The 224,943-nt window shown below is 64.5% G+C and carries 213 protein-coding genes, 1 tRNA gene, 1 other RNA gene, 1 pseudogene and 1 riboswitch (1 of these 217 running past the window's edge); of the genes and pseudogenes, 114 read left to right on the top strand and 102 right to left on the bottom strand.

The window, feature by feature from the left end; translation table 11 throughout:
- Positions 1-116 carry the 5' portion of a chalcone isomerase family protein gene (locus F7R11_RS15140; protein ID WP_064804815.1) on the bottom strand. The gene continues 547 nt to the left of window position 1, outside the view, so only the first 116 of its 663 coding nucleotides appear in the window; it begins with the start codon at positions 114-116; its stop codon lies beyond the left edge, outside the window.
- Between the two features lie 231 nt (positions 117-347).
- Entirely contained in the window at positions 348-1,523 is a 1,176-nt protein-coding gene (gene queG / locus F7R11_RS15135; RefSeq protein WP_064804813.1) for a tRNA epoxyqueuosine(34) reductase QueG, read from the bottom strand.
- 16 nt (positions 1,524-1,539) lie between these two features.
- Here queG and tsaE point away from each other — a divergent pair, with 16 nt between their 5' ends.
- The 3 genes from tsaE to F7R11_RS15120 are packed head-to-tail and all read left to right on the top strand — an operon-like array spanning position 1,540 to position 4,195.
- The gene (gene tsaE, locus F7R11_RS15130) at positions 1,540-2,118 is read left to right on the top strand and encodes a tRNA (adenosine(37)-N6)-threonylcarbamoyltransferase complex ATPase subunit type 1 TsaE (protein ID WP_064804811.1); all 579 of its coding nucleotides are present in this window, start codon (positions 1,540-1,542) and stop codon (positions 2,116-2,118) included.
- Positions 2,112-3,659, top strand: a complete 1,548-nt coding sequence (locus F7R11_RS15125) for an N-acetylmuramoyl-L-alanine amidase (protein WP_064804809.1) — start codon at positions 2,112-2,114, stop codon at positions 3,657-3,659. Before tsaE ends, F7R11_RS15125 begins: the two co-directional genes overlap by 7 nt.
- On the top strand, positions 3,659-4,195 hold the full coding sequence (locus F7R11_RS15120) for a GNAT family N-acetyltransferase (RefSeq protein WP_064804807.1): 537 nt from the start codon (positions 3,659-3,661) through the stop codon (positions 4,193-4,195). The genes F7R11_RS15125 and F7R11_RS15120 overlap by 1 nt, the downstream gene beginning before the upstream one ends.
- Here F7R11_RS15120 and F7R11_RS15115 read toward each other — a convergent pair whose 3' ends face one another.
- Positions 4,196-5,215 carry a bile acid:sodium symporter family protein gene (locus F7R11_RS15115; protein ID WP_064804805.1) on the bottom strand — a complete coding sequence of 340 codons (1,020 nt, stop codon included), beginning with the start codon at positions 5,213-5,215 and terminating at the stop codon, positions 4,196-4,198.
- Positions 5,216-5,334: 119 nt separating this feature from the next.
- Here F7R11_RS15115 and F7R11_RS15110 point away from each other — a divergent pair, with 119 nt between their 5' ends.
- Positions 5,335-6,228, top strand: coding sequence for a LysR family transcriptional regulator (locus tag F7R11_RS15110; protein WP_064804803.1), 894 nt, complete (start codon positions 5,335-5,337; stop codon positions 6,226-6,228).
- Between the two features lie 20 nt (positions 6,229-6,248).
- Here F7R11_RS15110 and F7R11_RS15105 read toward each other — a convergent pair whose 3' ends face one another.
- From F7R11_RS15105 to F7R11_RS15075, 7 genes are all read right to left on the bottom strand, one after another.
- The gene (locus F7R11_RS15105; RefSeq protein WP_064804801.1) at positions 6,249-7,007 is read right to left on the bottom strand and encodes a 3-hydroxyacyl-CoA dehydrogenase; all 759 of its coding nucleotides are present in this window, start codon (positions 7,005-7,007) and stop codon (positions 6,249-6,251) included.
- Positions 7,008-7,157: 150 nt separating this feature from the next.
- Positions 7,158-7,826: an adenylate kinase gene (adk, locus tag F7R11_RS15100; protein WP_064804799.1), complete on the bottom strand. Its 669-nt coding sequence runs from the start codon at positions 7,824-7,826 to the stop codon at positions 7,158-7,160.
- Positions 7,827-8,163: 337 nt separating this feature from the next.
- Complete coding sequence (kdsB, locus tag F7R11_RS15095) at positions 8,164-8,970, bottom strand: 3-deoxy-manno-octulosonate cytidylyltransferase (protein ID WP_064804797.1); 807 nt, start codon at positions 8,968-8,970, stop codon at positions 8,164-8,166.
- A gap of 29 nt (positions 8,971-8,999) precedes the next feature.
- Positions 9,000-9,188, bottom strand: a complete 189-nt coding sequence (locus F7R11_RS15090; protein WP_021195835.1) for a Trm112 family protein — start codon at positions 9,186-9,188, stop codon at positions 9,000-9,002.
- Positions 9,189-9,256: 68 nt separating this feature from the next.
- On the bottom strand, positions 9,257-10,306 hold the full coding sequence (lpxK, locus tag F7R11_RS15085; protein ID WP_064804795.1) for a tetraacyldisaccharide 4'-kinase: 1,050 nt from the start codon (positions 10,304-10,306) through the stop codon (positions 9,257-9,259).
- A 15-nt stretch (positions 10,307-10,321) separates the two neighbouring features.
- Positions 10,322-10,753, bottom strand: a complete 432-nt coding sequence (locus F7R11_RS15080) for an ExbD/TolR family protein (RefSeq protein WP_021195833.1) — start codon at positions 10,751-10,753, stop codon at positions 10,322-10,324.
- A 27-nt stretch (positions 10,754-10,780) separates the two neighbouring features.
- On the bottom strand, positions 10,781-11,401 hold the full coding sequence (locus F7R11_RS15075; protein ID WP_064804789.1) for a MotA/TolQ/ExbB proton channel family protein: 621 nt from the start codon (positions 11,399-11,401) through the stop codon (positions 10,781-10,783).
- A 1,100-nt stretch (positions 11,402-12,501) separates the two neighbouring features.
- On the opposite strand from F7R11_RS15075, the gene xseA reads away from it, so the two are divergent.
- Positions 12,502-13,908, top strand: a complete 1,407-nt coding sequence (xseA, locus tag F7R11_RS15070) for an exodeoxyribonuclease VII large subunit (RefSeq protein ID WP_064804787.1) — start codon at positions 12,502-12,504, stop codon at positions 13,906-13,908.
- 166 nt (positions 13,909-14,074) lie between these two features.
- Positions 14,075-14,653, top strand: a complete 579-nt coding sequence (sodB, locus tag F7R11_RS15065; RefSeq protein WP_021195830.1) for a superoxide dismutase [Fe] — start codon at positions 14,075-14,077, stop codon at positions 14,651-14,653.
- A gap of 57 nt (positions 14,654-14,710) precedes the next feature.
- Here sodB and F7R11_RS15060 read toward each other — a convergent pair whose 3' ends face one another.
- The 3 genes from F7R11_RS15060 to F7R11_RS15050 form a co-directional block, all read right to left on the bottom strand.
- The gene (locus tag F7R11_RS15060; RefSeq protein ID WP_064804784.1) at positions 14,711-15,430 is read right to left on the bottom strand and encodes a site-2 protease family protein; all 720 of its coding nucleotides are present in this window, start codon (positions 15,428-15,430) and stop codon (positions 14,711-14,713) included.
- A gap of 19 nt (positions 15,431-15,449) precedes the next feature.
- Complete coding sequence (locus F7R11_RS15055; RefSeq protein ID WP_031329659.1) at positions 15,450-16,382, bottom strand: DUF2167 domain-containing protein; 933 nt, start codon at positions 16,380-16,382, stop codon at positions 15,450-15,452.
- 146 nt (positions 16,383-16,528) lie between these two features.
- Positions 16,529-17,068 carry an ester cyclase gene (locus tag F7R11_RS15050; protein WP_064804782.1) on the bottom strand — a complete coding sequence of 180 codons (540 nt, stop codon included), beginning with the start codon at positions 17,066-17,068 and terminating at the stop codon, positions 16,529-16,531.
- Between the two features lie 251 nt (positions 17,069-17,319).
- Here F7R11_RS15050 and F7R11_RS15045 point away from each other — a divergent pair, with 251 nt between their 5' ends.
- The 7 genes from F7R11_RS15045 to F7R11_RS15015 all read left to right on the top strand — a co-directional run bounded on the left by F7R11_RS15045 (position 17,320) and on the right by F7R11_RS15015 (position 22,558).
- On the top strand, positions 17,320-17,838 hold the full coding sequence (locus F7R11_RS15045; RefSeq protein ID WP_064804780.1) for a hypothetical protein: 519 nt from the start codon (positions 17,320-17,322) through the stop codon (positions 17,836-17,838).
- Positions 17,839-17,947: 109 nt separating this feature from the next.
- Entirely contained in the window at positions 17,948-18,709 is a 762-nt protein-coding gene (locus F7R11_RS15040) for an IclR family transcriptional regulator (protein WP_064804778.1), read from the top strand.
- 66 nt (positions 18,710-18,775) lie between these two features.
- Positions 18,776-19,531 (top strand): glutamine ABC transporter substrate-binding protein, encoded by a 756-nt coding sequence (locus F7R11_RS15035; RefSeq protein WP_064804776.1) that lies wholly within the window; start codon positions 18,776-18,778, stop codon positions 19,529-19,531.
- Between the two features lie 18 nt (positions 19,532-19,549).
- Positions 19,550-20,218, top strand: a complete 669-nt coding sequence (locus F7R11_RS15030) for an amino acid ABC transporter permease (protein ID WP_021195821.1) — start codon at positions 19,550-19,552, stop codon at positions 20,216-20,218.
- Positions 20,219-20,280: 62 nt separating this feature from the next.
- Entirely contained in the window at positions 20,281-21,027 is a 747-nt protein-coding gene (locus F7R11_RS15025; protein WP_167317206.1) for an amino acid ABC transporter ATP-binding protein, read from the top strand.
- Positions 21,024-21,983, top strand: a complete 960-nt coding sequence (gene hutG, locus F7R11_RS15020; RefSeq protein WP_261312723.1) for a formimidoylglutamase — start codon at positions 21,024-21,026, stop codon at positions 21,981-21,983. Before F7R11_RS15025 ends, hutG begins: the two co-directional genes overlap by 4 nt.
- Positions 21,980-22,558 carry a HutD/Ves family protein gene (locus tag F7R11_RS15015; protein WP_064804774.1) on the top strand — a complete coding sequence of 193 codons (579 nt, stop codon included), beginning with the start codon at positions 21,980-21,982 and terminating at the stop codon, positions 22,556-22,558. Before hutG ends, F7R11_RS15015 begins: the two co-directional genes overlap by 4 nt.
- A gap of 95 nt (positions 22,559-22,653) precedes the next feature.
- On the opposite strand, the gene F7R11_RS15010 is transcribed toward F7R11_RS15015, so the two are convergent.
- Complete coding sequence (locus F7R11_RS15010) at positions 22,654-22,938, bottom strand: HU family DNA-binding protein (protein WP_003272088.1); 285 nt, start codon at positions 22,936-22,938, stop codon at positions 22,654-22,656.
- A gap of 312 nt (positions 22,939-23,250) precedes the next feature.
- Here F7R11_RS15010 and F7R11_RS15005 point away from each other — a divergent pair, with 312 nt between their 5' ends.
- Positions 23,251-24,003, top strand: coding sequence for an oxidoreductase (locus tag F7R11_RS15005; protein WP_064806417.1), 753 nt, complete (start codon positions 23,251-23,253; stop codon positions 24,001-24,003).
- Positions 24,004-24,039: 36 nt separating this feature from the next.
- Here F7R11_RS15005 and F7R11_RS15000 read toward each other — a convergent pair whose 3' ends face one another.
- On the bottom strand, positions 24,040-25,380 hold the full coding sequence (locus F7R11_RS15000; protein ID WP_064804773.1) for an MFS transporter: 1,341 nt from the start codon (positions 25,378-25,380) through the stop codon (positions 24,040-24,042).
- A 180-nt stretch (positions 25,381-25,560) separates the two neighbouring features.
- Between F7R11_RS15000 and F7R11_RS14995 the strand changes: the two genes are divergently transcribed.
- Both F7R11_RS14995 and F7R11_RS14990 read left to right on the top strand, forming a co-directional pair.
- Positions 25,561-25,899 (top strand): hypothetical protein, encoded by a 339-nt coding sequence (locus F7R11_RS14995; protein WP_064806415.1) that lies wholly within the window; start codon positions 25,561-25,563, stop codon positions 25,897-25,899.
- Positions 25,900-26,047: 148 nt separating this feature from the next.
- Positions 26,048-27,448 carry a GntP family permease gene (locus F7R11_RS14990; protein ID WP_021195814.1) on the top strand — a complete coding sequence of 467 codons (1,401 nt, stop codon included), beginning with the start codon at positions 26,048-26,050 and terminating at the stop codon, positions 27,446-27,448.
- 619 nt (positions 27,449-28,067) lie between these two features.
- Here F7R11_RS14990 and F7R11_RS14975 read toward each other — a convergent pair.
- The 4 genes from F7R11_RS14975 to F7R11_RS14960 all read right to left on the bottom strand — a co-directional run bounded on the left by F7R11_RS14975 (position 28,068) and on the right by F7R11_RS14960 (position 32,250).
- Entirely contained in the window at positions 28,068-28,835 is a 768-nt protein-coding gene (locus tag F7R11_RS14975) for a TSUP family transporter (protein WP_064804772.1), read from the bottom strand.
- Between the two features lie 63 nt (positions 28,836-28,898).
- Positions 28,899-30,461, bottom strand: coding sequence for an ABC transporter permease/substrate-binding protein (locus F7R11_RS14970; RefSeq protein WP_064804771.1), 1,563 nt, complete (start codon positions 30,459-30,461; stop codon positions 28,899-28,901).
- Complete coding sequence (locus F7R11_RS14965; RefSeq protein WP_064806413.1) at positions 30,443-31,645, bottom strand: HD-GYP domain-containing protein; 1,203 nt, start codon at positions 31,643-31,645, stop codon at positions 30,443-30,445. Before F7R11_RS14965 ends, F7R11_RS14970 begins: the two co-directional genes overlap by 19 nt.
- A gap of 332 nt (positions 31,646-31,977) precedes the next feature.
- Entirely contained in the window at positions 31,978-32,250 is a 273-nt protein-coding gene (locus F7R11_RS14960; protein WP_021195810.1) for a hypothetical protein, read from the bottom strand.
- 409 nt (positions 32,251-32,659) lie between these two features.
- On the opposite strand from F7R11_RS14960, the gene F7R11_RS14955 reads away from it, so the two are divergent.
- Positions 32,660-33,466: a hypothetical protein gene (locus F7R11_RS14955; RefSeq protein ID WP_064804770.1), complete on the top strand. Its 807-nt coding sequence runs from the start codon at positions 32,660-32,662 to the stop codon at positions 33,464-33,466.
- Positions 33,467-33,606: 140 nt separating this feature from the next.
- On the top strand, positions 33,607-34,788 hold the full coding sequence (gene tet / locus F7R11_RS14950; protein WP_064804769.1) for a Tet(A)/Tet(B)/Tet(C) family tetracycline efflux MFS transporter: 1,182 nt from the start codon (positions 33,607-33,609) through the stop codon (positions 34,786-34,788).
- 21 nt (positions 34,789-34,809) lie between these two features.
- On the opposite strand, the gene F7R11_RS14945 is transcribed toward tet, so the two are convergent.
- Both F7R11_RS14945 and F7R11_RS14940 read right to left on the bottom strand, forming a co-directional pair.
- Positions 34,810-35,622 carry a transporter substrate-binding domain-containing protein gene (locus F7R11_RS14945; RefSeq protein ID WP_064804768.1) on the bottom strand — a complete coding sequence of 271 codons (813 nt, stop codon included), beginning with the start codon at positions 35,620-35,622 and terminating at the stop codon, positions 34,810-34,812.
- An 85-nt stretch (positions 35,623-35,707) separates the two neighbouring features.
- Complete coding sequence (locus F7R11_RS14940; RefSeq protein WP_064804767.1) at positions 35,708-37,132, bottom strand: M20 family metallopeptidase; 1,425 nt, start codon at positions 37,130-37,132, stop codon at positions 35,708-35,710.
- Positions 37,133-37,342: 210 nt separating this feature from the next.
- On the opposite strand from F7R11_RS14940, the gene F7R11_RS14935 reads away from it, so the two are divergent.
- On the top strand, positions 37,343-37,615 hold the full coding sequence (locus F7R11_RS14935) for a hypothetical protein (RefSeq protein WP_021195804.1): 273 nt from the start codon (positions 37,343-37,345) through the stop codon (positions 37,613-37,615).
- A 37-nt stretch (positions 37,616-37,652) separates the two neighbouring features.
- On the opposite strand, the gene F7R11_RS14930 is transcribed toward F7R11_RS14935, so the two are convergent.
- The 5 genes from F7R11_RS14930 to F7R11_RS14910 form a co-directional block, all read right to left on the bottom strand.
- Positions 37,653-38,981, bottom strand: a complete 1,329-nt coding sequence (locus tag F7R11_RS14930; RefSeq protein WP_064804765.1) for a HipA N-terminal domain-containing protein — start codon at positions 38,979-38,981, stop codon at positions 37,653-37,655.
- 362 nt (positions 38,982-39,343) lie between these two features.
- The gene (locus F7R11_RS14925; protein ID WP_064804763.1) at positions 39,344-39,868 is read right to left on the bottom strand and encodes a cytochrome b; all 525 of its coding nucleotides are present in this window, start codon (positions 39,866-39,868) and stop codon (positions 39,344-39,346) included.
- A 104-nt stretch (positions 39,869-39,972) separates the two neighbouring features.
- A complete protein-coding gene (locus tag F7R11_RS14920) occupies positions 39,973-40,890 on the bottom strand; it encodes a DMT family transporter (protein WP_064804761.1) in 918 nt (305 codons plus the stop codon).
- Between the two features lie 80 nt (positions 40,891-40,970).
- Entirely contained in the window at positions 40,971-41,519 is a 549-nt protein-coding gene (locus tag F7R11_RS14915; RefSeq protein ID WP_064804759.1) for a methylated-DNA--[protein]-cysteine S-methyltransferase, read from the bottom strand.
- Between the two features lie 5 nt (positions 41,520-41,524).
- Positions 41,525-43,033, bottom strand: a complete 1,509-nt coding sequence (locus tag F7R11_RS14910) for a DNA-3-methyladenine glycosylase 2 family protein (protein ID WP_064804757.1) — start codon at positions 43,031-43,033, stop codon at positions 41,525-41,527.
- 174 nt (positions 43,034-43,207) lie between these two features.
- Between F7R11_RS14910 and F7R11_RS14905 the strand changes: the two genes are divergently transcribed.
- Together F7R11_RS14905 and F7R11_RS14900 are read left to right on the top strand one after the other, a co-directional pair.
- The gene (locus F7R11_RS14905) at positions 43,208-43,954 is read left to right on the top strand and encodes an SDR family oxidoreductase (RefSeq protein WP_021195798.1); all 747 of its coding nucleotides are present in this window, start codon (positions 43,208-43,210) and stop codon (positions 43,952-43,954) included.
- 194 nt (positions 43,955-44,148) lie between these two features.
- Positions 44,149-46,263: a hypothetical protein gene (locus tag F7R11_RS14900; protein ID WP_064804752.1), complete on the top strand. Its 2,115-nt coding sequence runs from the start codon at positions 44,149-44,151 to the stop codon at positions 46,261-46,263.
- Positions 46,264-46,397: 134 nt separating this feature from the next.
- Here the strand turns inward: F7R11_RS14900 and ypfJ are convergent, their stop codons facing one another.
- Positions 46,398-47,285: a KPN_02809 family neutral zinc metallopeptidase gene (ypfJ, locus tag F7R11_RS14895; RefSeq protein ID WP_064804750.1), complete on the bottom strand. Its 888-nt coding sequence runs from the start codon at positions 47,283-47,285 to the stop codon at positions 46,398-46,400.
- A gap of 322 nt (positions 47,286-47,607) precedes the next feature.
- Here ypfJ and F7R11_RS14890 point away from each other — a divergent pair, with 322 nt between their 5' ends.
- Entirely contained in the window at positions 47,608-48,177 is a 570-nt protein-coding gene (locus F7R11_RS14890; RefSeq protein WP_064804748.1) for a hypothetical protein, read from the top strand.
- Between the two features lie 21 nt (positions 48,178-48,198).
- Here the strand turns inward: F7R11_RS14890 and dapA are convergent, their stop codons facing one another.
- The 4 genes from dapA to ggt all read right to left on the bottom strand — a co-directional run bounded on the left by dapA (position 48,199) and on the right by ggt (position 52,611).
- Positions 48,199-49,083 carry a 4-hydroxy-tetrahydrodipicolinate synthase gene (gene dapA, locus F7R11_RS14885; protein WP_064804747.1) on the bottom strand — a complete coding sequence of 295 codons (885 nt, stop codon included), beginning with the start codon at positions 49,081-49,083 and terminating at the stop codon, positions 48,199-48,201.
- 8 nt (positions 49,084-49,091) lie between these two features.
- Positions 49,092-49,442, bottom strand: a complete 351-nt coding sequence (locus tag F7R11_RS14880) for a hypothetical protein (RefSeq protein ID WP_064804745.1) — start codon at positions 49,440-49,442, stop codon at positions 49,092-49,094.
- A 127-nt stretch (positions 49,443-49,569) separates the two neighbouring features.
- Positions 49,570-50,886 (bottom strand): MFS transporter, encoded by a 1,317-nt coding sequence (locus tag F7R11_RS14875; protein ID WP_064804743.1) that lies wholly within the window; start codon positions 50,884-50,886, stop codon positions 49,570-49,572.
- A 96-nt stretch (positions 50,887-50,982) separates the two neighbouring features.
- Complete coding sequence (ggt, locus tag F7R11_RS14870) at positions 50,983-52,611, bottom strand: gamma-glutamyltransferase (RefSeq protein ID WP_064804741.1); 1,629 nt, start codon at positions 52,609-52,611, stop codon at positions 50,983-50,985.
- Between the two features lie 132 nt (positions 52,612-52,743).
- Between ggt and F7R11_RS14865 the strand changes: the two genes are divergently transcribed.
- The 3 genes from F7R11_RS14865 to F7R11_RS14855 are packed head-to-tail and all read left to right on the top strand — an operon-like array spanning position 52,744 to position 54,577.
- On the top strand, positions 52,744-53,628 hold the full coding sequence (locus F7R11_RS14865) for a LysR family transcriptional regulator (protein ID WP_064804739.1): 885 nt from the start codon (positions 52,744-52,746) through the stop codon (positions 53,626-53,628).
- A 34-nt stretch (positions 53,629-53,662) separates the two neighbouring features.
- Positions 53,663-54,073, top strand: coding sequence for a DoxX family protein (locus tag F7R11_RS14860; RefSeq protein WP_021195788.1), 411 nt, complete (start codon positions 53,663-53,665; stop codon positions 54,071-54,073).
- Between the two features lie 3 nt (positions 54,074-54,076).
- Complete coding sequence (locus tag F7R11_RS14855; RefSeq protein ID WP_064804735.1) at positions 54,077-54,577, top strand: GrpB family protein; 501 nt, start codon at positions 54,077-54,079, stop codon at positions 54,575-54,577.
- On the opposite strand, the gene F7R11_RS14850 is transcribed toward F7R11_RS14855, so the two are convergent.
- Positions 54,574-56,130: an MFS transporter gene (locus F7R11_RS14850; protein WP_064806411.1), complete on the bottom strand. Its 1,557-nt coding sequence runs from the start codon at positions 56,128-56,130 to the stop codon at positions 54,574-54,576. The genes F7R11_RS14855 and F7R11_RS14850 overlap by 4 nt on opposite strands.
- 73 nt (positions 56,131-56,203) lie before the next feature.
- Between F7R11_RS14850 and F7R11_RS14845 the strand changes: the two genes are divergently transcribed.
- The 3 genes from F7R11_RS14845 (at position 56,204) to F7R11_RS14835 (ending at position 58,682) form a co-directional block, all read left to right on the top strand.
- A complete protein-coding gene (locus F7R11_RS14845; protein ID WP_064804734.1) occupies positions 56,204-57,121 on the top strand; it encodes a LysR family transcriptional regulator in 918 nt (305 codons plus the stop codon).
- A 64-nt stretch (positions 57,122-57,185) separates the two neighbouring features.
- Complete coding sequence (locus F7R11_RS14840; protein WP_064804733.1) at positions 57,186-58,154, top strand: LysR family transcriptional regulator; 969 nt, start codon at positions 57,186-57,188, stop codon at positions 58,152-58,154.
- A 57-nt stretch (positions 58,155-58,211) separates the two neighbouring features.
- Positions 58,212-58,682, top strand: coding sequence for an MliC family protein (locus F7R11_RS14835; RefSeq protein WP_064804732.1), 471 nt, complete (start codon positions 58,212-58,214; stop codon positions 58,680-58,682).
- A 15-nt stretch (positions 58,683-58,697) separates the two neighbouring features.
- Here F7R11_RS14835 and F7R11_RS14830 read toward each other — a convergent pair whose 3' ends face one another.
- The 5 genes from F7R11_RS14830 to F7R11_RS14810 form a co-directional block, all read right to left on the bottom strand.
- Positions 58,698-59,660 (bottom strand): MBL fold metallo-hydrolase, encoded by a 963-nt coding sequence (locus F7R11_RS14830; protein WP_064804731.1) that lies wholly within the window; start codon positions 59,658-59,660, stop codon positions 58,698-58,700.
- 38 nt (positions 59,661-59,698) lie between these two features.
- The gene (locus F7R11_RS14825; protein ID WP_021195782.1) at positions 59,699-60,151 is read right to left on the bottom strand and encodes a DUF192 domain-containing protein; all 453 of its coding nucleotides are present in this window, start codon (positions 60,149-60,151) and stop codon (positions 59,699-59,701) included.
- Positions 60,152-60,241: 90 nt separating this feature from the next.
- Positions 60,242-61,585, bottom strand: coding sequence for a cytochrome-c peroxidase (locus F7R11_RS14820; RefSeq protein ID WP_064804730.1), 1,344 nt, complete (start codon positions 61,583-61,585; stop codon positions 60,242-60,244).
- Positions 61,582-63,093, bottom strand: coding sequence for a metallophosphoesterase (locus tag F7R11_RS14815; protein WP_064804729.1), 1,512 nt, complete (start codon positions 63,091-63,093; stop codon positions 61,582-61,584). The genes F7R11_RS14820 and F7R11_RS14815 overlap by 4 nt, the downstream gene beginning before the upstream one ends.
- 182 nt (positions 63,094-63,275) lie before the next feature.
- Positions 63,276-63,485 (bottom strand): hypothetical protein, encoded by a 210-nt coding sequence (locus F7R11_RS14810; RefSeq protein WP_021195779.1) that lies wholly within the window; start codon positions 63,483-63,485, stop codon positions 63,276-63,278.
- A gap of 292 nt (positions 63,486-63,777) precedes the next feature.
- Here F7R11_RS14810 and F7R11_RS14805 point away from each other — a divergent pair, with 292 nt between their 5' ends.
- The 3 genes from F7R11_RS14805 (at position 63,778) to F7R11_RS14795 (ending at position 66,617) form a co-directional block, all read left to right on the top strand.
- Positions 63,778-64,230, top strand: coding sequence for a sugar dehydrogenase complex small subunit (locus F7R11_RS14805; RefSeq protein ID WP_231973101.1), 453 nt, complete (start codon positions 63,778-63,780; stop codon positions 64,228-64,230).
- Positions 64,231-64,481: 251 nt separating this feature from the next.
- Positions 64,482-65,732: an NADP-dependent isocitrate dehydrogenase gene (gene icd / locus F7R11_RS14800; RefSeq protein WP_021195777.1), complete on the top strand. Its 1,251-nt coding sequence runs from the start codon at positions 64,482-64,484 to the stop codon at positions 65,730-65,732.
- Positions 65,733-65,831: 99 nt separating this feature from the next.
- On the top strand, positions 65,832-66,617 hold the full coding sequence (locus F7R11_RS14795; protein ID WP_082932843.1) for an alpha/beta hydrolase: 786 nt from the start codon (positions 65,832-65,834) through the stop codon (positions 66,615-66,617).
- A 230-nt stretch (positions 66,618-66,847) separates the two neighbouring features.
- Here F7R11_RS14795 and F7R11_RS14790 read toward each other — a convergent pair whose 3' ends face one another.
- From F7R11_RS14790 to F7R11_RS14780, 3 genes are all read right to left on the bottom strand, one after another.
- A complete protein-coding gene (locus F7R11_RS14790; RefSeq protein ID WP_064806407.1) occupies positions 66,848-67,552 on the bottom strand; it encodes a DsbA family oxidoreductase in 705 nt (234 codons plus the stop codon).
- Positions 67,553-67,918: 366 nt separating this feature from the next.
- Positions 67,919-70,027 carry an NHL repeat-containing protein gene (locus tag F7R11_RS14785; protein ID WP_064804719.1) on the bottom strand — a complete coding sequence of 703 codons (2,109 nt, stop codon included), beginning with the start codon at positions 70,025-70,027 and terminating at the stop codon, positions 67,919-67,921.
- A gap of 108 nt (positions 70,028-70,135) precedes the next feature.
- On the bottom strand, positions 70,136-72,217 hold the full coding sequence (locus F7R11_RS14780) for an NHL repeat-containing protein (protein ID WP_064804716.1): 2,082 nt from the start codon (positions 72,215-72,217) through the stop codon (positions 70,136-70,138).
- Between the two features lie 256 nt (positions 72,218-72,473).
- Here F7R11_RS14780 and F7R11_RS14775 point away from each other — a divergent pair, with 256 nt between their 5' ends.
- The 7 genes from F7R11_RS14775 to F7R11_RS14750 all read left to right on the top strand — a co-directional run bounded on the left by F7R11_RS14775 (position 72,474) and on the right by F7R11_RS14750 (position 79,556).
- Positions 72,474-73,271, top strand: a complete 798-nt coding sequence (locus tag F7R11_RS14775; RefSeq protein WP_064804714.1) for a response regulator transcription factor — start codon at positions 72,474-72,476, stop codon at positions 73,269-73,271.
- 179 nt (positions 73,272-73,450) lie between these two features.
- Complete coding sequence (locus F7R11_RS14770) at positions 73,451-75,985, top strand: hybrid sensor histidine kinase/response regulator (RefSeq protein ID WP_151180530.1); 2,535 nt, start codon at positions 73,451-73,453, stop codon at positions 75,983-75,985.
- Positions 75,986-76,237: 252 nt separating this feature from the next.
- Entirely contained in the window at positions 76,238-76,414 is a 177-nt protein-coding gene (gene cydP / locus F7R11_RS27035) for a cytochrome oxidase putative small subunit CydP (protein ID WP_167317193.1), read from the top strand.
- The gene (locus tag F7R11_RS14765; RefSeq protein ID WP_031329636.1) at positions 76,411-77,967 is read left to right on the top strand and encodes a cytochrome ubiquinol oxidase subunit I; all 1,557 of its coding nucleotides are present in this window, start codon (positions 76,411-76,413) and stop codon (positions 77,965-77,967) included. Before cydP ends, F7R11_RS14765 begins: the two co-directional genes overlap by 4 nt.
- A 10-nt stretch (positions 77,968-77,977) precedes the next feature.
- Complete coding sequence (gene cydB / locus F7R11_RS14760; protein WP_064804711.1) at positions 77,978-79,120, top strand: cytochrome d ubiquinol oxidase subunit II; 1,143 nt, start codon at positions 77,978-77,980, stop codon at positions 79,118-79,120.
- Positions 79,121-79,146: 26 nt separating this feature from the next.
- Positions 79,147-79,272, top strand: a complete 126-nt coding sequence (cydX, locus tag F7R11_RS14755) for a cytochrome bd-I oxidase subunit CydX (protein WP_021195764.1) — start codon at positions 79,147-79,149, stop codon at positions 79,270-79,272.
- On the top strand, positions 79,269-79,556 hold the full coding sequence (locus F7R11_RS14750; protein ID WP_231973099.1) for a cyd operon YbgE family protein: 288 nt from the start codon (positions 79,269-79,271) through the stop codon (positions 79,554-79,556). The genes cydX and F7R11_RS14750 overlap by 4 nt, the downstream gene beginning before the upstream one ends.
- Before the next feature lie 3 nt (positions 79,557-79,559).
- On the opposite strand, the gene F7R11_RS14745 is transcribed toward F7R11_RS14750, so the two are convergent.
- The 3 genes from F7R11_RS14745 to F7R11_RS14735 form a co-directional block, all read right to left on the bottom strand.
- The gene (locus tag F7R11_RS14745) at positions 79,560-80,180 is read right to left on the bottom strand and encodes a DUF4126 domain-containing protein (RefSeq protein WP_064804709.1); all 621 of its coding nucleotides are present in this window, start codon (positions 80,178-80,180) and stop codon (positions 79,560-79,562) included.
- 81 nt (positions 80,181-80,261) lie between these two features.
- A complete protein-coding gene (locus tag F7R11_RS14740) occupies positions 80,262-80,714 on the bottom strand; it encodes a DUF2501 domain-containing protein (RefSeq protein WP_064804707.1) in 453 nt (150 codons plus the stop codon).
- 197 nt (positions 80,715-80,911) lie between these two features.
- Entirely contained in the window at positions 80,912-81,115 is a 204-nt protein-coding gene (locus tag F7R11_RS14735; RefSeq protein ID WP_004631953.1) for a cold-shock protein, read from the bottom strand.
- Positions 81,116-81,691: 576 nt separating this feature from the next.
- Between F7R11_RS14735 and clpS the strand changes: the two genes are divergently transcribed.
- Together clpS and clpA are read left to right on the top strand one after the other, a co-directional pair.
- A complete protein-coding gene (clpS, locus tag F7R11_RS14730; RefSeq protein WP_003261876.1) occupies positions 81,692-82,018 on the top strand; it encodes an ATP-dependent Clp protease adapter ClpS in 327 nt (108 codons plus the stop codon).
- Positions 82,015-84,303, top strand: a complete 2,289-nt coding sequence (clpA, locus tag F7R11_RS14725; RefSeq protein WP_064804705.1) for an ATP-dependent Clp protease ATP-binding subunit ClpA — start codon at positions 82,015-82,017, stop codon at positions 84,301-84,303. Before clpS ends, clpA begins: the two co-directional genes overlap by 4 nt.
- A 67-nt stretch (positions 84,304-84,370) precedes the next feature.
- Here the strand turns inward: clpA and dut are convergent, their stop codons facing one another.
- The 3 genes from dut to coaBC are packed head-to-tail and all read right to left on the bottom strand — an operon-like array spanning position 84,371 to position 87,059.
- Positions 84,371-84,817 carry a dUTP diphosphatase gene (gene dut, locus F7R11_RS14720; protein ID WP_021195758.1) on the bottom strand — a complete coding sequence of 149 codons (447 nt, stop codon included), beginning with the start codon at positions 84,815-84,817 and terminating at the stop codon, positions 84,371-84,373.
- Entirely contained in the window at positions 84,814-85,857 is a 1,044-nt protein-coding gene (locus tag F7R11_RS14715; protein WP_064804703.1) for an LLM class flavin-dependent oxidoreductase, read from the bottom strand. The genes dut and F7R11_RS14715 overlap by 4 nt, the downstream gene beginning before the upstream one ends.
- Positions 85,854-87,059 carry a bifunctional phosphopantothenoylcysteine decarboxylase/phosphopantothenate--cysteine ligase CoaBC gene (gene coaBC, locus F7R11_RS14710; RefSeq protein ID WP_064804701.1) on the bottom strand — a complete coding sequence of 402 codons (1,206 nt, stop codon included), beginning with the start codon at positions 87,057-87,059 and terminating at the stop codon, positions 85,854-85,856. Before coaBC ends, F7R11_RS14715 begins: the two co-directional genes overlap by 4 nt.
- A gap of 169 nt (positions 87,060-87,228) precedes the next feature.
- On the opposite strand from coaBC, the gene F7R11_RS14705 reads away from it, so the two are divergent.
- On the top strand, positions 87,229-87,801 hold the full coding sequence (locus F7R11_RS14705) for a YdcF family protein (protein WP_064806401.1): 573 nt from the start codon (positions 87,229-87,231) through the stop codon (positions 87,799-87,801).
- A gap of 115 nt (positions 87,802-87,916) precedes the next feature.
- Here F7R11_RS14705 and lspA read toward each other — a convergent pair whose 3' ends face one another.
- The 3 genes from lspA to F7R11_RS14690 all read right to left on the bottom strand — a co-directional run bounded on the left by lspA (position 87,917) and on the right by F7R11_RS14690 (position 92,434).
- On the bottom strand, positions 87,917-88,441 hold the full coding sequence (gene lspA, locus F7R11_RS14700; RefSeq protein WP_064804699.1) for a signal peptidase II: 525 nt from the start codon (positions 88,439-88,441) through the stop codon (positions 87,917-87,919).
- Positions 88,441-91,320, bottom strand: coding sequence for an isoleucine--tRNA ligase (ileS, locus tag F7R11_RS14695; RefSeq protein WP_064804697.1), 2,880 nt, complete (start codon positions 91,318-91,320; stop codon positions 88,441-88,443). The genes lspA and ileS overlap by 1 nt, the downstream gene beginning before the upstream one ends.
- Positions 91,321-91,423: 103 nt before the next feature.
- Positions 91,424-92,434 carry a bifunctional riboflavin kinase/FAD synthetase gene (locus tag F7R11_RS14690; protein WP_064804695.1) on the bottom strand — a complete coding sequence of 337 codons (1,011 nt, stop codon included), beginning with the start codon at positions 92,432-92,434 and terminating at the stop codon, positions 91,424-91,426.
- A gap of 232 nt (positions 92,435-92,666) precedes the next feature.
- Here F7R11_RS14690 and F7R11_RS14685 point away from each other — a divergent pair, with 232 nt between their 5' ends.
- The gene (locus tag F7R11_RS14685) at positions 92,667-94,502 is read left to right on the top strand and encodes an ATP-binding response regulator (protein WP_031329630.1); all 1,836 of its coding nucleotides are present in this window, start codon (positions 92,667-92,669) and stop codon (positions 94,500-94,502) included.
- A gap of 52 nt (positions 94,503-94,554) precedes the next feature.
- Here the strand turns inward: F7R11_RS14685 and F7R11_RS14680 are convergent, their stop codons facing one another.
- The gene (locus F7R11_RS14680; RefSeq protein ID WP_021195750.1) at positions 94,555-95,220 is read right to left on the bottom strand and encodes a response regulator transcription factor; all 666 of its coding nucleotides are present in this window, start codon (positions 95,218-95,220) and stop codon (positions 94,555-94,557) included.
- 415 nt (positions 95,221-95,635) lie between these two features.
- On the opposite strand from F7R11_RS14680, the gene purN reads away from it, so the two are divergent.
- From purN to nadC, 7 genes are all read left to right on the top strand, one after another.
- Positions 95,636-96,286 (top strand): phosphoribosylglycinamide formyltransferase, encoded by a 651-nt coding sequence (purN, locus tag F7R11_RS14675; RefSeq protein WP_064804693.1) that lies wholly within the window; start codon positions 95,636-95,638, stop codon positions 96,284-96,286.
- Complete coding sequence (locus F7R11_RS14670; protein ID WP_064804691.1) at positions 96,283-97,692, top strand: RsmB/NOP family class I SAM-dependent RNA methyltransferase; 1,410 nt, start codon at positions 96,283-96,285, stop codon at positions 97,690-97,692. Before purN ends, F7R11_RS14670 begins: the two co-directional genes overlap by 4 nt.
- A complete protein-coding gene (locus F7R11_RS14665; protein ID WP_064804689.1) occupies positions 97,689-98,258 on the top strand; it encodes a phospholipase D family nuclease in 570 nt (189 codons plus the stop codon). Before F7R11_RS14670 ends, F7R11_RS14665 begins: the two co-directional genes overlap by 4 nt.
- Positions 98,259-98,296: 38 nt before the next feature.
- On the top strand, positions 98,297-99,661 hold the full coding sequence (locus F7R11_RS14660) for a mechanosensitive ion channel family protein (RefSeq protein ID WP_064804687.1): 1,365 nt from the start codon (positions 98,297-98,299) through the stop codon (positions 99,659-99,661).
- A gap of 368 nt (positions 99,662-100,029) precedes the next feature.
- Positions 100,030-101,220, top strand: a complete 1,191-nt coding sequence (locus F7R11_RS14655) for a DesA family fatty acid desaturase (protein ID WP_064804685.1) — start codon at positions 100,030-100,032, stop codon at positions 101,218-101,220.
- Between the two features lie 191 nt (positions 101,221-101,411).
- The gene (gene nadA / locus F7R11_RS14650; RefSeq protein ID WP_064806398.1) at positions 101,412-102,560 is read left to right on the top strand and encodes a quinolinate synthase NadA; all 1,149 of its coding nucleotides are present in this window, start codon (positions 101,412-101,414) and stop codon (positions 102,558-102,560) included.
- The gene (gene nadC / locus F7R11_RS14645; protein ID WP_064804681.1) at positions 102,557-103,450 is read left to right on the top strand and encodes a carboxylating nicotinate-nucleotide diphosphorylase; all 894 of its coding nucleotides are present in this window, start codon (positions 102,557-102,559) and stop codon (positions 103,448-103,450) included. The genes nadA and nadC overlap by 4 nt, the downstream gene beginning before the upstream one ends.
- On the opposite strand, the gene nadB is transcribed toward nadC, so the two are convergent.
- From nadB to radC, 4 genes are all read right to left on the bottom strand, one after another.
- Complete coding sequence (nadB, locus tag F7R11_RS14640) at positions 103,451-105,052, bottom strand: L-aspartate oxidase (RefSeq protein ID WP_064804679.1); 1,602 nt, start codon at positions 105,050-105,052, stop codon at positions 103,451-103,453.
- Between the two features lie 190 nt (positions 105,053-105,242).
- Positions 105,243-105,413 carry a 50S ribosomal protein L33 gene (rpmG, locus tag F7R11_RS14635; RefSeq protein ID WP_003262397.1) on the bottom strand — a complete coding sequence of 57 codons (171 nt, stop codon included), beginning with the start codon at positions 105,411-105,413 and terminating at the stop codon, positions 105,243-105,245.
- A 14-nt stretch (positions 105,414-105,427) separates the two neighbouring features.
- Positions 105,428-105,661, bottom strand: coding sequence for a 50S ribosomal protein L28 (gene rpmB, locus F7R11_RS14630; RefSeq protein WP_004631999.1), 234 nt, complete (start codon positions 105,659-105,661; stop codon positions 105,428-105,430).
- A 191-nt stretch (positions 105,662-105,852) separates the two neighbouring features.
- On the bottom strand, positions 105,853-106,527 hold the full coding sequence (gene radC / locus F7R11_RS14625) for a RadC family protein (RefSeq protein WP_064804677.1): 675 nt from the start codon (positions 106,525-106,527) through the stop codon (positions 105,853-105,855).
- A 127-nt stretch (positions 106,528-106,654) separates the two neighbouring features.
- On the opposite strand from radC, the gene F7R11_RS14620 reads away from it, so the two are divergent.
- The 7 genes from F7R11_RS14620 (at position 106,655) to F7R11_RS14590 (ending at position 113,608) form a co-directional block, all read left to right on the top strand.
- Positions 106,655-107,134, top strand: coding sequence for an FKBP-type peptidyl-prolyl cis-trans isomerase (locus tag F7R11_RS14620; protein WP_064804675.1), 480 nt, complete (start codon positions 106,655-106,657; stop codon positions 107,132-107,134).
- Entirely contained in the window at positions 107,134-108,108 is a 975-nt protein-coding gene (gene ispH, locus F7R11_RS14615; RefSeq protein WP_064804673.1) for a 4-hydroxy-3-methylbut-2-enyl diphosphate reductase, read from the top strand. The genes F7R11_RS14620 and ispH overlap by 1 nt, the downstream gene beginning before the upstream one ends.
- A 464-nt stretch (positions 108,109-108,572) precedes the next feature.
- On the top strand, positions 108,573-109,781 hold the full coding sequence (locus tag F7R11_RS14610) for a branched-chain amino acid ABC transporter substrate-binding protein (protein ID WP_021195704.1): 1,209 nt from the start codon (positions 108,573-108,575) through the stop codon (positions 109,779-109,781).
- A gap of 230 nt (positions 109,782-110,011) precedes the next feature.
- Positions 110,012-110,947 carry a branched-chain amino acid ABC transporter permease gene (locus F7R11_RS14605; RefSeq protein ID WP_021195703.1) on the top strand — a complete coding sequence of 312 codons (936 nt, stop codon included), beginning with the start codon at positions 110,012-110,014 and terminating at the stop codon, positions 110,945-110,947.
- 10 nt (positions 110,948-110,957) lie between these two features.
- Positions 110,958-112,085, top strand: a complete 1,128-nt coding sequence (locus F7R11_RS14600) for an ABC transporter permease subunit (RefSeq protein WP_031329605.1) — start codon at positions 110,958-110,960, stop codon at positions 112,083-112,085.
- 13 nt (positions 112,086-112,098) lie between these two features.
- Positions 112,099-112,875 carry an ABC transporter ATP-binding protein gene (locus F7R11_RS14595; protein ID WP_021195701.1) on the top strand — a complete coding sequence of 259 codons (777 nt, stop codon included), beginning with the start codon at positions 112,099-112,101 and terminating at the stop codon, positions 112,873-112,875.
- Between the two features lie 16 nt (positions 112,876-112,891).
- Positions 112,892-113,608 carry an ABC transporter ATP-binding protein gene (locus F7R11_RS14590; RefSeq protein WP_031329604.1) on the top strand — a complete coding sequence of 239 codons (717 nt, stop codon included), beginning with the start codon at positions 112,892-112,894 and terminating at the stop codon, positions 113,606-113,608.
- Positions 113,609-113,675: 67 nt separating this feature from the next.
- Here the strand turns inward: F7R11_RS14590 and F7R11_RS14585 are convergent, their stop codons facing one another.
- The 3 genes from F7R11_RS14585 to F7R11_RS14575 form a co-directional block, all read right to left on the bottom strand.
- Positions 113,676-114,152, bottom strand: coding sequence for a GNAT family N-acetyltransferase (locus tag F7R11_RS14585; protein WP_064804671.1), 477 nt, complete (start codon positions 114,150-114,152; stop codon positions 113,676-113,678).
- 72 nt (positions 114,153-114,224) lie between these two features.
- Positions 114,225-115,412 carry an acetylornithine transaminase gene (locus F7R11_RS14580; RefSeq protein WP_021195698.1) on the bottom strand — a complete coding sequence of 396 codons (1,188 nt, stop codon included), beginning with the start codon at positions 115,410-115,412 and terminating at the stop codon, positions 114,225-114,227.
- 278 nt (positions 115,413-115,690) lie between these two features.
- Entirely contained in the window at positions 115,691-116,740 is a 1,050-nt protein-coding gene (locus F7R11_RS14575; protein ID WP_064804669.1) for a CDP-6-deoxy-delta-3,4-glucoseen reductase, read from the bottom strand.
- Positions 116,741-116,824: 84 nt separating this feature from the next.
- On the opposite strand from F7R11_RS14575, the gene F7R11_RS14570 reads away from it, so the two are divergent.
- Together F7R11_RS14570 and F7R11_RS14565 are read left to right on the top strand one after the other, a co-directional pair.
- Positions 116,825-117,835: an NAD-dependent epimerase/dehydratase family protein gene (locus F7R11_RS14570; protein ID WP_082932840.1), complete on the top strand. Its 1,011-nt coding sequence runs from the start codon at positions 116,825-116,827 to the stop codon at positions 117,833-117,835.
- A 1-nt stretch (position 117,836) separates the two neighbouring features.
- Positions 117,837-119,516 (top strand): sensor domain-containing diguanylate cyclase, encoded by a 1,680-nt coding sequence (locus tag F7R11_RS14565; RefSeq protein WP_064804667.1) that lies wholly within the window; start codon positions 117,837-117,839, stop codon positions 119,514-119,516.
- A 4-nt stretch (positions 119,517-119,520) separates the two neighbouring features.
- Here the strand turns inward: F7R11_RS14565 and F7R11_RS14560 are convergent.
- From F7R11_RS14560 to F7R11_RS14550, 3 genes and pseudogenes are all read right to left on the bottom strand, one after another.
- Positions 119,521-119,877 (bottom strand): annotated as a pseudogene (locus F7R11_RS14560) (CBS domain-containing protein); the annotation flags it as partial.
- Positions 119,808-120,104 (bottom strand): hypothetical protein, encoded by a 297-nt coding sequence (locus tag F7R11_RS14555; protein ID WP_064804661.1) that lies wholly within the window; start codon positions 120,102-120,104, stop codon positions 119,808-119,810. The pseudogene F7R11_RS14560 and the gene F7R11_RS14555, both read right to left, overlap by 70 nt.
- A gap of 4 nt (positions 120,105-120,108) precedes the next feature.
- Positions 120,109-120,561, bottom strand: coding sequence for a MarR family winged helix-turn-helix transcriptional regulator (locus F7R11_RS14550; protein ID WP_064804659.1), 453 nt, complete (start codon positions 120,559-120,561; stop codon positions 120,109-120,111).
- A gap of 241 nt (positions 120,562-120,802) precedes the next feature.
- Between F7R11_RS14550 and F7R11_RS14545 the strand changes: the two genes are divergently transcribed.
- Positions 120,803-121,999 carry an MFS transporter gene (locus F7R11_RS14545; protein ID WP_064804656.1) on the top strand — a complete coding sequence of 399 codons (1,197 nt, stop codon included), beginning with the start codon at positions 120,803-120,805 and terminating at the stop codon, positions 121,997-121,999.
- Between the two features lie 21 nt (positions 122,000-122,020).
- Positions 122,021-122,827 carry a 2,5-didehydrogluconate reductase DkgB gene (dkgB, locus tag F7R11_RS14540; RefSeq protein ID WP_064804654.1) on the top strand — a complete coding sequence of 269 codons (807 nt, stop codon included), beginning with the start codon at positions 122,021-122,023 and terminating at the stop codon, positions 122,825-122,827.
- Between the two features lie 78 nt (positions 122,828-122,905).
- Here the strand turns inward: dkgB and F7R11_RS14535 are convergent, their stop codons facing one another.
- From F7R11_RS14535 to F7R11_RS14490, 10 genes are all read right to left on the bottom strand, one after another.
- Positions 122,906-123,775, bottom strand: coding sequence for an ion transporter (locus F7R11_RS14535; protein ID WP_064804652.1), 870 nt, complete (start codon positions 123,773-123,775; stop codon positions 122,906-122,908).
- 80 nt (positions 123,776-123,855) lie between these two features.
- Positions 123,856-124,665 carry a TlpA family protein disulfide reductase gene (locus tag F7R11_RS14530; RefSeq protein WP_064804650.1) on the bottom strand — a complete coding sequence of 270 codons (810 nt, stop codon included), beginning with the start codon at positions 124,663-124,665 and terminating at the stop codon, positions 123,856-123,858.
- 96 nt (positions 124,666-124,761) lie between these two features.
- The gene (gene ilvD, locus F7R11_RS14525; RefSeq protein WP_064804648.1) at positions 124,762-126,621 is read right to left on the bottom strand and encodes a dihydroxy-acid dehydratase; all 1,860 of its coding nucleotides are present in this window, start codon (positions 126,619-126,621) and stop codon (positions 124,762-124,764) included.
- Between the two features lie 179 nt (positions 126,622-126,800).
- Complete coding sequence (locus F7R11_RS14520; RefSeq protein WP_064804646.1) at positions 126,801-127,439, bottom strand: LysE family translocator; 639 nt, start codon at positions 127,437-127,439, stop codon at positions 126,801-126,803.
- Between the two features lie 80 nt (positions 127,440-127,519).
- On the bottom strand, positions 127,520-128,362 hold the full coding sequence (locus F7R11_RS14515) for an AraC family transcriptional regulator (RefSeq protein ID WP_064804644.1): 843 nt from the start codon (positions 128,360-128,362) through the stop codon (positions 127,520-127,522).
- A gap of 114 nt (positions 128,363-128,476) precedes the next feature.
- Positions 128,477-128,561, bottom strand: a tRNA-Leu gene (locus F7R11_RS14510).
- Between the two features lie 70 nt (positions 128,562-128,631).
- On the bottom strand, positions 128,632-129,516 hold the full coding sequence (locus F7R11_RS14505) for an NAD(P)-dependent oxidoreductase (protein WP_064804642.1): 885 nt from the start codon (positions 129,514-129,516) through the stop codon (positions 128,632-128,634).
- Positions 129,517-129,542: 26 nt separating this feature from the next.
- Complete coding sequence (locus tag F7R11_RS14500) at positions 129,543-130,424, bottom strand: PhzF family phenazine biosynthesis protein (RefSeq protein ID WP_064804640.1); 882 nt, start codon at positions 130,422-130,424, stop codon at positions 129,543-129,545.
- 33 nt (positions 130,425-130,457) lie between these two features.
- Positions 130,458-131,636, bottom strand: a complete 1,179-nt coding sequence (locus F7R11_RS14495) for an ABC transporter substrate-binding protein (RefSeq protein ID WP_064804638.1) — start codon at positions 131,634-131,636, stop codon at positions 130,458-130,460.
- Positions 131,637-131,668: 32 nt separating this feature from the next.
- A complete protein-coding gene (locus F7R11_RS14490) occupies positions 131,669-132,610 on the bottom strand; it encodes a CysB family HTH-type transcriptional regulator (protein WP_021195680.1) in 942 nt (313 codons plus the stop codon).
- A 161-nt stretch (positions 132,611-132,771) separates the two neighbouring features.
- Between F7R11_RS14490 and F7R11_RS14485 the strand changes: the two genes are divergently transcribed.
- The 7 genes from F7R11_RS14485 to cobA all read left to right on the top strand — a co-directional run bounded on the left by F7R11_RS14485 (position 132,772) and on the right by cobA (position 139,862).
- Positions 132,772-133,545 carry a sulfite exporter TauE/SafE family protein gene (locus F7R11_RS14485; RefSeq protein WP_021195679.1) on the top strand — a complete coding sequence of 258 codons (774 nt, stop codon included), beginning with the start codon at positions 132,772-132,774 and terminating at the stop codon, positions 133,543-133,545.
- Between the two features lie 143 nt (positions 133,546-133,688).
- Positions 133,689-135,350 (top strand): nitrite/sulfite reductase, encoded by a 1,662-nt coding sequence (locus F7R11_RS14480; RefSeq protein ID WP_064804636.1) that lies wholly within the window; start codon positions 133,689-133,691, stop codon positions 135,348-135,350.
- A 17-nt stretch (positions 135,351-135,367) separates the two neighbouring features.
- The gene (locus F7R11_RS14475; protein ID WP_064804634.1) at positions 135,368-135,916 is read left to right on the top strand and encodes a DUF934 domain-containing protein; all 549 of its coding nucleotides are present in this window, start codon (positions 135,368-135,370) and stop codon (positions 135,914-135,916) included.
- On the top strand, positions 135,913-136,716 hold the full coding sequence (locus F7R11_RS14470) for a phosphoadenylyl-sulfate reductase (protein ID WP_064804632.1): 804 nt from the start codon (positions 135,913-135,915) through the stop codon (positions 136,714-136,716). The genes F7R11_RS14475 and F7R11_RS14470 overlap by 4 nt, the downstream gene beginning before the upstream one ends.
- Positions 136,717-136,726: 10 nt before the next feature.
- The gene (gene cysD / locus F7R11_RS14465) at positions 136,727-137,677 is read left to right on the top strand and encodes a sulfate adenylyltransferase subunit CysD (RefSeq protein ID WP_064804630.1); all 951 of its coding nucleotides are present in this window, start codon (positions 136,727-136,729) and stop codon (positions 137,675-137,677) included.
- Positions 137,678-137,679: 2 nt separating this feature from the next.
- Positions 137,680-138,987: a sulfate adenylyltransferase subunit 1 gene (locus F7R11_RS14460; protein WP_064804628.1), complete on the top strand. Its 1,308-nt coding sequence runs from the start codon at positions 137,680-137,682 to the stop codon at positions 138,985-138,987.
- A 68-nt stretch (positions 138,988-139,055) separates the two neighbouring features.
- Positions 139,056-139,862, top strand: coding sequence for a uroporphyrinogen-III C-methyltransferase (cobA, locus tag F7R11_RS14455; protein ID WP_064804626.1), 807 nt, complete (start codon positions 139,056-139,058; stop codon positions 139,860-139,862).
- Between the two features lie 7 nt (positions 139,863-139,869).
- On the opposite strand, the gene F7R11_RS14450 is transcribed toward cobA, so the two are convergent.
- Positions 139,870-140,886: a zinc-dependent alcohol dehydrogenase family protein gene (locus F7R11_RS14450; protein ID WP_064804624.1), complete on the bottom strand. Its 1,017-nt coding sequence runs from the start codon at positions 140,884-140,886 to the stop codon at positions 139,870-139,872.
- A 126-nt stretch (positions 140,887-141,012) separates the two neighbouring features.
- On the opposite strand from F7R11_RS14450, the gene F7R11_RS14445 reads away from it, so the two are divergent.
- The 3 genes from F7R11_RS14445 (at position 141,013) to F7R11_RS14435 (ending at position 143,311) form a co-directional block, all read left to right on the top strand.
- Positions 141,013-141,909, top strand: coding sequence for a LysR family transcriptional regulator (locus F7R11_RS14445; protein WP_064804622.1), 897 nt, complete (start codon positions 141,013-141,015; stop codon positions 141,907-141,909).
- A 29-nt stretch (positions 141,910-141,938) separates the two neighbouring features.
- Positions 141,939-142,343 carry a 5-carboxymethyl-2-hydroxymuconate Delta-isomerase gene (locus F7R11_RS14440; protein WP_021195670.1) on the top strand — a complete coding sequence of 135 codons (405 nt, stop codon included), beginning with the start codon at positions 141,939-141,941 and terminating at the stop codon, positions 142,341-142,343.
- Positions 142,344-142,543: 200 nt separating this feature from the next.
- Positions 142,544-143,311 carry a hypothetical protein gene (locus F7R11_RS14435; RefSeq protein WP_064804620.1) on the top strand — a complete coding sequence of 256 codons (768 nt, stop codon included), beginning with the start codon at positions 142,544-142,546 and terminating at the stop codon, positions 143,309-143,311.
- A 26-nt stretch (positions 143,312-143,337) separates the two neighbouring features.
- On the opposite strand, the gene F7R11_RS14430 is transcribed toward F7R11_RS14435, so the two are convergent.
- From F7R11_RS14430 to lptF, 3 genes are read right to left on the bottom strand one after another with little or no spacing between them, the layout of a single operon-like run.
- On the bottom strand, positions 143,338-143,718 hold the full coding sequence (locus F7R11_RS14430) for a sirohydrochlorin chelatase (RefSeq protein ID WP_064804618.1): 381 nt from the start codon (positions 143,716-143,718) through the stop codon (positions 143,338-143,340).
- Positions 143,718-144,911: an LPS export ABC transporter permease LptG gene (gene lptG / locus F7R11_RS14425; protein ID WP_064804616.1), complete on the bottom strand. Its 1,194-nt coding sequence runs from the start codon at positions 144,909-144,911 to the stop codon at positions 143,718-143,720. Before lptG ends, F7R11_RS14430 begins: the two co-directional genes overlap by 1 nt.
- Positions 144,911-146,041, bottom strand: a complete 1,131-nt coding sequence (lptF, locus tag F7R11_RS14420; protein ID WP_064804614.1) for an LPS export ABC transporter permease LptF — start codon at positions 146,039-146,041, stop codon at positions 144,911-144,913. The genes lptG and lptF overlap by 1 nt, the downstream gene beginning before the upstream one ends.
- Before the next feature lie 136 nt (positions 146,042-146,177).
- On the opposite strand from lptF, the gene F7R11_RS14415 reads away from it, so the two are divergent.
- From F7R11_RS14415 to F7R11_RS14405, 3 genes are read left to right on the top strand one after another with little or no spacing between them, the layout of a single operon-like run.
- On the top strand, positions 146,178-147,686 hold the full coding sequence (locus F7R11_RS14415) for a leucyl aminopeptidase (RefSeq protein WP_064804612.1): 1,509 nt from the start codon (positions 146,178-146,180) through the stop codon (positions 147,684-147,686).
- A gap of 22 nt (positions 147,687-147,708) precedes the next feature.
- Positions 147,709-148,137, top strand: a complete 429-nt coding sequence (locus F7R11_RS14410) for a DNA polymerase III subunit chi (protein ID WP_064804609.1) — start codon at positions 147,709-147,711, stop codon at positions 148,135-148,137.
- The gene (locus F7R11_RS14405) at positions 148,134-148,559 is read left to right on the top strand and encodes a DUF2486 family protein (protein WP_064804607.1); all 426 of its coding nucleotides are present in this window, start codon (positions 148,134-148,136) and stop codon (positions 148,557-148,559) included. The genes F7R11_RS14410 and F7R11_RS14405 overlap by 4 nt, the downstream gene beginning before the upstream one ends.
- A gap of 23 nt (positions 148,560-148,582) precedes the next feature.
- On the opposite strand, the gene F7R11_RS14400 is transcribed toward F7R11_RS14405, so the two are convergent.
- Entirely contained in the window at positions 148,583-149,059 is a 477-nt protein-coding gene (locus F7R11_RS14400) for a DUF2938 domain-containing protein (RefSeq protein WP_064804606.1), read from the bottom strand.
- 56 nt (positions 149,060-149,115) lie between these two features.
- Positions 149,116-150,789, bottom strand: coding sequence for a dihydroxy-acid dehydratase (gene ilvD, locus F7R11_RS14395; RefSeq protein WP_064804605.1), 1,674 nt, complete (start codon positions 150,787-150,789; stop codon positions 149,116-149,118).
- Positions 150,790-150,917: 128 nt separating this feature from the next.
- On the opposite strand from ilvD (F7R11_RS14395), the gene F7R11_RS14390 reads away from it, so the two are divergent.
- Entirely contained in the window at positions 150,918-151,862 is a 945-nt protein-coding gene (locus tag F7R11_RS14390) for a LysR family transcriptional regulator (RefSeq protein WP_021195660.1), read from the top strand.
- Between the two features lie 12 nt (positions 151,863-151,874).
- Positions 151,875-152,789: a prolipoprotein diacylglyceryl transferase gene (gene lgt / locus F7R11_RS14385; RefSeq protein WP_064804604.1), complete on the top strand. Its 915-nt coding sequence runs from the start codon at positions 151,875-151,877 to the stop codon at positions 152,787-152,789.
- Between the two features lie 64 nt (positions 152,790-152,853).
- Here lgt and F7R11_RS14380 read toward each other — a convergent pair whose 3' ends face one another.
- The 5 genes from F7R11_RS14380 to F7R11_RS14360 form a co-directional block, all read right to left on the bottom strand.
- Positions 152,854-153,567: an SIMPL domain-containing protein gene (locus tag F7R11_RS14380; RefSeq protein WP_064804602.1), complete on the bottom strand. Its 714-nt coding sequence runs from the start codon at positions 153,565-153,567 to the stop codon at positions 152,854-152,856.
- Positions 153,568-153,661: 94 nt separating this feature from the next.
- The gene (locus F7R11_RS14375) at positions 153,662-154,132 is read right to left on the bottom strand and encodes an EVE domain-containing protein (RefSeq protein WP_064804600.1); all 471 of its coding nucleotides are present in this window, start codon (positions 154,130-154,132) and stop codon (positions 153,662-153,664) included.
- 140 nt (positions 154,133-154,272) lie between these two features.
- Positions 154,273-154,493, bottom strand: a non-coding RNA gene (gene ssrS / locus F7R11_RS14370) — 6S RNA.
- 222 nt (positions 154,494-154,715) lie between these two features.
- Positions 154,716-155,033 (bottom strand): cell division protein ZapA, encoded by a 318-nt coding sequence (locus F7R11_RS14365; protein ID WP_021195656.1) that lies wholly within the window; start codon positions 155,031-155,033, stop codon positions 154,716-154,718.
- Between the two features lie 2 nt (positions 155,034-155,035).
- A complete protein-coding gene (locus F7R11_RS14360; protein WP_021195655.1) occupies positions 155,036-155,347 on the bottom strand; it encodes a hypothetical protein in 312 nt (103 codons plus the stop codon).
- Positions 155,348-155,512: 165 nt separating this feature from the next.
- Positions 155,513-155,765: riboswitch (cobalamin riboswitch) on the top strand.
- A 240-nt stretch (positions 155,766-156,005) separates the two neighbouring features.
- Here F7R11_RS14360 and F7R11_RS14355 point away from each other — a divergent pair.
- Genes F7R11_RS14355 through cobC form a run of 7 tightly spaced genes read left to right on the top strand, consistent with a single transcriptional unit; the run spans position 156,006 to position 162,754 of the window.
- Positions 156,006-157,892, top strand: coding sequence for a TonB-dependent receptor plug domain-containing protein (locus F7R11_RS14355; protein WP_064804598.1), 1,887 nt, complete (start codon positions 156,006-156,008; stop codon positions 157,890-157,892).
- A gap of 10 nt (positions 157,893-157,902) precedes the next feature.
- On the top strand, positions 157,903-158,910 hold the full coding sequence (locus F7R11_RS14350; protein ID WP_064804596.1) for a FecCD family ABC transporter permease: 1,008 nt from the start codon (positions 157,903-157,905) through the stop codon (positions 158,908-158,910).
- The gene (locus F7R11_RS14345) at positions 158,907-159,746 is read left to right on the top strand and encodes an ABC transporter ATP-binding protein (RefSeq protein ID WP_064804594.1); all 840 of its coding nucleotides are present in this window, start codon (positions 158,907-158,909) and stop codon (positions 159,744-159,746) included. The genes F7R11_RS14350 and F7R11_RS14345 overlap by 4 nt, the downstream gene beginning before the upstream one ends.
- Positions 159,724-160,356: a cob(I)yrinic acid a,c-diamide adenosyltransferase gene (gene cobO / locus F7R11_RS14340; RefSeq protein ID WP_390624421.1), complete on the top strand. Its 633-nt coding sequence runs from the start codon at positions 159,724-159,726 to the stop codon at positions 160,354-160,356. Before F7R11_RS14345 ends, cobO begins: the two co-directional genes overlap by 23 nt.
- An 18-nt stretch (positions 160,357-160,374) precedes the next feature.
- The gene (cobT, locus tag F7R11_RS14335; protein WP_064804592.1) at positions 160,375-161,415 is read left to right on the top strand and encodes a nicotinate-nucleotide--dimethylbenzimidazole phosphoribosyltransferase; all 1,041 of its coding nucleotides are present in this window, start codon (positions 160,375-160,377) and stop codon (positions 161,413-161,415) included.
- On the top strand, positions 161,412-162,182 hold the full coding sequence (locus tag F7R11_RS14330; RefSeq protein WP_064804590.1) for an adenosylcobinamide-GDP ribazoletransferase: 771 nt from the start codon (positions 161,412-161,414) through the stop codon (positions 162,180-162,182). The genes cobT and F7R11_RS14330 overlap by 4 nt, the downstream gene beginning before the upstream one ends.
- Positions 162,167-162,754 carry an alpha-ribazole phosphatase gene (gene cobC / locus F7R11_RS14325; RefSeq protein WP_064804588.1) on the top strand — a complete coding sequence of 196 codons (588 nt, stop codon included), beginning with the start codon at positions 162,167-162,169 and terminating at the stop codon, positions 162,752-162,754. Before F7R11_RS14330 ends, cobC begins: the two co-directional genes overlap by 16 nt.
- 3 nt (positions 162,755-162,757) lie before the next feature.
- Here cobC and F7R11_RS14320 read toward each other — a convergent pair whose 3' ends face one another.
- The 4 genes from F7R11_RS14320 to cobU are packed head-to-tail and all read right to left on the bottom strand — an operon-like array spanning position 162,758 to position 166,307.
- Positions 162,758-163,702 carry a cobalamin-binding protein gene (locus F7R11_RS14320; RefSeq protein ID WP_021195647.1) on the bottom strand — a complete coding sequence of 315 codons (945 nt, stop codon included), beginning with the start codon at positions 163,700-163,702 and terminating at the stop codon, positions 162,758-162,760.
- 9 nt (positions 163,703-163,711) lie between these two features.
- Complete coding sequence (cobD, locus tag F7R11_RS14315) at positions 163,712-164,752, bottom strand: threonine-phosphate decarboxylase CobD (protein WP_064804586.1); 1,041 nt, start codon at positions 164,750-164,752, stop codon at positions 163,712-163,714.
- Positions 164,749-165,729, bottom strand: a complete 981-nt coding sequence (gene cbiB / locus F7R11_RS14310) for an adenosylcobinamide-phosphate synthase CbiB (RefSeq protein ID WP_064806392.1) — start codon at positions 165,727-165,729, stop codon at positions 164,749-164,751. Before cbiB ends, cobD begins: the two co-directional genes overlap by 4 nt.
- Positions 165,730-165,731: 2 nt before the next feature.
- Complete coding sequence (cobU, locus tag F7R11_RS14305; protein WP_064804584.1) at positions 165,732-166,307, bottom strand: bifunctional adenosylcobinamide kinase/adenosylcobinamide-phosphate guanylyltransferase; 576 nt, start codon at positions 166,305-166,307, stop codon at positions 165,732-165,734.
- Positions 166,308-166,376: 69 nt separating this feature from the next.
- On the opposite strand from cobU, the gene F7R11_RS14300 reads away from it, so the two are divergent.
- Together F7R11_RS14300 and F7R11_RS14295 are read left to right on the top strand one after the other, a co-directional pair.
- Positions 166,377-167,873, top strand: a complete 1,497-nt coding sequence (locus F7R11_RS14300) for a cobyric acid synthase (protein ID WP_064804582.1) — start codon at positions 166,377-166,379, stop codon at positions 167,871-167,873.
- A gap of 75 nt (positions 167,874-167,948) precedes the next feature.
- Positions 167,949-168,614 (top strand): ParA family protein, encoded by a 666-nt coding sequence (locus tag F7R11_RS14295; protein WP_064804580.1) that lies wholly within the window; start codon positions 167,949-167,951, stop codon positions 168,612-168,614.
- A 46-nt stretch (positions 168,615-168,660) separates the two neighbouring features.
- Here the strand turns inward: F7R11_RS14295 and panC are convergent, their stop codons facing one another.
- From panC to F7R11_RS14280, 3 genes are read right to left on the bottom strand one after another with little or no spacing between them, the layout of a single operon-like run.
- The gene (gene panC / locus F7R11_RS14290) at positions 168,661-169,512 is read right to left on the bottom strand and encodes a pantoate--beta-alanine ligase (protein ID WP_021195641.1); all 852 of its coding nucleotides are present in this window, start codon (positions 169,510-169,512) and stop codon (positions 168,661-168,663) included.
- A gap of 51 nt (positions 169,513-169,563) precedes the next feature.
- Positions 169,564-170,445: a segregation and condensation protein A gene (locus tag F7R11_RS14285; protein WP_021195640.1), complete on the bottom strand. Its 882-nt coding sequence runs from the start codon at positions 170,443-170,445 to the stop codon at positions 169,564-169,566.
- A gap of 31 nt (positions 170,446-170,476) precedes the next feature.
- Positions 170,477-170,665 carry a DUF3460 family protein gene (locus tag F7R11_RS14280; RefSeq protein WP_021195639.1) on the bottom strand — a complete coding sequence of 63 codons (189 nt, stop codon included), beginning with the start codon at positions 170,663-170,665 and terminating at the stop codon, positions 170,477-170,479.
- A 226-nt stretch (positions 170,666-170,891) separates the two neighbouring features.
- Here F7R11_RS14280 and F7R11_RS14275 point away from each other — a divergent pair, with 226 nt between their 5' ends.
- The 3 genes from F7R11_RS14275 to F7R11_RS14265 all read left to right on the top strand — a co-directional run bounded on the left by F7R11_RS14275 (position 170,892) and on the right by F7R11_RS14265 (position 177,229).
- The gene (locus F7R11_RS14275) at positions 170,892-172,670 is read left to right on the top strand and encodes an autotransporter assembly complex protein TamA (protein ID WP_064804578.1); all 1,779 of its coding nucleotides are present in this window, start codon (positions 170,892-170,894) and stop codon (positions 172,668-172,670) included.
- Between the two features lie 8 nt (positions 172,671-172,678).
- A complete protein-coding gene (locus tag F7R11_RS14270; protein ID WP_231973095.1) occupies positions 172,679-176,590 on the top strand; it encodes a translocation/assembly module TamB domain-containing protein in 3,912 nt (1,303 codons plus the stop codon).
- 96 nt (positions 176,591-176,686) lie between these two features.
- Complete coding sequence (locus tag F7R11_RS14265; protein ID WP_064804573.1) at positions 176,687-177,229, top strand: hypothetical protein; 543 nt, start codon at positions 176,687-176,689, stop codon at positions 177,227-177,229.
- Between the two features lie 83 nt (positions 177,230-177,312).
- On the opposite strand, the gene metG is transcribed toward F7R11_RS14265, so the two are convergent.
- The gene (gene metG / locus F7R11_RS14260) at positions 177,313-179,382 is read right to left on the bottom strand and encodes a methionine--tRNA ligase (protein WP_064804571.1); all 2,070 of its coding nucleotides are present in this window, start codon (positions 179,380-179,382) and stop codon (positions 177,313-177,315) included.
- Positions 179,383-179,674: 292 nt separating this feature from the next.
- Positions 179,675-180,304: a YiaD family glycine zipper/OmpA-like lipoprotein gene (locus tag F7R11_RS14255; RefSeq protein WP_021195634.1), complete on the bottom strand. Its 630-nt coding sequence runs from the start codon at positions 180,302-180,304 to the stop codon at positions 179,675-179,677.
- Positions 180,305-180,510: 206 nt separating this feature from the next.
- Here F7R11_RS14255 and apbC point away from each other — a divergent pair, with 206 nt between their 5' ends.
- From apbC to F7R11_RS14180, 15 genes are all read left to right on the top strand, one after another.
- Complete coding sequence (apbC, locus tag F7R11_RS14250) at positions 180,511-181,599, top strand: iron-sulfur cluster carrier protein ApbC (RefSeq protein ID WP_031329591.1); 1,089 nt, start codon at positions 180,511-180,513, stop codon at positions 181,597-181,599.
- Positions 181,600-181,615: 16 nt separating this feature from the next.
- On the top strand, positions 181,616-182,134 hold the full coding sequence (locus F7R11_RS14245; protein WP_064804569.1) for a DUF3305 domain-containing protein: 519 nt from the start codon (positions 181,616-181,618) through the stop codon (positions 182,132-182,134).
- 11 nt (positions 182,135-182,145) lie between these two features.
- A complete protein-coding gene (locus F7R11_RS14240) occupies positions 182,146-182,706 on the top strand; it encodes a DUF3306 domain-containing protein (protein ID WP_064804567.1) in 561 nt (186 codons plus the stop codon).
- A gap of 83 nt (positions 182,707-182,789) precedes the next feature.
- Positions 182,790-184,949 carry a 4Fe-4S binding protein gene (locus tag F7R11_RS14235; RefSeq protein ID WP_064804564.1) on the top strand — a complete coding sequence of 720 codons (2,160 nt, stop codon included), beginning with the start codon at positions 182,790-182,792 and terminating at the stop codon, positions 184,947-184,949.
- A 36-nt stretch (positions 184,950-184,985) separates the two neighbouring features.
- Positions 184,986-185,657 (top strand): TorD/DmsD family molecular chaperone, encoded by a 672-nt coding sequence (locus tag F7R11_RS14230; protein ID WP_064804561.1) that lies wholly within the window; start codon positions 184,986-184,988, stop codon positions 185,655-185,657.
- A 234-nt stretch (positions 185,658-185,891) separates the two neighbouring features.
- A complete protein-coding gene (locus tag F7R11_RS14225) occupies positions 185,892-186,152 on the top strand; it encodes a twin-arginine translocation signal domain-containing protein (RefSeq protein WP_031329590.1) in 261 nt (86 codons plus the stop codon).
- Positions 186,153-186,222: 70 nt separating this feature from the next.
- The gene (locus F7R11_RS14220; RefSeq protein WP_064804559.1) at positions 186,223-189,231 is read left to right on the top strand and encodes a molybdopterin-dependent oxidoreductase; all 3,009 of its coding nucleotides are present in this window, start codon (positions 186,223-186,225) and stop codon (positions 189,229-189,231) included.
- Positions 189,232-189,247: 16 nt separating this feature from the next.
- The gene (gene fdh3B / locus F7R11_RS14215) at positions 189,248-189,919 is read left to right on the top strand and encodes a formate dehydrogenase FDH3 subunit beta (RefSeq protein ID WP_064804556.1); all 672 of its coding nucleotides are present in this window, start codon (positions 189,248-189,250) and stop codon (positions 189,917-189,919) included.
- 2 nt (positions 189,920-189,921) lie between these two features.
- On the top strand, positions 189,922-190,158 hold the full coding sequence (locus F7R11_RS14210; protein ID WP_064804553.1) for a hypothetical protein: 237 nt from the start codon (positions 189,922-189,924) through the stop codon (positions 190,156-190,158).
- A gap of 23 nt (positions 190,159-190,181) precedes the next feature.
- Positions 190,182-191,348, top strand: a complete 1,167-nt coding sequence (locus F7R11_RS14205; RefSeq protein WP_064804551.1) for a formate dehydrogenase subunit gamma — start codon at positions 190,182-190,184, stop codon at positions 191,346-191,348.
- Positions 191,349-191,383: 35 nt separating this feature from the next.
- Positions 191,384-191,716: a hypothetical protein gene (locus F7R11_RS14200; protein WP_064804548.1), complete on the top strand. Its 333-nt coding sequence runs from the start codon at positions 191,384-191,386 to the stop codon at positions 191,714-191,716.
- A 78-nt stretch (positions 191,717-191,794) separates the two neighbouring features.
- Positions 191,795-192,337: a superoxide dismutase family protein gene (locus F7R11_RS14195; RefSeq protein ID WP_064804546.1), complete on the top strand. Its 543-nt coding sequence runs from the start codon at positions 191,795-191,797 to the stop codon at positions 192,335-192,337.
- 97 nt (positions 192,338-192,434) lie between these two features.
- Positions 192,435-193,310, top strand: a complete 876-nt coding sequence (locus F7R11_RS14190; protein WP_064806390.1) for a formate dehydrogenase accessory sulfurtransferase FdhD — start codon at positions 192,435-192,437, stop codon at positions 193,308-193,310.
- A gap of 200 nt (positions 193,311-193,510) precedes the next feature.
- Positions 193,511-194,077 (top strand): dCTP deaminase, encoded by a 567-nt coding sequence (gene dcd, locus F7R11_RS14185; RefSeq protein ID WP_012762552.1) that lies wholly within the window; start codon positions 193,511-193,513, stop codon positions 194,075-194,077.
- Between the two features lie 64 nt (positions 194,078-194,141).
- Positions 194,142-196,421, top strand: coding sequence for an arginine/lysine/ornithine decarboxylase (locus F7R11_RS14180; protein WP_021195620.1), 2,280 nt, complete (start codon positions 194,142-194,144; stop codon positions 196,419-196,421).
- Positions 196,422-196,491: 70 nt separating this feature from the next.
- Here F7R11_RS14180 and argH read toward each other — a convergent pair whose 3' ends face one another.
- The 3 genes from argH to F7R11_RS14165 all read right to left on the bottom strand — a co-directional run bounded on the left by argH (position 196,492) and on the right by F7R11_RS14165 (position 199,391).
- On the bottom strand, positions 196,492-197,919 hold the full coding sequence (gene argH, locus F7R11_RS14175; RefSeq protein ID WP_064804543.1) for an argininosuccinate lyase: 1,428 nt from the start codon (positions 197,917-197,919) through the stop codon (positions 196,492-196,494).
- Positions 197,920-198,027: 108 nt separating this feature from the next.
- A complete protein-coding gene (locus F7R11_RS14170; RefSeq protein WP_064804541.1) occupies positions 198,028-198,747 on the bottom strand; it encodes an anti-sigma factor in 720 nt (239 codons plus the stop codon).
- Entirely contained in the window at positions 198,747-199,391 is a 645-nt protein-coding gene (locus tag F7R11_RS14165) for an RNA polymerase sigma factor (RefSeq protein ID WP_064804539.1), read from the bottom strand. The genes F7R11_RS14170 and F7R11_RS14165 overlap by 1 nt, the downstream gene beginning before the upstream one ends.
- 221 nt (positions 199,392-199,612) lie before the next feature.
- Here F7R11_RS14165 and F7R11_RS14160 point away from each other — a divergent pair, with 221 nt between their 5' ends.
- The gene (locus F7R11_RS14160; protein ID WP_064804537.1) at positions 199,613-200,218 is read left to right on the top strand and encodes a ferritin-like domain-containing protein; all 606 of its coding nucleotides are present in this window, start codon (positions 199,613-199,615) and stop codon (positions 200,216-200,218) included.
- A 59-nt stretch (positions 200,219-200,277) separates the two neighbouring features.
- Here the strand turns inward: F7R11_RS14160 and F7R11_RS14155 are convergent, their stop codons facing one another.
- On the bottom strand, positions 200,278-201,180 hold the full coding sequence (locus tag F7R11_RS14155) for a LysR family transcriptional regulator (RefSeq protein ID WP_064806388.1): 903 nt from the start codon (positions 201,178-201,180) through the stop codon (positions 200,278-200,280).
- Between the two features lie 125 nt (positions 201,181-201,305).
- On the opposite strand from F7R11_RS14155, the gene F7R11_RS14150 reads away from it, so the two are divergent.
- Positions 201,306-202,718, top strand: a complete 1,413-nt coding sequence (locus F7R11_RS14150) for an MFS transporter (protein WP_021195614.1) — start codon at positions 201,306-201,308, stop codon at positions 202,716-202,718.
- 14 nt (positions 202,719-202,732) lie between these two features.
- On the opposite strand, the gene ppc is transcribed toward F7R11_RS14150, so the two are convergent.
- Complete coding sequence (gene ppc, locus F7R11_RS14145) at positions 202,733-205,744, bottom strand: phosphoenolpyruvate carboxylase (RefSeq protein ID WP_064804535.1); 3,012 nt, start codon at positions 205,742-205,744, stop codon at positions 202,733-202,735.
- A gap of 109 nt (positions 205,745-205,853) precedes the next feature.
- Between ppc and hemC the strand changes: the two genes are divergently transcribed.
- From hemC to F7R11_RS14130, 3 genes are read left to right on the top strand one after another with little or no spacing between them, the layout of a single operon-like run.
- Positions 205,854-206,870 (top strand): hydroxymethylbilane synthase, encoded by a 1,017-nt coding sequence (gene hemC / locus F7R11_RS14140; protein WP_064804533.1) that lies wholly within the window; start codon positions 205,854-205,856, stop codon positions 206,868-206,870.
- Positions 206,871-206,885: 15 nt separating this feature from the next.
- The gene (hemDX, locus tag F7R11_RS14135) at positions 206,886-208,997 is read left to right on the top strand and encodes a fused uroporphyrinogen-III synthase HemD/membrane protein HemX (RefSeq protein WP_064804531.1); all 2,112 of its coding nucleotides are present in this window, start codon (positions 206,886-206,888) and stop codon (positions 208,995-208,997) included.
- Between the two features lie 2 nt (positions 208,998-208,999).
- Complete coding sequence (locus F7R11_RS14130; RefSeq protein WP_064804529.1) at positions 209,000-210,193, top strand: heme biosynthesis protein HemY; 1,194 nt, start codon at positions 209,000-209,002, stop codon at positions 210,191-210,193.
- A 60-nt stretch (positions 210,194-210,253) separates the two neighbouring features.
- Here the strand turns inward: F7R11_RS14130 and F7R11_RS14125 are convergent, their stop codons facing one another.
- The 3 genes from F7R11_RS14125 to F7R11_RS14115 form a co-directional block, all read right to left on the bottom strand.
- Positions 210,254-211,576, bottom strand: coding sequence for an MFS transporter (locus F7R11_RS14125; protein ID WP_064804527.1), 1,323 nt, complete (start codon positions 211,574-211,576; stop codon positions 210,254-210,256).
- Positions 211,577-211,711: 135 nt separating this feature from the next.
- Positions 211,712-212,470, bottom strand: a complete 759-nt coding sequence (locus F7R11_RS14120) for an SDR family oxidoreductase (RefSeq protein WP_064804525.1) — start codon at positions 212,468-212,470, stop codon at positions 211,712-211,714.
- 45 nt (positions 212,471-212,515) lie between these two features.
- Complete coding sequence (locus F7R11_RS14115; protein ID WP_064804522.1) at positions 212,516-213,952, bottom strand: aldehyde dehydrogenase family protein; 1,437 nt, start codon at positions 213,950-213,952, stop codon at positions 212,516-212,518.
- Between the two features lie 158 nt (positions 213,953-214,110).
- Between F7R11_RS14115 and ppa the strand changes: the two genes are divergently transcribed.
- Both ppa and F7R11_RS14105 read left to right on the top strand, forming a co-directional pair.
- Entirely contained in the window at positions 214,111-214,638 is a 528-nt protein-coding gene (gene ppa / locus F7R11_RS14110) for an inorganic diphosphatase (protein ID WP_021195606.1), read from the top strand.
- A gap of 301 nt (positions 214,639-214,939) precedes the next feature.
- A complete protein-coding gene (locus F7R11_RS14105; RefSeq protein ID WP_037011969.1) occupies positions 214,940-215,137 on the top strand; it encodes a hypothetical protein in 198 nt (65 codons plus the stop codon).
- Between the two features lie 67 nt (positions 215,138-215,204).
- Here F7R11_RS14105 and F7R11_RS14100 read toward each other — a convergent pair whose 3' ends face one another.
- On the bottom strand, positions 215,205-216,428 hold the full coding sequence (locus tag F7R11_RS14100) for a GNAT family N-acetyltransferase (RefSeq protein WP_064804520.1): 1,224 nt from the start codon (positions 216,426-216,428) through the stop codon (positions 215,205-215,207).
- Positions 216,429-216,483: 55 nt separating this feature from the next.
- Between F7R11_RS14100 and F7R11_RS14095 the strand changes: the two genes are divergently transcribed.
- From F7R11_RS14095 to glnK, 3 genes are read left to right on the top strand one after another with little or no spacing between them, the layout of a single operon-like run.
- Entirely contained in the window at positions 216,484-218,121 is a 1,638-nt protein-coding gene (locus tag F7R11_RS14095; protein WP_064804518.1) for an NAD+ synthase, read from the top strand.
- Positions 218,122-218,133: 12 nt separating this feature from the next.
- Positions 218,134-218,760: a class I SAM-dependent methyltransferase gene (locus tag F7R11_RS14090; RefSeq protein ID WP_064804516.1), complete on the top strand. Its 627-nt coding sequence runs from the start codon at positions 218,134-218,136 to the stop codon at positions 218,758-218,760.
- 14 nt (positions 218,761-218,774) lie between these two features.
- A complete protein-coding gene (gene glnK, locus F7R11_RS14085) occupies positions 218,775-219,113 on the top strand; it encodes a P-II family nitrogen regulator (protein ID WP_021195601.1) in 339 nt (112 codons plus the stop codon).
- A 41-nt stretch (positions 219,114-219,154) separates the two neighbouring features.
- Here glnK and F7R11_RS14080 read toward each other — a convergent pair whose 3' ends face one another.
- From F7R11_RS14080 to trxB, 3 genes are all read right to left on the bottom strand, one after another.
- Entirely contained in the window at positions 219,155-219,778 is a 624-nt protein-coding gene (locus tag F7R11_RS14080; protein ID WP_031329582.1) for a trimeric intracellular cation channel family protein, read from the bottom strand.
- Between the two features lie 45 nt (positions 219,779-219,823).
- A complete protein-coding gene (locus tag F7R11_RS14075; RefSeq protein WP_064804514.1) occupies positions 219,824-220,489 on the bottom strand; it encodes a Smr/MutS family protein in 666 nt (221 codons plus the stop codon).
- A 131-nt stretch (positions 220,490-220,620) separates the two neighbouring features.
- Entirely contained in the window at positions 220,621-221,577 is a 957-nt protein-coding gene (trxB, locus tag F7R11_RS14070) for a thioredoxin-disulfide reductase (RefSeq protein WP_021195598.1), read from the bottom strand.
- Between the two features lie 225 nt (positions 221,578-221,802).
- Between trxB and F7R11_RS14065 the strand changes: the two genes are divergently transcribed.
- Both F7R11_RS14065 and lolA read left to right on the top strand, forming a co-directional pair.
- Positions 221,803-224,160: a DNA translocase FtsK gene (locus F7R11_RS14065; RefSeq protein ID WP_064804512.1), complete on the top strand. Its 2,358-nt coding sequence runs from the start codon at positions 221,803-221,805 to the stop codon at positions 224,158-224,160.
- A 100-nt stretch (positions 224,161-224,260) separates the two neighbouring features.
- Positions 224,261-224,908 carry an outer membrane lipoprotein chaperone LolA gene (lolA, locus tag F7R11_RS14060; RefSeq protein WP_064804510.1) on the top strand — a complete coding sequence of 216 codons (648 nt, stop codon included), beginning with the start codon at positions 224,261-224,263 and terminating at the stop codon, positions 224,906-224,908.
- The last annotated feature ends 35 nt before the right edge of the window (positions 224,909-224,943 follow it).

Here is a 224,943-nt window from a genome sequence, read left to right as displayed (position 1 = left end):
GCGGTGCCTGCAATGCCGTGGCGCCATGCACGTCGAACCATGGACATGCGATTGGATGCACGGACACGCACTTCAAAACGCAATGCGCGGCGGAGGAAACACAGGGCGGAGAACATCGAAAACACGCGGTTTTTTGTGAGGCTCTATTTTTGCAAATTTCTATTTCAAAACCATTGGTGTCTGCCCTGATTCGCAACCGTTTGCGTACCGCCAGGTATAAGGCCTGGCTTCATCTGGCGTTAACCATGGTTTCTTCCATTTGTGCTAGGTGTGAATTGTCTTGTTTTTAAAACAATACCCACCCCTGATTCCAATGGGGAATTAAAGTGCCGGAGTTTGAATTGCCGTCAGGCTGCTAGTGCCCAGGCGACGTGCTCGCGCACAAGTTCGGAGGGGTGATCAGCCCGCGCGTGCAATGCGGCCCGCAATTGCGCACGCGATGCCTCCGGCAACGGCCCGCGCAGCGCATTGCCCAGCGCCACCGCAATGTTGCGCAGCCAGCGCTCATGGCCGATGCGCCGGATCGGGCTGCCTTCCAGGCGCTGGTTGAATTCGCTTTCCGTCCAGCCGAACAGGTCGACCAGCGTGGCCGCATCCAATCCATTGCGCACGTCAAAATCGGGCAGGTTGGCCGGCACCGCAAACTTGTTCCACGGGCAGATGAGCTGGCAGTCATCGCAGCCGTAGACGCGGTTGCCCATCGCCTCGCGCAACTCGACGGGGATGCTGCCCTTGTGCTCGATGGTCAGATACGAGATGCAGCGGCGGGCGTCCACCGTGTATGGGGCGACGATCGCCTGCGTGGGGCAGACGTCGATGCAGCGCGTGCAGTTGCCGCAGTGGGGCTCGACCGGTGGGTCGATCGGCAGCGGCAGGTCGATCAGGATCTCGCCGAGGAAGAACATCGAGCCGGCATCGCGATCGAGCAGCAGCGTGTGCTTGCCGCGCCAGCCCAGGCCGCCGTTGCTGGCCAACGCCACTTCCAGCACCGGTGCCGAATCCGTGAACACGCGAAAGCCATAGGGCCCGACCGCGCCGGCAATCTTCTCGGCCAGCTTCTGCAGGCGCTGGCGCAGCACCTTGTGATAGTCCCGGCCGCGCGCGTAGAGCGAGATGGTGGCGTCTTCGGGGCGGCGCATGCGGTCCCATTCGACGGTGCGCCAGTCGCTGCCAGCGGCTGGCTGATCCGTGTGACCACGGGTGTCGTGTGGCAGATACGGCATGCGCGCGACGATGGCGCGTACCGTTCCGGCAACAAGTTCGGCGGGACGTGCACGGAGCAATCCATGGTTCGCCATATAATCCATGTCACCGTGAAACCCCTGCGCAAGCCACGTCTGGAGCCCTTCTTCAGCGTGCGAGAGGTCGATGCTGGCGATGCGGATGGCATCGAAGCCGAGCTCAGCGCCCCAGGTGCGGATCTGCGCAACCAGCGCAGCGACATCTGCCTCACCGGTAGGCAGGCGCGTATCGAGGTTCGTTTCGAGCGCTGCTGTGGGCGCTGGCGTGGGGGTCGCGGACATGCCTAAATTGTACGCAATGCCTACTGTGCCCCCTGTTGATACTCCCGCTGGTCTGAACGCACCGCTTGCCGAGCGCACCGTGCCGCTCGTCGACGAGGCGGCCACTTCGGCCTTCGGGGCGGCGCTCGCTCAGGCCGTGCTGGCGCTGGGTCCGCGGCCCGTGCAGGTGCAGCTCTCGGGGGATCTGGGCGCGGGCAAGACCACGCTTTCGCGTGCCATTTTGCGTGGCCTGGGACACACCGGGCGCGTGCGCAGCCCCACCTATACGCTGGTCGAGCCATACGACGTGACGGGAACCACCGGCATACAGAAGGTCTATCACTTCGACCTGTACCGCTTTGCCGACCCGGAAGAATGGACCGACGCCGGCTTTCGCGATTGCTTTGCCGAACCCGCGCTGTGCCTGGTCGAATGGCCCGAGAAGGCACAGGCACTGCTCGGTACGCCCGACCTGCATATCGCTTTGGCCGTCGACGTTGTGCACGAAACCTACGATGACGGCGTTGAACATGCACCGCGCCTGGCCCATCTGAGTGCTCGCACGCAGACCGGCCTTCAACTCCTACAGTCGTTGCAACCTCTGCCCCCATGCTGATTAAGCATCTGCCGACCGATCAACCGGACGATCCCACCCTGCCGAGCCAGGCCCGCAGGCAATGGCTCACACGCATCGCCAAGGCCGGTGCGGGGACCGTCATCCTCAGCCTGGCCGGCACGCAGATCGCACGTGGCGCCAATATCGTGGCGGTGCGCGTGTGGCCGGCGGAGGACTACACGCGCGTGACCATCGAATCCGACGTCGCGCTCAAGGCCACGCACCAGCTCATCAAGGATCCGGATCGCCTGATGGTCGACGTCGAGGGGCTGGACCTGAACCCGACCCTGCGCGAACTGGTCGCCAAGATCACGCCGAACGATCCGTACATCCGCCAGGTGCGCGTGGGCCAGAACCGGCCCAGCGTGGTGCGCCTGGTGTTTGACCTGAAGGAAAGCGTCAACCCGCAGGTCTTTACGCTGCTGCCGATTGCCGGTTATCGCAACCGGCTGGTGTTCGATCTGTACCCGACCAATCCGCCAGATCCGCTGATGCAGCTGGTGCTGGCCACCGAAAGCAAGCAGGAGCGCTTTGCCGCCTCGGGCGGCACGCCGATGCCGCCGTCGTCGTCTTCGGCGGACGACGATGACCCGATCGCTGCATTGGCTCGCCGCGAGAGCAGTGGCTCCGCCACGCCGGCATTGCCGCCGGCCAATGACTCGCGCCCGACGATTGCCAGCCGTACGCCGCCGGTCAAGACGCCGCCCGTGAAACCCGCGACGCCGCCATCGACGCTGGCCAATGCGCCGCCGCCGTCGTCATCCTTGCCGCCGCTGGAGATCGTGCCCGAGCAGCCCGTGCCGCGTGGGCCGGCAGGCGGCACGCGCATGCGCCGTCTGCTGACCGTTGCCATCGACCCCGGCCACGGCGGTGAAGACCCGGGCGCCACCGGCGCTGCCGGTACGCATGAGAAAGACGTGGTGCTGTCGATTGCCCGCATGCTCAAGGCCAAGATCGACGCCCAGCCCAACATGCGCGCCATGATGACGCGCGATTCCGACTACTTTGTCCCGTTGGGCGTGCGCGTGCAGAAGGCGCGACGCGTGCAGGCCGACCTGTTCGTCTCCATCCACGCCGATGCATTTGTCACGCCGGAAGCGCGTGGGGCGTCGGTGTTTGCGCTGTCCGACCGCGGTGCATCCAGCGCGCAGGCCAAGTGGCTCGCCAACAAGGAGAACGCCGCGGACATGATTGGCGGTGCCAACCTAGGCTCGAAGGATGCACAGGTCACGCGTGTGCTGCTGGATCTCTCGACCACCGCGCAGATCAGCGACAGCATGAAGGTTGGCCGTGCCGTGCTGGAGCAGATTGGCGGCATCAACCGCCTGCACAAGGGGGCTGTGGAGCAGGCTGGGTTTGCGGTGCTCAAGGCGCCGGATATTCCGTCGATCCTGGTTGAGACGGCCTTCATCTCCAATCCGGAAGAAGAGGCCAAGCTCAACGATCTGGGCCACCAGAATCAATTGGCTGACGCGATCCTGCGCGGCATCCGCGCGTACTTCGCCAAGAACCCGCCGCTGTCGCACAACCCGGGCGTCTGATGGCTGCAGTCGTTTTTCGCCAAGGCGGCGCGGCCGATGCGGACGCCATCGCCAGCATCCACACGCAGAGCTGGCAGAGCGCGTATCGCGGGCAGGGCATCCTCTCGGATGCCTACCTCGATGGCGCGGCGCAGGCCGACATGCAGGCGAAGTGGCATGCGCGTATGACGGCGCCTGTTGCCGGTCAGCACGTCTGGTGTGCCGATCTCGACGGCCTGACCGTCGGTTTCCTCTGTGCACTGCTGCATGACGACACGCCGTGGGGCGCGCTCGTCGACAACCTCCACCTACTGCCTGCCGCGCGCGGCCACGGTGTCGGCAAACGCCTGATGGGCGAGGCTGCCCGCTGGGCCGCAGCCCAAGGTGTCGCGCAACTGCATCTGCTGGTGTACGAGGCGAACACCGCCGCAATCGGCTTCTATGAAGCCCTGGGCGGTGTGCCAGTCAGCCGCGATTGGCTGGAGACGGCCGATGGCGGGCATGCCTGGGTGCACACCTACCACTGGCCGGAAACGACGGGCTTGATGGCCCTGTGATTACGCCGGACGGCTGGCCGGCGCGCCAGCATTGGCTTCGGCGCGCGCCATGCGATCCGCATACTTGCGCGCCAGCGCCGAGCACACGATCAACTGCAACTGGTGGTAGATCATGGTCGGCAGCACGATCAGGCCGAGGGCGGGGTTGCCGGCAAACAAAATCTTTGCCATCGGAATGCCGTTGGCCAGGCTTTTCTTGGAGCCGCAGAACACCGCGGTAATTTCATCCGCCAGACCAAAGCCCGCGCGCCGCGAAAGCCATGTCGTCGCGCCCAGCACGACGAACAGCAGCGCCCCGCTCATGATCGCCACGGCCACGATCGTTTCCCACGGATACTTCGACCACACGCCCGCGTGCGTCGAGTCAGCAAACGAGTTGAACACGATCAGCAGGATCACCACGCGATCCACCTTGTTGATGATCGCCTTGTACTTGGTGATGAGTCCGCCAATCACCGGGCGCAGCAACTGACCCAGCACGAACGGCAGCAGCAGTTGTTCGGCCACGCCCAGCAGCGCCTTGCCCACCGACAGTTCCGCACCCGAGGCCTGGATCACGAAGCTCATCAGCAGCGGCGTGGCAATCATGCCGATCAGGCCAGAGATGGTGGCGTTGAAGATCGCGGCCGGCACGTTGCCCTTGGCCATTGCCGTCATCGCCACAGACGACGACACGGTAGACGGCAGCGCGCACAGGTAGAACACGCCCAGCAGCAGCTCGGCCGGGATGAACGGCTTGCACACAAACAGGATCACCGCGCCAATCAGCGGGAACAGGATGAACGTGCAGCTCTGCACAAACAGGTGCAGGCGCCAGTTGCGTGCGCCTTCCACGATCTTCTCGCGCGAGAGCGCCGCGCCGTGCAGGAAGAACACCAGCGACACGCCGACGATGGTGACGACATCCAGATGCAGCGGGCCGTCGCTTGCGCCCAGTGACGGGAAGAACAAGGCCAGCGCAACCATCACCAGCATGGCCTGGATGAACCCATCAATACGAGATAACAGCGGAATCTTCATGTGCGTGCGCCATCACCATTGCGTGACGGCGCGGGTTGGATTGGGGGATAGGCGCTATTGCACAACATCCCTATCTAGAATACAAATGCATTGATCGAATCAATTCATACGGCTTCAGCATGAATGTGACCCTGCGGCAGTTGCGCGTCTTTCTGGCGGTGGCACGTGCGCACAACTTCAGTCGCGCGGGCGACACAATCGGCCTGACGCAGCCGGCCGTGAGCCGTTCAATCTCGGAGCTGGAAGGCGAGTTGGGCCTGAAGCTGCTCGATCGCACCACGCGTGAAGTGGTGCTGACGGAAGTGGGGCGCTCGCTGGCAACTGCGCTCGATCGTCTGGTTGCTGATCTGGACGACACGCTGCATCAAGCGCGCCAGGTGGGCGAACAGCGGCGCGGGCGCGTGGTGGTGGCGTCCAGCCCGACGGTGTCAACGCGTTTGATGCCGCTGTACGTGGCGGAATGCGCGGTGCGCTACCCGGACATCCGCATGATCGTGCGTGACTCCGTGCAGGTCGACACGCTGCAACTGATCCGTACGGGCGGGGCGGATTTCGGTGTGGTGGTGGAGCCGCTCGATACCGAAGGCCTATGGACGGAGCCGCTGCTGACCGACCCGTTCTGCCTCGTTTGCCGTCGCGACCATCCATTCGCCCAGCGCAGCAGCGTGCGCTGGAAAGACCTGCACCGCACGCCGGTCGTGCTGCTCGATCATGCGTCGGGCAGCCGCCCGTTGATCGACCGCATCTTCCTGCGCCACGGGGTGCAGCCCGATGTGGCGCAAGAGATGGGGCATAGCAGTGCCGTGTTCGGCATGGTGGACGCGGGCATTGGCGCGGGCGTGGTGCCGGCGCTGTCGTTGCCGCTGCCGTCGTCGTCGCAACTGGTGTCGGTGCCGCTGACACCCAAGGAGACGCGCGGCATCGTGCTGGCGCGCCGGCATGACCGGTCGCTCTCGCCGGCGGCCGAGGCGGCGTGGCAGATGATTCGCCGGATGGCGCTGCCTACCACCTAATGGCCGCCTGATCGCGCTGCTTACTTCGGCTGCATACGGATGGCGCCATCCAGGCGGATGGTTTCGCCATTGAGCATCGGGTTCTCGACGATGGCGCGTGCAAGCTGCGCATACTCCGCTGGCTTACCCAGGCGCGGCGGGAACGGCACCATCTTGCCCAGCGCATCCTGCACTTCAGGCGGCATGCCCAGCAACATCGGCGTCTCGAAAATGCCCGGCGCAATCGTCATCACACGGATGCCGTCGCGCGACAGGTCACGTGCAATCGCCAGCGTCATCGCCACCACACCGCCCTTGGACGCTGCATAGGCCGCTTGGCCGATCTGCCCGTCGAACGCCGCCACCGACGCCGTATTGATGATCACGCCACGCTCGCCGCCGGCGTTGGGTGTGTTGCCCGCCATGGCCGTCGCCGCCAGCCGGATCATGTTGAACGTGCCGATCAGGTTGACGTTGATTACGCGTGCAAACTGGTCCAGCGGATGCGGCCCCGTCTTGCCCACCGTGCGCGACGCCGTTGCGATGCCGGCGCAGTTCACCAGCCCGCGCAGCGTGCCCAGCGATGTGGCCGCGTCGACCACGGCCTGCCCATCGGCTTCCGATGCGACGTCGCAGCGCACGAAGCGGCCGCCCAACTCCTGCGCCAGCGCCGTGCCCGCCGCTTCGTTCAGGTCAGCAATCACCACTTTGCCGCCGGCTTCTGCCAGCGTGCGTGCCGTGCCGGCGCCCAGTCCCGATGCCCCGCCGGTGACGATGAATACCTGATCGCGAATCTCCATGCCGTGTCTCCTTGGTTGTGGTCTGTGAGTTACTTGACGTTTACGTCAACGTCATATGGTAGCGCGAAGCCGTCGGCGATCGCGAAAAAAAACGGCGCCTCGATCAGGAGGCGCCGATTTTTGTCAGCGGGTCGGTAAAGCGGAGTGAGCTCAGTCCTGCAATGCACTGAACGCGCGCGCGGTGATCTCATCCACGCTGCCCACACCGGTGATCTTGCGATACTTCGGCGGCGCAACCTTGGCGGTGTCGTTGCCGTTGGCGGCCCACTGCGAGTAGTAATCCACCAGCGGACGCGTCTGTTTTTCATACACGTCCAGGCGCTTGCGCACAGTCTCTTCCTTGTCGTCGTCGCGCTGGATCAGCGGTTCGCCGGTTTCGTCGTCCACGCCTTCGGTCTTGGGCGGGTTGAACTTGATGTGGTACGTGCGGCCCGAGGCCACATGCACGCGGCGGCCGCTCATGCGCTCGATGATGGCGTCGAACGGCACGTCGATTTCCAGCACGTAGTCAATCGCCACGGCAGCATCCTTCATGGCTTCCGCTTGCGGGATGGTGCGCGGGAAGCCGTCGAACAGGTAGCCGTTCTTGCAGTCAGGCTGTTGCAGGCGGTCTTTCACCAGGCCGATGATGATGTCGTCCGACACGAGGCCGCCGGCATCCATCACTTTCTTGGCTTCGATACCCAGCGGGGTGCCGGCCTTGACGGCCGCGCGCAGCATGTCGCCAGTGGAGATCTGCGGAATGCCGAACTTCTCGCAGATGAATTTGGCTTGCGTACCTTTGCCGGCGCCGGGCGCGCCCAACAGAATCAACCGCATGGTGACGAGTTCCTCAAGTTTTAAATTCCTGTCGCGCTGTCGACAGCGTGAAGCGCGTTGGGAATCGGTCCGAGAGGGCGGATTCCCAAAACGCCTTAATGCGTGCCTTGTCGACGCAAACAGGCAGCCTAGCGGGCGAAGTTGACGCCAGCCTTACCGGGACACTGGATGGAACAGGCGCTCGCCGGACGGCGGCACCGATGGCTCGATTTGTCTCCCTGCAGCCGCTGTGGCGCCTTGCGTGGGCGCCGGCATGCGACTTGTCGTCCTCGCGATTATGCCATGCCAGCGCCGGGGTTTCGGCGTGGCGGCTGCAAGTTCCGTGAAATCGATGCGTTCAGGGGCCGTCCTGGGCCAGCAGTTCACTCCAGGCGGCGCGCACGCGGGCGAGGTCTTCCGGCGTGTCGACACCAGCGGCCGGGGCGTCGTCGGTGGTGAGCACAGCGATGCGTTCACCGTGCCACATGGCGCGCAGCTGCTCGAGCTGCTCGGTTTGTTCGAGCGGTGCGGCGGCCAGTTGCGGGAAGCGGCGCAGGAAACCAGCGCGATACGCGTAGATGCCGATATGGCGCAGCACCGGCATGGCAGGCAGCGGGCGCTGCGCGGCGGGTTGCGTCAGCACGGCGGGCGTCCAGACATCACGTGCCCAGGGCAGTGGGGCGCGCGAGAACAGCAGCGCACGCTCTGCCGCATCCAATACGACCTTGACGACATTCGGGTTGAACACGTCGGCAGCGTCGTGGATCGGGTGGGCGGCGGTGGCGATGGCGCAATCCGGGTGGTCGCGCAGGTGGGCGGCCACATTGTCGATCAGCGTCGGGGCGATCAGCGGTTCATCGCCTTGCACGTTGACGACGATGGCGTCATCGGGCAGCCCCAGCACGGTGGCCACTTCGGCCAGGCGGTCGGTGCCGGAGGCGTGGTCGGCGCGCGTGAGCACGGCTTCCACGTGATGCTGCATGCAGGCATCGGCGACCGACGCGGCGTCGGTGGCGACCACCACGCGCGCGGCGGACGACTGATGCGCGCGTTCAGCCACGCGCACGACCATCGGCTTGCCGCCGATGTCGGCCAGCGGCTTGTTGGGCAATCGCGTGGATGCCAGCCGCGCGGGAATGACGGCGACGAACGGTGCGTGCGACATGGCGGGCAGCCTCAATACGTGGTGAGGTGTCAGGCCGGATCGACCGGGGTGCCTTCCACGGTCTGGCGGGCTTCGTCAGCCAGCATGACGGGAATACCGTCGCGGATCGGGTAGGCCAGCTTGTCGACGTGGCAGATCAGTTCGTTGTTGGCGCGGTCGTGTTGCAGCGCGCCCTTGCACAGCGGGCAGACGAGGATTTCGAGCAGGCGATTGTCCATGGCGGTAGAGGCTCCGGGGCGGCCGCAAAAGCGTGGCGGCGGCCTGGGTCAAGAGGATGCGGTGAGCGTTATTGTGCGCTCGCCTTGGTGGTAGCGCGATCGGCCAGGGCGCGTACGCGCTGGCAGACCTGTTCAACCAGTGCCGGGTCGACCACCGGTGTGGTCGGCACCACCCAGATGCGCGGGTCGTCGAGATGGCCGCATTTTACGGCATCCTTTTCGGTGATCAGGATCACCTCGGCGGCGCTGTCGGCGAACGGGTTGTTCGCGAAGTCGTAGTGATCGGGCAGCGGCAGGGTGCTGGGCTTGAGGCCCTCGGCGCGCAGCGAGGCGAAGAAGCGCTCGGGGTTGCCGATGCCGGCAGCGGCCAGCAGTTGTTCGCCTTCAACGCGGGTGAACTGGGCGAGCGGTCGGCGCAGCGCTGGGTCGGCCAAGTTGTATGCGTCCTGCAGCGTGAGGTGCATGCCGAAGATGTTCGGGCGGTCGGGCGTGGCGCGGTAGTTCGGGTCGTTGATGAGCGTGGCGTCGCGCTTGCGCGTCATCGGTTCGCGCAGGGGGCCGGCAGGCAGCAGGAAGCCGTTGCCGCCCATGCGCGTGTCGAACACGATGATTTCGATGTCGCGGCGCAGGCGGTAGTGTTGCAGGCCGTCGTCGCACACGATGACGTTGCAACCCGGGTGTGAGGCCAGCAGTGTCTGTGCGCACAGCACGCGGTCGGGGAAGACCCACACCGGCAGATCGGTGGCGCGGGCGATGAGCAACGGCTCGTCGCCCACGTCTTCCGCACGGGAATGCTCGCGCACCGGGCGCGGGTGCTTGAGCTTCACACCGTAGCCGCGCGAGACGATGCCCGGACGCATGCCCGCATCGGCCAGTGCCGACGCCAGCGCAATCACGGCGGGCGTCTTGCCGGCGCCGCCCACGGTGACGTTGCCCACGACCACCACTGGCATCGGCAGGCGCACCGAGCGCATCAAGCCCAAGCGGAACAGCAGCCGGCGCAAGGCACTTACGCCGCCAAACAGCCACGACAGCGGCCGCATCACCCACGCGAACCAGCCCCGTTGCTGCCATTGGCGGGTGACGAAGCTGGCGAGACGGTGCTGGGCGACGGGCATGTCGTGCGTGTGGGTTTATCGAGAAGCGTTGCCGGTTTGTGTAGCAAAGGTCAGGTGCGAGAGGCCAGCCACGCGAGCGGCTTCCATCACATTCACCACGGCCTGGTGCGCGGCTTGCGCATCGGCATTGACGACGACGATGGGCTCGCGGCCGCCCGCCTTGTCCGCAGCAGCGTGCAGGGCGTCGGCCAGGCTGGTCACGTCGCGCGTGTCGAGCACCTGTTTGTCTACCGAGTAGACCCCGTTGGCAGTCACAGACACGACGATCTGACCTGGGCGCTCGGTCGCCTTTTCAGCGTCGGCGGTTGGCAGGTTGACCTTCAGTTCGGTATAGCGGGAATACGTGGTCGTGATCATCAGGAAGATGAGGATCACGAGCAGCACGTCGATCAGCGGGATCAGGTTGATCTCCGGCTCTTCGCGAGCGTGGCGCGGGCGGAAGCGCATGGCGTTCTCAGGAATGCGTTGCCCGGATCAACCGCGCCGCGGCGGCAGGATCGCGTCGAGGTACATGGTCGACAGGTGCTCCAGCTCGGCCACGTAGTTATCCACCACGCCGCGGAAGTAGCGCCAGAAGATCAGCGTCGGGATGGCCACGACCAGGCCCAGCGCCGTGTTGTACAGGGCGACGGAGATACCGTGCGCCAGGGTTTGCGGGTTGGTGCCCGCAGCGGTTTGGCTGCCGAAGATCTCGATCATGCCGACCACGGTGCCGAACAGGCCCATCAGCGGCGCTACCGAGGCGATCGTGCCGAGCGCATTCAGATAGCGCTCCAGGCGGTGGGCCACGTTCTGGCCGGCTTCTTCCACGACTTCCTTAGCGGCGTCGCGCGTGGTGTTGGGATGCAGCACCACGTGGCGCAGCGCGGCGGCCAGCAGGCGGCCCAGCGGCGAGCTTTGTTCCAGTGTGTTCACGACTTCCGGCGTGGCCTTGCGCTGATGCGCGACGGCCAGCGCCTCGTCATAGACCTTGGGCGGAATGATCTTCTTGCGCTGCAAGGCAACGAAGCGTTCGATGATGAGCGCGAGGGCGAGCACCGAGGCGATCAACAGCGGCCAGATCGGCCAGCCGGCAGCTTGAATGATGGAAAACACTGGACAACCCGTTTTGTCGTTGTGGAAGGAATTTGATTTGGGGCGCCGATTCGTGGTGCATGTGGCGCCTTGACTGCTGTGCATGCCGTCCGCGTCCCCGAACGCGGTCCGTTGCGGCAAAAACAGGCGCCACTCTAGCGCGTCGGACCTGCCTCGGCAACACGATGGCGCACCGTAGCGACAAGCGCCTGCGACAGTCAAAGGGTCGTCACGGAATTCGGTGCGCGCACAATCCACAATGAAGCGGGACAGTCTTGTGGACGGGTTGTGGACAGTGTCGGAACAAGCAAGCTAAGTGCTTGATGTGAAAGGGTGTTCGATGCCGTGCTTAAAAAAGATGCAATGGGTGTTCCTGTGGCCAATTCACTGGCAAAACGTCCTCCGCCCCTGGAAACCGGCGGGTAATCCACATCGCCGCGGGACAGTTGTGTGGACGGGTTGTGGACATTCCCAGAACAAGCGCGCTAAGTGCTTGATATAAAAGGGAGTCCGTTGCTGTGCTTAAAAATTGTGCAGACGGGGTTTCTGTGCAGATTTCGGGAAAAATCCGCGTGCGGTCAGAGAAACCGGTGGGAAATCCACACCGACACGGGACAGTCTTGTGGACGGGTTGTGGACATTGCCCGGACAAGCACCTTAAGTCACTGATTCAACAGGGGGTTCGGTGTGCCGCTTAAAAAATGTGCACCGGGGTTTTCTGCGGAAGATTGGGGATGCGAGCCCCGAGCGTGTGACAATCCGCAGCCGATTTATCCACTGCCCAGGCGTCACATTCTGGTTTTCCAGCGCTGCTGTGGATAACTTTGTGAACATCCTCGGGAGCCCTGCGCTAAATGCTTGATGCAGAACGAAATTACTTACGCTGCTGAATTTTTGGCACAAGGCGATTTTTCATAAAAATCAAAGGGTTGCGTCAAAATGCAGAGAGCGCGTCACGTAACGTCTGTCAAGCTTGACAAGGGCGTTATGCTGTGGACAGCTAGCCCGGCTGACGCAAAATCTCTCCCTCATTCAAGGTAGATGTTGCCCCGGAGCCCCATCGCATTGCGCCGCCACGACCACTTATGACCACGCCGCCGTCTTCCCGCCGACCTTTCTGGATGGATGCTTCCGCCCCTGCGGCGAGAGCACCGCAGACCACTCAAGCGACGCCGGCGCCGTCCTCGCCTACCAGGAGCGGCCAGGACGTGCTGACCGTCAGCGAGGTCAACCGACGGATTGCCGGGTTGCTTGAACGCAACTTTCCGCTGGGCTGGGTGCGTGGCGAGATCTCCAACTTCACGCGCGCGGCCAGTGGCCACTGGTATTTCTCGCTCAAGGACGCCGGCGCACAGATCCGCTGTGTGATGTTCAAGGGCCGCAACCAGTGCGCCGATTTCACCCCGCGCGAGGGCGAAGCCGTCGAGGTGCGCGCGCTGGTCACGATGTACGAGGCGCGTGGCGAGTTGCAACTGAGCGTCGAGGGCATCCGCCGGGCCGGGCTGGGCAATCTGTACGAAGCCTTCCTGCGACTGAAGGCCGCGCTGGAGGCGCAAGGGCTGTTTGACCCGGCGCGCAAGCGGCCGCTGCCAAGGCATCCGCGTGCCATCGGGGTTGTCACTTCATTGCAGGCGGCGGCTTTGCGTGACGTGCTGACCACGCTGCGCCGGCGGGCGCCGCATGTGCCCGTGATCGTCTATCCGGTACCGGTGCAGGGCGCGGGTGCTTCTGAGCGCATCGCCGCCATGCTCGATACGGTCAATGCCCGGGCAGAAGTCGATGTCGTCATCCTGTGCCGGGGCGGCGGCAGCATTGAAGACCTGTGGGCCTTCAACGAAGAACCCGTCGCGCGGGCTGTGGCAGCTTCGGAGATTCCCATCGTGGCGGGCGTCGGGCATGAAACCGATGTGACCATCGTCGATTTTGTGGCCGATGTGCGCGCACCCACGCCCACCGGTGCCGCAGAACTTGTCAGCCCGGACCGGGCCCGCATGCTGCGCGACGTGGGGCGTGACTGGGATGCGCTGTCCGCGCAGTTCCGCCGCCAACTGGACCGCCGCGCCCAGACCGTCGACTGGCTCGCGCGCCGCTTGCGCAGCCCGCAGGCGCAGATGCGCGAGCGCCGCACGCAACTGTCACATCTGGAAGGGCGCCTGCGCTTTGCCCTGACTGGCCGCGTGCAGCGTGCCGAGCACGTGCAGCGCCTGCTGACGATGCGCCTGACGGCGGCCCGCCCGGACGTCACCCGCCAGCGCACTGTGCTGCAGCAGGCCGAAGCCGCGCTGGCGCGCGCCATGCGTGACACGCTGGCCCGGTCGCAGGAGCGCCTGGCGCGGCAGCACACCGGTCTGGAGCTGCTGGCACCGCAGCGCACCCTGGAACGCGGTTACGCGGTACTGCTCGATGCGAAGGGTCACGCCATCCGCGATCCGAACGCGTTGCATGCCCGGGCGCGCATCGAGGCACGGCTGGCGCAGGGCGCGGTCGACATCGAGATCGCCCAGGTGCAGCCCAAGCTCGATATGTGACCGGCGCATGAACTGATAACGATTGCGCGCGTTTCCGTACCTGTTCCACGGGTATTCCGAGTATTTGGCACGCTGTTTGCGCCGGTTTTGCAAGTCTCCTACAATCGTCGCTCCCGGTTTGCACAACTCGCACGCAACCCCACACAACCCACAGAAGGGAAAACAAATGGCCCACACGCTCCCCCCGCTGCCGTACGCACTCGACGCTCTGGCGCCGACCATCTCCAAGGAAACCCTGGAGTTCCACTACGGCAAGCACCACCAGACCTACGTCACGAACCTGAACAACCTGATCCCGGGTACCGAGTTCGAGAACCTGAGCCTGGAAGACATCGTCAAGAAGTCCTCGGGCGGCATCTTCAACAACGCCGCACAGGTGTGGAACCACACGTTCTACTGGAACGGCCTGAAGCCGAACGGCGGCGGCGCTCCGACCGGCGCGCTGGCTGATGCCATCAACGCCAAGTGGGGCAGCTTCGACAAGTTCAAGGAAGAGTTCACCAAGACGGCCGTTGGCACCTTCGGTTCGGGCTGGGCCTGGCTGGTGAAGAAGGCTGACGGCTCGCTGGACCTGGTGTCCACCTCGAACGCCGCTACGCCGCTGACCACCGACGCCAAGCCGCTGCTGACCTGCGACGTGTGGGAACACGCCTACTACATCGACTACCGCAACGCGCGTCCGAAGTACGTCGAAGCGTTCTGGACGCTGGTGAACTGGGACTTCGTCGCTGCAAACTTCGCCTAAAGCGAAATCGAGCAAGCGCAGTACCAAGAAAAAACCTCCGCACAAGCGGAGGTTTTTTTATGCGCGCACGCTGCCCAGCATGTCGTGCAACTCGTGACTCATCATCGCCAGGAAGACGACCAGGCCGATGTAGTACACCGTGTAGGTCAGGCGCGACTCGTTGGAGATGCTGTAGTACGCGCGGTTTTCCGGCGCGTTGGGATCGTAGCGCCACGCCTTCATCAACTGCGGCACGGCCAGCACGGCGATCAGGATCAGGATCGGGCTCGGCCGCCACATGAACAGCGCCACCAGCACCGGCACCCCCAAAAACCAGATGCGCGGCGACAGCACCGCCGTAATCCGCCCGCCATCAAACGGCGACATCGGGATCAGGTTGAACAGGTTCAGGAAGCAACCGGCGTAAGCCAGGGCGAGCAGCAACTGGCTGTCGGTATAGCGCGCGAGACCGTAGCAGAGCATCGCCCCAACCGTGCCCGCAACGGGGCCTGCCAGGCCGATGTACGCCTCGGTCTCGACATCCATTGGTTGCTCTTTGAGGTCGATCCATGCGCCCACGAACGGGATGAAGGTGGGTGCACCCACGGCCAGCCCGCGCTGGCGTGCGGCCATGAAGTGCCCAATTTCGTGGATGAACAGCAGCACCACAAAGCCCACCGCATAGCGCCAGCCGAACGCAAAGGCATACACCACCACCGACAGCAGCATCGTGCCGCCGGTGGTCAGCAGCTTGCCGAACTTGAGCCCCGAGAACAGCAGGATCAGCAGTTTGGTCATGGCGTGTGTGCCAGCGTGATCAGGCGCTCGGCTTGCGCTTGAAGAACTTGGCAATCGCCGCGCCAAAGCCCGCCACGGCCAGGATCGCCACCTTGGCAAACTTGGCCAGGAAGGCGGCAATCACGGCAAACAGGCCGAGCTTCTTGGCAGCGATGCCACCCACCAGCGCAGCCAGGCCGTACTCGGCCACCTTGTCGGTCTTGGCGTTGAAGTCGGTGTAGCGCTTGCCGTCCTTGAAGTCGAGGTCAGCCAGCAGCTTCTGCACGGCGGGCTTGTCGGCGTTGACGTGGTCGCTTGCGGTGATCAGGTTCAGGCTGATGTAGCCGTCGCGGCCCAGCGCGTAGGTGTTGTAGTTGACCGATTCCGGCTCGTTGTCGGGCTGGCCCTTGGAGCGCGCGGCCATCGACCAGATCAGGCGGTGCGTGGCGGCGTCATAGTGCGGGCGCTCAACCCAGCCCTGGATCTCCAGCGCGGGGATACCGCGCTTCTCGCGCTCTTCGTTGGCGGCAGCGGTGCCTTCCTTGAGCGACTTGAACAGGTCGTCGACGTTCCAGTCTTTGGCGTCGTCGTCCTTGATGTAGCCCGACGCCTCGTACTCGGCAATCACCATCCAGTCGCTTTCTTCGTCGGTGGGCATGACCAGGCCGAGCAAGTCCTGGTTGTTGCCGTTGCCCATGGCGTGCATGAGCTGGCCAGCGGCCGGCTGCGGGATGAAGACTTGGTTCGCGCCGATCTTGAGGGCGGCCTGGTCACGCAGTTCGATCGACGTGGGCCCCGCCTTTGCACTGGCCTTGGCGGCAGCCCAGGCCTGCTTGATTTCCTGTTCCGGATTCGGACCAGCCGATGGTGCCGATTGTGCGTGCGCGGCGGCTGCACCCATCAGCCCCATCACCCCGGTGCAGGCGAGCGCGCTCGCCCAGGCGCGCAGTGCGCCCTGAAACCCCATTCCCATGTGCTTCTCCTGAAGACGTTTTCGTGTATTCGTTGGCTCGTTTCTTCTATCGCTCTGGCCGCCGCCAAGCGGCTTGCAAGCAGGGGCGAAGCATAGCGGGAGTGGGGTGCAAGCTTGTTAAAGGGCGTTAATAGATCCGCGCGAATTCAGGGCTGCAATCCCATCTGCCCCAGCAGCGTCTGGTTGTCTTCCAGGTGCCAGTTTTCGGCGATCTTGCCGTCGGCCACGCGGTACAGATCGAATGCCTGGAAGTCGATGGGCTGGTTCTGCCCGTGCGTGTGCCCGAACTCGCCGGTGAAGTGTCCGCGAAAGCGCAGATGTACGGCCACACGGTCGCCGGCCACAACCATGTCTTCGATTTCCACACGCATGTCGGGCACGGCGGCGCGGAAGGCTCGGGAAGCGTCAAGCGGGCCTTGCGGGCCCTGCACACGCCCTGCGGGCAGCGTGCGGTCGGCAAAGTCGGGCGACAGCGCCTGCGTGGCATAGCGCGCATCGCCGGTATGCCAGAAGGTGGCGTAGCGGCGTGCCGCCAGCACGGTGGCCGCAGCTTGCGGTGTGTCCGGGGCGGCCAGATGTTGTGGGCGGACGAGTTCGTCGTCTGCGGCGAATGCCGGTAGTGCGGCAAGCAGCGCCAGTGCGGTGGTGGCCAGCAGGACGGGGCGGAGGACGGGGTGAGCGGGCATGGAAAGCTCCGGTGGGTTGAGATGCGCCGCACTTTAGGCTTCTATCCGGAGGCGATAAACAGGTTGCGAGTCGATCTGGTTTCAATCGGCATTTGATGATCGATGCATGTGTCGGTCCGCCCGGCAATGCAATGCCGCGCACGTGATAGTCGGTATGCCGCGCCAGACGGCGTTCAAACGGTCCGCGCTGCGCCGGGTTTTTCTAGACTGGCCCTTCATCGAACAGACACATACAAAAAAGGAGGGGAACGATGGACCTGAGCCACATCCTGTCGCGCACCGAGCGCGGCACGCAGGAACTGCAGACGCGCAGCGGGCATGTCACGCATCGGCAGCGCGCGATCCTGCTGCTGGCGGGCGGCGAGCGGTCAGCTGCGGAGATCCTGGCGCAGTTGAGCAGCGCCGGCCCGGACATGGAAGACCTCATGCGCCTGGTTGCCGACGGCTACGTCGTGGCGCGCGCACCGGTCAAGGTGGCACCCAAGCCCAAGGCGCCGCCCAAGCCGGCATCGGCCACACCGCCAACGGCGCGTCACGTGCGGCAGGCCTCGATTGCCGACTGGCGGCTGAGCCAGGCGGGGGCGTTCTCGGCGTTACAGCGCTACCTTGCCGAGGGGCCGGAAGCGCCGCTGGATTTTCTCAATGGCTTGGCTGCGCCCTTGTACGCGGCGCTGACCACCTGCCGCAGCGAGGCCTCCGCCCACGCCGTCGTCGCGTTCCTGGAAGCGCGCTTGGACGAAGAAGGTTGGAATGTGACCGAAACGTCCTAGGTGTAAATACTAAATTTGCGTACTTTTCCCGTCTATTGGGAATCGTGCGTTGATGATTTGAGAAAACCGTCGCATTCTCCGTCGCATTCCACGCCACGGAGCTTTTGCGATGGCCGAGCCCGCTTCCGCACAACTTGCAGCACAACCCACCGCCGGTGCGGATCGCGTGCTGATGGTGCTCGCCACCATCGCCCGCCACGGCCGCCCGGTTGCGGCGCGTGAGCTGGTCGAGCTGACCGGTCTGCCGCAGAGCACGCTGTACCGTCAGGTGGCGATGCTCAAGCGCTGGGGCTTCGTGCTCGAATCGTCCGGCACCTACGCGCCGGGTCCGATCAGTCTGCAACTCGCACTCGGCTTCGATCACGCTTCGCACCTCGTGCAGGAAGCGCGCATCGGTATGGCCAAGCTCGTCGCCGAGTCGGGTGAATCGGTCGGGCTGGTGGTGGCCGTCAAGGACCAGGCCGTCTGTCTGGAAATGGTCGAGAGCCAGCAGTCGCTGCGCTGCTCGTTCGAGAAGGGGCGCGGTGTGCCGCTGCTGGCCGGCGCCTCGGCCAAATCATTGCTCGCGTTCATGCCGCCAACGGCTGCGCGCGCCATCCTCGCAGACTTGCTGGCCATTGATCCGGACAGCCAAGCGCAACTGCAAACCGAACTTGCTGATATCCGCGCCGCGGGCTACGCACTGTCCGAAGGCGAAGTCGACCCCGGCGTCTGGGGCGTGAGTGCGCCGGTGTTCCGGATGCCCGGCCACGCGCTCGGCTCCATTACGTTGATGGCGCCTGCCACGCGCGTGCGCGGCAAGGAGCAACGCCTGATCGACATGACCGTGGCTGCTGCTGCGTCCATTTCGGCACGGCTGCAGGACATCTGAATTTACGAATCACGCGTTTTGCTCGAATTGTTTTTTCCACCCCACATGCACATTAGGAGACCACTCATGGGGAATCGCCGTCGTTTTATGCTGGCCTGTGCCGTGGCGTTGTCCGCTGCGGCGTCCTTCGCTACTGCCGCGCACGCTGCAGGCGAGCCGCTGCGCGTGGCCACCGATGCCACCTTCGCGCCGATGGAGTTTGTCGAGGGCGGCAAGCGCACCGGCTTTGATGTGGATCTGATCGAAGCGCTGGCCCGCACGATGGGCCGCCCGGTCGAGTGGACCGACATCGACTTCAAGGGCCTCGTACCGGGCCTGATTTCGCGCCGCTTCGACGTGGCCATCTCGGGCATCTACATCACCGAGGAGCGCAAGAAGGTGGTGGACTTCACGGTGCCGTACTACCACGGCGGCCTGGTTGCGCTGGTCAAGCAGGGCAACACGGCTGTCAAGACGCCGGCGGACCTGAACGGCAAGAAGGTGAGCGTGCAGGTGGGCACCAAGTCGGTCAACTACCTGCGCGAGAACTATCCGAAGGTCGAGCGCGTGGAAGTCGAAAAGAACGAGCAGATGTTCAACCTCGTTGAGATCGGCCGTGCCGATGCAGCCGTCACGGGCCGCCCCGCTGCGGCGTACTACGTCAAGGCGCGTCCGGGCCTGCGTCTGGTCGAGCCGGCACTGACGACCGAGGAATACGGCATCGCCGTGCGCCGTGACCAGCCTGAGCTGACCAAGGCGCTGAACGCCGCGCTCGAGAAGATCAAGGCCGACGGTACGTACGACCAGATCGTCAAGAAGTGGTTTGGCGCTGCTGCCAAGTAACGACGACTGGACACGCTGATGGAACTGGATTTTTCTCCTGTCTGGGCGGGATGGACGGACATTCTCCACGGGGCGCTTGTCACCGTGGAGGTGACGGCTGTTGCGCTGATGCTCGGCTGCGTGCTGGGCCTGCTGGTGGGCATCGGGCGGCTGAACCCGCGCCGACGCTTCATCTACGGTATCTGCACGGTGTACGTGACGTTCATCCGTGGCACGCCGCTGCTGGTGCAGCTCTTCCTGCTGTTCTTCGGGTTGCCGCAGTTCGACATCCTGCTGCCGGCCTTCGTGTGCGGCGTGCTGGGGCTGGGTGTGTATTCCGGCGCCTATGTGTCGGAGATCGTGCGCGGTGCGATCCAATCGGTGGATCGTGGGCAGATGGAGGCGGCGCGCTCGATCGGCATGTCGTCGGCGCAGTCGATGCGCGCGATCATCCTGCCGCAGGCCGTGGTGCGGATGATCCCGCCGCTGGGCAACGAGTTCATCGCGCTGATCAAGAACTCGGCGCTGGTGTCGCTGCTGACCATTCACGACCTGATGCACGAAGGGCAGAAGATCATCAGCGTGTCGTACCGCTCGCTGGAGGTGTACCTGGCGATTGCACTGGTGTATCTGGTGCTGACCAGTGCGGCGAGCTACCTGCTGCATCGCCTTGAACGCAACATCCGTGCGGGAGGCATGGTGCAATGAACATGGCCAGTGTGACCAATGCGGCGAACCCGCAAACTTTGAAATCCGCGCTGGATGTACCCATGATCCAGATCCGCGGTCTCACCAAATCGTATGGTGATCACACGGTGCTCAAGGGCATCGACTTCGAGGTCGATGCCTCGCAGGTGGTGGTGGTGATCGGCCCCAGCGGCTCGGGCAAGAGCACCTTCCTGCGTTGCTGCAACGGGTTGGAAGTGCCGGAAGGCGGCACCATCGACATCTGCGGCAAGCGGCTGATCGACAACGGCACGATGCTGCCCGAGAGCGACCTCAACCACCTGCGCCAGCAGGTCGGCATGGTGTTCCAGTCGTTCAACCTGTTCCCGCATCTGTCGGTACTGCACAACGTCACCATCGGCCCGCGCATGCTGCGCAACAAGTCGAAGCACGAGGCGGAAACCGAAGCGCGCGAACTGCTGCAGAAAGTGGGCTTGGCACACAAGGCCGATGCGATGCCCGCGAGCCTCTCCGGCGGCCAGAAGCAGCGCGTGGCGATTGCCCGCGCGCTGGCGATGCAGCCGAAGGTCATGCTGTTCGACGAGCCGACGTCTGCACTCGACCCGGAACTCGTCGGCGAGGTGCTGCAGGTGATGAAGCTGCTCGCCAAGGAAGGCATGACGATGCTGGTCGTCACGCACGAGATGGGCTTCGCACGCGAAGTGGCCGACGTGGTGGTCGTGATGGACGGCGGCGGCATCGTCGAAGCCGGGCCACCGTCGGTCATCTTTGGAGAACCCAAGGAGGCGCGTACGCGTTCGTTCCTGCAAGCGGTGCTCACGCGTTCATGACCATGCACGAGGTGATGACATTCGATGCTTCCATCTGGCAGGGCCGTGATGACACAGGCGAGCGTGGCGATGTCACGCGACTGTTCCAGGTTGTGCGGTCTGCCTATGTCACCGCGCTTTCCGGTGCGCCGGCCGTGCTTGGCTTTGCGTGCGATGCCGGCGTGCTGCGCAACCACGGTCGTGCAGGTGCTGCGCAGGCTCCGCGTGAGATTCGTCGTGCGTTGGCCAACGTGCCTGCGCACGGTCTTGCGGTGCTCGCCGACGCGGGGGATGTCACTTGCGATGATGGCGATCTGGAAAGAGCCCAAACCGCACTCGGTGATGCCGTCTTCGACCTGCTCGATGCCGGCGCGCGTCCGGTTGTGCTGGGTGGCGGCCACGAGGTTGCGTTCGGCACCTACCAGGGCCTGCGCAAGCATTGGCAGAAACAGGCCCTGCGTGGGCGTCTGGCCATCGTCAACTTTGATGCGCATTTCGATCTGCGCACGAGCCGCCCCGGCAACTCCGGCACACCGTTCGACCAGATCGCCGAAGACTGTGCCGCGCACGGTATCGACCTGACGTATTGCTGCCTGGGTGTGAGCCGCCTGTCCAACACGCCCGCGCTGTTCGATCGCGCCGATGCGCTGCACGCGCACTACGTGGAAGACACCGATGTGCAGGAGCGCCATCTCGATGCGCGCATGGCCGATCTGGATGCGTGGCTGGCCGATGTCGATCACGTCTACCTGACCATCGACATGGATGTGCTGGCTGCCGCCGTCGCGCCCGGTGTCTCCGCACCCGCCGCATACGGCATCACGTTGCCGGTGCTTGAGGCGCTCGTGCAGCATGTGTGCGCCACGGGCAAGGTGCGCGTGGCGGACATCGCCGAGACCAATCCCGAATACGACCAGGACCGCCGCACCGTGCGTGTGGCCGCACGCCTGGCATATCACCTGCTGCGCCGCCAATGAAGCTGATTCCTGCAGACGCAATGCGCCGCATGCCGTGGAAGAACGGCGGCGGCGTCACCACCGAAATCGCCATCGCACCCGAAGGCGCCACGCTCGACACCTTCGACTGGCGCATCAGCACAGCGCAGGTCGACGCTGCGGGGCCGTTCTCGCGTTTTGCTGGTATCGATCGCTCGCTGGCGGTGATCGCCGGTGGGCGGCTGACGATGCATCGTGCGGACGGCAACGTTGTGTCGCTCGCGCCGGGCGAGGCACCCGTGCGCTTCCCCGGAGAGGTGGACATTCACGCCACGCTCGATGCGCCGCTGTCGGACTTCAACGTGATGACGCGCCGCGACACCTGGGCGCATCACGCGGAGTCGATCGCGCTGGCTGCCGGTGAGCGTCGGTCGCTGCCGATCACGCATTCTGGCATACAGTGGTTGGCGTACTGCGTGCATGGCGCGCTGTTGCTCAACGGCGCGGATGTGCCGCGGGGTGCAGCGGCGTGGCTGGATGCGCCGTCGGGCAACGACACGCTGGTTGCGCGCGTGGGGTCGGTCGGCTATCTGGTGGCGCTCTGGCCGATCGCCTGATCTTTGCGCTCAGGCAAAAAAGCAGTCAAAAGAAAAGGGACCCTTAAAGGGTCCCTTGCAAGTCTCCCGGCTCCGTAGAGCCCCGCAGAAGACGCTTACTTCTTCTTGTTCACGGCGTCCTTGAAACCCTTGCCAGCCGTGAACTTCACGGTCTTGGTTGCCGGGATCTTGATGGCTTCGCCGGTGCGCGGGTTGCGGCCGGTGCGTGCAGCACGCTTGCCCGACGAGAACGAACCGAAGCCAACCAGCGTGATGGTGCCGCCCTTGGCGACGGTCTTCTTGATGTTTTCCAGCGCGGAGTTCAGCGCGCGCTCGGCGGCGGCGTTGCTCAGTTCTGCGTCTTTTGCAATGGCGGCTACGAGTTCGGATTTGGTCGTCATGTCAGTTCCCCACATCAGGTTTGTTGGACAGCGTTGTACTGCGACCCGTTTTATATCACCGTTGCGAAGGGTTGCACATCCCCTCCCTGCAAGGCTTTGCGGGCCGTTGCTCGCAACCGACACTTGTCCTGTCTACGTTTGCGGGCCGGGCATCCGGGAAACACCTGATATCAACAGGGTTTGTTTGCATTTCCATCAGCGTTGCCCGCACCCGAAATGCACCGAAAGCGCGCAGGCCCGGTGCCGGAAACCGGCGCGAAAGCCGCCCTACACTGTGTACTTGCAGCCAATGCCAACCTCATGGAGAACATCATGTCGAGTTCGCAAACGCCTGTCGCACAAGGCTTCGCGGGCGATGGCGATGCCGCCGAACAGCCACGCGGACCGGCCGTGCTGGTGGCCGGTGCCAATGGATTGGTGGGCAGCGCGGTGGTGCGCCGCCTGGTCGCCCAGACTTGGGTCGGCAGCGTGACAGCGCTGGTACGCCGGCAAGGGGCGCTGACGGCAGGGCAGGCGATGCCCGGCAGACTGCGCGAGCGCGTGGTCGATTTCGATCGGCTGGACGCCCCCGAAGCACACACCGCCCTGGCTGCAGATATCGTTATTTGCGCGCTGGGCACGACCATTCGCCAGGCTGGATCGCAGGCGGCATTCCGGCGCGTTGATGTCGAATATCCGGCGGAACTGGCGCGGCGCGCGTTCGCGGCCGGGGCGCATCATTTCCTGCTGGTAAGCGCGCTGGGCGCCGATGCGCGTTCGGGTGTTTTTTACAATCGCTGCAAGGGCGAGGTGGAAGCAGACATCCTGTCGATCGGCTTTCCATCGGTCACGATCGTGCGGCCGTCGCTGCTGCTCGGCAAGCGCAGTGAATTCCGCTTCGGCGAACGCGTTGCACAAAATCTGTCGCACGCAATCGGATGGATGGTGCCGATTGCGTGGCGACCCGTGCCGGCGGAATCGGTGGCGGCAGCGTTGGTGAGCGCGGCACGCGTGGATGCGCCCGGTGTGCGTGTGCTGGAGAACGCCGCGCTGCTGGCCGCAAAAGACGAACGGCCGGTGGGTTGAGCCACCGGCCGTTCTCGCCTGGTTGATTTCAAGCGGTTACTTCTCGATCGGCTTGCCTGTGCGATCGTGCATCAGCGACAGCGCAAACACGCTGATGATGGCCGCGACCATCACGTAATACGACGGCGCCAGCTTGCTGCCGGTGCTGGCAATCAGCCACGTCACGATCAGCGGAGCAAAGCCGCCGAAGATCGTCACCGCCAGGTTGTACGAAATGGACAGGCCCGTGGAGCGCACCGCCGTCGGGAACTGCTCGGCTAGCACCGCCGGCGCGGGGCCGGTAAACGCCGCCAGCAGCACACCCAGGATCACCTGCACCTGCAGCAGCGTCTGCACGGTCGGGTTGACGTTCAGCCAGTGGAAGAGCGGATACGCTGCGGCGGCAATGACGAGCGCCACCGTGCCCAGCATGCGCTTGCGGCCGATGCGATCCGACAACGTGCCCATGATCGGGCACAGCACGAAGATGATCGCGCCGCACAGTGCCGTCGACTGGAACGTTGCGCCCAGCGGCAGGCCAAGCTGCTGCTTGGCATACGTCGGCATGTAGAACACCAGCGTGTACGTGCAGACCGTCCACAGGATGGTCACGCCCAGGCCGCCGAGCACTTCGCGCGGATGATCGCGCAGCACCTGCGACAGTGGCGCGAGCCGCGATTCCTTCGCGGCCTTCGCCTTCTGCGCTTCGAACGCGGGGGGCTCATGCAAGTGCGAGCGGATGTACATGCCGACCGGGCCGATCAGCAGACCGAACAGGAACGGAATGCGCCAGCCCCAGGCATCGATCTGTTCGGGCGACAGGCCGTTGGTGACGATTGCACCCATGGCCGCGCCGAGGATGAACGAGATGCCCTGGCTCGCCTGCTGCCAGCTGGCGAAGTAGCCGCGGCGCTCGTCCGGCGAGTACTCGATCAGGAAGGCCGTAGCACCGCCGACTTCACCGCCGGCCGAAAAGCCCTGGATCAGCCGCGCGATCACGATCAGGATCGGTGCGCCGATGCCAATCTGCGAATACGTCGGCGCCAGTCCGATGATGGCCGTGCCAATCGCCATCAGCATGATGGTGAGCGTGAGCGCAGCCTTGCGGCCCACGCGGTCGGCATAGACGCCGAGCACGACGGCGCCGACCGGGCGCATGAAGAACCCTACGCCGAACGTGGCGACCGTCAGCATGAACGAGGTGAAGTCGTTGCCGGTGGGGAAGAACAGCTTGGCGATGATGACCGCAAAAAAGCTGTAGACCGTGAAGTCGAACCACTCGAGGCCGTTGCCGATGGTGGCGGCGATGATGGCTTTGCGTCGAGTGGCTGCAGAGATGGCCGGGGCCGGTGCACGATCGCCCTGGGTGGGCGCTATCGTGGCTTCGGTGGCTTGCATGGATGTGTCCTCCAGTGTTTTATGGGCATCGCCTGCCCCGATCTCTCCCCAGCGCGGGCGGCGAAGCGGTCATGGTAAGTGATCCGGCAACGATTGGCTGCGGTCGTATCCGAAGTCCTTGGAATTGAACTGGCCAAACACTGTCGAACGCATATGCACATGCATCCAACGGAGCACATCATGAACCCGACACCGCAACGCGGCCGTCGTCTTGCGGCCATCCTGGCGGGCGCGCTCGCCGCCTGTGCGGTCGTCTTGCTGGGGGGCTGCGTGGTCGCGCCGTACTACGACGCCTATGGCAACCCGATCGCTCCCGTCGCGGTTGCGCCCGCGCCGGTGGCTGCGTATCCCTACTATCCGTCCTATCCGTACGACCCTTATTACTACTATGGCCCGGCTTACTATCCGGCGCCGGTTTTCGGCAGCGTGTGGATCGGCGGCGGTGGGTGCTGGGGCTGCCATCGCGGCTGGGGAGGCCGGGGCTGGGGCGGACGCGGTGGTTGGGGCCACCGTCATTGATCTGTCATCCACATGACGAAAGCGCACGTCTGGCGCGGCTGAACGTCAGTTCTGCCGCCAGTTCAATACGCGTGATTGCGTAACGGAATCTGCTGCATCGCGACATACAATCCATCGCTCTTAAAAGAAGAAAGTGAGGAGATTGTCGATGTCCGTCATCATCGTGCTGGCTGCGCTGGCATTTCTGATGTTCGCCGCGTATCGCGGCTACAGCGTCATCCTGTTTGCACCGCTGGCTGCCCTGGGCGCGGTGCTCCTGACCGATCCATCTGCCGTGGCGCCGGTGTTCTCCGGCATCTTCATGGAGAAGATGGTCGGCTTCGTCAAACTGTATTTCCCGGTGTTCCTGCTCGGTGCCGTGTTCGGCAAGGTGATCGAGCTGTCAGGCTTTTCGCGCGCGATCGTGGCGTCGGTCATTCGCGTGGTGGGCGCCAAGCGGGCGATGCTCTCCATCGTGCTGGTGTGCGCGCTGCTGACGTATGGCGGCGTGTCGCTGTTCGTGGTGGTGTTTGCGGTGTACCCGTTTGCGGCGGAGATGTTCCGCCAGGGCAACATCCCCAAGCGCCTGATTCCGGGCACGATCGCGCTGGGTGCGTTCTCGTTCACGATGGATTCGCTGCCGGGTACGCCGCAGATCCAGAACATCATCCCGACCACGTTCTTCCACACCACCTCGTGGGCCGCGCCGTGGCTCGGTACGATCGGTGCGCTGTTCATCATCGTGGTGGGCATGTCGTATCTGGAATGGCGCCGCCGCGTGGCGCTGCGCAATGGCCACGGCTATGACCACGGCCTGACCAAGCTGGTGAACGAGCCGGAAACGGCCGAGACCGGCACGCTGGCAAACCCGCTGATCGCACTGTCGCCGTTGGTGTTGGTGGGCGTGATGAACCTGCTGTTCACGCGCTGGATTCCGACGTGGTACGGCAAGGTCGTTACCGTTGCGCTGCCGGGTCTGCCCAAGCCGCTGACCGTTGAAGCCGACAAGCTGACCGCGATCTGGGCTGTGGAAGCGGCGCTGCTGATCGGCATCATCGTGGTGCTGGTATTCGGCTTCCGTGCCGTGAAGGGCCGCTTTGCCGAGGGCAGCAAGGCAGCCGTGTCCGGCGCGCTGCTGGCCGCGATGAACACGGCTTCGGAATACGGTTTCGGTGGCGTGATCGCTGCGCTGCCGGGCTTCCTGGTGCTGGCCGATGGGCTGCGTGCGATTCCGAATCCGCTGGTCAACGAAGCCGTGACGGTGAGCACGCTGGCGGGTATCACCGGGTCCGCATCGGGCGGTATGAGCATTGCGCTGGCTGCGATGGCCGATCAGTTTGTGCAGGCTGCGCAGGCGACGGGGATTCCGATGGAGGTGCTGCACCGCGTGGCGTCGATGGCCTCGGGTGGCATGGATACGCTGCCGCATAACGGCGCTGTTATCACGCTGCTGGCCGTGACTGGGCTGACGCATCGCGAGGCGTATCGCGATGTGTTCTGCGTCACGATTATCAAGACGCTGGCGGTGTTCTTTGTGATTGCCGTGTTTTACGCGACCGGCATCGTTTGATTGGTTTGGTGTGAGTTTTTTGGTGCAGCAGGGAATGGGCCTTTGGGGTGCGTTCCCTGTTTTTTTTGGTGGTCCATCCCTTGTTTCATCCCCTGCCGGGGCTGACTCACTTTTCTTTGTCTTGCCAAAGAAAAGTAAGCAAAAGAAAGGCGCGCCCGAGATGGCGACCCCCTCCTTGGATTTTTGTCGCGGGGAGGGGAAGGAGCCAAACTCGCTGCGCTCAGACAAGGCTCCTTCCTTTTTCCTCCCCGCAACAAAAATCCAAGGCGCCATCAAGGGCCTAACGTCAAAAGAAAAGGCCAACCGTCGCGAGGTTGGCCTTTGTCGTTCTGGCTGGTGCCCAGATGGTTTGTCTTTTTGCCTTTGACTTTCCCTGCCCTATGCGGCGCCTTGAATTTTTGTGAGCGGGCGGAAAAAGGAAGGAGGCTGTCTGAGCGCAGCGAGTTTGCCTCCTTCCCCGCACGGTCACGGAAATTCAAGGAGTCTGTCGCCGCATCGGGCGCGCCTTTCTTTGCTTACTTTTCTTTGGCAAGACAAAGAAAGTGAGTCGGTCCCGGCAGGGAACGAAAGGGAGGTGGACCACCCAGTCCAATCTTTGGCTGAGAACGCAATCAGAGAATCAGGCGCGCACGAACAGCCAAACAGTCAGGACGACGCCGACGACAACAACGAAGCCGCGCAGCACCTTCTCCGGCAGCCGGTGCAACAGCCACGCCCCAGCAAACCCGCCCGCGATGCCGCCAATGCCCAGGGCCAGCACTGCCGCCCAGTTCACCTGCGGCGAGAACGCAAACACGGCCACGGCTGACGCATTCATCGTCATGGCGAGTACGTTCTTGGTGGCCGCGGCCATGCGCACCTGCTGCCCTGCCACGGTCAGCGCCGCCAGCATCAGAAACCCGATCCCGCCACCGAAGTAGCCGCCGTAGATGGCAATCGCAAACTGGATCGTCGCCAAGGTCGTGCTCGACAGGCCGGAGGCGGCATGCAGCGGCTTGCGCCGGAAGCTCCCCCACGCAAACACGCTGGTGGCAAACAGCACGAGATACGGCACCAGCTTGGCGAAGAACGACGGCGGTGTCGCCAGCAGCAACAGCGCGCCGAGCACGCCGCCGATCAGGCTGATGACGATCAACTGCTTGAGCGAGAGGTGATGCGCGCCGGCATCCACGCCGCCGGCCAGTTTGCGCCCGGCCACCGACGTGGTGATCTGGCTCGGGAACAGCGCGATCGTCGAGGTCATGTTGGCCGCTAGCGGGTTGAGCCCCGCCAGCAGCAACGCCGGAAACGTGATGAACGATCCACCGCCGGCAATGGCATTTTGCGCACCGGCATAGACGCCGGCCGCTGCAACGAGCAGGGCGGTGGAGAGCGAAAGCGTGGACATGAGCGGGGAGGAGGGTGTTCGAATGGTCCGCGCATGGTAATGGAACGCCTGCGCGCGCGCTTGCTACCGATTGGGGGTGTTGCTTCCCCGCTGGCGCAGTTGCCATTCAATGACCTCGAACACGCCCTGTACGAGCAACGCCAGGACGGCAGCCGGGATGGCGCCTGCAAGCAACGTTGCGCTGTCGTTGAGCGCCAGCCCGGTGGCAATGCGTTCGCCATAACCGCCTGCGCCGATGAATGCAGCGATGGTCGCCGTGCCCACGCTGATGACGGCAGCCGTCTTGATGCCCGCCAGGATGACGGGCAGCGCCAGCGGCAAATCGACCACGCGCGTGCGCTGCGCGGGTGTGAAACCAAGCGCCAGTGCCGCATCGCGCAGGCCATCCGGCACCTGTTCCAGGCCGACGATGGTGTTGCGCACGATGGGCAGCAGCGCATACAGCGCCAACGCGATCAGCGCCGGCACCACGCCGATCGACCCCACGATGGGGATCAGCATGGCCAGCAGCGCCAGCGAGGGAATCGTCTGCAGTACGCCCACCACCGCGAGGATCGGCTGCTTGATCCGCCGTCGTGCGGCAGCCAGACCCAGTGGCACACCAAGCAGTACCGCAACGCCTGTTGAGATGCCGACCAGCATCAGGTGCCGTTGCGTCAATCGCCCCAGGCTGTCGGTCAGTTGTGCGAAGAACGCGCGGGCTGGCGTGGCGGCGGGCGCATTGTGCTGCCCGGCGAGGAACTGGCGCGCGACCTGCGCGAACGATTGGCTTTCCAGCTCGACCGCTGCGTTCATCGCCACCATGTCGTCGCGCTGGATGCGGCCGGTGAGTGCGGTGATGGCCTGCCATTGCGCGGCGTGTTTCTGCGCGACGTCGGCGCGGTAGAGCAACACCGCGTCGTAGCGCGGGAAGACGTGTGCGGTGTCGTCGAGCACACGCAGATGCTCGCGGCGGATCTTGGCATCGGTGGAGTAGATGTCGATCACGTCGACCTGCCTGGCACGCAGCGCGTCGTAGGCAACGCCATGGTCGAGACCGGTTGGACGTTGCGGCAGCGCGTAGCGTGTAGCGACGGCCGGCCAGCCGTCGGCGCGGCCGAGAAATTCGTGCGACAGGCCGAGGCGCAGCGCCGGGTGCGTCGCCAGATCGGCAAGGGTGCGGATGTGCTCGCGTTCGGCGTCGGCCTCGCGCATGGCAAGCGCGTAGGTGTCTTCAAAGCCGAGCGGTACGCCCGCAGCCAGGCCCATGGGGGCAAGTGCGCGGTTCACGTCGGCCAGCAGCGCGGCCTGATCTGGGTTGGCCGCTTGTGCCTGCGGCAGGTGAAGGATTTCAGCGGCGATGGTGCCGAGGTAGTCGGGGTAGGCGTCAATGCTGCCGTTCTGAAGCGCGGCGAAGACGATGGCGGTATTGCCCAGGCCCGGTACGTGTTCGGCTGGGCCGCGCTGGGCGGCGGTCTGCGTGAGGATTTCGCCCAGCACGTACGACTCGGTGAAGCGCTTGGAGCCGATGCGCAGCGGTGCGTCTGCTGCCATCGCGGCGGGCGCGCTGCACGTCAGCCAGCCCAGCATGAGCCATACGAGGCAACGCTGGAGGAGGGGGCTACAGGTCAGTCGCCGTGTATCCAAAGTTCGTTGAGGTCGGTCAGGCCCCAGTCGCTGGGTTCTTCTCGTGAAACGATCTGGTCGCCGGTGTGCGCCAGGTCGATGAGCTCGGGCGCAATCCGCGTGCCCGACGATATGGAGAAGAATACCTTGACCGTGGGCGTGAGCAACGCGCCCGGCGTGTGTTGCATCACTACGGCCAGCCGCCCCGAGCGCAACCGCACGAGCGAGCCCACCGGATAGATGCCCACGCTTTTGACGAAGGCATTGAACACCATCGGGTCGAAATGGTTGCCGCGCCATTCGACCATGCGCTGGATCGCGTAGGCGGCTTCCCACGCTTTTTTGTAGGGGCGGTCGGAGGTGACCGCGTCATACACATCGCAGATGGCACCCATGCGCGCAAACAGCGAGATGCCTTCGCCGGCCAGCTTGTGCGGATAGCCAGTGCCGTCCATGCGCTCGTGGTGGTGCAGGCAGACGTCGAGCGCGATGTCGCGCATGCCGGTGTCGCCCACCAGGATGTCGTGCCCGGCCTGCGGGTGAACGATTACGGTACGGAATTCATCGGCGGTGAGCGCGCCCGGTTTGTTCAGCACCTCGGGCGGAATAGCGACCTTCCCGATGTCGTGCAGCAGGCCAGCCAGGCCCGCGTCGCGGACTTCATCGTCGGACAGGCCGAGCTGGCGGCCGAGCGACACCATCAGCGCACACACCGCCACGGAATGCAGGAAGGTGTAGCGGTCTTTCGTCTTCAGGCGCGCGAGGCTGATCAAGGCGCTCGGGTGGCGGTCGACCGAGCCGGAGATCGCCTCGACCAGCGGCAGCGCGTCACGCGCCTCGATGGTGCGGCCCATGCGCGCGTCGGAAAACATCGCCTTGACGGCAACTTCTGCCTTGCTGATCAGGCGCCCGGCACGGCGCATTTCTTCGGCGTACGTAATCGGGCGCGGCGTGATGCTGGCGTCAGGCTGTGCTGACGGCGGGCTCGGGGGTGCGGGTGGCGCAGCGTTGGCTGCAGCCACGTCGGTGCCGCGTGCGGTATCGATCCAGACTTCTCGGATGCCGCTGGCTCGCAGGCGTTGCAACTGGGCGGAATCTTCAACGCGAAAGCGGGCCCGCCAGAACGGGTGGTCCAGCCACGAGCCGACAAATTCCTCCAGATACATTCCCACCCGCAGGTGTTCGATGGCGATGCGCTTGCGCATGTTGGTGTTTAGATCGGATGCCTTGGCAGGGCACGTCCAATGCAGCGGGCGCAAGGGGGCGCTGCTGTGCCAATGGTTGCCATTCATCATATCGGACGCAGCGGGCGCGGCTTGAGGGGGGAAAGCCCGGTCATACCGGGTGCGACCGCGTGAGGCGAGGCCGTGCCATGTATGCGCCACGTAGCAAAGATGGCGCCACACGCATGCTTTCGCCAGGAAAGGCGAAGCAAAAAAAAGGCGGCCGGAGATGGCCGCCTCAGTAAACCGGCACCGGCACCGCTTGGGCGCCTGGCATCGGGGAGGGAGATGAATCAGGGGTGATGCAGATGTGCTTACAGGCCGTCGGTGAACGGGTCGCGCTTGCCGGCCAGTGCGCCATCGGTGTACGGGTCTGCCTTGCGCAGTGCGCCATCGGTGTACGGATCGGCCTTGCGCAGCGCGCCGTCGGTGTACGGGTCAGCCTTGCGAGCGCCATCGGTGTACGGGTCGCCCTTGGTGACGGCCTGACCATTGGTGTACGGGTCTTTGCCCTGCACGCCGGCAGCGAAGGCGGGCACAGCAGCAATAGCGATCAGCGAGGCGATAAGCAGGTTCTTGGTCTTCATGATGGACTCCACAACAGGGGGGTGAGCATTGCTGCAGGGCAGATTCGCTGCAGTGCAGTAACGCGATGGCATAAGCTTAGTCGTTGCTTGGGCGGTAAAAAAGCAGTTCTCTTAAACTCTTTGTTCAAAAAACACGAACAATTGTGACCCCTCAAGCACCGCAACCTGCACATAAGTCATTGATATGACACATGAATATGCGATGCGGGATAACCCTTACAGCGAACATCTGACGGTGCCGACCAGCAAAAAATTCCGGCCCGGGGTGCGACAGATTGTTGCGTTGCATTGCAGACCTGGGGATTCCCCCTCCCTCCAGTAGGGCGGTCTGCCACTAAACATTCCACGCGAACGGTCGTTGAAGCAGATGCGGGCGACGCTTTCCGCCCCTGCTGCAAGGAAGACCATCATGACCATCACCACTGCGTCCATCGCCCGATTCGAGATCGACGGCGTCGCTTATCAGGCGAGGCTGTTTGCCATGCCGTTCTACGTGCCGGAAAACGGCCGCGTGCGTGCGCATGCGGTCGGGCGTCCGGAGATGCCGTTCGGTGGTGTGCACGTGCTTGCCCGATGGTTGGAGGCGCGCGTGCTGCCCGAAGGCGTGGGTTTGGTGATGGCCGATCGTCTGTTCTCGCATGGCGCGGTGGAGCAATGGTCGGGTGCCGATGGTGCGCGCGCAGCCAAGGTGTTGTCGCAGGTGGCGCTGGGCAGCAAGAACAGCCATCGCCTGTGGCGCAATACCGTGGCAGGCGGTTTTCGCGACGAGACGGCGTTCTTCCTGGGCGCTGCCTTCGTGCAGACCGATGCCGCCGTCGACGACGTCCGCCTGCTGGGCGATCTGATTCCGGCTGCCGAATGGTCGGGCGTGGCCGATGCCGCGTCCACCATGATGGGCCTGCACCTGTATCGTCCGGAGGAGCCCGAAACGCTGGTCGATTGCGCGCTGCTGGCGCCGTCCTGGACGGAAGCCGCAGTGGAGCGTGCCGACGGCTATCGCGCGCTCACCCTGCTGCATTCCTTTACCGAAGACGACGAGGACATCCACGTCGACATCGAGTTGCTGCCGCCGGGCCAGGTCGTGCTGCAGGTGGAGTCGTGCTCGACGCGTTTTTCGGCGCGCTTCGATCCTGTACTGCTGGGCCGTGACATGACCGATGCACTGTTGCGCGACGCGCTCGCCCTGCAACACGGCCTGCCTGCCAACCTGCACTGACCCGACGCTGAACCTGCTGGCAAGCTTGCGCTTGCCTTGCGCATCCGCCGTACCCGCTGCACAGCGCCACCGCTTGGGCGCATCATCGCGGCTTTCTTTCCTCACGCGCCGCCGCCCGCCTGGGCCTGCGGCGTGTTCGCATGCCTGCCTTTGCCGTCATTCTCTCCACGTTGGCGCTCGATGCCATGGGCGTCGGGCTCATCATGCCCATCCTGCCGAGCTTGCTGCGCGAACTCGATCACAGCGGTGACATCGCCTTCGAGTTCGGGTTACTGATCGCCGCCTATGCGGCCATGCAGTTCCTGTTCGCGCCGATCCTGGGGGCACTGGCGGATCGGTTCGGGCGCCGGCCGGTGCTGCTGGTGTCGTTGGCCGGTGCGGCCATCGACTACCTGGTGATGGCGCTGTCACCGCATGCGTGGGTGCTGTACCTGGGGCGTGTGGTGGCGGGCATCACCGGGGCCAACTATGCCGTGGGCACGGCCTACATCGCCGACATCACGGCGCCCGCCGACCGTGCGCGCCGCTATGGGCTCATGAACGCGTGCTTTGGCCTGGGCTTCATCGCCGGGCCGGCGCTGGGCGGCCTACTGGGCGACTGGTGGCTGCGCGCGCCGTTTCTGCTGGCGGCGGTGCTCAACGGCGTCAATTTTGCGATTGCATGCGTGGCGTTGCCGGAATCACGCCGTACCGAGCGCGCGCCGTTTGCCTGGCGCACGCTGCTGCCAGTGCAGTCATTGCGGCGCATGGCGCGCGTGCCGACGCTGCTGCCCTTTCTGATCGTGCTGGCCATCATCGAGATCGTCGGGCAGATTCCGCAGACGCTGTGGGTGATCCACGGTGAAGCGCGCTTCGGTTGGGACACGCGTGCGGCCGGCCTGTCGCTGGCGGCCTACGGATTGATGCATGCGCTGTCGCAGGCGTTCCTGACCGGGCCGATTGCGCGTGCCGTGGGTGAGCGCCGCGCCGTGGTGTTGAGCGTGATGATGGACATGGCCGGCTTTGCGGCAATGGCGTGGATCAGCGCCGGCTGGATGGTCTATCCGACCATGGTGCTGCTGTGCATGGCCGAGATCGGCATGCCTGCCATGCAGGCGATGCTGTCGCGCCAGGTGAGCGAGCACGAGCAGGGCGAGCTGCAGGGCGCGTTGGCCAGCATGGCCAGCGTCGCCGCCATGGTCGGACCGCTGGCGGCCACTGCGGTTTATGCGGCCACCGCGCAGTTCTGGTCCGGCACGGTCTGGCTGATGGGCGCCGTGCTCAACGGCGTGTGCCTCATCGTGCTGATGCAGCGTGCGGCCCGGCGCGCCATTGAGGCATAGCGCGCCAGGGTCGGCCGGGGCTTATTTGGCAGGCACGTTCCACGGATACGCCAGCCACGCATCAAAGCGCTTGGCAAATTCACCGCTTTCCATCGTCTGCCGCAGCCACTGGTCGACGAAGTTCTTGAACACCACGTCGCGCGGCAGCAGGTAGGCCTTCTCCGAGAAATCAAACGGTGCCTCCGGGTGCACGGCGCACAGCTCCGGGTGCAGCTTCTGCTGCAGCTTGGTTTCCACCGCGTCGGTCATCATCAGGTCCGCACGGCCGGCAACGATCTCGTTGAAGATCGTCACGTTGTCCGGATACACGCGGATCTGCGCCTGCTTCAGATTCGCGCGTGCGAACTTCTCGTTGGTGCCGCCCGGGTTGACGATGGCGCGCACGTTCGGCTGGTCGATCTGCGCCAGCGTCTGGAACTTGGCCTGGTTCTCGCAGCGCGTGATTGGCGTCTTGCCATCCCGCTGATACGGGATCGAGTAGAACGCCTTCTTCTGACGATCCAGCGTGACAGATACACCGCTCATGGCGATGTCGTAGCGGTCGGCGGCAAAGTCCTGCATCAGCGTCGACCACGTGGTTGGCACCACTTCCAGCTTCACGCCGAGCGCGCGGGCCAGTTGCTCGCCCATCTCCACGTCCAGGCCGATGAAGCGGCCGTCGGTGGGGTTTTTGTAGCTGAAGGGTTTGTAGTCGCCCGTGGTGCCGACGCGCAGCGTGCCGCGGGCGATGATCTCGTCGAGGCGGTTGGTGGTTTGCGCGGTCTGGGCCAGGGCAGGCACTGCCATGGCGGCGCACAGTACGGGCGCGCTGGTACGGATGAAGCGGTTAAGCATGAGTGTCCCCATCGGAAAGAAAAGCAAAAAGGCGCGGCTGCCGTAGCGCCGCGCCCGAATTGGTCTGGCATCCACCGCCAGCCGGTTATTGTCCGGCCGAAGGTCCTGCCGTCTTGTTCCACTGCAGCGCATTGAGCACCGCCAGCGACATCGCCGTCACCCCCGTCTTGATGGACGGCTCTGGCACCGGCGCAAACAGCGGCGAGTGGTTGGTCGGCAGCGGCTTCGCGCCCGGCTTGAGCGAGGCGAAGAACGTCTGCGGATCGTTCACGCCGATGAAGAAGAACATCGACGGGATGCCCGCGTCAACAAACGCCGAGAAGTCCTCGCTTGCGGTAATCGGCGGCACGCGCAGCACGCGGTCGTTGCCGAAGGCGGTCTTGAACATCGCCTCGGTGCGCGCGACCACGGTCGAGTCATTGTTGACGGCCTTGCCGCCCTCGGTGATCTTGATGTCAGCGTCCGGCGCGCCTGACATCTCCGTCACCGCCTTGGCCGTGCGGCGGATGCCATCGAGCATCTTCTGACGCACGGCCGGCTTGTACGAGCGGATCGTCCCACGCAACAACACGCTGTCGGGGATGATGTTCTCCGCGCTGCCACCCTGGATAGCGCCAATGCTCACCACGCCAAACTCTTGCGGGTCTTTCTCGCGGCTGATCACGCTTTGCAGATCGACCACGAAGCGCGCGGCCATCATCACCGGGTCGATGGTCTTGTCGGGTGCGGAGCCGTGGCCGCCACGGCCCTTGAAGGTGATTTCCAGCCCATCGGAGTTGGACGTGATCGGCCCGCTGTTGAAGACGATCGAACCATACGGCCCCGGGCCCGTGTGCAGCGCAAACGCATAGTCGGGTTTGGGGAAACGCTTGAAGAAGCCATCGTCGATCATGGCCTGCGCGCCGCCGACCACTTCCTCGGCTGGTTGGGCAACGAACACCAGCGTGCCGTGCCAGCGGTCCTTGAGCGACACCAGCGTTTTGGCTGTACCCACCCACGACGCCATGTGCAGGTCGTGCCCGCAGCTGTGCGCCACGCCTACGTCTTCGCCCCGCCATTTGGTGTGCACGTGGCTGGCGTAGGGCAGGCCGGTCTTTTCTTCCATCGGCAGCGCGTCGAGCTCGGTGCGCACCAGAATCGTCGGGCCCGGGCCATTGCGATACACCGCCACCACGCCGGTCTTTCCCACGTGCTCCGTCACGTCAAAACCGATCTTGCGCATCTCTTCGGCCAGTTTGGCGGCCGTGCGTGTTTCCTGGAAGGCCAGTTCCGGATGCGCGTGGATGTCCTTATAGAGCGTGTCGAGCTGGCCGTATTCGGCATTGACCGCGGCATCCACCGCCGGCTTGATTTGCGCCACGTCGATCCCGCCTGCAGCAACCGACGCCTGTGCCGGCGCGGGCGAACTGCCACCGGGGCTGAACGGAATCTGCGCGAAGGCGGGCAGTACGGTCCCGGCCATCAACCAGGCGAGGGCTGTCTGTTTCAGGCGCTTCTGGCGGTGGGTCATGGGCATCTCCTTGTTGGCTCGTGTCGTTGTGGGCAAAGTCGTTGCTTCGTCAATCGATTCGATTATGCAGGGGGAGGCCGTTATGCACACCCGGGGTATCCCCAAGTCGACAGGTCAATGATCGTACGCCTGTGAAGCCGCCACGCTTGGCACTGGATAGGCGTTTTCCTAGACTGGGTTGGGTGTGCCGTTCCAGAGATCGAAACGCGGATGAATTCGACGTCGTGTCTACAGCTTGCGTTTCGCGATGCGCCGCCCGGTGAGACGGCGATTCGCGCGGCATTGGAAGCCGCGCAGCGGGTGCTTGAGCGCAGCGGCGTGTCGCCGCGCGACGCCTACGAGGCCTATCAAGCCTTTGCTACCGGCGCCGGCAGCCCCGATGTGCTGGCGCTGACCTTTGCCCGTGCTGAAGCCGAGGCAATGGACACGCTGGCCGCACACGGGTACGCCCGTTACGGCACGATCAGCCTCGCCGTTCTATAGCCTGTTCGATCGCCTGCTGACCGATTTCGGACTCGCGTCAGATTTCGGCCGTTTTCCCACCCAGCCGCCGTGCCGTTTCCGACACATGACGGTGGATGCGTGCGAGGAAATCGATCTCCGCGGCGCGTGTGGGCGAATGCCCCAGCGCTTGCGACAGGTGCGTCGCCACGAACGACGATTGCGGCGCCAGCATGCTGATCAGGCGCAGCAGTTCACGCCGAGCCTGGGCAGCGTCGTAGCCGAGGTGATCGGCCAGGGCCAGCAGGGCATCCTGATCGATGGCGTCGTAGCGGGCTTGCGCGTCGGGGGTGCGCTCTCCGTCGAGCGACAGCGCATCGGCATCCCACTCGTTGGCGTAGACAGCGGCGCAGAACAGGTGATCGTGTGCGGCCAGGCGGACGCCATCCGGGCCGATGTGGAAATGCAGCGTGCCGGCGGACGCGTTGCGCCCACCAATCAGCAGACAGAACACCATCCAGCGGAACAGCGATGCCGTGGCGGCCGTCGGGTCGGCACACATGCGTGCGCATTGCGCGACCTGCTCAACGGTGATCGGCAGGAAGCGGTGCTCGGGCGAGAGCCCAAGCAATTGCACGGCGGACACAACATAGCGGGCCTGCACGAGCGCGGTGTCGTCGCTCTTGCAGCGCAGGGTGCGATCCAGGCGCTGCACGACGGCGGCAGTTTCCGGAAACTGGCGCAGGCCGAGGAAGGGCGTTTCCAGCCCGATGCTGCGGCCAAGCAGCGTGGCCCAGCAATGGTTGATGGTGGCGTAGGGCAGGTTGCTGCCTTCGCCCAGATCCAGCCGCACAAAATGGCTGGATTGCGCAGCGTTGGCCGGCGCGGCAAAGCGGCCCAGCCACATCGACACCGGCAAGCCATTGGAGGCCAGGAAGGGCAGGCTGATCTCGCTGGATTCCGGCACGGCACGCACGCCGTAGTGCGCGCGCGGTTCGGCCACGCGCAGCGGTGTGGGCTGGTGCGGGCGTCTAACGCTTTGCTGGAACTGCAGGACGAGGTCGCGCTCGGACAGGCCGTCTGCGCGGCCACTGCAGGGCTTGAGCCCGGTGGGCACCAGCGACAGCGGGCCATCCAGATGCGGTGCAGCCTGTGCTAGATGCTCCAGCGCTGTCGCCGCAGCCTTGGGCGCCTCGCGTGCCGATTCCGGCAGCAGGTATTCAAAGAAGTGGCGTACCGGCTGGGTCTTTGCCGTATCGGCAATGTTGCCTGCGGCGCGCGGCAGATGCGGGCTCAAGTCAAAACCCTGCGAGGCGGTCCGCCACCGGGGGTCGTATTCGAACGCCCAACCGCTGCGGTCGCACGACAGTTGACCGATCAGATGCTTGTTCAGGTAGACGTCCAGCATGCGCGTATCCAACGTGTTTGACTGGAGCGTGCGCGGTTGGCCGTGTAGCGGAGGATCCGCCAGCCATCAGGAATTGCTGTGCGCAAATGCGATTGCGCGATTCCCTTGCACGCCCCTCTTCGACCGAGGCCCGAGCATAGCAAAGAAAATATAGGCAACAATCGGAAAAACCCGATTTCGGTGATGCAGTTTTCTGAAATCGGATTATCGAATCGTTAAGATCGAGTGCACGAAAGCCGATGTTTCTGGCGTCTATCTCAGTTTTGAGAATTTTTTAAGTCTGACCGAAAAGCCTTTGGTGACGCCATGGAAGACGTTTCAATGACGTCGAAATGGCAAGGTATGAATTGCAAAGCGAGGATTTATCGCATTCGTGTCAGCAAATTGTCGCGTTGCACGAATTGGTGCCAAAGCGCCCCCGCAATGTGAAGGCCAACGATGAAATACACCGCATTGCCAACAAATTCATGGGCTGATTTAAGTGTCGACTTCAAATCTGGATTTTCTGCCACCAATCGGGGCAGCGTCCACGTGAGGAAGGTGACGTCCTTGCCGGCGGCCTGCACGAACAGGATGCCGCTGATCGGCATGGCGAACATGATGGCGTACAGCACCCAGTGCACCAGCTTGGCGCTGGCGATCTGCCAGGCAGCGCCGATGTTTGCCGGCGCGGTGTAACGCCAGCGCGCCCAGACGCGCACGCAGGCGAAGAGCAGGATGCACTGTCCCAGCATCATGTGGATGGACGTGAACAGTGCGCGGCCGGCGGAGCCCTTGGGCAGCGTGCCCTTGTATTCGATGGCCGCCAGCGCACCCGCGAACAGCAGGAACATCAGCCAGTGCAGGACGACGGACGGGCGGGCGTAGCGCTCAGGCAAGGGCGACATGGTGGCGGTTTCTCAGGGGAAGAAACGCTACCCTATCGCACCCACCGGTCAAACAGATTGATCTCGCCCAGCCTGGCGGGCGAGATTTCACAAAAAGAACGATATCAGCGGCTCGAACGCGAAAGCGAATCCTTCTCGTTGGCGGTACTCGCCTTTTTGCCCAGCGCCAGTACGCCGGTCGACAGTGACGTGCCGAGCAAAATCACCGCGCAGCCCAGCACCATGTTGAGCGTGAGTTGCTCACCGAGGAACAGGATGCCCCACAGCACGCCAAACACCGGGATCAGGAAGGTAACAGAGGCTGCGCGCATCGGCCCCACATGTGCGATCAGCCGGAAGAACAGAATGTAGGCAATGCCCGTACAGGCGATGCCAAGGCCAATGACATGGAACCAGACGTCGCCGGTCGGCGTCTGCGCGGGCCACAGCCAGACCGCGAGCGGCGCCAGCACGATCGCTGCGAACAACTGGCAGCCAGTTGCGGTGGCCAGCGGCGGCACGCCGGTCAGGTAGCGTTTGGTATAGCTGGCGGCAACGCCATATAGCACGGTCGCGCCGATCGCTGCTGCCACAGCTAGCCCGCCCTGCTTCGCATCAATCACGGACGAGCCTCCAACCAGCACGATCACGCCCACGAAACCGATAGCTAGGCCCAGAACACGCCACGACGATAGTCGATCTCCCAACCAGAGAAAGGCGACGATCGCGGTGAACAGTGGCGTGGCTGCATTGAGCACGGAGGTGAAGCCGGCCGTCAGGGTGAGTTCCGCGTAGGCGAACAGGCAAAATGGAATGGCCGAATTCAGCACGCCTACAGCCAGCATATGCGGCCAGTGCGTGCGGAGTGCACCCAGGCCCCCGCGCCACGCCAGCACGGGCACAAGGAAGCACGAGGCGATTCCCACGCGCAGCGCGATCAGCGCAACCGGCCCGAACTGCGGCGCGGCAACACGCATGAACAGGAAGGAGCCGCCCCAGAGGGCAGCAAGCGTCAGGAGTTCCAGAACATCGGAGCGGCGCATTAGGTTGTCTCGTTATCGTTGTTGGGTGTGAAACCGGGAGGGGGACCGTTGCGGACGCCATTGTCCACGCTTCGAACGTTTCATGCTGATGCCAGATCCAGCGTGCCTTGGCGGTTGTCATCAGGCATCGGCAGCCGTTCACCCACCTGTGCGGGATGGCCCTCGAGCCGCAGCAGCGCGGCCTTGCGGGGCAGGCCACCGGCATACCCCGTGAGGGCGCCGTCGGCACCTACCACGCGGTGACAGGGAATGGCGATCGAGATCGGGTTGCGCCCCACCGCGGTGCCCACGGCACGTGCGCGCTCGCGCGTGAGCCCCAGGTGCGCGGTGATCTGGCCATAGGTGCTGCACTGGCCGAAGTCGATCTCGCACAGCAGGCGCCAGACATCCTGCTGGAACGGGGTACCCGCCGGTGCCATCGGCAGATCGAAGAGGCGCAGCTTGCCGGCAAAGTACGCCTCGAACTGCGCTTGCGCTTCACGGATGATCGGCAGGTCAGCGCCCGATGGCATGCGTGCTGCATTCACGGGAATCGTCTTCTGGCCGGTGAAGAACGCGCCGGTCAGATGTGTGCCGGTGGCGGTCAGCAGCAGATCGCCGAGAGGGCAGGGGAAGGTGTGGCGATACATGGTGGTCAGCTCGCAAAGGCAACCGGCGCGTCGGCGGGTTCGGGGTGGAACGCGTCGTCGCGGTGCCAGAGATGCATGGCGGCGTAAGCGCGCCACGGCGCCCACGGTTCGGCGCGCGCGATCATGGCGCGGCGTGTGGGCAGGGCGCCATCGCCGTTGGCCAGGCGCTTGCGCAGCACGTAGTCGCCCAGCGGAAACGCGTTGGGCCAGCCGAGCGCGCGCATGGCGACGTATTGCGCGGTCCATTCACCAATGCCGGGCAACGCTTGCAGTGTGGCCAGCGTGGGGGCGAGCGGTACCAGGGGCTCCAATCGTAGCTGGCCGCCATCGATGGCGCGGGCAAGTTCAACCACCGCAACGGCGCGGCTGGCCTGCAGGCCGGTGTCGGCAGACAGCGTGCGCGGGTCGACTTGTGCCAGCGTGGCAGCGGAGGGAAACGTCATCGAGAGGCCGGGTCGCCCGTCATGCGGTTGCGCCAACGCGTTGCCATGCGCAGCCGTCATACGGGCCAGGATGCGCCGTGCCTGCGCAAGCAAAATCACCTGGCCGGTGATGGCGCGCACAGCAATCTCGAAACCGTCTACGGCGCCGGGCACGCGCAGGCCCGGCGTGTCGTTCGCCAGTGCGCCAAGATGCGCGTCCACGACGTCCGGCCGGCAATCCAGGTCGAACAAGCGCCGTGCGCGGGCCAGCACGGGCGGCATGGCGTGCAGCAGGCTGGCCGATAGCGTGAGTGCGATGGCATGGCGTTGCGGCACGTTGCGCGCATGCAGCCAGCCCGTGTGCTGTGCACCGGCGTAGTCGACGGTGATCGTGCGCGCGTAGCTGTCGGCATCGACCACCTCCACGCCGTCCACGGCGCGGGCGCGCAGGAAATCAAGCAGCGCATGCCATGCAAACGGCGGGCGGTAGCCGAGCATGAGCGTGGGGCCATCATCGGGGGCCGCTGCAACGGCGGTGCGGGTGCGCAGGCGCGTGGGGGCAAAGCCATAGTGCTCGGCGAACCCGCTGTTCAGACGCCGCACACTGCCAAAGCCTGCGGCAAAGGCCACGTCGCCGACGGGCAGGGCCGTATCCGTCAGCAGTCGCTTGGCGAGCAGCAGGCGCTGCGTTTGCGCGTATTCAATGGGCGAGACATCGAACTCCGCGCGGAAGATGCGGCGCAGGTGGCGGTCCGTCACGCCCACGGCAGCCGCCAATGCCGTGAGGTCGTGCTCCTGCAAAAAGCCCTCGTCGATCATGCGGGCGGCCGCGCGGGCGAGGTTGGACGACATCTCGCCCAGGCTGTGCCCTGGCGCCAGTTCTGGCCGGCAGCGCAGGCAGGGGCGGAAGCCCGCGCGCTCGGCGGCGGCGGCCGTGATGAAGAAGCGGCAGTTCTTCTGCTGCGGTGTCCGGACTGCGCAGATCGGCCGGCAATATACGCCGGTGGACGTCACACCCACGAAGAACCAGCCGTCAAAGCGCCGGTCGCGCGATTGCACGGCGTGGTAACAGGCGTCGTGGTCGAGGTGCATGGTGGTGGCCGGGGAGTTTGGAGCCTAGTCTAGCCCTGTCGGGTCGCATGCGTTCGCCGGATTCGGACAAGTCCCTCGGTGCCGAAAAGTCGGCATACCGGCACAATGCAGGAGGTCTGTTCGCATCCGGTTCAGATGCGAGCAGACCTCACAACAACACATCGGGAGATAGGCATGTCCAAGACCATCGTCATCACCGGCGGGGGCCGGGGTATCGGTCGCGCCACGGCAGTGCTGTGCGCGCAACGCGGCTGGTCTGTTGCGTTGCAGTATCGCGGCAACCGCGCTGCTGCCGAGGAGACGGTCGGCCTGATCGAACAGGCCGGCGGCCACGCGCTGGCGGTGCAGGGTGATGTGTCGAGCGATGAGGATGTGATTGCCTTGTTCGAGGCCGCCGCCGGGCGCTTCGGGCCGCTGCACGGTGTGGTCAACAACGCCGGCATCGTGGCCGAGGCGCAGGACGTGGCCGACATGACCACGCACCGCCTGCGCACGATGTTCGAGACCAATGTGCTGGGCGCCTTCCTGGTCGCGCGCGAGGCGGCGCGGCGGTTGTCGACGTCGCGCGGTGGCGTGGGCGGTGCTGTGGTGAATGTGTCGTCCGCGGCATCGCGGTTGGGCTCGCCGCATGAGTATGTGGACTATGCGGCGTCCAAGGGGGCGGTCGACACCATGACGCTGGGCCTGGCGCGCGAGCTGGCGCGCGACGGCGTGCGCGTGAACGCGGTGCGCCCCGGCCTGATCGAGACCGACATCCACGCCTCGGGCGGACAGCCGGACCGCGCACAGCGGTTGGGCTCCACCACCCCCATTGGCCGCCCGGGCAAGCCGGAAGAAGTGGCTGAGACCATCGTCTGGCTGCTCTCGGATGCGGCGTCGTACGTGACCGGTGCGCTGCTGGATTGCTCCGGCGGGCGCTGATCTCCAGGCGCGGAATCCCCCCCGTTGTCGGTTTGCATCATCCCCAAATTTGGGGATGCGCTGCCCGGCTGGTGTCTCTACGATGACCGGCGTGTCGCAGTGGCAAGGACAGCCATTGCGGCATCCGGCATGCGCCGTCAGAGCGCACCCGGTTCAATCCACGGGAAATCGGTAGAACCAACTACGGGGGTTTCATGCAAACGAACAGCACCGGCCGCGGCCGGCATACGGGCGCTGTTGCCTTGACGGCGGCAGCATTGGCAGTGGCGCTCCTGGTCGCTGGCTGCGGTGGATCGGACAGCAGTTCGGCCAGCTCCGGCGGTGGCACCACAACACCTGCCTCGGCGTCGTTGACCGGTACGGCCGCCACCGGCAGCGCGCTACCCAACGCCAACGTGGCCGTGACGGACAGCGCCGGCAATTCGCCTTGCGTGGAAACGGCGATCACCACCACCGCGCTGGGCGCGTACACCTGCACGTTGAAGGCGGGCGAGGCGGCACCGTTCTTCGTGGTGGTGACCGACCCGACGGGCAACACAGCACCGCTGGTGAGCGTGACCACCGTCACGCCGCCCGCGGGCTCGCCGCTCACGCTCAACGCCACGCCGCTGACGACCGCCATCGTTGCGCAGCTCTCACCGGACGGCAATCCGCTCACCGTGGTCAGCTCCAAGGCGGTGGATGCTACGGCGCTCAAGACGGTGACGGCCAACGTGGTCGCGCAGCTGGCATCCGTGCTCAGCGCCATTGGCGCGCCGGCCAACTATGACCCGTTCGGTACCAGCATCTCTGCCGCCACGGCATCTTCCAGCGGCAATACCGCCGACCAGGTACTCGATATCGTCAAGGTGTCGAAGGATCCGACCAGCGGCCAGCTGCAGTTGTCCACCGTGGACAACCCCACGCCGGTGCCCCTGGCCACGGCCACCAGCGGCGGCTCGCCGCTTCCCGCACCGGCGGCCAACGTGTCGACGCTCACGCAGGGCGTGCAAGCGATGGCCAGCGCGCTGACGACGTGCTTTGCGCAACCCACCGCGCAGCGCGCAGCCGCGACGGACACCACCGTGCCGGCCACGCAGGGGGGCGCTACCGTCACCACGCTCGGCTCGGCCTGCCAGAACATCATGTCGGACAAGGGCAACGCGGGCGGCATCGCCTTCCTGCACAACGGCTACAAGGGCGGGCAGTGGCTCTACAGCCTGCTGACCAGCGACAGCATGACCGGCGCGCAATTCAGCGTGCCCGAGATCATGGCGTTCTATCCGGCGGCATCGAGTTCATCCGGGCAGGATGAGGCGATCGTCAACATCAAGTACCTGGATGCCAACGGCAACCCGGGCAACCTCATCACCATGGCGCGCTTCATCGCGGCGGGGGCATCGAGCGCGCATGCGTCGAACTGGTGGCTGGTGGGTAACCAGCAGTCGGTCGATATCACGGTCAAGACCGTAATCCGACGCGTCGAGCAGTTCAACCCAAGTTCCGGAAACTTCAGCCACTTCCGCAATGGTGTCCAGTTCCTGATCAATGCTGGCGGACCCGGCACCGTCATCAGCGGCACAGGCAATCTGACCTATGCGATCGTGACAGGGCCGGGGCTTCCGCAGGCGGGGTTGGTGTTCGTCCCGCCCGTGGTGACCGGCCAGGTGTACATGGATCTCGCCAACAAGACAGGGACGATTCCGACCTCCTACCAGTGCGGGAATACGGGTAAGACCTTAACGCCGACATACAACTGCCCGAACTTCTGGCTCTCCAAGACCACCGGGATCAGCGGTTCAGCGGCGTCTCAGTTGGTGAAACCCAATCCCACTGGCCTCACCTGGGCTCAGTCGGGAGACAACCTCGACCAAACGGCGGTCACCAAAGGGGTGAAGTACACGATCGCGCTGTTCTACGGCTCGAACACGAACGCGGCAAGCCCGGACCTGAGTATCAAGAAGACGCTTCTGACGGACCTCGTCGCGGCAACGCAGGGCGTCAATCTGCCGTGGAATACGCCCGGGAGCCAGTCGCTGGCGGCGCTGGATCCAACCAACAGCAGTCTGAGCGGTCCGCTGACGTCGTTGACGGTGGATTGGGTGCAGAACGTTTCAGCCCAGCAAGTCGGCGGCGTGGCGGTCGTCATCGACCCTGCCGGCACGTACAGCGCGCAGACGGCGGTGCCCAAGGGCGCTACGTCGGCGGTCATCACTCTGCCGAGTGGACAGCAAGTCCCGGCCCTGACGACCAGCACCTCACGTTCGCTGAACTTCAGCTACCGCATGCTGGACAACAGCGCCAAGAGCACGATCTATACGTACAACTAAAGCGGGGGAGAAGCGGGCGCCGCACCAGAACGGTGTGGCGCTTCGATCAGTCTCTGTACAACACGTGTAAGTCGGCAGTTGTACAGATCGTGGGCGTGCCTGTTGCGGGCACGCCCTTTTTTCATGCGCGCCGATCAGGCATCCGCCCCGGCCTTGAACGTATCGCACTGGCGGATATCGCCACCATCAAAGCCCTGGCGGAACCAGTGCATGCGCTGCTCCGACGTGCCGTGCGTGAAGGCATCGGGCGTGACGCTGCGGCCGGCGTTGCGTTGCAGGGTGTCATCGCCGATGGCGTGGGCGGCGGTGAGTGCCTGCTCCAGATCACCACGTTCCAGCAGGCCACGTTTCTGCGCGAAATGCCCCCACACGCCGGCCAGGCAGTCGGCTTGCAACTCCAGCTTGACCGACAGCGCATTGGCCACGGCCTGCGACTTGCCTGCCTGCGCACGGCTGACCTTGTCGGACACGCCCAGCAGGTTCTGCACGTGGTGGCCCACCTCGTGCGCGACAACGTAGGCGGCTGCAAAATCACCCGGCGCGCCAAACTTGCGGCGCAGTTCATCGAAGAAGCCGAGATCCAGGTAGACCTTGGTATCGGCCGGGCAGTAGAACGGGCCGACAGCCGAGGTGGCGTCGCCGCAACCCGAGCGGATGCCCTGGCGGAACAGCACCAGCTTGGGCGGCTGATATGCGCGGCCGGCCTGCTTGAACAGTTGCGTCCAGGTGTCTTCGGTATCGCCCAGCACGTGCGAGACCAATTGCTTGCTGCGGTCGTTGTCGGTCTCGCCGGTGGGCCGCGCGGGTGTGTGCTGCGTGCTCTGCGTGGTGGGCGCGTTTTGCGACACCTGCATCACCATGCCCAGGATTTCCAGCGGGTTCTTGCCCATCAGCAGGCCGACCACCGCCACGATGGCGATGCCGCCGATGCCCAGCCGCATGCCGCCACCGCCAAATCCACCGCCCGAGGATGCGCGTTCATCCTCAACGTTGTTGCTTTCGCGCATGTCATCCCAACGCACGTCGTTCTCCCTGGATTTCCTTGATGTGCAGACTCGGGTGTCACACCCGGTAAACTTTGCAAAGTCTACCTGCCTTGCATGCGCACGGGCACTCCGTCGGATGGCCAAATCGTCTGTTTCTGGGGCAACGGCGAGCACCGACAAGGGTTGGCGGGTGTTTGTCGCAATGCACAACGTCCGGCAAGGAATTTGCTACTGACGGCTGATCGCCGCAACGAGGCTGCTGCGCCGCTTCACGCTGTCACGTGCGTGTCATGCGGCCATTCCCGAATAACGATCGGCAACGCGCGATGTTGCTGACCCAGGATCTTGAGTTCTCGCCATGCGCTTGCCCGCTTCCGTTACCACCCAGCCACCCGAACCCATCGATACCCCGCAACCGGCTGCCACCTATGTCGACCCGACGGAGGTGGCCGACGTGCTGCAGGCACAGGTCGAGCACAAGCCCTGGTGGTCGCGTGCTTCGAGTGCCATCGTCAACGGCGCATTCACCAACGTGGCGGCTGCGTTCATTGCAGTGACGGGGGCGATCTACGTGGGGATGGCGCACGCACCGTGGGTGCACAGCCTGGCGGGGCATACGCCCGCCGCCGTGCAGGCCAGTGACGCAACGAGCGTAGCGATGGCGGTGACCCCGGCCAGCGCTGCAACGCCGCAGGCCGCGCAGCCCGATCCGGTCGAGGCAGCGCGTGACCGCATGGAGCAGCGTGTCTACTCGCAGGTTCCGCCCGCCACCACGCATACCGTCGCAGCGACGGAATCTGCCAACGACGTTGACAGCGACGGCCCCGTCGCGAGCACGCCGCGCCGCCACCATCGCGGCACCCGACACGACGTCACGTACCGCAGGGCGGCCAGTGCGTGGAATGCGCACTGGTACAAGGGCGCGTAAGCCGCGGCTTGAACGCAGACATCAGGCCAGCCGCAATGCGCGGTCGGCCTCGACGGTCTCCAGTGCTTGCAAGGCTGCCACCAGGCGGCGGCGTAACGATTCCGTGACCGGCAGGATCGGTGCGCGTGTCTGCTCGCCGATGTGTCCGAGTTCGGCCAGCAGCGCCTTGACCGGCGCCGGGTTGGGCTCCGCAAACAGCAGCGCAGCCAGCGGCGCGAGTGCTTGGGCCAGACGCCTGGCCTCGTCGACACGGCCAGCGCGGTAGTGCTCCACCAAAGCCACGAACAACTCCGGGCGGATATGCGCTCCGGCAAGAATGCCGCCTGCACCGCCGTGCGCGAGGCAGTCGAGCAGCGCGCTGTCATCCCCGCTCAGCACATCGAGCGGCCCGCCTTGCAGCGCGCCAAAGTTGTCGGCCACGCATTCCTTGATGGCGACGATGTTGGCCTGCTCGGCCAGCACCAGCGCGGTATGCGGGGCGATAGCCACGCCCGTGCGCTTGGGCACGTTGTAGAGCACCACCGCGCGCGACGTGCTGGCCGCCACCTGCGTGTAGTGCCAGCGCAAGCCCGCCTGCGATGGGCACACGTAGTAGGGCGGTGGCACGAGATAGCCCGCGCTGTTCCAGCGCTCGTAGTGGCGGATCTGTGCGCAGACCTCGCGCGTGTCGGCCGCGCCCACGCCGATCAGGTAGGGTGTGCGGCCGTCGCATGCCTCTGCGATCGTCTCCAGCACGGTGTAGCGCTCGATCTGCGAGAGCAGTGCGGCTTCGCCTGTGGTGCCCAGCGCGACAAAGCCTGCGACGCCCGCGCCCTGGTAGTGACGCACCAGCCGGCGTAGCGCAGTCGTGTCGACTTTATCGTCGTGAAAGGGGGTGACCAGCGGAATCCAGATGCCCGAAAACATGGCGTGCCTCAGTGCAGCAGGTGGGCATGCCCGCGCTTGAGCGGGGTAACGCGGCCGAGCGTGGCGCGCGGCAGGCCGCGCAGCAGGGCGCCGATGACAGCATCCACATCGGCATGCACGAGTTCCAGATCCACGCTGATGGTGTGACGGCGCGCGTCGTGCTGGACGATGTACAGACCGAGCGCGTCGCCCAGCAATGCATGCAACTGACGGCGAACCGCGTGGGGTTCATCGCTTGGCACCGTTACGCGCAGGCTCACATACTGGCGTGCCGGCGTGGCAACCACGCGAGAATCCACACGAGAGGCCGCTGCCGGCGAGGGCGGCAGCAGCTGCGGAACGAGCGAAGACAGAAGCATGGATCGGCCCATGATGCGAAGGCGGTGGCTGGCATCGCCAAGTCGTTGAACATGGTGACACCGTATCGGTTCGCTCGCAAAAAGCGTGAAAAAGGGCAGTGGGGCGGTGTAAAGAAAGAGTAAACGCTCAGGAAGCGCGTCCAGCCCTGCGATGGCGCAACGCGATGATCGTCAGCGAGATGCCGCTCACCACGGCCGCCGTCAGCACGTAGTAGCTCGGCGCCAGCGTATCGCCCGTCGTGTGAATCAGCCACGTGACGATGAACGGTGCGAACCCGCCGAACAGCGTCACGCCCAGGCTGTAGCCGAGCGACAGCCCCGTCGAGCGCACGCGCGTAGGGAAGATCTCCGACATCAACGCCGGCATCGGCCCCGAATACGCCGCCTTGAAAATGCCCGATACGGCTTGCAGTGCCAGCAACGCGCCGATGGTCGGATACGCGCGCAGCAGCGCAAACATCGGATAGATCAACACGATCATCAGCACCGACGTGGTGAGCATGATGCGGATGCGGCCGATGCGATCGGACAACGCGCCCATGACCGGCGACAGCAGGAACTGCAGCCCACCGTTGAGCACCACCACCGCGAACGACTGCGCGGCCGGCAGATGCAGTTGCTTGACGGCATACGTCGGCATGTAGAGCTGCAACACGTACACCGACACGGTGGACTGTGCCACCACGCCCACCGCCAGCAGCAGGTTGGTCCACTGCGCCTTGAACGAGGCCTGCGGATCGACCGTCGTCTTCTTTTGCTCGGCAACGAACTCAGGCGTTTCGTCCAGATGCCGGCGGATGTAAAAACCGACCGGGCCGACCAGCAGGCCGAAGATGAACGGCAGGCGCCAGCCCCAGCCCTCCAGATCAGCCGGCGTGAGCGATGCCGTCAACAGCGCGCCCAGCCCCGCAGCAAGGATGGTCGCAATGCCCTGGCTCGCAAACTGCCAGCTCGCGTAGTAGCCGCGCCCGTGTTTGCTGTGCTCCACCATGAACGCCGTCGCGCTACCGAACTCGCCGCCCACCGCAAAGCCCTGCACCAGGCGCGCAAGCAGGATGGTGATCGGCGCGACGATGCCGATCTGCTGATAGCTCGGCATCACTGCAATCGCCAGCGTGCCGACGATCATCAACAGGATCGACAGCGTCAGTGCGGCCTTGCGCCCCTTCCTGTCCGCATACATGCCGAGCACGATCGCACCCACCGGCCGCGTGATGAACGACACGCCAAAGCTGCCCACTGCAAACAGCAGCGATACCCACTCGTCATCCGCCGGAAAGAACAGCTTGCCGATGATGGACGCAAAGAACCCGTAGACGAGAAAGTCGTACCACTCCAGCGCATTGCCGATCGACGACGAGATGATGATGCGCCACGCGTGGGCGGCATCGGTTTTTTCAGGGCGAGCGGGTGCAGCAGCGCCTGCCGCAGAAGGGGCGGTCATGATGAGGGTTCCTTTGGTGCCGGCCGGGATCGTTGTTATGGAACTGCAGCGCGTTGCCCGCCCGGTCCACGGGTCAACGCGCTTGTGTTCGCTGGCTTAGAAGCCCACGGCGTGGCCATCGCGGCGACTGTCGCTGGCGGCCACGTAACCGTGGTCAGCATCGTCCGACAGGCGCCAGATGAACTGGCCCGAGCCGAAATCCATATACGGATCGGCCACCGATTTGAGCTTGTGTCCGCGCGCCTCCAGTGCGGCGACGGTGGTGGCGTTCATGGTGGCCTCCACGTCGAGCGTGAAATCACGGTTGACCTTCCAGCGCGGCGCGTCGCACGCGGCCTGCGGCTGCTGCTTGTAGTCGAGCATGCGCACCAGCGTCTGCAGATGGCCTTGCGGCTGCATGTCGCCACCCATCACGCCAAAGCTCATCTGCGGCTTGCCGTCCTTCGTGAGGAACGCCGGGATGATCGTGTGGAACGGGCGCTTGCCGCCTTCCACCACGTTGGCCGAGCGCGCATCCATCGAGAAACCGAAGCCGCGGTTCTGCAGACTGATGCCCGTGCCCGGCACCACCACGCCCGAGCCGAAACCCATGTAGTTGGACTGGATGAACGAGACCATCATGCCGTTCTCGTCTGCAGCCGTCAGGTACACCGTGCCACCGGCGCGCGGCATGCCGAAGGTCGGCACCTGTGCACGGCCCATGTCGATCAGCTTGGCGCGTGCATCGAGGTACGCATCGTCGAGCATCTGCTCGGGCGTGACTTCCATCGAGCGCGGATCGGCCACGTACTTGTAGAGATCAGCAAACGCCAGCTTCATCGCCTCGATCTGCAGGTGCTGCGAATCGGCGGAGTCGACCGGCAGCGCGCTCAGGTCGAAGCGGTCGAGAATGCCCAGCGCGATGAGCGCGGCGATGCCCTGGCCATTGGGCGGGATCTCGTGCAGGTCGTAGCCACGGTAGCGCTTGGTGATTGGCTTGACCCACTCGGGCTGATAGTTGCGCAGGTCTTGCGCGGTCATGGCGCCGCCGCATTCGCGCGCGTAGGCGGCAATGCGCTCGGCGAGTTCGCCTTCATAGAAATCGCGGCCATTGGTCTGGCCGATGCGGCGCAGTGTGGCGGCGGCATCCGTCAGCTGGAACTTCTCGCCCACTTCCGGCGCGCGGCCGTGCGGCATGAATGCCTGTGCGTAACCCGGCTGGTTCTGCAGATCAGGAATGGCGGCCGCCCACTTGTGCGCGACGATGGGCGAGACGGTGTAACCGCGTTCGGCAATCTCCGCTGCGGGTTCCAGCACATCGGCAAACGGCAGCTTGCCAAAGCGCGCGTGCAACGCGGCCCAGGCCGAGATGGCGCCGGGCACCGTCACCGCATCCCAGCCGCGCGTCGGGCGCTTGGGCGTGCCGTTTGCGTCTTCGCCGTACTTGTTGCGGAAGTAATCCAGGTTCCACGCCTGCGGTGCCGTGCCGGAGGCATTCAGGCCGTGCAGCTCTTTGCCGTCCCACAGGATGGCGAAGGCATCGCTGCCCAGGCCGCACGAAACGGGCTCCACCACAGTCAGCATGGCTGCCGCCGCAATGGCCGCATCTACCGCGCTGCCGCCCGCGAGCAACATGCGCAATCCGGCCTGCGCCGCCAGCGGGTGCGAGGTGGAGACAACATTGCGCGCAAACAGCGGAATGCGCACGGTGGGGTAGGGGTTCTGCCAATCGAAGCGGTGGGACATGGCTTGGGAGGGGAGGTGGGCTGAGTGGATCGGATGATTATTTGCGGTGCACGGAATTTAATAAAGCTAAAATTCGTTGGATATTGCTTAAGAAAAACTTGAGAATCGTCTACGCCTGCTGGTGAGTACCTTGTGAGCACCGTTCGCTTTCTCCGCACCTTCGTTGCCGTGGCACGCCACGGCTCGTTTGCCGCTGCTGCAGAGCGCGTGGCGCTCACGCAGGCGGCCGTCAGCCTGCAGATGCGCGCGCTGGAAGCCGAATTACGCCGCGACTTGTTCGATCGTTCCGGGCGTACGGTCACGCTCAACGCGCATGGCCGCGCGCTGCTGCCCCAGGCCGAGCACCTGCTGGGCCTGTACGACGCCATGCGCATCGGCGATGAACCCCAGACTGAATTGGCCGGCGCTGTCGCGATTGGCGCCGTGGTGTCGGTGATGGGCTCGCTGGCGCACGCCGTGGCGGGGCTCAAGCAGGCGCACAAGGGGCTCGACGTCAAGCTGATCACGGGCAAGTCCGGCGAACTTGCCGAGCAGGTGGAAGCGGGGGAGTTGGATGGTGCGCTGGTGGTCGAACATCTGGAGCGTCTGCCCGCCAACCTGGCCTGGCACCCGCTCTATACCGAACCGCTGGTTGTCGTGGCGGGTCGCCACACGCGCGGCCGCGCAGAAGAGGTCCTGCGCACGCATCCGTTCCTGCGCTTCGACCGCGCGGTACGCACCGGCGCACTCATCGACCGCGCCCTGCGCAAGACGCACATGGCCGTCAACGAATTCATCGAGGTCAACTCGATCGAGGCGATTGTCGAATTGGTGCGCCAGCAGGTGGGCGTGACACTGGTGCCGCGCCTGCGCCGCGCAAGCTGGGAGAGCGACCCCGCTCTGCGCGTGCTGCCCATGCCGCCGCAAACGCCTGTGCGCACCGTCGGCATGATCGAACGGAAAGAGCATGTGCGGCATGGAGTGATTCAGGCGGTACTCGATGCGCTCGAAACCACACTTAGCAAGTCCAGCGCCTAAGCTTCAAGCATCACCAATGGCTATGGAGACTGCCATGAACGCATTCGTCGAACGTTGGCGCGACGAGCTGATCCTGCTCGGTCGCGTGCTGATGATGCTGCTGTTCCTGATTTCCGGCTGGGGCAAGCTGACCGGTTTCCAGGGCACCGTCGGGTACATGGGGACGGTGGGCGCACCGATGCCGATGCTCGCCGCCGCCGTCGCGGTCGTCATGGAGTTCGGTGTGGGGATCGCGCTGCTGATCGGTTTCTGGGTGCGACCGCTGGCCTTGCTGATGGCGCTGTTCGTGCTGGGCACCGCGCTGATTGCCCACACCTTCTGGAACGTGGAAGGCGCCATGCAGACCGCCAACATGGTGCAGTTCTACAAGAACCTCAGCATCATGGGCGGGCTGTTTTTGCTGGCTGTGACGGGGGCGGGGAAGTACGCGGTGCAGAAGTCGTAGGGCATGGCGGTCGATACGCTTGTGCTGCGAGCACACGATGAAGTGGCACCGCAGGCAGACGCAGCGTTTGCGGCGTTCGTTGCAGCCTGGGCCTGTCGGTTGCCGCCTTCCGCTGACATCGTTCACATCGGTTCAACGGCCATTCCAGGTTGTCTGACCAAAGGCGACCTGGATGTTTGCGTGCGTGTGAATCGTGAAGACGTTGCCCGCGTTGATGCGCTGCTGGCGACAGGCTATGCACGCAATCCCGGATCATTCCGCAGCGCGGAGTTTTCGGCGTTCAAGGACGACAGCCACCATCCACCCCTGGGCGTGCAATTGGTCGCGCGGGGTTCGGAATTGGATGTGTTTGTGCAATTCCGAGACTGCCTGTTGCGCAATCCCAATCTTGTGACGGCGTTCAATGCGTTGAAGGCGAGCAGTGCAGGGCAGCCGATGGCGTCGTATCGGCAAGCGAAAGCGGATTTTATTGCCAGAGTGTTGGCGGCGAACTCGGACGTTTAGCGCAGCGACCGCTGCACCAGCACCACCACCGCCAGCACCCCACATGCCACCGCAAACCAGCTGAAGAGCTGCGTGCCGGCCAGCAGCGTGGCCTGGCGGTCGATCTCGGCCGACAGGCTGGCCAGCCGTTGCGGCGTGAGCGGGTTGGCTGCCTGCAGGTCCGAAGTGAAGCGCGTGACGTGGGCGACGATCAGCGAGCGCGATTCCGCCTGCTGCGTCTGCAGCGACACCACGGCCAACCCCGTGCCCACCGCGGTGGCGAACTGGCGCGCGATGTTCTTCATCTGATAGCCGTGCGCGAAGTCTTCGCGGTCGAGATCGAGGTAGGTCATCATCGCCACCTGAATCATCACTGCAACCGGCGTCATGCCTTCCAGAAACGACACGGGAAAGAACGCGTAGTCCGGCGCGCCGGGCATCAGACTCGTGGCCAGCAACAGGGCAGCCGCGGCATAGATGGCAAAGCCGATGGCGATAAAGCGGCGCTTGCGGAAGAAGAACGGCAGCCAGACCGTGAAGATCACTGCCGCCACGGTCGACACCGCACCGCTGATCATCAGGAACAGCGTGGTCGTCCGGAAGGTGAAGCCCAGTCCACCTTGCGACACGGCCGGAAACAGGTACGACCAATACCCGCTCATCAGGTAATACACGCCGTAAAAGCCGATGCCCCACAAATAGCGGCGGCCGCTCAGGCGCGAGAGGTCGAGCCACGGGTCCGGGTGTGTGCGCAGGCGGTGGATGGCCAGCAGCAGCGCAGCGGCACCACCCAACAGCAACAGCGGAATCACGGGCGATGCCGTCAGCCGGTTGTAGCGCAGTTCCGACAAGCCCATCAGGAACGACAGCGCACCGATGGCGATGGCGCCCACGCCCACCCAATCCCATTGACTGTCTTCCGGCGGTGCTTCGTGCGGGCGGCGTGCGGCGCGTGTACGCGGCTGATGGTGCTCAGGCGGCAGGAAGAACATCGCAACCCAGGCCACCACGGCCAGCCCAAGCTCCAGCCAGAAGATCACGCGCCATTCGCTGTACTCCAGCACTTCGGCGCAGATCCACGGCGCGATGGTCGTCAGCCCGAACAGCCCCACGCTGAACATCATCATGGGCGGGATGCGCTCATCGGGCTCGGTGGTGAGTTGCACCAGAATGCGCGAGGCCGAGAATAGCCCGCCCGCGCCCAGCCCCTGGATGGTCCGGCCGATGACGAGTTCGCCAATATTGTTGGAGGTGGCGCAGACCACGCAACCGATGCCGAACAGCACAATGCCCGCCAGCGCGAACATCCGGTAGCCCACGTGCGCGGCAATGCGGCCGATGGCCAGGTTGGCGACTACGGCTGCCACGGCATAGGCGGTGACGGCGTACAGATACGCATCCGGGCTGGCATGCACGCCGCCCTGGATATGCTGGCCCGCCACGGCCATCATCTGGGAAGAGACGAAATCGAGGCCCGTGGCCAGGCCCACCGCCAGGCCGAAAGCGTGGATGCGAGCCGAAGAAAAATGGGGAAACGCCCGCAGCGAGGCGGGCGGAAGGATTTGCAGCGACATGTGCCCGAGCATAAACTTGCCCGCCAGCCGGATAAACGGCCAACTCTAGGAACACTGTCCAGTCATGCGAACAATGGAGTGGAACGACTGGGAAACCTTCTGCCGCGTGGTGGAGGCTGGCAGCTTCACCGCCGCCGCCGAGGCATTGGGTATTCCCAAATCGACCGCCAGCGCCGCCGTATCGCGGCTGGAGGCCGCGCTCGGTGTGCGGCTCATGACCCGCACCACGCGCCAGTTGCGCCTGACCGAGGCTGGCTCGCACTTCTACGACGACATCGCCCCGCTGTTCGAGCGCCTGCGCGAAGTGCACGCCGATACCACCGCCGCCAGCGAGACGGTAGCCGGCACGCTGCGCATCGCCGCACCGTACGAGGTGGGCGCGCAGCACCTGACCGAGCCGGTGTGCCGCACGCTGGAAAAATATCCGCATCTCCAGATTCAGGTGCATATCTCGTGGGAGCAGCCGGACCTGCTGGCCAGCGGCTACGACATCGTCTTCGTGATGGTTGATCAGGTGCTGCCCGATTCGTCCTTGGTGGCGCGGCGTGTGGTGCTGATCCCGCGCGGTTTGTACGCATCGCCGACCTTGCTGGCGGAACGCTCGCCGCTCAAGACGCCTGCTGATCTGGCGGGCTGGCCGTGCCTGTCCGGCCCCGACGATGCAAGCTGGGCCTTCCGGCCTGTTGGCGAACCCACGGCCGAGCCCCTTGAAATTCCCATCCAGCCGCGCCTGCAGACCTTGAATGCCGAGATGCGTGCCCGCGCCGCCGTGCGTGGGCTCGGCGTGGCCCGCATGGCGCGCTCCGTGGGCGATACGGAAGTCGCCGCCGGCCGCCTGGTGCGCGTGCTGCCCGATTTCGAACTGACCGCGCTACGCGTTTACGCGCTCATGCCTGCGCGCAAGCTGGTGCCGCGCAAGGTGCGCGTGTTTCTGGATGCGCTGGAAGCGGAAGGCGCGGCCGCCACGGTGGCCGCATCCGCATCTGCCTAGCCGAAGACCGGCGCCGGATGTCACAATCGGCGCTTTCCTATTCGGATTGTGAGGATCGGCGGCCATGCGTTTGCGCCAGATCGAAGTCTTTCGCGCGGTGATGCTGGTCGGCACAGTCAGCGAAGCGGCGCGCATGCTGAACGTGTCGCAGCCGGTAGTGACGCGCGTGCTGCAGCACACCGAGCTGCAGCTCGGCTTTCGCTTGTTCGATCGCACCAAGGGCCGCCTGCAGCCCACCGCCGAGGCGTTCGAGCTGTTCTCCGAGGTCGAGCGCCTATATCAGGAAGTCGAGCGCGTGCGGCGCGTGTCGGCCAACCTGCGGCACAAGGGGGCCGGGCGCCTGCGCGTGGCGGCCACGCCCAGCCTGGCGCCGAGCATTCTCGCGCCTGCCGTGCGGCGCTTCTCACAGCGGCATCCCGATACGCTGGTGCGTGTGTTCACGCATCACACCGCCGAGATCGTGCAGGGCCTGCTCTCGCAGGACATCGACGTCGGCTTTGCCTTCGCGCCGCCTGTGCATCCGGCGATCAGCACCACGCCCGTCGCGCAGGGCCGCATCCTGCTGGCCGCGCCGCGCGCCTGGGTGGGTGGCAAGACGGATGGGCGCGCGCTGCATAAGCTTGTCGCTGAGAAGCCCTTCATCGGGCTGGAAGATCAGATCTCGCTCGGCTCGCTGGTCGGGCAGACATTGGCGCGCGGTGGTCTAGCACCGCAATCGACGCTAGAGGTGCAGACGTATTCGCTGGCGCGCTCGTTGGTGGAGGAGTCATTGGGCGTGACGATGCTCGATCAGTTCACCGCCGCCACTGGCAGCATGGATCGTATTGCGCTGTTCGCGCTGGAGCCCGCGCAGACGTTCGACGTGCGCGCCATGCGTGCCGAGCACCATGCGCCGTCTTCGCTGGCGGATAGCCTCGTGCAATGCTTTGCCGATGCCGCCCGCGCGCTGTCCGACGAGCTGCCGCAACGCCTGGAGCCGACGCCGTTCGTCCTCAAGACCGGCGCCAACGTCGACGCTACCGCAGCCGACTAACTTTTTCGTCGCACGCGCGTCTAACGGGTTCTGTTGACCTTGCAAGGAGACTGATCGATGCGACGTTCTACAACTGCCTTGATCTTTGGCGTGGCGCTGTCTGCCGGTGTGTTCAGCGGCGTGGCTGTGGCGCAGCAGCAATCGCCGGTGCCCGGCATGTCGTCCGATGATCTGAACACCGCGCTCGACTTTGCCAAGGCCGGGCTGAACAAGGCCATCGACCAGGCGCGTGCCTATACGGCGTTGCCGATCAAGGATCCGCGCGATGTGCGCTACACCTGCGAGGGCGGCAAGACCCTCGCGGTGAAATACATGACGGTGGGGGATACGCCACTGGCGTCTATCGTGCTCGACGGCAAAACGCTCGTCTTTGCCAATGTGATTGCGGCCTCGGGTGCGCGCTATGCGTCGGGCCAGTACGTCTGGTGGACCAAGGGCCCCACCGGCTTCCTGACCGATGAGACCCTGCCCGCAGGTCGGAACCCGGGCAACATGCTCTACCGCGATTGCAACGAGACGACGCGGTAACCGGCTTCAGTTGGATCAGACTTCCAGCAAGTCACGTCCGACGATGATCTCGCCCTTGAAGTACGGGCGCACCGCATCCAGCCACACCGAATCTTCCAGGAACGGATAGCCGCCCGGCACGAAGTGCGACAGCACCAGCGTCTTCACCTTGGCCTCGGTGGCGATGCGGCCGACGTCTTCGGTGGAGGTGTGGCTGGCCAGCAGATGCTCGCGCAGCGTCTTGGCGTTGGGCTCGGTGGAGAGCAGCTTGTCGAGCGACGGCAGGTGCATGACTTCGTGCACGAGCACATCCGCGCCGTAGGCCAGACGCACGAGGTTCTCGCTCGGTGCCGTATCGCCGGAGATGACGATGGATCGGTCAGCCGAATCGAAGCGGAACGCAAATGCCGGCGAGACCGGCGGGTGCTTCACCAGCGCGCTCGTCACCTTCACGTTGGCGTCCTGCATCACCAGCCCGCCTTCGGTCAGCTCGTGCGGGTGGATCATCGGCGCCAGCGGCGGGCGGCCTTCGTCAGCAATGCGGGTGCGGATGTCGTAGTCGTACAGCTCGAGGAACTTGGTCGTCATCGCGGCCAGCGGGGGCGGGCCCCAGGCGTCGACCGGGCCGGTCAGGTCGGTGGCCCAGGCGAGCAGCAACAGCGTGCCGTAATCGGCGTTGTGATCCGAGTGCTGGTGCGTGATGAAGACGTTGCGGATGGCCTTGAGCTTGAGCCCCGCACTCACGTACTGGCGGCCCACGCCGTTGCCGCAATCCACCACGTACGACACGCCGTTGATGACGATCACCTGCGCCGGCGCTGAGCGGTTCTTCTTGGGCGTCGGCCCGCCGCCGGTGCCCAGCAGGATCAGCCGGGTGCCCTTGGGTGCATCAGCGGCCGCGGCGGCCAACGGCCAGCCTGCGGACGCCGCGCCCGCGCCCACGGCCAGTGCACCGGCTTGCCGCATCCAGCGGCGACGGTTGTTGTCGAAAGCGTGCATGCGGCGGTCTCCTCTCTGTTGTGGTGTGCGTTCGCGTCTTAGCGGGGCAGCCCGCCCACCTTGGTACCGGGCTTGATCCCCTTGCGAGCAAACCAGCCCTTGTTCATCTCCAGCGCATAAACGCCGGCCTTGGTCGGGCAGTGGTTGTCTTCGGTCTGCGGCTTCATCTCGGCAATGTCGGAGATGGTGCCGTCGTCGGTGATGAAGGCGATCGACAGCGGCAGGTCCGTGTTCTTCATCCAGAAGCAATGGCCGGCGGATTCATCAAACACGAACAGCATGCCGGCTGTGTCGGGCATGGTCTTGCGGAACATCAGGCCGGTCTCGCGCGATTGCGGGGTGGCGGCCACTTCCGCCTTGACCTTGTACATGCCGATGGTCAGGTCGGCGACGGGCAAGCCGGTTTGGGGGCCGGTGGGTGTTTGCGCAAATGCACCAGTTGCGGCAACGGCCACGGACAGCGCGGCAAGCAGACGGGACAAGGTAGTCATGGAGGTCGTGGGCTAGAAACAGAACGCTCCATGATCGGTACTCGGCTAGCCGCCGTCAATGAGACTGCTCCCAAGGGCGGAACGAAGTTGTTACCGCGTGTTTGTTGCCGGACGTTCGGTGGCTGCCGTTTTGGCGGCGGCCTTGGGCGCGTGTGCCGAGCGCGCCTTGTCCGCAGCCGCATCCGGCATCAGCCCCACGTAACGCGCATCGGTGAGCGTGCGCAGGAAGGCGACGATGTCGTCGATCTCGTCTTCCGTCAGCGCAGGCGTGGTGCCAGGGCGGCGGTTCATCGGCACGGCGTTCACGTTGACATTGCCTTGATATTTGGCGGGCACGTCGTTGAAGCGCAGGGGTGTTCCCTTTGTGCCCGGGTACCACTGCGCCGGATCCGTCGAGCGCGTGGCGTAGAAGGCCACCGTGTCGCGCAGCGTGCGGAACACGCCGTTGTGCATGAAGGTCTGGCGTACCGCCACATTGCGCAGGCCCGACGTGCGGAAGTACCCACACCACTGGTCGGGCTCGGGCCACTTGAGCTTGTGGGCGGTCTGGCACAGGCCGACGTCGAAGTGCTTGGCGTCCTTGTTGGCCGGCAACAGCGGATTGCGCGGCACGGCGATGGCGTCGTAGCCGAAGTCCGTGAACAGTGAGCGCTCGGGCCGCGACGACGACTCCATCATCAGGTGACACGACGCGCAGTTGCCCTTGTCCGGGTTACGGAACAGCGCGAGCCCGCGCATCTCGGCGGGGGAGAGCGGTGTGCGCTTGCGTAAAAAATCATCAAAGCGCGAGGTGAACGGCGCCATCTCGTCGCTCTGGAAATAGGCCTCCAGCGCCTTGCCCAGTGCGCCAATGAGGCGTTCTGGGTCGTGCACTGCATCGGCGCCGAATTGCTTTGTCAGCGCCTGGCCCAGGTCGGTGCCGGCCACCTTGCGCTGCAGGGCGCGCTGCGACGGGTTGCCCATCTCATCGGGGCTGAACAGCGGGCCACGGATCCGCTCGGCCAGCGTATCGGCGCGGCCATCGACAAAGAAGCCGCCGAACGGCGACGGGAAGCTGGCGTCGTCGTCCTGAAAGAAGTAGCGATGCGGGATGTAGCGCAGGTACAGCAGTGACGGCGCATTGCGCGGCGCCACGTGCCCCGGGCGGCTGCCGGCCGGCACGCCGATGCGCAGCGCCTCGCCCGCCAGTGTGGGCGCGAAGGCGCGGCCGGGGTCATGGCACGCCGCGCACGATGTGCCTTGCGGCTCCGACAGGCGTGGGTCAAAGAACACCCGCTTGCCAAGCGCGACGAGGTTCGGGTCCGGCTTGAACGATGCCGACTCGGCAGGCGGGGGCACGGCGTCCAGCTTGGGCGTCATGCCAATCGATTCGGCTGCCGCCGCACCCGAGAAGAGTGCGGCAGCAACCAGCAGCGCAGTGCTCAGTTTTTTCAAGGTGCAACGAAGCCCGTCTTGTCGCACACCAGGCTGGAGCCGTTCTGCGTGCAGGTCGTCAGCAGCTTGCCGTTGACGGTGTAGGCCTTGAACAGCCAGCCCTTGGCTGGTGCCGGCTGGCGGTCCATCACCATGAAGCCGAACGAGTTGTTGTGCGAGATGCTGCCAACCGTCACGCCCGAGGCCGGGCTGATGGCCGGGAACGGATCAGGCAGGGCCACATCGAGCGAGTCACCGGCATTGCCTGCCACGATGGTCGCCGGGTGGTTGCTGGTGAAGTTGATGGCCTGGAAGTCATGCACGTGACCATGCAGCGCGACTTGCACGCCCGGCGGGTAGTAGGCCGTGGCGTTCAGGCTGTTCATGACCGACAGCAGCGCCGCATTGCCGCCCAGCGGCGTGCTGCCCGCGATGGGCACGAAGCCCAGGATCGGGTGGTGGTTGGTGAAGATCGACATCACGCCCGGCTTGGCCGCCAGCGTACCCACCGTGCTGAACTGCTTCTGGTAGGTCTGGAACCACGGGTCGTTGGTAGCCAGCGCGGTCGTGCCCACCTTGGCCGAGTCGAACACGATGACTTGCGTGTCGGTGCCGATGGCCACGGCGTACGGGTCCGATGCATTGGCGCCGGTGTCGTTGGCCGGGTTGTCGCACGAGCGGGCGGCGGAGTAGGGGCGCGGGTCAAGGAAGCGGAACCACCCCTGGCCGGCACGCGCGCACTCTTCATGGTTGCCGCGCACGAGTACCCAAGGGGCCGCAGCCATCAGCGGCGCAGCGGGCTGGAACAGGTCGGATTGCCACGTATCCCAGCCGTAGCCCCACGGGCTGCCCTGGCAGCCGGCCACGTCGGGCGGGCAGGCGTTCTCGCGGTAGTGGTAGTCGCCCACGTGCAGCACGAGGTCCGGGTTCATCGCCGCCGCCGTGGTGGCCGCTGTGGCGAACGGCCACGACAGCGGGTCATTGCAAGACTGCCAGCTGTTGCTCGACTTCTTCATGCGGCAGCCGGTGTCCGCCAGGATCACCACGCGCTGCGGGTTGGCCTTGGGCAGCGGCAGCACGCGCGAGCCGATCGATGCGACCTTGGCTGTGGATGCCACCGTGGCCTCGCAGGCATTCACCGGGAAGGATGAAGCTTTCGAATCGCTGGCGGCGCTGGCCGTGGTGCGCTGGGCGATGGTGCCGGCAGCCACGCGCAGGCTCATGCGCGTGGAAGTGCCGTCCACCGTCAGCAGCGGGCAGACCGTGTTGTCCGCCGGGGAGGCGCTGTTCGTATACGTGGTGACTGCGCGCACGACAGCCTGGTTGCTGTCGCCAATCTCGACCCACGCGGCCTGGATGTTGCTGTCGGCGGTGGCGGCGTCGGCTGGCGTGGCAGCCACCGGCGTCGTGTCAGACGACGAGCCGCCGCAGCCGGCAATCACGGCAGCGGCAGTCAGTGCGGCAAGTGTGACCATCGTGAACACGGTGCGTTTGCGCCGCACCGGAGCGAACATCGATCGAATTTCCATTGCGCCTTCCCTGATTCTTGTTGTGAGGAAGGCGCACGGTACCCAAGACAGATGGCGCTATTTTGACAGCCCCACATGCGGGCTCAGGGAGATTGTAAAAATTGCGGGCAAAAAAAAGCAGACGCATAAGCATCTGCTTTTCTGTGTCGGCCGAGCCGCGAGGGCCCGGCAGAAGCACCAACTTATTGCTTGGCAGCGTCAGCAGCCGGAGCAGCAGCGTCAGCCTTCTTAGCGGCCTTCTTGTGCTTCTTGGCGTGCTTCTTGGCCTTAGCCGGAGCCTTTTCAGCGGCAGCCGGAGCAGCAGCAGCGTCAGCAGCCGGAGCAGCCGGGGTTTGTGCGTACACACCAGCAGCGAACAGGCCGGCGATCAGGGCAGCGATCAGCTTCTTCATGGTGAATCCTTTTATCGATCAGTGAGTTAACCAACGACCCGCTAAATGAGTCATCTGCAATAACGCAGGCTGCTGCGGGCGCGTTGACACGTCGCGTTGATTTTTTTTGATGTCATTTTGACGGGGTCAGCAGCACGCTGGCCGGGATGTGGCGCATGTTGCGCTGCGCAAAAAAGATGCCCGACTTCTGAGCGGGAGGGCCGGGCTTTCGGACGTGTCTGATTGGATCAAAGTAGACCGGCCCTGAGAATCGCCCTGACTCTGTCCAGAATCCGCCGTGCCGCTCTCTCCGTTGTCCTCCCATCCCCTCAAGCCTGCCCGATTCACCCGTCGCGACTTCCTGTTTGGCGGCGGCGCGCTGGCGACGCTCGCCGTCACGCTGGGCCTGCGCCGAGTGCCCGATCAGGCTGCCTCCAGCCTGGACGATTTCATGCTTGTGTCACAGACGCTCTCCGGCCAGCCGCTCGACCGGCAGATAGGGCTGAACTGTTTCAGCAATCTGTATCGGGCCGATGCGCGCTTCGTCGACCACATCCAGACCCTGGCCTGGCTGGTGCGCCATCACCCCGGGTTGGACGGCACGGGCCTGATTGGCTTGCTGGAGGCCGATCGCCATGTGGAACTGCGCGCCGCCCTCGGCCGCCTGGTCGACGCCTGGAGCGCGCAGGCCGGCGCCAACCCCGCGCTGGCCGATGCCCGCAGCCTGATCGAACGCGCCTCCGGCGCCACCCGGCCCAGTGGCTGACCGGCCGTTTCACCATGTGCGCGACTGTGGCGGATGGTGAAATTTTCCGGCATAATGCGAAATTAACTCTTGTGTCTTATATAAGAGTTAAGGCTTGCGAAATTTGTGCGGTGCACCGTGAGAGTGTCATCGCAGCCCGCTAGAATCACCAGTTCATTGCAGCGTGCCGGCTCGGCCAACCCGGGGCAGCACGCTGTGCTGTCAACCCCCACCGTCCACCCGCTCACCCGCGGTCTGCACTGGAGTCGTCCATGTATCAACACATCAAGGTCCCGGCCGGCGAGAAGATCACCGTCAACCAAGACTTCTCCCTGAACGTCCCCAACAACCCCATCATTCCCTACATCGAGGGTGACGGCACTGGCTTCGACATCACCCCGGTGATGATCAAGGTGGTGGACGCAGCCGTTGAAAAGGCCTACGCCGGCAAGCGCAAGATCTCGTGGATGGAGATCTACGCTGGCGAGAAGTCGACCAAGGTGTACGGCCCGGACGTGTGGCTGCCGGAAGAAACCCTGCAAGTCCTGAAGGACTATGTGGTGTCCATCAAGGGCCCGCTGACGACGCCGGTGGGCGGCGGCATCCGTTCGCTGAACGTGGCGCTGCGCCAGGAGCTGGATCTGTACGTCTGCCTGCGCCCGGTGCGCTACTTCAAGGGCGTGCCTTCGCCGGTGAAAGAGCCGGAGAAGACCGACATGGTCATCTTCCGTGAGAACTCGGAAGACATCTACGCCGGCATCGAATTCGAAGCCGAGAGCGAGAAGGCCAAGAAGCTGATCAAGATTCTGCAAGACGAATTCGGCGTGAAGAAGATCCGCTTCCCGGAAACGTCGGGCATTGGCGTGAAGCCGGTGTCGCGCGAAGGCACCGAGCGCCTGGTGCGCAAGGCCATCCAGTACGCGATCGACAACGACAAGCCGTCGGTCACGATCGTGCACAAGGGCAACATCATGAAGTTCACGGAAGGTGGTTTCCGTGACTGGGCCTACGCGCTGGCACAGAAGGAATTCGGCGCCGAGCTGATCGACGGCGGCCCGTGGTGCAAGTTCAAGAACCCGAAGACGGGCAAGGAAATCGTCGTCAAGGACGCGATTGCCGACGCCTTCCTGCAGCAGATCCTGCTGCGTCCGGCCGAGTACTCGGTGGTGGCGACGTTGAACCTGAACGGCGACTACATCTCCGACGCCCTGGCTGCGCAAGTCGGCGGTATCGGTATCGCCCCGGGCGCGAACCTGAGCGACTCCGTTGCCATGTTCGAAGCCACCCACGGTACGGCACCGAAGTACGCTGGCAAGGACTACGTGAACCCGGGTTCCGAAATCCTGTCGGCCGAAATGATGCTGCGCCACATGGGCTGGACGGAAGCCGCTGACCTGATCATCTCGTCGATCGAGAAGTCGATCCTGTCGAAGAAGGTCACGTATGACTTCGCCCGCCTGCTCGAAGGCGCGACCCAAGTGTCGTGCTCGGGCTTTGGTCAGGTGATGATCGACAATATGTAAGCGCGTTTCGCCTGATTTCACGGCGAGCCAAAAACCCCGGTAGATCAACGATCTCCGGGGTTTTTTTATTTCAGGTCGTATAACGTGCGAGAGCGAATCATGAAAGTATCCCGGAGCCGGTGGCTCAAATCTGCTGCAATCTTCGTCGGGCTCACGGTGGGCCTCTTCACCCTAACAACTGAGGCAAAGGAAGTGCGTAACCCAATCCGAAATATCGTCCTGGTGCACGGTGCCTTTGCCGATGGCTCCAGTTGGACAGAGGTCATTGCAGCACTGCAGCGCAAGGGCTATCACGTGACCGCTGTCCAGAACCCGCTCACCTCTCTGGAAGACGACGTTTCTGCCACCCGTCGCGTGCTTGCCCGGCAGTCGGGAGATGTCATTCTAGTGGGGCACTCGTATGCCGGTGCCGTGGTGACTGAAGCGGGGAATGCAGACAATGTCAAAGGCATCGTCTACCTCTCGGCGCTTGTACCGGACAGCGGAGAATCCGTGTCCGATCTGCTGATGCGCCTGAAGGCGCCCATGGATGGCTTGAAGCCCGACAATGAAGGCTTCATCTGGCTCGACGACCCGGCCGCTTATCGCGACGTCATGGCGGGCGATGTGCCCGAGGCCCATGTGCGCATTCTTGCTGCTACGCAGGTTCCAATTTCCGTATCCGCCTTTACTGGCAAAGTCTCTCATGCAGCGTGGCACGACAAGCCAACGTGGTACCTCGTTACCGAAGAAGACCATGCGCTCAAGGTGCCAGTGCAGCGCACGTTGGCCAAACAGATCGGAGCCCACATGACGACTGTGAAGTCGAGCCACATGTCGTTGGTCTCACACCCCGCCGAGGTGGCCAATCTGATCGATCGTGCCGCCAAAGACGCGCAACATTGATCAGGTAGCGTGATAGGGGCCCACTAGGCAGTGGGCTTCCTGCCATACACGAGGGGTCCAAGCCTCAATCGTGTTCTCGACGGTAGCGTGTTTCACCGTGTCGGTGTGTACGCGTTGGAGGGGCCGTCGGAAGGTGGCGCTTTCTTGGGCGTAACCCGCCAGCGTGTCCACCAGCACCACAACCTTGGCGCGATCACCCTTGGACAACGCGTGGGACCTGCACAGGCCAATCACGTGCCTTCGACGGATCGCAGCATGCTGCTCAGCAAAGCGTCCGTGGACCTCGCACCAGACACGGTGGCAGCGCCGTTGAAGACAAAATGAGGGGTGCTCAGTACGTCTTCCTTCACCGGGCGGCCGCGTCGTGGCCGTTCCGGGGTGGGCGGGGGGAGGTGACTACGCACATCATTCAGGCAGGCAAGCAACATCGGCCGTCCCACTCCTTGCTCCAGACCCAGCCGCTCCAGCACCTGCGGGTCACCAATGTCCTCGCCGTCAGAGAAGAACGCCTTGAACAACCGGTCGACCAAGCCAATGGTTTGCAGTGGGCTGGCTTGCCTGGCCATGTGCCCGATCAATCCGTGCGCGATTGCGGTATTTGGCAGGATGCGGATGCGCTTGAAATCGAACGTGATTCCCACGGCTTGCCCCGCATGTTGCACTTGTGAGCGCCGCATGGCCACGGCAGTGGGGCTGCCGGACTGGGCCAGATAGAACGGCTGGTATGCCGTACCGCCAAGCGGTACTTCCGGCAACAGCGGGCGTGGGCGCCAGTTGATCTGGACCCCGACGCCGGGGTGCCGCCTCTGGAACTCGTGCATGGCCGTGGCCAGTTGGCGGATGCCGACCCAGCTCCACGGGCAAATCAGATCGAAGAAGACTTCGATGTTGAGTCGATGCTTCCCACCGTCGACGGTTGGGTGGTGCGCGGGCAAGTTCGTAGTAATGGGGGGCTGTGCCAAGTCCGCTACCGCTTCAAGCAAGTCGGGTCTCCAGTCAGGTCTGCCGGCGTTGGCTTGTGCCGAGATTCAGGTTGCAAGCGCAGCGCATACAGTCAACTTATCTCGTACGTTGCGATGTGAGAGGCGGGGAGTTTTGCGCGAGTGCGCAATTGTTTTGCTCCCGGGAAGAATTTTTCTCGGGCGGCAATGCGTGCGGAAACTTTAGGGTGCCGAGGTGTGCGCGCGCTTCGGTCTAACCCTTGCGGCAGGGGTGCCAGGAAGAAAAAGCGAGGAGGTCGCCCTCCTCGAAGATAACGCCGAGGGGTTGAGGGGATCTTTCCCCTGCGGCGCAGGTTGTACTTATTGACGGGGTTGGGCCGTGCCGTCGGCGAAGGCTCTGACGCCAGCGGCTCCAGCCAAGGTCGACACATTGCCCGCCGGGGTGATCATTCGGATCGTGCTGTTTGATGAGTCCGCTACATAGACCACGCCATTGCTGTCCACGGCAATGCCTGCGGGCGTACCGAATTGGGCGCTTGTGCCCATGCCGTCTGCGCTACCGCTCACTCCCGAGCCGGCCAGGGTCGTTACCACGCCGGCTGGTGTCACCTTGCGTACGTCTGAGCCGCCAAATTCCGCCACATAGAGATTGCCGTTGCTATCGAGGGCCAGAGCCACAGGGCCCTGGAATATGGCCGCAGTTCCTGTGCCGTCGGCGTGGCCGCAGTTTGATGCAGGTGAGCCAGCCAGCGTGGAGACGACGCCAGCGGGCGTGATCTTGCGGATCTTGCAGCCGGATTGTTCGGCTACGTACACGTAACCGTTGTTATCCACAGCGATGCCCCTCGGAAGATTGAACGTGGCAAGCGCGCCCGGGCCATCGGTGGCGCCAACGGTGCCCGAGCCGGCCAAGGTGGTTACGACACCAGCGGGCGTGATTTTGCGGATCTTCTGATTGGCGACGTCGGTCACGTACAGGTTGCCGGCGCCATCGATAGCCACCCCATACGGCTGCCAGAAGGTCGCAGCTGTACCGATGCCATCCGCGCTGCCGACGGCACCGGAACCGGCCAACGTCGTCACCACGCCAGCGGGTGTGATTTTGCGGATGGTGTTGCCGCTGGTATCCACGACATACAGATTGCCGGTGCTGTCGAACGTGATGCCGATCGGGCTGCTGAAGCTGGCAGCCGTTCCGGTGCCGTCAGCCTCGCTGCCGGTACCGGAGCCAGCGAAGGTTGATACCACGCCGGGCACCGTGATCTTGCGGATCCTGTAGTTATAGGTGTCCGCAACGAAGAGGTTGCCGGCACTGTCGAGCGCCACGCCGTAGGGATTTTGGAAGCGCGCAGTTGGTTGGAAGTTCAGGTTGATCTGCGCGGTTTGCGACAGGTTGCCCAGCGAGGCGGTCACGATGGCGACATCATTGGCGACCGTATTGGTCGGGTCTGGGATGTAGCTCACCGTGGCGCCGGTGGTGGCGCTCAAGCTGCCTCGGCCGCTGCTGATGGCCCACCGCACCGTCGCATTGGAGTTGGCGATGGTTGCCGTCAGGGACACTGGGTTTCCGTTGGCCGACGTCGTGGCGCTGGAGGGCGACACTGAAATGGTGGCGCTCGGAGTCACCGAGATTGTGGCCGTGAACGGGGCACTGCTGCCATCTGTCGCGCTAACGGTGGCGACCGTCGCGGTGGATAGCACGGCAGGTGGAGTGTAGGTGGCGCTGCCGTCGGCATTGACCGTGATCGTGCCTGTCGATGCCGTCCACTTGAGCGTGCCGTGGCTGATCGTCGAAGGCACGGTGAGGGTCACCGTGCCGTTGCCTGCTTGTACTGACGGGCTGCTCAACGTCAGTGTTTTCTCGCTGGTGGGCTTGAGCACAATGTTGACCGATTCGGTGTGGCCATTGGCGCCGACAGAGATGACGGCCGAAGTGTCGCTCGTAATGGCGGTCGGCGTGAAAGTCACGCTGTTGCCCTGCGTGGCGCTGAACGCGCCGCCCACGGTGGACGACCATGTCGGCGTGCCTGTGATGAACTGCGGCGAGACCGACAGCGCGATTGGCGCATCGCCGACATACCACGTCACCTGGCTTGTCACCGGGCGCAGAACCGGTGCGTGCAGGGTGATGGTCTTCGATACCGTGGTGCCACCTGACACCGCAGTGATCGTGACTTGCACATCGGCCTGCACGGTAGCCGGCGGGGTATAGGTGACATTTGCGCCTTGCGTTGCGCTCAACGAGCCCGGGCCCGTCAGCGACCACGTGGCTGCGGTGGTGGCATTGAAGGTCAGCGGACCACCACCGCCATAGGCATCGAGGCCAGCCGGGTTGGCGACCGCCAGGGGTGTCGAGGGCGAAGAGGTCGTCGTCGAGTCTGGGGATGAGGCGTCACCGCCACAGGCGGACAGTAGAACGGTGGAGGCGCAAATCAATGCGCCGCCAAGTGCGGTTTGGTAGTTGAACATGGCAAATGGGAGATCGGCTTCTCAAAAGGTGATGCCGGGGGAAGGGCGCCGCGCCGCTGTCCCCCGATGCGAGCCACGCATGCACACACATGGCGGCCCGACGTCTTGTCATCGAGGCAGGGCAATCCCGTCAGCGGTGCCGCTGGCCTTCGCCGCGCCCGCAACGGTCGATACGTTGCCGGTCGGGCTGACCATGCGGATCAGGTTGTTATCCGTCTCCGTCACGTACAGGACGCCGTTGCTGTCGATGGCGATGCCCATCGGATAGTTGAACTGTGCGCTCGTGCCGAGGCCATCTGCACTGCCGGTCGCACCGGAGCCGGCCAGCGTGGTCACCACACCAGCCGGCGTGATCTTGCGGACGGTGTTGCCCTTGTATTCCGTCACGTAGACGTTGCCGTTTCCATCGACGACGAGCGAACCCGGCATGTTGAAGGCGGCAGCGGTTCCGGTGCCGTCGGTGTGGGTGCAAACCCCGGTGCCGGCCAGCGTGGTTACGACACCCGCAGGCGTGACCTTGCGGATGTTGCAGCCTTTTTGCTCTGCAACGTACAACGTGCCGTTGCTATCCACCGCCACGCCTGATGGGGCATTGAAGCTGGCAGCCGTGCCCGTGCCATCCTGGCTGCCAGCGGTGCCGGAGCCGGCCAGGGTGGTGATCACCCCGGCGGGCGTGATCTTGCTGAGCAGGTTGGTAACGTAATCCGCCACGTAAATATTGCCCGCCGCATCGACGGCAATTCCAACGGGCGAGCCGAAGGTGCTGCTGGTGCCTGCCAGGGTGGTCACCACTCCGGCGGGCGTGACCTTACGGATGGCGTGGCCGACGCTATCCGCCACGAACAGGTTGCCGCTGCTGTCGAATGCGGTGCCGACCGGGATGAGGAAGCTGGCTGCCGTGCCCGTGCCATCCGCCTCGGTACCGGCACCGGAGCCGGCAAACGTTGATACCACGCCGGGCACTGTGATCTTGCGGATCGTGTTGTTGCCCGAGTCGCCCACGAAGAGGTTGCCGCTGCCATCCACGGCAATCGCATACGGCGTGTTGAATCGTGCCGAGGATTGGAAATTGAGCGTGATGTTGACGGTCTTTTGCATCGCGCCGAGCGTGGCGGTCACCACGGCCGTATCGTTGACGGTCGTGTCAGTCGCGTCGGGGATGTAGCTCACAGTCGCGCCGCTGGTAGCGCTCAGGCTGCCGTGACCGCTGGCAATGGCCCATCGCACCATGGAGGCAGACACGCTCGCATTGGGATTGACGATGCTTGCCGTCAGGGACACCGGAGCGCCAGCAGCCGAGGCACTGGTGACGGTGGGCGAGACCGCCAGCGCGGCGCTGGGTGTGACCGAGATCGTGGCGGTAAACGGCGCGCTGCTGCCATCCGTGGCGCTGATGGTGACGACAGTTGCGCCGGACAGCGTGGCCGGTGGCGTGTAGGTAGCGCTGCCATCGGCATTGACCGTGATCGTGCCGATCGATGCCGTCCACTTGAGCGTGCCGTGACTGATGGTCGACGGCACGGTCAGGGTGACCGAACCATTGCCGGCCTGGACCGATGGGGTGTTCAGCGTCAGCGTTTTTTCGCTGGCGGGCTTGAGCGTGATGCTGACGGATTCGGTGTGATTGCTCGCAGCCACAGACACGACAGCCTGCGTGTCACTGGTGACGGCGGCAGGCGTGAACGTGACGCTGTTGCCCTGTGCCGCGCTGAACGTGCCGCCAACGGTGGATGACCAGGTTGGCGTGCCGGTCGTGAACTGCGGCGAAATCGACAGCGCGATCGGCGCATCGCCCGCATACCAAGTGACTTGGCTCGCCACCGGACGCAAGACCGGCGCGTGCAGCGTGATGGTCTTCGCGACGGTCGTGCCATTCGACACCGCAGTAATGGTGACCTGCGCATCGGCCTGCACGGTCGCCGGCGGCGTATAGGTGACGCTTGCGCCTTGCGTTGCGCTCAGCGAGCCCGGGCCGGTCAGAGACCACGTTGCCGCGCTGGTGGCGGTGAAGGTCAGCGGGCCACCGCCGCCGTAGGTATCGAGCCCCGCCGGGTTGGCGACCGCCAGGGGTGTCGTGGGTGATGTTGCCGTTGTCGAGTCCGGCGAGGAAGAATCGCCCCCGCAGGCAGAGAGCAAAACCGTGGAGACGCAGATCAGCGCGCCGCCGAGCGCGGTGTGGTATCGAAGCATGAACACTTGGGAAAAGGTCGGAGATGAAGAGTCGCGAGCGCGTGTCTGCGCTATGGCGCACGTTGCTCACGCGGTGCATGCGCCGAACTTATCGTGAGCGCGTGCAGACGTGGTGGCCGCATGTTTTGCGCAGCGGCGCGATCCCTTTGCTTGCGGGAAAAATCTGGCCGGGGCGGCAACGCCTGTGAAAACTTTAGGGCGCGCGCGTTAGGCGTGCGCCACCAACTCCAGGCCGGAGCGTGCTTTAATCGCGGCCATGACTGAAGGCACGACTGTCTCTCTCTCTTCCGATCCATTGCGCGGGCAGCGCATCCTGGTCGTTGACGATGTCGACGAGACCCGCATGCTGCTGGTGGATTTCCTGCAGCGGCGGGGTTGCCGCGTCTATATCGCGCGGGATGGGCAAGACGGTGTGCAGAAGGCCCAGAGCGTGGTGCCGGACCTGATCCTGATGGATATCCGCATGCCGGTGTGTGACGGCATCACCGCCTGCAGGCTGCTCAAGGCCAACCCGGCTACGCGTAGCATCCCACTGATCTTCCTGACCTCCGCGGCGTTGCCGCAGGAGCGTGTGGCCGGGCTCGCCGCTGGTGCGGTGGACTACGTGACCAAGCCCTTCGATTTTGAAGAGGTCCGCCTGCGCCTGTGCATTCATCTCAAGCCGCTGGCCGCGCCAGGCAATGCGCCTGTGGAAGACGGTGTGAATGCGGCCTCCAGCACGCTGGATGTCATTCTGTATCGGGCAACACGCAAGCTGTTGCTTGAGCAACTCGCGCAGACGCCCAGCCTGGTGGAGCTTGCCGCTGCAGTGGGCACCAACGCGCGCCGGCTGAATGCGGCTTTCAAGCAATGTGTTGGCGTGACCGTGTTCGATTTTCTGCGCGAGGCGCGCATGAAAGAGGCGCGGCGCATGCTGTCCGAGACGGCACTCGACGTGCAGATGATTTCTCGGGAGCTTGGCTACAACAGCGCTGCCAATTTCTCCACTGCGTTTCGCGATCGCTTTGGCCTGTCACCCAGCCAGTTCCGGCAAGATGCCGGGGGCCACGCGTGAGTGCTTGCGCATCTGCCGTTGCATCAACGCGCCGGCGTGTGCACTGGGCGTTCTGTGTCGCGCTCCTGCTGGGGTTGCTTGTCGGGTTGAGCGGCCGGCCAACATGGGCCGGGGCGGTGGACGTGGGGCAGGGCGGGGGTGCCGATGCGAAGCCTCTGACGCTCTTGCCGGATCTCTCCATGCTGGAAGACAAGACTGGGCAGCTTGAGCTTGCGGCTGCCATGACCAGCACCCAATGGAGGGCCATCTCCGGGGAGAGTTTGAACCCGGGCTACACCGCTTCTCGCTTCTGGCTCAGAGGAACGCTGCGCAACAACAGCGCTCAGCCGGTGACGCGTTGGCTGGCGGTGGACCCTGCGCGCCTGGAGTCGGTCGACTACTATCGGCTGGCGTCCGATGGGCACACCGCGCTCGACACCATTCCGAGCGGCAATCGTCTGCCGCTGGACGCCCGGCCCATTCCGGCGATGATTCCGGTGTTCCCGGTCACGCTGGCCCCAGGCGAGCAGATGATGTTTGCCCTGCGGGTCCACAGCCGCTCTGCAGTGAATATTGATCCGCAGCTTTGGGAGCCCGCTGCGTTCCGTCAGCGGGAAGGGTATGACCTGATGCTGCAGGCCTTCCTGCTGGGCCCTGCATTCATGCTGGCGTTGTACGCGCTCATCCAGGGATGGTCCGGGCGGGATCGCGGCTTCCTGCTGTTGTTCGGGTGGATCTGCCTTGCCGTTCTCTACAGCATGGCGATTCAGGGGTACCTGTATCGCTATGTATTGCAGGCCGGCGGGGAGTGGGTCCTGCGCGCGCCCTCCACGTTGGGTGTGCTCACCACGGTGTTCTACGCCGCAGCTACGATGACCTTTGTTGGTCTGGGGCGGATCGCCGTCTGGAAGTGGGTCTATCGCACGGTGGGAGTGTTCCTGGTGGCCGGGTGCTTGTGGACCCTGCTGGGGGATTACCGCGCCGGCGCTGTCTATTCCAACATCGTGGTCGCCGTGTTCAACGTGCTGTGGGCGATCTCGATGGTGGACGCCTGGCGGCGAGGCTTGCCCAACGCCCGGTTGTTCATGTTGACGTTTGGCGTTGTGTGGGCCGTGCAACTGGTGGGGCTGCTGGAGTTCCACGGCATCCTGAACCGTGGCTGGCATGCTGGTCTGGGGTTGTCCTGGTTGGTGGAGTTGGCGACGCTGCTGATGATGGGCGCGCTCGTGATTCAGCGCTCGCGCGAGACGTCTGCTGCGCACGCCGCGATCCAGCAGGCGCTGCTGGATGCCAAGAGCCAGGATCAGCTCAAGCTCGAATACGCTGTTGTCGAGCGCACGCAGGAGTTGCGCACGGCCCTCATTGACGCTGATGAGGCGAACCGCGCCAAGACCGATTTTCTCGCGCGCATCAGCCATGATCTGCGGACGCCGTTGACGTCCATCATCGGCTTTGCTGAGCTGGTGCAGACCGCGGGTCAGGAGAACGCTGAGCGGGGTCGGATCATCGGTCGCAGTGCGCGGCACATGCTCGCCATGGTGAACGATCTGATCGACTATGCGCGTGGCGGCGAGCCGGACGCATTGCACAGCACGCCGGTCTACGTGCATGCGCTGCTCGATGCTGTTGTGCAGGAAGGTGCTGAGCTGGCCCGGCGTCGCGGCAACCAGTTCACTTTCCACATCGCACGGCCGTTGCCGCCCGTACTTGAGCTGGATGCCAAGGGCTTGCGGCGCGTGCTCGGCAATCTGCTGGACAACGCAACCAAGTACACCACGAGCGGCAGCATCGAACTCCTGATCGATTGCGAGGGCGAGGTGCAGATCGGGCAAGCCGTGCGGCTGACCTTGATCGTGAAGGACACCGGGCCCGGTATCGCCCCTGAAGATCAGCAGCGCATTTTCGAGCCCTTCCAGCGGCTGGACACGGCGCGCACCCAGCCTGGCACGGGGCTTGGGCTGGCCATCGTCCGGCAGTGGATCGAACGCATGGGCGGTACGCTGAAGATCGACAGCGCGCTGGGTGCCGGCACGTCGATGCGCCTGGATGTGACGGCAACGGTCGCCGCCGAAGATGCCGTCTCGCGCCACCACGTTGCCGACATCGGTGCGGTCACGCCCAGCATCGACGGCAGCGGCTTGACCATCTGGATTGCGGAAGACACGGCCGACATCCGCCGCTTGCTTGCCGACGAACTATCGAGTCTGGGCTTTGCCGTCGAGACTGCCTCCGACGGTGTCTCGATCATCGAGCGAATGGCGCAGGCGGGCGATGCGCGCCCCGATCTCGTACTGACCGACTACCTGATGCCCGGGGCCGATGGCTTTGCAGTGCTGGTGGCTGCTCGGCAACACCTGCCCGGGGTTCCTGTGGTGGTCCTGTCGGCGATTCCGCTAACCGCATCGGCCAACGACGGCCCTGCAACGCCTGCGTTTGATGCCTCCCTGCTCAAGCCGATCAATCTGGCCGAACTGCAAGAGGCCCTGATGCGCTTGCTGGGGCTGCACCGGCTCCCGCCCGTGGCGGATGCTTCCGAGGCGGCACCATTGGTTGGCCCGCCGCCGCAGGCGCGCGCGGTGGCGCTGGCATTGATCGACTTGGGCGCCATCTCCGATCTGATCGACTGGGCCGATGCCCTGCACACTGAGTATCCGCAATGCGAGGCATTTGCCATGCAAGTCCGCCAACTGGCTACCCGTGGTGATCTGGCAGCGCTGCAACGGCTCTGCGGTTAGGCAACGGCTAGGGCCAGTACCCGCGAATGACGAGGAGGGGCGGAGTGCTGTGCAGCGCGCGGTTTCCTGCAAGAAACACAGAGGTAACGACATAGCGACGGGCGTGCGCGTGGCAAATGCAGCCAAATTCTCCGAGGAATCGTTTGCCAGTCTTGCAAGTGATGACTAGACTGCCCCTCATGTGACTTTCTGTGCCACCGGCAGGAAGCCCCCGCCGATGGCGCTGGCCAGCCCCCTGGATCCACCGCCCCTGTGAGCTCCAACGATCGCCGACTCGTCCGCCATCTGCTCGTCGTCGTCACCATCAAGGTGGTGGTGCTGGGTGCGTTGTGGTGGGCCTTCGTGCGCGATCACCAGGTGCCGGTCGATGCCGAGCGGGCCGCCGACCGGTTTGGCGTGACAACACCCGCGCAGGGAGGGCATCCGTGATATCCGAGCACTTGGTCGATCTATCCAGGCTGCAGTTTGCGGCGACGGCGCTGTACCACTTCCTGTTCGTGCCGCTCACGCTGGGCATGGTCTGGCTGCTGGTCATCATGGAAAGCGTCTACGTGATGACCAACAAGGTCATCTGGAAAGACATGACGCGCTTCTGGGGCAAGTTGTTCGGCATCAACTTCGCCCTGGGGGTGACCACCGGTATAACGCTCGAATTCCAGTTCGGCACCAACTGGGCGTACTACTCGCACTACGTGGGCGACATCTTCGGGGCGCCGCTGGCCATTGAAGGGCTGATGGCGTTCTTCCTGGAATCCACCTTCATCGGCCTGTTTTTCTTCGGGTGGGATCGCCTCACCAAGACGCAGCACTTGCTGGTGACGACGCTTATGGCGATCGGCACTAATCTCTCCGCGCTGTGGATCCTGATCGCCAACGGCTGGATGCAGAACCCGGTGGGTGCCGACTTCAACTGGCAGACCATGCGCATGGAGATGTCGGACTTCTGGGCCGTCGTCTTCAACCCCGTGGCGCAGGCCAAGTTTGTGCACACGGTGTCGGCCGGTTACGTGACAGGCGCGATGTTCGTGTTGTCGATCTCGAGCTGGTACTTGCTGCGCGGGCGCGATGTCGAGTTTGCGCGACGCAGCTTCCGTGTGGCGGCAGCGTTTGGGCTGGCCAGCGTGCTCTCTGTGATCGTGCTGGGCGATGAGTCTGGCTACACGGTGGGCGAAGCGCAGGAAACCAAGATGGCCGCCATCGAGGCCATGTGGGAGACCGAACCCGCGCCAGCCAGCTTCAACATGATCGCGTCGATCAACCAGCGCGAGCAGAAGAACGACTGGGCGGTCGAGATTCCCTATGTGATGGGCCTGATTGGTACGCGCTCCGTGTCGAAGCAGATTCCGGGCATTCACGAGATCAAGGTGCGCAACCGTGGCCGCATCGTGAGCGGCATCGAAGCGGTGGCCGCACTGGAAACGCTGCGCAAGAACCCGGACGATGCCGCTGCCCACCAAACGCTGCAGATCCATCAGCAAGACCTGGGTTTTGGCCTGCTGCTCAAGAAGTACGTGACCGATGTGCGGCAAGCCACGCCCGAGATCATCGACAAGGCCGTCGACGACACCGTGCCGCGTGTGTGGCCGATGTTCTGGGGCTTCCGCGCCATGGTCGGATTGGGCTTCCTGATGCTGGCGCTGTTCGGCTTGTCGTTCTGGAGCACGCTGCGGCCGCAGCGCAAGGCGCCGGCGTGGCTGCTGCGCTGGGCACTGTGGATGCTGCCCGCGCCGTGGCTCGCTGCTGAGCTTGGTTGGGTGGTGGCCGAGTACGGCCGCCAGCCGTGGACGATCTACGGCGTGCTGCCCACGCACCTGAGTGTGTCGACGCTGAGCGAGGCCAGCCTGTACGGCTCGCTGGCAGGCTTTATCGGCTTCTACACGCTGCTGCTGATTGTCGAGATGTACCTGATGATCAAGTTCGCGCGGCAGGGCCCCGGCAGCCTCGGCACCGGTCGCTACGATTTCGAAGCCGCCCACGCTTGAGGAGGCCACCATGTTCGACTATCCCACCCTCAAGGTCATCTGGTGGCTGCTGATCGGCGTGCTGCTGATCGGCTTCGCCATCATGGACGGGCATGACATGGGCGTCGGCACGTTGCTGCCCTTCGTCGGCAAGACCGACGACGAGCGCCGTGTCGCCATCAACACCATCGCCCCGCACTGGGACGGTAACCAGGTCTGGTTCATCACCGGCGGCGGCGCGATTTTTGCCGCGTGGCCGCTGGTGTATGCCACGGCCTTCAGCGGGTTCTACTGGGCGATGCTCGCCGTGCTGTGGGCGTTGTTCTTCCGCCCGGTTGGGTTTGATTACCGCAGCAAGATCCACAACCCCACATGGCGTAAGGCGTGGGATATCGGCCTCTTTGTCGGGGGCGCGGTGCCGCCGCTCATCTTTGGCGTGGCGTTCGGCAACCTGCTGCAGGGCGTGCCGTTCCACTTCGACACCTTCATGGTGGTGACGTACACCGGCACGTTCTGGCAATTGCTGAACCCGTTCGCCATCCTGACCGGCGTGGTGTCGAGCGCGATGATCACCATGCACGGCGGCATCTATCTCGCGCATCGCACCGAAGGGGCGATCCAGCAACGTGCGACGAAGGCCGCAACCGGCGCCGCGATTGTCGCCGTGATTGCCTTCGTCGCGGCGGGTGCATGGCTGCGCTGGGGTGGCATCGAAGGCTATGCCATCACCTCAGCCATCGACCCGGCTGGCGTGTCCAACCCGATGGCCAAGACGGTAGCGCGCGCCGCCGATGCGTGGTGGCACAACTACCAAGTGCAGCCGTTGCTCTGGCTGTTGCCCTTGCTCGGCGTGCTTGGGCCGCTGCTGGCAACGGTGCTGGTGCGGGCAGGGCGCACGTTGCTGGCCTTCGTGCTGTCTGCGCTGGGCTTGGCGGGCATCATCACCACGGCGGGCGCGTCGATGTTCCCGTTCGTGCTGCCGTCGTCCAGCATGCCCGCCGCCAGCCTGACGGTGTGGGACAGCGTCTCCAGCCACTTCACGCTGGGCCTGATGTTCTGGGCGGCGATCATTTTCACGCCCATCATCCTCATCTACACGAGCTGGTGTTACCGCGTGATGCGCGGCAAGGTGACGGTCGAACACATCCGGGCCAACGAGCACTCGCTCTACTAACCCCGCTAGCCACCGGAGGACATGACATGTGGTACTTCACTTGGGTCCTGGGCGTCGGCTTTGCCGTACTGCTGGCCGTGCTCAACGCGATGTGGGGTGAGGTGAGCGACGCGCGCGCCGCCGGTGCTGCCACCGACGAGGACCGCGCGTGAGCACGGCCAACGTGAGCGACGCCCATAAGCCGCGCATCCACGCAGCCAGCCTGGCCGCCGGGCTGATCGTCATGGCGGTCGGCACGGTGTATCCGTACATCGTCACCAATGGTGCTGGCCATGCGGACCACACCCTCGCCATGCTGCTGTTCTGGGCGATGAGCGCGGGGTTGGTGCGTGGTGTGGGGTTTGTTCCGCGCCACTGGGTGTGGCGCGTGTTGTTTTCCGGGTGGTCGTGCGCGCTGGCACTGGTGCTGTTTGGGCTGCTGCGCGTCCTTCGTTAAGGACTAGTGTGGCAGTCGGGTGGGGCCAGCGGCAGGTGGCTCCGACGTGCGCCCGCGCAGCGCATCGCGCAGGCGCCGCACACCACGCCACAGCTTCGGCAGCAGCCAGACAGCCACCAGCAGCAAGATCGCCAGCACCACCAGGAATGCGGCCGGCAGGAAGAACGACATCAGCAGCCCGCCGGTCGCCGTAATGTCTTCACTGAACGACGCCGCCCAGTTCGAAAACGGCTCGGGAGAAGCGTTGATCAGCGCACGCGTGCCCGCTTTGGTGGCGTGTGCCGTGCCAGCCAGGGTGCCACCAATCAGCCCCGCCGCCACCATCCATTGCGGATCGAGCTGCCCAAATGCGGCAGCCGCCAGGATGGCTCCTGCAGGAATGCGGATGAAGGTTTGGATGCTGTCCCAGACGGAATCGAACCCCGGAATCTTGTCGGCCAGGAACTCTGCCACGGCCAGCACACCGGCCAAGCCGATCACCCACCACGATTCGAGCATCTGCAGCCCCGGCGGCAGGTGCAGCCAGCCTGTGCGGCCCAGCATGCCGGCGGCAAACACGGCCAGGTAGAGGCGGAATCCGCTGGTCCAGGATAAGCCTGCGGCCAGCGCGGCGGTTTCCAGCATGGGGCTCCTTGCGTGTTCGGGCAGGCAGATGGTCGCTTGCCGATAGTGGCAGTGTAGTGCCCGTACGCCTGCCCGGTTGGCTTACAGCAGCGATTTGCCCTGAGACAGAATCTTGTCGCACGCCTGCTTGGTGATCTGCTCCTTGACGTTGCTCAGGTCAAACGTGCTGCCGTTGGAGCCGGTGAGCAAGCCCTTTGCGCCATCGCTGTAGCCGGCGTCAGAGGACGGCGTGCCGCCCAGCTTGCCCAGTAGCTTGTCTTTGACCGAGGCTGCGCCGGATGCGCCACCCAGGTAATTGTTCTTGAGGCAGAACTCCAGCACGCCGGCCACGTTGCCCGTGCTGCCGGAAGTAAGCGAGCCCAGCGAGGGCAGACCACCGAGATTGCCGAGGCTGCCCAGGCCGCTGGACGAGCCCTGGCTAGTGCCCTGTGTCGCGCCCTTGATGAGATCGCCGATCTGGGCTTGGGCAGCAGCCGGCAGCAGCGCAGCAACCAGAGCGAGGGCGGCAGTGGTACGGGTCAGGTGGCAGGTCATGAGGGGCTCCTTGGGTGGACGGTGCGGAAAACGGGGGAACACCACTACCGTAGCGCACGGTCGGACGAAATGACGTGTTGCGCAACGTGCAGCATTGCCGCCATTCTCCACCGCCCCGGCAACAAAAAACCCGGCAGGTCGCCGGGTTTTTTGCATTTCAGTACCCTTGCCAGAGGCCGGGTGCTGGATGACGCGAATCAGGCTGCCTGGATGTTGGTGGCCTGCTTGCCCTTCGGGCCCTGCGTCACTTCGAACGAGACGCGCTGATTTTCCTTGAGCGTCTTGAAACCAGCCATCTGGATGGCCGAGAAATGCGCAAACAGCTCTTCGCCGCCTTCGTCAGGCGAGATGAAACCGAAACCCTTGGCGTCGTTAAACCATTTGACAGTACCGAGTGCCATGAAAACCCCTCCGAGAAAACACAAGTCCAAGCCGGGAGGGGTTGCCTGTCGGGGCAGAGCAGAGCGGTACCGCGCAGTCATCGCCCGGCCGCCGGCCCTGGGGCACGACGAACGGCGCGGATGGAACCGCGCCGCAAGCGATCGGTCTTCTTGTGGCAAAACACCACAGCCTGAAGCGGTTGTCGATCTGTTGTCGACTGGTGTGAGGCCTCCCGGGCTCACCATTCATGAGGCTTGCTGCCGAGTGTTTTTGGGGCAGTAAGGCGCACATGTTGAATTCGATTGTTCGAGGAAAGCAACAGACTGTCAAGGCTACCAAAGGTGGGTTTGTGGCGAAAAACGGTCAGTTTTTGAAGAGGTTTTGCTCGAAACTCGACAAATCGCCCCCACCTGCGAAAAACGTTCGGCATGCAGGGCTGGTGCGTGCCCCGTTCCCAGCCTTTGGCTGGCCGGGGGAATGCCCCTCGCCCGGAGAGCCGGCTGGCGAACGCAATTCAGGCCAAACCATTTGCAGGGCTTGAAATCGGCGTTATTTCCCTAAATTGCGAAGTCGAAAGGAGTGGTTAGAATAAGACCATGGCAATCCGGCAAGCGACCACTCCACAACACGATGCAGGCACCGTCCTGGAGCGGAAAGAGCAAGCGCTCAAACCGCCCGCAATGTACAAGGTGCTGCTGCTCAACGACGACTACACCCCGATGGAATTCGTCGTGATGATCCTTCAGCAATATTTCAGCAAAGACCGGGAGACAGCGACGCAAATCATGCTGACTGTGCATCGGGAAGGTAAGGGCGTGTGCGGTATCTATACCCGGGATATCGCCGCGACGAAGGTGGAATTGGTGTCAACCCATGCACGGCAGGCGGGCCATCCGCTGCAGTGTGTGATGGAGGAAGCATGATCGCGCAAGAACTGGAAGTCAGCCTGCACATGGCGTTTGTTGAAGCCCGCCAGGCTCGCCACGAATTCATTACGGTGGAGCATCTGCTGCTTGCGCTGCTGGACAACCCGACGGCGGCCGAAGTGCTGCGCGCCTGCGCCGCCAACATCGAAGACCTTCGCACGCACCTGAAGAACTTCATTGCTGACAACACCCCGGTGGTGCCCGGCACGGACGAGGTGGATACGCAGCCCACGCTGGGTTTCCAGCGTGTGATCCAGCGCGCCATAATGCACGTGCAGTCCACCTCCAACGGCAAGAAGGAAGTGACGGGTGCCAACGTGCTGGTCGCCATCTTTGGCGAGAAGGATTCCCACGCGGTGTACTACCTCCAGCAACAGGGCGTGACCCGGCTGGATGTCGTCAACTTCATCAGCCACGGCATCCGCAAGGATCAGGCAGAACCGGCCAAGCACGGTGACGCCAACCCTGAAGGTGAGGGCGGCGACGGCAAGGAAAGCCCGCTCGAGCAGTTCACCCAGAACCTGAACGCGTTGGCCAAGGCCGGCAAGATCGATCCGCTGATCGGCCGCGAGCAGGAAGTCGAGCGCGTGGTGCAGGTGCTGTGCCGCCGCCGCAAGAACAACCCGTTGCTGGTGGGCGAGGCCGGTGTCGGCAAGACCGCCATTGCGGAAGGTTTGGCATGGCGCATCACCAAGGGCGAGGTGCCGGACATCCTGTCGAAGTCTGTCGTCTACTCGCTCGACATGGGTGCGCTGCTGGCCGGTACCAAGTACCGTGGGGATTTCGAACAGCGCCTGAAAGGCGTGCTGAAGTCGCTCAAGGACAACCCGAACGCGATCCTGTTCATCGATGAGATCCACACGCTGATTGGCGCGGGCGCCGCGTCGGGCGGCACGCTGGACGCGAGCAACCTGCTCAAGCCGGCGCTGTCGTCGGGTGCGCTCAAGTGCATCGGCGCGACCACGTTCACGGAATATCGCGGCATCTTCGAGAAGGACGCTGCGCTGTCGCGGCGTTTCCAGAAGATCGACGTGGTGGAGCCGACCGTCGACCAGACTGTGCAGATTCTGCGCGGGCTGAAGTCGCGCTTTGAAGAGCACCACGGCGTGAAGTACGCATCGTCGGCGCTCACGGCGGCGGCTGAGCTGTCGGCACGCTTCATTACCGACCGCCATTTGCCGGACAAGGCGATCGACGTGATCGACGAAGCCGGTGCCGCGCAACGCATCCTGCCGAAGTCGAAGCAGAAGAAGACCATCGGCAAGGGTGAGATCGAGGACATCGTCTCGCGCATAGCCCGCGTCCCGCCGCAAAGCGTGTCGCAGGATGATCGCAGCAAGCTGCAGACGCTGGAGCGCGACCTGAAGTCGGTCGTGTTCGGTCAGGACCCGGCGATCGATGCGCTGGCGTCGGCCATCAAGATGTCGCGCGCCGGGCTGGGCAAGACGGACAAGCCGATCGGCTCGTTCCTGTTCAGCGGCCCGACGGGCGTGGGTAAGACGGAAGTCGCCAAGCAGCTCGCGTTCATCCTGGGCATCGAGCTGATCCGCTTCGATATGTCGGAGTACATGGAACGCCACGCGGTGAGCCGTCTGATCGGCGCGCCTCCGGGGTACGTGGGCTTCGACCAGGGCGGCTTGCTGACGGAAGCCGTGACCAAGAAGCCGCACTGCGTGTTGCTGCTGGACGAAATCGAGAAGGCGCATCCGGACATCTTCAACATCCTGCTGCAGGTGATGGACCACGGTGCGCTGACCGACAACAACGGGCGCAAGGCGGATTTCCGCAACGTGATCATTGTCATGACGACCAATGCGGGCGCCGAGACGATGAACAAGGCGACCATCGGCTTCACCACGACGCGCGAACAGGGCGACGAGATGGCCGACATCAAGCGCATGTTCACGCCGGAGTTCCGCAACCGTCTGGATGCGACCATCAGCTTCCGCTCGCTGGATGAGGAAATCATCATGCGCGTGGTCGACAAGTTCCTCATGCAGCTGGAAGAGCAACTGCACGAGAAGAAGGTGGACGCCATCTTCACCGAGAAGCTGCGTCGCTTCCTGGCGAAGAAAGGCTTCGACCCGCTGATGGGCGCCCGCCCGATGCAGCGCCTGATCCAGGACATGATCCGCAAGGCGCTGGCCGACGAGCTGCTGTTCGGCAAGCTGACCAACGGCGGCAAGGTGGTCGTGGACCTGGACGATGCCGATGCGGTGAAGCTGGAGTTCTCCGAGAACGAAGCGCCGCCGGCACCCGCGCAGGAAGAAGCGGAAGCTTGACGAAACTGTCGCTCCAAAGAAAAACGGCCCGGAAATCCCGGGCCGTTTTTTATTGCGTGGACGCTGTTCAGTGACGCCCGGTGCTGCCGAAACCACCAGCGCCACGGTCGCTCTCGGCAAAGTCATCGACGATGTTCAGCTCGGCCTGCACGACGGGCACGATGACCAGCTGTGCGAGGCGCTCCATCGGGTTCAGCACGAACGCCGTGCTGCCACGGTTCCACGTGCTGACCATGAGCTGGCCCTGGTAGTCCGAATCGATCAGGCCGACCAGGTTGCCGAGCACGATGCCGTGCTTGTGGCCCATGCCCGAGCGCGGCAGGATCAGCGCAGCATAGCCGGGGTCGGCCAGGTGGATGGCCATGCCGGTCGGGATCAGGTGCGTGGTGCCGGGCTCGATGGTGAGCGGGGCGTCGATGCAGGCGCGCAGGTCCAGCCCGGCGCTGCCGGTGGTGGCGTACTGCGGGAGCTGTTCGTGCAGGCGGGCGTCGAGGATCTTGACGTCGAGTTTCATGCGGATGGGGCAGAAGAGGTGGCGGAAGCCGGGGATGGTAGCGCAAATGCCTCGGCCAGCAACTCGTACGAGCGCAGCCGGGCCTTGTAGCTCGGCGCGACGGTCAGCACGATCAGTTCGTCGGCGACGAAGCGGTCCTTGAGCGCGAGCATCTGCTCGGCCACCGATTCCGGCGTACCGATGATGCTGCGCGGCCGCTCGCGCATGACGATGGCTTGGTCACGCTCGGTGTAGACATGGGCCTCGCCTTGCTCGACTGTCGGGATCGGGCCGTTGGCGCCGAGCGCCATTTGTAGGCGGCGCAGGTCGACGGCGGCTTCATAGCGACGTGCTTCGGCCTCCGTGTCTGCGGCAATCACGAAGACAGCGGCGGCGCTGTAGGGGCGCGCGTCGTAGTTCGGTTCGAAGTCCGTGCGGTACTGCTGCGTGACGATGTGGCCGACGTGCGGGTTGATGAAGTGCGCAAACGCGAAACGGATGCCCAGACGGGCCGCCAGTGCGCCACCGAAATCGCTGGAGCCGAGCACCCACAGCTCGGGTTTGGTGTCGATCTCGGGCTGCAGGAGCACGCCGTAAGCGGGGTGATCGGACGGCAGCGTGCCGGTCAGGTGCCAGATCAGTTCCTGCACCTGCTGCGGGAAGATGTCGCCGCGGTTGTAGTCACCCATGGCCACGGCTGCCGCGGTGCGCATGTCTCCGCCGGGTGCGCGGCCGACGCCCAGGTCGATGCGGTTCGGAAACAGCGCTTCCAGCAGGCGGAACTGCTCGGCCAGCTTGAACGGGCTGTAGTAGGGCAGCATCACGCCGCCGGAACCAACGCGCAGGTGCTTCGTGGCGCTCGCCACGCGGGCGATCATCACCTCGGGCGCAGGGTTGCTGACGCCGCGCAGGCCGTGGTGCTCGGCGCACCAGTAGCGCGTGTAGCCGAGGGAATCCGTGAGTTGTGCCAGGTCGACCGTCGCGGCAATCGCGTCGCGTGCGCTGTGGCCGTAGATGACCGGACTCTGGTCGAGGACGGACAGGCGGATCGGTGTGCTCATGGCTTTGCCCCATGCACACGGTCCGCGATGGCGGCAACGATCTGGCGCGCCAGCGTCAGCTTGTCGGCGCGCGGCAGGCGCGTGATGCCCTTGGCGTCGAACAGCGCGACTTCATTGTCGTCGCGGCCGAAGGTCTGGTGGCCGAGGTTGCCGACCAGCAGCGGAATGCCTTTTTTCTGGCGCTTGGCCTCACCGAACTCTTCCAGGCGCTCTGTCTCAGCCGCGAAGCCGACGCAGAACGGCGCGTTCGGGCGGCGAGCAACACCCGCCAGGATGTCCGGGTTCTGCGTGAACGCCAGTGTGGGCACGTCCGAGTCGTTCTGCTTCTTGAGCTTCTGGTCGGCAGCCTGCGCCACGCGCCAGTCGGCCACGGCAGCTACGGCGATGAAGATGTCGTTCTTGCTTGTATCCAGCTCGCGCATCACGGCGTCGTGCATTTGCTGGGCGGTCTGCACGTCGATGCGCAGCACGCCAGCGGGCGTGTCCTGGTGACAAGGCCCCGCAACCAGCGTGACTTCCGCTCCGGCCTGCGACGCGGCACGCGCCAACGCAAAGCCCATCTTGCCGCTGGACAGATTCGTGATGCCGCGCACCGGGTCGATCGGCTCGAATGTCGGCCCGGCTGTCAGCAACACGCGGTGCCCGCGCAGCAGCTTGGGCTGGAAGAAGCCGACGAGCCGCTCGACGATATCTTCCGGCTCTAGCATGCGGCCGTCGCCCACCTCGCCGCAGGCTTGGTCGCCGGCATCGGGGCCGAGCAGGGTGACGTCATCGGCGCGCAGTTGGGCGGCATTGCGCTGCGTGGCGGGTGCGGCCCACATCTGCCGGTTCATGGCGGGCGCGACGAGCAGCGGGCAATCGCGCGCGATGCACAGCGTGGAGAGCAGATCGTCCGCCATGCCGTGCGCGAGCTTGGCGAGGAAATCGGTGGAGGCCGGGGCGATGACGATGGCATCTGCCTCGCGCGAGAGGTCGATATGCGCCATGTTATTGCCGATGCGGTTGTCCCATTCCGACGTGAAGACCGGGCGGCCGGAAAGCGCTTGCATCGTCACCGGCGTGATGAAGTGCGTGGCGGCGTCGGTCATCACGACCTGCACCGTAGCGCCGGCCTTGGTCAGCAGCCGTACCAGTTCGGCCGACTTGTAGCACGCGATGCCGCCCGTCAGGCCGAGCACGAAATGTTTGCCTTGCAGTTCCATAAACACCTGCTTTTGAATCCGATTGACGCAATGTGCGTGGGCAGGATACAACCCGGTGCCCCAGTGTTTGCATTGCCCGCTGAACAGTGGCGATGATACCGGCTTGGCTTCAGGCGCGTCCGGCGCCTGGATTTGTCCTCAAATGCGCATTCTCGATATGGTTTTTGGTCTGGTTTTTCGTCGCCCGGCAGTTCGCAATGTATTGGCTGTGATTGGCGCTGGCGCTATCGTCGCCGTGGTGATTGGTGCCGTGCTCGTGCGCGAGTCCAAGGCTTGGTTACGGGAGGAATCGGTACCCGCCCGCGCAGACGTGATCGTCGTGCTGGGTGGGGAATCGGGCCAGCGTGTGATTGGCGCAGCGGAGCTGTTCCATGCGGGCGTGGCGCCGCGTGTGTTTGTGAGCGGCGAGGGCGACTGCCTGCTGATCGAGCGCCGCCTGGTGATGGCCGGAGTGCCGGCCGACCGTATCGGCCACGAATGCCAGTCCGGCAGCACAATGGAAAACGCGCAGATGACGCGGCAGACGCTGGCTGATCAGCCCGTGCACAGCGCCGTACTGGTCACGAGCTGGTACCACACCGGCCGCGCATTGAACGTGTTCCGCCAGGTCTGGCCGGAAGTGACGTGGGGTGTGCGCGGCGTATTCCCAGGTGACACACTCACCAAGTCCTTCCCCATCTATGAAGCCGGGACGATCGTGGCGGAGTACATCAAGCGGGCGTGGTACGTCGTGCGCTATTGAGGGTGACGATGGATGTTTCGCGGCCCGGCGCCTTGCCAATCAAGTGGTCCAGCACGTGCTGTCCTCGCCGGGGCGCAGCACGCCCGATGGAACCTTGGCCAGGACAGCCTTGACGCTAGCGACGCACGCGCCGCAGTTCGTCGATGATCAGCAGCACCGCGCCAATGCAGATACCGCAGTCCGCCACGTTGAAGGCGGGCCAGTGGTAACCGTTCAGGTGGAAATCGAGAAAATCCACCACATGGCCGTAGACGACGCGGTCAATCACGTTGCCCAGCGCGCCGCCCAGGATCAGCGCCAGCGCGAAGCAGAACATCTTCTGCCCACTGTGCCGCTTGAGCAGCCAGATGATGAACACCGCCGCCGCCACGCCCAGGCCCGTGAAGAACCAGCGCTGCCATCCACCGGCGGCCGCCAGGAACGAGAACGCCGCGCCCTTGTTATAGGCCAGCACCAGGTTAAAGAACCCGGTGATGGGGCGCGACTCTCCCCAGACAAAGGTCTTGCTGATGGCAACCTTGGTCAACTGGTCCAGCAGGATCCAGATGACAGCGAGGCCCAGCCACGGGCCCACGCCATGGCCGCTACCGCTTTTCTTTAACCCAACCGACTTGCTCTTACCGTTGTTACGAGTGGCCATCAGGCAGCGCTCCGTTGTTCACCGGCGCCGAACAGGTTGTCGGTGCAACGCTTGCAAAGGGTCGGGTGGGCGTGGTCGTGGCCGACGTCAGCGCGGTAGTGCCAGCAGCGTTCGCACTTAGCGTGCGTTGACGGCACCACGCTGATGAGCAGATCGCCGCCTTCGGGCGCGCGCTCGAGCTTGGCCGCCGACGTGATCAGCACGAAGCGCAGATCGTCGCCGAGGCTGTTCAGTGCGTCGTACACCGTGTCACCGGCCGCGACCGTCACTTCCGCTTGCAGCGACGAACCGATCTTGCCATCGGTGCGCAGCGTTTCCAGTTGCTTGGTCACTTCGCCACGCACGTTGCGGATGGCCGCCCACTTCTCCAGCAGGGCGCTGGCGCCTTGCGGCACCGGGGCGTCGTAGTAGGTGCTGGTGAAAATGGTGTCGGTGTGCTCCGTGCCGTGCGCGAAGACTTGCCACGCTTCTTCAGCCGTGAACGACAGGAACGGTGCCATCCAGTGCAGCATCGACAGGGTGATGTGGTACAGCGCATTCTGTGCCGAGCGGCGCGCCACGGAATCGGGCGCCGTGGTGTACAGGCGATCCTTCAGCACGTCGAGGTAGAAGCCGCCCAGGTCTTCCGAGCAGAACGTCTGTAGCTTGGAAACCACCGGGTGGAATTCATAGACGTCGTAGTGCGACAGCACTTCCTTCTGCAGAGCATCCGTCAGCGCTACGGCGTAGCGGTCGATTTCGAGCCATTGCTCGGTCGGCAGCGCGTGCTTGGCGTGGTCGTAGTCGGTCAGGTTGGCGAGCAGGAAGCGCAGCGTGTTGCGGATGCGGCGATAGCCTTCCACCACGCGCTTCAGGATCTCGTCCGAGATGGCGAGTTCGCCCGAGTAGTCGGTCGAGGCCACCCACAGGCGGATGATCTCGGCGCCCATCTTGTTGGCGATTTCCTGCGGCGCGATCGTGTTGCCGATCGACTTGGACATCTTGCGGCCTTCGCCGTCGACCGTGAAGCCGTGCGTCAGCAGGCCCTTGTACGGCGGCTTGCCGTACAGCATCGAGGCGGTCAGCAGCGACGAGTGGAACCAGCCGCGGTGCTGGTCCGAGCCTTCCAGGTACAGGTCAGCCAGGCGGCCGTCCGGCAGATCAGCCGAGGCGTCGTACAGGTCCGCCGCATGCGAGCCGCGGATGACGTGCCAGTGCGTCGTGCCCGAGTCGAACCACACGTCGAGCGTGTCGCGGTTCTTTTCGTACATGTTGGCCTCATCGCCGAGCAGTTCGCGCGGGTCGAGCGTTTGCCACGCTTCCACGCCGGCCTTTTCGATGCGCTGGGCAACCTGCTCCAGCAGCTCGGGCGTGCGCGGATGCAGTGCACCGGTTTCCTTGTGCACAAAGAAGGCCATCGGCACGCCCCATTGGCGCTGGCGCGAGAGCGTCCAGTCCGGGCGGTTGGCGATCATGTTGTGCAGGCGCTGCTTGCCCCACGACGGATAGAACGCGGTGGCGTCGATGCCGGCCAAAGCAGTCTCACGCAGCGTGGCGTTGCCGTCGTTGGGCTGCACGTCCATCCCCGCAAACCACTGCGACGTGGCGCGGTAGATGATCGGCGTCTTGTGGCGCCAGCAGTGCATGTAGCTGTGCGGGTGCTTGTGCGCGTCGAACAGGTTGCCCGAGTCACGCAGCACTTCCACGATCTTCGGGTTGGCATCCCAGATCAGTTGGCCGCCGAACAGCGGTAGCGTCGATGCGTACACGCCGTTGCCCATCACCGGGTTGATGATTTCCGAATCAGGCATGCCGTGCGACTTGCACGACTGGAAGTCTTCCACGCCGTAGGCGGGCGCGGAGTGGACGATGCCGGTGCCGGTGTCGATGGTCACGTAGTCGCCCAGGTAGACGGGCGAGGTGCGGTCGTAGCCGGCGTCCATCTTGGCCAGCGGGTGGTGGAAGCGCACGCCCGAGAGCGCGGCACCTTCGCACGTGGCCAGCACAGTGCCTTCGAGCTTCCAGCTCTGCAGGCAGGCCTCGACGCGCTCCTTGGCGACGATCAGCAGCCCGCGCGGCGTGTCGACCAGTGCGTATTCGATTTCCGGGTGCAGGTTCAGCGCCTGGTTGGAGGGGATCGTCCACGGCGTGGTGGTCCAGATCACGATCCAGCCTTGCTTGGCTTTGAGCACATCCGCGCCCACGTGGAAGGCGCTGGCCAGCGCGTCGATGTCCGCAAACGGGAAGCCGACGTCGATCGACAGGTCGGTACGGTCTGCGTATTCAACTTCGGCTTCCGCCAGCGCCGAGCCGCAATCAAAGCACCAGTTGACCGGCTTCAGGCCGCGGAAGACGTAACCCTTCTCCAGGATCTTGCCCAGCGCACGTACCTCATCCGCTTCGTTGCGGAAGTTCATCGTCAGGTACGGATCGGCCCAGTCGCCCAGCACGCCCAGACGCTCGAAATCCGCCTTCTGGCGGGCGATCTGGCCGGTGGCGTAGGCGCGCGCCTTCTCCTGCACTTCCTTCACAGGCAGGCCCTTGCCGAACTGCTTTTCGATCTGGATTTCAATCGGCATGCCGTGGCAGTCCCAGCCCGGCACGTAGACGGCGTCCAGGCCGGTCAGGCCGCGCGCCTTGATCACCATGTCCTTGAGGATCTTGTTGACCGCGTGGCCGATGTGCAGGTCTCCGTTGGCGTACGGGGGGCCGTCGTGCAGGATGAACTTCTTCGCGCCCTTACGTGCGGCGCGGATCTTCTTGTAGAGCTGTTTGTCCTGCCACTGCTTGACCCATTGCGGCTCGCGCTTGGGCAGATCGCCGCGCATGGGGAAGGGGGTGTCCAGCAGGTTGACCGGGTACTTGCTTTTCTCCGGCGTGGGCTTCTTGGCGTCAGACATGGTGTGATGTGGGGCAGATTCGGGCAAATCGGATCGGAGCAGCGCGCCTATCAGGGCAGGGCACGTGCGCGGCGTAGCTTCGGGCGGCGAGAGTATCGACCGCCTACTGAATTCGGTCGGTGGCGGAGGTAGCGGAATTGGCAAACTGCGCGCGCCGCAAGGCTGGCGATTCGCCGTCGGCAGGCACAGCCAAGCCGAAGAAATGGCGCGCGTCGATGCAGTCCTGCGCGATGGCGTCTTTCAGCGCGTCGAGCGAGTCGAAGCGGGCCTCGTCGCGCAGCTTCTTCATGAATTCCACGCGCACCAGCTTGCCGTAGACGCTGGCGTGGTAATCGAAGATATGCGTTTCCAGCAGCACGCGGCCGGAATCATCCACGGTCGGGCGCACGCCGATGCTGGCGACGGCCGGCAACGGCTTCTCAGCCAGCCCGTGCACCTGCACGACAAAGATGCCCGATACCGCTGGCTTTTTATGCGAGATGCGCAGGTTCAGCGTCGGGAAACCCAGCGAGCGGCCGAGCTTCTGCCCGTGCACCACATGCCCGCTGATGGCGTAACCGTGGCCGAGCAGGCGGCGCGCGTGTTCCAGGTCACCAGCGGCCAGCGCCTCGCGCACGGCCGAGCTGGAGATGCGGATGCCGGATTCCGACACCGAGCCCATCTGTTCGACTTCAAAGCCGAACTGGGCGCCGGCGGCCTGCAGATAAGTAAAGTCGCCCGCGCGCTTGGCGCCAAAGCGGAAGTCGTCGCCCACCAGCAGCCAGCGCGTGTGCAGGCCGTCAACCAGTACGTTGCGCACGAACTCGTCCGGCGTCTGGCCGGCGAAATGCGCGTTGAAGTGCTCCACGACCACACGGTCGACGCCTTGTTTGCGCAGGCTCTCCAGCTTGTCGCGCAAGAGCGCGATGCGGGTAGGGGCGCGGTCCGGCATGAAGAATTCGCGCGGATGCGGCTCGAAGGTCATCACCGTGAGCGGCAACCCGCGTGCGTCGGCCGCCGCGCGCGCGCGGGCCAACAGCGACTGGTGGCCACGGTGCACGCCGTCGAAGTTGCCGATGGTCAGCGCGCAGGGCGCGCGGCTCTCGGCGTTGGGCAGGCCGCGAAAGACTTTCACGAGAAGCGTCGGTGGTCGAAGAAAAAAGAAACGGCTGGGATACGGTTTCCGTGCCGGATTGGCGTGACAATCCGCAAAAATCCAGCAAAACGTACATTATATAAGGGATTGCCCCAGCGCCGGCGGCGCGGGGGGCGAACGGGCAGGGGTGTTGCACAATCGTCCGAACGGTGTGCCCGTCCGCCGCAACCTTGCGGCACAATCCGATATCCGGTTTCTTCCCCACACCCCTTTGAACGCCCCGTTGCGCATCTTCTTCACTAAGTTTGGGCTCGCCAGCCGCGCGCCGCTTGAATTGGACGCCCGAGCCAAGCTGCTTGCCGCCGTGCATCGCGGCGCCCCCATGGGGATCGCGGCGTCCGTCGTGCTGCCCGCCCTGACGATGGCAGCTTTCTGGGGGGATGCCTCGATCCGCCCGGCGCTGCTGGGCTGGTGCCTGATCATGCTGTGCCTGACCGCCTCGGGCCTGCGCTTCTATTTCGGCTATCGCTACGACCTGACCCGCATGACGCTGGCCCCGCACACCCGCAAGTGGTGGACGGGCATGCATGTGATGTCGGCCGTGGGCGGGGTGGCCTGGGGCTGCTCGGCGGGGTTGTACCTGATGTCGCCCTCGCTGGAGTTCAGCAGCCTGCTGATGATCGTCATCATTGGGGTGGCGGCAGCGGCGGTGCTCTCGCAGGCGCCGGTGCCGTCCAGCCTGCTGATCCTGGGGACCGGCATTCTGGCGCCGCACTTTTTGCTGGCCGAGCAGGCGTTTCCCGGGCACGGGCTGTACCTGCGCGGCGTGCTGCTGTTCTTCGCGGCGTTGCTGACGCGGCACGCTGTAAATATCCACAACACGCTGGTGCGCGAAATCCAGCTTGAGAACGAAAGCCGCCAGCTCGCGCGGCGCTATCAGGACGAGAAACAACGCGCGCTGTCGGCGTCGGAAGAGAAGTCGCGCTTCCTGGCGGCTGCCAGCCACGACCTACGCCAACCGGTGCACGCGATCGTGCTGCTGGTGGAAGCGTTGCGGGCGCGCAATCAGTCGGAATCGCTGGCGCCGCTGGTGGAGCAGCTTGCCTCGGGCGCAGCCACCATCGATCTGCTGTTCCGCTCGCTGCTCGATCTGTCAAAGCTGGAGAGCCGCAAGACCTCGCCGACGCTGGAGCCGGTGGATCTGGGCGAGGTCATCACCGAGGTGGTTCAGCAGTTCATGCCGGATGCGCGTGCGAAGGGGTTGACGCTCACGCAGCGCATTCCGCCGCTGCCGGTGTTCGGCATGGCCGAGCCGGTGCTGTTGCGCCGGGCGCTGTTCAACCTGCTGCAGAACGCCTTGCGCTACACCGAGCGCGGTGGCGTGATGGTGGCGCTGCGCGTGCGTCAGAAGTATCTGCGCATCGAGGTATGGGATACCGGCATCGGTATCGCGCCCGAGCACCAGAAGGACATCTTCTCGACGTACTACCAGGTCGAGAACCCGGAGCGCGACCCGAGCCAGGGCCTCGGCCTGGGCCTGTCGATCTACAAGGAATGCGTGCGTCTGCTGCGTGGCACCTTTGGCGTGCGCTCAGTGCCGGGGCGGGGCTCGATGTTCTGGATGGCGTTGCGCCCGGTGCCGGCCGAGATCAAGGCGCCGCTGGCCGCGCAGCCGCGTGCCGAGCAGAAGCGTGCGGTGCTGGATCAGCCGCGCTTCTCGGGCGTGGTGCTGGTGGTGGATGACGATCCGCAGATCCGCAAGGCCTGGCATGCGCTGCTCGAAGCCTGGGGCGTGGAGGTGCACAGCGCCGCCGATGGCACTGCCGCCGATCAACTGCTCGCAAAGGGTCTGCGCCCGCAGATCATCTTCTGCGACCTGCGCCTGCCGGGCAAGGAAGATGGCCTGCAACTGCTGGAGCGCTGGCAGGTCAGCCATCCAGACGCGCACGCCGTGCTGCTCACGGGCGACCGCAACTCCGCCGCCCTGGCGCGTGCCGAAGAAGCCGGCTATCTACTGCTGGCCAAGCCGATGGACCCGAACATGCTGCGCGTACTGCTCAAGCGCTGGCTGCGCGGGCGCGCGGCTGAACCGCAGGTCGCGTACTGAGGTAAGAGGGGGGCGGCGCCGTCGAATGCGGCGCCGTGATCCAATCAGGCGATCAAGCCGCGCCGGTCAGGCGGAAGCGCTCCATGCGCGAGATGATCTGGATGCGCGTGCGCACGCCCAGCCGCTGCAGGATCGCCGAAACGTGTTCCTTGACGGTGTTTTCCGTCAGACCCAGTTGGCGGGCGATGGACTTGTTCGGCAAGCCCTCAAGCAGCAGTGCCAGTACTGAACCCTGACGCGGCGTCAGGCCCAGTTCGGCCGGCGTGATGGGGATGCCGTGCGAGGCGTTGCCCTTGCCGTTGATGCCACCCAGGTCGTCCTCCGATGGGAACGACGAATCCCCACCGAAGATACCGGCGACCGCCTTGGAAAACGCATGCGCATCGGCGTGCTTGCCGATGAAGCCGATGGCGCCCAGGGCCTGTGCCTTGGCGACGATTTCGGGTGTGTTCTCGGCCGACATGAAGGCAAAGCGGGCCTCGGGCAACTTGCCGCGCAGCTCGCGCATGGCATCGAAGCCGGTGCAGTCGGACAGCCATACATCGAGCAGCACGACGTCCGGGCGGACACCGTCATCGACGAGTGCCAGTGCCTGGCGGCGGCCGATGGCCGCGTGCACCTGGACTTCTGGCAAGGCTTGTGCAAGAAACGTGGTCGTGCCAGACAAGGCGAGAGGGTGGTCGTCGACCACCAGCAGGCTACGCAGCGAGCTCGTCATTCTTATTCCCCGGTGAGGGCAGTGCCCTCTTGTTGTTGTAACGCGTGCCGACCCGGCGCGGGCGGTGGCTGTCAAGCTTGGTGCCGATCAGCCGTCACGGTTATCGACCGCACGATGTTGCAGCGCAGGATGATCGTTGGCGAGATATGCGACGGATCACCGCTGGCAGCACCCCGACCCCCGGGTGCGCGGACAATTATGGGGCCGAGATTATCAGACCGCGGCGCAGCGCGCCAACGTCCCTACGCCCGTTTTTATCGGCACGATAGGGATTTTGCTGAAGCCCGTCGGCTAAATACCACGCTACCGGTAAAAGCGGGCCTGGCGCGGCCGTGGCGGCGGCGCCCCGGGCGTCATCCGAGGCATCACACCGGATTTTCTCGGGGGAGTGCGGCGCACTTGATAAAATGCCGCGATGAAAAACATCGTCATTCTCATTTCCGGACGTGGCTCGAATATGGAAGCCATCGTTCGCGCATGTCAGGCCGAGGGTTGGCCCGGGCGCATTGCCGCCGTGATCTCCAACCGCCCAGATGCCGCCGGCCTCAAATTTGCCGCTTCGCACGGCATTGCCACCGCGGTGGTCGACCACAAGGGCTTTCCCGACCGCAACAGCTTTGACACCGCCCTGGCGCAGGTCATCGACGGCTTCTCGCCCGATCTGGTGGTGCTGGCGGGCTTCATGCGCATTCTGACGCCGGGCTTCGTTAACCATTACGCCGGGCGCATGTTGAACATTCATCCGTCTTTGCTGCCGTGCTTCCCGGGATTGCATACGCATGAGCAGGCGCTGGCCATGGGCGTGAAGGTGCACGGCGCGACGGTCCATTTCGTGACTGCCGAACTGGACCATGGTCCGATCGTATTGCAGGCCGCCATCGAAGTGCGGCAGGGCGACACGCCGGACTCGCTCGCCGGACGGCTACTGACGCAGGAGCATGTGATCTATCCGCGTGCCGTGCGCTGGTTTGTGGAAGGACGCTTGCGCGTCGAACAAGGCGTGGTCCGGGTTTCGCCGGATGCGTCGCAACTTGTGATTGGCGTTGACGCCCAGGAGGCAGCATGAGTCAGGATCGTCAGCGTTCGCGCAACGGCGGTGGTAACAGCGGCGGTGGCAACAAGCGCCAGAGTTCAGGTCACGGCGCAGGCGGCGGCGGGTGGTACCGCGCGCCGCAGGGCAAGCCCCAGCAACGCAGTGCTCCGCGCCCCCGCACGGGCGTGCACGGCAGCCATTTCGAGCATCTGGACAAGGTGCTCGCCCGCTTGCTGCACTTTGCGGCACCGGCCGACATGGTGGTCAGCCAATACTTCCGTGAGCACCACGAACTCGGCCACCGCGAGCGCGGCATCATCGCCGAGGCGGCGTTTGCCGTGCTGCGCCGCAAGGTCGAATTCGGCCAGTTTGCCGAGAGCGGCTCCGGCCCCGCGCGCCGTCGCTTGGTGGTGCTCGGTCTGCTGCAGACCGCCGGCCGCGAGGCCATCGCCCCGTTCCTGACGCCGGTTGAGGCCGAATGGCTGGACCGCTGGGAACTCCGCGATCGCGCTGCTCTGGCGCCGCGCGTGCGTGCCAATTTGCCGGATTGGCTGTTCGACGCGCTGGTCGCGCAACACGGCGCCGAATTTACCGAGGCGCTGGCCCAAGCCTGGCTGACGCCGGCGCCGCTGGACTTGCGCGTCAACACGCTCAAGGGCGAACGCGATGCGGTGCTCGCCACGTTGGCCGAAGCTGGCATTGAGGGCGTTGTGGCGCCGCTGTCGCCGGTGGGCATCCGCCTGGCGGGCAAGCCGGCGCTGAACAAGCTCGACATCTTCACCAACGGCACGGTCGAGGTGCAGGACGAGGGCAGTCAATTGCTGTGCCAACTCCTGGCGCCCAAGCGCGGCGAGATGGTGGTGGACTTCTGCGCGGGCGCAGGCGGCAAGACGCTGGCGATTGGCGCGGCGATGCGCTCGACCGGGCGACTGTACGCCTTCGACGTATCGGAAAAGCGCCTGAGCAACCTGGGCCCACGCCTGGCGCGCAGCGGCTTGTCGAACGTACACCCGAGCCGCATCGACAGCGAGCACGATGCCAAGATCAAGCGCCTGGCCGGCAAGATCGACCGCGTGCTGGTCGACGCGCCGTGCAGCGGGCTGGGCACGCTGCGTCGCAATCCGGACCTGAAGTGGCGTCAATCTGCGCAGGCCGTGGAAGAGATGTCGGCCAAGCAGCAGTCGATTCTTGCCTCGGCGGCGCGGCTGTTGAAGCCGGGTGGCCGCCTCGTCTATGCGACGTGCAGTGTGCTGGCGCGCGAGAACCAACAGGTGGTCGAGCAGTTCCTGGCCGCGCACGAAGACTTCGTGCTCGTGCCCGCTGGCGAGGTGCTGGCTGCGCAGAAGATCGCGCTGGAGATGGGCCCGTACCTCGAGCTCTATCCGCAGGTGCATCAAACCGACGGCTTCTTCGCGGCTGTGCTGGAGCGCCGCGCATGATGTTGCGCCGGCTGGGTTTGCTGTTGGCCACCGTGTTGGCCTTCAGCGCGGGCAGCATCGCCCAGGCGCGCAACACGCCGCCGGTGCAGCCCGCCAAGGGCACGGTGCAGGCGGCCTTCACACCGGATGACGACATCGAGGGCTTGCTGGCCGACGCTATCGATCAAGCCCACGAACAGGTACTGGTGCAGGCCTACCTGCTCTCGAACAAGGCGATCACGCGGGCGTTGCTGGCGGCGCATCAGCGTGGCGTGGATGTACGTGTGCTGGCCGACCGTGAGCAGATGATGCGTTCGAACGGCAGCCGCATCCCTGAAATCGCCAACGCCGGTATCCCCGTGTGGCTGGAGGTGCGCTACAAGAACGCGCACAACAAGGTCATCGTGATCGACCCGCGTGGGTCGCATCCGGTGCTGGTGACTGGCAGCTTTAATTTCACGCAGACCGCGCAGCGCGGCAACGCCGAAAACGTACTGATCGTGCGCGGCGATACTGACCTTGCGCAGCGCTACGCCGCCAACTGGCAGAAGCATGTGGGCGATGCGTTGCCCTATCGTGCGCAATAACGGTGCCCAATGAGCGCACCCGGTAATCGACGTCTCGGATGAACGAACTGCCTCTGAACCACATCGCACTGGGCCACATGATCGGCGACATCGTCTCCGATCTGGGCGGCCCGCGCTTCATCTGGCAGCTGGGCGTGCTTGTGCTGCTGCTGGGCGCGGCCTGGCTGATGGCGCGGCCCATCGCGCGGCGCCTGCATGCCAGCCACGTGAATGAAACCTTCGCGCTGCGCTTCGCGTGGTCGAGCCTGGAGCGGGCGATGTTCCCGCTGATTGGCTGGCTGCTGGTGCTTGGGGCGCGCTATGCGCTGGTCGGGGTCATGCCGATCAGCGTGTTCCGGCTGGCGGCGGTGCCGCTGTTCGGCCTGACGATGCTGTACCTCACGTTTTACGTGCTGCGCCGCGTGCTGTCGGCCAATGGCGAACTGCACGGCATGCTGGTGCTGGTTCAGCGCGTGCTGACCACCTTGATGTGGATCGGCATGGTGCTCTACGTGCTGGGCGTGCTGGGTGACGTGATCGATTATCTGGACGGCATCCGGTTCGCGATCGGCGGCAAGCAGAAGGTGAGCCTCGCGGCCATGCTGATGGGTGTGGTGTGGATTCTGCTCACCGTGCTGATCGCAATGTGGTTCGGCTCGTGGCTGGATAACCGTATCACGCGCGCCAAGGCCATCGACGCCAACCTGAAGGTGGTGCTCTCGCGCGTGGCCAAGGCGGTGCTGCTGCTGGTGTCGCTGCTGCTGAGCCTGTCGCTGGTGGGGATCGACCTGACGGTGCTGTCGGTGTTTGGCGGCGCGCTGGGTGTGGGCCTGGGCTTCGGCTTGCAGAAGATCGCCAGCAACTACGTCTCGGGCTTCATCATTCTGCTGGAGCGCTCGCTCAAGCTGGGCGATCAGATCACGGTCAGCACCTATACCGGCATCGTCACGCAAATCCGCACGCGCTACACCGTGGTGCGCAACGGCGACGGCGACACGCTGGTGCCGAACGAGCTGATGGTTGCGCAGGCGGTGCAGAACCATAACGAGCGCGGCACGGTGCGTGTGGCGGTGCGGGTCCAAGCGTCGTATGCGGCGGATCCGGAAGTGGTGCTCGCGCTGCTCGTGCAATGCGCCGAGGGTGTTCCGCGCGTGCTGACCGAACCGGCCCCTGCCGCCTTCATGGCCTTGTTTGCCGACAGCGGCATCGAGTATGAGTTGGGTGTATGGATCAATGACCCGCACAACGGCAAGCTGGGCGTGCAGTCCGGCTTGAACCGCGCCATCTATCGCCGCTTCAAGGAGGCGGGGATCGAGATTCCGTATCCGCAGCGCGAAGTGCGTGTGCTGGGGCCGCTGGCGCTGCAGCAAGGTGCTTCAGGTGATGTGGGCGCCCCATCTGTTGATCCATCTGCGCCGGCTTGATGATTAGCACAGCGCCGTCAGGAACGATGTCCGTTTGTTTTGGGTCAAACTGACGGTTTTCCCTCATGGAATAGAGGGGGTATTCGGTTAAAATGCCGGCTGCTCCCACAAAGGATCAGACGGCACCGTCGCAGTGTTTTACTTGCGGCAAAGCGCCGCAAACCGCTTGCATTGCGCTGGGGCGGAGGTCACATGACCGGCGACGGAACGCTCGCCGATGTGACGCGCAAGCCGGGTGCCAACACCCGATTCCCCGCCAAGACGACCCCACTGTTGCAACGCTGCGACAGCGGATGGCCTCAAGAGGCAGCAACGTCGCTTTCGACCTAGGCTGCTTTGATCACCCCGAGTTGACCACGGAGAACACTTTGATCGACTCCTTTTTGAATTTCCTTGCCAACGGCACCCTGGATTGGGCTTGGTGGCAAATCCTGATTTTCACGCTGGTGGTGACGCATATCACCATCGCCGCTGTCACGATTTTCCTGCACCGCTGTATGGCGCACCGTGCGCTGGATCTGCATCCGATTCCCGCGCACTTCTTCCGCTTCTGGCTGTGGTTGACGACCGGTATGGTCACGCGTGAATGGACTGCCATCCACCGCAAGCACCACGCCAAGTGCGAAACCGAAGACGATCCGCACAGCCCGCAAACGCGCGGCATCCGCAAGGTGCTGCTGGAAGGCGCCGAGCTGTATCGCGCTGAGGCCAAGAACCAGGAAACAATCCAGAAGTTCAGCCACGGCACGCCGGACGACTGGATCGAGCGCAACCTGTATTCCAAGTTCACCTGGCAAGGCGTTGGCCTGATGCTGATCCTGGACGTGCTGATGTTCGGCGCGGTCGGTCTGACCGTGTGGGCCGTGCAGATGCTGTGGATCCCGATCAATGCTGCCGGCATCATCAATGGACTGGGCCACTACTGGGGCTATCGCAACTTCGACTGCGAAGACGCCTCGACCAACGTGTCGCCGTGGGGCCTGATCATCGGTGGTGAAGAGCTGCACAACAATCACCACACGTACGCCACGTCGGCCAAGTTCTCGGTCAAGTGGTACGAGTTCGACATCGGTTGGGGCTACATCCGCGCGCTGGAGATCGTTGGCCTGGCCAAGGTCAAAAAGGTGGCGCCTAAAGCACGCTTTGTGGATGCGAAGCCGGTTGACCAGAACACGCTGGAAGCCATCATCGCCAACCGCTACGACGTGATGGCCCGCTACGCCAAGACTGTCAAAGCGGCTTACCGTCAGGAACTGGCCAAGCTGAAGGAATCGCGCGACGTCGAATACCGTGCGCTGAAGCCGGCCCGCAAGTGGTTCCACCGCGATGAAACCAAGCTGGGCGCGCCGCAGCGCGAGCAGCTCTCGCAAATCGTGTCGGATCACTCGTCGCTGCACACCTTTGTTGAGATGCGCCGCGAGCTGGGCGCTCTTTGGGGGCGTTCGAACGCCACGCGTGAGCAACTGCTGCACCAACTGCAGGACTGGTGCAAGCGCGCCGAGGAAAGCGGTATCCACGCACTGCAGGAATTTGCCCTGCGCCTGCGTCGCTACGCCTGAGTTTCCTGTTTCATAGGTGAAGCCCCGCTCCGCAGCGGGGCTTTTCTTTTGGGTAAACTGCGTTCAATCACACGTTCAAAAGGCCGCACGAATCGCCCACGAGAGCGCATCGCGGCACGTGTCCTCCTCACACGCCGTCCGTTTCATTGCCACGCCACCTGCGCGGCGCCCTGCCGGACGGGGAGATCATCATGGAAGCCCACATCAAGACGGTTGAATTCGATCGCCCGGACATGCTCACCGATGAGCAGTCCGGCGCCAGCTGCGTCGCCCATGCCTGGGCCAAGGTACCGCCTGTGTTGTCGCGCGAGGAGCGCGATGAACTGAAGGCCCGCATCAAACGGCTGCTCAAGGAGCGCGAGGCTGTGCTGGTCGCGCATTACTACGTGGATGCCGATCTGCAGGACCTGGCCGAGGAAACCGGCGGTTGCGTGTCGGATTCGCTGGAGATGGCGCGCTTTGGTCGCGACCATTCGGCCAAGACGCTGGTGGTGGCGGGTGTGCGCTTCATGGGCGAGACCGCCAAGATCCTCAGTCCGGAAAAGACCGTGCTGATGCCGGATCTGGATGCGACCTGCTCGCTCGATCTGGGCTGTCCGCCGGATGAGTTCGCGGCATTTTGCGATGCGCATCCGGATCGCACCGTGGTCGTCTATGCCAACACCAGTGCCGCCGTGAAGGCGCGTGCGGACTGGATGGTGACGTCCTCCATCGGCCTGAAGATCGTGAAGCACCTGCATGAGCAGGGAAAGAAGATCCTCTGGGCACCGGACCGCCATCTTGGCAGCTACATCCAGCAGCAGACTGGCGCCGACATGCTCATGTGGCAGGGCTCGTGCCTGGTGCATGACGAGTTCAAGAGTGTCGAGTTGGACTTGCTGCGCGCCGAGCACCCGAACGCGAAGATCCTCGTGCATCCAGAATCGCCTGCCTCGGTGGTGGCGCAGGCGGACGTGGTGGGCTCGACCTCGCAGCTGATTGCGGCGGCACAGTCGCTGTCGGCGCAAGAGTTCATCGTCGCGACCGACAACGGCATCCTGCACAAGATGCGCATGGCTGCGCCAGGTAAGCGCTTCATCGAAGCACCGACCGCCGGCAATAGCGCCACTTGCAAGAGCTGCGCGCATTGCCCGTGGATGGCGATGAATGCGCTCACGAACCTGGCCGAGGTACTGGAAACCGGCCGCAACGAAATTCACGTCGATCCAGTGATCGGCAAACAGGCTGTGGTCTGTATTGACCGCATGCTTGATTTCTCCGCACGTGAGAAGGCCGCGGTCCGACCGCAGGGTGATCTGGCGGCCAACGCACAGCTCTTTCAAGGAATTGGCCCGGCATGACGGCGACTCAGATGAACGTGAACGCCGCACAGGCGATTTTCGATAGTTTTGGCCCGGCGCTGCGTGAAGCGCTGGCCGCTAACGTGGCCGCCGCCATTGCCGAGGACGTCGGTACGGGGGATCGCACGGGCTTGCTGGTTCCTGCCGATCGCCATGCGCGCGCACGCGTGATCGTGCGTGAAGACGCCGTGCTGTGCGGCACGCCTTGGTTTGACGCCTGCATGCGCGCGGTGGATCCGTCGCTGCGCGTGACGTGGCAGCAGCAGGAGGGCGACCGCATGGCGCCCGATTCGGTGGTGTGCGAGATCGACGGTCCGGCGCGTTCGCTGCTGACTGCCGAGCGCCCGTCGCTGAATTTCCTGCAGTTACTCTCTGGCGTGGCGACCGCAACAGCGCGCTATGCCGATGTCATTGCCGGTACGCGCGCTCGCGTGCTCGATACACGCAAGACGATGCCCGGTCTGCGCCTGGCGCAGAAGTACGCCGTGCGCATCGGTGGGGGCGAGAACCAGCGCCTGGCGCTGTACGACGGCATCCTCATCAAGGAAAACCACATCGCTGCGGCGGGTGGCGTGACGGCGGCCCTGCGTGCAGCGCAGGCACTGAACACCGGGGTGTCGATTCAGGTTGAGGTGGAAACGCTCGCGCAGCTGGATGAAGCGCTGGCGGCCGGCGCCACGTCCGTGCTGCTTGATAACTTCGACACGCCCGCCATGCGGGAGGCCGTGCGCGTGACAGCGGGCAGGGCGCTGCTGGAGGTGTCCGGCGGCGTGAACATCGATACGATCCGCGCATTTGCCGAGACGGGCGTGGACCGCATCTCCGTCGGCGCGCTCACGAAGGACGTGCGCGCCACCGACTACTCCCTGCGTATCGTCGAGTCAGTCTGACTAGTTCCTACGGGCGATCTGTCGATGGGTCGGCTGCATGACCGTCGGCAGTGCCTTGGGTAGTGTCTCGGGGTAGTCGCGCGAGAAATGCAGGCCGCGGCTCTCGTGCCTTGACAGCGCGCCATCGACGATCAGCGAGGCCACCTCGACGAGGTTGCGCAGTTCCAGCAGATCGTGGCTCACACGGAAATTCTTGTAGTACTCGGCAATCTCTTCGCGCAGCAGTGCAATGCGATGCTGCGCGCGTTCGAGCCGCTTGTTCGTGCGCACGATGCCGACGTAGTTCCACATCATGCGGCGCAGTTCGTCCCAGTTGTGCGAGACAACGACTTCTTCATCGGCGTCCGTCACGCGGCTCTCATCCCACGCCGGCATCTGGATGGCAGTTGGCTTTGACTGGGGTTGCGCGAGGATGTCTTCCGCCGCACCGCGCCCGATCACCATGCATTCCAGCAGCGAATTGCTCGCCAGCCGGTTGGCGCCGTGCAGGCCTGTGTAGGCCGTTTCTCCCACGGCGTACAGGCCGGTGATGTCTGTACGGCCAATGTGATCGGTCACCACGCCGCCGCATGTGTAGTGCGCGGCGGGCACCACCGGAATCGGCTGGCGCGTGATGTCGATGCCCAGCTCCAGGCAGCGCGCCAGGATGGTTGGGAAATGTTCCTGGAGGAATTCGGGGCTCTGGTGGCTGATGTCGAGGTACACACAGTCTAGGCCGCGCTTCTTCATCTCAAAGTCGATGGCGCGGGCAACGATGTCGCGCGGAGCCAGTTCGGCGCGTTCATCGTGCGCGGGCATGAAGCGTGTGCCATCCGGCAGGATCAGCTTGCCGCCCTCACCACGCACGGCTTCGGTAATCAAGAAGGATTTGGCGAACGGGTGGTAGAGGCAGGTCGGGTGGAACTGGATGAACTCCATGTTCGCTACGCGGCAGCCCGCGCGCCACGCCATGGCGATGCCGTCGCCGCTGGCCGTATCCGGGTTCGTCGTATAAAGGTAGACCTTGCCCGCACCGCCGGTGGCCATCACGGTCTGGCTGGCGGTAAGCGTTTTGACTCGCCCGCTCTTGCAGTCGAGCACGTACAGACCGTGGCAATGCATACCTGGTCGGCCCAGCTTTGCATCGGTAATCAGGTCGATCGCAAAGTGGTCTTCCAGTAGCGTGATGTTCGGGTGATTGCGGACTTTTTCCACCAGCGTCGTCACCACGGCGTGGCCGGTCGCATCGGCTGCGTGGATGATGCGTCGATGGCGGTGGCCGCCTTCGCGCGTGAGGTGGAAGCCGAGTTCAGCCTGCTCGTCACGCGTGAACGGCACGCCGTGTCCGATCAACCATTCGATGGCTGAGCGCCCGTTCTCGATGATGTAGCGCGTGGCAGCCTCGTCGCATAGGCCAGCACCGGCGATGAGCGTGTCGTCGACGTGCTCGTCATGGCTGTCGCCCGAATCGAGCACGGCGGCAATGCCACCCTGCGCCCAATCGCTGGCGCCTTCCGGCAGGCTGCGTTTGCTGATGACGACCACACGGCGGTGATCGGCGAGGTGCAGGGCGACGGTCAGGCCCGCCAGGCCGCTGCCGACAACGGCAACATCGAAATTCATGGGAGACGCGAGACGCTGGGCAGACGCGGCTGCGGACCGGGGCAAGCCCTAGCACAGTCGCGTGTCAATCGGAAAGAGAAGCAGTGTACACCGCGCCTTGCGCTAAACGACAGGCAACAAAAAACCCGCCTTGAAGCGGGTTTTTGCTGTCGGTCATGCCGACGGAAACAAGACAATGCAATCGCGAGGATTACTTAATCTTGGTTTCCTTGTAAGCGACGTGCTTGCGGGCGACGGGATCGAACTTCATGATCTCCATCTTTTCCGGCTTGGTGCGCTTGTTCTTGGTGGTCGTGTAGAAATGACCCGTACCTGCGGTCGATTCCAGCTTGATCTTGTCGCGTCCGCCTTTGCTGGCCATGATTTAACTCCTAATTAGACTTCGCCGCGTGCGCGCAGATCTACGAGCACTTCGTCGATGCCTTTTTTATCGATCAGGCGCAGACCGGCGTTCGAGACGCGCAGGCTCACCCAGCGGTTTTCGGATTCGACCCAGAAGCGGCGGTTCTGCAGGTTCGGCAGAAAACGGCGCTTGGTCTTGTTGTTTGCGTGGGAAACGTTATTGCCGACCATCGGCGCTTTCCCGGTCACTTGACAGACGCGTGCCATGGAGCACTCCTAACTAAATACGTTGGCTACAGTTTGCGACCGGGCGCTTTTGGCCAGACCTTGACCAAACCAAGCGCAGCGCCACTGTAGAGGTGGGACTTCAGCGAAACGCGGATTATACACACAAAACGGCTGGCAAATCAACGAGATCAGTGGATTGCCGTTGTGCAACCTGCGAGCCGGCGTCAGCGCTACATCTTGCCGTGTTCCAGAAAGCCATAGACCGTGGTGCGGCCGACGATCATGTGATCCAGAACGATCACGTCAAGCAACGCCAGCGCGCGGCATAGCTCGCGGGTCAGGACGATGTCGGATTCGCTGGGTTCGGCGTGGCCGGTTGGGTGGTTGTGGGCCAGGATGACGGCTGCCGCATTGTGATGCAGAGCGCGCTTGGCGATCTCGCGGGGGTAGACGCGTGCCTCGGTCAGCGTGCCACGGAAAAGCTCCTCCCACGCAATCAGCCGGTGCCGCACGTCCAGAAACAGACAGGCGAAGACTTCGTGTGGGCGGTGGCCGAGCGACAGTCGCAGGAAATCCTTCACGCTTTGTGGGGAATCGAAGGTCTGGCCATGAGTGATGTCTTCTTTGAGTGCACGCCGGGCAACTTCCAGCAACGCATGCAATTGAGCGTATTTGGCCGGCCCCATGCCGTTGATCGACGAGAACTCCTGTTGCGAGGCGTGGCACAGCCGCCCGAGCGAGCCGAAATGCGCCAGCAGTTCGCGCGCCAGGTCGACGGCGCTTTTGCCGGGCATGCCCACGCGCAGGAAGATGGCCAGCAGTTCCGCATCGGACAGTGCTGCGGGACCGTGGGCGAGCAGTTTTTCGCGTGGCCGCTCGTGGACGGGCCAGTCGACAATTGCCATATAGATAGTGTTAGGGGGAGGGCGTTGATTGCCCGCGCGCGGCCCGTGTGGAGCAGGCGCCGCGCCAGCGCCCGAGAGGAGGGCTGACGTACAATAACGGGTTACTTTTTGGTCAAGCAGGTTGAGCGTGCAAGATTTGACGAATCAGGCGTCGGCAAGCGGCGCAGGCAAGGTAGTTGGGGCGGATTCCTATTTGACGCTGCACTACCGCGTCGCCCTGGAGAACGATACGGACGTCGTTACCACCTTTGGTGACAAGCCTGCGACGCTGCTGCTCGGTCAGGGGCAACTGGCACCGACGCTGGAGCAGGCGCTGTTCGGTATGCGCGAGGGCGAGCGCACGACGTTCCGCCTGGCGCCCGAGCATGCATTCGGCCCGCGCAATCCGGAGCTGCTGCAGCGCGTGTCGCTGGCGACGCTGCGTGAGAACTCCTCGTTTGAAGAGGATTACCAGCCGGGCGACCTTGTCGAATTCAACGCGCCGAGCGGTGGTAAATACGCCGGCGTACTCAAAGAGATTGGCGAGACCTCCGCGCTGTTCGATTTCAACCACCCGCTGGCTGGGCAGACCATCCTGTTTGAAGTCCAGCTGATCGGCATTCTGTAATGAGCACCACCATGAACACCCCGGTCGACCCAGTCACCCAGATCGATGCTGAGGTTCTGCTCGCGCAGCCGCGTGGCTTCTGTGCTGGCGTGGACCGCGCCATCGAGATCGTCGAGCGTGCGTTGCAGCTGTTTGGCGCGCCCATCTACGTGCGCCACGAGATCGTGCACAACGCCTATGTGGTGAGCGATCTGCGCAACAAGGGTGCGGTGTTCGTGCAGGAGCTGGACGATGTGCCGGTGGGCGGCACGGTCATCTTCAGCGCGCATGGCGTGTCCCGCGCAGTGCGCGAGGCGGCAGAGGCGCGCGGTCTGCGTGTGTTCGATGCGACCTGCCCTCTGGTGACCAAGGTGCACGTCGAGGTTTCGAAGATGCGCTCACAGGGCTTCGAGATCATCATGATCGGCCACAAGGGGCACCCCGAAGTGGAGGGCACCATGGGCCAGGCCAACGACGGCATGCTGCTTGTTGAATCCGTCGATGACGTGGCGCATCTCGCGGTGAAGGACCCGACGCGACTGGCCTATGTCACGCAGACCACGCTGTCGGTGGATGAGACGCAGGAGATCGTGGCCGCCATCAAGTCGCGCTTTCCTGCCGTGAACGAACCCAAGAAGCAGGACATCTGCTATGCCACGCAGAACCGCCAGGACGCTGTGAAGTTCATGGCGCCGCAGGTGGAGGTGGTCATCGTGGTGGGTAGCCCGAACAGCTCTAACTCGAATCGCCTGCGCGAACTGGCCGAGAAGCTCGGCGTGCCTGCCTATATGGTGGATACACCCGAGCAGGTGAAGCCCGAGTGGGTGGCCGGCAAGCGCCGCGTGGGCCTGACGGCGGGCGCTTCGGCACCGGAAGAGCTCGCGCAGTCGATCGTCGATCGGCTCAAGGTGCTGGGTGCGCGCACCGTGCGTCCGCTCGAGGGCATTCAAGAAAACATGTCCTTCCCTCTTCCGAGGGGACTTCAAATCAATTGAAGTCGATTATGTAAATGCCCACTTAATTGCGGGGAATGCGCGCACAAAAGCGGTGCGCCCTAATGCGGTGCATAAAGCGCTTTTGACATGCGAACGGCCACTCAAACTGGAGTGGCCGTTTTGTTTTGTGCATCGCAAAAACGGCTTCAATGCCTGTAAAGCCTTGATTTGCCGTGCGGATCGCCCGCCAAGCCGCGCCGGTACAGGGTTTCCCCTACTCTGGCATGCTTCTTGATATATCTGCCTGCCATTCGCGAATGCCTGCGCGAAATGACGCCTGTTTGGGCATTGGGGAAAGCCCGTAAAGCGGCGTAGTTACTGTAAAAATCGTTGTTGCGACGCGTATTGCATCCGCAAAAAAAGGGGATACAATTCGCGCGTTTCAAATTGAAACAATCGGCGCAGGGGGAGCGGCCGGGAGGCAGGACGCTCTTCTTGCTCTTGCGAGATCTAGGAGATCACTCATGCAAATCAAGTTTGCCAAAGTTCTGCCGCTTGCGGCTGCCGTGGCACTCGTAGCAGCTTGCGGTAAGAACGAGGAAAAGCCCGCAGACCAAGCTGCTGCACCTGCAGCAACGTCGGCTCCGGCCGCTGCTGCTGGCGGCGGCGAGACCGTCGTCAAGATCGGTCACGCGGCTCCGCTCACGGGCGGTATTGCTCACCTTGGCAAAGACAACGAAAACGGTGCACGCCTGGCCGTTGAAGAAGCCAACAAGGAAGGCCTGACCATCGACGGCAAGAAGATCAAGCTGGAACTGGTCGGTGAAGACGATGCGGGCGACCCGAAGACCGGCACCGCCGTGGCGCAGAAGCTGGTTGACGAGCACGTTGTTGCCATCGTTGGCCACCTGAACTCAGGTGTTTCGATCCCGGCGTCCAAGATCTACAGCGATGCAGGCATCGTGCAGATCTCGCCGTCGTCGACCAACCCCGACTACACCAAGCAAGGCTTCAAGACGACCTACCGCGTGGTTGCGACCGACGCGCAGCAAGGTCCGGCACTGGCCAACTACGCCGCGAAGACCCTGGGCGCGAAGACCGTGGCCATCGTTGACGATGCCACTGCCTACGGTAAGGGCCTGGCCGACGAGTTCGAGAAGACCGCGAAGGCCGACGGCGTGAACGTGGTGGCACGTGAAGCCACCAACGACAAGGCCACCGACTTCAAGGCCATTCTGACCAAGATCAAGGGCAAGAAGCCGGACGTGATCATGTACGGCGGTATGGATGCCACCGGCGGTCCTTTCGCCAAGCAAGCCAAGGAACTGGGCATCACGGCCAAGATCGTTGGCGGCGACGGCGTGTGTACCGACAAGGTTGCTGAACTGGCGGGCGACGCCATCGACAACATCGTCTGCTCGGAAGCAGGCCTGGCGCTGTCGAAGATGGAAAAGGGCGCGGACTTCGACAAGAAGTACCAAGACCGTTTCCACACGCCGGTGCAGATCTACGCACCGTTCACGTATGACGCTGTCAACGTGATCATCGACGCGATGAAGCGTGCCAACTCGACCGATGCGGCCAAGATCCTGGCTGCCATGCCGGCAACCAACTACAACGGCGTGATCGGCAACATCTCGTTTGACGAGAAGGGTGACCTGAAGCAAGGCTCCATCACCCTGTACAACTACAAGGACAAGAAGAAGACCGTCCTTGACGTTGTGAAGATGTAATCAGTAATCGAAGGGCGATTCTCATTACGATTTGCCCTTAAAAACGGCACCGCGCATACCCTTGCGGTGCCGTTTTTTATAGCCTCGCCAGTGAAACAAGGCCCTCACCATGGGCGTGTCGGCAGGCCGCTTACCAGCAACCTCACCTTACCCATCCGATTGATCGCATACCTTGCGGGCACGCCATCCCGTCGCCTACAACAAAGCAAGGCATAGCAGGAGCTGTTCTCATGGATATCTTTATCCAGCAGATCGTGAACGGTCTGGTGCTCGGCAGCATTTACGCGCTGATCGCACTGGGCTACACCATGGTCTACGGTATTCTCGGCATCATCAACTTCGCCCACGGCGATGTCCTGATGGTCGGTGCAATGTCTGCCCTGACTGCCATCAACTTCCTCCAGAAGTACTTCCCCAATCTGCCTGACTGGCTCACGCTTGTCATTGCGCTGCTGTTTGCAATGCCGGTCTGTGCCATCGTGGCGTACACCATCGAACGGGTTGCCTACCGGCCGCTGCGCAATGCGCCGCGTCTGGCACCGCTGATCACCGCCATCGGCGTGTCGATCGTGCTGCAGACCCTGGCGATGATGATCTGGTCGCGTAACCCGCTGACCTTCCCGCAACTGCTGCCCTCGAACCCGATCGACATCGGCTCTACGGGCGCGACCATCACCGGCAAGGAAATCGTCATCATCGTGGTGGCTATCCTGGTGATGATCGGGCTGATCCTGCTGGTCAACCGCACCAAGCTCGGCCGCGCCATGCGCGCTACCGCCGAGAACCAGCGTGTGGCAGGCCTGATGGGCGTCAATCCGAACTTCGTGATCTCCGCCACGTTCATGATCGGCGCTGCCCTGGCAGCCGTCGCAGGCGTGATGATGGCGACCAACTACGGCAACGCTCACTTCTACATGGGCTTCATCCCCGGTCTGAAGGCGTTTACCGCCGCAGTGCTGGGCGGCATCGGCAACCTGGCGGGCGCCATGGTTGGCGGCATGCTGCTGGGCCTGATCGAGGCATTGGGTGCCGGCTACATTGGGGATCTGACTGGCGGTGTGTTCGGTTCGAACTACCAGGATGTGTTCGCGTTCATCGTGCTGATTGGCGTGCTGCTGTTCCGCCCGTCCGGCATCATGGGCGAACGCGTTGCGGACCGCGCATAAGGGGAGCGCCATGACAGAAAACTTCAAAGCGCCGATGAAGACGCGCGCCGCGCTCTACGGCTTCCTGATCCTCGCGATCTTTGCGCCGTTCATCGTGGGTGCCGCAGGTGGCAACTACTGGGTGCGCGTGCTGGACTTCGCACTGCTGTACATCATGCTGGCCCTGGGCCTGAACATCGTGGTGGGCTTTGCCGGCCTGCTCGATCTGGGCTACATCGCGTTCTACGCGGTGGGTGCCTACATGATGGCGTTGCTGGGTTCGCCGCACCTGTCCAACCAGTTTGAGTGGATCCACAACCTGTTTCCCAATGGGCTGCACCTCATCGTCTGGTGGGTGATCCCGCTGGGTGCCGGGCTGGCGGCGTTGTTCGGCATCTTGCTGGGCACGCCGGTGCTGAAGCTGCGCGGTGACTATCTCGCCATCGTGACGCTGGGCTTTGGTGAAATCATCCGGATCTTCATGAACAACCTCGACCGCCCGGTGAACATCACCAACGGTCCGAAGGGCATCAACCTGATCGAGCCGGTCAAGATCTTCGGGTTCGACTTCTCGAAGCGCCATGACTTCTTCGGCATCCGCTTCGACTCGGTCTACATGTACTACTACCTGTTCGTGCTCCTGGCCGCGATCATCATCATCGTGTGCCTGCGGTTGCAGAACTCGCGTATCGGTCGTGCATGGGTGGCGCTGCGTGAAGATGAAATCGCTGCCAAAGCGATGGGCATCAACACCCGCAACATCAAGCTGCTGGCCTTTGCGATGGGCGCGTCGTTCGGTGGCGTGTCGGGGGCGATGTTCGCGTCGTTCCAGGGCTTTGTGTCACCGGAATCGTTCGTGCTGTGGGAGTCGATCTACATTCTGGCGATCGTGGTGCTGGGCGGCATGGGCCATATCCCGGGCGTGATCCTGGGCGGCATCTTGCTGGTGGGTTTCCAGGAGTTGCTGCGTGCGTTGGCCGAGCCGGTACAGAACAAGCTGTTCGGCCATGTGATCGTGGAAGCGGAAGTGCTGCGTCAGTTGCTGTTCGGCCTGGCGATGGTCGGGGTGATGCTGTATCGCCCGTCGGGCCTGTGGCCCTCGCCGCGCAAGGAAGACCGTCCGCAAAAGCAGCGGGCCGGTGGACTGTCCCGTATCTGATGGAGGCACGCACATGAGCAATAACAACGTCCTCCTCTCGATCCGAGGAGTGCAGAAGCGTTTCGGCGGCCTGCAAGCGCTGTCCGACGTGAGCCTGGAAATTCGCGAAGGCGAAATCTACGGTCTGATCGGCCCGAACGGTGCCGGCAAGACCACGTTCTTCAACGTCATCACGGGCCTGTACACGCCCGACGCCGGCGAGTTCGTGCTGGGCGGTACACCCTACCAGCCGACCGCCGTGCATGAAGTGGCCAAGGCCGGTATCGCCCGTACGTTCCAGAACATCCGCCTGTTTGGCGACATGACTGCGGCGGAAAACGTCATGGTCGGCCGCCACGTGCGTACCAAGGCCGGCCTGATCGGCGCAGTGTTCCGCACGAAGTCCGCACGTGAGGAAGAAGCCTCCATCGAAGACTGGGCGCACGACCTGCTGGAGTATGTCGGTATTGGCAAGTACGCCAACTACACGGCGCGCAACCTGTCGTATGGTCACCAGCGTCGTCTGGAGATCGCGCGCGCCCTGGCCACGCAGCCCAAGCTGCTGGCCCTGGACGAACCGGCTGCCGGCATGAACGCCACGGAAAAGGTGGAACTCCGTGGCCTACTCGACAAGATCCGTTCCGACGGTAAAACCATCCTGCTGATCGAACACGACGTGAAGCTGGTGATGGGCCTGTGCAACCGCCTGACCGTGCTGGACTACGGCAAGGTGATCGCGCAAGGCCTGCCGCAGGAAGTGCAGAGCAACCCGGCCGTGATCGAGGCCTACCTCGGCGCATCGGCGCACTGATGCGGAGGAACGGAATATGAAACCAGTAATGTTGAAGATCGACGGCCTGAAGGTCGCCTACGGCGGCATCCAGGCAGTCAAGGGCGTGGATCTGGAGATTCGCGAAGGTGAGTTGGTCACGCTGATCGGTGCCAACGGCGCCGGCAAGACGACCACCATGAAGGCCATCACCGGCCTGCAGGGTTGGGCCGCCGGCGACGTGCAGTATCTGGGCAAGTCCATCAAGGGCGTGCCGAGCTACAACCTGCTCAAGCAGGGCCTGGCGATGGTGCCGGAAGGCCGCGGCGTGTTTGCGCGCATGACCATCGTCGAGAACCTGCAGATGGGTGCCTTCACGCGCAACGACGAGGCGCAGATCAAGGCCGACATCGACCGCATGTTCGGCATCTTCCCGCGCCTGAAAGAGCGAGCCAACCAGCTGGCCGGCACGATGTCGGGCGGCGAGCAGCAGATGCTGGCCATGGCGCGTGCGCTGATGAGCCAACCGAAGTTGCTGCTGCTGGACGAGCCGTCGATGGGTCTCTCGCCGATCATGGTGGAGAAGATCTTCGAGGTTGTGCGCGATATCTCGTCGCAAGGCGTGACCGTGCTGCTCGTTGAGCAGAACGCACGCCTGGCACTGCAGGCAGCACACCGCGGCTACGTGATGGACTCCGGTCTCATCACCATGAGCGGTGATGCCAAGCAGATGCTGGACGACCCGAAGGTGCGTGCCGCCTACCTGGGCGAATAAGCATCTCGCAGTGCCATGAGAAAGCCCCGCAACTGCGGGGCTTTTTCTTTGGCGTGTGCCCTACGTTTCAGGTGGCTGCCGTCTTGTAGATGTTCGGCCGATGCAACTGCATGAAGCCGATCCCCTCGGGCACATCGGTAAATCCATGCTTGCGATAGAGCCAGTCGGCACCCGTGGTGACCAGCACCGTGCGGCGCAGGCTCTGCAGTTCGGGGTGCTCACGCAGGAAATCCATCAGCGCGTGCGAGACACCCTTGCCGCGCCACTCGGGCAGTACGAACACGTCGCACAGGTAGGCGAACGTCGCGCGGTCGGTGATGGCGCGTGCGAAGCCTACGAGCTCACCGTGCGTGCCGTTGTCGTCCAGGCAGTAGGCGGCAAAGCACAGCGAATTGGCGATCGATCGGTCGAACACGTCGCGCGGCAGGCTATGGGCCCAATGCGTTTCCTGGGAGAGAAAACCGTAGATCTGGTCCAGCGGGAGCCACGCGGAATCGTCAGACAAAACGATCCCCGTGGCCGGAACAACATGCGTTGCGGCCATGGCAAACCTCAGGGTGGGAAACAGCGGAGGAGGGCGACGCGTTGCGCGCCGCCCCGGGTGATGCGTTGAAGCTTAAGCGTGCGCCTTGAGCAAGGTACGCAGCATGCCGATCATCGTGTCGATTTCTTCGGTCGTCACGTTCAGCGCCGGCATGAAGCGCAGGATGTTCGGGCGCGGCGCGTTGAGCAGTAGGCCCGTCGGGTTCATCTCGCGTGCGGCTTCGACCAGTTGTCCGCCGATGTCTTTGCCGAGCAGCAGGGCGCGCAGCAGGCCGTTGCCGCGTTCGCCGGCCAGGCCGAATTCTTCCGACAGTTGCAGCAGTTGCTTGCGCAGGTAGGCGCCGCGCTCCTCTACACCGGCCAAGAAGCCCGGGGCCAGCAGTTGTTCGATCACCGAGCAGCCGACAGCCGTCATCAGCGGGTTGCCGTTGTAGGTGCCGCCCTGGTCGCCGGCTTCGAAGCTGGCCACCTCATCCGTGCACAGCAGGGCCGACAGCGGCACGCCGCCGCCGATGCCCTTGCCCAGCGTCATGATGTCCGGCTCGATGTTCGAGAGCTGGTAGGCGAAGAGGGTGCCGCAGCGGCCGCAGCCTGCTTGGACTTCATCGACGATCAGCAGGATCTTGTGCTTCTTGGTCAGCGCGCGCAGTTGCTGCATGAACTCCGGCGTGGCCGGCAGTACGCCGCCTTCGCCCTGCACCGGCTCCAGCATCACGCCGACCGTCTCGTCGGTGATCAGCGCTTCCACCGACGCGATGTCATTCAGGATTGCCTTCGGGAAGCCCGGCACCTGCGGCGCGAAGATGGTGTCCCAGCCGGCCTTGCCCGATGCGCTCATGGTGGCGAGCGTGCGGCCGTGGAAGCTGTGGTCGAACGTGATGATCTGGAACGCGCCGTTCTTATGCTTCTTGCCCCACTTGCGCGCGAGCTTGATGGCGCCTTCGTTGGCTTCGGCGCCGCTGTTGGCGAAGAACACCTTGTCGAAGCAGCTGTGCGCGGTCAGCAGGCCGGCCAGCTTGGCCATCGGCTCGTTGTAGAAGGCCGGGCTCGGGTTGATCAGCTTCTTGGCCTGTGCGTTGAGCGCTTCGATCATGCCGTCGTTCGAATGGCCGAGGCAGTTGACGGCCCAGCCTTGCACGAAGTCCAGGTATCGCTTGCCGTTGTGATCCGTCAGCCACGAGCCCTTGCCTTCGGTGAAGACGATCTCGGGCCGGTTGGTGATGTACATCAGGGACTGGACGGGGTAGTCAGCAAACGCCATGGCAGAAGCTCCAGAAAAAGGCGGCAGGAAGATGAAAAACTAGAAAAGCGCTGGTTGGAAAAAGACAAAGGCCACGGGGGTTGCCCCGTGGCCTTGTGATCGTCGAATCCTGTGAACCCGATATGCAATCAGCAGACAGCCGCGCGGCTTCCCGGAGGGAGCAACGTACGGCGGCGTCGGAGGTGCAGGGCTTGGTTCATAAGGCGCAAGAATAAGACGGATGCCAAGTCAAGTCAAAACGAAATTTCGACCCGGTTTGGATTTGTGCAACGGTTAGCTCAGCCAGCCGGGTGCAGGTCCGCCTCCGAGGTGAACGAGTCCGCAAAGAACGCATCCGGGTGCATCTGGCACTGGGCGGCAAAGTCCGCGCGGGCCGAGTTGATCACAACCGGCGCACCGCAGGCGTAGACCTCGTGGTTGGACAGATCCGGGTGGTCGGCCATCACGGCCTGGTGGACGAAGCCGGTGCGGCCGGTCCAGGCGTCTTCGGGCAGGGCGTTGGAGACCACCGGCACGTACGTGAAGCCCGGGATCGTGCGCGCCCATTCCTCGGCCTTGGCATGCATGTACAGGTCTTGCGGGCGGCGGCCGCCCCAGTACAGCGTCATCGGGCGCTGGCTGCCGATGAACTGGGCGTGCTCAACGATGGCCTTGATGGGCGCGAAACCCGTGCCCGAGGCCAGCAGGATGATCGGCTTGTCCGATTCTTCACGCAGGAAGAAGCTACCCAGCGGGCCTTCAAAGCGCAGGATGTCGCGCTCCTTCATGGCCGGTGCGCCTTCCTTGGCACCGAACACGTAATCGGTGAACGCGCCGCCCGGCATGTGGCGGATGTGCAGCTCGATCGGGCCTTCTTCGTGCGGCGGGTTGGCGATCGAATAGCTGCGGCGCTTGCCGTCGCGCAGGATGAATTCCACGTACTGCCCGGCCAGGAATTGCATACGCTCGGTGGCAGGCAGTTGCAGTTTGACGATGGTGACGTCCGGCGCGGCCTTTTCCAGCGACGCGACGCGGCACGGGATCTTCTTGATGGGCACATCGCCGGCGCCTTGCACTTCGCGCACTTCAATGGTGACGTCAGTCGCAGGCGTGGCGCAGCAGAACAGCGCGCGGCCTTCCGTGGCTTCCTGGGCGGACAGCGCGTTGGGCGAGTGGTTGCCCTGCACGATGGAGCCTTCGCGTACGTGGCCCTTGCACGAGCCGCATGCGCCGTTCTTGCAGCCGTACGGCAGGCCGATGCCCTGGCGCAGCGCTGCTGCAAGGATGGTCTCGCCGTCTTCGGCCTGGAACTGGCGGCCGCTGGGCAGCACGTTGATCTGATAAGCCATACTACAATTCCGAATATGTTGAAAAGAGTGTCTGGCCGCCAAGGTGCGGCACCTTCAGTGGCGCATCCTGCGGCACGTCCAATCATGACCCCGGCAAGCGCCCGGCCACCTGAATTTACCCAACGCGCCATGTCCCGCCTGGGGCGTCCACGCGTGCTGATCGTCGGCTGCGGTGATGTCGGCCAGCGTTGCCTGACGCTATTGCGCACGCGTTTTCGCGTCTTTGCCGTCACCTCGCGCCCGGAAGGTAGCGCATCGCTGCGCGAAGCTGGCGCCGTGCCAGTTCTGGCCAACCTGGACGATGCCGCATCACTGCGCCGCTTGCGGGCCTTGAGCCCACGCGTGCTGCACTTGGCGCCGCCGCCATCCGCTGGCGATGACGACCCGCGTACCGCCGCACTGGTGCATGCGCTGGCCCGTCCGGGTCAACTGCCCCGAGGCACAAAACAACGCATTTTACCCGACCGGGCGCGTCGGTCTGGTGGCTTGACGGGCCGCTTGAAAACCCGCCTCCAAGCGCGTGCGTTCGTGTATGCGAGCACCAGCGGCGTTTATGGGGATGCGGCCGGCGCATGGGTGGACGAATCCCGCCCGGTCAAACCGACCACTGCGCGTGCTCAGCGCCGCGTGGCGGCGGAACGCAGGGTGCGCTGGTTTGGTGTGGGCGGCGGCTGGCGCACGTCGATTCTGCGCATTCCCGGCATTTATGCCGCTGACCGCCTGCCGGTGGCGCGTCTGCAGCGCGGCACGCCTGCCTTGCGCGCAGAAGACGACGTCTACACCAACCACATTCACGCAGATGACTTGGCGCGCGCGCTGATTGCTGCACTGGTGCGTGGCCGCGCACAGCGCATCGTGCACGCCAGCGATGCCTCCGAGTTGCGCATGGGCGATTACTTCGATGCCGTGGCCGACGCGCGGGGCTTGCCGCGGCCGCCGCGCATCTCCCGCGCTGAAGCCGTTGCGCAGATCGAGCCGTCGCTGCTGTCCTTCATGAGCGAATCGCGCCGACTGCGCAATGCACGGCTGATGCACGAGCTGCGTGTGACGCTACGCTATCCGACCGTGGCCGACTTCTTGCAAGCCGAGGCCTGACATGGCTGCGCCCACGCCTTCGCCAACCCCCGCGTCGACCTCGTCCGAGCGCCGCCGCATTGCGCGCGTTGCACTCTTGCTGGCGGGCTTGGCCGTGGGCGTGGTGCTGTGCTGGGTTGCCGCCAACATGGTGGCCGATGCGATGGGCGCGCGCGATGTGCAGCAGATGGTGGATGCGCGCCGCCAGTTGGCTGCGCAGGTGGCCGAGGGCATGTCGAACCAGATCACCGCTGATGTGGCGCTGCTGCGCGCCATTCCGCAGACGCTCGCGCAGATCGAGGCCATCCCCCGTGCCGTGGACCGTGTCGACACGCGGCGCTGGAACCTGATGGACCAGGGCTCGCGCGCGAAGGAAGCGCTGTCGCATCCGGAGGTTGTCGACACCAGTGCGTTCCTGGGCGCCGCTGCGGGCAATCTTGGGCTGGACTACGTGTGGGTTGTCAACCAGCGCGGCTACGTGGTGCTGGCCAACAACGCGAGCCATGCGGAATCGTTTCTTGGTGTGCAGTCGGCCATGCAGCCGTATATGAAAGAGGCGCTGCAGGGCGGGTTGGGCGAGGAGTTCACCGTGGGCATGGTGACTGCCGTGCCGGGCTTGTTCTTCGCAGCGCCGGTGTACAACGACGCGGGCTATCTGGTGGCGGCGATGGCCACCAAGGTGAGTCTCACGGGCTTGCAGCACTGGGTGTCGCACCCCACGTCGCTGCTGACCGACCCGAATGGGCTCATCATCCTGTCGACCGATGCGTCGCTGGTGGGCAAGATCCTGCCGGACTCACGCCTGCAGCACATGAGCGCAAGCGAGCGCTACAACGCGTATCAGCGTGTCGATTTTGATGCGTGGCCGTATCACCCAACCGGGCCAACGGCGCTGGCACGCCCTGACGTGCCCAACTGGGTGCCGGCGGAGGTGCGCAACGCGCTGACCTGGCGTGATGGCGTGGCGACACCCTCGCTGACCGTGTCGCGCAACGCGAGCGCTGACCTTACGATCATGGTGGCCGAGCCGCTGCCGGCGTGGTCTCAGCAGGTGGCCAACCACGACCGCAATCGTGCGATCGGCTTCTTGCTGTTCGTGAGCGTGTTGCTGAGCTTTGTGCTGGTGGTGTGGTCATTGGTGCGTGAGCGGCAGCATCACCGCCTGACGCGTCACCTGAACCAGCGGCTGCAGCGCACCAACAGCGCACTCGCCAACGAGGCACACTTTGACCACCTGACCGGTGTGCTGACGCGGCGTCGTTTCCTGGCGCTGTTCGATACGGTGCTCACGCGGGCCCACAATCGTGGCGAACCGCTCGTGCTGGTGCTGGCCGATCTGGACCATTTCAAGCGCATCAACGACACGTGGGGTCACGCAGTGGGCGACATGGCGCTACAGCGCTTTGCCTCGCTGGCCACGGGTGCGCTGCGCAGCAGCGATCTTGTCGGCCGCCTGGGCGGCGAGGAGTTTGCCGTTGTGATGGGCCGCACCACGCTGGAGGAGGCCACCGAGGTGGCCGAGCGCCTGCGCGCCGCCGTGGCCGAGCCTGACGAGAACTTCCCCACCGGCCTGACCATGACCGTCAGCATGGGCATGACAGGCTATCGCGCGGGCGACACGGCATCGGAGATGCTCAAACGTGCCGATCTGGCGCTGTACCGCGCCAAAGAGAGCGGGCGCAACCGGCACGTTGCGGGGTGACGACTTAACGCGCTGCCCGGCCAGCGCGCCGGCGCCTCAGCGCTAGCAGCGTGCGCGCGCCAGACAGCGGGCCGCGGCGGAAGCGCTCGCGGCGCTGCGCTTCCTCAAAGAACGCCAGCGACGGCTTGACCAGATCGCTGCGCGACACGATTCCCACCAGCTTGCGCGATTGCGAATCGGCCACCACGGGCAAGCGCTCCAGTCCATGCACGGCCAGGCGTGTGGCGACAATGCGCCAGGTTTCATCCGGCAGGGCCATCACGGGCGCATTGGCGCCAAACAGCCCGGCAATCATGGCGGCGCCATGTTTCTGGCCTGCCAGCAGGGTGTCGCGGTCGAGCGAGCCGACCAGCGCGCCATCAGCCCGACGATCAGCCCGCCAATGACCGGCACCACGATCGCCCACAGCCCCAGCGTGTTGGCCGAAGGCGAATGCTCCGCCAAGGACAGCGTCTGGAAGAAGAACAGGTTGGTGAATAAGCGGATCAGGTTGAGCAGCGCCACCGCCGCCAGCGTGGTGGTGCGAAAGAGCGTCGTGTCGGTCGCGAAATTACGCCGATGCGCGTGCTGATGGGCGACGGTCTGCATGACGCTACTGCTCGGCGGAGGGGTCGACGGGGTGCTCAACGGGTTGTTCAAGGTGGGGAATCTTGAAGGCGCGGCTGAAGGCGGACAGTTCACTCTGGTGCAGTGTGGCCAGCAGCGCGACCAGGCGGTCGCCCTTCTTGCTGAGGTGGACTTCCACTTGGCGGGCGTCGGTGTCGCTCGGGCGGCGTTCGACTAGGCCTGCTTCTTCGCAGCGGGTGACCAGTGCCACCGTGCCGTGCGGCGAGGCCTGCAAGCGCTCAGCCAACTCACCCACGGTCGCCCATTCGCGCCCCGCATAGCCCTTGATGTGCAGCAGCAGCTGGTATTGCAGCGGCGTGATCCCCTCGGACTGGATCAGGTCTTCGGACGCCCGCAGGAAGCGGCGCAGGTGATAGCGGAAATCGGACAGCGTCTCGAAATCCTGCTTGGACAGGGGGCGTGGGGTGGCGGGCGACATAGTGTGGCGATACGTTTCGGGCGGAATATATCGCGATATGACATATATGGGAAAAGTGACGAATAGACCAATTGCAACGTGACGATGCCCTTGGATTGTTGATTGAGATTCAAGAGTCTTTCTTGTCAGACCGGGTTTATGCGTACAGGCAAAGCCAGCACACTCCCGTCATTCCCACGACGCCAAGCGGTCACCCCCGGGGTTATCGCCGTGCGCGTGCTGGTCTTCGGAGCGCACCAACATGAACCCAACCACCCCCTCCACCGAGCGCAGCAGTGCAACACTGCCGCTGCTTGCGCTCGCCGCCGGTGCCTTCGGCATCGGCACCACCGAGTTTTCGCCGATGGGCTTGCTGCCCGTGATTGCCGACGGCGTACATGTGTCGATTCCGCAGGCCGGCATGTTGATCAGCGCGTATGCCATCGGCGTGATGGTCGGCGCGCCGATCATGACGCTGCTGCTGGCGCGCTGGCCGCGCCGCAAGGCGCTGATCGCGCTGATGAGCATCTTCACGATCGGCAACCTGCTGTCGGCCGTCGCGCCGGACTACACGACGTTGCTGCTCGCGCGGCTCGTCACCAGCCTCAATCACGGCGCGTTCTTCGGGCTGGGTTCCGTGGTGGCGGCAAGCCTGGTGCCGCGTGAGAAGCAGGCGAGTGCGGTGGCGACCATGTTCATGGGCCTGACAATCGCCAACGTGGGCGGGGTGCCGGCTGCAACGTGGCTCGGCCAGATGATCGGCTGGCGTATGTCGTTTGCTGCCACGGCCAGCTTGGGCTTGATCGCCATCGCGGGCCTGTTCGCAGCCTTGCCGAAGGGTGAGGCCGGCACGATGCCCAACCTGCGTGCTGAACTCGCGGTGCTCACGCGGCCTGTCGTGCTGGGTGCGCTCGCCACCACGGTGCTCGGCGCCGGTGCCATGTTCACGCTCTACACGTACGTCGCCCCGACGCTTGCGCAACTGACCGGTGCCTCACCCGCGTTCGTGACGGCAATGCTGGTGCTGATCGGCATCGGCTTTTCGATCGGCAACATCGCGGGTGGCCGCCTGGCCGATCGCTCGCTTGATGGCAGCCTGATCGGCTTCCTGGTGCTGTTGATCGTGACGATGCTTGCCTTCCCCATGCTGGCCAAAACGCACCTTGGTGCGGCCGCAGCGCTGCTGGTGTGGGGTGTCGCCACCTTTGCCGTCGTGCCCCCGCTGCAGATGCGCGTGATGCGCGCAGCGGCCGAAGCGCCAGGCTTGGCATCGTCTGTCAACGTGGGCGCGTTCAACCTCGGCAATGCGCTGGGTGCGGCAGCGGGCGGTGCCGCCATCTCGGCAGGCTTTGGTTATGCGGCTGTGCCGATTGTCGGTGCGGTGATTGCGGCGGCGGGTCTGGCATTGGTTGGCCTGCAGGTCACGCAGCGGCGGACGCGCGTGGCCATGAACCCTTGACTTGATTTTACGGAGCATAGGATGAACAAGATTCCCGCTTTCGGTCTCGGCACGTTCCGTCTGAAGGACCAGGTTGTCATCGACTCGGTCCGCAATGGCCTTGAACTCGGCTATCGCGCGATCGACACCGCGCAGATCTACGGCAATGAAGCCGACGTGGGCAAAGCGATTGCCGGCTCAGGCGTCCGCCGTAAAGACCTGTTCCTGACCACCAAGATCTGGGTCGACAACTACGCGAAGGACAAGCTCGTGCCGAGCCTGGAAGACAGCCTCGCCAAGCTGCGTACGGACTATGTCGATCTGACGCTGATCCACTGGCCCGCGCCCAACAACGGCGTGCCGCTCGATGTGTTCATGACCGCGCTGGCGGATGCCAAGGCCAAGGGCCTCACCCGGCAGATCGGTATCTCGAACTTCAACATCGCGCTGACGCAGCAGGCGATCGCCGCCGTTGGCAAAGACGCCATCGCCACCAACCAGATCGAGCTGAGTCCGTATCTGCAGAATCGCAAGCTCGTCGATTTCCTGCGGCGCGAGGGTATTCACGTCACGTCGTACATGACGCTGGCCTACGGCAAAGTGCTGGGCGATCCGGTGATCGGCGCGATCGCGCAGCGGCATCAGGCGACGCCGGCCCAGGTCGTGCTCGCCTGGGCGATGCAGCTTGGCTACTCGGTGATCCCGTCGTCGACCAAGCGCGAGAACCTCGCCAGCAACCTGCTTGCGCAGACGCTGCGTCTTACCGACGACGACATGGCACAGATTGCCGCGCTTGAGCGCAATGGACGTGAGGTCTCGCCCGAGGGTCTTGCCGCGCAGTGGGATTGAACCGCGCATCATCAAAGCAATGAACAAGGCCAAGCAACGCGCTTGGCCTTTTTGTTCTTTAGACGTGTTCCGAGGTAACTAGCCGGACTGCCGGGTAGAAGCGTCCTGCGCATCGCCTGCGGTGGGGGCGTCCGCAACGGGCATCACGCGGCCGCAGCAGGGGCATTGCGGTGCGTCGTGGCCGGTAGAGGGTTCGGCCGGCTGTTGGGGGCGGTGGCGCTCCAGCGCAGTGGCGACGAGTTCTGCACCCATGATGCCGGTGGGAAACGCGATGATGCCGTAGCCGAGCAGGATCGCGCATGACGTGATCAGCCTGCCCAGCGGTGTCTGCGGCGTGAGGTCGCCGTAGCCGGTGGTGCTCATCGTTACCGCTGCCCAGTACACACCCACCGGGATGCTCGTGATGCCGTTCTCCGGCCCTTCCACCAGATAGATCACCGTGCCCAGGATGACCGTAAGCACGAACATGCCGCCGATGAAGACGAAGATCTTGCGGCGTGCACGGGTGAGGGCGCGCATCAGTGCTTGCCCTTCTTCTTGATAGATCGACAGCCCGAGAATGCGGAACACGCGCAGCAACCGCAGCAGGCGCACGTCAATCAGTGCGTGCAAGCTGGGGAAGAAGAACGCGAGATAGGTTGGCAGCACCGACACCAGATCCACGATGCCGAAGAAGCTGCGCGCATAGGCGACGGGCTTGGGCGCGGTGAGCAGGCGGAACAGATATTCCGCCGTGAACAGCAGCGTGAATGCCCACTCGGCCACGTATAGCGCGCGGCCGTACGGGGCATGCAACTCCTGCACGCTGTCGGCCATGACGACGAGCACGCTGGCTACGATCAGCCCCAGCACCACGATATCGAGATTGCGTTGGAACCGTGCCGGGCTGACGGCATCGCTTGCGGCGTGGCGCACGATGCTCACGAGTTTTCGGATCGATGTCTTCATGCGCCCGACTGTAGAAGGCACAAGTCGTAACGCATATCAGAATTGACTGATTTGACGGTGCCCCGCCGCGTCAACGGGCCCTAAGGCTGGAGACGATGCTCCACCACGTCTTTGAGGCGCGCGGCGGTGATCTCACCCATGTGCGAATCGACCAGCTTGCCCTGGGCATCGAAGAACAGCGTGGTCGGCAGCCCACGTGAGCCGAAGGTCTGCATCGCTTCTGATAGCGGGTCGAGCAGCACGTGGTCGAATGACAGCCCTTGCTGCGCCAGGAACTGCTGCACGGTGGGCGCCTGCTCTCCTTGATTGACCATTAGGAAGACCACCCCGGGGTGGTCGGATTGCGCCTGGGCGAGGATCGGCATCTCGCGTCGGCAGGGCGGGCACCAACTGGCCCACAGGTTCAGCACGACGGGTTTGCCGATGGGCTTGTCGAACGACACCGCCGATCCGTCCATCCCTTCAAGCTGCAATGCAGACAGGGATGGCGTGGCACGCTGCAGCGTCGCCAAGGTGCCTTGTGCTGCGGCCCACGCCAGCATGCCGGCGGCAATGCCGATCAGGGCTGGCCGGCGCAGTGCGCGCGCATGATGCGATTTCCACAGGACGAGTGCAACGGCGGCCGGCAGCCCGATCCACCAGTCGAATCCGCCGTCACCGATCGCGAGGATGGACCTGGGCGTGGCGAGGTACTCTGGCCACCAGCGTGCGACGTAGCCAAGGCGTGCGGCAATCAGGCCAACGAGCAAGGCGTCGAGCAACAGATGGGCTGCTGTCTTGCGCGGGCTGTTCGGCTCAGCACGCTGCATGGATCGCGCAACGAGCCAAGCGATCAAAGCTGCCAGCACCACGACAATCACGTGCACGGAGAACGGGCCAACACTCATCATGGGGAAACCTGCAGTCAGGGTGGGGTAGGCATCAACAAAGAAAAAAGCCGCTCCGGAGAGCGGCTTTGGCAACTGGGCATATAGCCCGTCACCACATCAGTCGTCCAGCAGCGACAGGTCGCGCACGGCGCCCTTGTCAGCCGACATGACCAGCTTGGCGTACGCCTTGAGCGCAGCCGACACCTTGCGCGGACGCGCCTTGGCGGGCTTCCAACCCTTGGCGTTCTGTTCCTCACGGCGGCGCGCCAGCTCTTCATCGCTCACCAGCACGTTGATCGTGCGGTTGGGGATGTCGATGCGGATCTTGTCGCCATCGCGCACGAGGCCGATCGCGCCACCCGCAGCCGCTTCCGGCGAGCAGTGGCCGATCGACAGGCCCGACGTACCGCCCGAGAAGCGGCCGTCCGTCAGCAGCGCGCAGGCTTTGCCCAGGCCCTTGGACTTGATGTAGCTCGTCGGGTAGAGCATTTCCTGCATGCCGGGGCCGCCCTTCGGACCTTCGTAGCGCACGATTACCACGTCGCCGGCCTTGACCTTGTCGGCCAGGATGTTCTCGACCGCTTCGTCCTGCGATTCGGTCACGTGCGCCGTGCCTTCAAACACCAGGATGCTGTCGTCCACGCCGGCGGTCTTTACCACGCAGCCGTCGAGCGCGATGTTGCCCGTCAGCACGGCCAGGCCACCTTCCTTCGAGAACGCGTGCTCGTTCGAGCGGATGCAGCCTTCTGCGCGGTCCAGGTCCAGGCTCGGCCAGCGCGTGTTCTGGCTGAACGCCACCTGCGTCGGAATGCCGGCCGGGCCTGCACGGTAGAACGTCTGCACGGCTTCGTCCGAGGTGCGGACGATGTCCCACTGGTCCAACGCGTCTTTCAACGTGGGCGCGTGCACGGTCGGTGCATCGGTATGCAGCTTACCGGCGCGGTCCAGCTCGCCCAGGATGGCCATGATGCCGCCCGCGCGGTGCACGTCTTCGATGTGGTACTTGTTCGTGTTCGGTGCGACCTTGCACAGCTGCGGCACGACGCGTGACAGGCGATCAATGTCGGCCATCGTAAAGTCGATCTCGGCTTCCTGCGCAATCGCCAGCAGGTGCAGGATCGTGTTGGTCGAGCCGCCCATGGCGATGTCCAGCGTCATCGCATTCTCAAACGCCTTGAAGCCCACCGAGCGCGGCAGCACGCGCTCGTCTTCCTGTTCGTAGTATTCGCGAGCCAGCTCAACGATGCGGTGGCCGGCGCGCTTGAAGAGTTGCTCGCGGTCTGCGTGCGTGGCGACCACGGTGCCGTTGCCCGGCAGCGAGAGCCCCAGCGCCTCGGTCAGGCAGTTCATCGAGTTGGCCGTGAACATGCCCGAGCACGAACCGCACGTCGGGCACGCCGAGCGCTCGACTTCCGCCACTTCCTCGTCGGTGTACTTGGTGTCGGCGGCGATCACCATCGCGTCAATCAGGTCGAGCTTCTTGATCTCGATCGCCTTGGTGACCGGGTTGGCCAGGCGCGTCTTGCCCGCTTCCATCGGGCCGCCCGACACGAAGATCACCGGAATGTTGAGGCGCATGGCGGCCATCAGCATGCCCGGGGTGATCTTGTCGCAGTTCGAAATGCAGACCATCGCATCGGCACAGTGCGCGTTGACCATGTACTCGACGGAGTCGGCAATGATCTCGCGGCTCGGCAGCGAATACAGCATGCCGTCGTGGCCCATGGCGATGCCGTCGTCCACGGCAATCGTGTTGAATTCCTTGGCGACGCCGCCCGCGGCTTCGATCTCGCGCGCGACGAGCTGGCCCAGATCCTTCAGGTGCACGTGGCCGGGCACGAACTGGGTGAACGAGTTGACGACCGCGATGATCGGCTTCTGGAAGTCTTCGTCTTTCATGCCGGTGGCGCGCCACAGCGAGCGCGCACCTGCCATGTTGCGGCCGGCGGTGGATGTTTTGGAACGGTATGCGGGCATTGTGGGTACTGAAGAAGGTCGATTGTGGGATCGGGCCACGCGGATAAAGGCCCTCGCGCGCCCGTGCGATCAACCTCTTGAGCCGCGCCCGGGGCAAAGACTTTCATTATCCCACGTCTATCCGGAGCGCTGTCTTCAGCCAACGTTCTTGCGCCTCCGTACAAAGCGCTTCGGGAGGCCTACCGGCGTAGAAGGACAATCATGACGCCCAGCGCGAGCAGGATCAGAACAACGCCCGAAATGCGCTCCAGCCAAGGTAGCGTCCGCGTGAAGCGTCGCAACACGGTCTGGTTACCGATCAGGATGGCGATCAGCAGGTCCCACAGCAGCACTGCGCTGAACATCCATGTCCCGTAGATCAGCTTCCAGCCAACGCTGGCGTGCGGCCCGGTCAGCATTGCGGCCAGGCTCGCGTAGAACAACGCGTTTTTCGGATTGAAAATGCCCGAGAGAAAACCCACGCTGGCCGCGCGTAACCACGCCACAAGCGGTTGCGTGAAGGCTGCGCGACGGCCCGAGACCGACACCTCCAACGTGCTGCTGCCGGCATGGCGCACGAACAGCACACCGAGATAGAGCAGGTAGGCGCATCCGGCCACTTGCAGCACAAGGAACAGCATCGAGTCAGGCCGAAACGCGGCCGTGCCCGTGAACGCGGCAACGATGAACACGCCGTTGGCCAGCGCAATACCCATGCATGCGCCACTGGCCACGCACCAACCGGCCGATAGTGAGGTTCGGGCGATCAGGAAGAAGTCAGGGCCAGGGGAGAGCAGCGCTAGGAAATGCGCTGCGGCGATGATCAGGAACTGCTCCATCTGGGGCACACGTGCGAGTTGTTTTCCGCAGTGTGCTGACGACGGCGTTTTCTGTATTGAAGGAAATTGCAATCGCAGTGTTATGGGCGAAAGCTGCCTGGCGTGGCGCCCGCATGCGCCTTGAAGACCCGTTGGAAGTGCGCTTGATCGGCAAAGCCCAGGTATTGCGCCACGTCCGAGAGGCTGTTCCCAGCGCGTATCGACTCCCTGGCCAGGTTAATTCTGTGGTTGAGTTGCCAGGCATGCGGCGTCATGCCCGTGACGGCGCGGAAGGCGCGAATTGTTTGATAGCGGCTTAAATCCGCCAGGCGCGCCAGCGTCTCCAGGGGCACGTTGGACGCAGGCGCTGCCCGCAGGCAGTCCAGTGCGGGTTCGATCTGCTTGGCCAAGTGCTTGGGAATGCTGGGGGTCTCGATGCGCAAGCCTTGTTCGGTGTCGCAGTCGCCAATGAACTCGACTAGCGCCGCTTCTTTGGCGCATGGGCTGGCTTCGGAGAACAGCAACGCGTTGAGCTGACAAAAGCGCGCATAGACGGTCGGCGCGGTAACGATGTGCACGGACTCGGCGTCGACGGGGTTGGCCTGGACATACTCCTGCCTGAGCGCTCGCAGCCAGTCGGCATCCAGGTGCAGCATCTGGTAGCTCCACGCTGTGTTGGGGGCTGGGTTGCAGGCATGTACGCGCGCGGCGGGCACGAACACCAGCGTGCCGGGATGCAGCGCGACTGGGCCATCGGCCGCGCCGGTGAATAGGCTGCTGCCGTCATCGACCGCCCCGATGGAGTAGGTCGGGTGGCAGTGCGGCTTGTAGCAGGCACGGCTATGGCAGGCGCGGCGGCTCTCGACGAAGGGCATGGCAGGGTCGTGCCAGAATGCCTGGGTCGAATCGCGACTCGACTTCGTGCGGAATGGAGTGGCCGGCATAGTGGGAGCCTCGGCGAGGTGGGTTGCGTTTCGTGACAACGGCTCGTATGGCCCCGCGACACCCTGCACAGAATGAAAAAGCCGCTTCTGAATGAACAGAAGCGGCTTGGAATCTGGTGCCCGAGGCCGGAATCGAACCGGCACGCCTTGCGGCGGGGGATTTTGAGTCCCCTGCGTCTACCAATTTCACCACTCGGGCAGGTACAGCTGAGCCAGTCATTATGCCAGAAGTCCGGCCAGCCAAACAAGGCAGGGCGGAAGGAGCGCAGTCAACCCGCTTTTTGCGCGTTCTGCAGCTCAAGCACACGCAGCAGCGACGCCGTATCGTCATACCCCCAGCCGTTGGCGACCAGCGTGTTGAGTTGCGAGGCCACCAGCTCCATTGCCGGCATTTGCAGGCCCAGTTCCTGAGCAATTTCACGTACGAGACCGAAATCCTTGTCGTGCAGGCGCGCTTCGATGCCGGCGGCAAAGTTGCGCTCCGCCATCTTCGGCCCTTCCATGTCGAGCATGCGGCTGCCGGCAAAGCCTGGGCCGATGGCGGCCAGCACGCGCGACGGATCAGTGCCCTGGGCGCGCGCAAACAGCATGGCCTCGGCGATGCCCTGGATGTTGATGACCTGCACGATCTGGTTGCACGCCTTGGCAACCTGGCCCGAGCCATGGCCGCCGATGTAGGTGATGGTGGTGCCCAGCAGTTGCAGCAACGGGCGCACGCGTTCGAGCACCTCCGGCTTGCCGCCCACCATGATCGACAGCGTGGCCTTCTGCGCGCCGCCCGTGCCACCGGAGACCGGCGCATCGAGGAACTCCAGCCCTGCGGCTTCCAGCTCGGCTGCAATACGGCGCGTGGCCACGGCGGAGATCGTGCTGTGGTCGATGCACACCGCGCCGCGCGGTGCACCGTTGACAACGCCATCGGGCCCGAGCAGCACGCCTTCCACATCGGCGGTGGAGGTGACGTTGGTAAAGATGACCTCCGCGTCGCGCGCCGCTTCAGCAGGCGTGCTGCACGGTTCGGCGCCGATGGCGCGGGCGTTGTCGGCAGCTTCCGGGCGGCGCACATAGGCGCGCACGGTGTGCCCGGCGGCAATCAGGTGCTGGACCATCGGCGTGCCCATGTTGCCGAGGCCGATGAAGGCGATGCGTGTCATGGCAAGTCTCTGAAGAAGTATTGGCGCTATTCGATGTCTACGATGGTGCTGCGATCAACATGTGCAGCACCGCCAACCATGAGGAGGGAGACCCCGGCATCGTTGGTTTCCAAGTCAATCTGGATCAGGCTGGGGGAGGGCGGTTGCATCAGCCAACCTTGCTCGATGCGGATCTGCCGGTCTGCGATGCCGAGGTGATCGTGGAGCAGGCACGCAAGCGGGCCTGCCGCGGTGCCGGTTGCGGATTCCTCGGGAATGCCGTAGCGCGGCGCAAACATGCGCGCGCCAGCATGCCGGCCAGGCTCACGGGTTGACTGCGAGAACACGTAGTAGCCAATCAGATTCAATGCTTGGCTGACGGCCTCTACTAGGGCGAAGTCGGGTGTCAGCGAGGCAACGGTGTGCTCATCTGGCAGGTGCACCATGAGAAATGCGTTGCCCGTATTGACGACAGTGAGGCCGTGCGTGTTTGAAATCCGGCCCAGAGGCAAACCAAGGGTGGCCGCCACCCGCTGCGCAAGTTCGGATGTCAGGGCGATGCTGTAGTAGGTCGGTGCGCGCTGCTCCATATACACAGCGTTCGCGCTGACCTGGATGTGGCGAATCCCGTCGACGGTTTCCTTGGTCAGCGCGCCGAGCGGAACCAACCCGCGCGCTCGCAAGAGCGAAAACGTGGCAATGGTTGCGTGCCCGCAATGCGCAATCTGCTGGGTTGGCGTGAAGAACTCTAGCTTGACCGTGGCGCGTTCCGATGTGGAGACAAACGCGGTTTCAGACAAGCCGATGCGTTTTGCAACCGCCAATTTTTGCGGGGTGGTCAAACGGTCCGCATTGATGACAACGCCAGCGGGATTGCCTCCGGAGCGTTCGTCGACAAACGCGTTGACGATATGAGCTTCGATCTGCATGAAAGGGTTTGAGCGGATGCGTTGTGCTCGTGCTTAGCGCGGGCCCGCGTAAGCAAAGCGGCCGTTCTTGATGATGCCCATCACGCGCGAGCGTTGGTCGAACCCCTGGTGATCCTGGGCATTCAGGTTCAGCACGCCGTTGGGCACGGTCAGGTCACGCGTGGTTTCGAGCGCATCGCGCAGGGCGGCGCGGAAGGCCGGGGTGCCAGGTTGTGCGCCGGTCTTGAGCGCACGAGCCGTAGCGTTGTCGAGCAACTGCCAGGCGCCCCAGGCATCGCCCGCAAATTGCGTGACGCTGTTGGGGCCGTACTTGGCTTCGTAGCGATCGGCAAATTCCACGGCCACCTTGCGTACCGGATGGCTGGCCGGCAGCTCGCGTGCCACCACCACCGGGCCGGTTGGGAAGAGGGTGCCTTCCACGTCCTTGCCACCCACCTTCAGGAACTCCGTGCTGGCGATGCCGTGCGTCTGATAGATGCGGCCCTTGTAGCCGCGCTCGACCAGGGTGCGCTCGGGCAGGGCAGCCGGCGTGCCGGCGCCGGCAATCAGGATGGCGTCCGGTTTGGCGGCCATCAGCTTGAGCGCCTGGCCGGTGACGCTGGCGTCTGTGCGGGCAAAGCGCTCGTTGGCGACGACCTTCAGCTTGCGCACGTCGGCCAGCTTCGAGAACTCACGCCACCAGCTCTCGCCATACGCATCGGTAAAGCCGATAAAGCCGACCGTGTGCACGCCGCTATCGGCCATGTGCTGTGTGACGAGCGTCGCCATCTGCGAGTCGTTCTGCGGCATCTTGAAGGCCCAGCGGCGCTTGGCGTCCTGCGGCTCGACGATCGAAGCCGATGCCGCCAGCGTGATCATCGGTGTCTGTCCTTCGGCCACGGCATCAAGGGATGCCAGCGCCGTCGGCACGATCGTCGGGCCGACGATCACGTCCACCTTGTCTTCGGCGATCAGCTTGCGCACGTTGCGCACCGCCATTGACGGGTCGGACGCATCGTCCAGGATGATCACCTGCGCGCGCTGCCCACCAATGGTGGCAGGCCACATCTGCACGGTGTTTTTGCTGGGGATGCCGATGGCCGCAGCCGGGCCGGTGGTCGACAGCACCACACCCACACGGATGTCGGCTTGGGCGGGCAGGGCGGTCATGGCAATTGCGGCAGCGCTCGCAAAGAGCGCCACGCCACACAACAGGCGACGTCGGGTCGTCATGCAATCTCCGGAAAATTCAGGTTTCAGGCGAATCAGAGCTCGTAGGCTTCGTGCTCGCCGGACATCAGTTGTTCGACCAGCTTGCGTGTGAGTGCCGGGGCAAACAGTTCGATGAAGGTGTAGACGAAACCGCGCAGATACGCGCCCTGCTTGACGCCCAGGTGCGTGACATTGGTGCCGAACAGGTGCCCGGCCGGAATGGCGCGCAGGTTGCGGTCGCGCTCGGGGTCAAAGGCGACGCCGGCTACGATGCCGACGCCCAGGCCCACTTCCACGTAGGTCTTGATGACGTCAGCGTCGATGGCCTCCAGCACGATGTCCGGCTTGATCTGGCGTAGCTCGAAGGCATGGTCGATCTTGGGCCGGCCGGCAAAGTGCTGGTCGTACGTGATGAGCGGGTATGCCTTCAGGTCTTCCAGCGTCAGGTGCTGGCGCGAGAGCAGCGGGTGATCGGGTGGCGTGACCACCACGTGCTGCCACTGGTAGCCCGGGATCGAGATCAGGTCCTTCACATGCGACATGCCCTCGGTGGCAATGGCGATGTCGGCTTGGTCGTGCAGCACCATCTCGGCGATCTGCGCGGGCGTGCCCTGCTGAATAGAAAGGCGCACCTTGGGGTACTTGCGGGTGAATTCAGCAATCGCCTTCGGCAGGGCATAGCGCGCCTGCGTGTGGGTGGTGGCGATCGTGAAGTTGCCCTGATCCTGGGCCGCGTAGTCTTTGCCCACGCGTTTGAGGGTTTCAACCTCTTCCAGCACGCGCTCGACCGAGGCCAGGATGCGGCGGCCTGGCTCCGTGAGACCCCGGATGCGCTTGCCGTGCCGTGTGAAGATGTCGACACCCAGCTCTTCCTCCAGCTCGATAATGGCCTTGGAGACGCCTGGTTGTGATGTATAGAGCGCTTTTGCCGCTTCGGTCAGGTTGAATTTCTGCCGCACGGCCTCGCGAACGAAGCGAAATTGGTGAAGGTTCATGGCTGGCGATCGAATGCAAGAAAAGCGAGCGATCAGATCGTTACTTATAACCGAGCCCATATAAACAAACAATTTTTTATTGGTTTGGGATATGAGGCCACTTCATTACGATGCTCGAACTTCGTGATAACACGCCCTCACTGTCCCTTTTCCCCCGCGCTATGACGCTCGCCTATACGGTTTCCGGTTTGCTGGTCGGCCTGTTGGTCGGCCTGACGGGCGTTGGCGGCGGTTCGCTGATGACGCCGCTGCTGACGCTGATGTTCGGCTTCTCGCCGGCCACCGCGGTGGGCACGGATTTGGCGTTTGCGTCGCTGACCAAGGGTGTGGGCACGATTGCGCACCGCAGCCACGGGCATATCCGCTGGGACATCGTCAAGCGCCTCTGCCTGGGCAGCCTGCCCGCTGCGCTAGTGACGGTGATCGTCTTGAAGAGCGCCGGCAACCTGGATGCCGAGTGGATGCGCCTCATTCGCCTGACGATCGGCGTGTCGGTCATCCTGACGGTGATCTCGCTGCTGTTCCGCCAGCGCGTGCTGGGCTGGCTGGCCGCCAACCCGCGCTACCGCCTGCAGGGCACGGCGCTGGCCGTGGCGACCATCGTCGTTGGCGTGGTGCTGGGCGTGCTGGTGACGGTGTCGTCCATTGGCGCCGGTGCCGTGGGCGCGACGCTCATCCTGATCCTGTACCCCGAATTGAAGAGTGCCGAAGTGGCCGGCACCGATATCGCCTATGCCGTGCCTCTGACCGCCGTGGCGGGCCTCGGCCATATGTACCTGGGCACGATCGACTGGAACCTGCTGGCCTCGCTGCTGGTGGGCTCGATCCCGGGTATCTGGCTGGGGGCGCGCCTGTCGAAGAATCTGCCGGAACGTCTGGTGCGCGGCGCGCTTGCCGCCACGCTGACGGTCACGGCCATCAAGCTGGTGTCGTGATGCGGGACGCTATGCCGATCCGGTCCATGCCGACCCTGCTTGGTTGTTGTTGCTGTCGTTGAATCGACGGCAACAGCAACACAAAGAATCGTTTCCCCCAATTGAATCGCACGCCGGCACAGACCGGATTGGACTGAACAGTCATGTACCAATACGACGCTTACGATCACCGCCTTGTCGCCGACCGCGTCGAGCAGTTCCGCGACCAGGTGCGCCGCCGTATCTCGGGCGAACTGACGGAAGAAGAATTCCTGCCGCTGCGCCTGCAGAACGGCCTGTACTACCAGCGCCACGCCTACATGCTGCGCGTGGCGATTCCGTACGGCCACCTGCGTGCCAACCAGATGCGCATGCTCAGCCATATCGCCGCCGAGCACGATCGCGGCTATGGCCACTTCAGCACGCGCCAGAACATCCAGTTCAACTGGATCAAGCTGGAAGAGGTGCCGAACATCCTGAGCAAGCTGGCTTCGGTGGAAATGCACGCCATCCAGACCTCGGGCAACTGCATCCGCAACATCACGACCGACCAGTTTGCTGGTGTGGCGCCGGATGAGGTGATCGACGCGCGCCCGCTGGGCGAAATCCTGCGCCAATGGTCGACCTTCATCCCCGAATTCGCGTTCCTGCCGCGCAAGTTCAAGATTGCCGTGTCGGCCTCGCGCGAAGACCGCGCTGTGACGCAGCTGCACGACATCGGCGTCTACGCCTATGAGAAGGACGGCCAGACGCTGCTGCGCATCCTGGCTGGCGGCGGCATGGGCCGTACCCCGATCCTCGGCGCGATCATCAAGGAAGACCTGCCTTGGCAGCACCTGCTGTCGTACATCGAAGCCGCTGTGCGCGTGTACAACCGCCATGGCCGCCGCGACAACAAGTACAAGGCGCGCATCAAAATTCTCGTGAAGGCCATCGGCGCGGAGGAATTTGCCCGCCAGGTGGAGGAAGAGTGGCAGCACATCAAGGACGGCCCGTCGACCATCACGCAGGCCGAGTTCGACCGCGTAGCGCAATGCTTCGCGCCGCCCGCGTATGAAAAGCTGGCCGATACCGACGCTGGCTACGAGAAGGCCCTGCTGGAGAACAAGGCGTTCGCGCGCTGGGTGAGCCGCAACGTGCATCCGCACCGCGTGCCGGGCTATGCCGCCGTCACGCTGTCGCTCAAGCCAGGCGCTGCATTGCCCCCGGGCGATGCGACGGCCGAACAGATGGCACTGGTGGCCGACTGGTCCGAGCGCTTCGGCTACGGCGAACTACGCGTGGCGCACGAGCAAAACCTGATCCTGCCGGACGTGAAGAAGCACGATCTGTTCGACCTCTGGCAACTCGCCAAGGAACACGGCATGGCCACCGCCAACATCGGCCTGCTGACCGACATCATCGCGTGCCCGGGCGGCGATTTCTGCTCGCTGGCCAACGCCAAGTCGATTCCCATCGCACAGGCGATTCAAGCGCGCTTTGACGATCTCGATTACGTGCACGACCTGGGCGAGCTGTCGCTCAACATCTCGGGTTGCATCAACTCGTGCGGCCATCACCACGTCGGCAACATCGGCATCCTGGGTGTCGATAAGCACGAAGAAGAGTGGTACCAAGTGTCGCTGGGCGGCGCGCAGGGCAACGACTCGGCGATCGGCAAGATCATTGGCCCGTCGTTCAAGGCAGAAGAAATGCCCGACGTGATCGAACGCATCATCGACACCTTCGTCGCCAACCGCACGGAAGACGAACGCTTCATCGACACCTACAACCGCATCGGCATGGCCCCGTTCAAGGAACGTGTCTACGCCCGTGAAGAAGCCTAACGCCGAGGGAAACGAACATGAGCAAGATCATCAAGCTGCAAAACGGTGCCCCGCAAATCGTGGCCGATGAATGGACGGTGCTGCGTGCACCCGAAGGTGGTGAACTGACGCAAGCCGATGTGGATGCCGCCACGCACGCCATCGTGCCGCTGGCCTTCTGGCAAGCCAATCGCGACGCGCTGCTCACGCGCGCCCGCGCCGGCACGCTGGCCGTGTGGCTGGCTCCGGACGACGAGCCGTTCGCGCTGGAAGCTGACCTGCCGAACCTGCCGCTGGTAGCGGTGGATTTCCCCGTCTTCCGCGATGGTCGCGGCTACAGCACGGCGTTCCTGCTGCGCCAGCGTCTGGGCTTCACGCGTGAGCTGCGCGCCATCGGCGACGTGCTGCGCGATCAGCTCGACTTCATGCGCCGTTGCGGTTTCGACGCCTACGCCGTGCGCGCCGACAAGAGCATCGAAGATGCGCTGCACGGCTTCGGCGAGATCAGCGTCCGCTACCAGGGTGCCATTGACGAGCCGCGCCCGCTGTTCCGCCGCGAGCGTGCACCCGAAGCGAGCGCGGCATGAGCGATCTGCAAGAAGCTGCTGTGTCCGAAGTGCCGGTGTTCGCGATCGGGCGCCCGGTGCTCTGGACGCGTCCCGCCTACACCGGCACGGCTGAAGCCCTGGCTGCGAAGGAAGCCGCGCTGCTCGAGCGCCTGGCCGAGATTGCCGCCAAGCACGGTGTGGCAAAGTTCGCCACCAGCCTGGCCGCTGAGGACATGGTCGTGACGGATGCGATTCTGCGCAGCCCCGAAGCTGTGCGCGCGCACCTGCCGATCTTCACGCTGCAGACGGGCCGTCTGCATGCTGAGACGCTGGCGATGCTGGACCGCATCCGCGAGCACTACGGTTATGCGATCGAGCAATACGCGCCGGACGCCCGCGCAGTGGAAGCCTACGTGCGTGACAACGGCCTGAACGCGTTCTACGACAGCATCGAGCTGCGCAAGGCCTGCTGCAACATCCGCAAGGTGGTGCCGCTGAACCGCGCGCTGAAAGATGCCGACGCGTGGCTCACGGGCCAGCGCCGCGAGCAGGCCGTCACCCGTGGCGAACTGTCGTTTGCCGAAGACGACGAGGCGCGCGGCATTGCCAAGTACAACCCGCTGTTCGATTGGTCCGAGCCCGAAGTCTGGGCTTACCTCGAACAACATAACGTGCCCACCAACGCACTGCATGACAAGGGCTATCCCAGCATCGGCTGCGAGCCCTGCACGCGCGCGGTGCGTGCTGGTGAAGATGTCCGCGCCGGCCGCTGGTGGTGGGAATCGCGCGACAGCAAGGAATGCGGTTTGCATGCGGCCAACGTGTCGCACAAAGCTTGAGGAAATGAAGATGGGTGTGATGAGCGAAATCCCCGGCACGGCACTGACGCCCGTGCAGAACGAGCACCTCGACTGGTTGGAAGCCGAGTCGATCTACATCATCCGCGAGGTGGTGGCCGAGTGCCGCAACCCGGCGCTGCTGTTCTCGGGCGGCAAGGATTCGATCGTCATGCTGCACCTGGCGCTCAAGGCCTTCCGCCTGGGCGACCGCAAGATCGATCTGCCGTTTCCGCTGGTGCACATCGACACGGGCCACAACTACCCGGAGGTGATCCAGTTCCGCGATGAGCAGGTCGCCAAGCTGGGCGCGCGCCTCGTGGTCGGCCATGTGGAAGACTCCATCAAGCGCGGCACGGTGCGCCTGCGCAAGGAAACTGATTCGCGCAATGCTGCACAGGCCGTCACGCTGCTGGAAACGATCGAATCGCACGGCTTCGACGCCCTGATGGGTGGCGCCCGCCGCGACGAAGAGAAGGCGCGCGCCAAGGAGCGCATCTTCTCGTTCCGCGACGAGTTCGGCCAGTGGGACCCGAAGGCCCAGCGCCCGGAACTCTGGAGCCTGTACAACGCCCGCATGGCGCAAGGCGAACAGATGCGCGTGTTCCCGATCTCCAACTGGACCGAGCTCGACGTGTGGCAGTACATCGCCCGCGAGAACCTCGCCCTGCCGCCGATCTACTACGCGCATCAACGTGAAGTCGTGCGCAAGAACGGCCTGCTGGTGCCCGTGACGCCGATCACGCCCAAGGCTGACGGCGATGAAAGCGAAGTCCTGTCGGTGCGCTTCCGCACGGTGGGCGACATCAGTTGCACGTGCCCGGTGGCGAGCACCGCCGCCACGCCGGCCGAGATCATCGCCGAGACGGCCATCACCGAGATCACCGAACGCGGTGCCACGCGCATGGACGACCAGACGAGCGAAGCCTCGATGGAAAAGCGCAAGAAGGAAGGGTATTTCTGATCATGAGCAACCAAACATCGCACCAAGGGCTGCTGCGCTTCATCACCGCTGGTTCGGTCGACGACGGCAAGAGCACGCTGATCGGCCGTCTGCTGTACGACAGCAAGGCCGTGCTGACCGACCAGCTGCAGGCGCTCACGCGCGCCAAGAACAAGCGCACCGCTGGCGAAGACATCGACTTTTCGCTGCTGACCGACGGCCTGGAAGCCGAGCGCGAACAGGGCATCACGATTGACGTGGCGTACCGCTATTTCTCGACCGCGCGCCGCAAGTTCATCATCGCCGACACGCCGGGTCACGAGCAGTACACGCGCAACATGGTGACGGGCGCCTCGACCGCGCACGCCGCCATCATCCTGATCGACGTCACGCGCGTGACGACCGTCGACGGCAAGGCTGAGCTGCTGGCCCAGACCAAGCGCCATTCGGCCATCGTCAAGCTGCTGGAGCTGCAACACGTGATCGTGGCCGTCAACAAGATGGACCTGATCGACTACAGCGAAGCGCGCTTCAACGAAATCCGCACCGCTTACGATGCGCTGGCCACCCAGCTCGGCTTGCGCGATGTGCGCTACGTGCCGGTGTCGGCCCTGCGCGGTGACAACATCGTGCACGCCTCCGAAGCCATGCCGTGGTACCAAGGCGAGCCGCTGCTGGCGCTGCTGGAAGACCTGAAGGTGGAAGAGACGGCGCCGACTGGTGACGATGCGCTGCGCTTCCCGGTACAGCTCGTGGCACGCCAGGATGGCTCGCAGGCCGATGATTTCCGTGGCTACATGGGCCGCGTCGAGGCCGGCACCGTGCGCGTCGGCCAGGCTGTGCGCGTGCTGCCCGCCAACCGCGAGACCACCGTGGCCGAAGTGCTGACGCCGAACGGCGCGGCTGATTCCGCTGGCCCCGGCGAGACCATCACCGTGCGCCTGGCGGACGATGTGGACATCTCGCGCGGCGACACCATCGTTGCAGCACCCACCACGGCCGCCAACGCCGCCAAGAAGCTGCATGCCGATCTCTGCTGGTTCGACGAACATGAGCTGAACCCGGCCCGCAAGTACGTGCTCAAGCACACGACCGCCACCGTGTTTGCGCGCGTGTCGGAAGTCGAGCGCGTGCTGGACGTGCATACGCTGTCGCACGAAACTGGCCGCAAGCAGATCGCGCTGAATGACATTGGCACCGTCAATATCAGTCTGCAGAAGCCGATCGTCTGCGATGCGTATGGCGACAATCCGGCCACGGGCGCATTCATCCTGGTGGACGAAGCGACGCACCATACGGTGGCAGCAGGCATGATCCGTGCGTTTTCCTAAAGTGAAGGGGCGCCGCATGTCGCAAACTCGCCTGCGCCCCGCAGGAAAAAGCAAAGGAAGCTAGGCAAATGGAAGCGAAGACCCACAAGACACTTGGCCACGTGAGCCTGATTGGTGCGGGCCCCGGCGCCGCGGACCTCATCACGGTGCGCGGTGCACGGCTGTTGGGCGAAGCCGAGGTCGTGCTGCACGACGCACTGGTCTCGCCCGAGGTCTTCCAGTATTGCCCGCAGGCGGTGCTGATTGCCGTCGGCAAGCGCTGCGGCAAGCGCTCGACCGCGCAGCGCTTCATCAATCGCCAGCTCGTCGATCTGGCGACCAAGTACCAGCGCGTGGTGCGCCTCAAGGGCGGTGACCCGATGTTGTTTGGTCGTGCGGATGAGGAACTGCAGGCGCTGGAGCAAGCCGGTATCGACTACGAAGTCGTGCCGGGCATCACCGCAGCACTGGCAGCCGCATCCGCCATTCGCCAGCCGTTGACCAAGCGCGGCGTGGCGCGCAGTGTGGCCTTCGTCACGCAAGCCAAGGCCGCCGACCCCGATACGCCGCTACCCGAGGGTGTGACGCCCGAACCGGTTGCGCAGGCCGATTCGCTCGTCTACTACATGGGCCGCGATCAAGCCGCGTCGATCGCAGCAGACCTGCTCGCCCGTGGCCGCGCACCGTCGACGCCCGCGTGGGTGGTTGAAGCCGCCACCACACCCGAACAGCGCTCGGCGTGCTTCACGCTGCAGCAGATGGCCGAAGGTGCTGCGGCCGCGTGGATCAACCCTGAACACCCAAGCCTGCTGATGATTGGCGACGCGTTTGCCGCGCGCGCAACTAATGCTGCGCCGGAAGTGTTTTCCAGCGAGTCCCACGTTCTGGCCGCCTGAGCATCGCTTAGAACGCCAGCGCGATTTTCCCAAAGACTTTCCCGGCTTCCATCACCCGGAACGCCTCCGACGCGTCTTGCCACGGCAGCACCTGATCGACGATCGGGTGCAGGCCGTGCAGCGCCAGCGCCCGGTTCATCGCCTCAAACGACGCCCGCGAGCCGACCGATGCCGGCCGGATCACCGCCTTGCGCGCGAAGATTTCCAGCGGGCTCACGCCGCCCTCACGCCCAGCCAGATAGCCGACGAGGTGGATCTGCCCGCCCACCCGCAACGCCTTCAGTGAGCGCTGAAACGTACCCCCGCCACCCACTTCGATGACGTGATCGACGCCGCGGCCGTCCGTACGCGCGAGCACCGCTTCGTGCCAGTCCGGCGTGGTGCGGTAGTTGATCGTGTCGGATTCGGGCACGCCAAGCGTCTGCACGCGTTCCAGCTTTGCGTCGCTGCTCGACAGCACGATGGGCCGCGCCCCGGCCATCAGCGCGAACTGCACCGCGAACATCGACACACCGCCCGTGCCCTGCACGAGCACCGTTTCGCCGGGCTGCAGGTTGCCCGCTTCGATCAGGCAGTGCCATGCGGTGAGCCCGGCGCAGGGCAGGGTGGCGGCTTCGGTATCGCTCAGGTGCGCTGGCACCACTACTGCGCCGCCCGCATCCAGGCGGATGGTGTCGGCCAGCCAGCCGTCGATGGGGCCGCCGAGCATGCGGCGTGTGTCGGCGTTGCGAAAGTCGCCGCCGTCCCAGCGCTGCCAGAACGTACCGGCGACCCGATCGCCGGGGCGCACACGTGTCACGTTGTCGCCAACGGCCACCACCTCGCCCACACCGTCCGACAGCGGAATCAGCGGTAACGGATAGCGTGTGAAGAACTTGCCGGAAACGATCTCCAGGTCGCGGAAGTTGAGAGAGGCAGCGCGCGTGCGCACGATGATTTCGTCGCGGGCGGGCGTGGGGTCATCGCGCTCGATGGTGCGCAGGGCGTCGATGCCGTAACCGTCGGTCAGTGCCAGGGCTTTCATGGTGTCCTCGTGGTGGGTGGGGGAGGAAAGCAACGCAAAAGCGCGTCTGGCGATACTGTGGCCTGTCGCTTAAGATGAATCCAATTCAATTTGTTCACAGAAAACATAACGATTGGGAATGTCGTCATGCTTGAAGAGATGCGTACCTTCGTGTTGCTGGCACAGACCGGATCGATCGCCCGCGTGGCCGAGCACCTGCCGCTCACACAGCCGGCCGTCACCAAGCAGATCCAGCGGCTGGAGCGCGCGCTCGATACCGTGCTGTTCGACCGGCGCGTCAAACCGTTCCGGCTCACCGCCGAGGGCGAGGCGGTGCTGGCGCGCTGCCGCACCATCGTTGGTGAATTCGAGGCGCTGCGCAGTGCCGTGCGTGCCACCGGCGAGCCCGAGGGCGCGCTGCGTGTGGGTGTCAGCCATGCGGTGAGCGATGCGCGGTTTGCGCGCCTGTTGTCGAGGCTGCGATTGCGCTATCCGGGCGTGTCATTCCGTCTGAGCTGCGAGTGGGGTGGCGTACTGCGCGATCGCCTGAAGCGCGCCGAGCTGGACGTCGCGCTGTGGCTGGCGCCGGCCAACGTGCGTGGCATCCATGCCGATGCGGACATCCGCGTGATCGGCACGGAGCCCGTCAGCCTGATTGCCGCGCCCTCGCGCAAGTTGCCGCCGACGTTGTCGATGGCGCAAGTCACGGAGGAAGCCTGGGTGCTGAACCCGGCCGGCTGTGAGATGCGGGCGTGGCTGCTGGGTCGCTATGAGGCCGATCGCTTGACGCCGAATGTGGCCGCTGAAGTGCAATCCGTGCCGCTGCAGCATGCGCTGGTGGCGGAGGGCTTTGGGCTCGGGTTCGCACCCGTGCGGCTGATCGGGCCGCAGCTTGCCGAGGGCGTGCTGTCGGCGCACAAGCTCACCTCGGCCCCATCGGAATGGGATGTCTGCGTGCAGCGTGCGCCGTCACTCGGGCGGCTGGCGCGGGTAGTGGATGCGCTCGAATCGGCGATGTCCACCGAGGCTGCGGCGGCGCGTTAATCACCTAACCCCTTCTTCGGACGCCTGCGATGCCGCACGTCATCATCGAGTACACCGCCAACGTTGAAGTTGATGCGCGCATTCCCGAGCTGATGCGCCTGCTCAACGGCGTGCTGATCGGCCATGCCGATGTGTTTCCGACCGGCGGCATCCGCACACGCGCGCTACGCCTGGACCAGTACCGCATGGCAGACGGCGCCGCGGACGATGCCTTCATTCACGTGGTATTCCGCATCAAGGCCGGTCGGCCCAAGGCTGTGACGGGGCTGATCTGCGCGGAATTGTTCGCTGCCCTGCGCGCGCATCTGGCCGACGTGTTTGCACGCCGCTATCTCGGGTTGACGCTGGAGTTAGAGGAGTTTGACACCCACGGTTTCCACGTTGAAAACAACGTGCACGCGCGCTTTGCGCAGCTCGAGCCCGAGGGCGGCTAAACGGGGTTGTGTGAGACGTGGCGAAAGCTTGGTGAGACACCCGCACCAATCGCACGCACCGCGCGCCTGCGCGCTTGAGCGAGCAGGGTTGCCATGGGAGTATCCACGCCGCCTCCGCCCGAGTGCGGGATCTCCAGCCCCATGCCATGCCTGCTACCCATTCGTCGAATCAACCATCCGCCGTGCGTCTCGGGGCGTGGATGCCCGTCGTCGCAGTGCTTGCCACGCTGGCCGCGTGCGGGGGTGGCGAGGACAGTGCGAGCGCCGCATCGGCCCCGCGCATCATGAGCGGCACCGTGGCGATGGGCGATCTTCTGTCGGGTGCCCAAGTCAAGGTGACCGATGCCCAGGGCAGGACGCTGAGCACGGTCACCGACAGCACGGGTCACTACGAGATTCCGCTGACCGGGTTGACGGCCCCGTTGCTGGTCACCGCAGACGACGCCAGCGGCGACGATCCGACGCTCTATTCGGTGCTACCTGAATTGCCGGCCAATGAGGATGAGGCGATCGTGAATGTATCGATCCTGACGTCGGCCCTGGTGGCGGAACTGAGCGAACACGATGATCCTGCCGAGCTGGCGTCGCCGCAGATGCTGACCCGGCGTGTGACCCCGATCAGCGTCAACGCTGGTGTTGCCAGGCTGAACCATCAACTTTCACCGATCCTGGCTGCCGCGGGCGAGAACGCCGCGTCATACAGCCCCATTCATCAGCGGTATCTGACCGCGCCGACGCCCGCGGGCGTCTTCGGGGATCTCTTGAAGCAGGTGACGCCGACGATCGGCTCGGCCGTCGGGCAACTGCTCCCATACATGCGCTGTCAGGGAGGCGTGATGCCAAGGTATGCAACGCGTGTCGATTTCGGTCGCGCTGTGGTGGATCTGACCTCGCTGATGCCGATCATTGGGAGTATCAACCCCCAAGGGGCTTGCGGCACCGGCGGGGGCGCTCTCCTGCCGCCCTGAAGGGAGGCGTGCCGGCGGACGGCAGATCAGGTTGGCGAGGTGAGCTGCCGTACACAATAGCTGGCAATCGCGTCGAGCACGGCGTCGTCTTCACCGACGGCATCGGCACAACGGATGGAGAGGGCGGGGTGGGCCTGTGCGCAGCGCTCGATCAGCGCCGGCAGATCCCGCCGCAAGTGGCCGCCCTGGCCAAAGAACACCGGCACGATGGTGATGTGCTGCACACCGGCGGCAGCGAGTTCGTCGATCGTGCCCGGCAGATCGGGCGTCATTAGCTCAAGAAAGGCAAGGCGGACGTCGACATCGGGTTGCTGAGCAGCGAGGCGCGTGTGCAGCCGGTCGAACGGCTCGCGCCAGCGGGCATCGCGCGCGCCATGCGCAAACAGCACGAGTGCGCGCGCGGTCATCAGTGACGCTCCACCCAGCGTAGCGCCACCAGCGCGAATGCCAGATACAGGGCGCCTGGCACAATGGCCGTGAAAATGGCTGGCCACGTATTGAGCAGCCCTACGTGTGAGAACAGGTTGTTCACCAGCTGGAACGACAGCCCCAGCATGATCCCGCCGAACACCTTCAGACCGACGGCGCCGGCGCGTGCGTGCAGGTAGGCGAAGGGCAGGGCCAGCGCCATCATCACCAGCACGGTGAACGGGTAGACCACCTTCTTCCACAGCGCGATCTCGTAGCGCTGTGAATCCTGTTTGTTGTCACGCAGATGGCGGATGTACTGGAACAGATCCAGCGTGGCCATGCGGTCAGGCGTGACCATCAGCACCGACAGCAACTGCGGCGTGAGCTCTGAGCGCATCTCCTGTTGCGGCACCGTGGTCTGCTCGCCACGGAATTCCGGCGCCAGTGCATCGGGTGCGCCGGGTGCGGCCTGCACGTTGTCCTGCGGCGTGGCGGCAACTGCCTTGCGCGGGAATTCAATGAAGCGCGTCTCGGTCACGTTGCTCAACTGCCAGTTCTGGTGACCTTCATACCGCGCCTGCTGCGCCACGCGAATCGTGCTCAGACGGTAGTCCGAGTCGAATTCATAGATGCGCAGGCCCTGGATGGACTGGTCTGCCTGCAGCGCGCCCACGTTGATGAAGCGCGTCACCTCGCCGCCACTGCCATCCGGCTTGGCCGGGCCGCGGTCCTTGACCCACACGCCCGAGCGGAAGCCGGCTGACACCGTGGCGCCCAGCGCTTCAAGTCGCACCTTCTGCGCGTACTGTTCCGCCTTCGGGCCGATGAACTCGCCGAAGATGTACGTCACCAGCGCCAGCGGCAGCGCAATCTTGAACAGCGACATCAGCGCGCGCCGCGTATCCAGCCCAGCCACGCGAAAGATCGTGAACTCCGACTGGCTCGCCATCTGCGAGAACACGTAGATGGCACTGATGAGCGCGGCCACCGGAATCACTTCATACACACGCGTGGGCGCCTGCAGCATCACGTGGAAGAACGCGATGAGCGTGGTGTAGCGGCCCATGACCGAGCCCAGCTCGCCCAGCATGTCGAAGAAGATGAACAGCGCCAGCACCGCAAACAGGATGAAGATGAACACGCCGTAGATCTGGCGTGCGAAGTATTTTTCGTAGACCGGCATCTTCATCATGCGCCCGCCTTGCTGGAGGCCGATTTCGGTGCAAAGCCGAGCAGGGCGGAAATGCCCTTTAGGCCGGCCGCGCTGTAGTGGCGGAAGCGGAACAACAACACTGCGCAGATGAAGGCTGCCAGGTGGATCGGCCACCAGGCCATGAACACGTTCATCTTGCCCTGCGAGACCCAGGCTTGCGACAGGTTCAGCAGGTTGGAATACGTCAGATAGATCAGCACGGCGAAGATCATCGGCGTGTAGCGGCCCAGGCGCGGGTTGACGTAGGCCAGCGGAATGGCGATCAGCACGAAGTTCAGCGCCAGCAGGGGCAGGCCGATGCGCCAGACCAGTTCGCCCAGGTTTTCGGGCGTCGGGTTGGCAAGCAGGTCCTGGGTGGGGCGGCTCTTGGTGGGCTGGTTGGCATCTGCCTCAGGCGGCTTGTTGGCCACCTTCACACCGTACTTGTCGAACTCGACGATACGGTAGTCGAGCTGGCCGGGCGTGCCTTCATAGCGGCGGCCCGTGTCGAGCACGACGTAGCGATCGCCGTTGGGCATGGTCTTGAACTCGCCGGTCTTGGCCAGCGCCACGCCGATCTTGTCCTGCGCGGCATTCGCCACGAACAGGTTGCGGGCGTGTTTCATGCCCGAGTCCACGCCTTCGATGAAGAGCACGTAGTTGCCGTGCGCGGGCTCGATGAAGCGGCCGGCAGAGATCATCGACAGCACGTCGCGTTGCTCGAACCGGTCACGGAACAGTGCGCTCTGCTGGTTGGCCCACGGCCAGCCGAACAGTGCCAGCAGCGCCACCAGCACGATGAACGGCAGCGAGAAGCGCAGCACCGGGCGGATGAAGTCGGTCAGGCTGATACCCGAGGTGAACCACACCACCATCTCGGAATCCTTGTACCAGCGCGTGAGCACCAGCAGCACTGAGATGAAGAGGGTGGCGCACAGGAGAATGGCAAGGTAGCCCAGCGTAGCCAGGCCGATGAGCAGCAGGACGTCGTTCGGATTGGCTTCACCATTGGCGGCCATGCCGAGAATGCGGATCACCAGGGTGGTCAGCATGAACGTCAGCAGCACGAGGAAGACGGCGCCGGCGGTAAAGGACAGCTCGCGTCGCAGGGCTTGTTCGAAAATCATGCGGATGCGGGAAGGGAGGGCGAGGTCTTGGCCACGGTTGGGACGATGTACACCCCATTGGGGTTCCATCGGAGCCCCCGCGCAAAATCGCGGATAATGTGGGCTTTCGTTGACTCGCCTCATAGAGAGAAGCGCGATGGAATTTAGCACAAAAGCCCTGGACTGGGCCAAAGCGGGCGCCCTGGCGGCCAAGAGCGATTGCCTCGTGATCGGTCTGTTCGAGTCGCAGACCCTGGCTGGCGCCGCCAAGGCGCTGGACGTGGCGACCAAGGGCCTGGTCGGCCGCTTGATCAAGCTGGGCGACTTTGAAGGCAAGCGCGGCACCTCGCTGCTGCTGCACGAGGTGGCCGGCGTGGGCGCCGCCCGCGTGTTGCTGGTCGGCCTGGGCAAGGAAGCCGACTTCACCGACCGCGCCTACGCTGAAGCCGTGCGCACCGCACTGCGCGCGCTGGCCGGCACCAAGGCCGCCAACGTGACGTGGACGCTGACCGAGCACACCGCCCGTGACAAGGACACCGCCTGGGCCGTGCTGACCGCTGTTTCGCTCATCCGCGAAACCAGCTACCGCTTCATCGAGCGCCATCCGGCGCTCAAGAGCAAGGGCGACAAGAGCGGCACCAGCCTGCGCAAGGTCGTGCTGGCTGTGCCGGCCGCCGATGCCAAGGTCGCCAGCGTGGCCGCCGCCCGCGGCACTGCCATCGCCAACGGCATGGACCTGACGCGTGACCTGGGCAACCTGCCGTCCAACATCTGCACGCCGACGTACCTGGCCAACACCGCGCGCCAGATCGCCAAGGAATTCAAGCTCAAGGTCGAAGTGCTCGGCCGCAAGCAGATCGAAGCCCTGAAGATGGGCGCCTTCCTGGCCGTGACCAAGGGCAGCGAAGAGCCGCCTCAGTTCATCGTGCTGCGCTACGAGGGCGGCCCGGCCAAGCAGGCGCCCGTGGTGCTGGTTGGCAAGGGCATCACGTTTGATACGGGTGGCATCTCGCTCAAGCCGGGCGAGGGCATGGACGAGATGAAGTACGACATGTGCGGCGCGGCCTCGGTGCTGGGCACGCTGCGTGCCGTGGCCGAAATGGGCCTCAAGCAGAACGTCATTGCCGTGGTGCCGACCTGCGAGAACATGCCCAGCGGCATCGCCACCAAGCCGGGCGACGTGGTCACCAGCATGTCGGGCCAGACCATCGAGATCCTGAATACAGACGCCGAAGGCCGCCTGATCCTGTGTGATGCGCTGACCTACGTGGAGCGCTTCAAGCCGGCCGTGGTGATCGACGTGGCAACGCTCACGGGCGCCTGCATCATCGCGCTTGGTCACATCAACACCGGCATGTACGCCCGCAGCGATGCGCTGGCGGATTCGCTGATCGCGGCCGGCAAGCAATCGCTCGACACCGCTTGGCGCATGCCGCTGGACGAGGAATACCAGGAACAGCTCAAGTCCAATTTTGCCGACATGGGCAACATCGGCGGCCGCCCGGCTGGCAGCGTGACGGCGGCCTGCTTCCTGGCGCGCTTCACCGAGAAGTACGACTGGGCGCACCTGGACATCGCCGGTACGGCCTGGAAGAGCGGTGCGGCCAAGGGCGCCACCGGTCGCCCGGTGCCGTTGCTGACGCGCTTCCTGATGGACCGCGGTTGATTCATCTGAGGCGAAGCACCGTATGACCCGCGTCGATTTTCACAGCAACGTGCCCGGCAAGCTGGCCTATGCCTGCCGGCTCGTGCGCAAGGCTTACGGCGCGGGCCAGAAGGTGATCGTGGTCGGAGATCAGGCGGCACTGCAAGCGTTCGACACGCAGTTGTGGACGTTCAGCGCGCTCGATTTCCTGCCGCACTGCGGCCTGCGACACGCGCTGGCCGACCAGACCCCCATCTTGCTGGCCGACATCTCCGAGCCGCTGGACGACGCCCCGCATCACGACATTCTTGTCAATCTGTCGAGCGAGCCGCCGCCGCTGTTTGCGCGCTTCGAGCGGCTGATCGAAATCGTCGGTGATGACGATGCCGACCGCGCCGCCGCGCGCGACCGCTTCCGTTTCTACCGCGATCGGGGTTATCCAATCCAACATCACGACGTGGGGCGCGCATGACCGACGGCCGCAACTCTGGGTCCCCCGCGGACAACAACATCCCCGTTCTGACGGAGATCGTCGAACTGGAGGATGCTGAAGCGGTGGTCGCTTCGGCGGCTACGCCATCACCAGTTGTTGCCCCTGCTGCACCAGCCGTGCCGCCTGTCTTGCGCGAGCAGGGCCTGGCGCCCACCCCCGCCCTGCCGCCGGCCGGTACCGATGCTGCGCGTGTGATGGGGCACGTGATGTGGCGCTTCCAGACTGAATGGCCGACGCTGATCGAGGCGCAATGTCGCGCGGCGCTGGAATCGCGTCTCTCGCTGCTGACCGAACAACTGGCTGCCGATCTCACGCGCACGCTGGAAGCCCGTCTGATGGACTGGCTGGGTGCTGCGCTGGACGATGCGTTGGCCGACCAGCGCAAGCCGCCGTCGCGCTAAGCAACGTCTAACGGCACGCGGACCTACTGAGCAAGTCGCGCCACGCCATACAAGCCGACCGCGAAGACGCTGTGGCTCACGATGCTCAGACAGCGGATCTGCGTGGCGTTGGCACGCTTGGAGACCGCCCAGCCCGCTCCCATGCCCGGGTGCAGCAGAAACCAGCCCGGCAGGATCGTCACCATGCCGAATATCCAGGCCGGCAGTAAAGCCGGTGCGACCAGCCAACCGGGCGCGATCAAGACCAGGATGATGGCGTAGGCGATGCCGATGGCGTAGTGACAGAACCAGCCGAACGCCAGTTCATGCGCGTAAGGTCTGGCGAGGGCAATTTCGTCGTGGAAGACCTTACCGGTGCGCAGGTGCCAGAACCAGCGCCCCACGAGCGCCCAGTTCGTCATCGGCTGCCCGAATACGCGGTGCAGCGTGTAGATCCAGAAATCCATGAGAGCGGTTGCCCCAATGCCGATCAGCACGGCGGCGCTCGTCGTGTTCCACATGATGTCGGGAGGGAGGCGCCGTCCCCGTGTGCAGCCTGGGGACGGCGGTTACCGGATCAGTCCGTCACGGCACCCTTGCTGGCCGGCGCGGCCAGCTTTGCAAACTTCGCCAGCACACCACGCGTATAGCGCGGCGCGGGTTGCTTCCACGCGGCACGGCGGCGGGCGAGTTCATCGTCGGGCACGTTCAGTTGCAGCAGGCGCTGGTGCGCGTCGATGGTGATCGAATCACCCTCGTGCACCAGGCCAATCGTGCCGCCCACATACGCTTCCGGTGCGACGTGGCCGACCACCATGCCCCACGTGCCACCCGAGAAACGCCCATCGGTGATAAAGCCCACCGACTCGCCCAGGCCCTTGCCGATGATGGCCGAGGTCGGTGCCAGCATCTCTGGCATACCCGGGCCCCCTTTGGGCCCCAGATAGCGCAGCACGAGGATGTCGCCGGCCTTGATCTGGTCCCCCAGGATGGCGCTCATCGCGCTCTGCTCATCGTCGAACACGCGCGCCGGACCGGTGATGACCGGGTTTTTCAGGCCGGTGATCTTTGCGACGGCACCTTCCTCGGCCAGGTTGCCCTTCAGGATGGCGAGATGGCCTTCCTTATAGAGCGCCTTCTCAATCGGCAGGATCACGTTCTGGTCCGCACGCGGTTGGTCAGGCACGTTGGCGAGTTCTTCGGCGAGCGTCTTGCCAGTGATAGTGATGCAGTCCCCGTGCAGCAGGCCGGCGTTGAGCAGAAGCTTCATCACCTGCGGGATGCCACCAGCGGCGTGCAGGTCGGTCGCCACGTACTGGCCCGACGGCTTGAGGTTGCAGATCACGGGTACGCGCTGACGCACGCGCTCGAAATCATCGATGGTCCATTCCACTTCCGCCGCGTGCGCAATCGCCAGGTAGTGCAGCACCGCATTGGTCGAGCCGCCAGTGGCCATGATCACCGCCACGGCGTTCTCGATGGACTTGCGCGTGATGATGTCGCGCGGCTTCAGGTCGCGGCGCACAGCTTCGACCAGTACACGCGCAGATTCGGCCGCGCTGTCGACCTTCTCCTGGTCCGGGTTCGCCATCGTCGACGAATACAGCAGCGACATGCCCAGCGCCTCGAACGACGAACTCATCGTGTTGGCCGTGTACATGCCGCCGCATGAGCCAGAGCTCGGACAGGCGTTCTTTTCGATGCCCTCGAAGTCTTCATCGCTCATGCGGCCGGCGGTGAATTCGCCCACGGCCTCGAATGACGAGACGATGGTCAGGTCCTTGCCCTTCCAGTGACCGGGCTTGATGGTGCCGCCGTACACGTAGATGCCCGGCACGTTGGTGCGGGCCAGGGCGATCATGCCGCCCGGCATGTTCTTGTCGCAGCCGCCGATGACGACCACGCCGTCCATCCACTGGCCGTTGACGCAGGTCTCGATGCAGTCGGCAATCACCTCGCGCGAGATCAGCGAGAACTTCATGCCCTCGGTGCCCATCGACATGCCGTCGGAGATGGTGGGGGTGCCGAAGATCTGCGGGTTGGCCTTGGCTTCCTTCACGGCAGTGACTGCCGCATCGGCCAGCTTCTGCAGGCCTGAGTTGCACGGCGTGATGGTCGAATGGCCGTTCGCCACGCCAATCATCGGGTTGTTGAAGTCGTCTTTCGTGTAGCCCAGCGCGTAGTACATCGAGCGGTTGGGCGAGCGCGCCACGCCCTGGGTGATGTGCTGGGAACGCTTGTTGTCTGGCATGGGAGTCTCCGTGGGGGCGGGAATGTCGTTATAGGAAACAGCGTGGCGCCCAGCATGCGCTTGGACAAAAGGCGCGTCAAATATATTATTGAGCGGTTATTGAGTCGAAAAAACTATCAATCGACGATATGGATTTGCGCCAACTTCGTTATTTCGTGACGGTTGCCGAGGAGCTGCATTTCGGCCGCGCAGCCGAGCGTCTGTCGATGACGCAGCCGCCGCTGTCGCAGCAGATCCGTGCGCTGGAGGAGGAACTGGGCGTCACGCTGTTCCACCGCACGCAGCGCTCGGTGGCGCTCACGCCGGTAGGCGCGCGCTGGCTGGTCGAGGTGCGACGCGTGCTGGCCGAGGCGGGCGCACTCCCCGCGCTGGCGCAGAGGCTTGCGCGCGGGGAGGTGGGTTCGCTGTCGCTGTCTTTCGTCAGTACGGCCGACTACGGCATCCTGCCTGCCGTGCTGCGGCACTTCCGTGACGCACGCCCAGATGTGCAGTTCCAGTTGCGTGAAGCCACCAGCGATGTGCAGATCGAAGCGCTTCTGGCCGACGAGGTGGATGCGGGCATAGTGATTGCGCATCACGCAGGCTCGGTCCCCGGCGAGCTGGAGTATCGCCCCTTGGTGCGGGAGCGCTTGGTGCTGGCGGTGCCCACATCGCGTGCAGAAAAGTGGGGTGTCGCGCCCGGCCAGCCCTTTGCGCTGGCCGATGCAGCAGCCGAGCCGCTCATCATCTTCCCGCGGCGGTCTGCGCCTGCGCTGTATGACATCATTACCGGCTATCATGCCGCGCACGGTGGCCGGCCTGGAGAAACTGGGGCCGCCACGCGCATCGGCCAGGAAGCCATCCAGATGCAGACCATCGTCAGCCTCGTCTCTGCCGAGATGGGCGTCGCGCTGGTGCCCGCATCGCTATGCAACCTGCAGCGGACTGGCGTGGTCTATCTCGAACTCGCCGCGCCCAGCCCGTTCATCGAAACCGGGTTGGTATGGCGGCGCGATGCAGCCTCGCCGGTGCTGCCGTGGTTCGTGGCCAGCGCCGAGGCCGTCGCCAAGCTGCACAAAGACAACTCAACCTGAACCCCAGGATTCATGCTCATCCATCCGCAATTCGATCCCGTCGCCCTGCATCTGGGGCCGCTCGCCATCCGCTGGTACGGCCTGATGTATCTGGCGGCGTTCATCATGTTCCTGTGGTTCGGCCGGCTGCGTACGCGCCAGCCACACATCGCCGCCGAGGGCTGGAGCGGCCGCGACCTCGACGACATGCTGTTCTACGGCGTGCTGGGCGTGATCCTGGGCGGGCGTCTGGGCTACGTGCTGTTCTACAAGGCCGACTGGTACTTCGCCCACCCGCTCGACATCTTCAAGGTGTGGGAGGGCGGCATGGCCTTCCACGGAGGGTTCCTGGGCGTGGTCGTGGCGATGATGGTGTATGCCCGCATGCGCGGCCGCTCGTGGATGCAGGTGACCGATTTCATCGCGCCGATGGTGCCGTGCGGACTCGCTGCGGGGCGCTTGGGCAACTTCATCAACGGTGAACTGTGGGGCCGTGTGGCCTCGCCCAATCTGCCGTGGGCGATGATGTTCCCGCAGGCGCAGGGTGAAGACCGTGAGTGGTTGCTCTCGCACGCACAACAGGCGCTCACCAGCGGCGTGCAGGCCGTATTCGACCAGTACCACATGCTGCCGCGTCATCCGTCGCAGCTCTACCAGTTCGCGGGCGAGGGCGTGCTGTTCTTCATCCTGCTGTGGCTGTACGCGCGCAAGCCGCGGCCGATGGGCGCGGTGTCGGGCGCCTTCCTGCTCGGCTATGGCGTGTTCCGCTTCCTCGCCGAGTTTGCGCGTGAGCCGGACAACTTCCTCGGCCTGCTGGCGGCGAACCTGTCGATGGGGCAATGGCTGTCGCTGCCGATGATCCTGGCAGGGATTGCGATGCTGGCGTGGGCGTATCGACGTAATGACCGCGCCGGCAGCAACGGCGCGAAAACCCAGGCACACGCCTGAGGCCACATCGGCGCAAAGACAAAGCCACCGCAAGCGGTGGCTTTTTTCATGGCTGGCGGATGTGTTACTTCAGCATCTGCACGGCGCCGGAGACGGTCACCGTCACTTGCGCCTTGCCGCCCTCGATGGGCACCGGTGCCGAATCGAACGAAGCCGGTGCGGCCGCCATGCGCATCATCGGACGCGGGCCCGGGTTGTTGCTGCCTTCGCTCACGTGCACGTCGCGGATCGTGTAGCTCGTGTAGCCAAACAGCTTGGTGGTTGCCAATGCCTTGTCGCGGAATGAGGCAACGGCTTGGTCGATCAGCTTGGTCTCAGCCGCCGTGCGCGCCTCGCGCGAGAGCGTGAAGTTCACGTTCTGCACCTGCATCTGGTTGGCCAGTTGACCGGCCAGTTTGGAGGCTGCAGCAAAGTCCTTCGACGTGATGCGCACTTCGGCATGGCCGCGCCAGGTGCTGATTTTGCCGTCACGATTGGTATTCGGGTAGATGTTGAAGCCGCCGGTTTCTGCCTGCACGCCGGACGTCCGCTTGGCCTGGGCGATCACCTCGTCGGCCTTGCGCGAGAGTGCCGTGGAGATTGCACCCGGGTCCGCGCCTTCCTGTTCGGCACCCAGCGTGAGGGTGACGGTGTCGGTCGGCACTTCGGTCACGGCCTGTGCATCCAGCGACAGTACGCCTGAATGCGCGCCCGAATAATTCGTCTCAGGTGCGGCTTGTGCGAAAGCAGTCGTCATCATTGCGGTCCCCAGAATGGTTGCGGCCAGGACAGATTTCATTGTGTTCTCCCAAAAAAGCAATGTGATGCGTCTGACCGGCTACAACGCGCATCGTTCATCACGTTTGTAACAATTCCCAACCGTTGCGTGCCATTTACTCAGGATCACGCATCAATTTGGTGGTGATGTAGCGCCATTGTGCGGGCGTGACCGGCGTGATCGACAGGCGATTGCCGCGCTGGAGTACGGTCATGTCGGCGAGTTGCTCTTGTGCGCGCAGCGTGGGTAGATCAATGAGCGCACATTTGCGCACGAACTTCACGTCAACCAGCATCCAGCGCGGTGCCTCGGGTTTGGAGGCGGGATCGTGGTAGTGGCTTTTGGCGTCGAACTGCGTGGGATCGGGGTAGCTGGTCGAACAGACCTCCGCCAGCCCAGCGATACCCGGCTGCGGGCAGGACGAATGGTAGAACAGCACGCCATCGCCGATGCGCATGCGGTCGCGCATGAAGTTGCGCGCCTGATAATTGCGTACGCCAGTCCAGGGCAGGGTGCCCTCGGTGTGCAGTGTGTCGATGCTGGCCTCGTCGGGCTCGGACTTCATCAACCAGTATTGGGCGGCCATCGGGTTGGGCGTACGGAAGTGACGGTGTGCGCAGCATAGCAATAGCGCCATGGCCTTGCTATTGGCGATGCACCACCGAATGCACAAAGGAAACGCGCAAAGAAAAAGGCGGTAGCGCACATGTGCACTACCGCCTTTGTTGGGTCCCCACCTTGGCCGCTAGACCCGCATCCTGAACCCAAGTGAGGTTCAGAGTGGCAGCGGAAGCCGCATTTTGGGTACATCACCGGCACAGGGAGCACACGACTTGCGTCGCACGCTATGCGCTGGAAGACGCGCTCGCCCACACGGCATATCCCGCACCAAGCAAATGCTTATCGGTTCAAGGAATTAATGGCCATGGCGAACCAGGCAGGGAAACTGTCAGACGCATCACCACGGTGTGGTGCATGTTTTTGACGACATGGCGATGCGTCTGAGAGATTCATCGCGAGCAACCGGCTTGTGAGTCTGTAGTCGCTAAAGCCTTATGGTGTAAGGGTTTGCGGGAGACTGCCGGCAGCCATTGGGTGACACTATACACCCGTTCGCATCCGAACCCAAGCCCGGATGCGATCCGGTTACAAACACGTTTTGTATTGAGTCAAATGACCTCGCCATACTGGCGCAGGGCCTCGTCTGCGCGGGCGTTCAGGTCGGCCAGCTTGGCGCGAATGGTGTCGATCGGCAGGGCGGAATCGGAGGCGGCCTGGCGCTGCATCGACAGCAAATCCGACGCGATGCTGATGGCGGCCATGACGGCAACGCGCTCGATGCCCTTGGTGCTCGAGCCGTTCTTGATGCGCGTCATCTGGTTGTCGACCATGGCGGCGGCTTCACGCAGTGCGGCTTCGTTGTCGGGAGAAACGGCAAACTTGTAGGCTTGGCCCGCAATGTTCACTTCAATTTGCTTGCTGCTCATGCTTAGGTCTCCGAGTGCGGGGCAGTGGCGGCATCCTCGCCGGCGGCCTGGCCAAGGAGGTCAAGCTGGCGGGCGTCGGTGGCCGTCGGCAGCTTGTCGAGAATCGACTGGATGCGCAGTTGCGCTTCTTCGATCTTGGCATTGAGCACGCTGCGATCGGCCACCATGGCGTCGCGCTCGGTCTTGGAGACCTCGGCTTCCGCGGTAAGCCGTTCGACTTCAGCGCGCAGGCGCTGGTTCTCGGCGGCAAGCGCATCGGCGTGACGCAGCACGCGCGCAATCTTGTCGGCAAGGCGTTCGAGTTCGTTCAGCATCGGTTGTCAATCAGAATCGAGTGGGGGGATTTTAGCCCATCATGTCAATTGCGCCTGTCCTCCATACGGATGCGCAGTCGCGCTGAAGTCCACAGGCGGCGGCCAGGGCACAACAGCTTTTCCCGTCTTTTCCCGTCTTTTGGCGCGATGGTGGGTATTTGACGGTAAACTCGCTGCCGTCCTGGTGCCCGCAGCACCATCTGCAGTTAAACGGGAAGCAGGGAGCGCCGCCCCACAAGCGATGCGCCAACCTGCGCTGCCCCCGCAACGGTAAGCGAACGTCGCGTGTGCCCGCCATCTCTCGCAAGAAGAGGAGGGCACCGCGCGGTCTGTCCAACCAGCCACTGTTTCTTCGGGAATGGGAAGGCGGACAGGCCGCTTCGCCAGCCCGGATACCGGCCAGGACGGTGGATCTCAGCGAACCGGTCCACGATCCTACTGCGCGGCCCGATCTTGGCCCTGTGATACTCGCCGTACCCACGTACGGCTGCGTTTCTCGGGCCAACCTCGGACCGCTCGCTACGGATCGTGGACCGGTTCTGAGCCGATGTGAGGGAACCGCATCGAGATCCTGCTGCCAGCGACCCGCGGGGGAACGGGTCCGGCTGACGCTTCTTGTCTTTTCAACATGAGCTTGACTACAAAGCGGCCACTCCGGATGCCCCGGACGGCCAAGCGCACGCTTGCCAGCGTGCTGACGGGGGTCATGGCGGGTGCTGTTGCACCGGCCTGGGCACAAAGCAATACACAGATGGCGAGCACGCCGGTGGGCGAACTGAATCCGACGGTGGTGACTGCTTCGCGCAGCGAGCAGCCCTTGTCGGATGCGTTGCCGCATACCACGGTCATCACGCGCGCTGACATTGAGCGCTCGCAAGCGCCGGATGCGGTGAGCCTGCTGCGCCGCGAGGCCGGCATCGAAATCGCCCAGAACGGCGGCCCTGGCACCAATGCCAGCCTGTTCATGCGCGGCGCTGGCTCCAACCAGACGCTGATCCTGATTGACGGTGTACGTGTGAGTTCCGGCACATCGGGCAGTGCGCAGATCTCGCAGTTGATGGCCGACCAGATCGACCACATTGAAGTCGTGCGCGGCAACGTGTCTGCGCTGTATGGCTCGGATGCGATTGGTGGCGTGGTGCAGATTTTCACGCGTAACGGCCGCGGCCATGGCCTGCTGGGCAATGCCGAGATCGAGTACGGCGCGCGCAACACCAAGCGTGCGCAGGCGGGCATCAGCGGGTCGCTGGGCGAGAACGGTGATACGTCGTTTGCGGTGTCGGTGTCGGAGTTCAAGACCAACGGCTTCTCGACCATCAACCCGCTGCAGGCACCGAAGGCCAACCCGAACGACAACTACTACACGAACAAGAGCGTGTCGGCGCAGTTGTCACATCGGTTCTCCGCGGACTGGCAGGCGGGGCTGACGTACTTCCAGACCTGGGGCGATGTCAGCTACGACAACGCCTTCGGCAAGCCAACCGACATCAACATCGCACACAACGTGGTGCGCTCGATGTCTGCCTTTGTGGATGGCAAGGTGACGCAGGACTGGAAGACGCGTTTCACGCTTTCGCAGGGCGATGACCGCAGCCTGAACTTCACCAACGGCGTGCTGCAGGTGCCTGCGCGTTTCAATACGCGTAACCAGACCGCAAGCTGGCAGAACGATTGGACCTTCATGCCCGATCAACTGCTCAAGGTGGGCCTGGAGCATCTGCAGACGAGCATCGACAGCGATGCCTACAACGTGCCCACGCGCAATGTCGATTCCGGCTACATCGGCTACGAGGGCAAGTTCGGTCCGCACCAGTTGCAGCTGAACCTGCGTCGTGACCGCTACTCGGACTTCGGCGGTGCCAACAGCTACTACGCTGGTTACGGTTTCGCTTTCAACCCGCAGTGGAAGGCCGTGGCGAGCGTGAGCAATGCTTTCCGTGCACCGACATTCAACGAGCTGTACTACCCGTTCTACGGCACCCCCAACCTGCAGCCTGAGAAGGCCCGCTCGGTGGAAGGCGGCGTGGAGTACAGCAGCGCGATCGGCCTGGTGCGCGTGACGGTGTTCGAGACCGACTACAGCAACCTGATCACGTCGGTGTGCGATGCGTCGTTCAACTGCACGGCGGCCAACGTCAACCGTGCGCGCGTGAACGGGCTGGAGACCTCGTATCGGGGTTCGATCTATGGCGTGGACCTGCGTGCCAGCTTTACCATGCAGAACCCGCAGGACTTGTCGGCCAACCAGTTGCTGTCGCGCCGCGCGCGGCACTTCGGCAGCGTGTCGGCCTACAAGACCTTCGGGCCGTTCTCGGCGGGTGTTGAGTGGAATGCGGCGGGCGACCGTCAGGATTCGACCAAGACGCTCGGCGGCTATGGCCTGCTGAACCTGGTCGGCCGCTACCAGATCACGCCGGATTGGGCACTATCGGCACGCCTTGAGAACGTGACGAACAAGAACTACCAGTTGATCTATCCGTACAACACGGCATCGCGTGGGGTGTTCTTCACGCTGTCGTGGCAACAGCACGAGCCAAAGAAGTAAGGAAACGCGGATGACACCTGCGCTGCCCGTACGCGGTTTTGCCTGGCGACTGTGGTCGCTGCTGGCGCTCGCGTGCGTGGTGGTGCTGATGGCGTCCTTGATGCTCGGCAGCGTGAAGCTGTCGCCCGCCGAAGTCTGGCGGGCTCTGATTGGCGGTGGCGATAGCTTGGCTGCAGGCATCGTCACCGAATTACGCCTACCGCGTGCGGGCGCTGCGTTTGCTGCTGGCGGGCTGTTGGCTTTTGCCGGTGCGTTGATGCAGATGTTGCTGCGTAATCCGTTGGCCGATCCGTATGTGCTGGGAGTGTCCGGCGGCGGAGCGGTGGCGGCGTTGACGGCCATGTTGTTCTCGATGCCGTGGTGGGGGGTGCAGGTAAGCGCCTGCGGGGGCGCACTGCTCTCGATGGCATTGGTGGCCGCGCTTGCGCGCCAGCACCTGTGGCGTGGTGAACCTGGCGAGGCCAATGCACGCTTGCTGCTCGGCGGCGTGGTGATGGCCTCTGGCTGGGTCGGGCTGATTACCCTCATTCTGACGGTCGCGCCCGAGAACAAGCTGCGCGGCATGATCTTCTGGATGGTTGGCGACCTGGGTGGTGCCGATCGTTATTTTGGCGCGCTGACCGCTCTAGCGGTGGCGGTGGTGGTGGTGCTACCGCATGCGCGTGACCTCAACGTATTACTGACCGGCGAGACGCGCGCCCGCGCGCTGGGCGTGCCGGTCGCACGCGTGCGCACACTGATCTACGTGGTGGCCTCGTTGTGCACAGCGGTGGCCGTGACGATTGCCGGCTCTGTCGCGTTTGTTGGCTTGCTGGTGCCGCACATGGTGCGCCTGGCGTGGACGCGCGACGTGCGCATCCACCTTCCCGCTACGGTACTGGCCGGTGGGGGCATGTTGATGCTGGCCGACCTGATCGCCCGCACGCTGATCGCACCGACGCAACTGCCGGTGGGCGTGATCACCACGCTGCTGGGCGTGCCGACATTTCTCTACCTGTTGATGCGGAGCACGCGATGAGCTGGTTGCGCCGCGCCCCTGCTCCGGCTGCGTTTGTAGAGGTCGATGCTGTGCCCGAACTCGCGCTGCGCGATCTGCGTGTGGCCATTGATGGGCGTGTGCTGATCGAGTGCCTGTCGATGACAGCCACCGGCGGGCAGCTCTGGTGCGTGGTCGGCCCGAATGGCGCAGGCAAATCGACGTGGCTCTCGGTGCTGGCCGGTTTGCGCGATGCGGATGGCGGCAGTGTCATGTTGGACGGCCAAGCGCTCGCGGACTGGCCCGCCGCTGCAATGGCGCGCCGCCGCGCGTTCCTGCCGCAAGCGCTGCATGACACGTTCCCGATGACGGTGTATGAGGCGGTCATGACCGGCCGCCATCCGCACCTCGCGCGTTGGGAGTGGGAGAGTGATGCCGATGCACACGCCGTTGATGCGGCAGTATCTGCGCTGCAGTTGCAGCCGCTTGCACAGCGCGATGTGCGCACGCTCTCCGGCGGCGAGCGCCAGCGTGTGGCCATGGCAGCCGTGTTTGCGCAAGACGCGCGTGTCCTCATGCTCGACGAACCCGTTGCGCATCTGGACCTGCACCAGCAGATCGCCGTGCTTCGCCTGCTGCGCGAAGGTTGTCGCAACCACGGTTGGCTGGTTGTACTGACGGTGCACGATCTGAACCTCGCGCGTCGCTTCGCCACGCACGCACTTCTGATGGATGGCGAAGGCCACACCAATGCAGGCCTTGCTGCCGACGTGCTTACCCCCGAACACTGCGCCCGCGTGCTGCGCACCCCGATTGCCGAGGTGGCGGATGGCCGCCGCACGGCCTTGATTCCCGATGACCCTGATGACGACTTCTGACGACAACGACAGCGGCCTGAACGAGCGCCACCGCACACGCATGCAACGCAAGAAGGCCGTGGTGGACGCCAAGATTGCCGCAGCCACCGACGTGCGCGGTGTGTTGCTGGTCAACACCGGCAACGGCAAGGGCAAATCCAGCTCCGGCTTTGGCATGGTGATCCGCGCCATGGGGCACGACATGCAGGTTGGCGTCGTGCAATTCATCAAGGGTGCGATCCCGACCGGCGAGGAGCGCTTCCTGCGCCGTTTCCCCGAGCAATGCGAGTTCTACGTGATGGGCGAAGGCTACACGTGGGAGACGCAGGATCGCACGCGTGACATTGAAAAGGCAGAAGCTGCCTGGGCCTGCGCGCGTGAACTGTTGAGCGACCCGTCCATCGGCCTGGTGCTGTTGGATGAACTGAACATCGCGCTCAAATACCACTATCTTGATGTGCAGACAGTGCTGGCCGACTTGCGTGCGCGGCCGGCTGCGCAGCACGTCGTCATTACCGGACGCGGGGCGCCGCCCGAGTTGATCGAAGCCGCCGATACCGTGACCGACATGACACTCGTCAAGCACGCATTTTCCCAAGGCATCCAGGCGCAGCCGGGTGTCGAACTGTAGGCCTTGTGGGCTTCAACCATGCAGATTCCTTCTTTTGATCCGGCGCTGCGCACCCGCCTGCAGACCGCTGTTGATAGCAAGACCAAGCCGCTGGGTGCGCTGGGTCGGCTGGAGCCGCTGGCCGTGCAGATCGGCCTGATCCAGAACACCGAGGCACCGGTGCTCACGCGCCCGGCGATGGTGGTGTTCGCGGCGGACCACGGTGTCGCCCATGCGGGCGTGAGCGCCTATCCGCAAGCGGTGACAGCGCAGATGGTGCTGAACTTCATCGCGGGCGGTGCGGCCATCAACGTGTTCAGCCGTCAGCATGGGTTTGCACTGGAAGTGGTCAATGCCGGCGTGGCCGCGCCGCTGTGGACGGCGGACACGCCGGGTCTGGTCGACGCACCCGTCGGCCCCGGCACGCGCAACTTTGCGGAGCAGCCTGCCATGACCGCCGACGAGCGTGATCGCGCAATGGCACTCGGCGCGCAGCGCGTGGCACACCATGCATCGCTCGGCACCAACGTGATCGCGCTGGGCGAAATGGGCATTGCCAACACGGCGTCTGCTGCGTGCTTGATGGCGCGGTTGTGCGACCTGCCGGTGGCCCAATGCGTGGGCCGCGGTACGGGGCTTGATGACGACGGCCTCGCCCGCAAGCGGGCCGTGCTGGAAGCCGCGCTCGCCAAACACACCGATGTGCGGGATCCGTTGGACGTGCTGGCCTGCTTTGGCGGCTTCGAGGTGGCGGCGATTGTCGGGGCGGTGATCGAGGCGGCCAAGCGGCGTATGGTCATTCTCGTCGACGGGTTCATCGCCACTGCAGCCGTGCTGGTGGCGGCGCGCGTGGCACCTGATGTGCTGCACTACTGCGTGTTCGGTCACGTGTCGGATGAGCGCGGTCATCGCGCGCTGCTGGAGGTGCTGGATGCGCGGCCGCTGCTGTCGCTGTCGTTGCGCCTGGGTGAGGGCAGCGGGGCGGTGCTGGCGTATCCGCTGGTCGTGTCCGCCGTGGCCTTCCTGCGCGAGATGGCGACCTTCGCCAGCGCGGGTGTGAGCGAGCGTTCAGGCTCATGAACGCATTGCGCGAGCACTGGCAGGCGCTGTGGACGGCGGTCGGGTATTTCACCCGCATCCCCGTGCCGGCGTCGATCGGATTCTCGCAAGCGGGGTTGAATCGCGCGGCACGCTACTTTCCGCTGGTCGGCTGGCTGGTGGGCGCGGTGGCAGCGGCGGTGTATTGGCTGGTGTCACGCACGGTGCCGGCGCCCGGCGTGGCGGTCGCCGTGTCGATGGTGGCCACGCTATTGCTAACCGGCGCCTTCCATGAAGATGGCCTAGCCGATTGCGCTGATGGTTTTGGCGGCGGCTACACGCCGGAAGACCGGCTGCGCATCATGCACGACTCGCGCATCGGCGCGTTCGGGGCCATTGCGGTGTGCATGGCGCTGTTGTTGAAGTGGCAACTGCTGACGGCATTGGCGGTGCATCCGGTGGCCTTTCTGGCGGCGATGGTGGGCGCACATGCCGCCAGCCGCGCCGCTGCGGTCAGCTATCTGCTCACGCATGACTATGTACGTGCTGAAGGCAAGGCCAAGCCCGTTGCACAGCGCATGCGCTGGAGCGATGCGTTGTGGGCAGGCATGTTCGGTATCGCACCGCTGCTTTGGTTCGGGCCGGTGTGTGCGGCGCTCGTGGTCGTGGGGGTGTCTGTTGCGCGCTGGCTGCTGGGCCGCTACTTCGTGCGCCGCATCGGTGGCATCACGGGCGATTGCCTGGGGATGGCACAACAGGTGTTCGAACTGCTGATCCTGTGGGGGCTGCTGGCATGGATTTCATCCTGATCCGCCACGCGCGGCCCGCCATGACGGCCGGCCTGTGCTACGGGCGCACCGATCTGCCGCTCGATGCGCCGATGGACCCTGATCCGTCGGCCATTGCCGAGAAACTCAGTGCGCATCCACCGCAGCGTCTGCAGGCCAGCCCGCTGCAACGCAGCCGGCTCACCGCACAGGCAATCCGGCAGGTGGCTGAGCTGCCCGCGCTGGAGATTGACGCGCAACTGATGGAACTCGACTTTGGCGCCTGGGAGGGCCGCCAGTGGGATGACATCCCGCGCATGCAAGTCGATCGCTGGGCGCGCGATCTGGTGCACGGCAACCCGCACGGGGGAGAGTCTGCCGCCGACTTGCTGGCGCGCGTAACCACGTGGGCCGACGCGATGGCTGCATCTCCCGTCCCGTGTCTATGGGCCGTGACGCACGCGGGTTGCATGCGCGCGCTGGCGGCGCACTGGCTGCAGCGTCCGCTGGCCGAAACGCTGCAGTGGCCGCTGCAATGGGGTGGTGCGTGCGGTTTTCGCGTGCACCCTGGGCAACCCGACGCGTTGCCCATCCTGCTGTTCTGGAACCGCTGACGGTCAGCGTCCGCTGGCTGCCTGTGTGTTGCGGCGCTTCATCCGCGCCTGCTCCAGGTCATCGCACAACTGCGCCGCGGCTTCCACCAGACGCGGGCCGAAGCGGTTGATCAGATCGCCATTGATGCTGAAGAGGTTGCCGCGCTGCACGGCCAACAATTGCGGCCAGCGTTTCCAGCCGTCGAGCGTGTCGATGGGGCGGCTGCCTTGCGTGGCGCCCATGCTTGCGGTCAGCAAGACTTCGGGGTTGGCCGCGATGACGGCCTCAGGCGATACCGTCGGCACCAGAAGCGGCTCGCCCGCAAAGATATTGCGGCCACCGCACAGTGCCAGCATGTCGGTGAAGATGTGCTGGCCGTTGAGCGTCATCAACGGCTGCTCCCATACCTGATAGAACACCTGCACCGGTGGCTTGCTTGCATAGCGGTTGCGCAGCGTATCGACCTGCTGGCGGAACTGCTGTGCGGCATCGTGAGCGCTGGCGCGCGTGTCGAGCAGCGTGCCGAGTGCTTCGATGGAGCGCGGAATGTCACCCATGTGGTGTGGTTCGGAGAAGAACAGCGGAATGCCCAGTGCACGCAGGCGGTCGATCTGCTTTTGCGCATTGCCGTGGCGCCAGACCACCACCAGATCGGGTTTGAGCGCAGCGATGCGCTCCAGGTCGAGCGCACGGTTGTCGCCCACGTGCGGAATGTCGCGTGCGGCTGGCGGATAGTCGCTGTAGGCCACCGTGCCGACGATGCGCGCGCCGCCGCCCGCAGCAAACAGCAGCTCAGTCGCATGCGGTGCCAGGCTGACGATGCGCTGTGCGGGGTGTTGCAAGGTGACCGTGGCGCCGGTGTCATCGGTAACGGAAATGGCGGCAAGCGCGGGTGCAGCAGCAACGGCCAGTGCAGCAAGGCCAAGCACACACAAACGACGGACAAAGTAGGGGAAGCGAGCGGGCATCGGGGTGGGTCAAACGGAGAGCGACAGCGATGCTAGCGCATCGCCAAGACGTTGCCATCCGGTCTCATCCGGAGGCAGGCCAAAGCGTATGCCGAGCACGTCATGTGTGGGGTGCATGCCGTCACCCCGGCCCGGCACATCAAACAGGCGCGTCCAGATGCCGAGCCGCGCCAGTTGTGCGTGAAGCGACGGCGCACGTAATGTCGGCGCCCAGGCAAAGAGTGGCGTGGCGGTGTTGGGCAGTCCGTGGCAATTGAGCAACGTGTGCAGGCGCGTGCCCTCGCATTGCAGACGGGTGCGGTTGGTGGTTTGCCAGGCGCTATCCGTCAGCGCGGCGCGCACGACGGCACGAGCGGGGCCGTTGACGGTCCAGTGTCCCAACGCATCGCGCAGCGCAGCCAGCAGATCCGGCGCGCCCAGCACAAAGCCGATGCGCGCCCCGGCCAACCCGTAGAACTTGCCGATGGAACGCAGGATCACCAGCCCCGGCGCGCCTGCCAACGGCGCGAGCGTCGGGCCATCATCCAGCGCTTCGATAAACGCCTCATCGACGATCAACGTGCCGCCGCGCGCGTGCAGGCGGGTATGCCAATCACGCAGGGTGTCGGCCGATAGAACACGCGCGGTCGGATTGTTCGGGTTGACGACGACGAGGTGTCGAACGTCGTCGGGCAGATCGCCCAGGAATGCCGCTTCAGATAGTACGGCGACGTCATGTCCAGCGCGTGCAAAGGCCGGTGCGTATTCGCTGTAGCCGACCTGCGCCACGCCGACCCGGCCGCGGGGCAGCAGGGCGGGCAGTGTGCGGATGGCGGCCTGTGAGCCTGCGACTGCCAGCACCGCGTTGGCGTCGGTCACGCCGTAGTGCGCGGCGGCCAACGCCTCGAGCCCATCGTCTTCCGGCAGGCGCAGCCAGGCATCGGGTGGAATGGGCGGGATCGGGTAGCCGTGCGGGTTGATGCCCGTGGAGAGATCGAGCCAGCCTCCCGCCGGTTCGCCATATCGTGCGCGTGCGGCGGCGAGGTTGCCACCGTGGACGATGGCAGTCATGCCAGGCTCCGGGCGATGAGCGCAGTGGTGCCCAGCAGGCCAAGCCATAGCCACAACGTGCGCGAGACGAGTGCGAGTGCGCGGTGGATGTCGGTGGCGCTCGCGGGCTTGCCGGCGCCGAGCAGTGGGCGGGCTTCGTCCACGCCTTCGTAGCGTGCCGTGCCGCCAAGCTGCACGCGCAGGCTGCCAGCGCCGGCTGCCATCACCGGGCCCGCGTTGGGGCTCGACCACTGCGGTGCCTGTTTGCGCCAGCAGCGCAGCGCATCGGCGGTGTGGCCAAGCAGCGCATAGCTCATCGCCGTCAGCCGGGCTGGAATCCAGTTGAGCACGTCGTCGATGCGCGCCGCTGCCCAGCCAAAGCCCGTGAAGCGCGCATTGCGGTAGCCCCACATGGCATCGAGCGTGTTGACCAGCCGGTAGAGCACCACGCCTGGCGCACCGGCCACAACCAGCCAGAACAAGGGGGCGAATACGGCGTCGCTGCCATTCTCCAGCGCCGATTCCACAGCAGCGCGGGCGATCGGTTCGTCGGCCGCTGCGGACAGATCCCGCGAGACGATGCGCGAGGCCAGTGCGCGTGCGCGGGGCAGGTCGGCTGCGCGCAGGGCAGACGCTATCGGCGCGATGTGGTCATGCAGGCTGCGCGCGCCGATCGCAACGTAGAGCGCCACCGCATCAAGTGCCACCACCGCCCACGCTGACGCCGCATACGCCGTTGCGACGAGCCACGCTGCCACCAGCGCGATCGGCAGTACGGCAATCGCCCAGGCGAGCAGGCCGATGATGCGCGACCAAACCAGCGCTGCCGGCTTGCGGTTCATGGTGTGCTCGATGCTGTTGGCAATGCGCCCGAAGCCCACCAGCGGATGCCAGCGCGGCACTTCGCCCAGCAGCCGGTCGAGCAGCACACCGGCCAGCGCGGCCAGTGCCACGAGCGACCAGCCGAGGTTGGTCACACCGCCTGTCGGCAAGCTCAGGGTCACGATCCGGTGCCGAGCGCCGGCCCTTTGACCACCATCGGAATACCGGCCACCAGCAGGTGCACGTTGTCGGCCAGTGCAGCCAGACGCTGGTTCAGACGGCCCAGTTCATCCACATAGAAACGCGTGACGGCACCCATCGGCACCACGCCAAGACCGATCTCGTTGCTCACGAGAATCACCTCGCCGGGCAGCAGCGGCAGGGCGGTGAGCAGGGCGTCAATCTCGGTCGTCCAGGCTTCGGGGGGCGTGATGAGGCCGGTGTCGGGATACGCGTGGTGTTCAGAGAAAAGGAGGTTGTTGAGCCACAGCGTGAGGCAATCGACCAGCACGCAACCGCCGTGCTGGGTGTGCGTGTACAGCGCTTCGGCCAGGTGCACGGGCTCTTCGACCAGACCCCAATGCTCGGGCCGACGTGCGCGGTGCAGGGCCACGCGCAATTGCATCTCTTCATCGCCTTCGCCCGCCGTGGCGACATACGTGACGGGCCCCGCGCATTGCAGCGCGAGTTGTTCAGCGTGGTGGCTCTTGCCTGAGCGAGCGCCACCGAGGACGAGGGTGAGACGGCGGGACATCCGCGTATTTTAGCCTGGGGGCCCCTTGATGCAGAGCGGGCGCAGATATGTGAATGCGATAATCCGCGCATGCCAAAGCCACCCTTTCCTGTGCCCCCGTCCTTCCTTCGCGGCACGCTGATGATCCAGGGCACCACGTCCGATGCCGGCAAGAGCACGCTGGTGGCCGGGCTGTGTCGCGTTACCCATCGCGCCGGTGTGCGCGTGGCGCCGTTCAAGCCACAGAACATGGCGCTCAACAGTGCCGTCACCGCAGATGGCGGCGAGATTGGCCGTGCCCAGGCACTCCAGGCGCAGGCCGCAGGCGTTGCACCCACGGTGGACATGAACCCCGTGCTGCTTAAGCCCAACAGCGACACCGGCGCGCAGATCATCATCCACGGCCAGCCGCGCTGTGATCTCGACGCCCGCGCCTACCACGACTACAAGCCCACCGCGATGGCTGCGGTGCTGGAGTCGCACACGCGCCTGCGCATGCAATACGACCTCGTATTGGTGGAAGGCGCCGGCAGCCCCGCCGAGATCAACCTGCGCGACCGCGACATCGCCAACATGGGCTTTGCCGAAGCCGTTGATTGTCCGGTCGTGTTGGTCGCAGACATTGACCGTGGTGGCGTGTTCGCACATCTGGTCGGCACGCTCGCCTGCCTGTCCGAGAGTGAACGGGCGCGCGTGGCCGGCTTCGTCATTAACCGGTTTCGTGGCGACATCTCGCTGCTTACGCCGGGGCTGGACTGGCTGACGGCGCAGACGGGCAAGCCGGTGTTTGGCGTGCTGCCGTATCTGCACGGTCTGCATCTGGATGCCGAAGATGCCGTTCAGACCGCGCAGCGCACCGCCTCAGTTGATGCGTTGCGCGTGGTGATTCCGGTGCTCCCGCGCGTGTCCAACCATACGGATTTCGATGCGCTGCGCGCGCACCCGCAGGTGGATGTACGCCTGGTCGGCCCGGGGCAGCCGATTCCACCAGCCGATCTCATCATCCTGCCCGGCAGCAAGAGCGTGCAGGCAGACCTCGCGTGGCTGCGCGCCAATGGCTGGGAAGCTGCCATCGCGCGGCACCTGCGCTACGGCGGCAAGCTGATCGGCATCTGCGGCGGCATGCAGATGCTGGGGCGGCGCCTGCATGACCCGCGAGGGCTGGAAGGCACGCCTGGCAGCGTCGACGGTCTCGGCTATCTCGATTTCGAGACCACGCTGGAGGCCGCCAAGCAATTGCGCCAGGTGCGCGGTGCGCTGGCGGAGGGCGGGGCAGCCATTGCCGGCTACGAAATCCACATGGGCGTGACCAACGGGCCGGCGCTCGCGCAGCCCGCCGTGCGGCTTGATGATGGGCGTGCTGATGGCGCTGTCTCGCCTGACGGACAGATCCTCGCCACGTATCTCCACGGGCTGTTCGATGCGCCTGAAGCCTGCCGGGCGCTGCTCGCCTGGGCCGGCGTGCGCGATGCACAGGCGCAGGACTATGCAGCACTGCGTGAAGCGTCGCTCGAATGCCTGGCTGACACGTGCGAGGCGCACCTCGACCTAGCTGCCCTGTTCGCGGCGCTGTCACGTGCGGGCTGAGCCATAATCACCGGATAGGTAGATCCGTCGAGTGATCGACTCGGCACACTATTCAGCGATCGCAAGGAGGCAGGCATGCCGGTGGCCGTTGTAGCGAATCCGAAGGGCGGGGTAGGCAAGAGCACGCTGGCAACCAATCTGGCGGGCTACTTTGCCAGTCAAGACCACGCCGTGATGCTGGGCGATACCGATCGCCAGCAGTCATCGCGCGAGTGGCTGGCGTTGCGCCCCGAGACGGCCAAGCCCATCCACACGTGGGAGATCAGCGCCGACCACATCGCCAAGCCGCCCAAGGGCACCACGCATGTGGTGCTTGATACGCCAGCCGGGTTGCACGGCTGGCGGCTGACCGATCTGATCAAACTGTCAGACCACGTGATCGTGCCGCTGCAGCCCTCGATGTTCGACATCCTTGCCACGCAGACTTTCCTGCGCAAACTGGCCGATGAAAAGACGGTTCGCCACGGTGAGGTCAAGCTGGGCGTGGTCGGCATGCGCGTGGACATGCGCACGCGCGCCGCTGAGCAACTCCAGCGTTTCGTACAGGGGCTGGAAGTGCCCATCCTCGGTTATCTGCGCGATACCCAGAACTACGTGCAACTGGCCGCGCACGGCCTGACGCTGTGGGACGTGGCGCCCTCGCGCGTGGCGAAGGATGTAGAGCAGTGGGGCGGCATCCTCGGTTGGCTGGGGGAAACACCCCCGCAGGCCACCGTGGCTGATACGTCAGCGGCGGCATGAAAAAAGCCCGGCAACTGCCGGGCTTGTTTGTTGGGCGATACGTCGCTCAGATCTCGAGGTTGTCGATCAGGCGCGTCTTGCCGAGCTTGGCGGCTGTCAGCACCACCAGCGGTTCGCCGGCGGCGATGTTCTCGGGCGTCGGCTGCTGCAGGTCGGTGCGGCGGCGAACGGCCACGTAGTCGGGCTGCCAACCGCGGCCACGCAGGTACTCCATCGCCTTGTTGGTCACCGCTTCGTGCGAGGCCTGGCCTTGCAGCACGGTCTCCAGCACATCCTGGCGCACCTGGTGCAGCGTGCGGTACAGCTCGGGCGCCTCGGCGCGTTCATCGCTGGACAGATACATGTTGCGCGAAGACAGTGCCAGCCCGTCCTCCGCACGCACCGTCTCAGCGGGGATGATGTCCACCGGCAGCGCGAACTGGTGCGCCATGCGGCGCACGATCATCAACTGCTGGTAGTCCTTCTTGCCGAATACGGCCACGCGCGGCTGCACGGCGCAGAACAGCTTCATCACCACCGTGCACACGCCCTTGAAGAAGCCCGGGCGGAACTCGCCTTCCAGCGTGTCGCCCAGGTCATGCGGCGGGTCGACGCGGTATTCCTGCGGCTCGGGGTACATGTCGCGCTCGGTGGGTGCGAACAGCACGTACACGCCTTCCTTCTGCAGCTTCTCGATGTCGTCCTGCAGCGTGCGCGGGTACTTGTCGAAGTCCTCGTTCGGGCCGAACTGCAGGCGGTTCACGAAAATGGACGCCACCACCGGATCGCCGTGCTGGCGCGCCAGGCGCATCAGGCTCAGGTGGCCCTCATGCAGGTTACCCATGGTCGGCACGAAGGCGACGCGGTTCTGGCCGCGCAGCTGGTCGCGCAGTTCCTGGATGGACGAGATGACTTTCATGCGTTTGTGGTGTGAGTCAGCGGCTGACTTTGGCCGGATGTGGTGGCCGAATTACGTCGGGGAATAGGCGAGGCGCACGTAAATGGGCGCGTACGGTTCCGCCTGGGTGATCTCCAGCAGCGATTCGCGCGAGAGCTCCAGCATGGCGACAAAGTTGACCACCACGATGGGCGCGCCCTTGCCGGACTGGATCGCTTCTTCAAACAGCTCGGTGAACTCCATGAACCGCGCATGCTGCAGCTTACGCAGGATCTGGCTCATGTGCTCCCGCACGGACAGCTCTTCGCGCGAGATCTTGTGATGCTGCGTGAGCTTGGCCCGGCGCAGCACGTCGGCCCACGCGACGCGCAGGTCGTCGGCGTTGACGTCGGGGTAGCGCGGCGCGAGGCTCTGCTCGATATAGACCTGCGCACGCAGGAAGTCGCGGCCGAGCTGCGGCAGCGTATCGAGCTTTTGCGCGGCGAGCTTCATCTGCTCGTACTCGAGCAGGCGGCGCACCAGTTCGGCGCGTGGGTCTTCGGGTTCTTCGCCGGAGTCGGTCTTCTTGACCGGCAGCAGCATGCGCGACTTGATCTCGATCAGCATGGCGGCCATCAGCAGGTATTCGGCGGCCAGCTCCAGGTTGGTCGCGCGGATCTGCTCGATGTACGCCAGGTACTGCCGCGTGACCTGCGCCAGCGGAATGTCCAGCACGTTGAAGTTCTGGCGCCGGATCAGGTACAGCAGCAAGTCCAGCGGCCCTTCAAACGCTTCGAGAAACACCTCGAGCGCATCGGGCGGGATGTAGAGGTCTTGCGGGAGCTTGAACAGCGGCTCGCCGTATAGCCGCGCGAAGGCAAGACCGTCGACCTGTACTGGCGTGGAGTCCTGCTCGGGCGCCACGCTGGGCAACTCGACGGGCAGCGGCAGCTTGTCCTGCGCAGAAGTGGTCATGCGGCGGCGGGCCTGGGGATCGGCTTGCCGATCAGTCCAGCGAGTAGACGTACGGTTTTTGCGCCACGCGTGCTGCCTGGGCGCGGGTGCGTTCGTCCAGGTCGATCGGGTCCTTGTCCCACAGCAGCGAGCGGCCTTGGCGCTGTTGCGCTTCCAGGTCGGGCTTCTGGGTCTTGAGTTCTTCCAGGAACTGGGTGATCTCGGACTTATACAGGGCCATGGCAGTCAGTGATATTGGGTGATCCGGCCCGCACGGGAGGTTCCCGGGCGGAAAACGGCGCATTTTACCGTATTGGCCGACGGGCACGGCGCACACGAAGCCCTTCGGATTGATCCGAAAGCTAGGTTTCGTTGCATTTGCCTGGGCACCTGCCGGGGTCCGTATGGTCAAATACGCCTTTCCTTTGACTGAGCCGGCCCGTGGGGGCGGCGCCACGCTAGCCACGATGACCGGCCCTCGTCGACCGTCACGACCGTCTCACTTTCGTTCGCCTGCTGCCAATGCCGCTGTGCTCGCGGCGGGCATCGTCCTGTCGCTCGCGTGCGCGCCGGCCTGTGCCGAGTACGACGTCAAGATCGAAGCGCCCAAGGCCATCCGCGATCTGCTGGAGCGCCATCTTGATCTGTCGCGCTATCAGGATCGCAAGGACATCACCGACGACCAGCTGCAGTACATGGTGGAGACCATTGGCGACCAGGTCACCAAGCTGACGGCCACCGAGGGCTACTTCGTGCCCAAGGCCACTGCCAGCATGGAGGGGCCGCCGGATCACCGTGTCGTGCATGTGAAGGTCGAGCCCGGCCCGCGCACCACCATCGACAGCGTGGCGCTGGATTTCAACGGCGCGATCACGCAGGACCCCAAGCGCATCGAAGAATTGAAGAAGGCCTGGGGCTTGCAGAAGGAGATGGCGTTCCGCCAGTCCGGCTGGGACAAGGCCAAGGACGACAGCCTGGCCGCGCTGCAGAGCAAGCGCTATTACGCGGCCAAGCAGACGGCGTCGCAGGCGCGTGTGGATCCGGACGAGAACAAGGCGGATCTGTCCGTTTCCTATGACAGCGGCCCGGCCTACACGCTGGGGCCGCTGGATGTACAGGGTTTGACGCGCTATCCGCTGAGCATCATCAACAACGTCAATCCACTGCGCGTGGGCGAGGATTACTCCGCCGACCGCCTGCAGGCATTGCAGGCGGCCATCCAGGGCCAGCCGTACTTCGCCAACGCCATTGTTGATCTGGGTGACGAACCGAAGGACCCCGTCAACGCGCCGGTACGTGTGCGCGTGCGTGAATACCCGCCCAACCGCCTCACTAGCGGTGTCGGCTATGGCACGGACACGGGGGCCTCGGTGGAAGGGCGCTATCAATACCTGAATCTGTTCAACAAGGCATGGGTGCTCGACACCCAGGCGCGCATCGAGCAGCGCCGGCAATATCTGTTTGCCGGCGTGACCCTGCCGCCCGACGAGAAGCAGTACGTCAACAGCCTCTACAGCAGCATGGACCGGACCGACACTTCGGGCACCGAGACGCGCAGCTATCGCTCGGGTTTCAAGCAGACGCGCGTACGCGGCATCTACGAAACCTCGTTCACCATCGACTTCTACTACGACGACCTGCGCCCGGAGGGTGCCGAGCGCCAGTTGAGCAAGGCGCTGGTACCCGGCTTCGCGTGGACGCGCCGTGACGTGGACGACCCGCTGTTCCCGCGCCGGGGCAACATCATCACCACGCAGATCGGCGCTGCGGTGAAGGGCTTCCTGACGGACCAAACGTTTGTGCGCTCGTATAGCCGCATTCGCCAGTTCGTGCCGGTCGGGCAGCGCGATATTTTTGTCGCGCGGGCGGAATTAGGCGCTGTCATCACCGGCGGCACGGGCGATGGCGTGCCGGCCACGCTGCGTTTCCGTACGGGCGGCACGCAGTCGGTGCGCGGCTACGACTTCCAGAGCATCGGCAACGAGGTCAACGGCAGTACGCTGCCGACGAAATTCCTTGCGACGGGCGGGCTGGAGTACCAGCGCTGGTTCCTGCCGCAGTGGGGCGGCGCGGTGTTCTGGGATACCGGTACCGCCACCGACAACTGGTCGGAGCGCCGCTGGTTCAACGGCGTGGGTGTGGGCGTGCGCTGGAAGAGCCCGGTCGGGCCAATCCAGCTCGACTTGGCCTACGGTATCCAGCAGAAGCAATTCCGGCCGAGCGTGTCGCTGGGCATCGCGTTCTGAGCATGACCATGACTGACTCTCAGACGCCTGCATCCACCCAACCCGACGCGCCGAAGCCCAAGCGCGGCTGGGGCCGTCGTCTAGCACGCTGGCTGGGCGGCCTCGTCGCTCTTGTGCTGGTAATCGTGCTTGGCATTGCCGGCTGGCTGGCCTGGGCCATCCACTCGCCGACGGGCACGGCACAGTTGTGGGCGCTTGCCACGCGTTTCGGCCACGACTACGTATCGGGCACGCTGGCCGGCGGTACGTTGCGCGAAGGGCTGTCGCTGCGGGACGTGCATGTGCGTGCGGGCAGCACCGAAGTGCGCATCGACCACGTGGAAGGCCGCTGGACCATCACGCGTGGGCCGTGGCATGTCCGCATTGCGTATCTCACTGCAGGCAATGTCGAGGTGATCCTGCATCCGACGCCGCCATCGCCGCCGAGTGGTCCTCCGGCTTCGCTGGTGTTGCCGCTGGCGTTGGATGTGGATCGGCTGGCCGTAGACCGCCTCGCCATCCGCGAGGGCACGTCGACTACCGAACTCAAGTCGATTGCCGGCGGCGTGCACACCGATGGAATGCATCACAACGTGCTGCTCGACGGCGTGGAAACGCCCGCCGGCAAGCTGGCGGCCACGTTGCGCATGACGGGCACACGGCCGTATCCGCTCACGGGGGCGGCGACGCTGGCCACGCAGTTCGAAGCGAACGGGCAGAAGCAGGATGCGTCGGTGTCGGCGCAGCTTTCGGGCTCGTTGGAAGCGCTGCACATCGACGCGACCGGCACCGGTGCCAAGCTGACTGCGCAGGCGCAGATCGACGCCACGCCGTTTGGGGCATTGCCCCTGTCGCGCGCCGTGGTGTCGGCCGATCACGTCAACCCGCGCGCGTTTGCGCCAGGCGCACCGGAGGCCTCGCTTACCATCCGCGCGGATCTGCGCCCCGACGAGAAAGCCAAGACGCTGACCGTCGCGGGCCCCATCCAGATCGACAACGCGCAGGCCGGTACGCTCGACAAGCAGAAACTGCCGCTGCAATCCCTGCGCGCGCAGGTGCGGCTGAACGAAGATGATCAGCAACTCACCGGCCTGGACGTGCGCCTGCTGGGTGGCGCGCAACTGACTGGCGGCGCCGATGTGAAGAAGGGGCATGGCACGTTGCGCGTCGATGTGCGCCAGCTGGATCTGCAGGCGCTGCACGCGTCGCTGGAGAAAACGAAGCTCGCCGGCCCCATCACCGTGGACTTTGCAGGCGGTACGCAGCATGTGGCGCTGGATCTGGCAGGTGGTGACATGCGTGCGCAAGCGAAGGCGGTGCTAGATGCCGCGCAGGTGGCTGTGGAGAGCGCGCAGGTGTCGCTGGGCCGCTCGCGGCTGACGCTGGCGGGCACGCTCAAGCATGACGACGCGCAGTCGTTCGCCTTCAAGGGTGATCTGGCGGAGTTCGACCCGTCACGGCTGGCCAAGGTGGCCAAGGGCCGTATCAACGCGACTTTTGACGCGCGTGGCACGCTGGGTGAGCCGATTGATGCGGCGATCAAGTTTGCGGTGCGCAACAGCGACTACGCCGGTCTGCCGATGACGGGCGACGGCAACGTCCATCTGCGCAAGGTTGACGAATTGATGCGCCTGCTGCCGAGCGACGCCAAGCTGGATGTGGCCGGCAACAAGGCCAGCCTGCGCGGCAGCTTTGGCGCCACTGGAGACCGCCTGCACGTGGAAGTCGATGCGCCACAGCTCGCGCGCCTGCAGCTTGGCGTGAGCGGGGCGCTCACCCTGTCTGGCGACGTGTCCGGCACGATCAAGCGCCCGCAGGTGGATGCCACGTTCCGCGCGCAGCAGCTTGCGTATCAGGGCAACAAAGTCGAATTGGCGAATGGCCGTGCGCAGATGCGCGATGGCATTGACGGCCCACTGCAGTTCGAGCTGACCGCGCAGCGTGTGACGGCCCCGAGTGTGTCATTGCGCGAGGTGCACGCCACGTTGGACGGTACGCGTCGTGCTCACCGCTTCCGCGCCGATGCCGACGGCAACGTGCGAAGCCAGCCGTTCAAGTTCGCGCTGGCTGGTGATGGCGCACTGACGCCCGGTAAAGAGGGTGATGCGTGGGACGGTACGATCTCCACGCTGTCGGCGCAGGGCGCGCCCAACCTCCAACTGACGGCGCCGGTGCGTGTGTCGGTGGCGCCAAATCGCTTGATGATCGGCCGCGCAGATCTGACGCTGGATCAGACGCCCATCCACATCGAGCGCGTGGAATCCAACCAGGGCCACCTGCGCAGCGCCGGCCGTGTCGACGGATTGCAGATCGCTCGCGTGCTGGAGCTGGTGCACACCTGGACTGGCCAGGCACCACCGGTGCGCACGGATCTCGTCATCGATGGCCAATGGGATCTGGACCTCGGCGGTACAGCCACCGGTACGGCGCGCTTTGCCCGTCGCAGCGGTGACCTGTCGATCAACGCTGGCCGTGGTTTCACACCGCTTGGGCTGACCGAGTTGGTGGTCGAGGCGCGCGGCGAGGGCATGCGGCTGGCACTGCGCGGCGATGCGCAATCGACGCGCGTTGGCAATCTCTACCTCGATGCCGGTATCGGACTGACGCGCGATACCGCGCCAGGTGGGCTGGCGCTGATGTCGCCCGCATCACCGCTGACGGGCGGGCTGACCATCAGCCTGCCGCATCTCAAGGGCATCGGCGATCTGCTTGGCCCCGACGTTGCAACCGACGGCCAACTGGCGGCCAGTTTGCAGTTTGCTGGCACGGTTGGCGCGCCCAAGATCAGCGGCTTCCTGACCGGGCAAGACATCGAGGTGGCGCTGTACGACCAAGGCATCCGCCTGACCAAAGGCGTGGTGCGCGTGGCGCTTGACCAGAACGTGGTCGACCTGCAGGACGTGGTGTTCTACGGCGGCGACGGCACCGTGCGTGCGAAAGGCCGCGTGCAACTCGGCGAGGCCAACCCCAACCTGAGCGGCTCCATCGTTGCCGACAAGCTGCAGCTTTTTGCCGATCCGGATCGCACGCTGGTGCTGTCGGGCCAGGCGCGCATTGCCAACGACAACGACCGCGTGGGCATTACCGGCAAGTTCAAGGTCGACCGCGGCCTGTTCGATCTCCCCAAGGACGGCGCACCGTCGCTGGGTGACGACGTGGTCATCGTGCGTCGTGCCGATGCCGCCCGCAATCAGGCCGAGCGTGGCGTCAAGCGCGAAGAAAAGCCTGCCGGCCGCTTCAGCCCGGTCATCAACGTCGATGTCGACTTTGGCGACAACTTCCGCTTCAAGGGCGCGGGTGCCGACCTTTCGCTGGGCGGCCAGATGACGGTGCATAGTGAACCGCTGGTGCCGTTGCGTGGCACCGGCACGATCTACGTACGCCAGGGCAGTACCTATGAAGCGTTCGGCCGCAAGCTGGCCATCGATCAGGGCGTGCTGAACTTCACCGGGCCGATCAACAACCCGTCGTTCAACATCACCGCCATGCGCCGCAACCAGGAGGTCGAGGCGGGCGTACAGGTGACAGGCACGGTGCGCCAGCCGCGCGTGAAGCTGGTCTCCGAACCGAACGTGCCGGATGAAGACAAGCTCTCGTGGCTGATGTTTGGCTACAGCGCATCCAACGCGGGTCTGGGCCAGCAGCAGGCGATGTCCGGCGCAGCGCTGGGGTTGCTGGGCAATGTGGCGGGCAAGAATGTTGCGCGGCGCTTCGGGCTGGATGAATTTTCGATCGGCGCATCCACTTCGGGTCTGACCGACCCGCAGGTGGTGAGCCTGGGCAAGGCCATCTCCGAGAGCATCACCGTGGGTTACGAACAGAGCCTGTCGACCGCGGATTCCATCGTCAAGATGACCTGGCAGTTCTCACGGCGATGGTCGGTCGTGGCACGTGGCGGAACGATCAACGGTGCTTCGGTGCTGTTCAACAAGCGTTGGTAATCAGGTGATCCGGCTGCCAGAATGGCGACGGATCTATGTTTTGAACGAGGGGGTTCCATGCCGCATCGTCGTCAACTCGCACAAGTGGGAGTCACCATGGGCATTCTGGCGTCATTGCTCGGGCTGTTTGGATGCGATCAGCAGAAGGTCGACCAGGCTGTCGACCGCGCGGGGGACGCTGCCAAGCGCGTGTGGCAATCCGCCAAGCCGGACAACCTGCTGTTCAAGGACATCGTTGCCGGCCAATCGACCGAGGCGGATGTGAAGGCCACCGCAGGTGAGCCCGAGATGATCTGGGAGAACGAAGGCGGCACGCGGCAGCTGGAGTATCCGCGGGGGCCAGAAGGGACTTCAACCTGGATGGTGACGATTGCTCCCGATGGCCACGTCGGCAAGATCGAGCAGGTGCTGACTGCCGAGAACTTTGGGCGCGTGCGGGTTGGGCAGACCAAGGACGATATCCGCCGGATGCTTGGCAAGCCCGGCAAGGTCGAAGCATTCAAGCTCAAGCAGGAGGAAGTGTGGGGTTACAAGTGGATGGAGAGCCCGACGGAGAAGGCGTTCTTCAATGTGCACTTTGGGCCGGATGGGCGCGTTACGACAACATCGCGCAGTGACAACCGGTTGAATGGCGGTTGACCGCGTGCCAGCCTAGTGGCACGTCAAAAGACAAAGGCCAACCCCGTGGGGTTGGCCTTGCTGTTTCTGGCGTGCTTAGGTGATCAACGCACCCGCATCCCAGGCACTGCACCCGAATGCGGTTCGAGGATGTACAGACCCGGCTGCGCCTTCTCATCAGCAGCCGAAGCCGCCAACACCATCCCCTCCGACATCCCAAACTTCATCTTGCGCGGCGCGAGGTTAGCCACCATCACGGTCAGCTTGCCGACGAGGTCTTCCGGCGCATAGGCCGATTGGATGCCCGAGAACACGTTGCGCGTCTGACCTTCACCCACATCCAGCGTGAGCTGCAGCAGCTTGTTCGAGCCTTCCACACGCTGGCAAGCGACGATCTTGGCGACGCGCAAGTCGATCTTGGCGAAGTCGTCAATGGTGATCGTCTCAGCCATCGGCTCGATCGTGGCAGCACCATTTGCGGCGGCAACCGGCGCATTCGCAGTGGCCTGCAGCGACTGACGATTCGCCTCCACCAGCGCATCCACCTGCTTCTTGTCCACGCGCGTCATCAGGTGCGAGTACGGCTGGATCGGCTTGGCCGACGACAGTGCCGAGTCAATCGAGCGCCAGGTCAGCGGCTCAACGTTGAGGAAGCCTTCGATGCGCTCAACCGTGGTCGGCAGGATCGGCTTGAGGTACACGGCCAGCAGGCGGAACGCTTCGAGCGCCACGGAGCACGCGGCGTGCAGCTTCTCGCGGTTGGCTTCGTCCTTGGCGAGGTCCCACGGCTTTTCGGTGTCGACGAAGGCGTTGACGGCGTCGGCCAGTTCCATCACGGCACGCAGGGCCTTGCTGTACTCGCGCTTCTCGTACAGGTCAGCAACTTGCGGAGCGGCTTCGCGCAGTTGCACCATCAGCGGATGGCCCAGGGCGGCATCGCTCACGCGGCCTTCAAAGCGCTTGACCAGGAAGCCCGCCGAGCGGCTCGCAATGTTGACGAACTTGCCCACCAAGTCACTGTTCACGCGGGCGATGAAGTCGTCCAGGTTCAGGTCCAGGTCTTCCATCGTCGCGTTCAGCTTGGCGGCGAAGTAGTAGCGCAGCCATTCCGGATTCAGGCCCGTGTCGATGTAGCTCTGCGCGGTGATGAAGGTGCCGCGCGACTTGCTCATCTTGGCGCCGTCCACGGTCAGGAAGCCGTGGGCGAACACGTTGGTCGGCGTGCGGTGGCCCGAGAACTTGAGCATCGCCGGCCAGAACAGCGTGTGGAAATACAGGATGTCCTTGCCGATGAAGTGGTACTGCTCGGTGGTCGAGTGCGCGCTGATCCACGATTCGAAGTCGAGGCCGAGCTTCGCGCTCAGGTTCTTGAAGCTGGCGTAGTAGCCGACCGGTGCGTCCAGCCACACGTAGAAGTACTTGCCTGGCGCGCCCGGAATTTCGAAGCCGAAGTACGGTGCGTCACGCGAGATGTCCCAGTCCGAGAGCTTCGCTTCGCCATCATCGCCGAGCCACTCGCGCATCTTGTTGGTGGCTTCCGGCTGGGCCAGGTCGGCCACCCATTCGCGCAGGAAGTTTTCGCAGCGCGGGTCGGACAGCTTGAAGAAGTAGTGTTCCGACGACTTGCGCACCGGCGTTGCGCCCGACACCACGGAGTACGGGTTCTTCAGGTCGGTCGGCTGATAGGTCGCACCGCACACCTCACACGAATCGCCGTACTGGTCTTTCGCGCCGCACTTCGGGCACTCGCCCTTGATGAAGCGATCCGGCAGGAACATCTCCTTGACCGGGTCGTAGAACTGCTCGACCTCGCGCACGTCGATCAGGCCGTTTTCCTTGAGCTGCAGGTAGATGCGCTCAGACAGCTCCTTGTTCTCGTCAGAGTCAGTGCTGTAGTAGTTGTCGAACGAGATCAGGAAGTTATCGAAGTCGCGCTTGTGCTCGGTCCAGACACGTTCGATCAACTGGCGCGGGGTCAGGCCTTCCTTCTCGGCGCGCAGCATGACGGGCGTGCCGTGCGTATCGTCGGCGCCCACGTAGTAGGTTTCGTGTCCGCGCATGCGCTGGAAGCGTACCCAGATGTCGGTCTGGATGTACTCGACCAGGTGACCGATGTGGATCGGCCCGTTGGCATAGGGCAGGGCGGAAGTGACGAGGATGCGACGTTCGGACATGGGCAGGCCAGAAAGGTGCGGGCGGGCCGCAGAAAGGGAGCGGCGCGCGAATAAACGTGTATTTTAGCGCGCCCGGCGGGCTGGGGCCGGTGTGCGACGAATGGCGGGAATCCGAAGCTCGGAAGCTGCGGCAGGACGTCGCAGGTTGCGTGATCCAAAAAAAAGCGCCGGTCAGAGCCGGCGCAGCTTTCCACAACGGAAAAGGAGGAGAAATCAGGTACCGCCCGGGAGGTCAGCCACGCATCGCGAGCCAGCAATGCGTAGCAAGCGGTACCTGTTCTCTATGACTGGGTCATCCCTGAATTGGTTTCAAATAAATTTCGACACGGCGATTTTGTGCCCGGCCGGCCTCGGTGGCGTTGTCGGCAACCGGCTGCGTCTGGCCACGGCCCTCGGCGGTCAGGCGGTTGCGTGCGACGCCGCGGTCGGTCAGATAGCTCGCCACGCTCTGGGCGCGCTTCTGCGACAGCGTCATGTTGTAGTTGGCGTTGCCGGTACTATCCGTGTGGCCGACTACATTGGCGGCGAGCTCCGGGTTCGCGGTGAGCGTCTGCGCAACGCTATCCAGCGCGCCGCGGAACGTCGGCTTGATCACGGCGCTGTCGGTATCAAACGAGACCTGGCTCGGGATGTTCAGCTTAAGCGAGCCGTCAGGCTGCTCCGAGATTTGCGTGCCCGTGCCAGCCGTATCGCCAGCCAGCTTGGACTTGATGGCGCTCCAGTTGTAACCGGCGGCTGCGCCGGCAGCTGCACCAAGCGCGCCGCCGATGGCTGCACCCTTGCCGTTGCCCACCAGCGCGCCGATGCCCGCGCCCACAGCGGCACCAACGCCCGTACCAACGGCGGTGTTGTTCTGCTGCTCGGTGGCACAGCCGGCCGCCAGCAGGGCGACAAGCGAGACGGAAATAAGCTTGGCTTTCATGGTTTCTCCTACAAATAACGGGATCGGTTCTTGTTTGGTTTGCCGATGGCCGGCGTGGCCTAGGGATATGTGGGGGGAATCGGACGAATGTCGCGCCGGCAAAATACAATAGCAAAACAGTACATAGAGTGGCCAGGACCCGACAAAGTTCATGTCGGGCAATCGTTGGCCCGTCCCCCATTTGCATTAGATTTGTGGAGTCAATGTTGAGCGTAACCGTCGAACAGATCACCGAAGCCCTGCGCGGCGTGGTGGATCCCAATACCGAGCGTGACCTTGTGTCGTCCAAATCGGTGCGCAACGTCCGGGTTGACGGCGGCGAGGTATCGCTTGACGTCGAACTCGGCTACCCGGCCAAAAGCCAGTTCGATACGATCCGCAAGCTGGTGATCGGCGCGCTGCGCCAGGTGCAAGGTGTCGACAATGTGAGCGTGCAGGTGTCGATGAAGATCGTCGCGCACGCGGTGCAACGCGGCGTGCACCTGATGCCGAATGTGAAGAACATCATTGCCGTGGCGTCGGGCAAGGGCGGGGTGGGCAAGTCGACCACCGCCGTGAACCTGGCGCTGGCGCTGGCCGCTGAAGGCGCCAACGTCGGCATTCTGGACGCCGACATCTATGGCCCGAGCCAGCCGATGATGCTGGGCATCCAGGGCCAGCCGGAGTCTGCCGACGGCAAGACCATGGAGCCGATGGAAGGCCACGGCCTGCAGGCCAACTCGATCGGCTTCCTGATCGAGCAGGACAACCCGATGGTCTGGCGCGGCCCGATGGTCACGTCCGCCCTGGAGCAACTGCTCAAGCAGACCAACTGGCGCGATCTGGATTACCTCATCGTCGACATGCCGCCGGGCACGGGCGATATCCAGCTCACGTTGTCGCAGAAGGTGCCTGTGACGGGCGCGGTGATCGTCACCACGCCGCAGGACATCGCGCTGCTCGACGCCAAGAAGGGCCTGAAGATGTTCGAGAAGGTGGGCATTCCCATCATTGGCGTGGTCGAGAACATGGCGGTGTACTGCTGCCCGAACTGCGGCCACACCGAGCACATCTTCGGCGCCGGTGGTGGCGAGAAGATGTGCGCGCAGTACGGCGTGCCGTTCCTGGGCAGCCTGCCGCTGAACCTGTCGATCCGCGAGCAGGCCGATTCGGGCCGCCCGACCGTGGTGGCCGATCCCGACGGCGCGATTGCCAGTGTCTACAAGCAGATCGCGCGCCGTGTCGCCATTGCCGTGGCCGAGAAGGCGAAGGACATGACGAGCAAGTTCCCGTCGATCGTCGTGCAGAACACGTAAGCCAGGCACAAGCACCATGGACACCACCGAGCCACAGCAGAACGAGCGTCCGTCCGTGAGGATGGCGGTGGTGTTGTGCCGCCGTCCGACCGCCAACCGCTGGCAGCCGTTCCAGTGGCGGCTGGAGGCCGTCGTACCGGACTTGGGCGAATACGGCACCGAGCCGCGCTGTCTCGATCGCTCAGACAGTGAAGAACGCTGGCTCACGCCCGGCTTCAACGTCACGCTGTTCCGCGACGAGGCCGAAGGCTACTACTTGAACGTGACCTCGGCCGCGCCTTGCTGGTTCGTGCTGTGGCGCCTGGGCGAAGCGGGCACGCCCGACGAGGGCCGGGCGATTCCGCATACGGTATCGGTGAGCTACAACGAGGCGGGTCGCTGGCTCGACGGCGGCGAGACGGTTGAAAACGTGCCGCTGGACGCCGCTGCGCTGGAGTGGCTGCAGGCCTACGTGGCCGAGAACTACCGGCCCGAGCCGAAGAAGCGGCGCCGGCCGGAGTCGTTCCTGTCGCCTGAAGACCGAGCGAAGTTCTGAGCGAGGCTGCCGTGAACGACGAGTCTTTCCTGTCACGCTGGTCGCGCCGCAAGACGGCGGAACGGCGCGGCGAGCCCGAGCCGGAGGCCGCGCCGCCTGCCGAGGTGGTATCTGCGCCGGCTGTAGCGCACGAGCCGGTGCCAGCCGAGCCTGCGCCTGACGCGCCACCACCACTGACGCTCGAAGACGCCGCGAAGCTCACACCTGCCGACGATTTCTCTCCTTTTGTCGCGCGTGGTGTGGACGACGCCGTCAAGCGCGCTGCGCTCAAGAAGCTCTTCGCCGATCCGCACTTCAACGTGATGGACGGGCTCGACACTTACATCGACGATTACTCGCAGCCCGATCCAATTCCGCCCGAGATGCTGCGCGAACTGCGTCACACGGCGGAGTTGAGGCTGTTCGAGCCCCTGGATGAGGAGGTGAGCCCGCCGACAGGAATCGAACCTGTATCGGATGCTGCACCCACCGTGACAGGCGAGACGCCGCCTGAACCCGTCGAGTCGCCCATCGCTGACGACCCCGCCCTGGCAAGCCCGCATGGCGGCGCTAAGCCACCGTCCGTAGAATAAAAAAAGAGGACCGTGCGGCAGAAGACCGTACGGCCATGTCCCCATAGCCTGCGCATCAGACGCGGGCGCATACGCACAAATTCATGCCCACGCTGGTCTGCAGTTGCAATCACACCATGCCGCTCGACGCCGATACGGTGAGCGACGCCCTGCGCGCGTCCGACGCCGCCATCGATGCGCCCGGCAAGACGCACCATCTGCTGTGCCGTCGTGAGATCGGCGCCTTCACGCAGGCGCTGGACGGCACGGAAGACGTGATCGTCGCCTGTACGCAAGAGAAGGCGCTGTTTGCCGAAGTGGCCGCGCAGCACGAAGGTGTGACCGCGCCGATCCATTTCGTCAACGTGCGCGAGACGGGCGGGTGGTCAGCGGGTGCCAAACGCGATTCGCGCGGCTTCCACGCGAAGACGGCGGCGCTGCTTGCGGTGGCCGGGTTGCCTGCGCCAGACCCGGTGCCCGTGGTCGATTACCGCTCCGAGGGCAACCTGCTGATCGTCGGCCCCGCCGAGCGGGTCATGCCGTGGGCTGAGCGCCTGGCCGATCAGTTGAGCGTGACGGTGCTTGCCACCGGGCGCGATCGATCTGTGGGCCCGCTTTCGCCGCCGATGGAACGTCGCTGGCCCGTCCACGCTGGCGAACTGGCAGGGGTCAAGGGCTGGCTTGGCGCCTTCGACGTGCAGTGGCGCAACCGCAATCCGATCGACCTAGACCGATGTACGCACTGCAACGCCTGCATCGACGTGTGTCCGGAAAACGCGATCGACGCGCTCTACCAGATCGACCTCGATCTGTGCCGCGACCACCGCGACTGTGTAAAGGCCTGTGGTGAGGCCATGGCGATCGACTTCGGGCGTGTGGACGCACCGCAAACACTGTCCGGCCAGTTCGACCTGATCTTCGACCTGAACGACGCACCGGCCTTTGCCCAGCATCAGCCACCGCAAGGCTACTTCCACGCAGGTGCTGATGCGGGCCGTCAATTGACGGCATCGCTCGCACTGCTGCAAATGGTGGGCGAGTTCGAGAAGCCGAAGTTCTTCCAGTACAAGGAATCGATTTGCGCGCACGGGCGTAACGGCCAAGTGGGTTGCGATGCGTGCGTGCAGGTGTGCTCCGCGTCGGCGATCTCGTCGCAATGGAAGGACGGACGCGGCAGCGTGCATGTCACGCCCAACCTGTGCGTCGGCTGCGGTGCCTGCACGACGGCGTGCCCGACCGGCGCGATCACCTATGCGTACCCGAGCGCACCGTACCAGGGTCGCAAACTCAAGGCGCTGCTGAACACCTACGCATCGGCAGGTGGGCGCGATGCGGTGGTTCTGCTGCACAACGGTGAGCGTGGCCGCGCACTGATCGAGCAACTGGGCCGTGCCGCACGTACCGGCAAGGCGCAGGGCGTGCCCGTGAATGTGCTGCCCGTCGAGGTGTTCCATGCGGCGTCGACGGGGCTGGAGGTGTGGCTCTCGGCGCTTGCCTATGGCGCCGCGCGTATCGCCATTCTGCTGACGGAAGACGACGCGCCGCAGTACCGGGCGATGCTCGCCGAGCAGGTCGCAGTGGCGCAGGCTGTACTGCAAGGCTTGGGCGAGCCAGCCGATGCATCGAGCGTTGTGCCGATCGATGTTGCCGACCCAGCCGCGCTCGATGCGCGCTTGAATGCGCCCGACGTATCCGGCCCGCTGCGCGGATTCCGCCGTGACATGCCCGCCGCGACATTCGCCGTGGCTGCCGCCAAGCGTGAGACGCTCGATTTCGCGCTCGACCACCTTGCACGCCATGCCAAGGCGACCGAGGCTGTGATTCCGCTGCCGGCCGGCGCACCGTTTGGCGCCATCACCGTGGACCGTGAGCGCTGCACGCTGTGCATGGCCTGCGTCGGGGCATGCCCCTCGCAGGCGTTGCGCGACCAGGCCGAGCGGCCAGTGCTGGCCATGATCGAACGCAACTGCGTGCAATGCGGCCTGTGCGAAACCACGTGCCCTGAAGATGCCATCGCGCTCGTACCGCGCCTGAACCTGTCGGCCGAGGCGCGCCAGCCTGTCACGCTGAACGAGACGCAGCCGTTTCACTGCATCCGCTGCGGCAAGCCGTTCGGCACTGCACAGATGGTGACCACGATGCTGGCTAAGCTCGGTGCGCATCCGGCGTTTTCTGGCGCGGCTGCTGAGCGCCTGAAGATGTGCGGCGACTGCCGCGTGATCGACATGATGGAGCGCGGCGAACGTCCGGGCACCACCCACTGAAGAAAGAGCGAACTCCCGATCCCGTTTCCGTTTCCCATGACCGACGCCCAGCCTCTGCAATTCCAACGCGCCGCCACGCCCACCGACAGTGCGGAGGATCTCGCTCGCGCAGACCTCTATGGTTTGCTGGCGACGCTGTTCTTCCACGCGCCGGCCGCAGACTTGCTGCAACGGATTGCGGCAGCGCCACTGGAGCCCGCCAGCGAGAACGACGCCGACCCGGCCGATGCGCAAGCCGCCGCCAGCAGCGCGCTCACGCAGGCCTGGCGCCGCCTGGTCGCGCGTGCCGGCCAGACCACCGCGGCGCAGGCTGATGACGAATACACCGAGCTGTTCATCGGCGTTGGCAAGCCGGAGGTGTTCCTGTACGGCTCGTACTACCAGGCGGGCTTCCTCAACGAGAAGCCGCTGGTGGTACTGCGCGATGATCTGCGCCGCTACGGCTTAGAGCGCGCCGAAGGCATCACCGAAACCGAAGACCACCTCGCGACCCTGTGCGAGGTCATGCGTTATCTGATTGCCGGCGACGATGCGGCCATTGCCCATGTGGAGGAGCAGCGCGCCTTCTTCCAGCGTCATCTGGCGTCATGGGTCGACACCGCTTGCGATGCTGTGTTGCAGCATCCACGTGCCCGCTTTTATGCCGATGCGGCGGGTTTGGCCAAAGCGTTTTTTGAAGTCGAGCGGCTCGCGCTCGAACTGTCGTGACTGCACGCCGGATGCTTGCCTAAGAAATAAGCACACTGCCAAGAGCAAGGCCCCGCCCATGTCATGGCGGGGCGGTTTAATTTGTGCTGATTGAAAGAAATCGTCGCAAAATCCTAAGAAAACTCAGCCGGTGAGGGTGTCAGGCATGGTTTTCCCCGACAGTTGCTTCTAAAATATGTCGGATAATTCCTATTAGATTCGATCATCGGTTTCCCGAAACCGGGGAGCATCGACATGCCAGGTCCGAACACTGTCCCTCACGCCCGTCCGCAAGCAGATTCCGTGGAGTCCGCTGACAATGCGCCGACACGCCGCCGTTTTCTGATGGGCGCTGCCGTCGCCGCTGCTGCTGCCGGCACCGCCGCCACGGCAAACCACCTGGCGCACGCGCCCATCGCCTCGGCAACGCCGCAGGCCGAACCCGCTGACGATGGCGCGACGGGCTACCGCCTGAGCGAGCACATCCGCAAGTACTACAAGACAACGTGGATCTGACACGGGCGCGTTCGCTCCCGTTTGCCCCGCTGTTGTCATTGCACGCACCCCACATCTTTAGGTGACCCCTATGCTTCTGACCCGCAAACCGGCGGTACAGGACACCAAGACTGCTTCCCAATCTGGCCCTACTCGCCGCCAGGGCGCAGCGTCGCTCGCCGGTAGCCTGGCGCGCAGCCTGGCCGGCGCGTTGCCGACCATGGACCGCCGCACCTTCCTCAAACGCTCCGGCATTGGCGTGGGTGCGGGGCTGGAAGCCACGCAGCTCTCGCTGGTGAAAAAATCGGTGGTGGGCGAGGCCCAGGCCGCGGAAGGGAAGGGCGACATCGTCGTGCGCCGTACCGTGTGCTCACACTGCTCGGTTGGCTGCTCGGTGGATGCCGTGGTGCAGAACGGCGTGTGGGTACGCCAGGAGCCGGTGTTCGATTCGCCGATCAACCTCGGCGCGCACTGTGCCAAGGGCGCGGCCCTGCGCGAGCACGGCCACGGTGAATACCGCCTCAAGACGCCGATGAAGCTCGTCGACGGGCGCTACCAGCGCATCAGTTGGGAGCAGGCGCTCAACGAGATCGTCGCCAAGATGCAGACGATTCGCCAGGAGACGGGGCCGGACTCGTTCTTCTTCGTCGGGTCATCCAAGCACAGCAACGAGCAGGCGTATCTGCTGCGCAAATGGGTGTCGTTCTTCGGCACCAACAATTGCGACCACCAGGCGCGCATCTGCCACAGCACCACCGTGGCCGGCGTGGCCAACACGTGGGGCTACGGCGCGATGACGAATTCGTACAACGACATGCAGAACGCCAAGTGCGCGTTGTACATCGGCTCGAACGCGGCGGAGGCACACCCGGTGTCGATGCTGCATTTGCTGCATGCCAAGGAAACGGGCTGCAAGGTCATTGTGGTCGACCCGCGCTACACGCGCACGGCGGCCAAATCCGATGAGTACGTGCGCATCCGCTCGGGCACCGACATCGCGTTCCTGTTCGGCGTGCTGTATCACATCTTCAAGAACGGCTGGGAAGACAAGCAGTACATCCACGACCGCGTCTACGGCATGGACAAGGTGCGCGAGGAAGTGCTCGCCAAGTGGACGCCGGACAAGGTCGAAGAGGTGTGCGGCGTGCCCGAGGCGCAAGTGCACAAGGTCGCCGAGATGATGGCGATGAACCGCCCGAGCACGCTGGTGTGGTGCATGGGCCAGACGCAGCACACCATTGGCAACGCCATCGTGCGTGCATCGTGCATCGTGCAATTGGCGCTGGGCAATATCGGCAAGTCGGGTGGCGGCGCCAATATCTTCCGCGGTCACGACAACGTGCAGGGCGCGACGGACGTTGGTCCGAACCCCGATTCGCTGCCGGGCTACTACGGCCTGGCCACCGGCGCGTGGAAGCACTTCGCCAAGGTGTGGGATGTCGACTACGACTGGATCAAGGGCCGCTTCGCCTCGCAGGAGATGATGGAAAAATCCGGCACCACCGTCTCGCGCTGGGCGGACGCTGTGCTGGAGAAGAATGACCTGATCGACCAGGACAACAACGTCCGCGCCGTCTTCTACTGGGGCCACGCACCGAATTCGCAGACGCGCGGGCTGGACATCAAGCGCGCGCTCGACAAGATCGATCTGCTGGTGGTGATTGACCCGTATCCGTCGGCCACGGCGGCGATGGCGAACATGCCGTCCGCTGATGGCTCACCGCCGAATCCGAATCGCGCCGTCTACCTGCTGCCGGCGGCCACGCAGTTCGAAACGTCGGGCTCGTGCACGGCGTCCAACCGCTCGCTGCAATGGCGCGAGAAGGTGATCGAGCCGCTGTTCGAATCGCAGCCGGACCACGTCATCATGCAGGCCTTTGCCGATCGCCTTGGCTTTGGCAAGGAGCTGAGCAAGGGCTGCAAGATCACCGAGTACAAGCGCGCAGGCATGACGTGGCGCGAGCCGGAGATCGAGTCGCTGCTGCGCGAGATCAACCGCGGCAACTGGACGATTGGCTACACCGGTCAATCGCCGGAACGCCTGAAGGCCCACATGCGCAACATGCATCTGTTTGATGTGCGCACGCTGCGCTGCAAGGGCGGCAAGGACCCGGAAACCGGCTACGACCTCACTGGGGATTATTTCGGCCTGCCGTGGCCGTGCTACGGCACCCCGGAGCTCAAGCACCCTGGCTCGCCCAACCTGTACGACACCAGCAAGCATGTGATGGACGGCGGCGGCAACTTCCGCGCCAACTTTGGCGTGGAGCGCGACGGCGTCAACCTGCTGGCGGAAGACGGTTCATTCTCGCTGGGCTCAGATCTGACCACCGGCTACCCCGAGTTCGACCACGTGTTCCTCAAGAAGCTCGGCTGGTGGGATGACCTGACCGCCGCTGAAAAGACCGCCGCCGAAGGCAAGAACTGGAAGACCGATCTCTCGGGCGGCATCCAGCGCGTGGCGATGAAGCACGGTTGCCATCCGTTCGGCAACGCCAAGGCGCGCGCCATCGTGTGGAACTTCCCCGATGCGATTCCGCAGCACCGTGAGCCGTTGTATTCCACGCGGCCCGACATGGTCGCCAAGTACCCGACGCACGACGACAAGAAGGCCTTCTGGCGCCTGCCGACGCTGTACAAGACGGTGCAGCAGCGCAATATCGAGAACAAGGTCTACGAGAAATTCCCGATCATCCTCACGTCCGGCCGCCTGGTGGAGTACGAGGGTGGCGGTGAGGAAACGCGCTCCAACCCGTGGCTGGCCGAGCTGCAGCAAGAGAACTTTGTCGAGATCAACCCGAAGGCCGCGGCCGACCGGGGCATCCGTCACAACGACTTCGTCTGGGTCAAGACGCCGACCGGCGCCCAGATCAAGGTGCGCGCGCTGGTGACGGAGCGCGTGGGTGTCGACCACGCCTTTATCCCGTTCCACTTCTCGGGCTGGTGGCAGGGCAAGGACCTGCTCGACTATTACCCCGAAGGCGCCCACCCGATCGTGCGTGGCGAGGCCATCAACACGGCCACCACCTACGGCTACGACGCGGTGACGATGATGCAGGAAACGAAAACGACGGTCTGCCAGATCGAGCGGTTCGCATAAGGACGGGGAGATCAACATGGCACGCATGAAATTCATCTGTGACAGCGAGCGCTGCATCGAATGCAACGCCTGCGCCACGGCCTGCAAGAACGAAAACGAGGTGCCCTGGGGCGTGAACCGGCGCCGCGTGGTCACCATCAACGACGGCATGATCGGCGCGGAGAAATCCATCTCCGTGGCGTGCATGCATTGCTCCGACGCGCCGTGCATGGCGGTCTGCCCCGTCGACTGCTTCTATCGCACCGAAGACGGCGTGGTGCTGCACGACAAGGACGTCTGCATCGGATGCGGTTACTGCTCGTATGCGTGCCCGTTCGGCGCGCCGCAGTTCCCGAGCCAGGGCACCTTCGGCGTGCGCGGCAAGATGGACAAGTGCACGTTCTGCTCGGGTGGCCCCGAGAAAAACGGTAGCGAAGAAGAGTTCGAGAAGTACGGCCGCAACCGCCTGGCCGAAGGCAAGCTCCCGCTGTGCGCGGAGATGTGCTCGACCAAGGCGCTGCTCGGCGGCGACGGCGATGTGATTTCCGACATCTTGCGTAACCGTGTGATGAAGCGGGGGAAGGGCGCGGACCTGTTCGGGTGGGGAACCGCCTATGGCGGCGCTGGCAAGAGCGCGCAGGCTGCACCCGCAGCCCCAGCGCAGGGGGCACCGGCCAAACCGGATACGTCCACTTCGGGAGCGTACTAGCCATGAAGACGACTTCAATCGTTGTCATCGCCAGTACGCTGGCCACGCTGCTGGCCGGCTGCGGTGAACGACAGCAGAGCGTTTTCGCCTCGCACCGCAAGGACGATGCGCCCGCCTACACGGGCGCGCCCGGAGACCCGTTCATGGCCAAGAACTGGACGCCCGGTGACCGCACGAGCTGGCAGAACCAGATTCGCGCGCGCGGCCAGTATCAGAACGAGTACAACAAGACGCCATGACGCGCGCAAGCGGAGGTCCGTCCATGGGCACTTCTTGGAAACACCTGACGTGCGTTGCGATGGCGCTGCTGCTCGGCGGTGCGGCGCTGCTCGCCAGCGCGCAGCAGCCGGCCAGCGCACCAGCCACTAACGCGCAGCCCGTCAACCCGGCTGTGCAGCCAACGCAGCCGTTCTCCAACATCGTCTCGGAGAACGTGTTTGATGTGCAGAAGCGCGATCTGGCCAAGGAAGCGCAGGACCAGACTGCGCGACGCACCACGCAGCCCGGCAACAACGCGCCGGTCTGGCGCGAGGTCAATTCTGACCAGGCGCATTACGCCAGCATCCCCGGTCTGGAAGCCGGTGTACTGATCCAGCGCACCGGGCAGAAATGGCGCCTGTTCCGCAACGGTGTCATCACCGTGTGGGGTGGCTGGCTGGTGGTGCTCGTGCCCTTGGTCATCCTCGGCTTCTTCCTGTGGAAGGGGGCGATTCCTTTGAAGGAAACGCCGACCGGCCGCAAGATCGAGCGCTTCACGCCGACCGAGCGCTATGTGCACTGGACCATGGCGATCTCCTTTGTCACGCTGGGCGTGTCGGGCATCGTCATGTTGTGGGGCAAGCATTTCCTGCTGCCAATCATGGGGCACCAGTTGTTCGGCTGGCTGACGTATGTGCTGAAGAATCTGCACAACCTGATCGGGCCGCTGTTCACGGTCAGCATCATCGTGGCCTTCGTGATGTGGGTGCGTGACAACCTGCCGCGCGGGATCGACCTGCAATGGCTATTGAAGGGAGGCGGCCTGTTTGGCGATGGTCACGCGCCGCCGTCGCATCGCTTCAATGCTGGCGAGAAGCTCTGGTTCTGGGGCGGCTTGGTCCTGTTCGGGCTGGTCCTGTCGGCCTCGGGCTGGGTGCTCGATCGCATCGTCCCGGGCGTGGACTATTACCGCAGCACGATGCAGCTGGCCGAGATCATCCACGCCATTGCGGCGGTGGGCATGATCTGCATGTCGCTGGGTCATATCTATATGGGCACGATCGGCATGGAGGGCGCTTACCGCGCCATGCGTGAAGGCTATGTCGACGAAGCCTGGGCCAAGGAGCACCACGAGCTTTGGTATGACGACATCAAGGCCGGCAAAATTCCGGCGCAGCGCTCGCAGCCACCGGCGCCGCCGGCACCGAGCGAGCAGCCAGCCGAGTCATGATGCGCCCGGCTGCCACCGAATCGAGGAATCTCTCCATGCATGTTTTCACGATGACACGTGTCGTAGGTACGACGCTTGCTGCCGCTGCGCTGTGCCTCGCCAGCGGGCTGGCCACTGCCAAGTTGCCGGCACCGACCGAAGAACAGAAGGCCAAGGCTGAAGTGGACAAAGCCAAGGCAACCTGGAGCGACAAAGTGGCGGCGTTCCAATTGTGCAAAGCACAAGACAAGGTCGCAGCGGCTTACCAGGCTGGTGGCAAGGGCGCACATACGCAGCCGGGCACGCCGTGTGCCGATCCGGGGCCCTTCGTGCCGCCGACGCCGGCTGCGGCCGCGCCAGCCGCATCGGCGCCTGTTGCCAAAGGTTGACGCAGCGGCCATGTTGCGAGTTCATCATCCGGCAGTACAATCGTCCGCTCGCAAGTGAACCCTGACTGGAGGTGACACATGAAGCAACTCGCGATTGGACTCGCCGTGATCGGCCTGATGGCCGGCTGCGCATCGAATACCGGCTCGACGGCCAAGGCGGCTGACTCGGCCATGGCGGCTTCGGCCGTGCTGGCGCCCAAGAGCGGCAGTACCGTGCAAGGCAGCGTGAAGCTGGCACAGCAAGGCGACAATCGGGTTGCCATGGCCGTGGATATTTCCGGCTTGCCGGCCAATGGCATGTTCGGTTTCCACGTGCATGAGAAGGGCGACTGCTCCTCGGCTGATGGCATGAGCGCTGGTGGCCACTTCAACCCGACCGGCCAGCAACACGGCAACCCGGTCAGCGGGCCGCACCATGCGGGCGACATCCCGATGCTGCAATCCGATGCCAACGGCAAGGCCGTCGGCTCGATCACCCTCTCCGGCGTGACGCTCTCGCCCGGCCCGACCAGCCTGGTCGGCCATGCGCTGATCATCCACTCTGGCAAGGACGACTATGTAACCCAGCCCACCGGCAATTCCGGCGGGCGCATCGCCTGCGGCGTGATCGTGGCCAACTAACCTGAGCCGGCACGCGGCGCCCGCTTGAGAAAAGGGGCGCCAGCCGCAAGTCCATGCGCACGCTCGTCGTGCGCATTTTTGTTTGAACGAAGATCTGATGCCGCTGCGCCCCGAACTGACCAACGCTTCTGTTCCATTGCTCGACGAGGTTGAAGTGCTCGACGAGCTGGGCCGCGCACGCGAGGTATACATCCCCGGAGAACGCCCGCTGACGGTCTATCTGGACAAGCGCGAACTCGTCACGCTGATGACGCTGGGCGGCGCACCCGAAGCGCTCGTGCTCGGCTATCTGCGCAACCAGCGACTCGTCAGCAGCATCGAAGACATTGCGTCGGTGCAGGTCGATTGGGAAACCGAATCCGCTGCCGTCACCACCCGCGCCGGCATTGCCGACCTGGACGAGAGGACCGCGCGCCGCACCGTCACCACAGGCTGCGGACAGGGCACCGTGTTCGGCTCGCTGATGGACGAGATCGACACCATCCACCTGCCGCCCGAGGCGCGCATCACGCAAACCACGCTGTACCGCGTGATCGACACCATCCGCCTGCAGCAGTCGATCTACAAACAGGCGGGTTCTGTGCACGGCTGCGCGTTGTTCGATGCGCGTGGCGAGCTGTTGATCTTCATTGAAGACGTGGGCCGCCACAACGCCGTGGATGCCATTGCCGGCCGCATGTGGCTGGAAGGCATGGACGGCAGCGACAAGATCTTCTACACCACCGGACGCCTGACTTCCGAGATGGTCATCAAGGGCGCGCAGATGGGCATTCCGTTCCTGCTCACGCGCTCGGGTGTCACGCAGATGGGTCACCAGATGGCACAGCGGGTCAATCTGACCCTGTTTGCGCGATGCACTGGACGGCACTTCCTGCTCTATACCGGCCGCGACCGATTTGTGGCCGAGCCGGAGATGGCCAAGGCCGTCGGCCCGCGCGGCGAGCTGCCGCAGGCCGTGGGGTCGGGCAGCTGAGCGGGTCGTTACGGCCCAGGCAAGTCTGCGTCCGGCGCGGGGTTTTTCGTCACAGGTTTGGGAGTACAATCCGCGTTCCAAACGGGGATCACCCAGGGGGATCACCCCGCCGGGCCCGGCCACCGGCGTGACCAAATGGGGACAGTTTTCGCACCGCGAAGCCTGCCCCCATTTGTTCATCCAAGGTATCTGGACGCTCCATGAGCATCAAATCCGACAAGTGGATCCGCCGCATGGCCGAGCAGCACGGCATGATCGAGCCGTTCGAGCCCGGTCAGGTGCGCGAGTCCGAAGGGCGCCGCATCGTCTCCTACGGCACGTCGAGCTACGGCTACGACATCCGCTGCGCCGACGAATTCAAGATCTTCACCAACATCAACAGCACCATCGTCGATCCGAAGAACTTCGACGAGAAGTCGTTTGTCGACTTCAAGGGCGATGTGTGCATCATCCCGCCGAACTCGTTCGCGCTGGCCCGCACGATGGAGTACTTCCGCATCCCGCGCACGGTGCTGACCGTGTGTCTGGGCAAGAGCACGTACGCGCGCTGCGGGATCATCGTCAACGTCACGCCGTTCGAACCCGAGTGGGAAGGCTACGTGACGCTGGAGTTCTCGAACACCACGCCGCTGCCCGCCAAGATCTACGCCGGCGAAGGCTGCGCGCAGGTGCTGTTCTTCGAGAGCGACGAGGAGTGCGAAACCTCGTACAAGGACCGTGGCGGCAAGTACCAGGGCCAGCACGGTGTGACGCTGCCCAAGACCTAGTTTTTGTAGTCCGTTTCCGAGTTTCCGGAGCGGTGTCTTCTATTTCATCTGTCAAGGAACCACGATGAAATTCCGCTTTCCCGTCATCATCATCGACGAGGACTTCCGCTCCGAGAACGTCTCCGGGTCGGGCATTCGCGCGCTGGCCCAGGCCATCGAGCAAGAGGGCATGGAGGTCACGGGCCTTACCAGCTATGGTGACCTGACCTCGTTCGCGCAGCAGTCGAGCCGTGCGTCCACTTTCATCGTCTCGATCGACGACGACGAATTCATCAACCCGGACAACGACAAGCCGGAGCCGGAAGCGGTTGAAAACCTGCGCAGCTTCGTCGCTGAAGTGCGCCGCCGCAACGCTGACATCCCTATCTTCCTGTACGGCGAAACGCGCACCTCGCGCCACCTGCCGAACGACGTGCTGCGCGAACTGCACGGCTTCATCCACATGTTCGAGGACACGCCGGAGTTCGTGGCCCGACACATCATCCGTGAAGCGCGCAACTACCTCGATTCACTGCCGCCGCCGTTCTTCAAGGCGCTGATCGACTACGCGCAAGACAGCTCGTATTCGTGGCACTGCCCGGGGCACTCGGGCGGCGTGGCGTTCCTGAAGAGCCCGGTGGGCCAGGTGTTCCACCAGTTCTTCGGCGAGAACATGCTGCGCGCCGACGTCTGCAACGCGGTGGAAGAACTCGGCCAGCTGCTCGACCACACGGGCCCGGTGGCCGCATCCGAGCGCAACGCTGCGCGCATCTTCGGCTCGGACCACATGTTCTTCGTGACCAACGGCACGTCCACGTCGAACAAGATGGTGTGGCACGCCAACGTGGCACCCGGCGACATCGTCGTGGTGGACCGCAACTGCCACAAGTCGATCCTGCACGCGATCATGATGACGGGCGCGATCCCCGTGTTCTTGATGCCGACGCGCAACCACTTCGGCATCATCGGCCCGATCCCGAAGAGCGAGTTCGAGCCGGAGACGATCGCCAAGAAGATCGCCGATCATCCGTTTGCCAGCCAGGCCAAGAACAAGAAGCCGCGCATCCTGACCATCACGCAGGGTACGTACGACGGCGTGCTGTACAACGCCGAGATGATCAAGAACATGCTGTCGACCGAAATCGACACGCTGCACTTTGACGAAGCGTGGCTGCCGCACGCATCGTTCCACCCGTTCTACGAGGACATGCACGCCATCGGCCACGGCCGCGCGCGCAGCAAGGACGCGCTGGTGTTTGCCACGCAGTCTACGCACAAGCTGCTGGCCGGTCTGTCGCAGGCCTCGCAGATCCTCGTGCAGGATTCGGAGACGCGCAAGCTCGATACGTACCGCTTCAACGAGGCGTATCTGATGCACACGTCGACGAGCCCGCAGTACTCGATCATTGCGTCTTGCGACGTGGCCGCGGCGATGATGGAAGCGCCGGGCGGCACCGCGCTGGTGGAAGAGAGCATTGCCGAGGCCCTGGACTTCCGCCGCGCCATGCGCAAGGTGGAGCAGGAATACGTCGGCACGAACGGCGGAAATGGCAAGGGCGACGACTGGTGGTTCAAGGTCTGGGGCCCGAACGACCTGTCGGACGAAGGCATTGAAGAGCGCGAAGCGTGGATGCTCAAGGCCAACGAGCGCTGGCACGGCTTCGGCAACCTGGCCGAAGACTTCAACCTGCTCGACCCGATCAAGGCCACCATCATCACCCCCGGCCTGGACGTGGACGGCAAGTTCAGCGATTCGGGCATCCCGGCCGCCATCGTCACGCGCTACCTGGCCGAGCACGGCATCATCGTCGAGAAGACCGGTCTGTACTCGTTCTTCATCATGTTCACCATCGGCATCACCAAGGGCCGCTGGAACTCGCTGGTGACCGAGCTGCAGCAGTTCAAGGACGACTACGACAACAACCAGCCGTGCTGGCGCGTGTTGCCGGAGTTCGTGCGCCAGTTCCCGCAGTACGAGCGCATCGGCCTGCGCGAGCTGTGCGACAGCATCCACAGCGTGTACCAGGCCAACGACGTGGCCCGCGTGACGACCGAGATGTACCTGTCGATCATGGAACCGGCGATGAAGCCGTCGGACGCCTGGGCCAAGATGGCCCACCGCGAAACCGAACGCGTGGCGATCGACGACCTGGAAGGCCGCATCACTGCCATCCTGCTGACGCCGTATCCGCCGGGCATTCCGCTGCTGATCCCTGGCGAGCGCTTCAACAAGACGATCGTGCAGTACCTGCAGTTTGCGCGTGAGTTCAACAAGCTGTTCCCGGGCTTCGAAACCGATATCCACGGCCTTGTGGAAGAGGAAATCGACGGCAAGACGGGTTACTTCGTCGACTGCGTGCGCTGAGTTTCAGCAGCACAGAAACAAAAACGCCGCGCTAGTTAGCGCGGCGTTTTTGTTTGGCGCGTGCGGCGACTTATTCGGCCAGCGCAGCGCGTGCAAACGCGATGGCCTGCTTCACCTGCTCCGGCGCAGTCCCGCCGATGTGGTTGCGCGAAGCGACCGAACCTTCCAGCGTCAGCACGGCGTGCACGTCGTCACCGATGAGGTTGGCCCGCTCTTCTCCTTCCTTGCCCAGGCCGCTGATGTCACGCAATTGCGCAACCGACAGATCCGCCAGATCGCAGCGCAGATCATCGCAGGCACGCACAGCGTGGGCCACGGCTTCGTGTGCGTCACGGAAGGGCAGGCCGCGCTTGACCAGGTAGTCAGCCAGATCGGTGGCGGTGGCGTAGCCCTGCAGCGCGGCGGCGCGCATGGCGTCGGCCTTGACGGTGATGCCGGTCGCCATGTCGGCAAAGATGCGCAGCGTGTCGACCACGGTGTCGACCGTATCGAACAGCGGTTCCTTGTCTTCCTGGTTGTCCTTGTTGTAAGCCAGCGGCTGGCCCTTCATCAGCGTGAGCAGGGCGATCAGGTGGCCGTTGACGCGGCCGGTCTTGCCGCGCGCGAGTTCCGGCACGTCGGGGTTCTTCTTCTGCGGCATGATCGAGCTGCCGGTGCAGAAGCGGTCCGCAATGTCGATAAAGCCGACGCGCGGGCTCATCCACAGCACCAGCTCTTCGGAGAAGCGCGAGATGTGTGTCATGACCAGTGCGGCCGCGGCGCAGAATTCGATGGCAAAGTCGCGGTCGGACACGGCATCGAGCGAGTTGCGGCACACGCCGTCAAAGCCGAGTTGCTGCGCGACGAATTCGCGATCGATCGGGTAGCTCGTGCCGGCCAGCGCGGCGGCGCCCAGCGGCAGGCGGTTGACGCGCTTGCGGGCGTCGAGCATGCGCTCGGTATCGCGCGTGAACATCTCGACGTAGGCCAGCAGGTGGTGGCCGAACACCACCGGTTGTGCGACCTGCAGATGCGTGAAGCCCGGGACGATGGTGTTGGTGTGCTGCTCAGCCAGGTCCAGCAATGCGCTACGCAGGGCCTTGAGCAAACCGACGATGTTGTCGATCTCGCTGCGCAGCCACAGGCGGATGTCGGTCGCGACCTGGTCGTTGCGCGAGCGGCCGGTGTGCAGGCGCTTGCCGGCGTCGCCCGCCATGGCGGTCAGGCGCGCTTCGATGTTCAGGTGCACGTCTTCCAGGTCCAGCTTCCACTCGAACGTGCCGGCTTCGATCTCCTGGCGAATCTGCGCCATGCCCTTCTCGATGGCGGCGCGGTCAGCCTCGGCGATGATGCCCTGCTTGGCGAGCATGGCCGCGTGCGCGAGCGAGCCCTGGATGTCGAACAGCGCAAGGCGCTTGTCGAAGAACACCGACGCGGTATAGCGCTTGACGAGATCGGACACCGGCTCGTTAAAGCGGGCGGACCACGCTTCAGCCTTCTTGGCGAGTTGGGAGGTCATGGGCGGACAGCTGGAGGAGGGCGGCCGGCGAGGGGTGCCAGCCGCAAATTCAGGAAACCGCGATTATATCGCCCGGCGGGCCCATCGGCCTCAGTGCTGGCATGCCGGCTACAGCGTGCTGTCGATCAGCGCGCCCTTGAAGACCACAGGCCCCGTCGGCCCGTTCGGGTTGGGCGAGCCGCCGCGCGGCTCCACGCTGATGGCCAGAGCGGGCACTTGCTGCAGTGGCTGCGCCACGGTCAGCCGGACTGCGCGTTGGTGCCCGATCACACCAAGTGACTTCGGCTTCCCGCCGGGCGGTAGCGCCCAGAGTTGCAGCGCTTGTTCCGTGGTGAGCGGCGTGGCATCCAACCGCTTGAGCGACAGCGTGCCAGTTCGCGCATCCCAGGTGACGAGGACGGCGGCCTGCGCCTGTGCATCCTGCAGCACGGCTACGGCATTTGCGATGGGCGCCTCGCGCAATTGCTCCGACAGCCGCAGATTCAGCCCAACTGCCACCGCCGCGACAATCGCTGCGACTGCCGTGGCTCCGCGCCAGAAGCCGGTACCTTGCCAAAGCTTCTGCCAGAGCGCCTTGGGCGAGGGTGCGGGTTCGCGCCAACCGAGCTGCACTTCCACACGGCTGAGGATTTCCGGCGGGGGCGCTGTGGCCGGCTGCAGTGTGGGCAGGTCGGCCAGATAGCGTTGCCAGCGTTCGACGGTCGCACGAACGTCGTCATGACGGCGGATCCATTGTTCGAACCGGCGGCGGGCGCCCGCGCGCAGCGTGCCCACCGCGTATTCGGCAGCCAGCTTATCGACGAGATCAGGGTGGCGGCGCAGATCCATCACGGCGCTCCCAGGCATTCGCGCAGGCGGTCGAGCCCGCGCCGCATCCACGATTTGACGGTGCCCAGCGGCAGCGACAGTGCTTGCGCCAGCTCGCTGTGCGACAGGTCACGCAGATACGCCAGTGAGATGACCTCGCGTTGCTTCGGGTCCAGGCGCTTGAGACATTCGGCCAAGGCGCGTGCCTGCTGGCCGGCGAGCGCGAGGTCGGCAGGGCCGGGAGCGTGGTCGGCCAGCACCTCGGCGTGCGTTTCATCCAGCGGCACGGATTCCTGCACACGTTCGGCATGCTGCCGGCGCAGGCAATCGAGTGCGCGGTTGCGCACGATGGTGGTCATCCACGTCATTGGGGCGGCCAGATGCGGGCGGTAATCGCCGGCGTGGCGCCAGATGTTGACGAAGCTTTCTTGCAAGACGTCCTCCGCCCAATCCTTCCTGACCAAGATACGCAGCGCGAGGCCAAACAGTTTCGGTGCGCAGCGCGTGTAGAGCGTGCGCAGGGCGTCGCGGTCGCTCAAGCCGACGCGTTGCAGGAGTGCGGCCAGCTCTTGCGCATCGGCGCTTTGCGGGCGGCCTGCTGCGGCTGACGGCGGATCGGCGTCTTGCTCGGCGTGGTGTTCGGTGGTGCGCTGGAAGGTGAGCACGGGGCGATTTGTGGAGAGGTCTGCCCAAAGTGTAGGAAGAAACTGGGGCCGTTGTGGGAATTCACGTGGGCGGCGCTGTGGTTTGCACCCGGTTTGCATCCAATCAGACGAGCCCTCCGTATAAGCGGTCAGGCGCTGGACAAACGCCGGCGATCCGCACCACGGCCGCACCTCGGCACCATTCGGGTCGCGCTTCTTCCCCACATGCAAGGAGACCGACGATGGACACGATCAAAGAGATGGACCTGTTGGATGGAGACAACCCGCGCATCGATGTGCGCCGTCGCGTATTGCTGCGCGCACCGGGGCTGATGGCGCTGGGCTCGCTGGCGGCGATGTCGCTCGGGCAGTCGATGCCGGCCTGGGCACAGACCCAATCGGGCAGTGTGAAAGACGACATCGCCATCCTGAACGTGGCGCTCGGGCTGGAGTATCAGGCCATCGCCGCGTATCAGGTGGGCGCCGAAAGCGGCCTGCTGCAAAAGCCGGTGCTGGCCACGGCGGTGAAATTCCAGGGGCACCACAAGGCGCATGCGCAGGTGCTGGCCGGCACCGTATCCAAGCTGGGCGGCACGCCGATCATGGAAAAGACGGTGGCGGAATACAACTTCCCGGTCAGCCAGTTGAAGACGCAGGCCGACGTGCTGCGCTTTGCCGCCGGGCTGGAGAAGGGCGCCACCTCGGCCTACCTGGGTGTGATGCCGAACTTCTACACGCGCGACCTGACCAAGGCCGCCGCCAGCATCATGGGCGACGAGGCGATGCACTGGGCGGTGCTGCTGTCCGCGCTGGGTGAGGACCCGGTGCCAGGGGCGTTCGTTGTCTGAGCCCTGAGCCGGAAATTTTTGCAGCGTCCGCTCGGCGTACCGTGCGGATGGCTTGCCCGTCATGCCGTTTGGGCTCGTTGCGGCATGGCGGGTTTTTTATAGGCGCAGAACACGTTGACGATGGCATCCATCAATGCGCGCACCCGTGCGGTCTTGTGCAGATCGGCGTGGGTGACCAGCCAGACGTCTTGCGTGTCACGGCGATTCGGCAGCACGCGGACCAGTTCCGGGCGCGTCTCGGCGCGGTGGCAGACCAGTTCTGTGATGCCGATGCCTGCCACGATGGCTTCGAAGACGGTCATGGCCGAGCTGCTCTGCAGGACCACGCGGCCTCGCGAGATCGGCTCGCCGCACAGGTCTTCCCACATCCACGGCACCTCGTTACGGGGATAGAGCACGAGGTCGTGTCCCGCAAACGCGGTCCCTTCTTCGGGCATGCCGCGCGCGGCCACGTAGCTGCGGCTGGCGTAGATGCCGGTTTCCAATTGGGCGATGCGGCGCGCAATGAGGTCGGGCGCGTCCGGGCGCAGCGTGCGCACCGCGACATCCGCCTCGCGCTTGGTCAGGTTGGCGATGCTCTTGGAGGTCATGCACACGATGTCGATGCCGGGGTGCTGCTGCCGCAATTGCGCAATGGCGGGCAGCACGAAGGTGGCGGCCAGCGTCTCGGTGGTCGCCACGCGGATGGTGCCGGCAAGCTGCTCGTCCGTGCCGGCGATGCGGCGTTCGATGGTGTGCGCGGCCTGTTCCATGGCTTCGGCCGGGCCGATCAGCGCTTCACCGGCAGGGGTGAGCACCAGCGCGGTCGATGTCCGCAGGAACAGCTTGGCCGATAACTCGTCCTCCAGCGCGGCAACGCGGCGGCCGACCGTGGCCTGATCCACAGCCAGGCGCTGCGCCGCGCCGCGCAGCGTGCCCGTGCGCGCTACGGCCAGAAAGATGCGGGCGTTGTCCCAGTTCACGTTTGGCTCCGGATGACGATTGGCGGGTGATGCATTTTTGCTGTGCTGCAATGCAAAAACGCTGCTTTTTTGCATGCTCGGTCAAGCCTACACTGGGTCGCATGACACTGCCAAACGGTTCCCTCATGTCGTCCTGCAACACCATTCCTGTCGTATCGCCCGCTGCTGATCTCAGCCGCTGGCGCCGCAACGCCACGCTGGCCATCCTGACCTCGGGGGTGTTCATGGCGGTGCTGGATACCACCGTCGTCAACGTGGCGCTGATCGCCATGCGCGACAGCCTGCACAGCAGCGTCGCCGAGCTCGCCTGGATCGTCGATGCCTACACGCTGGCCTTCGCTGCCTTCATCCTCACCGGTGGTTTGCTGAGCGACCGCATCGGCGCGCGCACCGTCTTCATGGCGGGGATGGCCGTGTTCATCGTGGCCTCGGCCGGGTGCGGGCTGGCGCCTTCAGTTGTCACGCTGATTGCCGCGCGCATTCTGCAAGGCGTGGGCGCGGCGATGTTCCTGCCGAGTTCGCTGTCGCTCATCCGCAGTACGTTTGAAGACCCGCGCGAGCGCGCCTGGGCGATCGGCCTGTGGGGCGCCATCGTGGCAACGGCTGCTGCCGTGGGCCCGGCGCTGGGCGGCATCCTGGTCGACACGTACGGCTGGCGCAGCGCCTTCCTCATCAACGTGCCGTTGGGCGTGGTGGGCATGCTGGGCACATGGGTGATCGTGCGTCACGTGCAGCCGGCACGCGCCCGGCCGTTCGACTGGGCGGGGCAGGTGACCAGTGCAGTGATGCTCGCTGCGCTGTGCTTTGCGGCGATTGAATGGCCGGTGCGCGGCGCACAGTCGCCGTGGGTGTGGGGTGCAGCGTTGCTGATGGTGGTGGCTGGTGCGCTGTTCGTGATGGCCGAGCGCCGGGCGCCTGCACCGCTGGTGCCGTTGTCATGGCTCGCGCATCGCACGCTGGGCGCGGTCAACGGCGTAGGTTTCCTGCTGAACTTCGGCTATTACGGTGCGCTGTTCGCGTTGAGCCTGCATCTACAGAACGTTGAACACCTGAGCGCACGCCAGACCGGTCTGGTCATGCTGCCAATGGCCGTGAGCCTGTCGGCAGGCAACATCTTCGCGGGCAAGCTGATGGCGCGCTTCTCCACGCCCACCATGATGCTGAGCGGCCTGACGATCGGTGCCGTCGGTTTGCTGGCAACGTCGGCCGCGCTGACTGCGCATGCGCCGCTTTGGCTGATCAGTGTGGTGATGATGGCGTACGGCGGTGGTACCGCGCTGGCCATCGCGCCCATGACGTCCACCATCCTCTCGGCGGCACCCGGCGAGCTGGCCGGCACGGCGTCGGGCTTGCTCAACGCCGCCCGGCAGACCGGCAGTCTGCTGGGCGTGGCAGCGGCAGGCGCGGTCGTCACGGTGGTCCCCGATCTGATGCGCGCCTCGCCAACGGTGTTCGGACTGATGACGCTGTCCTACGCCGGTGCGATGGCGATGGCCTGGATCAGCCGTCGCCCCGCCGCCACCGCGCTGGCTGTGTAATCAACCGCTCGCCTTTAACCGCTATTGCGCAGCCCCGCCGCAATCCCGTTGATCGACAGGTGGATGCCGCGCCGCACGCGCGCATCGTCGCTGCCGGCCTTGCCCGAACGGAAACGCTTGAGCAGTTCCACCTGCAAGTGGTTCAGCGGGTCGAGGTACGGGAAGCGGTTCTTGATCGAGCGCGCCAGCAACGGGTTGTCGGCCAACCGCTCCGATTGCCCCGTGATGCTCGCCAACACCTGCTCGGTGAGCGTGAACTCAGCCGAGATGCGCGAGAACACCGCCTTGCGCAGCTTGCGGTCGTCGCACAGCTGCGCGTAGCGCGAAGCCACGTTCAGGTCGGCCTTGGACAGCACCATGTCCATGTTCGACAGCAGGTTCGCAAAGAACGGCCACTGCTTGTGCATACGCTTGAGTGTGGCCAGGCGTGCGGCGCGGGCCTTCTCGCTGCCGGCGTCATCCAGCCACTGCTGCACCGCGCTGCCGAAGCCGAACCAGCCCGGCAGCAGCAGGCGGCACTGGCCCCACGAGAAGCCCCACGGAATCGCGCGCAGGTCTTCGATCTTGCGGTGCTTCTTGTCCATCAGCTTGCGTGACGCGGGGCGCGAACCGAGGTTCAGGTCCGCAATCTCGGTGATGGGCGTGGTGGCGAAGAAGTAGTCCTTGAAGCCCGGGGTTTCGTAGACGAGGTTGCGGTACGCAGCAAACGCGTTGTCCGACAGCGCCTGCATGGCCGCTTCAAATTCTTCGAGACCTTTCGGGCGGTTACGCGTGGGCAGCAGCGTGGCTTCCAGCGTGGCCGCGACGATGGTCTCCAGGTTGCGCCGGCCGATCTCGGGGTTGGCGAACTTGCTGGAGATGATCTCGCCCTGTTCGGTCAGGCGGATCTGCCCGTTCACCGTGCCCGGCGGCTGCGACAGGATGGCCTGGTAGGTCGGGCCGCCGCCACGGCCCACCGTGCCGCCGCGGCCGTGGAACAGGCGCAGGTGCACACCCTTGCGCTCGAACAGTTCCACCAGCGCCAGCTCGGCCTTGTACAGCTCCCAGTTGGAGGTGAGGAAGCCGCCGTCCTTGTTGGAGTCCGAATAGCCGAGCATGACTTCCTGCTCGTTGCCCTGCGCTGCCAGCACAGCGTCAAAGCCCGGCAGGGCGAGCAGGTCGCCCATGATTTCGGGGGCGTTGCGCAAGTCTTCGATGGTCTCGAACAGCGGGATCACCATCACGTCCAGCCCGGCACCAGCGCCGTTGGCGTTCGCGCGGAACATGCCGGCTTCCTTCTGCAGCAGCATCACTTCCAGCAGGTCCGACAGCGTCTCGGTGTGCGAGATGATGTAGTTGCGCACGATGCGGTTGCCGTAGCGGGCACGCACCTCGCGCGCGGCGCGGAAGATGTCGATTTCCGACGTGGTCTGCTCGCTGTACGTGTGGAATGGCAGTGTCAGCAGACGCGGCTGTTGCAGCTCGCGCAGCAGCAGCGTGCGCTTGTCGGCTTCCGACAGTGCCGCGTACGCGCCTTCCACGCCGGCCACCTTCAGCAATTCGGCGACGGTCGCTTCGTGCACATCCGACACTTGCCGCAAGTCGATCGACGACAAGTGGAAGCCGAACACATCAATCGCGCGCGCCAGCGAGGCCAGCCGTGCATCGGCGAGCGCCTCGCCGTGGTGTGCCGCCAGCGAATCGATGACGGTCTGGATGTCGGCGCGCAGTTCTTCTGCGTTGTTGTAGGCCGGGGCGGGGCCGACGGCGTGGCGGCCGGCATCTTCGCCGGTCAGCTCGCGGCAAGTCGCGGCCAGGCGCGCATACACGCCGATGAGCGCACGGCGGTACGGCTCGTCCGCACGATGCTCAGAGCGATCGGGCGACTGTTCGGCCAGCGCCAGCAGTTCGGCGCTCACGTCCACCTGCGACGTGGACATCGACAGCTCGGCGCCCAGCGCATGGATCTCTTCCAGGTACCACGCGAGGATCACGCTCGCCTGCTTTTGCGCGGCGTCACGCAACGTCTCTGCGGTGACAAAGGGGTTGCCGTCGCGGTCGCCGCCGATCCAGGAGCCCATCTGGAAGAAGGCGGGCAGCGGTGTCGGCTCGCCACGTGCGCCACGGCGCGGGAACACGCTGGCCACGTCCTCTTCCAGTTCGCGGTACAGCGCGGGAATCTCGCGCAGAAAGGTGGTCTGGTAGTACGACAGCGCGTTTTCGATCTCGTCGGCCACCATCAGGCGCGTGGTGCGCAGCATGCGCGTCTGCCAGAGCTTGGTCACGTGGGCGCGCAGCGTGGTCGTATTGCGCTCGCGCTCGCGCGTGGTGAGCGGCGTGTCGCGTTCGGCCAGCAGGCGTGCGATTTCACGCTGCGCATCCAGAATGCTCTTGCGCTGCACCTCGGTCGGGTGCGCGGTCAACACCGGCACGATCAGCGCCTTGTCGAAGAAGCGGCGCAGCGCCTCCCCAGAGACACCCTCATCGGCCACCGACAACAGCGCGCGCATCATGCTGCCCGGCTGCGGCGGGGAGCCCGCCAGCGCGTGCACGCGGCGGCGGCGGTTGTGGTGCTGGTCTTCGGCAATGTTGGCCAGGTGCGAGAAGTAGCTGAACGCGCGCACCACCGAATTGGTCTGCTCACGCGAGAGCGCCTTGAGCAGCCGGTCGAGTTCCTGCTCAGCCTGGCGGTCGCCGTCGCGGCGGAAGCGCACGGCGGTCTGGCGGATGGTCTCCACGGTTTCGAAGGCGGCGCCGCCTTCCTGTTCACGCAGCACGTCGCCCAGCAGGCGGCCCAAGAAGCGAATGTCCTCTTTCAGCGGCTGATCTTTGGCAGCAGTGCTTCCCGATGAGCGGCGTGAGGTTGGACCGAGTGATGCACCGTTGACCTCGTCCGCGCCATTGGGCTTGGGCGTGGTCTTGGCAGCGGGTTTGCTGGCGGGCTTTGCCGCGGCCTTGGCGATCTTGCTGGTCTTGGGCGGCACGGCGGAAGCCTTGCGGGCGGGGGTCGCGCGCGAGGAAGCGCGGCGCGCGGCGGGCTGCGTCATTGATGTCTCCTAGGTCGGGTGGGTAAGGTGCCTGAAGGGCCCTCTTTTCTGCATCATTTCAACGTGATAGTCGGCCTGTGGCGAAAAAGCTGCGTGCTACCATTGCCGCATGTCTTCTAACGCCCGCCCGACTCCCGTCGAATCCCAGCTTGCAACGACTCCTGCAGCCCAGGCGCCGACCAAGCTGGTCATCGCCTCGCGCGAAAGCCGGCTTGCACTTTGGCAAGCCGAACACGTGCGTGCTGCATTGCAAAAATACTATCCCGCGTGCGACGTGTCCATCCTCGGCATGACCACACGCGGCGACCAGATTCTCGATCGCTCCCTCGCCAAGGTGGGGGGCAAAGGTTTGTTCGTGAAGGAACTGGAAGTCGCGCTGGCCGAGGGACGTGCCGATCTGGCCGTCCATTCGCTCAAGGATGTGCCGATGGAGTTGCCGGAGGGCTTTGCGCTGTCGGCCATTCTCGAACGCGAAGACCCGCGCGACGCCTTTGTCTCCAACGACTACGCCGATCTGGCCGCGCTGCCGGCCGGTGCCGTGGTGGGCACCTCCAGCCTGCGTCGCGAGGCCTCGCTGCGGGCGCGTTTCCCGCATCTGGTCATCCAGCCGTTGCGTGGCAATTTGGACACGCGTCTGGGCAAGCTCGACCGTGGTGACTACGCCGCCATCATCCTGGCTGCCGCCGGGCTCAAGCGCCTGGGGCTGGCCGAGCGCATCCGTTCGACTATCGCACTGGAAGAATCGCTGCCGGCCGCGGGGCAGGGCGCGTTGGGCATCGAGATTCGCGCCGATCGTGCCGATGTGCAGGCCGCGCTTGCGCCGCTGCATGACATGCGCTCTGCGCTAGCCGTGACCGCGGAGCGCGCCGTGTCCCGCATCCTGGGCGGCTCGTGCCAGGTACCGCTGGCGTCGTTTGCACAGTGGTCTGAGGCCGGCACGCTGCGTTTGCGTGCCTTTGTTGCCTCGCAAGACGGCACTCGCAAGCTTGCCGCAGATGGCGAAGCCACGCCGTCCACGCTGGCCGAGGCCGATGCGCTTGGCGTGCAGGTCGCCCAGCAGATGCTGAACGGCGGCGCGCGTGAGATTCTCGCCATGCTGGGCGCCGACGCCCCGCCCGCTACCTAACCTCCACGGCTCGCCATGGACGATCGCTTGCCACCCTCATCCAGCGTGCCACCTGTCGCCAGTTCGGTTGCCAACGCGGCCACCGAATCGGCCACCACTGTGCCTGTGGTGGTGGTGACGCGTCCACGCGCGCAGGCACCCATGCTGGTGACGGCGTTGGAACGCCACGGCTTGCGCACGCACCAGTTCCCGCTGCTCGACATCGCGCCGACACCGAATCTCGATGATCTGCGCGCCGCGCTGGGCGATCCGTCGCGCTATGCGCTGGTCGTGTTTGTCAGTCCGAATGCCGTACAGCAGGCGTTTGCCGCCATGCCGGAAGGGTTCCGCTGGCCGCAGGAAGTGCCGGTGGCGGTGGTGGGCCCCGCGAGTGCGCAGGCCCTGGCCACGCACGGTGTCGCGCCACCCGCGCATCGCGTGATCCGACCCGACACCCACGCCGACGACGCACGCCAGGATTCCGAAGCCCTGTATGCGCGGCTGGATGTGCCATCGCTGGCTGGCCGCGAGGTGCTGATCGTGCGCGGCAACGGCGGCCGAGAATGGCTGGCAGATCAACTGCGCGAGGCTGGCGTCTCGGTGCGCACGGTGGAGGCTTACCGCCGCAGCGTGCCTGTGCCCGACGCCGCCGCCTGGGCTGCGCTGCGCGCCGTGCTTGCCGCCCGCCATGCCTGGACGCTCACCAGTTCCGAGGCCGTACGCAATCTCGACGATCTGGCGCGCGCCAACCTGACACCCGCCGAAGTCCATACGCTGCACGGTGCGCCGTGCTTTGCGCCGCATGCGCGCATCGTTGAACAGGCTGAGTCGCTAGGCTTTCGCGATGTGAAGCTCACTGGTGCCGGCGACGACCGCCTGCTTGCTGGTGTCCTGGCCTGGGCCGGCCCGGTGCCTGCGCCCGTACCGACACCGCCCGCCTCAGCACCTGCTGAATCGAATACTTCTCCTTCTTCTCCCACTGTGACGCAGACTTCCGCTCCCTCGTCCGCTCCCGCCGCGAAGCCCGCGGCCGCCCAGCCGAGTCCGGCGCCCGCACCCGCATCGTTCGCGCCCACCATGACCGTCAACCATGCACCGCGACGCGGCGGCTGGCTGATCTGGACCGTGCTGGCCGTAGTCGTAGTTGCAGTGGCTGCGCTGCAGGTGCGCAACGAGCGCCTGGCCCGTGAGATCCGCCAGCGCGGACAGCAGAACGAAGCACTGGCGCAAGAGATGCGCGTGCTTTCCAGCGCAGACCGGGACGCGGTTGGCCAGTTGCAGCAGAAGTTCGGCGCGCTGGATGCCCGCACGACGGAAACCCGCGACCGCCAGGGCGCGTTGGAGCAGGCCAGCCAAGATCTACTGCGCAACCGCGACGATTGGCAGCGATCCGAGATCGAGCGCTCGATTGAAGTCGCTGCCGAGCAACTTCAGCTCACCGGCAACGTGAGCGGTGCGCTGGCTGCGCTGCAGACTGTCGACGCCCGTCTGGCATCGCTCAACAAGCCGCAGTTCAACGCCGTGCGCCGTGCCGTGGCACGCGATATCGCCAAGCTCAAGGCGATGCCGTCGATCGACCTGAGTGGCGCGGCCATCCGCCTGGACGATGCGATCAACGCGGTCGATACATTGCCGCTGGTGTCGTCGGCCCAGCCGCTGGATGCGGAGCAGGCTGCGCAGGTACCGAAGGCGCGCTCGGCGAAGAATGCCAAGGCCGCAGCGGCGGCATCGGCACCGGCGCCAGCAGCATCGACGCAAGCCGGCACCGGATGGTCGGCCGGCGTGCGTGCTTGGTGGGGTCGTTTGTGGAGCGGCGTGCGTGATGAGCTGGGCCAGATCGTGCAGGTGCGCCGCGTGGATCAGACCGAGGCGCTGCTGCTGTCGTCGGACCAGGCGTGGTTCCTGCGCGAAAACCTCAAGCTGCGCCTGATGAACGCGCGTCTGGCCTTGCTCTCGCGCAACGATGCTGTGTTCCGCGCCGATCTGGGCCGCGCCGACACGCTGCTCGCGCGCTACTTCGACACGCAATCGCAGCGTGTGACCGCGGTGCAGAACCTGCTGGCGCAGGTGCGCGCGACGGTCGGCACGCTGGAGGTGCCGACGCTGGCCGACAGCCTTGCCGCTGCGCGCGGTCAGGGCAAGGAGTGAGCATGCGCTGGGTATTCTGGATTGCGCTGCTGTTTGCCGCCGCCGTTGGGCTGGCGCTGTTTACCGAACTCAATCTGAGCAATGTTGTGCTGTTCTACCCGCCGTACCGGGTGGAGATGTCGCTCAACTTTGTGCTGGCCGCGTTGCTGGTGACGTTTGTCGTGCTGCATCTGGTGATGCGGTTGTTCCACCATGTGGCGGGTATGCCGGCGCGTGCTGCTGCGTATCGTGAACGCAACCGTATCCTGAAGGCTTCCGCTGCGTTGCGCGAGGCAATGGAAAGCCTGTTTGCGGGCCGCTTTGGCCACGCCGAGCGCCAGGCGCGCGAAGCCCAGGCCTGGGAGGCACAGCGCGAAACTGCGGCACTGATCGGTGCACGCGCTGCCCACCGCATGCAGGAAACCGAGCGCCGCGATGCGTGGATGGCCGAGGTGAAGTCGCCGGATCGCGAACAGGCCAAGCTCGTATCGATGGCGGAACTGCTGGTCGATGCACGCGACGCGGAGGGCGCGCTGGAGAGGATCGCGCAACTGCAATCGCAGGGGGCGCGGCAGATTCAAGCGCAGCGGATTGCGCTGCGTGCGCATCAGCATCTGAAGAACTGGAATGAGGTGCTGCGCCTGACGCGCGCGCTGGAAAAGCGCAATGCCATCCACACCGTGCTGGCCGCGCGCCTCAAGCAGATGGCGTGCGAGACGCTGCTGACCGAACGACGCCACGACGCCGACGCACTCAACACCTTCTGGCGTGAACTGACTGCGGAGGAGCGCCGCTCGCCGCGCATCGCCTCGCTGGCCGCACTGTACTTCGCGCAGCTGGACCGTACCGATGACGCCAAGCGCATCGTCGAAGAAGGCCTGAAAGCGCATTGGGATGGCCGCCTGATCCGCCGCTATGCGGATTGTGCGGTGCCCGGCAAGGCGCTGCCGCTGATCCAGCAAGCCGAGAAATGGCTCGCCCAGCATCCGGTGGATGCGGACCTGTTCTACACGCTCGGCATGCTCTGCTTCAAGGAGCAGCTCTGGGGCAAGGCGCAGTCGAGCCTGGAGTCGGCGCTGAAGTATGCAGATGCCGATCACCACGGCAACCTGCGTGCCCATGCGCACTTGGTGCTCGCGCAGATGTACGAGCAAACTGAGCGGCCGGAAGAGGCCCAGCGCCACTACCGGCAGAGCGCATTGCTTGCCGTGAAATGAACAAGGCCGGGAGATCCCGGCCTTTTCTTTGTTGCCTGGGTTTCGTGATGCGGGTGATGCCTACTTGTTCACCTTCGATGCCGGCACCGACAGCGTGAGGATCGCCCCCAGCACCATCGACGCAGCCAGCATGTACATGCCGGAATCGGTGCTCTTGGTGGCGTCTTTCAGCCAGCCCACGGCGTAGGGGCTAATGAAGCCCGCCAGGTTGCCCAGCGAGTTGATGAGCGCAATGCCCGCCGCTGCGCCCGTACCGGCCAGAAACGCGGTCGGCAGGCTCCAGAACAGCGGCAGCGTGGTCAGGATGCCCATGGTGCCGAGCGTGAGCGCAGCCATCGCCAGCGTGGTGTTGGTGTGCCAGACGGCAGAGAGCACCAGCCCAATCGCGCCCGCCACGGCCGGAATGGCGATATGCCAGCGGCGTTCGCGCGTGCGGTCTGCGCTGCGGGCGACCAGGATCATGGCGATGACGGCCGCGCCATACGGAATCGCCGTCAGCAGGCCCACCGAGAACGGATCGGCTACACCGGTCTGCTTGATCAGCGTCGGCAGCCAGAAGCTCACGCCATACAAGCCCATCACGAAGGTGAAGTAGATCCCGCTCATCAGCCACATACGCGGGCTGGACAGGACCGTGCCGATAGGCGGGTCTTCTTTCTCCGCGTCTTCTGCGGCGATGTTGCGGGTGAGCAGGGCCTTTTCATCAGCGGTCAGCCACTTGGCGTGGCTGATGCGGTCATCGAGGTAGAGCAGCACGACGACGCCGACGATGACCGACGGAATGCCTTCGATCAAGAACATCCACTGCCAGCCGGCCAGGCCGTACTTGCCTGCAAAGGCGGTCATCGCCCAGCCCGACAGCGGCCCGCCGATCACCCCTGAGAGCGCCACCGCCGTCATGAAGAACGTGGTGGTGCGCCCGCGTCGCTGCGCCGGATACCAATAGGTGAGGTACAGGATGATGCCCGGGAAGAAACCGGCCTCGGCCAGCCCCAGCAGGAAGCGCATCACGTAGAACATGGCCGGCGTGGTCACGAACATCATGGCCGCCGAGATGAGGCCCCACGAGATCATGATCCGCGCGATCCACATGCGTGCCCCCACGCGATGCAGGATCACATTGCTCGGCACCTCGAAGAGGAAGTAGCCGATGAAGAAGATGCCCGCGCCCAGCCCGTAGATGGTCTCGCTGAACTTCAGGTCGTTGAGCATCTGCAGCTTGGCAAAGCCGACATTCACGCGGTCGAGATACGCGACCACGTAGCACAGCAGCAGAAACGGAACCAGGCGCCACGTCACCTTGCGGTAGGTGGCTTCTTCGAAATCACTTGCAGATTGCGACAGGGTGCTTGCGCTACCCAGCGGTGGAGTGGTGAGGGCCATCGGGTCTCCTGAGTTGTTATGAGTTCAGGCCGATTGCTCCTCGTCACCAACATCGGCCCGGAAAACCGCCACCGCATTCTGCGCCTTCTCGCGTGGCCCTGCCAAGCTGCCCTGCTGCAGGGTTCGCAGTGACGACTATACGCAGCGCCCGCCGTCCACCTCCAGGCACGTGCCGGTGATGAACTCCGCCTCATCCGAGGCCAGGTACAAGCAGGCATTGGCCACATCCTGCGGCGTGGACAGCCGCCCCATCGGAATCGTCGCCAGAAAGCGCGCACGATTCTCGGGCGTGTCGGGCATGCCCATGAACTGCTCGATCAGGCCCGTGGCGCCCATCACCGGGTTCACGCAGTTCACGCGGATCTTGTCCGGGCCCAGCTCGGCTGCCATCGCTTTGCTGGCCGTGATGACAGCACCCTTGCTGGCGTTGTACCAAACGAGTCCCGGCCGCGGCCGGATGCCCGCCGTGGACGCCACGTTGACGAACACACCGCCGCCGCGCTCGCGGAAGTGCGGCACCATGTGGCGCGCTGTCCAGTAGATGCTCTTCACGTTGACCGCCATCACACGGTCGAATTCGTCTTCGGTGATCTGCAGCAGCGGCTTGTTCTTGTGCGTGGTCCCGGCGTTGTTCACGACGATGTGCAGATCGCCATAACGCGCGAGCGTCGCGCCCAGCAGCTTGGCGACCGAATCACCGTCCGACACGTCGGCATGCACGAAATGCGCATCGCCGCCGGCCACGCGGATGGCATCGGCTACGCGCTCGCCGGCCTCGGTGTTCAAGTCATTGACGATGACGCGTGCGCCTTCACGGGCAAAGGTGTTGGCGATGCCTTCGCCAAAGCCCGAGCCGGCACCTGTGACGATGGCGATCTTGCCGGCAAGCCGCATGGTGTCTCCTCGTGGTGTTGTGTTGTTTGTGTTGTTTGTGTTGTTCTAGCCGTGCCGGATGGCGATGGTCTTCAAGGTGGTGAAACCATACAGCGCCTCGAAGCCTTTCTCGCGCCCGTGGCCCGACTGGCCCGTGCCGCCAAAAGGCAGCTCCACGCCGCCGCCTGCGCCGTAGTTGTTGATGAAGACCTGACCGGCTTTGAGCTTGCGGGCCAGGCGAAGCTGCCGCCCGCCGTCACGCGTCCACACACCGGCCACCAGCCCATACGGCGTGCCGTTGGCGAGCGTGAGCGCTTCCGCCTCGCTATCGAAGGGCAGGGCGGCCAGCAGCGGGCCGAACACCTCTTCCTGCGCAAGGCGGTGCGTGTGTGGGACGTCGCGCAACAGCATCGGCGCCTGGTAGTAGCCGGTCTCGGGCGCCTCCGGCACGACCTGCCCTTGCGCCATCACCGGAATGTTGGCGTGCTGGGCATCCGAGACGAAATCCCACACCCGTTGCTGCTGCTTCGGGTTGATCAGCGGGCCGCAATCCAGGTCCAGCGATGCGGGGCCGACCTTGATCGATTCGAATACCGTGGCCAGTTGATCGAGCACCGCCTCGTAGATGCTGCGCTCGATCAGCACACGGCTGCCGGCTGAGCACGTCTGCCCTGCGTTCTGGATGATGCCGTTGACCACGGCCGGGATCGCTGCCTCCAGATCCGCATCGGCAAACAGGATCTGCGGAGACTTGCCGCCCAGTTCCAGCGTGACGGGCACGTGGTTTTCAGCCGCCGCGCGCACGATGGCTTTGCCCGTTTCCGGCGACCCGGTAAACGACACATGATTGATGCCCGGATGCGCCGCCAGTGCTGCACCCGCCTCATGACCATAGCCCGTCACGACGTTGAGTGCGCCATCGGGCAACCCCGCCTCGGCAGCCAGTTCGGCCACGCGCAGGATCGACAGGCACGCATCTTCGGCCGGCTTGACCACGCAGGCGTTGCCCGCAGCCAAGGCGGCGCCCACGCTGCGCCCGAAGATCTGCATCGGGTAGTTCCAGGGGATGATGTGCGCCGTCACGCCATGCGGCTCGCGCACGGTCAGCACGGTGGTATCCGCCGGATAGGGGATGGTCTGGCCGTGCAGCTTGTCCGCCGCTCCGGCATAGAACTCGAAGTAGCGGGCGATGGCGCGGGCATCGGCGCGGGCCTGGCGCATGGGCTTGCCGGTGTCGCGGGCTTCCAGGCGGGCGAGCTCTTCTTCGTGATCGGCCAGGCGCAGGGCCACGCGCATGAGCAGCCGGCCGCGCTCGGCGGGGCTCAACTGGCCCCAGACGCCTTCAAAGGCACGCCGCGCGGCGTGCACGGCCACGGAGATGTCGGTGGCATTGCCGCGCGCGATCTCGGCAAACGGTTGACCGTCGGACGGGTCGAACACCTTGATGCGCATGCCCGAATCGGGCGACATCAAGCGGTTGGCGATGAAGTGCTGGGCGTGCATGGGGGGTTCCTGCAGAAGATCGGCAACGCGCGATTTTCGCACGGGTGCGCCAGGGTTGCCGGGCGTCAGGGGCTATAATGCCCGCCGACAGTTTTCGAGCCTTCTTTCAACCATTTGCGTCGCGTTTTTACGCACTTCGCGCATTCCGGAGCATTTCCATGAGCTTCAACAACGTCTCGCCGGGCAAGGACATCCCCAACGACTTCAACGTCATCATCGAGATTCCGGCGCAAAGCGACCCGGTCAAGTACGAAGCCGACAAGGAAACCGGCATGCTGCACGTGGACCGCTTCGTGGGCACCGGCATGCGCTATCCGGCCAACTACGGCTTCATCCCCCAGACGCTGTCGGGCGACGGTGACCCGGTGGACGTGCTGGTCGTCACGCCGTTCCCGCTGATCCACGGCTGCGTGGTGCGCTGCCGCGTGCTGGGCATGCTGAAGATGACGGACGAGTCCGGCGTGGATGCCAAGCTGGTCGCCGTGCCGGTCAACAAGCTGAGCCCCGCCACCGCGCACATGACGGACCTGTCCGACATCGGCCAGAACCTGCTGGACCAGATCAAGCACTTCTTCGAGCAGTACAAGGCGCTGGAAGCCGGCAAGTGGGTCAAGGTCGAAGGCTGGGGCGGCATTGAAGAAGCCCACAAGGAAATCGTTGACGGCGTCGCCAACTATAAGAAGTAAGACACCTGACGAATTTGCTGTACGCCTGAGCAGGAAAATCCCGGCATCCGTAAGGATGGCCGGGATTTTTTGTTTGGAGGGTCGAAATGACTGCAATGTCGCACTACCCACCAACCCGCATGGTGCAGCCATTTGTGGCGAGCGAATATCGCATCATGCATTCTCCGGGGTGTTTCTTCATGTAATGCATGAAGGGGCGACGCAATCCCGCTATACAGAGATTTAAGTAACGCTCATTTGCCCGTCGGAAACGGCGCCTCTAGACTCCCGGACAAGTTTGACTCCAACCCTTGGTACTGCGATGTTGAACAAGACCGTTGCCGTTCCCGTGCTTTCTCTCATGGCCATGATCGCCTTTACCGTGTGGGCGTTGCTTGCTGGCCCGGCCGATGCAGCGCATGCTGGCGAACGTGGTGTCGCGCCTGCTGGCGCCTTGCCGACTGCGGGTGCCTGCCCGGCGCAGTGCCCGGTCCCCGCACAGAAGCTGGCCGCACGCTAAGCTGTTTCGCGTCCGCCGTTGTGGCGGACGCCGTCTCTCGGGCCTTCGCGGTCCTTTCCCCGGTTGTTTACTCCGGACGCTGCCTGAACGGCGAGCGATCCGTCAGTTCGTCCAGATACGCTTCCATGCCGGCCGTCTCGCGGTCGAGGAACCGGCCTACGGCATCGGCAAAGCCCGGATGCGCGAGCCAATGCGCTGACAGCGTCGCCACCGGTTCAAAGCCGCGCGCCATCTTGTGCTCACCCTGAGCACCCCCCTCGAACGTGCGGATGCCGTGCTCGATGCAGTACGTCAGCGGCTGGTAGTACGCCGTCTCAAAGTGCAGGCAGGGGTGATGCTCGATCGCGCCCCAGTAGCGGCCGTACATGACCGACGCTTCCGGCCGTGCATCGACCACCAGCAGCGCGCTGGCGATGTCGTTGCCCGCGCGCGAGGCAATCACCAACAGCAGGTTTTCCGGCATCGACTGGCCGATCTGGCGGAAGAACTCCAGGTTCAGGTACGGCGAGGAGTGATGTTCGCGGTAGGTGGTGCGGTAGCAACGGTGGAAGAAGCGCCAGTCGGCATCGGTGGCCGCCGCGCCGGGGACGTGGCGGAAGGTGATGCCGGCGTCATGCACACGGCGGCGTTCGGCGCGGATGTTCTTGCGTTTCTTCTGCTCCAAGGCGGCAAGAAAATCGTCGAAGCTGCCGAAGCCCGCATTGCACCAGTGAAACTGCACCCCTTGCCGCAGCAACATGCCGGCGGCGCGCATCTGTTCGGCCTCATCCGTAGTCGGGAACAGCACGTGCAGCGAAGACAACTCACTTTGCTGCGCCACCGCCAATAGGGTGTCAAGCAGAGCGGCGCGCGCCGTAGCACCACGCGCCAGCAGACGTGCGCCCTGCACCGGCGTGAAGGGAATGGCGGACAACCACTTCGGGTAGTACTCCAGCCCGTGCTGCGCATACGCGTTGGCCCAGGCCCAGTCGAAGACGTACTCGCCATAGGAGTGGCCCTTCACGTACAGCGGCGCCGCCGCGGCCAGCGTTTCTCCTGTGTGCCCATCGTCGCCGTCTTCCCACAACGTCAGGTATTGCGGCGACCAGCCCGTGTCGGGCGATGCGCTGCCACTCTCGTGCAGGGCGTGCAGGAAGTCGTAGCGCAGGAAGGGCGTGGCCTCGGGCTGCTGGGCGAGCAGGGCGTCCCACGCGTCGCGGCCGATGTCGCGCAGATCGGTCACAAGCCGCATGCGATAATGCTGCGATCCGGCGCGGGTTTCGGGCTCGGGAACAAGGGGGCGGGAAGTCATGCCGCCGATTCTAATTCCAGCCCGGGGTGCTGCGCTTGCATCCCATATTGCCCCCATGACCGTCACTGTCGCTCTCGCCCAGATCAACTGCACCGTCGGCGATTTCGCCGGCAATGCTGCCCGCATCGTCGCCGCTGCGCGTGAGGCGCACCAGGCTGGTGCGCGCATTCTCCTCACGCCGGAGCTGTCGCTTACCGGCTATCCGCCCGAAGACCTGTTGCTGCGCCCGGCCTTTATCGACGCCAGCGCCCGCGCGCTCGATGCGTTGATCGCCGAGTTGGCGGCCTTCCCAGGCCTGCACGTGCTGATCGGGCACCCGCAGATCTCGCTGGAAGCCCCAGCGCCCGGCGTGCTGCCTAAACCGACCAATAGCGCCACCGTGGCTGTGGACGGCCGTGTGGTCGGCCGGTACAACAAGCTCGAATTGCCCAACAACGAAGTCTTCGACGAGAAGCGTTACTTCCAGCCCGGCACCGAACCCTTTGTGTTCGAGGTGGACGGCACGCGCTTCGGCATCATCATTTGCGAAGACGCTTGGTACCCCTCGGCCACCGCTTACGCGAAGGCTGCCGGCGCACAGGTGGTGTTGATTCCCAACGCCTCGCCGTATCACCTGGACAAGGAAGACCTGCGCGAACGCATCATCGGTGCGCGCGTGAAGGAGTCGGGCTTGCCGCATGTGTACGTGAACCTGGTTGGCGGCCAAGATGAGCTCGTGTTCGACGGTGGCTCGTTCGTGCTCGATGCCGAGGGCAAGGTGGTCGTGCAGATGGGCCAGTTTGTCGAGGGCGTCGGCACCGTGCAGTTCGCCGGCGGCAAGGCGCTGCCCGGCACGATCGTGCCGGAAGCCTCGCTGGAGGCGCAGGTGTACGAGGCGCTCAAGCTGGGTGTGCGGGATTACCTCGGCAAGAACGGTTTCCCGGGCGCGATTATCGGCCTGTCGGGTGGCGTGGATTCTGCGCTGGTGCTGGCGATTGCCGTCGATGCGCTGGGCGCCGATCGCGTGCGCGCGGTGATGATGCCCTCGCGCTACACGGCCGATATCTCGTGGGTGGATGCGCGCGACATGGCTGCCCGCCTGGGTGTGCAATACGACGAAATCCCCATCGCGCCCATGTTCGATGCGTTCAGGGGCGCACTGGCGGAAGAATTCCGTGGTCTGCCGGAAGATGCGACGGAGGAAAACATCCAGGCGCGCATCCGCGGCACGCTGCTGATGGCGCTGTCCAACAAGTCTGGCCGCATTGTGCTGACCACCGGCAACAAGAGCGAGATGGCGGTCGGCTACTGCACGCTGTACGGCGACATGGCCGGCGGTTTCGCTGTCATCAAGGACATCTTCAAGACGCTGGTCTATCGGCTGTGCCGCTACCGCAATACGCTGTCTGAGGTGATTCCGGAGCGCATCCTGACGCGTGCGCCGTCGGCAGAGCTGCGCGAGAACCAGACCGACCAGGACAGCCTGCCCGAGTACGACGCGCTCGACGCCATCGTGCAGCGCTACATGGAGCAGAACCAGCGCGTGAGCGACATCATCGCCGCTGGATTTGCCGAAGCCGACGTACAGAAGATCGTGCGCCTCATCAAGATCAACGAGTACAAGCGCCGTCAGGCGCCGGTGGGCGTGCGTGTGACGCAGCGCGCGTTTGGGCGCGATTGGCGGTACCCGATCACCTCGCGGTTCAAGGAATAAGCACCGAAGACCATGCTCGACTACTACGCCAAACGTGCCCCCGAATACGAGCGGATTTATACGAAGCCCGAGCGGCAGGGTGATTTGGCGTGGTTGAAGGCGCGCGTGCGTGACGTGACGCGTGGCGCGCGGGTGCTGGACGTGGCTTGTGGTACCGGTTTCTGGACCGAGGCGATGGCGGATGCGCGCAGCATTGTCGGCGCGGATTACAACGACACCGTGTTGCGCATCGCGCGCGGTAAGGGCATTGCCGGCGCGGCGTTCGTACGGGCCGACAACGATGCGCTGCCGTTCGCACCGGGCACGTTCGAGGTGATGACGGCAGGCTGCTGGTGGTCGCACGTGCCGTTGCAGCACCTGCGTCAGCACATCGAAGGGCTGCACCGCGTGCTCGGGCCCGGCGTGCGGGTGCTGTGGTTTGATAACCAGTATGTGTTTGGTTCCAGCACGCCCGTTGCCTACAACGACGAGCATGGCAACACGTGGCAGCGCCGGCCCTTAAGTGACGGCAGCGAGCACGATGTCCTGAAGAACTTTCCCGACGATCCGACGCTGCTGCAAACGGTGGCTGGCATCGCCCAGGATGTGCGCATTAACCGGCTCCAGTATTATTGGACGCTTGAATACCTCACCAACTAGTTAGCGAGACACCCATGAAACAGATCACCGCCATCATCAAGCCCTTCAAACTGGACGAAGTGCGCGAGTCGCTCGCCGACGTGGGGGTGACCGGGCTGACCGTCACCGAGGTCAAGGGTTTCGGCCGCCAGAAGGGCCACACCGAGCTGTATCGCGGTGCTGAGTATGTGGTCGACTTCCTGCCGAAGATCAAGATCGAGGTGGTGGTGGCCGACAACCAGGTCGAGAACGTGATCGACACCATCGTCAAGGCTGCCAAGACCGGCAAGATCGGCGACGGCAAGATCTTCGTGATGCCGGTGGAGCAGGTGATCCGCATCCGCACCGGCGAGAAGGACGAAGCCGCGGTCTAAGCGACCTGTCTGGCCGGCGTGCTCGCGCCGGCCGCTACCGATCAGCGCGGTAAGGTGATGTTCCAGCGCAGCGTCACCAGCCGCCCGATCACGATTGCCAGCGTGGCGATCACCACGGACACGCTCGGCAGCAAGTCCGTGAACGTCAGCCCGACGTAGAGGAAGCACCCGAGAAACGCGCAGGTCGCGTACGGGTGGTTATCCCGCAGCAGCATGGGCACTTCATTGCAGACCACATCGCGCAGCAGGCCACCAAAGGCCGCCGTGATCACGCCCATCATCACCGACACGAAGATCGGTACGCCCGCATCCAGCGCCAGTTGCGTGCCCAGCACGCCAAACAGGCCCATGCCAATGGCGTCTGCCACGATCAGCACGCGGTCGGACACAAGCTGGCTCACCAGCCGGATCACCCAGTTGGCGAACAGGCTCATGATGAACAGCGCGAGCAGGTAGTGCTCGTGCTCGACCCAGTAGAAAGGCCGGCGATCGAGCAATAGATCGCGCAGCGTGCCGCCGCCAAAGGCCGTCAGGAAGGCCACGATGAACGCGCCCACGGCATCGAGCCGGCGCCGCTTCGCCTCAGCCAGCCCCGAGATGGCGAATGAGAAGACCGCGAGGATCTCCATCCAGTGCATCACCAACTGCAGGCGAGTTACGTGCATGGGCGTGTTGTTCTTGTTATTGGGGGCGATGGGAAGATGAACGCGTCAGGAACCGTGCGGCTGGCGCAGGAGCACCAGTACAGCACCCGCACCGCCGGCCGTGTTGCGCGGCTCGACAAAGGCAATCACTTCTTCCTTCTGCACCAGCCACGAGCGCACCTTGCCCTTGAGTACGGGTGTCTTGTCGGGTGAGCCCAGGCCCTTGCCGTGGATCACGCGCACGCAGCGGATGCCGCGCTGCACGGCGCGTCGCAGGAAGGCGGCCAGCGCCTCGCGCGCTTCTTCGCGGCGCAGGCCGTGCAGGTCGATCTGGTCTTGCGTGGCCCACTCGCCGCGGCGCAGTTTCTTGAGCACGTCCTCGCCGATGCCGGGGCGGCGGTAGGAGAGCGTGTCGTCGGTCTCCAGCAGGTTGTCGACGTCGAATTCGTCCGACAGCGAGGCATCGAGCACGCGCTTGTCTTCCGCACGTGAATGCACGGGGTCGGGGGCAGGCGGATTGCGCGGATGCTCGACGCGCTTGTTCTGGCGCAGCGCGTTCACCTCGCCGACGTTGGCGCGGAACACGTTGGCCTCTTCTTCTGCCTTGCGCGCAGCGGCTTCGGCGCGCTGGCGTTCGGCCTCGCGTGCCTCGGTTTCGTGCTTGAGCTGTTCGCGCAGCTTGCCCAGGTCGGTCAGGCTGAGCTTGTTGGCGGGGGTAGGGGCGCGTTTCATGGCAGCAGGCGGGGCAAGCGAATCAGGGTGGAGCGTGCGTCGATTATACGAAGGCGCCGCGCATGACAAAACGGCCGATGGTGTCCCATCGGCCGCGTTGTTTGGACCCGGGAAACCCGGGGGCAGGAGACTTACTCCTGGCCTTCCAGGTAGCGCTGGGCGTCCAGCGCGGCCATGCAGCCCGTGCCGGCGCTGGTGATGGCCTGGCGGTAGATGTGGTCCTGCACGTCGCCGGCAGCAAACACGCCCTGGATGTTGGTGGCGGTGGCGTTGCCGGCCAGGCCGCTCTGCGTACGGATGTAGCCGGTCTCGTTCATTTCCAGCTGACCCTTGAAGAGATCGGTGTTCGGCTTGTGGCCGATGGCGATGAACACGCCTGCCACCTTGATCTCTTCGGTCTTGCCTTCGTTCTCGTGCGTGCCCTTCAGGCGGGCGCCCGTCACGCCCGAGTCATCACCCAGGATCTCGTCGAGCACCATGTTGGTCTTGATCTCGATCTTGCCCTTCTTCTCCTGCTCGTGCAGGCGGTCGATCAGGATCGGCTCGGCGCGGAACTTGTCGCGGCGGTGGATGAGCGTGACCTTGCTGGCGATGTTGGCCAGGTACAGCGCTTCTTCCACAGCGGTGTTGCCGCCGCCCACCACGGCCACTTCCTGGCCCTTGTAGAAGAAACCGTCGCAGGTGGCGCAGGCAGACACGCCGCGGCCGGCAAATTTCTCTTCCGACGGCAGGCCCAGGTATTGGGCCGAGGCGCCGGTGGAGATGATCAGTGCGTCGGCGGTGTATTCGCCCGAATCGCCAATCAGGCGGATCGGCTTTTCATTCAGGTGCGCGGTGTGGATGTGGTCGAACACGATCTCGGTGTTGAACCGCTCGGCGTGCTCCAGGAAGCGCTGCATCAGCTCGGGGCCTTGCAGGTGCTCCTTGTCGGCGGGCCAGTTTTCCACGTCGGTGGTGGTCATGAGCTGACCGCCCTGGGCCAGGCCGGTAACCAGCACCGGGTTCAGGTTGGCCCGGGCGGCGTAGATGGCGGCCGTGTAGCCAGCGGGGCCGGAGCCGAGGATCAGCACTTTTGCGTGTTTTGCCATGATGCGTTCCGTAGTTGCTTGGCGAGAGGGATGAAACTGTCGCCGTGCAGGGTAGGTGAGGCGAGGTAGATGGAGACAATGGGCGACATTATAAAGTGGCACCCCCTCGTCCGCCCGGTTGTAAATTCCAATGGCAGTGATAGGGGCGCGTTACAATCCTTGGCATCGTATTTGTGCTGTCTTTAAGCCGCGCGGGCTCGCCCAAGCGGCGCACCCGTCTCCCGCATGGCCCGAGCTTCCACCACTCCGACAACCCGTACCGACCCCGCCGCGCTGCCGTCCCGCATTGGGCGCCTGCTGGGCGAGGTCCGCTGGTTCCTGTTGCTGGCGGTGACCATCGCCTTCCTGATCATCCTGCTGTCATACAACCGGGCGGACCCCGGTTTCACCCACGCCAGCCAGGTCGACGAAATTCGCAACCTGGGCGGGCGCGTGGGGGCATGGCTAGCAGACCTGTTGTTGTTCGTGTTTGGTGCCTCCGCCTATTGGTGGGCATTGCTGCTGGTGCGCCGCGTCTGGCGTGGCTGGCGAGAGTTGATGTCGGATGAGCGCTTGCCACCGAATCGGGCAACTTCGGCCATGCCGCGCGTGGACGCCAGCGTCACCTGGATCGGCTTTGCGCTCATCCTGGCCTCCAGCATGGGGCTGGAGGCCATCCGCATGTACAGCATGCATATGAAGCTGCCGCGGGCGCCGGGCGGGGTGTTGGGCGACCTGATTGGCGGGGCGATGCAGCATTCGCTGGGCTTTACCGGCGGCACGCTGGTGCTGTTGCTGATGTTTACGGTGGGGCTGTCGCTGTTCTTCCATTTCTCGTGGCTGAACCTGGCTGAGCAGATCGGCGCGGGCGTCGAGATGCTGTTTGTCGGCTTCAAGACGCGCCGCGAGGACAAGCAGGACCGTGCCATCGGCGAAGCAGCCAAGGTCGAGCGCGAAGAGGTGGTCGAAACCCGCCGCGTGCGCATTGAAGAATCGCCGCCGGTGCAGATCGTGCGCCCGACAGCCGTGGTCAAGAGCGACCGCGTGGAGCGCGAGAAGCAGCAGCCGCTGTTTGTCGACATGCATGACTCGGACCTGCCGCCGCTGGCGCTGCTCGACCCAATTCCGACCGTCGTGGAAACCGTGAGTGCCGAGACGCTGGAATTCACCTCGCGCCTGATCGAGAAGAAGCTCAAGGATTTCGGCGTGGAAGTGCAGGTGGTGGCGGCCTATCCGGGCCCGGTCATCACGCGCTACGAAATCGAGCCGGCCACGGGCGTGAAGGGCAGTCAGATCGTCAATTTGGCGAAGGACTTGGCGCGCTCGCTGTCGCTGGTCTCCATCCGCGTGGTGGAGACGATTCCGGGCAAGAATTTCATGGGCCTGGAGCTGCCGAATCCGAAGCGTCAGGCGGTACGCCTGTCGGAGATTCTCGGTTCGCAGGTCTACAACGAGAGCGCCTCGCAGCTCACGATGGCGCTCGGCAAGGACATCGCCGGCAAGCCGGTGGTGGCCGATCTGGCCAAGATGCCGCACTGCATGGTGGCCGGTACAACGGGCTCGGGTAAGTCGGTCGGCATCAACGCGATGATCCTGTCGCTGCTGTACAAGGCCAAGGCCGATGCGGTGCGCCTGATCCTGATCGACCCGAAGATGCTGGAACTGAGCATCTACGAAGGCATTCCGCACCTGCTGTGCCCGGTGGTGACGGATATGCGCCAGGCCGGCCACGCCCTGAACTGGGCGGTGGGCGAGATGGAGCGCCGCTACAAGCTCATGAGCAAGATGGGCGTGCGCAACCTGGCCGGCTTCAACAAGAAGATCGAAGAAGCCGCCGCGCGCGAAGAGAAGATTCCCAACCCGTTCAGCCTGACGCCCGACGCGCCGGAGCCGCTCGACAAGCTGCCCATGATCGTCATCGTGATCGACGAGCTGGCCGACCTGATGATGGTGGTCGGCAAGAAGGTCGAAGAACTGATCGCACGGATTGCGCAGAAGGCGCGTGCCGCAGGTATCCATTTGGTGCTGGCGACGCAGCGTCCGTCGGTGGACGTGATCACCGGCCTGATCAAGGCCAACGTGCCGACGCGGATCGCCTTCCAGGTCAGCAGCAAGATCGACTCGCGCACGATCCTGGATCAGCAGGGTGCAGAAGCGCTGCTGGGCATGGGCGACATGCTTTACCTGGCGCCCGGTACCGGCCTGCCGGTGCGCGTGCACGGCGCTTTCGTGTCGGATGACGAAGTCCACCGCGTGGTGGACAACCTCAAATCGCAAGGCGAGCCGAACTACATCGAGGGCATTCTCGAAGGCGGCGTGGCTGATGGCGAGGGTGGCGGCGACGGCTTTGGCGGTGGTGCGGGCCTCGTTGGCGCTGGCGGCGGCGAAGCAGACCCGCTGTACGACCAGGCCGTCGACGTGGTGCTCAAGAACCGCCGCGCGTCGATCTCGCTGGTGCAGCGCCACCTGCGCATCGGCTACAACCGCGCCGCGCGCCTGCTCGAAGACATGGAAAAGGCGGGCCTCGTCTCTGCCATGTCTGGCAACGGCAACCGCGAAATTCTGGCGCCCAACCGTAACGGCAACGTCGTCGAAGAGGAATGACGCTGCGCGCATGTTGCGGTTACATCGCGTTACCGCATCGACGGAATGTTCGGGTGCGGCCGGCCACTAACAACAAGATCAACTGAAAACCGGGATTCCTATGTTTGTGTTGAAAGCACGTCACCTGATGGCCGCCGGGCTGGTATCGCTGGCGGCGTGGTCGGCCGGTGCCTATGCGGGCGCGGTCGAGCAGCTCAACGCCTTCGTGAGCAATGTCACCACCGCGCGCGGCGAATTCGTGCAGCGCCAGGTCAAGGGCGGCACCAATGGCAACCCGCTGCGCTTGGCGGGCACCTCCAGCGGTGATTTCTCTTTCTCGCGCCCGGGTCGCTTCGTCTGGCGCTATGTGAAGCCGTATGAGCAGCAATTGTCGGCCGACGGCCAGACGCTCTACATCTACGACAAGGACCTGAGCCAGGTGACCGAGCGCAAGCTTGATGCATCGCTCGGCTCCAGCCCGGCTGCCATCCTGTTCGGCAGCAATGACCTTGCCAAGAACTTCACGCTCAAGGAAGGCGGGACGAAGGACGGCATCGACTGGGTTGAACTCACGCCCAAAGCAAAGGACACGCAGTTCGAGCGCATCGCCATCGGTTTCCGCAGTGGTGAGCTGCAGGGAATGGAGCTGCGTGATGCCTTCGGGAACACCACACTGCTGACGTTCTCGAACATTCAGAAGAATCCACAACTGCCGGCCAACGCGTTCCGCTTCGTGCCGCCCAAGGGGGCTGACGTTATCAAGCAGTAACGCGTAGGGGCCGGTTTTCGATAGGGAGACCGACC

Origin of the sequence: Ralstonia insidiosa (genome assembly GCF_008801405.1) — a bacterium.
Classification (GTDB): domain Bacteria; phylum Pseudomonadota; class Gammaproteobacteria; order Burkholderiales; family Burkholderiaceae; genus Ralstonia; species Ralstonia insidiosa.
This window is presented reverse-complemented; position numbering and strand designations above follow the sequence as displayed.

Coding starts and splice junctions, on each gene's coding strand:
- F7R11_RS14365 (WP_021195656.1), bottom strand. CDS start 155,033: ATGAGCAGCAAGCAAATTGAAGTGAACATTGCGGGCCAAGCCTACAAG.
- F7R11_RS14575 (WP_064804669.1), bottom strand. CDS start 116,740: ATGGCTTATCAGATCAACGTGCTGCCCAGCGGCCGCCAGTTCCAGGCC.
- F7R11_RS14900 (WP_064804752.1), top strand. CDS start 44,149: ATGCAAACGAACAGCACCGGCCGCGGCCGGCATACGGGCGCTGTTGCC.
- rpmB (WP_004631999.1), bottom strand. CDS start 105,661: ATGGCACGCGTCTGTCAAGTGACCGGGAAAGCGCCGATGGTCGGCAAT.
- F7R11_RS14875 (WP_064804743.1), bottom strand. CDS start 50,886: ATGACCGCCCCTTCTGCGGCAGGCGCTGCTGCACCCGCTCGCCCTGAA.
- F7R11_RS14680 (WP_021195750.1), bottom strand. CDS start 95,220: ATGACGAGCTCGCTGCGTAGCCTGCTGGTGGTCGACGACCACCCTCTC.
- metG (WP_064804571.1), bottom strand. CDS start 179,382: ATGTCCGAACGTCGCATCCTCGTCACTTCCGCCCTGCCCTATGCCAAC.
- lgt (WP_064804604.1), top strand. CDS start 151,875: ATGCTCATCCATCCGCAATTCGATCCCGTCGCCCTGCATCTGGGGCCG.
- F7R11_RS14280 (WP_021195639.1), bottom strand. CDS start 170,665: ATGGCCCTGTATAAGTCCGAGATCACCCAGTTCCTGGAAGAACTCAAG.
- F7R11_RS14935 (WP_021195804.1), top strand. CDS start 37,343: ATGAATTCGACGTCGTGTCTACAGCTTGCGTTTCGCGATGCGCCGCCC.
- sodB (WP_021195830.1), top strand. CDS start 14,075: ATGGCCCACACGCTCCCCCCGCTGCCGTACGCACTCGACGCTCTGGCG.
- F7R11_RS14995 (WP_064806415.1), top strand. CDS start 25,561: ATGAACCCGACACCGCAACGCGGCCGTCGTCTTGCGGCCATCCTGGCG.
- F7R11_RS14440 (WP_021195670.1), top strand. CDS start 141,939: ATGCCGCACGTCATCATCGAGTACACCGCCAACGTTGAAGTTGATGCG.
- F7R11_RS14590 (WP_031329604.1), top strand. CDS start 112,892: ATGAAACCAGTAATGTTGAAGATCGACGGCCTGAAGGTCGCCTACGGC.
- cobT (WP_064804592.1), top strand. CDS start 160,375: ATGCAGATTCCTTCTTTTGATCCGGCGCTGCGCACCCGCCTGCAGACC.
- F7R11_RS14845 (WP_064804734.1), top strand. CDS start 56,204: ATGGAGTGGAACGACTGGGAAACCTTCTGCCGCGTGGTGGAGGCTGGC.
- F7R11_RS14595 (WP_021195701.1), top strand. CDS start 112,099: ATGAGCAATAACAACGTCCTCCTCTCGATCCGAGGAGTGCAGAAGCGT.
- clpA (WP_064804705.1), top strand. CDS start 82,015: ATGATCGCGCAAGAACTGGAAGTCAGCCTGCACATGGCGTTTGTTGAA.
- ppc (WP_064804535.1), bottom strand. CDS start 205,744: ATGACGCAGCCCGCCGCGCGCCGCGCTTCCTCGCGCGCGACCCCCGCC.
- F7R11_RS14450 (WP_064804624.1), bottom strand. CDS start 140,886: ATGAAAGCCCTGGCACTGACCGACGGTTACGGCATCGACGCCCTGCGC.
- F7R11_RS14825 (WP_021195782.1), bottom strand. CDS start 60,151: ATGACTACCTTGTCCCGTCTGCTTGCCGCGCTGTCCGTGGCCGTTGCC.
- F7R11_RS14945 (WP_064804768.1), bottom strand. CDS start 35,622: ATGCTTAACCGCTTCATCCGTACCAGCGCGCCCGTACTGTGCGCCGCC.
- F7R11_RS14390 (WP_021195660.1), top strand. CDS start 150,918: ATGGATTTGCGCCAACTTCGTTATTTCGTGACGGTTGCCGAGGAGCTG.
- kdsB (WP_064804797.1), bottom strand. CDS start 8,970: ATGTCGCACGCACCGTTCGTCGCCGTCATTCCCGCGCGGCTGGCATCC.
- F7R11_RS14975 (WP_064804772.1), bottom strand. CDS start 28,835: ATGTCCACGCTTTCGCTCTCCACCGCCCTGCTCGTTGCAGCGGCCGGC.
- F7R11_RS14470 (WP_064804632.1), top strand. CDS start 135,913: ATGAGCGATCTGCAAGAAGCTGCTGTGTCCGAAGTGCCGGTGTTCGCG.
- icd (WP_021195777.1), top strand. CDS start 64,482: ATGTATCAACACATCAAGGTCCCGGCCGGCGAGAAGATCACCGTCAAC.
- F7R11_RS14345 (WP_064804594.1), top strand. CDS start 158,907: ATGAGCTGGTTGCGCCGCGCCCCTGCTCCGGCTGCGTTTGTAGAGGTC.
- rpmG (WP_003262397.1), bottom strand. CDS start 105,413: ATGGCCAGCAAAGGCGGACGCGACAAGATCAAGCTGGAATCGACCGCA.
- F7R11_RS14330 (WP_064804590.1), top strand. CDS start 161,412: ATGAACGCATTGCGCGAGCACTGGCAGGCGCTGTGGACGGCGGTCGGG.
- F7R11_RS14960 (WP_021195810.1), bottom strand. CDS start 32,250: ATGAAGACCAAGAACCTGCTTATCGCCTCGCTGATCGCTATTGCTGCT.
- F7R11_RS14565 (WP_064804667.1), top strand. CDS start 117,837: ATGGCTGCGCCCACGCCTTCGCCAACCCCCGCGTCGACCTCGTCCGAG.
- F7R11_RS15040 (WP_064804778.1), top strand. CDS start 17,948: ATGGCCGAGCCCGCTTCCGCACAACTTGCAGCACAACCCACCGCCGGT.
- F7R11_RS15005 (WP_064806417.1), top strand. CDS start 23,251: ATGTCGAGTTCGCAAACGCCTGTCGCACAAGGCTTCGCGGGCGATGGC.
- cydX (WP_021195764.1), top strand. CDS start 79,147: ATGTGGTACTTCACTTGGGTCCTGGGCGTCGGCTTTGCCGTACTGCTG.
- F7R11_RS14785 (WP_064804719.1), bottom strand. CDS start 70,027: ATGTTCAACTACCAAACCGCACTTGGCGGCGCATTGATTTGCGCCTCC.
- F7R11_RS14270 (WP_231973095.1), top strand. CDS start 172,679: ATGACTGACTCTCAGACGCCTGCATCCACCCAACCCGACGCGCCGAAG.
- F7R11_RS15015 (WP_064804774.1), top strand. CDS start 21,980: ATGAAGCTGATTCCTGCAGACGCAATGCGCCGCATGCCGTGGAAGAAC.
- F7R11_RS14880 (WP_064804745.1), bottom strand. CDS start 49,442: ATGCTTCTGTCTTCGCTCGTTCCGCAGCTGCTGCCGCCCTCGCCGGCA.
- nadA (WP_064806398.1), top strand. CDS start 101,412: ATGGAAGCCCACATCAAGACGGTTGAATTCGATCGCCCGGACATGCTC.
- cydB (WP_064804711.1), top strand. CDS start 77,978: ATGTTCGACTATCCCACCCTCAAGGTCATCTGGTGGCTGCTGATCGGC.
- F7R11_RS14160 (WP_064804537.1), top strand. CDS start 199,613: ATGGACACGATCAAAGAGATGGACCTGTTGGATGGAGACAACCCGCGC.
- cysD (WP_064804630.1), top strand. CDS start 136,727: ATGGGTGTGATGAGCGAAATCCCCGGCACGGCACTGACGCCCGTGCAG.
- F7R11_RS14580 (WP_021195698.1), bottom strand. CDS start 115,412: ATGGCGTTTGCTGACTACCCCGTCCAGTCCCTGATGTACATCACCAAC.
- cobA (WP_064804626.1), top strand. CDS start 139,056: ATGGAAGCGAAGACCCACAAGACACTTGGCCACGTGAGCCTGATTGGT.
- F7R11_RS14200 (WP_064804548.1), top strand. CDS start 191,384: ATGCATGTTTTCACGATGACACGTGTCGTAGGTACGACGCTTGCTGCC.
- radC (WP_064804677.1), bottom strand. CDS start 106,527: ATGGCAATTGTCGACTGGCCCGTCCACGAGCGGCCACGCGAAAAACTG.
- F7R11_RS15055 (WP_031329659.1), bottom strand. CDS start 16,382: ATGGGAATGGGGTTTCAGGGCGCACTGCGCGCCTGGGCGAGCGCGCTC.
- ggt (WP_064804741.1), bottom strand. CDS start 52,611: ATGTCCCACCGCTTCGATTGGCAGAACCCCTACCCCACCGTGCGCATT.
- cobD (WP_064804586.1), bottom strand. CDS start 164,752: ATGACTGCCATCGTCCACGGTGGCAACCTCGCCGCCGCACGCGCACGA.
- F7R11_RS14515 (WP_064804644.1), bottom strand. CDS start 128,362: ATGCCGGCCACTCCATTCCGCACGAAGTCGAGTCGCGATTCGACCCAG.
- F7R11_RS14320 (WP_021195647.1), bottom strand. CDS start 163,702: ATGCCCGCTCGCTTCCCCTACTTTGTCCGTCGTTTGTGTGTGCTTGGC.
- F7R11_RS14205 (WP_064804551.1), top strand. CDS start 190,182: ATGGGCACTTCTTGGAAACACCTGACGTGCGTTGCGATGGCGCTGCTG.
- F7R11_RS14130 (WP_064804529.1), top strand. CDS start 209,000: ATGCGCTGGGTATTCTGGATTGCGCTGCTGTTTGCCGCCGCCGTTGGG.
- F7R11_RS14830 (WP_064804731.1), bottom strand. CDS start 59,660: ATGCACGCTTTCGACAACAACCGTCGCCGCTGGATGCGGCAAGCCGGT.
- F7R11_RS14920 (WP_064804761.1), bottom strand. CDS start 40,890: ATGCGCCGCTCCGATGTTCTGGAACTCCTGACGCTTGCTGCCCTCTGG.
- F7R11_RS14115 (WP_064804522.1), bottom strand. CDS start 213,952: ATGCACGCCCAGCACTTCATCGCCAACCGCTTGATGTCGCCCGATTCG.
- F7R11_RS14770 (WP_151180530.1), top strand. CDS start 73,451: ATGCTGGAAGACAAGACTGGGCAGCTTGAGCTTGCGGCTGCCATGACC.
- F7R11_RS14860 (WP_021195788.1), top strand. CDS start 53,663: ATGAACGCATTCGTCGAACGTTGGCGCGACGAGCTGATCCTGCTCGGT.
- F7R11_RS14225 (WP_031329590.1), top strand. CDS start 185,892: ATGCCAGGTCCGAACACTGTCCCTCACGCCCGTCCGCAAGCAGATTCC.
- F7R11_RS14665 (WP_064804689.1), top strand. CDS start 97,689: ATGATGTTGCGCCGGCTGGGTTTGCTGTTGGCCACCGTGTTGGCCTTC.
- dut (WP_021195758.1), bottom strand. CDS start 84,817: ATGAAACTCGACGTCAAGATCCTCGACGCCCGCCTGCACGAACAGCTC.
- F7R11_RS14915 (WP_064804759.1), bottom strand. CDS start 41,519: ATGTATCGCCACACCTTCCCCTGCCCTCTCGGCGATCTGCTGCTGACC.
- F7R11_RS14500 (WP_064804640.1), bottom strand. CDS start 130,424: ATGCAGATCGAAGCTCATATCGTCAACGCGTTTGTCGACGAACGCTCC.
- lolA (WP_064804510.1), top strand. CDS start 224,261: ATGTTTGTGTTGAAAGCACGTCACCTGATGGCCGCCGGGCTGGTATCG.
- F7R11_RS14360 (WP_021195655.1), bottom strand. CDS start 155,347: ATGCTGAACGAACTCGAACGCCTTGCCGACAAGATTGCGCGCGTGCTG.
- F7R11_RS15060 (WP_064804784.1), bottom strand. CDS start 15,430: ATGACCAAACTGCTGATCCTGCTGTTCTCGGGGCTCAAGTTCGGCAAG.
- F7R11_RS14545 (WP_064804656.1), top strand. CDS start 120,803: ATGAACCCAACCACCCCCTCCACCGAGCGCAGCAGTGCAACACTGCCG.
- F7R11_RS15050 (WP_064804782.1), bottom strand. CDS start 17,068: ATGCCCGCTCACCCCGTCCTCCGCCCCGTCCTGCTGGCCACCACCGCA.
- ilvD (WP_064804605.1), bottom strand. CDS start 150,789: ATGCCAGACAACAAGCGTTCCCAGCACATCACCCAGGGCGTGGCGCGC.
- F7R11_RS14905 (WP_021195798.1), top strand. CDS start 43,208: ATGTCCAAGACCATCGTCATCACCGGCGGGGGCCGGGGTATCGGTCGC.
- F7R11_RS14485 (WP_021195679.1), top strand. CDS start 132,772: ATGACGCTCGCCTATACGGTTTCCGGTTTGCTGGTCGGCCTGTTGGTC.
- F7R11_RS15035 (WP_064804776.1), top strand. CDS start 18,776: ATGGGGAATCGCCGTCGTTTTATGCTGGCCTGTGCCGTGGCGTTGTCC.
- F7R11_RS14075 (WP_064804514.1), bottom strand. CDS start 220,489: ATGAAACGCGCCCCTACCCCCGCCAACAAGCTCAGCCTGACCGACCTG.
- F7R11_RS14150 (WP_021195614.1), top strand. CDS start 201,306: ATGTCGTCCTGCAACACCATTCCTGTCGTATCGCCCGCTGCTGATCTC.
- F7R11_RS14445 (WP_064804622.1), top strand. CDS start 141,013: ATGCTTGAAGAGATGCGTACCTTCGTGTTGCTGGCACAGACCGGATCG.
- F7R11_RS14490 (WP_021195680.1), bottom strand. CDS start 132,610: ATGAACCTTCACCAATTTCGCTTCGTTCGCGAGGCCGTGCGGCAGAAA.
- F7R11_RS15090 (WP_021195835.1), bottom strand. CDS start 9,188: ATGGACAATCGCCTGCTCGAAATCCTCGTCTGCCCGCTGTGCAAGGGC.
- dcd (WP_012762552.1), top strand. CDS start 193,511: ATGAGCATCAAATCCGACAAGTGGATCCGCCGCATGGCCGAGCAGCAC.
- hutG (WP_261312723.1), top strand. CDS start 21,024: ATGACCATGCACGAGGTGATGACATTCGATGCTTCCATCTGGCAGGGC.
- F7R11_RS14255 (WP_021195634.1), bottom strand. CDS start 180,304: ATGAAAGCCAAGCTTATTTCCGTCTCGCTTGTCGCCCTGCTGGCGGCC.
- F7R11_RS14660 (WP_064804687.1), top strand. CDS start 98,297: ATGAACGAACTGCCTCTGAACCACATCGCACTGGGCCACATGATCGGC.
- F7R11_RS14405 (WP_064804607.1), top strand. CDS start 148,134: ATGACCGACGGCCGCAACTCTGGGTCCCCCGCGGACAACAACATCCCC.
- F7R11_RS14840 (WP_064804733.1), top strand. CDS start 57,186: ATGCGTTTGCGCCAGATCGAAGTCTTTCGCGCGGTGATGCTGGTCGGC.
- F7R11_RS14745 (WP_064804709.1), bottom strand. CDS start 80,180: ATGCTGGAAACCGCCGCGCTGGCCGCAGGCTTATCCTGGACCAGCGGA.
- panC (WP_021195641.1), bottom strand. CDS start 169,512: ATGAAAGTCATCTCGTCCATCCAGGAACTGCGCGACCAGCTGCGCGGC.
- F7R11_RS15120 (WP_064804807.1), top strand. CDS start 3,659: ATGGCTGCAGTCGTTTTTCGCCAAGGCGGCGCGGCCGATGCGGACGCC.
- F7R11_RS14380 (WP_064804602.1), bottom strand. CDS start 153,567: ATGAAATCTGTCCTGGCCGCAACCATTCTGGGGACCGCAATGATGACG.
- F7R11_RS14295 (WP_064804580.1), top strand. CDS start 167,949: ATGCCGGTGGCCGTTGTAGCGAATCCGAAGGGCGGGGTAGGCAAGAGC.
- F7R11_RS15045 (WP_064804780.1), top strand. CDS start 17,320: ATGGACCTGAGCCACATCCTGTCGCGCACCGAGCGCGGCACGCAGGAA.
- F7R11_RS14990 (WP_021195814.1), top strand. CDS start 26,048: ATGTCCGTCATCATCGTGCTGGCTGCGCTGGCATTTCTGATGTTCGCC.
- F7R11_RS14195 (WP_064804546.1), top strand. CDS start 191,795: ATGAAGCAACTCGCGATTGGACTCGCCGTGATCGGCCTGATGGCCGGC.
- F7R11_RS14735 (WP_004631953.1), bottom strand. CDS start 81,115: ATGGCACTCGGTACTGTCAAATGGTTTAACGACGCCAAGGGTTTCGGT.
- lpxK (WP_064804795.1), bottom strand. CDS start 10,306: ATGCCCGTCGCCCAGCACCGTCTCGCCAGCTTCGTCACCCGCCAATGG.
- F7R11_RS14940 (WP_064804767.1), bottom strand. CDS start 37,132: ATGACCCACCGCCAGAAGCGCCTGAAACAGACAGCCCTCGCCTGGTTG.
- F7R11_RS14780 (WP_064804716.1), bottom strand. CDS start 72,217: ATGCTTCGATACCACACCGCGCTCGGCGGCGCGCTGATCTGCGTCTCC.
- F7R11_RS14670 (WP_064804691.1), top strand. CDS start 96,283: ATGAGTCAGGATCGTCAGCGTTCGCGCAACGGCGGTGGTAACAGCGGC.
- F7R11_RS14415 (WP_064804612.1), top strand. CDS start 146,178: ATGGAATTTAGCACAAAAGCCCTGGACTGGGCCAAAGCGGGCGCCCTG.
- queG (WP_064804813.1), bottom strand. CDS start 1,523: ATGTCCGCGACCCCCACGCCAGCGCCCACAGCAGCGCTCGAAACGAAC.
- F7R11_RS15025 (WP_167317206.1), top strand. CDS start 20,281: ATGATCCAGATCCGCGGTCTCACCAAATCGTATGGTGATCACACGGTG.
- F7R11_RS14815 (WP_064804729.1), bottom strand. CDS start 63,093: ATGGAAATTCGATCGATGTTCGCTCCGGTGCGGCGCAAACGCACCGTG.
- lspA (WP_064804699.1), bottom strand. CDS start 88,441: ATGGCCACTCGTAACAACGGTAAGAGCAAGTCGGTTGGGTTAAAGAAA.
- F7R11_RS14285 (WP_021195640.1), bottom strand. CDS start 170,445: ATGACCACTTCTGCGCAGGACAAGCTGCCGCTGCCCGTCGAGTTGCCC.
- adk (WP_064804799.1), bottom strand. CDS start 7,826: ATGCGGTTGATTCTGTTGGGCGCGCCCGGCGCCGGCAAAGGTACGCAA.
- F7R11_RS14715 (WP_064804703.1), bottom strand. CDS start 85,857: ATGAGCACACCGATCCGCCTGTCCGTCCTCGACCAGAGTCCGGTCATC.
- coaBC (WP_064804701.1), bottom strand. CDS start 87,059: ATGGAACTGCAAGGCAAACATTTCGTGCTCGGCCTGACGGGCGGCATC.
- F7R11_RS14570 (WP_082932840.1), top strand. CDS start 116,825: ATGACCCCGGCAAGCGCCCGGCCACCTGAATTTACCCAACGCGCCATG.
- xseA (WP_064804787.1), top strand. CDS start 12,502: ATGGATGCTTCCGCCCCTGCGGCGAGAGCACCGCAGACCACTCAAGCG.
- F7R11_RS14220 (WP_064804559.1), top strand. CDS start 186,223: ATGCTTCTGACCCGCAAACCGGCGGTACAGGACACCAAGACTGCTTCC.
- F7R11_RS14475 (WP_064804634.1), top strand. CDS start 135,368: ATGAGCAAGATCATCAAGCTGCAAAACGGTGCCCCGCAAATCGTGGCC.
- F7R11_RS15125 (WP_064804809.1), top strand. CDS start 2,112: ATGCTGATTAAGCATCTGCCGACCGATCAACCGGACGATCCCACCCTG.
- F7R11_RS14810 (WP_021195779.1), bottom strand. CDS start 63,485: ATGAAGAAGCTGATCGCTGCCCTGATCGCCGGCCTGTTCGCTGCTGGT.
- F7R11_RS14300 (WP_064804582.1), top strand. CDS start 166,377: ATGCCAAAGCCACCCTTTCCTGTGCCCCCGTCCTTCCTTCGCGGCACG.
- F7R11_RS14350 (WP_064804596.1), top strand. CDS start 157,903: ATGACACCTGCGCTGCCCGTACGCGGTTTTGCCTGGCGACTGTGGTCG.
- F7R11_RS15030 (WP_021195821.1), top strand. CDS start 19,550: ATGGAACTGGATTTTTCTCCTGTCTGGGCGGGATGGACGGACATTCTC.
- F7R11_RS14095 (WP_064804518.1), top strand. CDS start 216,484: ATGACCGTCACTGTCGCTCTCGCCCAGATCAACTGCACCGTCGGCGAT.
- ppa (WP_021195606.1), top strand. CDS start 214,111: ATGAGCTTCAACAACGTCTCGCCGGGCAAGGACATCCCCAACGACTTC.
- dkgB (WP_064804654.1), top strand. CDS start 122,021: ATGAACAAGATTCCCGCTTTCGGTCTCGGCACGTTCCGTCTGAAGGAC.
- F7R11_RS14210 (WP_064804553.1), top strand. CDS start 189,922: ATGAAGACGACTTCAATCGTTGTCATCGCCAGTACGCTGGCCACGCTG.
- argH (WP_064804543.1), bottom strand. CDS start 197,919: ATGACCTCCCAACTCGCCAAGAAGGCTGAAGCGTGGTCCGCCCGCTTT.
- F7R11_RS14100 (WP_064804520.1), bottom strand. CDS start 216,428: ATGACTTCCCGCCCCCTTGTTCCCGAGCCCGAAACCCGCGCCGGATCG.
- dapA (WP_064804747.1), bottom strand. CDS start 49,083: ATGTTTTCGGGCATCTGGATTCCGCTGGTCACCCCCTTTCACGACGAT.
- F7R11_RS14125 (WP_064804527.1), bottom strand. CDS start 211,576: ATGGCCCTCACCACTCCACCGCTGGGTAGCGCAAGCACCCTGTCGCAA.
- F7R11_RS14430 (WP_064804618.1), bottom strand. CDS start 143,718: ATGACCGCGCGCGCACTCGTGCTGTTTGCGCATGGCGCGCGCGATGCC.
- ileS (WP_064804697.1), bottom strand. CDS start 91,320: ATGTCTGACGCCAAGAAGCCCACGCCGGAGAAAAGCAAGTACCCGGTC.
- F7R11_RS14435 (WP_064804620.1), top strand. CDS start 142,544: ATGCCCGTCGTCGCAGTGCTTGCCACGCTGGCCGCGTGCGGGGGTGGC.
- F7R11_RS14105 (WP_037011969.1), top strand. CDS start 214,940: ATGTTGAACAAGACCGTTGCCGTTCCCGTGCTTTCTCTCATGGCCATG.
- F7R11_RS14530 (WP_064804650.1), bottom strand. CDS start 124,665: ATGATGAGTGTTGGCCCGTTCTCCGTGCACGTGATTGTCGTGGTGCTG.
- cobC (WP_064804588.1), top strand. CDS start 162,167: ATGGATTTCATCCTGATCCGCCACGCGCGGCCCGCCATGACGGCCGGC.
- F7R11_RS14955 (WP_064804770.1), top strand. CDS start 32,660: ATGACCATCACCACTGCGTCCATCGCCCGATTCGAGATCGACGGCGTC.
- F7R11_RS14910 (WP_064804757.1), bottom strand. CDS start 43,033: ATGCACCTCGACCACGACGCCTGTTACCACGCCGTGCAATCGCGCGAC.
- F7R11_RS14585 (WP_064804671.1), bottom strand. CDS start 114,152: ATGGCCGCAACGCATGTTGTTCCGGCCACGGGGATCGTTTTGTCTGAC.
- hemC (WP_064804533.1), top strand. CDS start 205,854: ATGTCTTCTAACGCCCGCCCGACTCCCGTCGAATCCCAGCTTGCAACG.
- purN (WP_064804693.1), top strand. CDS start 95,636: ATGAAAAACATCGTCATTCTCATTTCCGGACGTGGCTCGAATATGGAA.
- F7R11_RS14190 (WP_064806390.1), top strand. CDS start 192,435: ATGCCGCTGCGCCCCGAACTGACCAACGCTTCTGTTCCATTGCTCGAC.
- F7R11_RS14535 (WP_064804652.1), bottom strand. CDS start 123,775: ATGAAGACATCGATCCGAAAACTCGTGAGCATCGTGCGCCACGCCGCA.
- trxB (WP_021195598.1), bottom strand. CDS start 221,577: ATGGCAAAACACGCAAAAGTGCTGATCCTCGGCTCCGGCCCCGCTGGC.
- F7R11_RS15010 (WP_003272088.1), bottom strand. CDS start 22,938: ATGACGACCAAATCCGAACTCGTAGCCGCCATTGCAAAAGACGCAGAA.
- F7R11_RS14520 (WP_064804646.1), bottom strand. CDS start 127,439: ATGGAGCAGTTCCTGATCATCGCCGCAGCGCATTTCCTAGCGCTGCTC.
- F7R11_RS14740 (WP_064804707.1), bottom strand. CDS start 80,714: ATGACCTGCCACCTGACCCGTACCACTGCCGCCCTCGCTCTGGTTGCT.
- F7R11_RS14065 (WP_064804512.1), top strand. CDS start 221,803: ATGGCCCGAGCTTCCACCACTCCGACAACCCGTACCGACCCCGCCGCG.
- F7R11_RS14265 (WP_064804573.1), top strand. CDS start 176,687: ATGGGCATTCTGGCGTCATTGCTCGGGCTGTTTGGATGCGATCAGCAG.
- F7R11_RS15000 (WP_064804773.1), bottom strand. CDS start 25,380: ATGCAAGCCACCGAAGCCACGATAGCGCCCACCCAGGGCGATCGTGCA.
- F7R11_RS14460 (WP_064804628.1), top strand. CDS start 137,680: ATGAGCAACCAAACATCGCACCAAGGGCTGCTGCGCTTCATCACCGCT.
- F7R11_RS14275 (WP_064804578.1), top strand. CDS start 170,892: ATGACCGGCCCTCGTCGACCGTCACGACCGTCTCACTTTCGTTCGCCT.
- F7R11_RS14245 (WP_064804569.1), top strand. CDS start 181,616: ATGGACACCACCGAGCCACAGCAGAACGAGCGTCCGTCCGTGAGGATG.
- F7R11_RS14930 (WP_064804765.1), bottom strand. CDS start 38,981: ATGCTGGACGTCTACCTGAACAAGCATCTGATCGGTCAACTGTCGTGC.
- F7R11_RS14890 (WP_064804748.1), top strand. CDS start 47,608: ATGCGCTTGCCCGCTTCCGTTACCACCCAGCCACCCGAACCCATCGAT.
- F7R11_RS15080 (WP_021195833.1), bottom strand. CDS start 10,753: ATGCGCTTCCGCCCGCGCCACGCTCGCGAAGAGCCGGAGATCAACCTG.
- F7R11_RS14555 (WP_064804661.1), bottom strand. CDS start 120,104: ATGCAGACCGTCGCCCATCAGCACGCGCATCGGCGTAATTTCGCGACC.
- cobU (WP_064804584.1), bottom strand. CDS start 166,307: ATGTCCCGCCGTCTCACCCTCGTCCTCGGTGGCGCTCGCTCAGGCAAG.
- lptF (WP_064804614.1), bottom strand. CDS start 146,041: ATGATTTTCGAACAAGCCCTGCGACGCGAGCTGTCCTTTACCGCCGGC.
- F7R11_RS14550 (WP_064804659.1), bottom strand. CDS start 120,561: ATGTCGCCCGCCACCCCACGCCCCCTGTCCAAGCAGGATTTCGAGACG.
- F7R11_RS14505 (WP_064804642.1), bottom strand. CDS start 129,516: ATGACACGCATCGCCTTCATCGGCCTCGGCAACATGGGCACGCCGATG.
- F7R11_RS14480 (WP_064804636.1), top strand. CDS start 133,689: ATGTACCAATACGACGCTTACGATCACCGCCTTGTCGCCGACCGCGTC.
- tet (WP_064804769.1), top strand. CDS start 33,607: ATGCCTGCCTTTGCCGTCATTCTCTCCACGTTGGCGCTCGATGCCATG.
- F7R11_RS14610 (WP_021195704.1), top strand. CDS start 108,573: ATGCAAATCAAGTTTGCCAAAGTTCTGCCGCTTGCGGCTGCCGTGGCA.
- F7R11_RS14170 (WP_064804541.1), bottom strand. CDS start 198,747: ATGGATCTGCGCCGCCACCCTGATCTCGTCGATAAGCTGGCTGCCGAA.
- F7R11_RS14230 (WP_064804561.1), top strand. CDS start 184,986: ATGACCGACGCCCAGCCTCTGCAATTCCAACGCGCCGCCACGCCCACC.
- F7R11_RS15110 (WP_064804803.1), top strand. CDS start 5,335: ATGAATGTGACCCTGCGGCAGTTGCGCGTCTTTCTGGCGGTGGCACGT.
- F7R11_RS14400 (WP_064804606.1), bottom strand. CDS start 149,059: ATGTGGAACACGACGAGCGCCGCCGTGCTGATCGGCATTGGGGCAACC.
- F7R11_RS14080 (WP_031329582.1), bottom strand. CDS start 219,778: ATGCACGTAACTCGCCTGCAGTTGGTGATGCACTGGATGGAGATCCTC.
- ilvD (WP_064804648.1), bottom strand. CDS start 126,621: ATGCCCGCATACCGTTCCAAAACATCCACCGCCGGCCGCAACATGGCA.
- F7R11_RS14605 (WP_021195703.1), top strand. CDS start 110,012: ATGGATATCTTTATCCAGCAGATCGTGAACGGTCTGGTGCTCGGCAGC.
- F7R11_RS14090 (WP_064804516.1), top strand. CDS start 218,134: ATGCTCGACTACTACGCCAAACGTGCCCCCGAATACGAGCGGATTTAT.
- F7R11_RS15115 (WP_064804805.1), bottom strand. CDS start 5,215: ATGAAGATTCCGCTGTTATCTCGTATTGATGGGTTCATCCAGGCCATG.
- cobO (WP_390624421.1), top strand. CDS start 159,724: ATGACCCTGATGACGACTTCTGACGACAACGACAGCGGCCTGAACGAG.
- F7R11_RS14850 (WP_064806411.1), bottom strand. CDS start 56,130: ATGTCGCTGCAAATCCTTCCGCCCGCCTCGCTGCGGGCGTTTCCCCAT.
- F7R11_RS14410 (WP_064804609.1), top strand. CDS start 147,709: ATGACCCGCGTCGATTTTCACAGCAACGTGCCCGGCAAGCTGGCCTAT.
- nadB (WP_064804679.1), bottom strand. CDS start 105,052: ATGAATTTCGATGTTGCCGTTGTCGGCAGCGGCCTGGCGGGCCTGACC.
- fdh3B (WP_064804556.1), top strand. CDS start 189,248: ATGGCACGCATGAAATTCATCTGTGACAGCGAGCGCTGCATCGAATGC.
- F7R11_RS14965 (WP_064806413.1), bottom strand. CDS start 31,645: ATGCGCAAGCGCATCGCCATCGAACACCTGCGGGTGGGAATGTATCTG.
- nadC (WP_064804681.1), top strand. CDS start 102,557: ATGACGGCGACTCAGATGAACGTGAACGCCGCACAGGCGATTTTCGAT.
- F7R11_RS14775 (WP_064804714.1), top strand. CDS start 72,474: ATGACTGAAGGCACGACTGTCTCTCTCTCTTCCGATCCATTGCGCGGG.
- ispH (WP_064804673.1), top strand. CDS start 107,134: ATGAGCACCACCATGAACACCCCGGTCGACCCAGTCACCCAGATCGAT.
- glnK (WP_021195601.1), top strand. CDS start 218,775: ATGAAACAGATCACCGCCATCATCAAGCCCTTCAAACTGGACGAAGTG.
- F7R11_RS14855 (WP_064804735.1), top strand. CDS start 54,077: ATGGCGGTCGATACGCTTGTGCTGCGAGCACACGATGAAGTGGCACCG.
- F7R11_RS14925 (WP_064804763.1), bottom strand. CDS start 39,868: ATGTCGCCCTTGCCTGAGCGCTACGCCCGCCCGTCCGTCGTCCTGCAC.
- F7R11_RS15105 (WP_064804801.1), bottom strand. CDS start 7,007: ATGGAGATTCGCGATCAGGTATTCATCGTCACCGGCGGGGCATCGGGA.
- F7R11_RS14375 (WP_064804600.1), bottom strand. CDS start 154,132: ATGGCCGCCCAATACTGGTTGATGAAGTCCGAGCCCGACGAGGCCAGC.
- F7R11_RS14795 (WP_082932843.1), top strand. CDS start 65,832: ATGAAAGTATCCCGGAGCCGGTGGCTCAAATCTGCTGCAATCTTCGTC.
- F7R11_RS14835 (WP_064804732.1), top strand. CDS start 58,212: ATGCGACGTTCTACAACTGCCTTGATCTTTGGCGTGGCGCTGTCTGCC.
- hemDX (WP_064804531.1), top strand. CDS start 206,886: ATGGACGATCGCTTGCCACCCTCATCCAGCGTGCCACCTGTCGCCAGT.
- lptG (WP_064804616.1), bottom strand. CDS start 144,911: ATGAAGATGCCGGTCTACGAAAAATACTTCGCACGCCAGATCTACGGC.
- F7R11_RS14180 (WP_021195620.1), top strand. CDS start 194,142: ATGAAATTCCGCTTTCCCGTCATCATCATCGACGAGGACTTCCGCTCC.
- clpS (WP_003261876.1), top strand. CDS start 81,692: ATGGCAATCCGGCAAGCGACCACTCCACAACACGATGCAGGCACCGTC.
- F7R11_RS14355 (WP_064804598.1), top strand. CDS start 156,006: ATGCCCCGGACGGCCAAGCGCACGCTTGCCAGCGTGCTGACGGGGGTC.
- F7R11_RS14235 (WP_064804564.1), top strand. CDS start 182,790: ATGCCCACGCTGGTCTGCAGTTGCAATCACACCATGCCGCTCGACGCC.
- tsaE (WP_064804811.1), top strand. CDS start 1,540: ATGCCTACTGTGCCCCCTGTTGATACTCCCGCTGGTCTGAACGCACCG.
- F7R11_RS14495 (WP_064804638.1), bottom strand. CDS start 131,636: ATGACGACCCGACGTCGCCTGTTGTGTGGCGTGGCGCTCTTTGCGAGC.
- F7R11_RS14600 (WP_031329605.1), top strand. CDS start 110,958: ATGACAGAAAACTTCAAAGCGCCGATGAAGACGCGCGCCGCGCTCTAC.
- F7R11_RS14120 (WP_064804525.1), bottom strand. CDS start 212,470: ATGCGGCTTGCCGGCAAGATCGCCATCGTCACAGGTGCCGGCTCGGGC.